The sequence below is a fragment of the Thalassospira sp. CH_XMU1420-2 genome (genome assembly GCF_037029325.1).
GTDB lineage: Bacteria > Pseudomonadota > Alphaproteobacteria > Rhodospirillales > Thalassospiraceae > Thalassospira > Thalassospira povalilytica.
Genome location: NZ_JAYMEG010000002.1, coordinates 628,805 through 859,490, shown reverse-complemented (window position 1 = coordinate 859,490; position 230,686 = coordinate 628,805). Strand labels below are relative to the sequence as shown.

Annotated in this window: 207 protein-coding genes and 3 tRNA genes (2 of these 210 cut by a window edge); 88 read left to right on the top strand and 122 right to left on the bottom strand. The window is 55.5% G+C overall.

Annotated elements, in window-relative coordinates; genetic code table 11:
• Together WA429_RS08630 and nadB are read right to left on the bottom strand one after the other, a co-directional pair.
• Positions 1-173: the 5' end (the start) of an MOSC domain-containing protein gene (locus WA429_RS08630; protein WP_206928230.1), read on the bottom strand. It extends 280 nt beyond the left edge of the window; the window shows 173 of its 453 coding nt (coding positions 1-173); it begins with the start codon at positions 171-173; the stop codon falls past the left edge of the window.
• Between the two features lie 68 nt (positions 174-241).
• Entirely contained in the window at positions 242-1,888 is a 1,647-nt protein-coding gene (nadB, locus tag WA429_RS08625; RefSeq protein ID WP_101247220.1) for an L-aspartate oxidase, read from the bottom strand.
• A gap of 238 nt (positions 1,889-2,126) precedes the next feature.
• On the opposite strand from nadB, the gene WA429_RS08620 reads away from it, so the two are divergent.
• Positions 2,127-2,537: a GFA family protein gene (locus WA429_RS08620; protein WP_287465351.1), complete on the top strand. Its 411-nt coding sequence runs from the start codon at positions 2,127-2,129 to the stop codon at positions 2,535-2,537.
• Here the strand turns inward: WA429_RS08620 and WA429_RS08615 are convergent.
• From WA429_RS08615 to WA429_RS08580, 8 genes are all read right to left on the bottom strand, one after another.
• A complete protein-coding gene (locus tag WA429_RS08615; protein ID WP_250280458.1) occupies positions 2,528-3,499 on the bottom strand; it encodes an SAM-dependent methyltransferase in 972 nt (323 codons plus the stop codon). The two genes, WA429_RS08620 and WA429_RS08615, sit on opposite strands and share 10 nt — an antisense overlap.
• Before the next feature lie 105 nt (positions 3,500-3,604).
• Positions 3,605-4,906, bottom strand: coding sequence for an esterase-like activity of phytase family protein (locus WA429_RS08610; RefSeq protein WP_287465353.1), 1,302 nt, complete (start codon positions 4,904-4,906; stop codon positions 3,605-3,607).
• A gap of 168 nt (positions 4,907-5,074) precedes the next feature.
• Positions 5,075-5,683, bottom strand: a complete 609-nt coding sequence (locus tag WA429_RS08605) for a flavin reductase family protein (protein WP_068519801.1) — start codon at positions 5,681-5,683, stop codon at positions 5,075-5,077.
• 49 nt (positions 5,684-5,732) lie between these two features.
• Positions 5,733-7,022 (bottom strand): amidohydrolase family protein, encoded by a 1,290-nt coding sequence (locus tag WA429_RS08600; protein WP_287465355.1) that lies wholly within the window; start codon positions 7,020-7,022, stop codon positions 5,733-5,735.
• A 48-nt stretch (positions 7,023-7,070) separates the two neighbouring features.
• Complete coding sequence (locus tag WA429_RS08595; protein ID WP_287465356.1) at positions 7,071-8,012, bottom strand: ABC transporter permease; 942 nt, start codon at positions 8,010-8,012, stop codon at positions 7,071-7,073.
• A gap of 11 nt (positions 8,013-8,023) precedes the next feature.
• Entirely contained in the window at positions 8,024-9,091 is a 1,068-nt protein-coding gene (locus WA429_RS08590) for an ABC transporter permease (RefSeq protein ID WP_287465357.1), read from the bottom strand.
• A complete protein-coding gene (locus WA429_RS08585) occupies positions 9,088-10,698 on the bottom strand; it encodes an ABC transporter ATP-binding protein (RefSeq protein ID WP_287465358.1) in 1,611 nt (536 codons plus the stop codon). The genes WA429_RS08590 and WA429_RS08585 overlap by 4 nt, the downstream gene beginning before the upstream one ends.
• 230 nt (positions 10,699-10,928) lie before the next feature.
• On the bottom strand, positions 10,929-11,933 hold the full coding sequence (locus WA429_RS08580; protein WP_068519796.1) for a BMP family protein: 1,005 nt from the start codon (positions 11,931-11,933) through the stop codon (positions 10,929-10,931).
• A gap of 487 nt (positions 11,934-12,420) precedes the next feature.
• Here WA429_RS08580 and WA429_RS08575 point away from each other — a divergent pair, with 487 nt between their 5' ends.
• Together WA429_RS08575 and WA429_RS08570 are read left to right on the top strand one after the other, a co-directional pair.
• On the top strand, positions 12,421-13,521 hold the full coding sequence (locus WA429_RS08575) for a site-specific DNA-methyltransferase (protein WP_114113140.1): 1,101 nt from the start codon (positions 12,421-12,423) through the stop codon (positions 13,519-13,521).
• Positions 13,522-13,661: 140 nt separating this feature from the next.
• Positions 13,662-13,871 (top strand): hypothetical protein, encoded by a 210-nt coding sequence (locus tag WA429_RS08570; RefSeq protein ID WP_228196116.1) that lies wholly within the window; start codon positions 13,662-13,664, stop codon positions 13,869-13,871.
• Positions 13,872-13,973: 102 nt separating this feature from the next.
• Here the strand turns inward: WA429_RS08570 and mutY are convergent, their stop codons facing one another.
• Positions 13,974-15,047, bottom strand: a complete 1,074-nt coding sequence (mutY, locus tag WA429_RS08565) for an A/G-specific adenine glycosylase (protein ID WP_287465360.1) — start codon at positions 15,045-15,047, stop codon at positions 13,974-13,976.
• Positions 15,048-15,124: 77 nt separating this feature from the next.
• On the opposite strand from mutY, the gene WA429_RS08560 reads away from it, so the two are divergent.
• From WA429_RS08560 to WA429_RS08520, 9 genes are all read left to right on the top strand, one after another.
• Positions 15,125-15,730 (top strand): DUF721 domain-containing protein, encoded by a 606-nt coding sequence (locus tag WA429_RS08560; protein ID WP_287465361.1) that lies wholly within the window; start codon positions 15,125-15,127, stop codon positions 15,728-15,730.
• Positions 15,731-15,987: 257 nt separating this feature from the next.
• Positions 15,988-16,584, top strand: a complete 597-nt coding sequence (locus tag WA429_RS08555; RefSeq protein WP_068519791.1) for a thioredoxin domain-containing protein — start codon at positions 15,988-15,990, stop codon at positions 16,582-16,584.
• Positions 16,585-16,656: 72 nt separating this feature from the next.
• The gene (gene smc / locus WA429_RS08550) at positions 16,657-20,190 is read left to right on the top strand and encodes a chromosome segregation protein SMC (RefSeq protein ID WP_287465363.1); all 3,534 of its coding nucleotides are present in this window, start codon (positions 16,657-16,659) and stop codon (positions 20,188-20,190) included.
• 109 nt (positions 20,191-20,299) lie between these two features.
• The gene (locus WA429_RS08545) at positions 20,300-21,631 is read left to right on the top strand and encodes a class I SAM-dependent methyltransferase (protein ID WP_287465364.1); all 1,332 of its coding nucleotides are present in this window, start codon (positions 20,300-20,302) and stop codon (positions 21,629-21,631) included.
• Between the two features lie 442 nt (positions 21,632-22,073).
• Positions 22,074-22,427, top strand: coding sequence for an AtpZ/AtpI family protein (locus WA429_RS08540; RefSeq protein ID WP_068519788.1), 354 nt, complete (start codon positions 22,074-22,076; stop codon positions 22,425-22,427).
• 34 nt (positions 22,428-22,461) lie between these two features.
• Entirely contained in the window at positions 22,462-23,184 is a 723-nt protein-coding gene (locus WA429_RS08535; RefSeq protein ID WP_114102061.1) for a F0F1 ATP synthase subunit A, read from the top strand.
• Positions 23,185-23,244: 60 nt separating this feature from the next.
• Positions 23,245-23,469, top strand: a complete 225-nt coding sequence (locus WA429_RS08530; protein WP_033068123.1) for an ATP synthase subunit C family protein — start codon at positions 23,245-23,247, stop codon at positions 23,467-23,469.
• A 74-nt stretch (positions 23,470-23,543) separates the two neighbouring features.
• On the top strand, positions 23,544-24,029 hold the full coding sequence (locus WA429_RS08525) for a F0F1 ATP synthase subunit B family protein (RefSeq protein WP_101247207.1): 486 nt from the start codon (positions 23,544-23,546) through the stop codon (positions 24,027-24,029).
• A gap of 4 nt (positions 24,030-24,033) precedes the next feature.
• The gene (locus WA429_RS08520; protein ID WP_068519785.1) at positions 24,034-24,537 is read left to right on the top strand and encodes a F0F1 ATP synthase subunit B family protein; all 504 of its coding nucleotides are present in this window, start codon (positions 24,034-24,036) and stop codon (positions 24,535-24,537) included.
• Between the two features lie 150 nt (positions 24,538-24,687).
• Here the strand turns inward: WA429_RS08520 and WA429_RS08515 are convergent, their stop codons facing one another.
• Positions 24,688-25,644 carry a glutathione S-transferase family protein gene (locus tag WA429_RS08515; RefSeq protein WP_287465366.1) on the bottom strand — a complete coding sequence of 319 codons (957 nt, stop codon included), beginning with the start codon at positions 25,642-25,644 and terminating at the stop codon, positions 24,688-24,690.
• 176 nt (positions 25,645-25,820) lie between these two features.
• Between WA429_RS08515 and WA429_RS08510 the strand changes: the two genes are divergently transcribed.
• Positions 25,821-26,786, top strand: coding sequence for a LysR family transcriptional regulator (locus tag WA429_RS08510; protein WP_068519783.1), 966 nt, complete (start codon positions 25,821-25,823; stop codon positions 26,784-26,786).
• A 181-nt stretch (positions 26,787-26,967) separates the two neighbouring features.
• Here the strand turns inward: WA429_RS08510 and WA429_RS08505 are convergent, their stop codons facing one another.
• The 4 genes from WA429_RS08505 to WA429_RS08490 are packed head-to-tail and all read right to left on the bottom strand — an operon-like array spanning position 26,968 to position 33,745.
• Entirely contained in the window at positions 26,968-29,043 is a 2,076-nt protein-coding gene (locus tag WA429_RS08505) for a hypothetical protein (RefSeq protein WP_287465367.1), read from the bottom strand.
• Positions 29,040-31,754 carry a DUF4159 domain-containing protein gene (locus tag WA429_RS08500; protein ID WP_287465369.1) on the bottom strand — a complete coding sequence of 905 codons (2,715 nt, stop codon included), beginning with the start codon at positions 31,752-31,754 and terminating at the stop codon, positions 29,040-29,042. Before WA429_RS08500 ends, WA429_RS08505 begins: the two co-directional genes overlap by 4 nt.
• Positions 31,751-32,704 carry a DUF58 domain-containing protein gene (locus tag WA429_RS08495; protein WP_114113132.1) on the bottom strand — a complete coding sequence of 318 codons (954 nt, stop codon included), beginning with the start codon at positions 32,702-32,704 and terminating at the stop codon, positions 31,751-31,753. The genes WA429_RS08500 and WA429_RS08495 overlap by 4 nt, the downstream gene beginning before the upstream one ends.
• Positions 32,705-33,745, bottom strand: a complete 1,041-nt coding sequence (locus WA429_RS08490; RefSeq protein WP_068519779.1) for an AAA family ATPase — start codon at positions 33,743-33,745, stop codon at positions 32,705-32,707.
• Between the two features lie 11 nt (positions 33,746-33,756).
• Between WA429_RS08490 and WA429_RS08485 the strand changes: the two genes are divergently transcribed.
• From WA429_RS08485 to WA429_RS08465, 5 genes are all read left to right on the top strand, one after another.
• Positions 33,757-34,440: a DUF1285 domain-containing protein gene (locus WA429_RS08485; RefSeq protein ID WP_228196122.1), complete on the top strand. Its 684-nt coding sequence runs from the start codon at positions 33,757-33,759 to the stop codon at positions 34,438-34,440.
• The gene (locus WA429_RS08480) at positions 34,437-35,081 is read left to right on the top strand and encodes a CoA pyrophosphatase (protein ID WP_068519777.1); all 645 of its coding nucleotides are present in this window, start codon (positions 34,437-34,439) and stop codon (positions 35,079-35,081) included. Before WA429_RS08485 ends, WA429_RS08480 begins: the two co-directional genes overlap by 4 nt.
• A gap of 38 nt (positions 35,082-35,119) precedes the next feature.
• Positions 35,120-35,407 (top strand): hypothetical protein, encoded by a 288-nt coding sequence (locus WA429_RS08475; protein ID WP_068519776.1) that lies wholly within the window; start codon positions 35,120-35,122, stop codon positions 35,405-35,407.
• Positions 35,408-35,480: 73 nt separating this feature from the next.
• Positions 35,481-36,800: a CCA tRNA nucleotidyltransferase gene (locus WA429_RS08470; protein WP_206928217.1), complete on the top strand. Its 1,320-nt coding sequence runs from the start codon at positions 35,481-35,483 to the stop codon at positions 36,798-36,800.
• Positions 36,797-37,447 (top strand): GDSL-type esterase/lipase family protein, encoded by a 651-nt coding sequence (locus WA429_RS08465; protein ID WP_068519774.1) that lies wholly within the window; start codon positions 36,797-36,799, stop codon positions 37,445-37,447. Before WA429_RS08470 ends, WA429_RS08465 begins: the two co-directional genes overlap by 4 nt.
• 20 nt (positions 37,448-37,467) lie before the next feature.
• On the opposite strand, the gene WA429_RS08460 is transcribed toward WA429_RS08465, so the two are convergent.
• From WA429_RS08460 to WA429_RS08440, 5 genes are all read right to left on the bottom strand, one after another.
• The gene (locus WA429_RS08460; protein ID WP_101247199.1) at positions 37,468-37,821 is read right to left on the bottom strand and encodes a hypothetical protein; all 354 of its coding nucleotides are present in this window, start codon (positions 37,819-37,821) and stop codon (positions 37,468-37,470) included.
• A 139-nt stretch (positions 37,822-37,960) separates the two neighbouring features.
• The gene (locus WA429_RS08455) at positions 37,961-39,799 is read right to left on the bottom strand and encodes a GGDEF domain-containing protein (protein ID WP_287465370.1); all 1,839 of its coding nucleotides are present in this window, start codon (positions 39,797-39,799) and stop codon (positions 37,961-37,963) included.
• A gap of 213 nt (positions 39,800-40,012) precedes the next feature.
• Positions 40,013-40,963, bottom strand: a complete 951-nt coding sequence (locus tag WA429_RS08450; protein WP_287465372.1) for a site-specific tyrosine recombinase XerD — start codon at positions 40,961-40,963, stop codon at positions 40,013-40,015.
• 12 nt (positions 40,964-40,975) lie between these two features.
• Positions 40,976-43,033 carry an antifreeze glycopeptide gene (locus WA429_RS08445; protein WP_287465374.1) on the bottom strand — a complete coding sequence of 686 codons (2,058 nt, stop codon included), beginning with the start codon at positions 43,031-43,033 and terminating at the stop codon, positions 40,976-40,978.
• Position 43,034: 1 nt separating this feature from the next.
• A complete protein-coding gene (locus tag WA429_RS08440; protein WP_170310220.1) occupies positions 43,035-43,172 on the bottom strand; it encodes a hypothetical protein in 138 nt (45 codons plus the stop codon).
• Between the two features lie 431 nt (positions 43,173-43,603).
• Between WA429_RS08440 and WA429_RS08435 the strand changes: the two genes are divergently transcribed.
• The 6 genes from WA429_RS08435 to WA429_RS08410 all read left to right on the top strand — a co-directional run bounded on the left by WA429_RS08435 (position 43,604) and on the right by WA429_RS08410 (position 49,716).
• A complete protein-coding gene (locus tag WA429_RS08435; RefSeq protein WP_068519769.1) occupies positions 43,604-44,215 on the top strand; it encodes a shikimate kinase in 612 nt (203 codons plus the stop codon).
• A gap of 2 nt (positions 44,216-44,217) precedes the next feature.
• Positions 44,218-45,333, top strand: coding sequence for a 3-dehydroquinate synthase (gene aroB, locus WA429_RS08430; protein ID WP_287465376.1), 1,116 nt, complete (start codon positions 44,218-44,220; stop codon positions 45,331-45,333).
• A gap of 163 nt (positions 45,334-45,496) precedes the next feature.
• The gene (locus WA429_RS08425; protein WP_068519767.1) at positions 45,497-46,771 is read left to right on the top strand and encodes an HlyC/CorC family transporter; all 1,275 of its coding nucleotides are present in this window, start codon (positions 45,497-45,499) and stop codon (positions 46,769-46,771) included.
• A gap of 231 nt (positions 46,772-47,002) precedes the next feature.
• Entirely contained in the window at positions 47,003-47,452 is a 450-nt protein-coding gene (locus WA429_RS08420; protein ID WP_068519766.1) for a CBS domain-containing protein, read from the top strand.
• Between the two features lie 174 nt (positions 47,453-47,626).
• Positions 47,627-48,214: a DUF2889 domain-containing protein gene (locus tag WA429_RS08415; protein ID WP_287465377.1), complete on the top strand. Its 588-nt coding sequence runs from the start codon at positions 47,627-47,629 to the stop codon at positions 48,212-48,214.
• 122 nt (positions 48,215-48,336) lie between these two features.
• Positions 48,337-49,716, top strand: a complete 1,380-nt coding sequence (locus tag WA429_RS08410; protein ID WP_287465378.1) for a hypothetical protein — start codon at positions 48,337-48,339, stop codon at positions 49,714-49,716.
• Positions 49,717-49,741: 25 nt separating this feature from the next.
• On the opposite strand, the gene WA429_RS08405 is transcribed toward WA429_RS08410, so the two are convergent.
• From WA429_RS08405 to WA429_RS08395, 3 genes are all read right to left on the bottom strand, one after another.
• Entirely contained in the window at positions 49,742-50,332 is a 591-nt protein-coding gene (locus WA429_RS08405; RefSeq protein WP_287465380.1) for a c-type cytochrome, read from the bottom strand.
• Positions 50,332-51,585, bottom strand: a complete 1,254-nt coding sequence (locus tag WA429_RS08400; RefSeq protein ID WP_068519762.1) for a PQQ-dependent sugar dehydrogenase — start codon at positions 51,583-51,585, stop codon at positions 50,332-50,334. Before WA429_RS08400 ends, WA429_RS08405 begins: the two co-directional genes overlap by 1 nt.
• 141 nt (positions 51,586-51,726) lie before the next feature.
• Positions 51,727-52,023, bottom strand: a complete 297-nt coding sequence (locus tag WA429_RS08395; RefSeq protein WP_287465382.1) for a BolA family protein — start codon at positions 52,021-52,023, stop codon at positions 51,727-51,729.
• A 159-nt stretch (positions 52,024-52,182) separates the two neighbouring features.
• Between WA429_RS08395 and WA429_RS08390 the strand changes: the two genes are divergently transcribed.
• The 4 genes from WA429_RS08390 to gluQRS all read left to right on the top strand — a co-directional run bounded on the left by WA429_RS08390 (position 52,183) and on the right by gluQRS (position 56,881).
• The gene (locus WA429_RS08390) at positions 52,183-52,827 is read left to right on the top strand and encodes a J domain-containing protein (protein ID WP_068519760.1); all 645 of its coding nucleotides are present in this window, start codon (positions 52,183-52,185) and stop codon (positions 52,825-52,827) included.
• Between the two features lie 211 nt (positions 52,828-53,038).
• A complete protein-coding gene (cobS, locus tag WA429_RS08385; protein ID WP_068519759.1) occupies positions 53,039-54,046 on the top strand; it encodes a cobaltochelatase subunit CobS in 1,008 nt (335 codons plus the stop codon).
• A gap of 51 nt (positions 54,047-54,097) precedes the next feature.
• On the top strand, positions 54,098-56,023 hold the full coding sequence (gene cobT, locus WA429_RS08380) for a cobaltochelatase subunit CobT (protein ID WP_068519758.1): 1,926 nt from the start codon (positions 54,098-54,100) through the stop codon (positions 56,021-56,023).
• Between the two features lie 18 nt (positions 56,024-56,041).
• Positions 56,042-56,881, top strand: coding sequence for a tRNA glutamyl-Q(34) synthetase GluQRS (gluQRS, locus tag WA429_RS08375; protein ID WP_287465384.1), 840 nt, complete (start codon positions 56,042-56,044; stop codon positions 56,879-56,881).
• Here the strand turns inward: gluQRS and WA429_RS08370 are convergent.
• Positions 56,872-57,807 carry a LysR family transcriptional regulator gene (locus tag WA429_RS08370; RefSeq protein WP_287465385.1) on the bottom strand — a complete coding sequence of 312 codons (936 nt, stop codon included), beginning with the start codon at positions 57,805-57,807 and terminating at the stop codon, positions 56,872-56,874. The two genes, gluQRS and WA429_RS08370, sit on opposite strands and share 10 nt — an antisense overlap.
• A gap of 102 nt (positions 57,808-57,909) precedes the next feature.
• Between WA429_RS08370 and WA429_RS08365 the strand changes: the two genes are divergently transcribed.
• Both WA429_RS08365 and WA429_RS08360 read left to right on the top strand, forming a co-directional pair.
• Complete coding sequence (locus tag WA429_RS08365) at positions 57,910-58,509, top strand: short chain dehydrogenase (protein WP_287465387.1); 600 nt, start codon at positions 57,910-57,912, stop codon at positions 58,507-58,509.
• A gap of 180 nt (positions 58,510-58,689) precedes the next feature.
• Entirely contained in the window at positions 58,690-60,774 is a 2,085-nt protein-coding gene (locus tag WA429_RS08360; protein WP_287465388.1) for a putative bifunctional diguanylate cyclase/phosphodiesterase, read from the top strand.
• A gap of 117 nt (positions 60,775-60,891) precedes the next feature.
• On the opposite strand, the gene WA429_RS08355 is transcribed toward WA429_RS08360, so the two are convergent.
• Complete coding sequence (locus WA429_RS08355; protein WP_068519754.1) at positions 60,892-61,080, bottom strand: hypothetical protein; 189 nt, start codon at positions 61,078-61,080, stop codon at positions 60,892-60,894.
• A 33-nt stretch (positions 61,081-61,113) separates the two neighbouring features.
• Entirely contained in the window at positions 61,114-61,512 is a 399-nt protein-coding gene (locus WA429_RS08350; RefSeq protein ID WP_287465389.1) for a hypothetical protein, read from the bottom strand.
• Positions 61,513-61,598: 86 nt separating this feature from the next.
• On the opposite strand from WA429_RS08350, the gene rpmB reads away from it, so the two are divergent.
• Positions 61,599-61,892, top strand: a complete 294-nt coding sequence (gene rpmB / locus WA429_RS08345) for a 50S ribosomal protein L28 (protein WP_008889909.1) — start codon at positions 61,599-61,601, stop codon at positions 61,890-61,892.
• A gap of 375 nt (positions 61,893-62,267) precedes the next feature.
• A complete protein-coding gene (locus WA429_RS08340) occupies positions 62,268-62,834 on the top strand; it encodes an HNH endonuclease (RefSeq protein ID WP_068519752.1) in 567 nt (188 codons plus the stop codon).
• A gap of 104 nt (positions 62,835-62,938) precedes the next feature.
• Here the strand turns inward: WA429_RS08340 and WA429_RS08335 are convergent, their stop codons facing one another.
• The 4 genes from WA429_RS08335 to WA429_RS08320 all read right to left on the bottom strand — a co-directional run bounded on the left by WA429_RS08335 (position 62,939) and on the right by WA429_RS08320 (position 67,590).
• A complete protein-coding gene (locus tag WA429_RS08335) occupies positions 62,939-65,119 on the bottom strand; it encodes a TonB-dependent receptor (RefSeq protein ID WP_287465391.1) in 2,181 nt (726 codons plus the stop codon).
• Positions 65,120-65,265: 146 nt separating this feature from the next.
• Complete coding sequence (locus tag WA429_RS08330; protein WP_287465392.1) at positions 65,266-66,153, bottom strand: helix-turn-helix domain-containing protein; 888 nt, start codon at positions 66,151-66,153, stop codon at positions 65,266-65,268.
• A 299-nt stretch (positions 66,154-66,452) separates the two neighbouring features.
• The gene (locus WA429_RS08325; protein WP_068519749.1) at positions 66,453-66,959 is read right to left on the bottom strand and encodes a disulfide bond formation protein B; all 507 of its coding nucleotides are present in this window, start codon (positions 66,957-66,959) and stop codon (positions 66,453-66,455) included.
• A 43-nt stretch (positions 66,960-67,002) separates the two neighbouring features.
• Positions 67,003-67,590: a YqaA family protein gene (locus WA429_RS08320; RefSeq protein ID WP_287465393.1), complete on the bottom strand. Its 588-nt coding sequence runs from the start codon at positions 67,588-67,590 to the stop codon at positions 67,003-67,005.
• Positions 67,591-67,807: 217 nt separating this feature from the next.
• On the opposite strand from WA429_RS08320, the gene WA429_RS08315 reads away from it, so the two are divergent.
• Positions 67,808-67,893 (top strand) — tRNA-Leu (locus tag WA429_RS08315).
• Positions 67,894-68,107: 214 nt separating this feature from the next.
• Positions 68,108-69,055 (top strand): cyclase family protein, encoded by a 948-nt coding sequence (locus WA429_RS08310; protein ID WP_287465394.1) that lies wholly within the window; start codon positions 68,108-68,110, stop codon positions 69,053-69,055.
• A 103-nt stretch (positions 69,056-69,158) separates the two neighbouring features.
• On the opposite strand, the gene WA429_RS08305 is transcribed toward WA429_RS08310, so the two are convergent.
• The 18 genes from WA429_RS08305 to hutI form a co-directional block, all read right to left on the bottom strand.
• On the bottom strand, positions 69,159-70,313 hold the full coding sequence (locus tag WA429_RS08305; protein ID WP_336107235.1) for an iron-containing alcohol dehydrogenase: 1,155 nt from the start codon (positions 70,311-70,313) through the stop codon (positions 69,159-69,161).
• 21 nt (positions 70,314-70,334) lie between these two features.
• Positions 70,335-71,810: an NAD-dependent succinate-semialdehyde dehydrogenase gene (locus WA429_RS08300; RefSeq protein ID WP_287465396.1), complete on the bottom strand. Its 1,476-nt coding sequence runs from the start codon at positions 71,808-71,810 to the stop codon at positions 70,335-70,337.
• Between the two features lie 18 nt (positions 71,811-71,828).
• Positions 71,829-72,983 carry an iron-containing alcohol dehydrogenase gene (locus WA429_RS08295; RefSeq protein ID WP_250280412.1) on the bottom strand — a complete coding sequence of 385 codons (1,155 nt, stop codon included), beginning with the start codon at positions 72,981-72,983 and terminating at the stop codon, positions 71,829-71,831.
• Between the two features lie 48 nt (positions 72,984-73,031).
• Positions 73,032-73,694: an ABC transporter ATP-binding protein gene (locus tag WA429_RS08290; protein ID WP_068518370.1), complete on the bottom strand. Its 663-nt coding sequence runs from the start codon at positions 73,692-73,694 to the stop codon at positions 73,032-73,034.
• The gene (locus WA429_RS08285) at positions 73,691-74,467 is read right to left on the bottom strand and encodes an ABC transporter ATP-binding protein (RefSeq protein ID WP_114113099.1); all 777 of its coding nucleotides are present in this window, start codon (positions 74,465-74,467) and stop codon (positions 73,691-73,693) included. Before WA429_RS08285 ends, WA429_RS08290 begins: the two co-directional genes overlap by 4 nt.
• Positions 74,464-75,411: a branched-chain amino acid ABC transporter permease gene (locus WA429_RS08280; protein WP_250280411.1), complete on the bottom strand. Its 948-nt coding sequence runs from the start codon at positions 75,409-75,411 to the stop codon at positions 74,464-74,466. Before WA429_RS08280 ends, WA429_RS08285 begins: the two co-directional genes overlap by 4 nt.
• Position 75,412: 1 nt before the next feature.
• Entirely contained in the window at positions 75,413-76,312 is a 900-nt protein-coding gene (locus tag WA429_RS08275; protein ID WP_068518373.1) for a branched-chain amino acid ABC transporter permease, read from the bottom strand.
• Positions 76,313-76,406: 94 nt separating this feature from the next.
• Complete coding sequence (locus tag WA429_RS08270; RefSeq protein ID WP_068518374.1) at positions 76,407-77,720, bottom strand: ABC transporter substrate-binding protein; 1,314 nt, start codon at positions 77,718-77,720, stop codon at positions 76,407-76,409.
• Positions 77,721-77,741: 21 nt separating this feature from the next.
• The gene (locus tag WA429_RS08265) at positions 77,742-79,079 is read right to left on the bottom strand and encodes an ABC transporter substrate-binding protein (protein ID WP_250280410.1); all 1,338 of its coding nucleotides are present in this window, start codon (positions 79,077-79,079) and stop codon (positions 77,742-77,744) included.
• Between the two features lie 244 nt (positions 79,080-79,323).
• Positions 79,324-80,694 carry a sigma-54-dependent transcriptional regulator gene (locus tag WA429_RS08260; protein WP_287465397.1) on the bottom strand — a complete coding sequence of 457 codons (1,371 nt, stop codon included), beginning with the start codon at positions 80,692-80,694 and terminating at the stop codon, positions 79,324-79,326.
• Positions 80,663-82,168 (bottom strand): sensor histidine kinase, encoded by a 1,506-nt coding sequence (locus WA429_RS08255; protein ID WP_287465398.1) that lies wholly within the window; start codon positions 82,166-82,168, stop codon positions 80,663-80,665. The genes WA429_RS08260 and WA429_RS08255 overlap by 32 nt, the downstream gene beginning before the upstream one ends.
• A 420-nt stretch (positions 82,169-82,588) precedes the next feature.
• Positions 82,589-84,136 carry a TRAP transporter large permease gene (locus WA429_RS08250; protein ID WP_114113091.1) on the bottom strand — a complete coding sequence of 516 codons (1,548 nt, stop codon included), beginning with the start codon at positions 84,134-84,136 and terminating at the stop codon, positions 82,589-82,591.
• Positions 84,136-84,657 carry a TRAP transporter small permease subunit gene (locus WA429_RS08245; RefSeq protein WP_101247174.1) on the bottom strand — a complete coding sequence of 174 codons (522 nt, stop codon included), beginning with the start codon at positions 84,655-84,657 and terminating at the stop codon, positions 84,136-84,138. The genes WA429_RS08250 and WA429_RS08245 overlap by 1 nt, the downstream gene beginning before the upstream one ends.
• Positions 84,658-84,724: 67 nt before the next feature.
• Complete coding sequence (locus tag WA429_RS08240) at positions 84,725-85,819, bottom strand: TRAP transporter substrate-binding protein (RefSeq protein ID WP_287465399.1); 1,095 nt, start codon at positions 85,817-85,819, stop codon at positions 84,725-84,727.
• A gap of 77 nt (positions 85,820-85,896) precedes the next feature.
• Entirely contained in the window at positions 85,897-87,573 is a 1,677-nt protein-coding gene (gene hutU / locus WA429_RS08235) for a urocanate hydratase (protein ID WP_206928194.1), read from the bottom strand.
• Positions 87,570-88,373: an N-formylglutamate deformylase gene (gene hutG, locus WA429_RS08230; RefSeq protein WP_287465401.1), complete on the bottom strand. Its 804-nt coding sequence runs from the start codon at positions 88,371-88,373 to the stop codon at positions 87,570-87,572. The genes hutU and hutG overlap by 4 nt, the downstream gene beginning before the upstream one ends.
• A 1-nt stretch (position 88,374) precedes the next feature.
• A complete protein-coding gene (hutH, locus tag WA429_RS08225; RefSeq protein ID WP_287465403.1) occupies positions 88,375-89,916 on the bottom strand; it encodes a histidine ammonia-lyase in 1,542 nt (513 codons plus the stop codon).
• A gap of 43 nt (positions 89,917-89,959) precedes the next feature.
• Positions 89,960-91,171, bottom strand: a complete 1,212-nt coding sequence (hutI, locus tag WA429_RS08220) for an imidazolonepropionase (protein WP_287465404.1) — start codon at positions 91,169-91,171, stop codon at positions 89,960-89,962.
• Between the two features lie 81 nt (positions 91,172-91,252).
• Here hutI and WA429_RS08215 point away from each other — a divergent pair, with 81 nt between their 5' ends.
• From WA429_RS08215 to WA429_RS08180, 8 genes are all read left to right on the top strand, one after another.
• Positions 91,253-92,629, top strand: a complete 1,377-nt coding sequence (locus tag WA429_RS08215) for a formimidoylglutamate deiminase (protein WP_287465406.1) — start codon at positions 91,253-91,255, stop codon at positions 92,627-92,629.
• Positions 92,626-93,327, top strand: a complete 702-nt coding sequence (locus tag WA429_RS08210) for a GntR family transcriptional regulator (RefSeq protein ID WP_101247167.1) — start codon at positions 92,626-92,628, stop codon at positions 93,325-93,327. The genes WA429_RS08215 and WA429_RS08210 overlap by 4 nt, the downstream gene beginning before the upstream one ends.
• 392 nt (positions 93,328-93,719) lie before the next feature.
• Entirely contained in the window at positions 93,720-94,250 is a 531-nt protein-coding gene (locus tag WA429_RS08205) for a sigma-70 family RNA polymerase sigma factor (RefSeq protein WP_068518387.1), read from the top strand.
• Between the two features lie 156 nt (positions 94,251-94,406).
• Positions 94,407-95,468, top strand: a complete 1,062-nt coding sequence (locus WA429_RS08200) for a FecR family protein (RefSeq protein WP_287465408.1) — start codon at positions 94,407-94,409, stop codon at positions 95,466-95,468.
• Positions 95,469-95,613: 145 nt separating this feature from the next.
• Positions 95,614-97,911, top strand: a complete 2,298-nt coding sequence (locus WA429_RS08195; RefSeq protein ID WP_287465410.1) for a TonB-dependent receptor — start codon at positions 95,614-95,616, stop codon at positions 97,909-97,911.
• Between the two features lie 73 nt (positions 97,912-97,984).
• Positions 97,985-99,115: an ABC transporter substrate-binding protein gene (locus WA429_RS08190; RefSeq protein WP_287465411.1), complete on the top strand. Its 1,131-nt coding sequence runs from the start codon at positions 97,985-97,987 to the stop codon at positions 99,113-99,115.
• Complete coding sequence (locus WA429_RS08185; protein WP_250280395.1) at positions 99,112-100,161, top strand: FecCD family ABC transporter permease; 1,050 nt, start codon at positions 99,112-99,114, stop codon at positions 100,159-100,161. The genes WA429_RS08190 and WA429_RS08185 overlap by 4 nt, the downstream gene beginning before the upstream one ends.
• Positions 100,158-100,949, top strand: a complete 792-nt coding sequence (locus tag WA429_RS08180) for an ABC transporter ATP-binding protein (RefSeq protein ID WP_287465414.1) — start codon at positions 100,158-100,160, stop codon at positions 100,947-100,949. The genes WA429_RS08185 and WA429_RS08180 overlap by 4 nt, the downstream gene beginning before the upstream one ends.
• Before the next feature lie 21 nt (positions 100,950-100,970).
• On the opposite strand, the gene WA429_RS08175 is transcribed toward WA429_RS08180, so the two are convergent.
• The 7 genes from WA429_RS08175 to WA429_RS08145 form a co-directional block, all read right to left on the bottom strand.
• Positions 100,971-102,716: an ABC transporter ATP-binding protein gene (locus WA429_RS08175; protein WP_287465415.1), complete on the bottom strand. Its 1,746-nt coding sequence runs from the start codon at positions 102,714-102,716 to the stop codon at positions 100,971-100,973.
• A 175-nt stretch (positions 102,717-102,891) separates the two neighbouring features.
• Positions 102,892-103,224: a hypothetical protein gene (locus tag WA429_RS08170; protein ID WP_287465416.1), complete on the bottom strand. Its 333-nt coding sequence runs from the start codon at positions 103,222-103,224 to the stop codon at positions 102,892-102,894.
• Positions 103,225-103,288: 64 nt separating this feature from the next.
• Positions 103,289-104,908 carry a benzoylformate decarboxylase gene (gene mdlC, locus WA429_RS08165; protein ID WP_206928183.1) on the bottom strand — a complete coding sequence of 540 codons (1,620 nt, stop codon included), beginning with the start codon at positions 104,906-104,908 and terminating at the stop codon, positions 103,289-103,291.
• Positions 104,909-105,049: 141 nt separating this feature from the next.
• Entirely contained in the window at positions 105,050-106,501 is a 1,452-nt protein-coding gene (locus WA429_RS08160) for an aldehyde dehydrogenase (RefSeq protein ID WP_287465417.1), read from the bottom strand.
• Between the two features lie 92 nt (positions 106,502-106,593).
• On the bottom strand, positions 106,594-107,436 hold the full coding sequence (locus WA429_RS08155; RefSeq protein ID WP_287465419.1) for an intradiol ring-cleavage dioxygenase: 843 nt from the start codon (positions 107,434-107,436) through the stop codon (positions 106,594-106,596).
• Positions 107,433-108,518, bottom strand: a complete 1,086-nt coding sequence (locus WA429_RS08150) for a maleylacetate reductase (RefSeq protein WP_287465421.1) — start codon at positions 108,516-108,518, stop codon at positions 107,433-107,435. Before WA429_RS08150 ends, WA429_RS08155 begins: the two co-directional genes overlap by 4 nt.
• Before the next feature lie 3 nt (positions 108,519-108,521).
• Complete coding sequence (locus tag WA429_RS08145) at positions 108,522-109,733, bottom strand: FAD-dependent monooxygenase (RefSeq protein ID WP_287465422.1); 1,212 nt, start codon at positions 109,731-109,733, stop codon at positions 108,522-108,524.
• A 158-nt stretch (positions 109,734-109,891) separates the two neighbouring features.
• Between WA429_RS08145 and WA429_RS08140 the strand changes: the two genes are divergently transcribed.
• A complete protein-coding gene (locus WA429_RS08140; RefSeq protein WP_068518399.1) occupies positions 109,892-110,776 on the top strand; it encodes an AraC family transcriptional regulator in 885 nt (294 codons plus the stop codon).
• Between the two features lie 174 nt (positions 110,777-110,950).
• On the opposite strand, the gene WA429_RS08135 is transcribed toward WA429_RS08140, so the two are convergent.
• The gene (locus tag WA429_RS08135; protein ID WP_287465424.1) at positions 110,951-111,982 is read right to left on the bottom strand and encodes a LacI family DNA-binding transcriptional regulator; all 1,032 of its coding nucleotides are present in this window, start codon (positions 111,980-111,982) and stop codon (positions 110,951-110,953) included.
• Positions 111,983-112,167: 185 nt separating this feature from the next.
• On the opposite strand from WA429_RS08135, the gene WA429_RS08130 reads away from it, so the two are divergent.
• From WA429_RS08130 to WA429_RS08100, 7 genes are all read left to right on the top strand, one after another.
• Positions 112,168-113,190, top strand: a complete 1,023-nt coding sequence (locus tag WA429_RS08130) for an ABC transporter permease (RefSeq protein WP_101247152.1) — start codon at positions 112,168-112,170, stop codon at positions 113,188-113,190.
• Positions 113,191-113,248: 58 nt separating this feature from the next.
• Entirely contained in the window at positions 113,249-114,259 is a 1,011-nt protein-coding gene (locus WA429_RS08125; RefSeq protein ID WP_068518402.1) for a substrate-binding domain-containing protein, read from the top strand.
• A 92-nt stretch (positions 114,260-114,351) separates the two neighbouring features.
• Complete coding sequence (locus WA429_RS08120; RefSeq protein WP_287465426.1) at positions 114,352-115,899, top strand: sugar ABC transporter ATP-binding protein; 1,548 nt, start codon at positions 114,352-114,354, stop codon at positions 115,897-115,899.
• Positions 115,896-116,942, top strand: coding sequence for an ABC transporter permease (locus WA429_RS08115; protein ID WP_082817772.1), 1,047 nt, complete (start codon positions 115,896-115,898; stop codon positions 116,940-116,942). Before WA429_RS08120 ends, WA429_RS08115 begins: the two co-directional genes overlap by 4 nt.
• Positions 116,943-116,953: 11 nt before the next feature.
• Complete coding sequence (locus tag WA429_RS08110) at positions 116,954-117,955, top strand: dihydroxyacetone kinase subunit DhaK (RefSeq protein ID WP_287465428.1); 1,002 nt, start codon at positions 116,954-116,956, stop codon at positions 117,953-117,955.
• A gap of 12 nt (positions 117,956-117,967) precedes the next feature.
• On the top strand, positions 117,968-118,603 hold the full coding sequence (locus WA429_RS08105) for a DAK2 domain-containing protein (RefSeq protein WP_206928173.1): 636 nt from the start codon (positions 117,968-117,970) through the stop codon (positions 118,601-118,603).
• A 96-nt stretch (positions 118,604-118,699) separates the two neighbouring features.
• A complete protein-coding gene (locus WA429_RS08100) occupies positions 118,700-119,752 on the top strand; it encodes an aldo/keto reductase (RefSeq protein ID WP_287465429.1) in 1,053 nt (350 codons plus the stop codon).
• Between the two features lie 109 nt (positions 119,753-119,861).
• On the opposite strand, the gene yghX is transcribed toward WA429_RS08100, so the two are convergent.
• From yghX to WA429_RS08000, 20 genes are all read right to left on the bottom strand, one after another.
• Positions 119,862-120,749, bottom strand: a complete 888-nt coding sequence (gene yghX, locus WA429_RS08095) for a YghX family hydrolase (protein ID WP_068518410.1) — start codon at positions 120,747-120,749, stop codon at positions 119,862-119,864.
• 250 nt (positions 120,750-120,999) lie between these two features.
• The gene (locus tag WA429_RS08090) at positions 121,000-121,953 is read right to left on the bottom strand and encodes a D-2-hydroxyacid dehydrogenase family protein (RefSeq protein ID WP_287465430.1); all 954 of its coding nucleotides are present in this window, start codon (positions 121,951-121,953) and stop codon (positions 121,000-121,002) included.
• 35 nt (positions 121,954-121,988) lie between these two features.
• On the bottom strand, positions 121,989-123,218 hold the full coding sequence (locus WA429_RS08085; protein WP_228194485.1) for a beta-ketoacyl-ACP synthase: 1,230 nt from the start codon (positions 123,216-123,218) through the stop codon (positions 121,989-121,991).
• A complete protein-coding gene (gene fabG / locus WA429_RS08080) occupies positions 123,215-123,940 on the bottom strand; it encodes a 3-oxoacyl-ACP reductase FabG (RefSeq protein ID WP_287465431.1) in 726 nt (241 codons plus the stop codon). The genes WA429_RS08085 and fabG overlap by 4 nt, the downstream gene beginning before the upstream one ends.
• A complete protein-coding gene (locus tag WA429_RS08075; RefSeq protein WP_287465432.1) occupies positions 123,937-124,443 on the bottom strand; it encodes a hotdog family protein in 507 nt (168 codons plus the stop codon). The genes fabG and WA429_RS08075 overlap by 4 nt, the downstream gene beginning before the upstream one ends.
• Complete coding sequence (locus tag WA429_RS08070) at positions 124,440-125,666, bottom strand: beta-ketoacyl-ACP synthase (protein ID WP_287465433.1); 1,227 nt, start codon at positions 125,664-125,666, stop codon at positions 124,440-124,442. The genes WA429_RS08075 and WA429_RS08070 overlap by 4 nt, the downstream gene beginning before the upstream one ends.
• A complete protein-coding gene (locus WA429_RS08065; protein WP_287465434.1) occupies positions 125,663-126,298 on the bottom strand; it encodes a DUF3261 domain-containing protein in 636 nt (211 codons plus the stop codon). The genes WA429_RS08070 and WA429_RS08065 overlap by 4 nt, the downstream gene beginning before the upstream one ends.
• Entirely contained in the window at positions 126,283-127,512 is a 1,230-nt protein-coding gene (locus tag WA429_RS08060) for an NAD(P)/FAD-dependent oxidoreductase (protein WP_287465435.1), read from the bottom strand. Before WA429_RS08060 ends, WA429_RS08065 begins: the two co-directional genes overlap by 16 nt.
• Complete coding sequence (locus WA429_RS08055; RefSeq protein ID WP_287465436.1) at positions 127,512-129,851, bottom strand: MMPL family transporter; 2,340 nt, start codon at positions 129,849-129,851, stop codon at positions 127,512-127,514. The genes WA429_RS08060 and WA429_RS08055 overlap by 1 nt, the downstream gene beginning before the upstream one ends.
• Entirely contained in the window at positions 129,851-130,570 is a 720-nt protein-coding gene (locus WA429_RS08050; RefSeq protein ID WP_287465437.1) for a LolA family protein, read from the bottom strand. Before WA429_RS08050 ends, WA429_RS08055 begins: the two co-directional genes overlap by 1 nt.
• A complete protein-coding gene (locus tag WA429_RS08045; RefSeq protein ID WP_287465438.1) occupies positions 130,567-130,974 on the bottom strand; it encodes an acyl-CoA thioesterase in 408 nt (135 codons plus the stop codon). The genes WA429_RS08050 and WA429_RS08045 overlap by 4 nt, the downstream gene beginning before the upstream one ends.
• Complete coding sequence (locus WA429_RS08040) at positions 130,971-132,530, bottom strand: HAL/PAL/TAL family ammonia-lyase (RefSeq protein ID WP_287465440.1); 1,560 nt, start codon at positions 132,528-132,530, stop codon at positions 130,971-130,973. The genes WA429_RS08045 and WA429_RS08040 overlap by 4 nt, the downstream gene beginning before the upstream one ends.
• Positions 132,520-134,229, bottom strand: a complete 1,710-nt coding sequence (locus WA429_RS08035) for a glycosyltransferase family 2 protein (protein WP_287465441.1) — start codon at positions 134,227-134,229, stop codon at positions 132,520-132,522. Before WA429_RS08035 ends, WA429_RS08040 begins: the two co-directional genes overlap by 11 nt.
• A complete protein-coding gene (locus WA429_RS08030; RefSeq protein WP_287465443.1) occupies positions 134,226-135,953 on the bottom strand; it encodes an ApeI family dehydratase in 1,728 nt (575 codons plus the stop codon). The genes WA429_RS08035 and WA429_RS08030 overlap by 4 nt, the downstream gene beginning before the upstream one ends.
• A complete protein-coding gene (locus WA429_RS08025; protein WP_287465444.1) occupies positions 135,950-136,555 on the bottom strand; it encodes a hypothetical protein in 606 nt (201 codons plus the stop codon). Before WA429_RS08025 ends, WA429_RS08030 begins: the two co-directional genes overlap by 4 nt.
• Complete coding sequence (locus WA429_RS08020) at positions 136,536-136,784, bottom strand: acyl carrier protein (RefSeq protein WP_068516995.1); 249 nt, start codon at positions 136,782-136,784, stop codon at positions 136,536-136,538. Before WA429_RS08020 ends, WA429_RS08025 begins: the two co-directional genes overlap by 20 nt.
• A gap of 2 nt (positions 136,785-136,786) precedes the next feature.
• The gene (locus WA429_RS08015; protein ID WP_068516994.1) at positions 136,787-137,047 is read right to left on the bottom strand and encodes a phosphopantetheine-binding protein; all 261 of its coding nucleotides are present in this window, start codon (positions 137,045-137,047) and stop codon (positions 136,787-136,789) included.
• Positions 137,022-137,972 carry a lysophospholipid acyltransferase family protein gene (locus WA429_RS08010; protein ID WP_287465446.1) on the bottom strand — a complete coding sequence of 317 codons (951 nt, stop codon included), beginning with the start codon at positions 137,970-137,972 and terminating at the stop codon, positions 137,022-137,024. Before WA429_RS08010 ends, WA429_RS08015 begins: the two co-directional genes overlap by 26 nt.
• A complete protein-coding gene (locus WA429_RS08005) occupies positions 137,965-138,732 on the bottom strand; it encodes a beta-ketoacyl synthase chain length factor (RefSeq protein WP_287465447.1) in 768 nt (255 codons plus the stop codon). Before WA429_RS08005 ends, WA429_RS08010 begins: the two co-directional genes overlap by 8 nt.
• A gap of 8 nt (positions 138,733-138,740) precedes the next feature.
• Positions 138,741-139,139, bottom strand: a complete 399-nt coding sequence (locus WA429_RS08000; RefSeq protein ID WP_287465448.1) for a hypothetical protein — start codon at positions 139,137-139,139, stop codon at positions 138,741-138,743.
• 131 nt (positions 139,140-139,270) lie between these two features.
• On the opposite strand from WA429_RS08000, the gene WA429_RS07995 reads away from it, so the two are divergent.
• Complete coding sequence (locus WA429_RS07995; RefSeq protein ID WP_287465450.1) at positions 139,271-139,918, top strand: 4'-phosphopantetheinyl transferase family protein; 648 nt, start codon at positions 139,271-139,273, stop codon at positions 139,916-139,918.
• A gap of 20 nt (positions 139,919-139,938) precedes the next feature.
• On the opposite strand, the gene WA429_RS07990 is transcribed toward WA429_RS07995, so the two are convergent.
• Complete coding sequence (locus WA429_RS07990) at positions 139,939-140,334, bottom strand: hypothetical protein (protein ID WP_287465452.1); 396 nt, start codon at positions 140,332-140,334, stop codon at positions 139,939-139,941.
• Positions 140,335-140,524: 190 nt separating this feature from the next.
• Between WA429_RS07990 and WA429_RS07985 the strand changes: the two genes are divergently transcribed.
• The gene (locus WA429_RS07985; protein ID WP_068516989.1) at positions 140,525-140,929 is read left to right on the top strand and encodes a DUF2218 domain-containing protein; all 405 of its coding nucleotides are present in this window, start codon (positions 140,525-140,527) and stop codon (positions 140,927-140,929) included.
• A gap of 157 nt (positions 140,930-141,086) precedes the next feature.
• Here WA429_RS07985 and WA429_RS07980 read toward each other — a convergent pair whose 3' ends face one another.
• Positions 141,087-141,974: a LysR family transcriptional regulator gene (locus tag WA429_RS07980; RefSeq protein WP_287465453.1), complete on the bottom strand. Its 888-nt coding sequence runs from the start codon at positions 141,972-141,974 to the stop codon at positions 141,087-141,089.
• Between the two features lie 152 nt (positions 141,975-142,126).
• Here WA429_RS07980 and WA429_RS07975 point away from each other — a divergent pair, with 152 nt between their 5' ends.
• Positions 142,127-143,626: a CoA-acylating methylmalonate-semialdehyde dehydrogenase gene (locus tag WA429_RS07975; protein ID WP_114113052.1), complete on the top strand. Its 1,500-nt coding sequence runs from the start codon at positions 142,127-142,129 to the stop codon at positions 143,624-143,626.
• Positions 143,627-143,742: 116 nt separating this feature from the next.
• Here the strand turns inward: WA429_RS07975 and WA429_RS07970 are convergent, their stop codons facing one another.
• From WA429_RS07970 to nirB, 4 genes are read right to left on the bottom strand one after another with little or no spacing between them, the layout of a single operon-like run.
• Entirely contained in the window at positions 143,743-144,753 is a 1,011-nt protein-coding gene (locus WA429_RS07970; RefSeq protein ID WP_114113051.1) for a siroheme synthase, read from the bottom strand.
• Positions 144,725-147,433: a nitrate reductase gene (locus WA429_RS07965; protein WP_114113050.1), complete on the bottom strand. Its 2,709-nt coding sequence runs from the start codon at positions 147,431-147,433 to the stop codon at positions 144,725-144,727. The genes WA429_RS07970 and WA429_RS07965 overlap by 29 nt, the downstream gene beginning before the upstream one ends.
• Positions 147,423-147,773 carry a nitrite reductase small subunit NirD gene (gene nirD, locus WA429_RS07960; protein ID WP_068516984.1) on the bottom strand — a complete coding sequence of 117 codons (351 nt, stop codon included), beginning with the start codon at positions 147,771-147,773 and terminating at the stop codon, positions 147,423-147,425. Before nirD ends, WA429_RS07965 begins: the two co-directional genes overlap by 11 nt.
• 5 nt (positions 147,774-147,778) lie before the next feature.
• Positions 147,779-150,250: a nitrite reductase large subunit NirB gene (gene nirB, locus WA429_RS07955; RefSeq protein ID WP_287465456.1), complete on the bottom strand. Its 2,472-nt coding sequence runs from the start codon at positions 150,248-150,250 to the stop codon at positions 147,779-147,781.
• A gap of 632 nt (positions 150,251-150,882) precedes the next feature.
• Between nirB and WA429_RS07950 the strand changes: the two genes are divergently transcribed.
• The 3 genes from WA429_RS07950 (at position 150,883) to WA429_RS07940 (ending at position 154,247) form a co-directional block, all read left to right on the top strand.
• Positions 150,883-152,334: a NarK family nitrate/nitrite MFS transporter gene (locus WA429_RS07950; protein WP_287465457.1), complete on the top strand. Its 1,452-nt coding sequence runs from the start codon at positions 150,883-150,885 to the stop codon at positions 152,332-152,334.
• Between the two features lie 137 nt (positions 152,335-152,471).
• On the top strand, positions 152,472-153,062 hold the full coding sequence (locus WA429_RS07945; protein ID WP_068516981.1) for an ANTAR domain-containing response regulator: 591 nt from the start codon (positions 152,472-152,474) through the stop codon (positions 153,060-153,062).
• Positions 153,063-153,065: 3 nt separating this feature from the next.
• Positions 153,066-154,247, top strand: coding sequence for a CmpA/NrtA family ABC transporter substrate-binding protein (locus WA429_RS07940; RefSeq protein ID WP_068516980.1), 1,182 nt, complete (start codon positions 153,066-153,068; stop codon positions 154,245-154,247).
• Between the two features lie 29 nt (positions 154,248-154,276).
• Here the strand turns inward: WA429_RS07940 and WA429_RS07935 are convergent, their stop codons facing one another.
• The 4 genes from WA429_RS07935 to WA429_RS07920 all read right to left on the bottom strand — a co-directional run bounded on the left by WA429_RS07935 (position 154,277) and on the right by WA429_RS07920 (position 159,458).
• Positions 154,277-157,057, bottom strand: coding sequence for a sensor histidine kinase (locus tag WA429_RS07935; RefSeq protein ID WP_206928150.1), 2,781 nt, complete (start codon positions 157,055-157,057; stop codon positions 154,277-154,279).
• A gap of 2 nt (positions 157,058-157,059) precedes the next feature.
• Positions 157,060-157,239 (bottom strand): hypothetical protein, encoded by a 180-nt coding sequence (locus WA429_RS07930; RefSeq protein WP_068516978.1) that lies wholly within the window; start codon positions 157,237-157,239, stop codon positions 157,060-157,062.
• 91 nt (positions 157,240-157,330) lie between these two features.
• Positions 157,331-157,714: a response regulator transcription factor gene (locus WA429_RS07925; RefSeq protein WP_369813515.1), complete on the bottom strand. Its 384-nt coding sequence runs from the start codon at positions 157,712-157,714 to the stop codon at positions 157,331-157,333.
• A 163-nt stretch (positions 157,715-157,877) separates the two neighbouring features.
• Positions 157,878-159,458: a helix-turn-helix domain-containing protein gene (locus tag WA429_RS07920; protein ID WP_287465459.1), complete on the bottom strand. Its 1,581-nt coding sequence runs from the start codon at positions 159,456-159,458 to the stop codon at positions 157,878-157,880.
• A gap of 201 nt (positions 159,459-159,659) precedes the next feature.
• Here WA429_RS07920 and WA429_RS07915 point away from each other — a divergent pair, with 201 nt between their 5' ends.
• From WA429_RS07915 to WA429_RS07895, 5 genes are all read left to right on the top strand, one after another.
• On the top strand, positions 159,660-161,021 hold the full coding sequence (locus tag WA429_RS07915) for an ABC transporter substrate-binding protein (RefSeq protein WP_114113046.1): 1,362 nt from the start codon (positions 159,660-159,662) through the stop codon (positions 161,019-161,021).
• A gap of 118 nt (positions 161,022-161,139) precedes the next feature.
• Complete coding sequence (locus WA429_RS07910) at positions 161,140-162,156, top strand: branched-chain amino acid ABC transporter permease (protein WP_068516975.1); 1,017 nt, start codon at positions 161,140-161,142, stop codon at positions 162,154-162,156.
• Between the two features lies 1 nt (position 162,157).
• Positions 162,158-163,336 (top strand): branched-chain amino acid ABC transporter permease, encoded by a 1,179-nt coding sequence (locus tag WA429_RS07905; RefSeq protein WP_068516974.1) that lies wholly within the window; start codon positions 162,158-162,160, stop codon positions 163,334-163,336.
• A gap of 3 nt (positions 163,337-163,339) precedes the next feature.
• Positions 163,340-164,101, top strand: coding sequence for an ABC transporter ATP-binding protein (locus WA429_RS07900; RefSeq protein ID WP_101247124.1), 762 nt, complete (start codon positions 163,340-163,342; stop codon positions 164,099-164,101).
• Positions 164,098-164,850 (top strand): ABC transporter ATP-binding protein, encoded by a 753-nt coding sequence (locus WA429_RS07895; RefSeq protein WP_068516972.1) that lies wholly within the window; start codon positions 164,098-164,100, stop codon positions 164,848-164,850. The genes WA429_RS07900 and WA429_RS07895 overlap by 4 nt, the downstream gene beginning before the upstream one ends.
• Positions 164,851-164,949: 99 nt before the next feature.
• On the opposite strand, the gene WA429_RS07890 is transcribed toward WA429_RS07895, so the two are convergent.
• A complete protein-coding gene (locus tag WA429_RS07890; RefSeq protein WP_250284975.1) occupies positions 164,950-165,435 on the bottom strand; it encodes an Lrp/AsnC family transcriptional regulator in 486 nt (161 codons plus the stop codon).
• Positions 165,436-165,583: 148 nt separating this feature from the next.
• On the opposite strand from WA429_RS07890, the gene hppD reads away from it, so the two are divergent.
• From hppD to maiA, 4 genes are all read left to right on the top strand, one after another.
• The gene (hppD, locus tag WA429_RS07885; protein ID WP_101247123.1) at positions 165,584-166,696 is read left to right on the top strand and encodes a 4-hydroxyphenylpyruvate dioxygenase; all 1,113 of its coding nucleotides are present in this window, start codon (positions 165,584-165,586) and stop codon (positions 166,694-166,696) included.
• Between the two features lie 82 nt (positions 166,697-166,778).
• On the top strand, positions 166,779-168,149 hold the full coding sequence (gene hmgA / locus WA429_RS07880; RefSeq protein ID WP_287465461.1) for a homogentisate 1,2-dioxygenase: 1,371 nt from the start codon (positions 166,779-166,781) through the stop codon (positions 168,147-168,149).
• 15 nt (positions 168,150-168,164) lie between these two features.
• A complete protein-coding gene (locus tag WA429_RS07875) occupies positions 168,165-169,184 on the top strand; it encodes a fumarylacetoacetate hydrolase family protein (RefSeq protein ID WP_287465462.1) in 1,020 nt (339 codons plus the stop codon).
• A 9-nt stretch (positions 169,185-169,193) separates the two neighbouring features.
• On the top strand, positions 169,194-169,874 hold the full coding sequence (maiA, locus tag WA429_RS07870) for a maleylacetoacetate isomerase (protein WP_287465463.1): 681 nt from the start codon (positions 169,194-169,196) through the stop codon (positions 169,872-169,874).
• 77 nt (positions 169,875-169,951) lie between these two features.
• On the opposite strand, the gene WA429_RS07865 is transcribed toward maiA, so the two are convergent.
• The 7 genes from WA429_RS07865 to WA429_RS07835 all read right to left on the bottom strand — a co-directional run bounded on the left by WA429_RS07865 (position 169,952) and on the right by WA429_RS07835 (position 176,997).
• On the bottom strand, positions 169,952-171,292 hold the full coding sequence (locus WA429_RS07865; RefSeq protein WP_287465465.1) for a histidine kinase dimerization/phospho-acceptor domain-containing protein: 1,341 nt from the start codon (positions 171,290-171,292) through the stop codon (positions 169,952-169,954).
• 5 nt (positions 171,293-171,297) lie between these two features.
• Positions 171,298-171,978, bottom strand: a complete 681-nt coding sequence (locus tag WA429_RS07860; RefSeq protein ID WP_101247111.1) for a response regulator transcription factor — start codon at positions 171,976-171,978, stop codon at positions 171,298-171,300.
• A gap of 56 nt (positions 171,979-172,034) precedes the next feature.
• A complete protein-coding gene (locus tag WA429_RS07855; RefSeq protein ID WP_287465467.1) occupies positions 172,035-172,679 on the bottom strand; it encodes a nucleotidyltransferase family protein in 645 nt (214 codons plus the stop codon).
• Between the two features lie 13 nt (positions 172,680-172,692).
• The gene (locus tag WA429_RS07850) at positions 172,693-173,688 is read right to left on the bottom strand and encodes an XdhC family protein (RefSeq protein WP_287465468.1); all 996 of its coding nucleotides are present in this window, start codon (positions 173,686-173,688) and stop codon (positions 172,693-172,695) included.
• Between the two features lie 102 nt (positions 173,689-173,790).
• Positions 173,791-175,959, bottom strand: a complete 2,169-nt coding sequence (locus WA429_RS07845; protein ID WP_287465469.1) for a xanthine dehydrogenase family protein molybdopterin-binding subunit — start codon at positions 175,957-175,959, stop codon at positions 173,791-173,793.
• Positions 175,960-175,962: 3 nt separating this feature from the next.
• The gene (locus WA429_RS07840) at positions 175,963-176,424 is read right to left on the bottom strand and encodes a (2Fe-2S)-binding protein (RefSeq protein WP_101247107.1); all 462 of its coding nucleotides are present in this window, start codon (positions 176,422-176,424) and stop codon (positions 175,963-175,965) included.
• A 339-nt stretch (positions 176,425-176,763) separates the two neighbouring features.
• On the bottom strand, positions 176,764-176,997 hold the full coding sequence (locus WA429_RS07835; RefSeq protein WP_068516953.1) for a hypothetical protein: 234 nt from the start codon (positions 176,995-176,997) through the stop codon (positions 176,764-176,766).
• Positions 176,998-177,242: 245 nt separating this feature from the next.
• Here WA429_RS07835 and WA429_RS07830 point away from each other — a divergent pair, with 245 nt between their 5' ends.
• The gene (locus WA429_RS07830) at positions 177,243-177,680 is read left to right on the top strand and encodes an Lrp/AsnC family transcriptional regulator (protein ID WP_068516952.1); all 438 of its coding nucleotides are present in this window, start codon (positions 177,243-177,245) and stop codon (positions 177,678-177,680) included.
• 54 nt (positions 177,681-177,734) lie between these two features.
• Here WA429_RS07830 and WA429_RS07825 read toward each other — a convergent pair whose 3' ends face one another.
• On the bottom strand, positions 177,735-178,976 hold the full coding sequence (locus tag WA429_RS07825) for a saccharopine dehydrogenase family protein (protein ID WP_068516951.1): 1,242 nt from the start codon (positions 178,974-178,976) through the stop codon (positions 177,735-177,737).
• Between the two features lie 76 nt (positions 178,977-179,052).
• Positions 179,053-180,150 carry a carboxynorspermidine decarboxylase gene (gene nspC / locus WA429_RS07820; RefSeq protein WP_068516950.1) on the bottom strand — a complete coding sequence of 366 codons (1,098 nt, stop codon included), beginning with the start codon at positions 180,148-180,150 and terminating at the stop codon, positions 179,053-179,055.
• 811 nt (positions 180,151-180,961) lie between these two features.
• Here nspC and WA429_RS07815 point away from each other — a divergent pair.
• Entirely contained in the window at positions 180,962-181,450 is a 489-nt protein-coding gene (locus WA429_RS07815; RefSeq protein ID WP_068516949.1) for a VOC family protein, read from the top strand.
• Positions 181,451-181,510: 60 nt separating this feature from the next.
• On the opposite strand, the gene WA429_RS07810 is transcribed toward WA429_RS07815, so the two are convergent.
• Entirely contained in the window at positions 181,511-182,545 is a 1,035-nt protein-coding gene (locus tag WA429_RS07810; protein WP_068517016.1) for a LacI family DNA-binding transcriptional regulator, read from the bottom strand.
• Between the two features lie 253 nt (positions 182,546-182,798).
• Here WA429_RS07810 and WA429_RS07805 point away from each other — a divergent pair, with 253 nt between their 5' ends.
• The 11 genes from WA429_RS07805 (at position 182,799) to WA429_RS07755 (ending at position 195,296) form a co-directional block, all read left to right on the top strand.
• A complete protein-coding gene (locus WA429_RS07805) occupies positions 182,799-184,352 on the top strand; it encodes a sugar ABC transporter ATP-binding protein (RefSeq protein WP_287465473.1) in 1,554 nt (517 codons plus the stop codon).
• A complete protein-coding gene (locus tag WA429_RS07800) occupies positions 184,345-185,358 on the top strand; it encodes an ABC transporter permease (protein ID WP_068516947.1) in 1,014 nt (337 codons plus the stop codon). The genes WA429_RS07805 and WA429_RS07800 overlap by 8 nt, the downstream gene beginning before the upstream one ends.
• A 63-nt stretch (positions 185,359-185,421) precedes the next feature.
• Positions 185,422-186,378, top strand: coding sequence for an ABC transporter substrate-binding protein (locus WA429_RS07795; protein WP_068516946.1), 957 nt, complete (start codon positions 185,422-185,424; stop codon positions 186,376-186,378).
• 104 nt (positions 186,379-186,482) lie between these two features.
• Entirely contained in the window at positions 186,483-187,538 is a 1,056-nt protein-coding gene (locus tag WA429_RS07790) for a sugar phosphate isomerase/epimerase family protein (RefSeq protein ID WP_101247097.1), read from the top strand.
• A 56-nt stretch (positions 187,539-187,594) separates the two neighbouring features.
• Positions 187,595-188,758: a Gfo/Idh/MocA family protein gene (locus tag WA429_RS07785; RefSeq protein ID WP_206928124.1), complete on the top strand. Its 1,164-nt coding sequence runs from the start codon at positions 187,595-187,597 to the stop codon at positions 188,756-188,758.
• A gap of 505 nt (positions 188,759-189,263) precedes the next feature.
• A complete protein-coding gene (locus WA429_RS07780; RefSeq protein ID WP_287465474.1) occupies positions 189,264-190,229 on the top strand; it encodes a 2-hydroxyacid dehydrogenase in 966 nt (321 codons plus the stop codon).
• A 208-nt stretch (positions 190,230-190,437) separates the two neighbouring features.
• A complete protein-coding gene (locus tag WA429_RS07775) occupies positions 190,438-191,595 on the top strand; it encodes a TRAP transporter substrate-binding protein (RefSeq protein ID WP_068517015.1) in 1,158 nt (385 codons plus the stop codon).
• A 98-nt stretch (positions 191,596-191,693) separates the two neighbouring features.
• Positions 191,694-192,266 (top strand): TRAP transporter small permease subunit, encoded by a 573-nt coding sequence (locus WA429_RS07770; protein ID WP_068517014.1) that lies wholly within the window; start codon positions 191,694-191,696, stop codon positions 192,264-192,266.
• A 57-nt stretch (positions 192,267-192,323) separates the two neighbouring features.
• Positions 192,324-193,745: a TRAP transporter large permease gene (locus WA429_RS07765; protein WP_114113022.1), complete on the top strand. Its 1,422-nt coding sequence runs from the start codon at positions 192,324-192,326 to the stop codon at positions 193,743-193,745.
• 13 nt (positions 193,746-193,758) lie between these two features.
• Positions 193,759-195,111, top strand: a complete 1,353-nt coding sequence (locus WA429_RS07760) for an amidase (RefSeq protein WP_287465477.1) — start codon at positions 193,759-193,761, stop codon at positions 195,109-195,111.
• On the top strand, positions 195,111-195,296 hold the full coding sequence (locus tag WA429_RS07755) for a hypothetical protein (protein ID WP_068516941.1): 186 nt from the start codon (positions 195,111-195,113) through the stop codon (positions 195,294-195,296). The genes WA429_RS07760 and WA429_RS07755 overlap by 1 nt, the downstream gene beginning before the upstream one ends.
• A gap of 134 nt (positions 195,297-195,430) precedes the next feature.
• Here WA429_RS07755 and WA429_RS07750 read toward each other — a convergent pair whose 3' ends face one another.
• The 10 genes from WA429_RS07750 to ehuR form a co-directional block, all read right to left on the bottom strand.
• Entirely contained in the window at positions 195,431-195,868 is a 438-nt protein-coding gene (locus WA429_RS07750) for an EamA family transporter (RefSeq protein WP_068516940.1), read from the bottom strand.
• A gap of 116 nt (positions 195,869-195,984) precedes the next feature.
• Positions 195,985-196,476: an Lrp/AsnC family transcriptional regulator gene (locus WA429_RS07745; protein WP_068516939.1), complete on the bottom strand. Its 492-nt coding sequence runs from the start codon at positions 196,474-196,476 to the stop codon at positions 195,985-195,987.
• A 1-nt stretch (position 196,477) separates the two neighbouring features.
• Complete coding sequence (doeB, locus tag WA429_RS07740; RefSeq protein WP_287465478.1) at positions 196,478-197,476, bottom strand: N(2)-acetyl-L-2,4-diaminobutanoate deacetylase DoeB; 999 nt, start codon at positions 197,474-197,476, stop codon at positions 196,478-196,480.
• A 101-nt stretch (positions 197,477-197,577) separates the two neighbouring features.
• A complete protein-coding gene (gene doeA, locus WA429_RS07735) occupies positions 197,578-198,759 on the bottom strand; it encodes an ectoine hydrolase DoeA (RefSeq protein ID WP_068516937.1) in 1,182 nt (393 codons plus the stop codon).
• 57 nt (positions 198,760-198,816) lie between these two features.
• Complete coding sequence (locus WA429_RS07730; protein ID WP_287465479.1) at positions 198,817-199,809, bottom strand: cyclodeaminase; 993 nt, start codon at positions 199,807-199,809, stop codon at positions 198,817-198,819.
• Between the two features lie 5 nt (positions 199,810-199,814).
• Positions 199,815-200,804 carry a hydroxyectoine utilization dehydratase EutB gene (eutB, locus tag WA429_RS07725; protein WP_287465481.1) on the bottom strand — a complete coding sequence of 330 codons (990 nt, stop codon included), beginning with the start codon at positions 200,802-200,804 and terminating at the stop codon, positions 199,815-199,817.
• Between the two features lie 12 nt (positions 200,805-200,816).
• Positions 200,817-201,602, bottom strand: a complete 786-nt coding sequence (locus WA429_RS07720; protein WP_250284913.1) for a maleate cis-trans isomerase family protein — start codon at positions 201,600-201,602, stop codon at positions 200,817-200,819.
• A 117-nt stretch (positions 201,603-201,719) separates the two neighbouring features.
• A complete protein-coding gene (locus WA429_RS07715; RefSeq protein WP_068516934.1) occupies positions 201,720-203,003 on the bottom strand; it encodes a TRAP transporter large permease in 1,284 nt (427 codons plus the stop codon).
• A 13-nt stretch (positions 203,004-203,016) separates the two neighbouring features.
• Complete coding sequence (locus WA429_RS07710) at positions 203,017-203,598, bottom strand: TRAP transporter small permease (protein ID WP_228194436.1); 582 nt, start codon at positions 203,596-203,598, stop codon at positions 203,017-203,019.
• Positions 203,599-203,754: 156 nt separating this feature from the next.
• Complete coding sequence (ehuR, locus tag WA429_RS07705; protein WP_287465484.1) at positions 203,755-205,152, bottom strand: MocR-like ectoine utilization transcription factor EhuR; 1,398 nt, start codon at positions 205,150-205,152, stop codon at positions 203,755-203,757.
• Positions 205,153-205,371: 219 nt separating this feature from the next.
• On the opposite strand from ehuR, the gene WA429_RS07700 reads away from it, so the two are divergent.
• Positions 205,372-206,391, top strand: a complete 1,020-nt coding sequence (locus WA429_RS07700; protein ID WP_068516931.1) for a TRAP transporter substrate-binding protein — start codon at positions 205,372-205,374, stop codon at positions 206,389-206,391.
• 320 nt (positions 206,392-206,711) lie between these two features.
• Positions 206,712-207,137, top strand: a complete 426-nt coding sequence (locus tag WA429_RS07695) for a hypothetical protein (RefSeq protein WP_287465486.1) — start codon at positions 206,712-206,714, stop codon at positions 207,135-207,137.
• A gap of 135 nt (positions 207,138-207,272) precedes the next feature.
• Here WA429_RS07695 and WA429_RS07690 read toward each other — a convergent pair whose 3' ends face one another.
• The 7 genes from WA429_RS07690 to WA429_RS07660 form a co-directional block, all read right to left on the bottom strand.
• Positions 207,273-208,673, bottom strand: a complete 1,401-nt coding sequence (locus WA429_RS07690) for an aspartate aminotransferase family protein (RefSeq protein WP_068516929.1) — start codon at positions 208,671-208,673, stop codon at positions 207,273-207,275.
• 40 nt (positions 208,674-208,713) lie between these two features.
• Positions 208,714-210,201 (bottom strand): NAD-dependent succinate-semialdehyde dehydrogenase, encoded by a 1,488-nt coding sequence (locus tag WA429_RS07685; RefSeq protein WP_287465488.1) that lies wholly within the window; start codon positions 210,199-210,201, stop codon positions 208,714-208,716.
• 179 nt (positions 210,202-210,380) lie between these two features.
• On the bottom strand, positions 210,381-210,626 hold the full coding sequence (locus tag WA429_RS07680; protein ID WP_287465489.1) for a hypothetical protein: 246 nt from the start codon (positions 210,624-210,626) through the stop codon (positions 210,381-210,383).
• 30 nt (positions 210,627-210,656) lie between these two features.
• Positions 210,657-213,893, bottom strand: coding sequence for an ABC transporter transmembrane domain-containing protein (locus WA429_RS07675; RefSeq protein WP_287465490.1), 3,237 nt, complete (start codon positions 213,891-213,893; stop codon positions 210,657-210,659).
• 88 nt (positions 213,894-213,981) lie between these two features.
• The gene (locus WA429_RS07670) at positions 213,982-214,761 is read right to left on the bottom strand and encodes an MBL fold metallo-hydrolase (protein WP_068516925.1); all 780 of its coding nucleotides are present in this window, start codon (positions 214,759-214,761) and stop codon (positions 213,982-213,984) included.
• 117 nt (positions 214,762-214,878) lie between these two features.
• Positions 214,879-215,712 (bottom strand): ion transporter, encoded by an 834-nt coding sequence (locus WA429_RS07665; RefSeq protein WP_287465492.1) that lies wholly within the window; start codon positions 215,710-215,712, stop codon positions 214,879-214,881.
• Positions 215,713-215,871: 159 nt separating this feature from the next.
• On the bottom strand, positions 215,872-216,828 hold the full coding sequence (locus WA429_RS07660; RefSeq protein WP_287465493.1) for an acetyl-CoA carboxylase carboxyltransferase subunit alpha: 957 nt from the start codon (positions 216,826-216,828) through the stop codon (positions 215,872-215,874).
• 148 nt (positions 216,829-216,976) lie between these two features.
• Here WA429_RS07660 and WA429_RS07655 point away from each other — a divergent pair, with 148 nt between their 5' ends.
• Positions 216,977-217,468 carry a GNAT family N-acetyltransferase gene (locus WA429_RS07655; RefSeq protein WP_287465495.1) on the top strand — a complete coding sequence of 164 codons (492 nt, stop codon included), beginning with the start codon at positions 216,977-216,979 and terminating at the stop codon, positions 217,466-217,468.
• Here the strand turns inward: WA429_RS07655 and WA429_RS07650 are convergent.
• Positions 217,465-217,833 (bottom strand): winged helix-turn-helix transcriptional regulator, encoded by a 369-nt coding sequence (locus WA429_RS07650; RefSeq protein ID WP_068516922.1) that lies wholly within the window; start codon positions 217,831-217,833, stop codon positions 217,465-217,467. The genes WA429_RS07655 and WA429_RS07650 overlap by 4 nt on opposite strands.
• Positions 217,834-218,011: 178 nt before the next feature.
• Here WA429_RS07650 and WA429_RS07645 point away from each other — a divergent pair, with 178 nt between their 5' ends.
• Positions 218,012-219,034, top strand: coding sequence for a zinc-binding alcohol dehydrogenase family protein (locus WA429_RS07645; protein WP_287465496.1), 1,023 nt, complete (start codon positions 218,012-218,014; stop codon positions 219,032-219,034).
• Between the two features lie 87 nt (positions 219,035-219,121).
• Here the strand turns inward: WA429_RS07645 and WA429_RS07640 are convergent, their stop codons facing one another.
• Positions 219,122-220,108: an HpcH/HpaI aldolase/citrate lyase family protein gene (locus WA429_RS07640; RefSeq protein WP_114113008.1), complete on the bottom strand. Its 987-nt coding sequence runs from the start codon at positions 220,106-220,108 to the stop codon at positions 219,122-219,124.
• 377 nt (positions 220,109-220,485) lie between these two features.
• Between WA429_RS07640 and WA429_RS07635 the strand changes: the two genes are divergently transcribed.
• Positions 220,486-221,646 (top strand): GGDEF domain-containing protein, encoded by a 1,161-nt coding sequence (locus WA429_RS07635; RefSeq protein ID WP_068516919.1) that lies wholly within the window; start codon positions 220,486-220,488, stop codon positions 221,644-221,646.
• 54 nt (positions 221,647-221,700) lie between these two features.
• Here the strand turns inward: WA429_RS07635 and WA429_RS07630 are convergent, their stop codons facing one another.
• Positions 221,701-222,222 (bottom strand): glycine cleavage system protein R, encoded by a 522-nt coding sequence (locus WA429_RS07630; protein WP_287465497.1) that lies wholly within the window; start codon positions 222,220-222,222, stop codon positions 221,701-221,703.
• 267 nt (positions 222,223-222,489) lie between these two features.
• Here WA429_RS07630 and WA429_RS07625 point away from each other — a divergent pair, with 267 nt between their 5' ends.
• Positions 222,490-222,978, top strand: coding sequence for a fasciclin domain-containing protein (locus WA429_RS07625; protein WP_287465499.1), 489 nt, complete (start codon positions 222,490-222,492; stop codon positions 222,976-222,978).
• A 182-nt stretch (positions 222,979-223,160) separates the two neighbouring features.
• Here WA429_RS07625 and WA429_RS07620 read toward each other — a convergent pair.
• Positions 223,161-223,237: transfer RNA gene (locus WA429_RS07620), tRNA-Arg, on the bottom strand.
• Positions 223,238-223,573: 336 nt separating this feature from the next.
• On the opposite strand from WA429_RS07620, the gene WA429_RS07615 reads away from it, so the two are divergent.
• Both WA429_RS07615 and WA429_RS07610 read left to right on the top strand, forming a co-directional pair.
• Positions 223,574-224,692 carry a hypothetical protein gene (locus tag WA429_RS07615; RefSeq protein ID WP_068516916.1) on the top strand — a complete coding sequence of 373 codons (1,119 nt, stop codon included), beginning with the start codon at positions 223,574-223,576 and terminating at the stop codon, positions 224,690-224,692.
• Positions 224,693-224,823: 131 nt separating this feature from the next.
• Positions 224,824-225,225: a DUF4169 family protein gene (locus WA429_RS07610; protein ID WP_287465501.1), complete on the top strand. Its 402-nt coding sequence runs from the start codon at positions 224,824-224,826 to the stop codon at positions 225,223-225,225.
• A 457-nt stretch (positions 225,226-225,682) separates the two neighbouring features.
• On the opposite strand, the gene WA429_RS07605 is transcribed toward WA429_RS07610, so the two are convergent.
• The 3 genes from WA429_RS07605 to lipB all read right to left on the bottom strand — a co-directional run bounded on the left by WA429_RS07605 (position 225,683) and on the right by lipB (position 228,235).
• The gene (locus WA429_RS07605; protein WP_228194426.1) at positions 225,683-226,222 is read right to left on the bottom strand and encodes a hypothetical protein; all 540 of its coding nucleotides are present in this window, start codon (positions 226,220-226,222) and stop codon (positions 225,683-225,685) included.
• A gap of 355 nt (positions 226,223-226,577) precedes the next feature.
• Complete coding sequence (locus tag WA429_RS07600; RefSeq protein ID WP_170310211.1) at positions 226,578-227,576, bottom strand: diguanylate cyclase; 999 nt, start codon at positions 227,574-227,576, stop codon at positions 226,578-226,580.
• Positions 227,573-228,235 carry a lipoyl(octanoyl) transferase LipB gene (lipB, locus tag WA429_RS07595; RefSeq protein ID WP_206928107.1) on the bottom strand — a complete coding sequence of 221 codons (663 nt, stop codon included), beginning with the start codon at positions 228,233-228,235 and terminating at the stop codon, positions 227,573-227,575. Before lipB ends, WA429_RS07600 begins: the two co-directional genes overlap by 4 nt.
• A 117-nt stretch (positions 228,236-228,352) precedes the next feature.
• On the opposite strand from lipB, the gene WA429_RS07590 reads away from it, so the two are divergent.
• Positions 228,353-228,439: transfer RNA gene (locus WA429_RS07590), tRNA-Leu, on the top strand.
• A gap of 343 nt (positions 228,440-228,782) precedes the next feature.
• Positions 228,783-230,686, top strand: the 5' portion of a protein-coding gene (locus tag WA429_RS07585; protein WP_068516912.1) for an NADP-dependent malic enzyme. The gene runs 388 nt beyond the window's last position; only the first 1,904 of its 2,292 coding nucleotides appear in the window; the start codon lies at positions 228,783-228,785; its stop codon lies beyond the right edge, outside the window.

Here is a 230,686-nt window from a genome sequence, read left to right as displayed (position 1 = left end):
GCGGCGTTCCAGCCTTCCTCGGCCAGGATCGTGACCTGCCGGCGGCGCAACTTGCCGCGATAATCGCCATCAACGCCAAGTTCGGTGCTGACCTGAACCTGATCCAGTGTCTCCATTGGCGCATGGGACTTTGATTTGCGGGCAATTCCGATCAGTGTGGCGTGCGCGGTCATGGCGGGGTTCCGTTGCGGGCATCAGGGCATGTTTTGGTATGGATGGATTTGTGTCGCCAGGTGACCGGTCAGGTTTTCCACTGACCGGCAATTACCCAGCGCCCGGCAAAGTTTTCAGGCACCAGAATGGTCTGGCGCGGTGATCCGCTTTGATCAAGGTCGGGATAATCGGTGGTGTAATGAAGCCCGCGGCTTTCGCGACGCCACAGGGCCGATTGAATGATCAGCTTGGCCACCACTGACAGGTTACGCAGTTCCAGAAGGTCATTGGTGACACGGAAATTGCCGTAATATTCGTCAATTTCCGACAACAGCAAATCAACACGGTGCTGGGCGCGCTGCACACGTTTGGTGGTGCGCACGATGCCGACAAAATCCCACATCACGTTGCGCAACTGTTCCCAGTTATGGGCAACAATGACTTCCTCGTCGGAATCGGTGATGCCGGTTTCATCCCAATCGGGGATCGGTTTGAAATGATCTTCGACCGGAAGCGCTTCGATAATGTCATTGGCCGCAGCCTCGCCAAAGACCAGACATTCCAGAAGCGAGTTGGATGCCAGACGGTTCGCACCATGAAGGCCGGTGCCTGCACATTCACCAATCGCATAAAGCCCGGTCAAGTCGGTGCGCCCGCGCAGATCGGTCAGAACCCCGCCACAGGTGTAATGGGCGGCCGGAACAACCGGGATCGGCTGTTTGGTCATGTCGATGCCATAACCAAGGCAGGTTTCATAAATCGTCGGGAAGTGTTCTTTGATGAAATCCTTGCCCTTGTGCGTGATGTCGAGATAGACGCAATCAGCACCCAGACGCTTCATTTCATGGTCAATGGCGCGTGCGACAATATCACGCGGGGCCAGTTCACCACGTTCGTCAAACCGGTCCATAAACCGTGTGCCGTCTGGCAACAGCAACTTGCCGCCTTCGCCGCGCACGGCCTCGGTAATCAGGAATGATTTGGCCTGCGGGTGATAAAGACAGGTCGGGTGGAACTGGCTGAATTCCATGTTCATCACACGGCAACCCGCACGCCATGCCATGGCGATACCATCTCCGGTCGATCCGTCCGGGTTGGATGTGAAACGGTAAACCTTGCTGGCACCACCGGTCGCCAGAACAACCGTGCGGGCATTGAATGATTTTACCTTGCCGGTTTCAAGATCAAGCGCATAGGCACCGATGCAACGCCGTCCTTCGCCGCCGAATTTGCGATCAGTGACCAGATCAATCGCCAGATAATTTTCAAAAATCTTGATGTTCGGATGATTGACCGCCTGGCTTTGCAGGGTGGTCTGAACCGCACGGCCGGTGGCGTCGGCGGCATGGACGATGCGCCGGTGGCTGTGCCCGCCTTCGCGGGTCAGATGGAATGGCTGACTGTTGTCGCCATCAGGATCACGGGTCAGCTGGATGCCAAGTTCGTCAAGCCAGGCAATCGCACGCGGCGCATTGGCGGCAACGAATTCAACGGTTTCACGTTTGCACAGATCGGCACCGGCAATCAGGGTATCGCGAACATGGTTTTCGATGCTGTCAGTCGCATCAAGAACCGCTGCGATCCCGCCCTGGGCCCAGTTTGTCGATCCGTCATCGATCTTGCCCTTGGACAGGACAGCGACCTTTACATGCGGGGCGAGTTTAAGTGCAGTGGACAGACCGGCAGCACCACTACCGATGACAAGCACATCATAATGGAAAGAATTTTCGGACATTTTATCCCATCACTTTCGGGCGGGGTCAGATGGCAGGGAATGGCGCGGTGGCGTCATCATCTGGCTCCGAACAGAAGCCGCAGAATAGGACTGCTTTTCATCAATCTCAAACATATTTGTCTGAAATGGTGTGATGAATACGGGGTGAACGGAAAGTCTGTGTCACAGTGCTTGCATTATCGGCACACCATGACAGATAAAAAAAGGAACCATTCATCACCGATCGGGGGAGGTCGCGGTGAACAAACACTCAGCCGAAAAAACCGGCTATCACGGCGGATGCCATTGCGGCGCCGTGCGCTATCAAATCAATGGACCGGTCGATGATACGGTCATGTGCCATTGCAATCTGTGTCGCAAACTGCACGGCCATGTCAGTTCCTATGCCCGGTTTGATCGCCATCATCTTGATCTGATCCGCGATGACGGGTTGCGCTGGTATCGTTTGTCGGAAAAAACCGATCGCGGTTTTTGCAAGGAATGCGGCACCGGTTTGTTCTGGCGACCGGTGCGCGCCGATCATATGGCGGTGATGCCAGGGACCCTTGATGATAGCGCTAACATGACGACAGCCGGTCAGATTTTCTGTGCGGACAAGGGTGACTATTACCCGCTTGATCCGGCGATCAAACAGCTTGATCAATCCTGATCGGTAACGCCGGGCACCTTCATCCAGGTCAGTTCGTGCTTGTTGTTATACAAATGCACGACCTTTGATCCGGGAATATCGGCAAACTGGGTGATGGCGGAGTAATCCGTATCGCCCTGCAATTTGATGGTGCAGATAAAGTTGGTCGCCATGCCGGTTTCCATCCACTGATTGACCAGTGTGAACAGGCGATCCGGATAACAAATCACGTCCGAGCACAGCCAGTCGATATGGCCGATTTCCTGTGGATTGAGGCCAAAGGCACTTTCCTGACGGAAATCAACGCGCGGCAAGTTGGCAATTTTGCTGTCCAGCCGCGCCTTGTCGATGGAAATGACATCGGTGCCAAATTCATGCAGAACCCAGGTCCATCCACCCGGGCTTCCGCCCAGATCCATGGTGCGTTGTCCGGGCTGCGGATAGGCACCAAGCCGTGTGAAGGCTTCCCACAGTTTCAGGTACGCGCGGTTTGGCGGTGTGACCTTGTCTTCTTCAAATTCGACATCGCCGTTTTTCCAGGGGCTGGAACAATCCGCCGATGCGATGATCGTATCGGGATCAATCAGCGTCCATGAACCAAGCGGCGCTGTCGGGGCCGGTTCGCCAAATACCTGACGCTTTGCCGATACATGGGGCAGGTGCCCTTCGATCAGCTTGGCGCGGGAAAAATGATCAAACTTGAACAGGGCCCAGTTGCGCTGATTGAATTTCAGGATTTTGGCCGCACCCTTGATCGACGGGATGGCAATCCGGACCGGATTGCGCCAGACATTCTGCGCCCAGAAAACGCGGCGTTCCGGGCCGGGTGCGAACATCAACCGGTCATGGCGTTCAATGACATCGCCCAGTTCATTGAACAGCTGATCCTCAAACCCGACAGGGGCGAGGTAGCCGGTTGCATCCATGGGTTCAATAACGGCATCGATGCCGTCCGGGGTGTCGAATGTCTGTGTGTTTGTCATCATGGGCCTGCTTTTACGCCCATTTCAGCCAATAAAAAAGCAGGAAAGCTGCATAACAGCTTTCCTGCCGCGATGTGACGGTTGCCAAGGTGGCAACAGATCAAATCAGAATTTGTCGGCCTGAACCAGACCGTCAATCAGGATAACCTTGGTCGGGTCGCCCTTGATGCCGAAATCATTGTCATTGATCATGGCAAGCGCGCCGTCGCCCATGATGGCAAGGCCTTCAAGCTTGTTCGGTGCTTCCGGGTAATCGGCACTGTCAAAGCGAAGGGTCTTGTTCACCGCAACCAGATCAATGGTCGACAGGTCATTTTGCTGTTCAAGTGACGGGCTGGTGGACATGTCATCCCAGCGGGTTGCAAGGATGTTGGTCGCACCATCAAGCTTGATTTCATGAAGCTTGGTGGTCTTGTCGGTCCGTTCGAGAACCAGAAGACGGTCATTGCCAAGGGCAAGGACTTCGGAAATGCGCGGGGCATTCTGTTTCTTGGACGGATCGTTGCGGAAGGTCTGCGGATCATCAAGCTGATAGATATATTCGCCAGTCAGCTTCTGTGCCACACGGTCATAAACGAACAGACGGGTGTTCTTGGCCGCCTTGTAGGCATCTGCATTCGGATTGGCCAGCGGGTTCTGAACCATGAAATACAGCTTGGTTTCGTCTGGCGATACGGCCATGGATTCAATGCCGCGGTTGGTCTGGCGCGTCACCAGAATGGCCGGAAGTCCGCCCGATACCTTATAGGCCGCACCGTCGAAATCTTTTTCCGATCCGGCCGGAACGATGCGTTCGATCACGGTACCGTCAGCTGCAACATGCAAAACGGACGGGCCGTTTTCTTCCCCAATCCAGTAGGTGCCATCAGACAGGCGAATGATGCCTTCGGCATCGATTGACGATACGGACTGTTCAAGCGGGTTGCCGTTGGCATCAACCGGCTTTTCGGTTTTGGCAACGGTCAGCTTGTTGGTGAGGCCGGTCAGCGGAACACCATTCTGATCCTTGATGGTGATGACATCCTTGATGTCAAAGCTTCCATCGTCATTGAGGAAAATGGTGTAGATTGACGGGGAATAATCCGGGGTCGGATAGATACGGACTTTCTTGCCTTTGCATACGACGTCTTCGGCAACGCCAAGAACGTCCTGAACGTCACCGCAAACAAAGTTCGGACCACGGTCGGAAACGGCATAGAACATGTTGGCCGGATCACCCGGACGACGATATGCACCGGAGCCCAGACCAATGGTCAGGTCCCGGGCCTTGCCGCCATCAACCATCACGGTTGAAAGATTGTTGATCGCGCTTTTGGTTTCAAAAACCCTGGCGTCCCCTGCCATGGCCGAGCTGGCAAGAAGCAAGGCTGCAAAGCCGGCAACGCCCGCTGCAAACGTCCGTTTCATGGAATAAATCCCCCACAGAAAAATCTGAAAAAAGTGCAAGAACCCACAGCTCAAGCCCGTAAATGTTCGAGCGAACTGTGTTCTTGTTCACATTAGAGATTCTCTGTGACAGTTTGTTTGCGCTTGCGCGTCGTTTTGATGAAACCAATCAAACGGTTAACGGATTTTCTATTTCCAGAAATCCTCTCGGCGGACCGTAAAGGTTTCCGATACGCTGGCATATTCCTGATAGCCAAGCCGGGCCAGCGGTTCAAACAGCGTGATATCGACCATGCCATCGCGAATGATGTCATCATCAATGTGCAACCCGACCACAGTGCCGATCACCATCGCACAGGGCCGTTTATCGGGAAAGGCACTGGGCAGATCGACAATCTGATAGACCGTGCATTCCATATGGATCGGAACACCCTTGATCAGATGCGGTTTGACGCATTTGGCCGGAAGCTTTTCAAGCCCGGCATATTCAAATTCGTCTTCACCCGGCGGCAGTGGGGACGAGGAAAAATTCAGTTCCTTAAGCATCGCACGCGGGGCAACACCGACAACAAATTCGCCGGTATCACGGGCGTTTTGCAGACTGTCAATCGAACCACCTGACGAAAACATCACCATCGGCGGGGTGCCAAGCACCGCATTGAAAAACGAATAGGGCGCCAGGTTGGGACGACCGTTTTTATCAAGGGTCGAAACCCAGCCGATCGGACGCGGCGCCACACAGGCCTTGAACGGATCATGGGGCAGGTTATGTGGCGTTTTTCCCGGTTCATAGAACATGGCGGCATCCGTTCAGCAGCAGGTTATCTTCAAATCCGAACTGGACCAGTTATTGGCCCGGCGCATATTCATGTTCACGCACATGATCCGGACGGTCGGCCAGATGCAGGCGGGTCTGGGCCATCGGCGTTTCGGCAATGATTTTGCCGCGCCGAATGACAAATAGACGATTGGCCCGCATGCGGATGGCTTCAATCGTGTCGCGGGCTTGCAGGATAACGAAATCGGCATTGTTGCCAACCTCGATGCCATATCCATCAAGGCCCAAAATCCTGGCCGGTTCCTTGGTCACGGCATCAAAGCAGGCCCGGATATCATCACGTGATGTCATCTGGGCAACATGAAGCCCCATTGATGCGACTTCAAGCATGTCACCCGACCCCATCGAATACCAGGGATCCATCACACAATCATGGCCGAACGCCACGGTCAGGCCCGCCTTGCGCAGTTCCGGCACGCGGGTCATGCCACGGCGTTTGGGATAGGTATCATGACGGCCCTGAAGGGTGATGTTGATCAGCGGATTGGCAATGGCGGAAACTTCGGCCTCGGCCATCAGGGCAATCAGTTTGGACACATAGTAATTATCCATCGAATGCATCGATGTCAGGTGCGATCCGGCAACGCGCCCCTGAAGCCCAAGGCGCTGGGTTTCGTAAGCCAACATTTCGATATGACGTGACAAGGGATCATCAGATTCATCGCAATGCATATCAACCATCAGGCCACGGTCGGCCGCCATTTCGCAAAGCTCCGCAATGCTTTGCGCACCGTCGGCCATCGTCCGTTCGAAATGCGGAATGCCACCGACAACATCAACGCCCTTGTCCAGGGCGCGGATGGTGTTTTCCTTGGCGGTTTTGCTGCGCAGATAGCCATCCTGCGGGAAGGCTACCAGTTGCAGGTCGATATAGGGTGCGACCTGTTTTTTGACTTCAAGCAACGCATCAACCGCAAGCAACCGGTCATCACAAACATCAACGTGACTGCGAATGGCAAGCAGGCCCTTGGATACCGCAAGGTCGCAATATTTAAGGGCACGTTCAATTACGGCTTCGGGTGTCAAAAGCGGTTTAAGTTCCCCCCAAAGTGCGATGCCTTCCAGCAGGGTGCCAGACTCATTCATGCGTGGCAGACCAAGCGACAGGGTGGCATCCATATGGAAATGACTGTCGACAAAGGGCGGACTGACCAGCATGCCGCCGCAATCGATTTCCTCGGTCGCGGGGATGTTCAGGTTCTGGCCAATCTCGACAATCTTTCCATTGCTACAAGCGATATCAACGCCCGCCTGTCCATTGGCGATATTGGCATTTTTCAAAATCAGATCGGCTTGCATGGCGTCATCCTTGGTCTTGTGGTGGCGGTCATAAACGGATTGTTGTGATTAACGCTGGCCCTTGAACCAGGGGACCAGAAGCGCCTTGGGATAATCGGCCTTACGGGCAACAACAATCAGGGCAATGATCGACAGGATATAGGGCATCATCAGGAAGACCTGCGATGGCAGGAATGCGCCCACTTCCGTTTGCAGGCGCACCTGAAACGCATCAAAGGCCCCGAATAACAGGGCACCGATCAATGCCTTGCCCGGTCGCCAGCTTGCAAACACGGTCAGCGCAATGCAAACCCAGCCACGGCCATTGATCATGCCAAAGAAGAACGCATCAAAGGCTGACATGGTCAGAAACGCGCCGCCCAGTGCCATCAGGGACGAGCCGACAACAACCGCACCGATGCGCAGGCCATAAACCGAAAGTCCCTGTGCCTCGACCGAGGACGGGTTATCACCAACCGCGCGGATCGCAAGACCAAGTGGCGTGCGATACAGAACCCAGCCGGTAACAAACACCAGAACAAGCGCCAGCATCGTCATCGCGGTTTGTGAAAACAGCGCCTGACCGATGAATGGCAAGTCTGACAGGAACGGAATATCAAGCGGACGGAACGGTTCGATGCGCGGCGGTGACGACACATCGGGAAGGGCCGTGCGATAGGTGAAATAGGAAAGGCTGGTGGCAAGAAGGGTCACCCCAATACCAGATACATGCTGACTAAGGCCAAGCGGTACGGTCAGGACCGCATGGATCAGGCCAAAGAACGCACCGGCCAGTGCGGCAACAAGCACACCACCCCAAAGCCCGGCACCAAGCCACACGGCCATCCATCCGGCCATGGCACCGGCGGTAAATATGCCCTCGATACCAAGGTTAAGCACCCCGGCACGTTCGCAAACAAGTGCGCCCAGAACTCCGAAAATCAGCGGGGTTGCGATACGAATGGCGGCTTCCCAGAAGCTGGCGGCAAGAAGAATGTCGATGATTTCCATGTCTGTTCTCCTTACCCGGCTGTCTTGCGATCAAAATGAACCGTAAATCGGGTCAAGAAGCCGCCAATCAAAACACAAAGCAACGCCATCGCCACAATCAGATCGGCCAGATAGCTGGAAACGCCAATCGCGCGGCTCATGGAATCTGCACCGACAAATACCGATGCCACAAACAGGGCCGATGCGATCACCCCGACCGGCGACAAACGCGCCAGCATGGCAACAACAATTCCGGCATAACCATATCCCGGTGACAGGTCGGTTGCGAGATATCCGCGCGTTCCGGCAACTTCGGCAACCCCGGCCAAACCGGCCAGACCACCCGAAAGCGCGGCAACAAGGATCATGGTTTTGGTGACCGAAATACCGGCGAATTTGGCGGCTGCGGCATTTTCACCGACTGCACGGATTTCAAAGCCCCAAACAGTCCGTTTGACAAAGACGGCCAGGGCAATGGCCGACACCAGTGCGATGATCAGGCCGAAATGAACACGCATCCGTTCGATCAGTGGCGGGAAAACCGCACTGTCGATAATCGGTTCGGATTGCGGCCAACCCATCGACATCGGGTCTTTAAGCACCCCTTCAAGCATCATCTGAACAAACAGAAGTACGATGAAGTTCAAAAGAAGCGTGGTAACGACTTCATCAACACCCAACCGGGTTTTCATCAAAGTCGGGCCGATCAGCATCAGCGCACCGGCAACCATACCGGCAATCATCACGACCGGGATCATGATCCAGCTTGGACCATCAATCACACCCGATCCGATGGCCACAGCGGCCATGGCCCCCATGTAAAGCTGGCCTTCGGCACCGATATTCCAAAGTTTTGCGCGGAATGCGATGGCTGCTGCCAGACCGGTCAGGATCAGGGGTGTCGCGCGGGTCAGCATTTCGGAAATCGAAAAGACCGACCCGAATGCACCACTGATCATAAGGCCGTATGCCTTGATGATCGGGGCGTCGGCCAGTGCAAGGGGAATGGCGGCCAGCAAAATGGCAATGGCAGCGGCAATGACCGGAACGCCATATGTCAGAACAGGGCCGGGATTGGCGCGGGGTTCAAAGCGGATCATGCCGTTTCTCCCGAATGCGTGGTGGTCTTTTGGTTGGTCGGGGCATGATGGGCTTTCTTCTGGCCGGCCATCATCAATCCAAGTTCGGATCGATCAATGGTATCGGTCGCCATTGCCGGTGTGATGTGACCGGCATGGATGACGGCGATCTGATCGGAAATGGTCAAAAGTTCATCAAGGTCTTCCGAAATCAGGATCACCGCCGCCCCATTTTGACGGGCTTCAAGCAAACGTCGGTGGACCTCGGATTGTGCACCGACATCAAGTCCACGGGACGGCTGATTGGCAAGGATCAGTTTCGGTGATTTTTCCAGAACGCGTGCCAGAATAAGTTTCTGGATATTACCGCCCGACAACAGGCGCGCCGGGGCATCCGGGCCGGGGCAGCGCACATCATAATCGGTGATGGCATGTTCGGCGCGTTTGCGGATCGCATCAAAATCAAGGAAGCCGAATTTCTGATAACCGGCATTGCGGACATCTTCGATGGCGATATTTTCCGCCACCGTCATCGATCCGACCATGCCATCATGATGGCGGTCTTCGGGGATACGGGCGATGCCGTTTTGCGCAAATTGATGGGCGTCGAATTTTTCGACCTTTTGGCCAAAAATCTCGACCGAACCGTGATCGGGTTTATCAAGGCCCGCGATCAATTGCGCAAGGGCGGCCTGACCATTGCCCGATACCCCGGCGATACCCAGAATTTCGCCTTCATGGGCTGTGATGGAAACGCCATGAAGGGACCGTCTTGAATCACCGCGATCAATGGTGACGTCGGAAAGGGTAAGGACCGGTTGGCCCGGTTCGCGGGCGATACGGCGACTGACCGGAACTTCGCGCCCGACCATCAATTCGGCGATGGAACGATGATCGGCGTCGCTTGTCATCATTTCACCGACTTTCTTGCCGCCACGCAAAACCGCAATCCGGTGCGATACAGCCAGAACTTCGGCCAGTTTGTGGGCGATGATGATGACTGCCAGACCGTTCTGCGCCAGTTTGCGAAGAACGGCAAACAGGCTGTCGGCTTCCTGCGGGGTCAGAACCGCTGTCGGTTCATCCAGAACCAGAAGCCGGGCATCGCGATAAAGGGCTTTCAGGATTTCAACGCGTTGCTTTTCGCCAACAGTCAGTTTGTGAACCGGTTGATCCAGATCGACATTCAATCCCGATCCGGCCATCAATTCCGCCAGTTTGGCGCGTGCCTTGGTACGGTCGCGGCGCAGGCGGAAAATCGGTTCGGTCCCCAGCACGATGTTATCAAGGCCGGTAAGGTTTTCGGCCAGTGTGAAATGCTGATGAACCATGCCGATCCCGGCATCCAGGGCAGCCTGCGGGGCGCCCGGTTCAAGCTGTTCAAGGTTGCCGTCGCGCGCGGCAACCGTAACCGTGCCTTCATCCGCGACATAGTGACCGAACAGAATATTCATCAATGTGGTTTTGCCCGCGCCATTCTCGCCAAGCAGGGCAACAATTTCGCCTTTGTGGGCCGTCAGGTCGATGGCGTCATTGGCAATCAGCGGGCCAAATCGTTTGGTGATGCCTGCCAGCGCAAGCAGCAGGTCTTGGGACGTTTGTTGTGATGTTTGCGCAGCAGATGACATCCGGGCATTCCGTTTTGTTTTTGCGTCACGCTGTGGGGCGAAAGGACGATGGTGCGTGACCGCAACACAAAGCGCAAGTTGATCAAACCTGCCGACTGTGCCCGGTATGCATCAAGCGCCTGAAAAGATGCGGTGACGTTCCCAAATTGTCGCAATCCCGAAATCGGGATCAAACAGATAAGGGGCAGTCCGGCTTCTACACCGAACTGCCCCTGAAATTTAAGGAAATCTTACATCGAAGATTTCGGTTCTTCGTCATTCACGTTAACGGTGAATGATCCGTCAAGGATTTCAGCCTGTTTGGCTTCGACCTTGGCGACCGTGCCTTCTGGAAGGAGGCTTGCGTCAAGAACGACACTGCCGCCACCATATTCCATGTAGCTGAACTTGCCGTAATCTTCGGCTTTGAATTCACCGGCTTTGACGGCTTCGATGGCGTGGTCAATGGTTGCTTCCATGTGCCACAGTGCCGAACCAAGGATCGTGCCCGGATAATCAGCCGCAGTGTCGATCACGTTGCCAACGGCAAGAATGCCGCGTTCCTTGGCCGCATCCGAAACGCCGAAACGTTCCGCGTACATGACATCGGCACCCTTATCGATCATGGCAAAGGATGCTTCTTTTGCCTTGGGCGGGTCATACCAGCTGTTGATGAAGGTCACCATGAATTCGACATCCGGATTGACCGATTTTGCACCTTCCATGAAGGCATGCATCAGACGGTTGACTTCCGGGATGGCGAAACCGCCAACCATGCCGATTTTGTTCGATTTGGTTGCCGCACCGGCAGCCATACCGACCAGATAGCTCGGCTCGTGGATGAAGTTGTCAAACACCGAGAAATTGTCACCATCCGGGGCAAAGCTTGACCCCATCAGGAAGGCGGTGTCGGGATATTGTGCGGCAACCTTGCGTGCTGCGCGTTCAACGCCAAAGACTTCGCCAACGATCAGGTCAGAACCATTTTCGGCATATTCGCGCATGACGCGCTCATAGTCGGTATTGGCGACGTTTTCGGAAAATTCATAGGAAATATCGCCACGTTCCTTGGCGGCGTTCAGCGCCTTGTGAATGCGCGAAACCCACTGCTGTTCGACCGGAACCGTATAGATTGCCGAAACTTTAAGCGGGTCGGCCTGTGCCGGTGTGCCAAAGCCAAAGGAAACCACCGCTGCTGCTGCGGCCACGGCCGAAAGCAGTGCACGACGGGAAAGGCTGAAAGTGCCAGACTTCATTTTGTCCCCCTGAAGGTTATTGCCGTTATGCGAAGTTCAACTTTTATGCATAGATTGTGGGCAGATTGTATACACGATCAGAAATGAGGCAAAGCGTGTTCTGTCCGAACGGTCAGTTTTTGTGATTTGAACCGGCCATTTAGCGCGTCCGGGCGGGGAAATACGGCTTGACGCGTGTATAAGTGATTGTTTCTTCACCTGAAAGGCGATGGGGAACTTTCCGGGCCGGCATTTCAGGATAAGCAGACTGTTTTGGATCTGCGGAGTCCGCCCGGTCTGACCGGGGATTTGACCCTGGCGCGGTGACGGGGATTGCCGGACTGAAATCTTCCGGTTTTTGGAGCAGACCGGTTAAGATTGTCTAAACAGGTGACGCACTTTCTAACACAATGCGAATCCTTGAAAAATTTCGGAGTCGGTTAACTCTTTCATTAACTATTTCGGTTGATGCTTTCCTCAAGATTTCGAGGGGAACCTAGAAGGCATCATGACTAAAAAAACAACTTTACCACTTGATCAGGTTCTGGTCGGCGATTGCATCGAACTGATGAACAGCCTGCCGGAAAAATCCGTTGATCTGATTTTTGCCGATCCGCCCTATAACTTGCAGCTTGGGGGGGATCTGCTGCGCCCGAACAATTCCAAGGTCGATGCAGTTGACGACCATTGGGATCAGTTCGACAGTTTCCGTCATTATGACGAATTCACCCGTGACTGGCTGACCGCCGCACGCCGGGTGTTGAAAGATACCGGTGCGATCTGGGTGATCGGCTCGTATCACAACATTTACCGCGTCGGTAACATGCTTCAGGATATCGGGTACTGGATCCTCAATGACATTGTCTGGCGCAAGACCAACCCGATGCCGAATTTCCGCGGCAAACGTTTCTGCAATGCGCATGAAACGCTTCTGTGGTGTTCCAAAAGCGAAGAACAAAAAGCCATCACCTTTAACTACGAAGCGATGAAGCAGCTTAATGAAGGCTTGCAGATGCGCTCTGACTGGTTGATGCCGATTTGCTCCGGCTCGGAACGTCTCAAGGATGAAAAGGGCAAAAAGGTCCATCCGACCCAGAAACCCGAAGCCCTGCTTCAGCGTGTTCTGATGGCAACCACCCGCCAGGGGGATGTGGTTCTTGACCCGTTCTTTGGCACGGGCACGACCGGTGCTGCTGCGCGCCGTCTGGGCCGTCACTTCATCGGGCTTGAGCGCGAAGAAACCTATGCGGAAGCCGCACGTGATCGCATCGCCAAGGTCCAGATGCTTGATGGTGACAGCCTGGAACTGACCGAATCGAAACGCGCCTTGCCGCGGATTCCGTTCGGTGCGGTCATCGAACGCGGTCTGTTGTCGCCGGGCGACAAAATCTATGACAACCGTGGAAATGTTGCGGCACTGGTACGTGCGGATGGCTCGATCAGCCATAAGGACAATGCCGGCTCGATCCATCAGATCGGCGCACATGTTCAGGGCGCACAGGCTTGTAATGGCTGGACTTATTGGCATTACAAGTGTGACGGACGTCTGGTGTCGATCGACAATCTGCGCAGTCAGTTGCGCAAGGAAATGGGACAGGTCCCCGCCTGATCCTGATCGGATTTTCCGATTAAATCTTTGATGCCCAAAGCCGGTGCAATTGAAAAATTGCACCGGTTTTTGCTTTTTACGCGAAAACTTGCTATGAAATGACGATCAAATATTATCCGTAAGGATAGATGGAGACCGTAATGCAGGCAGGTGCCGTAGGTGGTGCAGGATATGCACCCAACCCGATCCAGATTCAGCAGGCAGCCGCCCCGATTTCTGAAACGGGTAGCAATGACCTGAATTCGCCGCAGACACAGCGGATCGAGCAAACAGCAGAAACGCAGACCTCGCAGCAGGCCGCACCGGCCCCGACCGGGGGACGTGGACAGGTGATCGATATTTACGCCTGATCGCGCCGTGCAAGGTTATAAAAAGAAAAAGGCCCGTGATGAAAATCACGGGCCTTTTCAATTGTGATCGTGGTCTGTCCGTTCTTGTGAATGCCAGAACCTCTATCGGTATTTCAGGGCATGGCGGACAATCTTTTTCATGATTGTCGGCAGGGCAAAGTCGGACAGGCCGTCAATTGTTGTCCAGCTGCCCTCCATCTCATCGGCCTGACCGGCGGGAATGGTGGTGGCCAGAACACTGACATTGAGATGGAAATGGGTAAATGTATGCCCGACTGTGCCATCAAGTTCCGACCAGGCGGCTTTAACCGGTGCCTCTGACAGCATGACATCATCGGGGGCGTCAATCGCGCGCCAGTCACTGCCCGGGACTTCGTAAAGCCCGCCAAGCAATCCCTTTTCCGGGCGGCGGCGGATCAGGATGCGACCATCATCTTCGCGCCGGATCCAGAATGCATAGCCGACCCGGGTTGGCTTCGGCTCCTTTTTGCGCTTTTGGGGAAGATCGGCTGCAATACCTGCCTTGCGGCCTTCGCAATCGGCCTGCCACGGGCATATGCCGCAGGCCGGATTGCGCGGGGTGCAAACGGTTGCCCCCAAATCCATCAGCGCCTGGGCATAATCGCCGGGGCGGTTTGACGGGGTCAGGGCCGCGGACTTTTCCTTGATTTCCGGTTTGACGTCCGGAAGCGGTGTTTCAAGGGCAAACAGCCGCGAAATCACCCGTTCGATATTGCCATCCACGGGACTTGCATGGCGGTCAAAGGCAATGGCAGCAACCGCACAGGCGGTATAGGGACCAATACCGGGCAGTTTCAGCAAGCCTTCTTCGGTATCGGGGAAAATACCGTCATACTCGGTCGCGACCACCTTGGCGCATTTGTGCAGATTGCGCGCCCGTGCATAATATCCAAGCCCTTGCCAGGCATGAAGAACATCATCAAGTTCGGCATTGGCCAGATCGGTCACGGTCGGCCAGCGTTTCAGAAACGCAGCAAAATATGGTCCGACGGTCTGGACCGTGGTTTGCTGCAACATGATTTCGCTAAGCCAGACGTGGTACGGGTTGGGTGTTTCGCCCGGCTCTGCGCGCCAGGGCAAGGTGCGGTGATGGCGATCATACCATTCCAGCATGGTCTGACCGAGGCGGGATATATCGTCAGCGGTGAAATGCACGGCGGTCCCGTGTTATGTTGTGATTGGAATCTGCGAGTGACCCTACGAAAGAACCGGGCTTGAGCAAGCAAAAAGATATGGCTGATACGAAAACATCTGCCGGTGCGGATCAGACATCCGCGTCGGTTGCTGCAAAAAACGCGGTCAAGAAACGTCAGAACATCACCCCGATGGGCAGTTCCGAACGCCGGATGGGCTTGCGCAATGTCGCGCCGCTGGTCGGGAACCTGACCCGGCCGCTGGTTCGGAAACGCGGTTTTTTCCAGACGGAAATCATCCTGCATTGGGCCGAAATCGTCGGGCGGGACCTTGAACAATTCACCATGCCGGTAAAATATTCCCCGCCGCGCGGCGAAAATGCCGGTGGCGGAACGCTGGTGATCCGTGTCACCGGACCGGTCGCGATCGAACTGCAACATCGCATGCCCCAGATCATTGACCGGGTGAATACCTATTTCGGGTATCGGGCGGTGGACCGCATCAAGATGATGCAGGGCGACATTTCCCGCCCCGAACGTACGGTTCATGTGCCAACCAGTGTTCCCGAAGGCAATATCGCAAAAAACAACCAGGCCAACATCGACAAGATCGAAGACCCGCATCTGCGCGAAGTTCTGACCCGGCTTGGGCGTCACATCGCCGGTGCGACGGGCGGGCTCAAACCCAAAGCCGGCAAGAAGTAATCAACCCGGATTGTATATTTCCATGATGGGCGCGGGATGCTTTGCGTGCATGCCGACATGGTTGGGCGGTGTGCTGGATGGCGGGGCCGGCGTGTTGCAAATATCGAATCAGTTTCCTGAAATGAACGAACACGGTCTTGCCGCATTTTCACGCGACCTTGGCGACTCGTTGGTGCAATAGCCGTTTTGTGGCGTGTGTTGACTCCCGCGCTGCAACAGGCTTGTAATCACAAAACTTTGTTTTAACGGAGGTTTCCTTGCTAAAGGCGGTTAAGTTTCTTGCAGGTGCATTTCTGATTGCACTTGGTGTCGTTGGGACCCAGCAGGCACATGCAACAGAATGGAAAGAACATGTACTGGGTGATGAAAATGCCCCGGTAACCATGATTGAATATGCGTCTTTGACCTGCCCGCATTGTGCAGCCTTCCACAATGAGGTTCTGCCCGAGATCAAGGAAAAGCTGATTGATACCGGCAAGCTGAAGCTGGTTTTCCGCGATTATCCGCTTGATGCCGTTGCATTGCGCGCAGCCGCCGTTGCCCAGTGCGCGGGCGATGACCGCTATTTCGGTGTTCTGAGCATGCTGTTCAAATCACAGCTGAGCTGGGCGCGTTCGGAAGACCCGATCGAAGGCATCAAACAGGTCGTGCGTTTCGGGGGCATGAACAGCGACGCGGTTGATGCTTGCCTTGCCGATCAGGCGATGATCGATGCCATCGTTGCATCGCGCATGAAAGGCGAACAGGAATTCAACGTTTCCTCGACACCGAGCTTCATCCTTGATGGTGAAACCATTGCCGGTGCCCGTGAAGCAGAATTCTTCATCGAAAAAGTCGAAGATCTTATCGACTAAGCAAAACAATTTCGCCGGATACCGTATTGCGGTGTCCGGCAACAGGGGCAGAGGTCGGACCGGGGGACATGATTGGTCCAGTTTAAATCGCTACGGCTGACGGGGTTCAAATCCTTCGTCGATTCAACAGACTTGCTGGTTGAAGACGGGCTGACAGGTGTTGTCGGCCCGAATGGCTGTGGCAAATCCAATCTTGTTGAAGCGCTGCGCTGGGTGATGGGTGAAACATCGGCCAAGCAGATGCGCGGCTCCGACATGTCCGACGTTATCTTTGGCGGGACATCGTCCCGTCCTGCGCGCAATGTGGCCGAAGTTTCCGTGACGCTCGATAACAGCGAACGCAAAGCCCCGGCGATGTTCAATGATTTCGATCTTCTTGAAGTGACCCGGCGCATCGAACGCGGCGGTGGATCGAATTACAAGGTCAATGGCAAGGATGTTCGTGCACGCGACGTGCAGTTGCTGTTTGCCGATGCCGCGACCGGCGCGCGATCAAATGCCATGGTGTCCCAGGGCAAGATCGGCGCGCTTATCGGAGCCAAACCGATCCAGCGGCGCCTGATCCTTGAAGAAGCAGCCGGCATCACCGGTCTTCATTCACGCCGCCACGAAGCCGAATTGCGCCTTAAGAACGCCGAACAGAATATGGAACGTCTTGAAGACGTTCTGGTGCAGCTTGATGGCCAGATTGCCAGTTTGCAAAAGCAGGCCCGTCAGGCCGAACGATATCGCAAACTGTCCGAAAGCATCCGCCAGACAGAGGCATTGCTGTTCCATATCCGCTGGACCGATGCACAGAAACGCCAGAATGATGCACGTGAATTGCTGGTCGCTGGCGAAAGTGCGGTTCGTGATCTGACCTCGTCAGTGACCGAGGCGACAACGGTGCAGGCCCATATTGCCGCAAGTCTTCCCGATTTGCGCAAAAAGGAAGCCGATGCGGCCGCCGCCCTGCAACGACTTTTGATCGAACGCGAAGGCCTTGATAAAGACAAGGCACAGATCGAAACCCAGATGAGCCAGCTTCGTGCGCGCATTCAGCAAATTGACGCCGACCTGGCCCGCGAAGCCGAACTGGCAAGTGATGCCCAGGGCGCGCTTGAAAAGCTTAAACGTGAACGCGAAGAACTGAGCGAAGCCCAGGGCGGGGAGGATGACGAGCTTGACGAAGCCCGTGAAATTGCCGCTGAAAAGGCCATCCGTGTCGAAGAACTCGAAGGTGCGGTCGAAGCATTGACCAGCAAGGTCGCCGAGGAAGAAGCCCGTCTTAAATCCGTTCAGCAACGCCTGAGCGAACTTAATGCGCGCCGCAACCGTTTGACCGAACGCCATGACGAGGCAGTGGCAAAGCTTGATGATATCCGCATCGAGGCCGACTTTACCGAGGCCCTTGAAGAAGCAAACATGCATCTTGAAGAATGCGAAGAGCTTTGCGAACAGCGCAAGATGGCGGTCGAAGAAGCCGAAATGCGGCTGGCTGAAATGCGCGACCGCGAAGACAGTCTTAAAACGGCCGAAAGCGATGCACGTGATGCCCTGCGCGATGCCGAAAGCCGCAAGGCCCGCCTGATGGCGGAAATCGAGGCGCTGGAAAGTCTGCTTAAGGGCGGCGATGACGACAAATATTCTGGCGTGATCGAAGACATCACCGTGCAAAGCGGTCTTGAACTGGCGATGGCAGCGGCCCTTGGCGAAGATCTTGATGCGCCCGATGCCGCCGATGCGCCGATGCATTGGTCGGCGATTGATCCGGCAACCGATGATCCGGCCTTGCCCGAAGGTGTGACCGCACTTGCCAAATTTGTCGAAGCCCCGGCACTTTTGAACCGCCGTCTTTGGCAGATCGGGATTGTTGACGATGATGCCACGGGCAACTTCCTGTCCAAGAATTTGAAAGTCGGGCAGCGGCTGGTGTCGCGCGAAGGGGCGCTTTGGCGTTGGGACGGGTATCGCATTCTGGCCGGGGCCGAATTGCCCGCAGCGGTGCGTTTGCGTCAACGCAACCGGCTTGAAGAATTGCGCGGCGAACTTGAAGAAGCCGATGCCGTGGTCGAAGCCGCACTTGAGCGTTCGGAAATTGCGACTGAAAATGTCGAACGGCTTGATGAAGAAATCGAAGCTGCCCGCACCGCCGAACAGGAAGCCCACCGTGCAGTGCGCGAGGCCGAGGGAACGCTGTCGCGCGCCCGTGAAGAAATCGCCAATATCAAACGCGACGCCAGCGCCATTGAAAGCCGCCTGCAAAACGCCGAAGAAGCCGAAAAACGCGCCAAGCAAGACCTTGATGAAGTCATCGCCGAACAGGAAGAACTGTCAGCACTGCCTGAAGAAAGCAGCGAAGGTCTGATGGAAATCAAGGCCGAGCTGATCGAACAGCGTGCCAATCTTTCCGATGCCCGTGCCGATCAGATGGAAGCAAGAAGCATGCTGGAACGCATGCAAAGTGCAATGTCGGGCCGGCGCAAGCGTCTTGAATTTGTTGAAAACGAAATTGCGACCTGGAACGAACGTGCGTCAGGGGCGGGGGAACGTGTTGCCGAATTGCGCGACCGTCAGGAAGAAGCCCGCATGGAGATCGAGGAGCTTGAACTCAAGCCCGAAGAGATCGAAGAGCGCCGTGCGATCCTCTCGGACCGGATCGAACTGGCCGATCAGACCCGCAAGGACGCGGCCGACGAATTGCAAAAGGCCGAAAATGCCCAGCGTGAAGCCGACCATAATCTTAAGGAAGCTGAACAGAAACTGGCCGAAGCCCGCGAGGGCCGCGTGCGCTGCGAGGCATTGCTTGAACAGGCCGAACAACATCGCCGCGATTTGATCGAGCGTATACGCGAACGCGTCAATGCAACGCCCGACCAGCTGGTTGAACTTGGCCAGATTGATCTGACCAAGGAACTCCCGGCCGAGGCCGATATCGAAGCCCGCCTGCAACGCCAGTCGCGCGAACGCGAAAATCTTGGGGCGGTGAACCTGCGTGCCGAAGTCGAACTGGCAGAATTGCAGGAACAGAAAGACACCATGGTGTCGGAACGCGATGATTTGATTGCTGCCATTGAAAAGTTGCGCAATGGCATCAACCAGCTCAATCGCGAAGCACGTGCACGTCTCAAGACGGCGTTTGACGAAGTCGACAAACATTTCCAGCAATTGTTTGTCCGCCTGTTTGGCGGCGGTGGTGCGCATCTGATGCTGACCGAGGCCGACGATCCGCTTGAAGCCGGGCTTGAAATCATGGCATCCCCGCCGGGCAAGAAGCTTCAGCATCTGTCGCTGTTGTCTGGTGGTGAACAGGCCCTGACCGCGGTTGCCTTGCTGTTTGCAGTGTTCCTGACCAACCCGGCGCCGATCTGCGTGCTTGACGAAGTTGACGCACCGCTTGATGACGCCAACGTTGACCGTTTCTGCAAACTGCTCGAAGCAATTGGCCGTCACGCCAATACCCGCTTCCTGGTCATCACGCACCACCGTATGACCATGGCCCGAATGAACCGTCTGTTTGGGGTGACGATGGCCGAACGCGGGGTTTCATCACTGGTATCGGTCGATCTGCACCAGGCCGAAGTCTATTCGAAAAAAGAACAGACCGAGCTTGATTTCACGAGCTGATGTTCGTGCCCGTGAACCCGATGCGGTGATTAGATTATCGGAAATTAATGAACTGATAGGACCGTCGATGTTACACCGGCATTGAAATTCAATGACGGTGAATAGATTGATGTCCCAGAAAGTGCGCGAACTTTACGAACAGTTTCCCTATCCGCTGCGCGACCCGCAGGAGGAAAAAGACCGTTTGTTGATGCCGCCGCTTGATACCCTGTCGCGCGTCAATCATTACTGCTTTGGCGGGACAAAGGTGATTGATGCATCGTTCCGCGCCCTTGTTGCCGGGGGCGGAACGGGTGATGCGATGATCTGGCTTGCCGAACAGCTGCGCGACATTGGTGGATCGGTGACCTATCTTGAACCGTCCGAGGCAAGCACCCGGGTCGCACGCGCCCGTGCCGAGGCCCGCGGTCTTGAAAATGTCACCTATATCAACGCGACCATTTCCGAATTCGCCGCCTCAAAACCCGACCGGTTTGACTACATCAATTGCGCCGGGGTTCTCCATCATCTTGAAGACCCGCAGGAAGGACTTCGTGATCTGGCATCGGTTCTTAAGCCCGATGGTGCGATGGGGGTGATGGTCTATGGCGAACATGGGCGTCTTGCCGTCACCGAATGGCGCAAAATGATCGAACCGCTTCTGAGCAACAAGGACCTGTCCGAACAGCTTGCCATGACGCGCAAGCTGCTTGGCAATTTGCCCGAAGACAACATGTTGCTCAAGATGGGGGGCGGTCCGGGCTTTATCAAAGGCCTGCTTGAAAACGATCCCGAAATTGTCGATTTGCTGTTGCATCCCGTTGAATGTGCCTATGACGTGCACGGCGTCTATGACTTTGCCGCATCGGCTGATTTGCATGTTGCGGCCTTTACCGGATTTTTCGGTTTTGGTGGCACGGGAAAGGCACATTATGCGATCGGCAATCTGGTGCGTGATCCGGCTTTGTTGCGCGAATTGTCGGCGATGCCGCTTCGTGATCAGCAGGCATTTTGCGAACGATATAGCGGTGCGATGCCGCTCCATGCTTTTTACCTGACCCGGGATGATCGCGCCCAGGCGGCTGAAATGCTGCCCGATGGGGATCTTGCACCCTATTTCTTTGTCAAACCGACCCCGTCCTTCTTTGATGATCTTGTTGCCCTGGCCGGGCAGCCCGTTCTGATCGAAGATGGCAGCGGCAATGCCGTCGACCTGACGGGGGGGCCTGATCTGGCGCGGCTTTTGGCGGTCTTTGATGGCAAGAACACGGTCGCCGATCTTGTCCGGATCTTGCGCGATGACATCCTTGATAAACAGCCGATCGATATGAATTCGATTGCCATCAACACGCTTGGCGCTGTGTGGGCACTGTTTCACAAGTTCGACTGGATGCTGGCCAGCAGGCCGGATGGTTGGCAAAAAGCCGAAAGTGAACGTCAGCTGACGGTTCGCAAGCAATAGGCACGTCAGTACTGATTCCCGATTGCGATATGCTGGCGGCGTGAATCGAACAACCTGCGGTGCAATTGGTCGTCAAAACAGACGCCAAGGTCGTAAAATATCGACCAAAAAAGGTGAAAATCACCGGCCTGTGTGAAATTAGATCACATTGCAACCGGTTGTGCAGTTTCAGGCCAAACACATGATAACCAAGGGAAACTGCCGGTTGTAGCTGGCGTGATTGCCAAAGCCCGGGCAAATTCGTCTGCGACTATTGCCTAAGTGTAAAAGTGTTTTCCTTCACATAATTCAATATAACTTATTGTAATAAAAAGAATTATTGGCGTTTTGACCCTCCTTCACAGGCGGGGTTTTACAGCTTGACAGCCCATGGGGTGCTAAGTATGTTGCCCGCGCATTTCCTTGCGACGTTTGCAAGGTTGCCAAAGCGGGGTTCACGACAATGAGCGATGACAAAGATCGCGCTTCATTAGAAGAGCTTGAAAGCAAGCTGGCAGCTGTAGCAGGCAAACGCGAAGAGAAGCACGGCCCGAACCGGGCGACTGGCAAACCATCCCAAGGGATGGCACTTGGCATGAGAATTTCGGCGGAAATGATCGCTGCTGTTCTTGTTGGCTTGTTGATTGGCTGGGCGCTGGATCGGGTGCTTGATACGACGCCTTGGCTGCTTGTTCTGTTTGTCTTTCTCGGGGCAGGTGCCGGAGGCTTGAACGCTTATCGTGTTGCCAAGGGCTATGACAGTGCTGTCGGACTTGGTCGTGCGATGAGGGAGCACAAGCAGGGGGACGGGAAATAATCCCGAAGCCTTATAATATTGAGCGAGGATTACGGTGGCTGGACCGCTAGAGCAGTTTGAAATCAAGCCCTTGGCCGAGCTTTCGCTTGGCGGCATTGATATTTCCTTCACCAACTCCGCACTTTGGATGGTATTCGCAGCCGTTCTCGTAACGTGCTTTATGACGCTGTCCATGCGTCGCGGTGCATTGGTCCCGGGTCGCTGGCAGGGTGCTGCCGAGGTGATGTACGAATTCGTCGCCAATATGCTCAAAGATAACGTCGGAAGCGCGGGTCGCAAGTACTTCCCGTTCATTTTCACGTTGTTCATGTTTGTCATGTTCGGGAACCTGCTTGGCATGATCCCGCACAGCTTTACTTTCACGAGCCACATCGCGGTTAACTTCGCGCTGGCTCTGGTGATCTTCATCGGTGTGACGGTCATCGGCTTCATGCGTCATGGCACGCATTACCTTCGGATGTTCTTCCCTGAAGGTGCGCCGATTGCGACCGCGATCATTCTGGTCCCGATTGAAATCATCTCCTATTTCTCTCGTCCGTTCAGCCTGGCTATCCGACTGTTTGCAAACATGACCGTCGGCCACATCATGCTGAAAGTTATCGGTGGGTTCGTCGGCCTGATTGGCATTCTCGGCGTGCTTCCGTTTGCTCTGCTGACGGGGATTACTGTTCTGGAGTTCGGCATTGCTGCGCTTCAGGCTTATGTGTTCACAATTCTCACCTGCATCTATCTCCATGATGCAATCCACATGCACTAATGTGTGTGGTTTGGTGTGATCTCTTCTGATTGCCTTTAAGAAATTCGAAAGGGTGAAGTTATGGAACTCGATGCTGCTAAGATGATCGGTGCTGGCCTGGCTGCTATTGGCATGATTGGTGCCGGTATTGGTGTTGGTAACATCTGGTCGAGCCTGATTGCGACTGTTGGCCGTAACCCGGCTGCAAAAGGCGACGTTGAACTGTATGGCTGGATCGGCTTTGCTGTTACCGAAGCTATTGCACTGTTCGCACTCGTCGTTGCGCTGATCGTTCTGTTCGTCTAATCGGCGCCTTTTGAGCGAATACACGGCCCGGCGAGGGACCCCCTCGCCGGTGTCGTTGAATTCGGGAGTAGGCTATGCCGCAGTTTGATATTGCGACGTTCTCTGCACAGATCTTCTGGCTGTTCGTCATTTTCGCCGTCTTGTATTTCCTGATGTCGAAAATCGCGCTGCCGAAAGTTGGTGAAGTGCTTGAGCGCCGTCAGAAAACCATCGAAGACAACCTTGGCAAGGCACGGGCGTTGAAAGACGAAACCGATGCCGCCATCGCGAAATACGAGGCTGCTTTGGCAGAAGCTCGTGATGCCGCCCAGGCAGACATTCGCGAAGCGTCGGAAAAGGCTGCTGCAGAGCAAGCCAAAAAAACCGAAGCACTGGTCAAGAAGCTGTCTAAAAAGACATCTGATGCCGAAAAGGCAATTGCGGATGCCAAAACGGACGCGCTGACCGGTGTTGCAGAAGCAGCTTCGGAAATCGCCCGCGAAGCAACCGAAAAACTTATCGGTGTCAAGGTTCAGGCCAAAACTGCCGACAAGGCTGTTTCGGCGATTGTAGGAGAGTAAGACAATGGCAACCCAAGAGGTTACTTTCCTTACCGATCCATACACCTGGACTACGCTTTCTTTCGTCCTGGTCGCCGGTTTTGGCGGTTTCAAGGCTGTTAAGGGCATCTCGAGCGCACTTGATAAACGTGCCCAGAAGATCTCTGACGAGCTGGACGAAGCTCAGCGTCTTCGCGAAGAAGCCCAGGAGCTTCTGGCCAATTATCAGGCCAAACAGCGCGAAGCCCTGAAGGAAGCTGACGAGATCCGCGCGCATGCCAAGGCAGAAGCCGACCGTATGCTTGAAAGCGCCCAGGCTGAGCTCAAAGCGGCACTCAAACGCCGTGAACAGCAGGCTCTGGAACGTATCTCCAACCTTGAAAGCCAGGCCATTGCCGAAGTTCGTGCGCATGTCGCCGAAATCGCAGCAAAGGCAACCACCGCCCTTGTTACTGACAAGGTTTCCGGTGCCAAGGCAGACGAGCTGGTGAACAACGCGATTGCGGAAATCAAAGGTCGCCTGAACTAAGAGTTTCCGTTTTCGGAAATTGAAAACCCCGCAAGCATTGCTTGCGGGGTTTTTGTTTGTCCGGATGCCGGTGGCTGATCAGATCGCGGCACGGTATCGTTGTGGTCGGGCCGGCAGGGGGCGGGGTTGCCCGTTCAGGTGACCGGGACCTTAAAAGCGGTCGCGATCATGGGGACCATCAAAATCAAGTTCAGGACCGACCGGCACCACCCCGGATGGGTTAACGGACGGGTGGCTTTGGTAATAGTGGTTCTTGATATGGTCGAAATGCACCGTCTGGCGGACACCCGGATGCTGATAAAGCGCCTTGGTGTAATTCCAGAGATTGGGATATTCGTGCAGCATCTTGCGATTGCATTTGAAATGCCCGTGATAGACCGCATCAAACCGCAACAGGGTCGGGAATAGCCGCCAATCGGCTTCTGTTAGCTTCTCGCCTGCAAGGTAGGGCTGTTTGCCCAACCGGTCTTCAAGCCAGTCCAGCGTGTCAAAAAGGGTGGTTACGGCCTCTTCATAGGCCGACTGACTGGTGGCGAAGCCCGATTTGTAAACCCCGTTATTTACATCGTGATAAACCCGGTCATTGACCGCGTCAATTTCACTGCGCAGATTTTCGGGATAATAATCGCCTTCCTTGGCGCCATGGCCATCAAACGCGGTATTGAGCATGCGGATGATTTCCGATGACTCGTTACTGACAATACGGCCCGATTTCTTATCCCACAGGACGGGCACGGTGACCTTGCCGGTGTAGTCGGGCTTGGCTGCGGTATAGACCTGATGAAGCAGCGCATGGTTGCCCAGATCATCGATGAAACCGTCTTCTGGTGAAAACTGCCAGCCGTCATCGCCCATATGCCAATGCACGACCGAAACCGAAATCATGTCTTCAAGGCCCTTGATCGCACGAAAGATCAGGGTGCGGTGTGCCCACGGGCAGGCATAGGAAACATAGAGATGATAGCGCCCGGGCTCGGCCGGGAATTCCGCATCGGGATCGGCCGACAGCCAACTGCGAAATGCTGAATCCTGCCGGTTGAATTTACCGTTGCGGTTCTTGGCAAGCAGGGACTCCGTTTGCCAGACGCCGTCTACCAGTTGGCCCATTTCTCTCTCCGATTTTTTGGTCTGCCGGTGACCGATCGGGTCATATCAGGCAGACCGGAAATTTTGCTGTTTCAGCTATTGTTGCCATTTCCGCGTTGAAGACAATCCGCTGTTGTGAGATTTATTTGTTTCCCAATGCGCAACAGTCGGGTTGCGATACGATCAGGAGTATCATCATGTTGATCGGTAATCTGGACGGAATGACCGTTTTCGCCCGTGTCGTCGAAGAAAGCAGTTTTTCCGGTGCGGCGCGCAAGCTTGGCATGTCGAAATCTGCTGTCAGCAAGCATGTTACCAAGCTTGAAGACAGTCTTGGTATCCGGTTGCTCAATCGTACCACCCGTCGTCTTAGCCTGACCGATGCCGGATCAACTTTCTATCAGCATTGTGCACGCGTCGTCGAAGAAATCGAAACGGCCGAACATGCGCTGACTGATTTGCGCGGTACGCCGCGCGGCACCCTTCGCATTTCTGCGCCGCTGACATTTGGCCAGATGTATTTGCCGCAACTGGTGACCGAATTCATGGAAATGTATCCGGGGCTGCATGTGGATATTCATCTGGCGGACCATATGGTCGATCTGGTGGCCGAAGGGTTCGATATGGCGATCCGTATCACCCGGCTTAAGGATTCGAGCATGATCGCGCGCAAGCTTGCCGATTATACCGGGCATGTGGTTGCTGCACCGGCCTATCTTGAGCAGTTTGGTGAACCCAAAACGCCCCAGGAACTGGCTGATCACAAGACCCTGGCCTATACCAACGTGGCCAGCCCGAATATCTGGGATTTCGAAGGGCCGGACGGCCCGGTTACGGTGCGGGTCAATCCGGTCATGTCGTGCAACAATGGTGAATTCACCTCGATCGCGGCCATTCGCGGGCTTGGCATTGCGCGTGAACCGGAATTCATTGTCGCCGAGGCACTAAGCGAAGGCCGCCTTGTCCGAATTCTCAAGGATTACGACCCGCTTAACAATGGCGGGATCTATGCCGTTTATCCGGAACGTCGCCATCTGCCCAGCAAGGTCCGCGTCTTTATCGATTTTCTGGTCGAGAAATTCCGTGGCGGCTTGTGCAATTTCCATCAGGCCGCCTGTCACGAATATAAACAGGGCCGCGGTCGTCAACGTCCCGCACCGTAACGGAAGCAGGCCTGTTAACGCGGGCAAGGAACGGATCAGAAACCGGGAAACATGGCAATCATCTGTGCGTCGGGGGCAGGGCGTTGCAATCAGTACGGTCTTTGATCCGGGGCCGGAAGGCACAGATTGACTGGTCACATTGCGATACGTGATCGTGCGATCAGATATGGCGACCGGCGGCCTAGTTGCTTTCGGCCCGCCATCCCAACAGACAAATCCCCCCGATCAGAAGCGCAATTACAGGCACCGGCAACAGATTGGTGATGCCGCCAATGACGGTTTTGTAGCTGTCGGTTTCAACAAATCCGGCCCAGTTGCTGCCATGCCAGACACGGTCATCGGGCACCTGGCGGAAATCCGGAAGGCCGTCTTCGATCCGACCGATAAAGCCGTCATTCGTCGCGACAAGTTCGGCCAGAAGTTCCGGTGTTGAATTGGTGTTCTGGGTTTCAGGTGTCAGAACATCGCGGTCAACATGCAAGGCGGTTTGCCGCCGGTCATTGCGGTCGCGTACCCCCACCCGGATCAGACCGCGTTCGGTAATCGGAACCGTTGCCTGCCATGACTGATCGGGAAGCTGTTCGAACCGGGCATTGATCTGTTCGCCGGTTTCCGGATTGATGACATTGGCCATTTCTGGTGCCGCACCGATTTTACGCCAGTTCAGAATAAGGCTTTCGCCATCCGGGCTACGCGTTGTGGTGACGGTGTTTTCATCAAGGGCCGGTTCCTTCATCAGCCAGTGGGACAGGCGGCGCAAAAGTTCGGCCACCGGTCCGCCCCCGTCATGCCCGCGCTGCCATAACCACATCTGATCGGTACTCAGCATCGCGACCCGGCCTTCTTCGACCCGTTGCAAGGTCAAAAGCGGCATTTCATCGGCCCCGGTCAAAAGGGTCATGGCATCGGGGTCCGACACCCGGGTTTCGATCTGACGATACCAGCGGCCCCATTTGGGGGGCGTGGTTGGCGACCCGGCAATCGCGGCAGTTACCGGATGCAGCCGACCGGCCGCATTGACGCGCGGGACAAAGGGTTGTTCAACGATCCGGCCGGTCGCCTCGGCAGGCATCAGCTTGTCAAGCGCTGTGCTTGAAAGGCCATCCGGGCCGATATATTCGGGGCCGGCAACAACCAGTGCCGCCCCGCCCCAACGGACATAATCCACCACCTTTTCAAGATAGTGGGGCGGTAAAACACCACGCATCTGATAGCGGTCAAAAATGATCAGATCAAATTGCCGCAGACGGACCTCAAACAAATCGCGGATCGGGAACGGGATCAGGGCAAGTTCATTGATCGGGGTGTCATCGCCCTTTTCAGGGGGGCGCAATATGGTGAAATGCACAAGATCAACACCTGGGTCCGCGCGCAATAGATTGCGCCATGCGCGTTCCCCCGGATGGGGTTCGCCTGAGAGCAACAACACCCGCAACCGGTCACGCACGCCGGTGGTTTCAAGGATCAGGCGATTGTTGCTTTTGTCGGTTTCTTCGGGGGCATCTTCCATGCGCAATTCCGCCAGAACCGAACCGGCATGCGGTACCGGGATACTGACCCGGCTTTGTTCATTGGCCGGAAGAAGGATTTCGTCTTCGGTGCCGTCTTCCAGAAGCATCCGAACCGGAATTGCCGTTCCAGGCGGAAGGTCATGATCAATGGCCTCAATCATGAATTCGGCCTGTTTGCCGACAATGCCGTAATCGGCACTTTGGCGAATGACCAGACGCCGGTCGCGTTCATCGCGCGCCCCGCTGATCAGAACATGTAACGGCGCGCCAAGGTCAAGACGGGTCGGGACATCATGGACCTGGCCGTCGGTGATCATCATCACTCCGCCAAGACGTTCACGCGGAATTCCGCCCAAAAGCCGGTCGAGAACGGCAAACATCCGGGTGTCGGTTTCACCGCTGATTTCTTCGATGCGCAGTTCGACCGACGGGTCATCGGCAAAGCGGTTCCGGATTTCGGCGATGGCGGCATCGCTTTGTGCGGTCCGGTTTGCGATGCGCTGACTGGCGGTTCTGTCGACCAGAACCAGGATAATGTCGCTAAGCTTTTCGCTTTCGCGGTCGGTAAATTGCGGTGCAAGCAATGCCAGCAACACCAGAACCATCACAACCGCCCGCCAAACCGTGCCGCGCAACCGCAACAGGGTAAACAGAATGATTGCCGCCAGACACAGCAATGCCAGACCTTGCAGCAGGGTGACGTCAAGCAAAGGTGCAATCTGGAAATTCTGCCATCCCTGTTTCATCGGCCAAGCCTTTCAAGGATGGCGGGCAGGTGGACCTGATCGCCCTTGTAACTGCCCGTCAGCGCGTACATCACAAGATTGATGCCAAAACGTACGGCCAGTTCGCGCTGGCGCGGGGCGATGTCTTCGGTGCGGATTTCATCGCGCCCTTCCGGGATCATCCAGGCCGATGCCCAGTCATTGCCGCCAAACAATACCGACGCCACCCCGTCCAGGCGTTGATTGGGCCGCGCATCAAGCCATAACGGGGCCGAAAACCGGCCATAGGCATGATCAAGCAAATAGAAACTGCGAAACAGGATATGGTCGCCCGGCGCCCGATCAAGAAGCGGAACTTCCAACCCGGCCAGCAAGCGTCGCAGACGGGCCGGCTGAACTTCGCGGTCGCGGCTGTCGATCAGGATCATGCCACCATTATTCAGATAGCGGTTCAACCGTTCGCGTGCGCGTTCGGAAAACGCGGCCTGTCCATCAACAAGCGGCCAATAGATCAGCGGATAGAAACTGAGCTCGTCGGTTTCCGGATCAACCCCGTCCACCGTGTTAAGGTCCGCGGCACTGCGCCGGCGCAAATATTCCGTAAGGCCGGTCATCCCGGCATGGCTAAGCCGATCAACCGGGGCAACACCGGTCTTGAGATAGGCAAGCCGCGGTTGCAAGGCGGCTTCCTGAACCGATGCCGCATGCCCGGTCCCGTTTGTTGCCAGAAGCATGGCGGTTGCAACACCGGAAATCCCGACGACCAGCAAGATGGTGGTAAATGCATTGCGTTTGCTGTTCCGGCGCAAGCTCAGATGATGAAGGGCAAGCAGGATCAACGCATCAACCAGCAACAACAAAAGTGCCCCCAACAGGCACAATGCCGCAAGGTCGACCTGATCCTGACTTGTGATCTTGCGCGTGGTGACCCCGGATGGCCAAACCACGGTATCGGCGATATCGGTCAATGACGGGCCAAGGTTAAGCGCAACGGCCTGTCCGTTTTCCCCATAGATACCCGGCGGATGACGGGGATTGGGTACTGGCAGTGGCGAACGCACCGGTAAAACCAGCGCATCAGGCTGATGGGTTTGCCCGAACCCGTCCAGAACCGATTGGGGCGGAAGGCTCGTGCTCAGTTCCGCATCGTTCCGGTTGCTTGGACTGGCAAGGGGCAGGATCTTTTGCCAAAGTTCCACAAACAGCCCCGACATAGGAAGGTTCGACCAATCCGCCCATGGCGTTACATGAAACAGAACCACCCGGCCCGAATTGCGTGTCGCACTGGTGATCAACGGGGTTCCGTCTGTCAGGCGGGCCCATGTTTTGCCAAGGATATCGGGGTCCGGTTCGGCAAGAAGCTGACGGTTGACCGTGATGTCGCTTGGAATGGTGATGCCGTAAAACGGGCTGTTATCGGGGAAATCAAGCAGCCGTTTGGGTTTTTCCCATGACATCGACCCGCCAAAATCACGGTTGCCCAGCCGCAAGGTCACCGGAAGGAATTCATTGCCGATTTCAGTGGAACTGTCACCGGCAAAGCGCACCAGCATCCCCCCGTCATTGACCCAGCGTTCAAGGGTTTCAAACTGGCTGCCAAGACCCGAAATCGGCCCGGTTGCCACCAGAATATCGACCTTCTGTTCAAGCAACTGGCCAAGCGGGGCATATGTAACATCGGCATAGGGCGACAAGGCTCGATCAAGGAAGAAATACTGATCGGACAATACGCCGGGACTGTCGCCCGAACTGACAATCACACCAACCCGCCGTTGTTGCCATCGTGCCCCGGTCTGATACATGGTCGCGGCACTTTCAATGCCTTCGATGCCGACCGCCTGAATGGCATTGGCGATGTCGCTTGGCAAAAAGATCGCAATGTCGCTTTGATCGGTATTCGCGGCAAGTTCCGCACTGTGGCGCAAAAGAACCGTTCCCCGATCCCCGCGCGCCAGAAGATTGACAACACGCGGGGTATCGCTGCGATCATGGGCGATGGTTGCAACCATTCCGGTGCGCGACCGGGTCAAAGCCCGAATGGCGATCCGGTCAGTGCGCGGCGGTGAAATGACGGTAATCGGCGCAACATCAAGAAGTTCCCTGGCAATGTCGGCTTTGCCGGGGCTGTTCATATTATCGGTCAGCCACAAAATACTGCCGATGGCATTGGTCATTTCAGGATTTTCGGAAATCAGGTCCGACAGGGCGGCATAGTCGGAATTCCAAGGGCGTGGATGCAGCCGGTCAATCAGGTTTTCCGTTCCCTGCGACGATATCGGACCGACAATTTCTGGTAATTTCCAGGTGGATGCCCCGGCGGCCTCGGGGGCGGTTTGCGCCAGATAGACGGTCTGCAAATCAAACCGGGCCTGATTGGCAATCTGTTGCAGGGCGGTGCGGTATTGCGTCCAGTTTGCGGCACTTTCCCAGCCGTTGTCGGCAATGATCAGAATGGCCCCGTCATTGGCGGCAAAGTCATTGCGGTTCATGACCGGGCGGGCGGCTGCAACAATCAGCAAGGTCAGAATGATACAGCGTAAAATGGTCTGCCAGATCGGTGCGCGCTGAATGTCACGGCGCTGGCTTTTAAGGCCGCGCAACAGACGTGCGGCCGGGAAGATCACATTTTTGGGCGCGCGCGGGGCCGACCGGATCAAAAGCCAGACAATCGGCAAAACCATAAGGCCCGCCAGCATCGCCGGATACAGGAATGTGATGGCCGCAAGGCTCATGACGTCTCCTGCTGGTTATGGCGATGCAAGGTCGGGCGTCCCCGGCCGTTTGACCCGCTTTGGTTTTGCCGTTCGCTAAGATGCTGATACAGCGCAAGCAATGTCGGGCTTGCACTTTCCGATGTGACATGCCGGTCATAAAGCCAGTCATTGTGGCGTGCCGCATCGCGCACCGACGCCCGCCATTTTTGCGCCCGCTGTCTGAATCCATCGGCGATGTCTTCAAAACGTTCGCTGCGATAGATCATCTGATCTTCGGTATCAAACAGATTGATCCGCCCGCGAAATGGCGGGGATATTTCGGCCGGATCAAGAATTTGGACCAAGGCACCGTCATTCTGGTATTGGCCCAGACGGCGGATCACATTGCCGGTTTTTTCCCCCTGATCGGAAAATTCCAGAAAATCACCAAGCAACAGGATCGAATGTTTGCGCCCGGCATGAATGCTTCCGCCCTGTTCGGCAATACTGTGCGGGGTTGCCAGCATCGCATGGGCAAGTTTTTCAAGATGTTCGGCCGATGTGATGCGAGTGCGTTCACCATCAAATGTGCCAACGGTTTCGCCATTGCGAATCAGAAGATCTGCCAGGGCGATTGAAATGATCAGGGTACGTTCGGCTTTGCTGGGGATCTTGTCACTTGATGACCAGTACATGGATGGCGATAAAACCGGCCAGATCCAGTAATTGTGGCTGGCTTGCCATTCGGTCTGGCGGATAAAGGTATGATCGCTGCGTGCGGATCGCCGCCAGTCGATCTGGTTGGTCGGGTCACCGGGGACATAGGGCCGGAATTGCCAGAAATCACTGCCCGGGCCGACTTTGCGATTGCCGTGCAGGCCGCTGCGCAAACTGATGGCAGTGCGACGCGACTCATCAATCAGCTGGGGCAGCCGGGCGGCAAGTGCACGTGCGGCAGCAACATGATCATGCACGGCAGTGACGGCCAATTATGGTTTCTCCTGCAAGTGGGCAAGCGCATCGGTAATCAGGCCCTTGGCGGTGAAGCCTTCGGCACGGGCCCCATAGGTCAGGCCAAATCGATGACGCAGGACCGGGACGGCCAGTTCTTCGATATCTTCGAGTGACGGTGCAAACCGGCCAAACAGCATCGCACGTGCCCGACATGCCAGCGAAAGCGCCTGTGCCGCGCGTGTGCCCGGACCCCAGGCGACATTGTCGCGAATATCGGCAATTGATGTGCTTTCGGGGCGGCATTCGCGACACAGCGCGATGATGGTATCCAGTACCCGGTCCGGCATCGGCAGGCGGCGGACAAAATCCTGTGCCTCGACCAGATCGTCGGCCTGAAGAACCTGCCGCGGGCGGGTGGGATAGCGTCCGGTGGTTTCGGTCACGATTTTGCGTTCTTCATCCGCATTCGGATATCCCAGCCGCACTTCAAGCAGGAAACGGTCAAGTTGTGCTTCGGGCAGCGGATATGTGCCTTCCTGTTCAAGCGGGTTCTGGGTTGCGACCACGTGGAACGGTTCGGGAAGCTTGTGACTGTATCCGGCAACCGATACTTCGCGTTCCTGCATCGCCTGCAACAGGGCGGACTGGGTGCGTGGGCTGGCACGGTTGATTTCATCGGCCAGAAGTAACTGGCAAAATACCGGTCCCTTGATAAAGCGGAACGCGCGTTTGCCGTCGGCCCCTTCTTCAAGGACTTCGGAACCCAGAATATCGGCCGGCATCAAATCCGGGGTGAACTGAACACGTTTGTCCAGTAGCCCCAGAACTTTGCCCAATGTGTGGGCCAGCAATGATTTGCCAAGCCCCGGCGCACCGACCATCAGGACATGGCCACCTGATAAAATGCCGATAAGTGTTTGCTCTACGGCGTCATTCTGCCCAAATATAATGGATGAAACCATTTTGCGGGCTTCGGCCAGCCGCGCGACGCATTCGTCCAGGCGAGCGGCGTCGCGTTCCAGACTGCTATCTTGGGAAAAACCCATTTCTTCGGGGAAACGTGGCGCGTTTGTCATGATGCGAAACTTTGCTTCCTTTGTTGCAGCGTGGATGTCAGCAGATCGAAGAACGCAGATGGGATCACATAAACCTTACGGGAACACGTCTGGCTCGGGATCAACTGTACAGCATGACTGATAACCAACAAACCATCGATCTCGCCGAAAAATTGTGGTCGCGCCTGCGCGGGGGTAAACCCGGTAACGGCCGACATCCGCAAATCTGCGGCGATATTCCTATGTCTATAGGTCGGGATGGAACCTGGTTCTATCAAGGTGGTCCGATTGGTCGAATTGAACTGGTGAAACTTTTTTCATCTGTGTTGCAACGTGATGATGAAGGCGGCCATTGGCTGGTCACCCCGGCCGAAATGGCCCGGATCGACGTCGAAGATGTCGCCTTTATCGCGGTCGAGTTGCAAAATGACGGCAACGGCACCGATCAGGTCATCCGTTTTCGCACCAATATCGACCAATGGGTCGATCTGGATGCGGATCATCCGTTACGCGTTGAACATGATCCTGAAACCGGGGAACCGTCGCCCTATATCGGACTGGAACGCGGACTTGAAGCGCGCCTGAACCGCGCGGTATTTTATCAACTGGTTGAACTGGCTGATGAAATTAAAGATCCCGACAGTAATATGGTACGTATCGGTGTTTACAGTCATGGTCAGTTCTTCGAAATTGGCCGGATGGAGACGGTTGAATGAACCCGGATGATATCATAGCTGCCCTCAGGGCCCCACAGACCGACATTCTGCAACGGCGCGGTGATCATGCCGTGGATTATCCCGGATCGAAATCACGTGCGCGTGCCTTTGCCGAAGGTGAACTGGTGTCGCGCCCGGCCGCTGTTTTGGTGCCGCTGGTCAAACGCGATGCCGGTTTGCAGGTAATCCTGACCAGACGCACCGACCATCTTAGTGATCATGCAGGGCAGATCAGTTTTCCCGGCGGTCGTCAGGAACAGGAAGACGCAACTCTTGAAGAAACCGCCCTTCGCGAAACCGAAGAAGAAATTGGTCTGGCACGCCGCCATATCGATCTGATCGGTCGTATTGACGACTATTATACGGTGACCGGCTATCAGGTGACCCCGGTGATCGGGCTGGTGACGCCTCCTTTTGATCTGACACCGGATGATCACGAAGTGGCCGAAGTGTTCGAAGTACCCCTTGAATTCATCCTCAATCCCAGAAATCAGAAATTGCAGACCGTCACTTTTGAAGGTACGCGCCGACGGTATTTTGCAATCCCGTATCGGGAATATTACATCTGGGGGGCGACCGCCGGGATGCTGGTGAATTTCAGTGAAGTGATCCGTGCCAACGCACCAAGCGTGCAATTATAAGCCAAGCGACCAACGCCAAGTGTTCGGGACGAAATAACATGTTGCGACAAATCATCCAGATCGGCCTGCCATTGATCCTGCCCTTTGTGATTTACGGGCTGTGGCTGAAATGGGCGCGCGCAAAGGCCATCCGTGAAGGCCACGATATCATTCCGCCCTGGAACAAGGGCCCGTGGCTTTTGCTGTTCGGGGCGGGGGTCGCCTTGACGGCGGCGATTTTGATTTTCACCGCATTGGGGACTGGTGCGCCACCCGATTCCATTTATCATGCCCCGGTATTGCGCGACGGTGTTGTCGAACCCGGCTATTTCGAGCCGAAAAAATAACACCTGTCTGACAGACAACCGTCTGCCCCTGTTTCAGATTACACTCCGTAAACGGTGAAAGCCCAAACGTGCGATGACGGCACTTGAACCAACCGGAAGATTGCAGCCATACGGGATCATGGTTGCCGATGATACTGCCCGCGTTTTTGACGCCATCGCCCAGCATGGCGGTCAGGCGCGCTATGTCGGTGGAATTGTCCGTGATGCGTTGCTCAAACGTGATTTGCATGACGTTGATATTGCCTGTGACCTTAAACCCGAAGAAACCGTGATCGCCCTTGAAAAGGTTGGCATCCGGGTTGTTCCGACCGGACTCAAACATGGGACAATCACCGCGATCACCGATGCCGGTTCCTATGAAATCACCACTTTGCGGGTCGATGTCGAAACCAATGGCCGCCACGCCGAGGTCGCCTTTACCGACAGTTGGTTTGCCGATGCCAAGCGGCGCGATTTTACCTTTAACGCCATCTACTGTGACCCGGACGGCACGGTTTACGACCCGTTTGACGGGGAAACCGATCTGCGCGAAGGGCGGGTACGCTTTATCGGCGTTGCCGAAAACCGCATCGCCGAGGATTATCTGCGTATTTTGCGGTTCTTCCGGTTTCAGGCATGGTTCGGGCGGCCCCCGATCGATCCGGTCGGGGCAGAAGCCTGTCGCAAGGGCGCGCAGGGGCTGCTTGATATTTCGGCGGAACGCATCCGCGACGAATTGTTCAAACTGCTGCGCGCCAAAAGCCCGGCTGGAACGGTCGGCGACATGATCGGTTTTGGCATCTTGCCGACGATCTTGCCGCAACTTGCCCGCACCGACTGTTTGCGGATCATGCAATGGCTTGATAGTACGGCACTTGCTGTACCGGCCATTCGTCCTGATCCGTTGCGCCGCTTGGCGTCCCTGTTTGTCACCGGCGACAATGGTGCGGATGACAATCTTGAAGCCGCCGAACAGCTTGCCCGCGCATTGCGTCTGTCCAACGAACAAACGGAACGGTTTGCCGCGATGGTTTCCCATGCGCCGCTGATTGATCCGAACATGTCGGTTGATGACATTCGCCGCGATCTTTATCGCATTGGGGCGGATGCATTTCGGGATGCGGTGTTGCTGGCTTGGAGTACGCGCGCATCCGTGCCGCCACGCTGTTCGCGCCAGGAAAACGAAGAATGGAAAAGCCTGATTGATGCGGCAACAAATTGGCAGCCGGTCAAATTGCCGATACAAGGGCGCGACATTCTTGCCGCCGGGCTTGCCCCGGCGGGACCCCGGATCGGCGAACTTTTGAAACAGGCCGAAAATTACTGGCTTGATCATGGTTTTGCACCCGGCCCGGACGATTTGATGGCATATCTTGCCAGTCTTTCCAAAGCTGGCGAACAGGAGACGCAATGAGCACAGGCGCAATCGGACATCGCATTTGCTGTTTTGGAGACAGTCTGGTCAATGGTGTGCGCGACGGGGAAAAGGGCGGCTGGCCGATGCGTCTTGGCCGTCGGTTGCTTGACGAAGCCAAACGCGAAGTCACGATCTATAATCTTGGCATTCGTGCGGAAACCACCGATGGCCTGAAGGCACGCTGGAAGTTCGAGGCCGAGCTTCGCATGGTGCCCGAATTCCCAACAGTTCTGATGTTCAGCTTTGGCGTCAATGATGCCAATCATGCCGAAGATCGCGGCGAAGAAACCACGATGCGGGTTTCACCGGCGAAATCTGCGGGGAATGCTGCCGAAATCATCGGTGCCGCAGCCGAGCTTGCCCCGACTTTGTGGATCGGTCCGCAGGCCGTGATCAATGGCAGCAAATCAAGCCAGGAAATCAATGAACGGCTTGAAGGTCTGAACCAGATTTATCTGGAAACCGCACGCGGGTTTGATGTGCCCTATCTTGATCTGTTCCAACGAACACTTGAAGACGAAACCTGGCAGCGTGCCCTGCGTCGCGGGGATGGCTATCACCCGGACAAGGCCGGTTATGACCGGCTTGCTGAAATGATCTGGGATTGGGATGGCTGGAAACGGGCCGTCGGACTGATCGAATAGGGTCCGATGGGCCAAGCCGGTCAGGCAAGAATATTGATATATTGACCACGTCCGGCCGCGTTGTTGGCGCTGGCGGAATTTGCCGAACCGCTTTTGCCATAACCCGACGGATCGAACTGGTCGATATAGTTTTCAAGGACGGTGTCCTGTGCGCCTTCCTTGACGAACCGTTGCTGTTCGTTGCGGTCGCGTTCATAGGCCTGAACGGCACGGTCAATTTCCTGATCCGATGTCAAAGCCGCACGGCTTGTGCGTTCAACAGCCTGATTCTGTTGCTGAAGTTCCTGTTCGGACTGCTGGCGTTGTGCAATCGGACTGGTCGGACGGACCGGAATTGCCGTTTGCAGATCAGAGGATGAGGAAACGCTGACCATTGATGCGGAATGCTCGTTCAGTATCGTTGATGTTGTCTTCTTTGATCGGAATATTACCCATCAATCCGATAAATTGAAGCGTTAATTTGTAGTTGGATTGTAATGCCAACCGGGAACGTGGCTGGTTGGGGATTGCGGCTTATTTCCCGCTGACCGGAATGGGGGCGCAGGGGGCGTCATAAATGCCGCTGGCAAAGCGGTTTTCGCTGTTTTTTGCAATCGCCTTAAGCTTGGCGGCCTCGACCGAAATGTGATCAAGGGTAATGTCGGTGCGTTCCGGGGGAATGCGCACAAGGGCGGCACTGACACTCATAAGATCGAACCGGGTGACATTATTGTCGCGCCCCTTGCCGATCAGATATCCGCGATCCCGGGTTTCCTGGTCATAGAAACTTTTGATCTGGGCATCGAACATGGCCTGGGCGCGCTGGACGGCTTCGACCGCGACTTCGAAATCGATCGACTGGACATAGGCAAAGAAATCATCGCCGCCAATATGGCCGACAAACCAGTCATTCTGACTAAGCACCTTGCCCAGGATATCCTTGAACAAAAGGATCGCGCGGTCCCCTTGGCGGAATCCATAGCGGTCATTGAACGGTTTGAAATTGTCAAAATCGAAATAGACGGCAAATCGCCGTTTGCGCGGTTGTGACAGGGCATGGGCGGCATAGCGGTAAATCGCGCTGTTGCCGGGCAAACGGGTAAGCGGGTTTTCATCGCGCGCATTCAGGGTGTTGCGTTCATTGACTGCGCGCAACAGCGCACTTTGATCCAGCACACCGAGATAGCGGCCATTTTCCGTCAGGATCACACCATCAAGCGCATTGGTCGCAACAAAGGTTTCCAGAAGTTCTGACAGGCTGGTGCGAATATCAGCAACCGGACAGCGGCGCAGAAACCGTTTGATATTGGCGCGATTGGCCGGGTTTTGCAGCAACTCGCGCCCGAACGGCGTATAGATGAAAGCCTTGAATTCGGAATCGCGCACAACCCCCATCGGTTCGCCATCCTGATTGACCACCGGAACCAGGGTGATGTCGGGGTTCTGCTGAAAATAGGTCAGGATATCGACCGGATTGATGTCACTGGGGATGGCTGGCGTATCAAGAAGATAAGATCGCACAACATCATCGTCGCGATCGGATTGGCGGCGGGTATCGGCCGCGATGTCGGCTGCGACCTGAACCAGATCGGTGCGTTCGGGAAGATCGGTCGACGGGCGGGCGATAAAGAAGCCCTGCACCAGATCACAGCCAAGCCGCCGGCAGCACAGGAATTCTTCACGGGTTTCAACGCCTTCGGCAACGACCTGGGCTGCAATCATATGGGCAAAGGCCGTGATCTGGGTGACAAACAGTTCCTTGCGCCGGTCGCGATCAATGCCGTCAATAAAGAATCGGTCGATCTTGATGATATCCGGTTCGCATTCATAGAGCGCGCGCAACTGGGCAAAGCCGCTGCCGTAATCGTCAATGGCGATCTTGAAGCCCTGACTGCGATAGCGCACCAGAATATCCTTGAGATAGGCGGCATTGCTGATTTCGTGGCGTTCGGAAATCTCAAGAAAGATCGTATCGCGTTCAAGACCGGCATCGGCCAGAAGTGCAGCCGTCTGACCGGGTTGGTAATCTTCGGTTTTTACGACGCGATTGTCGAAATTGTAAAACAGCTTCAGACGTTTTGCGTCAGGCATGCGCGCGAATTTCTGAATGGCCTTGGCGCGCAGCAACATATCGACACTGTGCAGGTTTCCGGTATCCCACGCGGTATCAAACAGGGCCTGAATGGATGGAAAGCCGGCATCCTCCCAGCGGCGCAACAATGCCTCATATCCGAAAATATGACCCGTATGCGGGCTGACAATGGGCTGGAACGCAAAGTCGACTTTTTCAACGACCTGCTGCCAGTTGCGCAGCATGACCGGTTTGGTCTTGGGTCGATCCGATATCAATTCATCTTCTGCATCAAACGCCAATGCAGTTCCCCGATCTTCAAAAATGGCCTGAATTCCCGGATTGAAGGAGTCACATTAATATTTGATCATGCTCGTAGCTCAGGTTCGACAACAACTTGATGACAGTTAGATTACGAATATGTGACATCCGCAGAAAACGTCCGTTTTTTTGTCAAATAATCGACTTTTGCCTATGCAAAGGTATTAGACAAATCAGGTGATCCCGGACCCGGATCAGGTCGCATTGATGCGCGCTAGCGGATGATGTTCCTGCACCAGCCCGCGAAGTCGGGACTCGAGAACATGGGTGTAAATCTGTGTTGTCGAAATATCGGAATGGCCCAGCATCTTTTGCAGGGACCGCAAATCCGCCCCGTTGGCCAGAAGATGACTGGCAAAGGAATGGCGCAGTACGTGCGGCGATACACGTGACGGCGCAATTCCGGCTTCAATCGACAGATCCTTGATCATTTTCAGAAACATCTGACGGGTGAGATGCCCGGTTTTACCGCGCGACGGAAATAAGTATGAGGATTGCCCCGGCCGGTCGGCATGGCCGGTTGATTTGTCTGATGGAATGAAGGCATCGCGGACATCAAGATAATCGCGCAGCGCATCACGTGCCGGATCAGACAGCGGTACCAGCCGTTCCTTGCTGCCCTTGCCCCGGACAATCAGCATCCGTGGATCGCGGGCCGCAGCGGCATAGGGCAGTTCGACCAGTTCGGAAACACGCATGCCTGTCGCATACATCAGTTCCACCATCGCCAGAAGACGCTTGCCCTTGATGCCCGGATGATCAGATGCGGTGGCAATCAGGCGGTCGATTTCGTCAATCGACAGGAATTTGGGCAATGTCTGGCCCTGTTGCGGGCTTTCGATATTTGATGACGGGTCGTCATTGCGATACCCGTCCGAATACAGGAATTTGTGAAACTGGCGGACGGCCGACAGACGCCGTGCCTGTGTCCGCGGGGCAAGCCCGGCCGCGCCCAGTTGCGACATATAACGCCGCACATCCGCATCACCCGCGCGCACCGGATCGGATTTTCCCGCCGACAGTGATGCTGCGTAATCTTCAAGATCACGGCGATAGGCATCAAGCGTGTGCGCACTGGCGCCACGCTCTGCTGCCATCATTTCAAGAAAGGCCGATATCAGCGAACTTGTCGGTGCCTTGGCCATGGCCGGGTTCCATTACTGATCAAATGACAGCAACAGTTCAGTCGCAAGATGCTGGGCATCACTATGCAGTCCGACCATTTCAAGGGCGGCAACCGTATCTGCCAAAACCTTGGGATCGGCATTCGGGGCATTGGCAATTTGCTGTGCCTGAATGGCCATGGCGACGGTTTTGGCCTTGTGCTGCGCACTTGCCGACGCCGCCAGATTATGGGCAACCGCACTGCTGATCGTCAGGCGGTCCTCGGCATAGGGCGCACTCAGAAGACTGTCCCAAAGCCCGGCGGGAACTTCGATCCCGAAGCCTTCAAACAGGGTGTAAACCAGTTCGGCATAGCGTTTTGCCGCGGCCTGATCACCGCGCGCGGCCTGCATTTCCTGCCATTCGACCATTCGCGCCCGATGACGGGCAAGGGCAGCAGCCCGATCGGTTGCCTTCTGAATGTCTTCGGGGGACGTCGAATTGGGCATCACGGTTGCCGATGCCATCGAGCTTGCAGGTGCAACCGCCCCGCCCAGACCAAAGCTTTGGGTGGTCATCTGCGGGTTGGACCCGGTGGCGTCAAGGCCGAATGGCGCGTTGGGTTCCGTTTGGGAAACCTGTTCCGATGCGGGGATGGCCCCGGTTTCTTCAAGTCCGGAAATGGCCAGAACCGGATAAAGCATGCTGAGCCGCGATGCGATGTCATTGCCCGGATTGGCACCATTTTTTGCCACCGAAAGCCAGTTGGCTGCGCGTTCCAGGCTGTTTGCCGCCAAGGATGCCTTAAGTGCGGCGACCGCAAACCATGAAAAATCACCATTGACCGGAATGTCTGCCAGCAATGGTGCGCTCAGTCGGGCGGCCTGCATGAAATCGCCTTCGATCTGGGCGGTGTCATACAGGGCGGCAAGAATTTCGGCGCGTGCCGCAGGCACGTCACTTTGGGCCGCTGCCTGATAAAGTTTGGCATATTGGCGCGCCTGGATGCCTTCGGCAGCATCATCAAGGGCATTTTCAAGTGCACCGGCGTCGAAACTGACCGAACCATAGATTTCGCCAAGTTTGGCTGCATCAATCAAACCGAGGCTTTCGGCCTTGCGCGCGGCTTCAAGGCGAACATCGGTCGGGGTGGCATCGGCATTGGCAATGCCGATGATGGCCGTCGGATTACCTGATTCAAGCTGGCTGGCCGGGATGGCCTGTTTGGCAATTGCCAGAAGGGCCAGATCGATCGGGCGCAATTCTTCAAGAAGGTCGGGTTTGACCGCCGTGCCGCTTCGAATGGCCGCAACCAGCCCAAAGAAGGTGGCATCCTTTTCCCCGTCCATTTCACGAACAAGATCGACCGAAAACGCAGCAGCGGTCGGATCATTGGCATAAAATGCGCACATCGCCGCCGCCTTGAGCCAGAACATCTGGTCATAGCTTGCGCTATAACTTTCAATCGCAGCGCAGGCTTCATCAAGACGTGCCCCGATCATCAGGGCATTGACCTCGGCCTCGGCAAGCAATTCACCGCGCGCCCCTTGTGGAGTGGCGCGAACAAGTTCAATCGCCTCGTCAAGTGCGCCCATATTGATCAGCTTGGCGACGCGGGCATCAAGCAGGCTGATATCCCTGGAATCTTGTGGCAGGGCCGCCGCAGACAGCAATAGGCGGACCTGAAGGTCGCGTGCAGCATGGGTTGCCGGTGTGGCAGGCAAGTCGGAAATCAGCTTGGCCGCGGATTTGCGGGTCGCCCCGTTCCACATGTCAATGCCCAGTCCGCCGCGCGAACGGTCAAGGGTCCCGACCGCCTCGGCATCAACAGCACCAAGTGACAGTGACTGAACCGCGTTCGGATCGGACGGGAAGGGCGATGGTTGCGTCCCGGTTGCCGGGGCACCAAAACCGCCCTGGGATACCGTGCCACTGTCCGGGGAGGATACCGGATCAGAAGATCGTTGTTCTGCGTCCCGTTCTGCTTCCTGTTTGAGAAACAGCGGCACAGGGGCCGATGTCTGGGCATGCGCAGAAGAGGCGATAACACCCGTTCCCGTCATCATGGCCAGTAAACAGGTCTGTATCAGCAGGCGGGAACGCAACGTCATCTTAATTGAACCTCGAATTCGGGATGGTTTCTTCGATTTGGGTGGTCGGTGCCGGAATGTCCCAGGTAACAAGGAACGTCGCACCGCCAACAATCACAGCGATGACCAGCAACAGGATGATGCGCGATAAGATTCTCATTTTAATCCAGACTTCGAAGCGTTTAAGCAAATGACGCAGCTACCAGTATGGCCACGAAAATCAAAGATGCAAGAAACGGAAAGTAAGGGCCGATCATTTGTTCTCATGACCGCCTGACCAGCCTGCATCAAAGATATTTTCCCACCGGTTTTCTTCGCGCCGTGGCGTTATCAAACCGCGTGGATGGCATTTCAATCCGGCAACTTCAAGGCAGTATAGGGCGCTGTTCCTCACAGAGGGTTAATAAACGCCCCGCAACATCATTAGCCAAAATGCGCAGTCAACATCTTCGATATGACGAAGAACGCAAAATCGACGGATGTTTTTTGTCGTCGATCATGTGCGGTTTGCTTGCGTTCGGGGTTCAGCTGCCCTAAAGAATTGGGTAATTTGTATATCAACCGATTGAACTACAGGACTGCAAACCGAACATGGACAGCAACATTGCCGAGTCGGGTTTGCACGAAGACGTGATCGCCAAAATCCGTAACGGCCTTAAGGGCCGGACACTGGTTTTCATCGGGCTTATGGGGGCTGGAAAAAGCTGCATCGGCCGGATGGTTGCCAAGGAACTGAAACTGGATTTTGTCGATGCCGACCGCGAAATCGAAGAAGCCGCCGGCTGCTCGATTGCCGATATCTTCAAGCTGTATGGCGAAGAGGCATTTCGCGATGGTGAGGAACGTGTAATAGCCCGTTTGCTTGATGGCGAACCGATTGTGTTGGCAACCGGTGGCGGCGCGTTTATTCGCGAACGCACCCGCGACCTTATTCTTGAAAAATCCATATCTGTCTGGCTGCGTGCCGATCTTGAATTGCTGCTGCATCGAACAAGTGGCCGGACCCACCGTCCGTTGCTCAATAGCGGCGACCCGCGCGAGATTCTGGCGAACCTGATCGAAACGCGTTATCCGGTCTATGCCGGGGCAGACATTGTTTTTGACTGTGATGAATCTTCAAAGGAAGCCACCCGGGACGCCGTTCTCGAACTGTTGGCGAAATCCTTTGACGATGACGGTCAACTTATCAAGACAGGAACCTGAGAGTGAGCAATCACGACACCCTTCGCGTCGAACTTGGCGCGCGCAGCTATGACATCCTTGTTGGCAGCAACCTTTTGGCCGATACCGCCAAATATATCGCACCGTTCGTCAAAAAGGCCGGTGTCGTCGTGATCAGTGATGCTGTGGTGGCCAAACATCATCTGGCAACGGTTCTGACATCGCTTGACGGGGCAGGGATTGCGCATCGCGAAGTCATCGTGCCGTCGGGTGAAAAATCCAAAAGCTTTGCTGTGTTCGAAGATGTCGTCGAACAGATCCTGGCAATGGGGATTGAACGATCGACCCTGATTATCGCCCTTGGTGGCGGTGTTGTCGGTGATCTTGCCGGTTATGTTGCCGCATCACTGTTGCGCGGGCTTGATTTCGTCCAGATCCCGACGACCCTTCTGTCCCAGGTCGACAGTTCGGTTGGCGGCAAAACCGGGATCAATTCCAAATCGGGCAAGAACCTTGTTGGGGCGTTTCATCAGCCGCGTCTGGTTCTGGCTGATACAGCGGTGCTTGACAGCCTTCCGGCACGCGAACTTCGTTCGGGCTATGCCGAGGTGGTCAAATACGGCCTGATTGATGATCCGGAATTTTTCACCTGGCTTGAAGAAAACGGTCAGGCGGTTTTGTCGACGGACGGCCCTGAACGCCGTCAGGCCGTAATTAAAAGCTGCGCGGCAAAAGCACGGATCGTTTCCGAAGACGAACGCGAAGGCGGCAAGCGCGCGCTTTTGAACCTTGGCCACACATTCGGTCATGCCTTCGAAGCCGAAACCGGCTATGGCGAAAAGCTTCTGCATGGCGAAGCCGTTGCCATGGGCATGGTGATCGCCCATGACGTGTGCGGTGCAATGGGCTTGGCCCCGGCCGGTGAAAAGGACCGGATCGTTTCCCATTTGAAATCGGTCGGGCTTCCGGTTGCGGCGTCCGAAGTTACCGGCATGCATTGGGATATCGACAAGGTGATCAGTCACATGTCGCGCGACAAAAAGGTCCGCGATGGTGAAATCACCTTTGTCATGACCCGCGGTATCGGCAAGGCATTCACATCCAAGGCAATGGATGTCGAGAAAATGCGTGCCGCGATTACCCGTTCCTGCCGCCGCTAACAATAACGATCCCGACGGCTTGTCGCCTTTTTCGGGCGAAAGGACGTCGGGATTGCTTTTTTGCAATTTGTGATGTCGTTAACTTGTTTAACGACAATTGACCTTATAGGTGAACACAGGACAAAGTAGTCCGGCTGAGATCACCCTTTGGAGACGACCCTGAATGACAATCACGATTATCGTGATTTTTTTCCTGCTGATGTTATCGGCATTCTTTTCTGGCTCGGAAACCGCGCTGACGGCTGCGTCACGTCCTGTGATGCATCACAAGGAACAGGATGGTGATCAGCGTGCAGGGATCGTTAACAGACTGCGCCAGTATCAGGAACGTCTGATCGGGGCGATCCTGCTGGGCAACAATATGGTCAATATTCTGGCCTCGGCGCTGGCGACGTCGGTGATGATCGAACTGTTCGGGGAAAACGGCGTTGTTTATGCGACCGCCGTGATGACCGCCCTTGTTCTGATCTTTTCGGAAATCCTGCCAAAGACCTATGCCCTGCAACATGCCGATACCATGGCCTTGCGGGTTGCGCGCCCGATGAGCATCCTTGTCGTGATCTTTGCCCCGGTCACCCAAAGCATTCAGGTGATCGTACAGGCAACCTTGCGCCTGTTTGGTAGTGGCGAAGGTCCGGGGCTGGACAGCGAACGCGAATTGCGTGGCGCGATCGAACTGCATGCCGATGACGTCGTGGTCGGAAACCACCATGCCGAACGCACCATGTTGCATGGCGTGCTTGATCTGGAAGATGTCGGTGTCTGGGAAATCATGGTTCATCGTCGCAAGGTGCAGATGATCGATATCACCCGCCCGATGGAAGAAATTCTGGATACGGTTCTGGCAAGTCCGCACACCCGTATTCCGATCTATGAAGAAGACCCGGACAATATCGTCGGTGTTCTTCATGCCCGCGAGGTTCTTAAGGCGATTGTTCGCGGTGCAAAGCCCGCCAATGCATCAGATGTGCGCGCATTAAGTGCCGAACCATGGTTCATTCCGGATTCAACAACCCTTGCCGACCAGCTCAAGGCCTTCAAGGAACGGCACGAACATTTTGCCATCGTCGTAGACGAATACGGTGCGTTCGAAGGGGTTGTGTCGCTTGAAGATATTCTTGAAGAAATCGTCGGCGACATTGCCGATGAAACCGATGTCGAGGTTGTCGGTGTCCTGCCGCAGGCAGACGGGTCGGTGATTGTGCGTGGTGATGTGACGATCCGCGACCTGAACCGACGGTTTGGCTGGCGTTTGCCAGACGAAGAAGCCGCAACGGTTGCCGGTCTTTTGCTGTATGAAACCCGGCGCATTCCCGATGTCGGTCAGCAGTTCCGGTTCCACGGGTTCGAATTCGAAGTTCTGCGCCGTATCCGCAACCAGATCACCCGCGTTCGCATGAACGAAGTCACCGATCTGGCCGCCGAGGATCAGGAATAAAACCGCCAAAACGGCATCGCCAACCGGTGATGCCGTTTGATCCTTTGTCGCGCAAAATGTTTTAAGTTTCTCCACTTATGGGTTAAAATCTTGGTTCAAGGTCTTGACCCAAAGGATTGCAGGGCCACTTGCAAATGAGGGCCCCGTTGCATTGCAATGACTTGCGATGCAGAACCAGATGATCCGATCGGGTTTGGGCATGTGGCAACAGCAATCTGCAGAGAGAGATGAATGGATACGAAAATCGTTCCAGGTGTGGTCAAGGAGCAATCGCTCGCGACACTCAATCCCGCCGATTCCGTGATGGATGCCGTGAACCTTATGACCGAACGCAAGATCGGGGCCGTGATCATTGTTGATAATCAGGCCAAACTTGCCGGAATTTTCACAGAACGCGATCTGGTGAACCGTGTGGTAGGCAAGGGGCTTGATGCGGCCAATGTGCCACTTTCCAAGGTCATGACAGCCGATCCCGATACCCTTGGTCCCAACGATACGGCGATGAACGCACTCGATCTGATGAGTGCGCGGCGATATCGTCACTTGCCCGTTGTTGACGGGGACAAGGTCATTGGCATGGTGTCGATCCGCGATCTGTTTAACGTGGTGAAGGCCCAGCTCGAAGAAGATGTTCGTGAACGCGAAAAGTTCATTTTCGGGTCCGATTACGGCGTCGCCTGACAATTGTTTCCCATCACAGTTGCATCGGATCGCACCGTAATTCGCCGATCCGGCATGGCGGATTTCGGGGTGCGCATTGCCCCGAAACCGCGCGGATGTCGCACTGCGACACGCTTTGTTGCTTGACAGCGCATAGGGGAATGTCTTTACGTTTACGTAAAGGAGAGAGTTCCCATGCCATTGTCCCGCCCCGCAGATCGAGACCATATTCATACCCGCACCGTCACCTGTCAGGGGTTTCGCCGCAAGGACGGCCTGTGGGATATCGAAGGTCACATTACCGATATCAAAACCTATGCCTTTACCAATGATGATCGCGGCGAAATTCCGCCCGGCGAACCGGTACATGGCATGTGGATCCGCGTGACAATTGGTGATGATCTGGTGATCCGTGCTGTCGAAGCCGTCACCGATTACGCGCCGTTCCATGGCTGCGACGCAATCACCCCGAATTACGAAAATCTGGTTGGCTTGAAACTTGGTCCGGGGTTGCGCAAACAGATCCGCGACCGGGTCGGCGGCGTGCATGGCTGTACCCATCTCAATGAATTGATGGGGCCGGTGGCAACCACCGCCTTTCAGACCGTGTTTCCGATCCTGGCCCGGGAGTCACTTGAAGCCAAAAAACAAGACGACCCGTCAGATGACGTCGCATCAAAACCGGCCCGCCGGATGCCGTTGATCAATACCTGTCATGGATGGCGAAGTGACGGTGCTGCGGTCAAACGCATCGCCCCGGAATTCTATACGGGCGATAAATAACAACCGGGAACTGGTGGCAACAAGCATCGACCTCGTCCCGGAAAATGGCCCGATCTTGCAAGTTCCGTCGATGGGCCCAATATCAACAAAATCGATCCGTCACGTGTTTTTGCGGGTTACTCATGACAATCCTACGGCGTGCTGGAATAACCAAAAACAATAATAAGGGAAGAAACGGTCTGCTGCGCGATGCGGCCCGCCACACGCTGCGCGCTGGTCTGGTCGCGATGGCGGCTCTTGGTGTTGCTGCCCCGGCGGTTTTGGCCAACGATATCGTGTCACCCCCGGTCGAGGTCGCCCAACCTGACAATGACAGTCAGGACAATTTCCTGATCCTGCAAACCAACCTTCATCCCCCGTATCAGGAACTTCGTAACGGCACGCTTGGCGGTTATTCCGTTTCGGTGCTTGATTGCGCCTTTGACCATATCGGTGTCGGTTATGGTCTGGCCGTCGCGCCGCGCCAGCGCAATCGGGAAATGGTACGCAACGGGCAGGCCGATGGCTTCTTTTTGGCGCGTATCAGTGAATTCATGGATGAATATGCGGTGGCGTCAAACCCGCTGGCATTGGAAAAGTGGGTGTGGGTATCGCCATCGCGCCGCACGGCCGAACCGGTCAGTGCCAATGTGCCCAAACCCGGCGGGTTTGAAACAATTGGTGCCATTCTTGGATCAAACGAAGCCGAATGGCTGGCCGAGCAGGGATATGGCGACCTTGTCCGTGTGCCATCGATTGCATCCCTGGTCGGACAGGTCGCGGCCGGACGGGTTGATTACGCGCTTGTCGATAAACACAGTTTTGAAATTGCGCGCAATGAACTTGGCATCGGTGCAGAACAGTTTCAGGTTCAGTTTGAACGTTATGCGCCGCTGGTTGTCTATTTCTCGAAACGGTATGTGGCGGAATTCCCCGACCTTGTGAACCGTCTGAATACGGTGCTGGAATTTTGCGAAACCAGTCCGATGCATCTTGAACCCTGGGAACGCGATGCGATTGAACGGGTTCAGTTGCCGATGGTTCGACAATTGGCAAAATCCCCGGATCTGATCCGCAATGTGCGCGGGGCGCTTGGTCCCGGGCGTTTGCCCGCTGATCAGCGCCGTCTGATTGACGAAGAATGGTCAACCATGGGAAGGCTTGGTCAGCCGAGTAACAGGGCGCGCGAAATATTGGGCAACAGTTTGTCGGAATTCCTGCGCGCCTTTCAGCTGGCAAGCGGGGAACAGGTCGCCGAGGCCTTTGTTTTTGATATCTATGGCCAGACGATTGGCATGAACCGGTTGACGTCGGACTACGATCAGTCCGATGAACCGCAATATCAAATGGCGCAAAGCATCAATCGCGAACATGCCCTGATTGATGATATCCGCTTTGATGCATCGACCCGTACTTTCCTGTCACAGATCACCGTGCCTGTTCTGGATCCGGAAAACGGTCAGACACTGGCGGTGCTGACCGTTGGATTGGATGTTTCGGCGGCCTTGCGTCCCGAAAGCTGATCCCATTTACCGGGGTATTGGGGCCTTACTTTGGCACCGGGTCGGTGATGTCGATGGTGATCTTGCTATACCAGTCGGCGGCTTCCTGCATTTCGGTTTCGGCAAGATCCCGGGCAATCGGGGTCATAACATCATGCGTCCGTTTGCCGGTCCGGAATGCCTTAAGCTGCGTTTCGATATAGATGTTGGTTTCCCCGGCCAGATTGGGCGCATCATCAAGCTCGGAAATACCGTTTACACCATGACACCCGACACACAGTTCCGGCGCGTCGTCTTCGGACGTGCCAGCGGGCAGGGTGGCATTGATCGTGAAATGATTGAACCACAGGGCGACCTTGCCGATCTGATCATCGGATAATCCGCGTGCGACCACCGTCATCATTTCATGTTCGCGGCTGCCGGTTTTGAATGCCTGAAGCTGACTGATCAGATAATCGACCGGTTCGCCGCCAATATGCGGGGCAATCGGAATACGGGCCTTGCCATCCAGTCCGTGACAGGTGCGGCACATGCCCGCAACCTTGCGCCCGTCCTGAAGGTCTGTGGATGCGTCCTGGGCCATCAAGGTCCCGGCGGGCAAAAGCCCGCCGAGAATTGCGATCATCACAATACGCATCAATTGCCCTCATACCAGATGCGATACAGCGCACCGGCCAGATCATCGGAAACAATGATCGATCCGTCACGCAACTGGGCAACATCAACCGGACGACCAAGATATTCTTCATTCTCGTCGATCCAGCCTTCGGCGAATGGTTCGGTGCTGGCGTTTCCTTCGGCATCAATGAAGGTCACCATCACGCGTGCACCGACCGGTGTTGTGCGGTTCCAGGACCCGTGCTGGGCCGAGAAAATCGCATTCTTGTATTTGGCCGGGAACATCTTGCCCGTATAGAACGTCATGCCAAGATCGGCGGCATGGGCCACGGTTTCAACCGCGGGCATCACCACGTCATAGGGGACTTCCTGACCGGCATATTCATTGGTGCGAACATCGCCACCGCCATACCACGGATGACCGAAATGCTGGCCAGCGGCCGTCTGACGGTTGATTTCACCGGGCGGGATATCATCACCCATGCCGTCAACCTGGTTATCGGTCCACCACAGTTCACCGGTTTCCGGGTGGAAGTCATGACCGACAGAGTTCCGCACCCCATAGGTATAAACTTCGCGCCCTGATCCATCGGTATTGATGCGGATGATGCCGCCAATCCCGACTTCGCGATACAGATCAAGCTTGTCGGCGGGCGCCACGTTGAAGGGCTGCCCCAACGAGATATAAAGTTTGCCATCCGGGCCGATCTTGCAGACGCGTGCCGTGTGGTTATAGCTTTCCTCGGATGGCGGGATCAGGTCGCCCTGTTTGACAACATTAAAGGCCGCGACATCCGGGCTTTCATAAAAGAACTCGGCCGCCGGGAAGGTCAGCACGCGGTTCTGTTCGGCGATATAAAGCATCCCGTCGGGCGAGAAGCACGGACCGTTTGGAATGCTGAAACGAAGCGACGGGGCAAAGTCCTTGACCTCGTCGGCGACCCTGTCCTTGTTGCGGTCAGTGACGGACCAGACCTTGTCCTTGCGTGTGCCGACGAATGTCACGACACCTTGCGGGCCAACGGCAATATGGCGCGCATCTGGTACGATGGCATAAAGGCCGATTTTGAAACCGGCTGGCAACTTGATGCGTTCAAGCGTCCTTTTGATGCCTTCTGCGTAATCGCCGCCCTGTTCGATGACGGTGAATTCGGTGGTACCGGTGGATTGGAAGTTTGAAAGTTTTTCGAGATTGTCCGGTGCAGGTGCCTGGGCATATGCAGATCCGGAAATGGCAAGCGCAATACTCGCCATCAGCAGGCGTTTAGTCATTACGTAGTCCTCCCGATTGAAACAGATGCCATTGGCGGGCATCCGTGCCGGTCCGGCAATGCTTGCGGACCGGCTTGTGTCACAAGCATTGCGCCTAATCGGGGTGAACGTCTAGGTTGATTTCACGATACGGAATTGTATTTAATTGGTTCTATTGGCAGGCGCCGCCTTGTATTCATCGGGCGTCATGGTTTTCAGGGCCAGCGCATGCACGCGTTCCTTAAGCAGGGTGTCAAGCGCGCCATAAACCAGGCGTTGACGATTGACACGGTTCTGGCCTTCGAATTTTTCAGATACCACCAGGACCGAAAAATGGGACTCGCCGCGCGGATCGGCACCGGAATGACCGGCATGTTTGGAGGAGTCGTCGATGATCTGTAACTCGACCGGGCTGAAATGTTCGGTCAGAATGTCACGGATCTGATTGGCTACCTGCATGATAAGGGCCTCTGTTTTCTGCGGATGTTTGCAATCGGGTGCAAAATTTGAACTGTGTGACAGGTTCTGGCACGCAATGGCAGTTTTTCAAGCCTTTTATCGCATTTAATCGATCCGTATGATATTGCGTGCATCGATTTTCAGAACATATAGACCCAGATGAACCGAGGACACCGCAACAAGCGCAAGACGCTGTATCACAATGAACCGATCCTGCCCGATTGTGATTGGCCGGGCTGTGACGGCCATGGTGAATTCCGCGCGCCCAAGGATCGCAAGCTGCGTGACTATTACAAGTTCTGCCTTGATCACGTGCGCGAATACAACAAATCCTGGAACTATTATGAAGGCATGAAAGCCGAGGATATCGAAAACGACGTGCGTCGCGATACCCACTGGCAGCGCCCGACCTGGAAGTTCGGACATATTCGCGGTTCCAAAAAGCCGTTCAATTTCAAATTCAAGGACGGGTTCGGCTTCTTTAACGAAGACGGTGAGCAGACCCATCATGGTCCGGGCGGCGATGCCCGCGCCGAACAGCGCCGCAAAAGCGAAGATGCCCAGCGCCGTGCCGGTGCCCTTGGCATGCCCAGCGAACAGCAACAGGCGATGGCGACCCTTGATCTTGGCTGGCCGTTCACCCGGGACGAGCTCAAGGCCAAATACAAGGCACTATCCAAAAAATACCATCCCGACGCCAATGGCGGTGACAAGGTTGCCGAGGAACGCTTTAAAAAGATCAGCGCGGCCTATAGTTCGCTTATGAGCTATATCCGCGATCTTGAGGCCCGCGTGACCCTGTAAGCGGGCCGGTTCCGCTGCAATATTTCCAAAAAATCTGGTCAATCTGGTTGCGGTTTGCGTATCGGGGATGTCTTATCGAGCAAACCTTTTGCGGTAATAGAGATTTTTTGCGCATCTTCCCTTTGAGTGATGCGCCTAAACCGCTATTAATGAGCAAGTTTAACGAAACGACCGCGTCACCAGCGTCGGTCCGAGAAATGCGCGAGTACTTATGAGCCAAGGTTACGAAGCGACGGGTGCGGCGGCAGAACATCCGCTTGATGCCCCAGATACCACCATTTCCGTGCGCGAAACGTTCGGGATTGATGTTGATATGGAAGTCCCGGCATTCAGCCAGGGCAGCGAACATGTGCCGGTCGCTGATCCGACCTATCGTTTTGACCGCGACACCACGCTGGCCATTCTTGCGGGCTTTGCCCACAACCGCCGTGTGATGATCCAGGGGTATCACGGTACGGGCAAATCGACCCATATCGAACAGGTGGCATCGCGTCTGAACTGGCCGTGTGTGCGCGTCAACCTTGACAGTCACATCAGCCGTATCGACCTGATCGGCAAGGACGCAATCGTTCTTCGGGATGGTAAACAGATCACCGAATTCCGCGAAGGCATTCTGCCCTGGGCGCTCAAACGCCCGGTCGCGATGGTGTTTGATGAATATGATGCCGGTCGCCCGGACGTCATGTTCGTGATCCAGCGTGTTCTGGAAGTCGATGGCAAGCTGACCCTTCTTGATCAGAACAAGGTCATCCATCCGCATTCGCATTTCCGCCTGTTTGCAACGTCAAACACGGTTGGTCTTGGCGATACCACCGGCCTGTATCACGGCACCCAGCAAATCAACCAGGCCCAGATGGACCGTTGGTCGATTGTCGCCACACTGAACTATCTGTCGGTTGCCGATGAAACCAACATCGTTGCCGCCAAGGTTCCGGCGTTTGACACTGCCGAAGGCCGCCAGAAGATCGAAGCAATGGTGGCTCTTGCCAACCTGACCCGTCAGGGATTTGTGTCTGGCGATATTTCGACCGTCATGAGCCCGCGTACGGTGATTACGCTGGCCGAAAACGCCAAGATTTTCGGTGATATTTCCTATGCGTTCCGGGTGACGTTCCTTAATCGTTGCGACGAGGTCGAACGCCCGATCCTGGCGGAATATTATCAGCGTTGCTTTGGCGAAGAGCTGCCTGAAGAAGCCATCAATGTGATGGTGCGCTAAGGCGTGTCCTTAAAGCAGATTGGCGAGCTGGTCCCACAAGCGAGTAGTAAGATGAAGAATGATGAGGCTCTTTCCGGGTTCTTGCGCGGCACGGCGGCGACATTTCGCGCGCTTGCCGGGCGCAATGATCTGGAAGTCGGCTTTGTCAAAGGCGGGCGTCCGGGCGGATATGGCGAACATGTCCGTTTGCCCATGCCCAAACAGGCATTGCCCAAGGACGAAGTCGCAGACCTGCGCGGCATTGCCGATGGTTGGGCGCTTAAAATGCGCCACCATGACGTTGCCCTGCATGCCAAACGCATGCCCGAAACAGCCGAGGCTCAGGCTGTTTACGATGCGCTTGAAACAGCACGGGTCGAGGCCGTGGGATCACGCTATTTCCCCGGGGTGCGCAAAAACCTGCGTGACCATGCCGAACAGGATTGCCACGCCAAGAACTTTCATCGCCTGACATCGCGGGACGATGCACCGTTTGCCGATGCGATCGGCATGCTGGCCCGCGAGATTTTTACTGGCGAACGTGCACCGGAAAGCGCGCGTCCGCTGATTGATCTGTGGCGGACCCATATCGAAGAAAACGCCGGGGCTGATCTTTCGGACCTGCGTGATGTTCTTGATGATCAGGAAGCTTTTGCACGCGGCATGCGCCGTTTGCTTGATCACTTGTCGCTGGAAGACGACCTTGATGACGCCCCGCCCGAACAGGAAGGCGAGGACGACGAAAACAAGGAAGGCGAAAACGACCCCGAACAGGAAGAAATGGAAAGTCAGGGCGGCCAGCAGGGCCAGAATGACGATTCCGAACCCGATGGCAGTGACCAGCAACAGGAAGCCGGGTCCGAAGATGCCGAAGCCGGCGAAGGCGATATCGACGACCAGCAGCTTGAAGCCATGTCGCAGGAAGAAAAGCCTGCCGGACCGGGTGAGCAGCCGGAATTTGATGGTCGAAACGAACCGGTGGAACGTGGCTATGAACCCTTCACGCGCGAATATGACGAAGTCGTAACCGCCGATGACCTGTGCGAAAACCTTGAATTGTCGCGGTTGCGCGCAATGCTTGATAAGCAGCTTGCCAATCTTCAGAACGTGGTGTCGCGTCTTGCCAACCGGTTGCAGCGCCGCCTGATGGCACAGCAGAACCGTGGCTGGGACTTCGATTTGGAAGAAGGCATTCTTGATGCGGCCAAGCTTGCCCGTATCGTGGCAACACCGTCGACGTCTCTGTCGTTCAAGCAGGAACAGGATACCGATTTCCGCGACACGGTCGTGACCCTTTTGATCGACAATTCCGGCTCCATGCGGGGGCGTCCGATCACGATTGCCGCCCTGTCGGCCGATATTCTGGCACGCACGCTTGAGCGGTGCGGGGTAAAAGTCGAAATTCTCGGTTTCACCACCCGTCAGTGGAAAGGTGGTCAGTCACGCGAACGCTGGGTCGATAGTGGCAAGCCTCCCAAACCGGGACGTCTGAACGACCTGCGCCACATCATCTACAAGGCGGCAGATACGCCGTGGCGTCGGGCCCGCAAAAACCTTGGTCTGATGCTGCGCGAAGGGCTGCTTAAGGAAAATATCGACGGCGAAGCACTGCTTTGGGCCCATGAACGTTTGCTTGGTCGTTCTGAACAACGCCGGATTTTGATGGTAATTTCCGACGGTGCGCCGGTCGATGATTCGACGCTTTCGGTCAATTCCGGAAATTATCTGGAACGGCATTTGCGCGAAGTGATCGAATGGATCGAAACCAGATCACCGGTCGAACTTCTGGCGATTGGTATCGGCCATGACGTGACACGCTATTACCGGCGTGCCGTGACGATCAATGATCCCGAAGAACTTGGCGGTACAATGCTTGCCGAGCTTTCGGACCTGTTTGATGAACAGGGTGCGCGTCAACCCAAACGCCCGATGCGCCATGTGCCCGCCGATGGCGGCCAGGCACGCGACCGCGCTGCGGGTGACCGCGACCGCTGGTAAGGGCAGGGTGCGCAAAGGATGACGGCGATCACCCGATTTGCACCAAGCCCGACCGGATATCTGCATCTTGGCCATGCGGCTTCCGCGCTGTTTTCAATGAAACAGGCCGGGCCGCATGGCCGTTTTCTTTTGCGGATCGAAGATATCGATCAAACCCGCTGCCGCCCGGAATATCTGCATGCGATTTTTGAAGACCTGGCCTGGCTTGGTCTTCGATGGGAAGAACCGGTGCGTGTTCAGTCCGAACATTTCGCCGATTACCAGGCGGTGCTTGATCGCCTGACGGAAATGGGGTTGCTGTATCCTTGTTTCTGTACCCGCAAGGACATTCAGGCCGAAATCGAACGGATCGGCAATGCACCGCACGGACCCGATGGGGCGCTTTATCCCGGGACATGTCGCCATTGTTCCGCACAGGAACGTTCAGACCGGATTGCGGCCGGGGAAAGCTTTGCCCTGCGACTGGATATGGATGGCGCGATCAAACGTGTCGGGCGCGAACTGGTGTGGTTTGACCGCGCCGCCGGGCGACAGATCGCGACCCCGGAAATCTTTGGTGATGTGGTTCTGGCGCGCAAGGATACACCAACCAGCTATCATGTTTCGGTGACCCATGATGATCATCTTCAGGGGATCAGTCTTGTCACCCGCGGGCAGGATTTGTTCTTTGCCAGCCATCTGCACCGCTTGTTACAGGAACTTCTGGGCTATGACGTTCCGGAATATCAGCACCACGGGCTTCTGACCGGTCCTGATGGCAAACGGTTTGCCAAACGCGACAAGTCAAAGACCCTGCGATCAATGCGCGAAGATGGCATGAAACCCGATGATGTCCGGCTGTTGGCGGATCAGTTCTGATCGCTTTGCGATGTCGATGTGGTTTCAAGCAAGTCCGGGCGATCAGCAAACCAGTTGCGGATGAAATCGATCATCAGCCGGTTCTTGATCGGCAGGTTCCCCTGATAGGGATAAACAAGATAGATCGGTCGCAAAGGTGACCGATAATTTTCAAGGGCTGTTGCGATCCGACCGGCGCGAATTTCAGGCATGGCGACATATCGCGGCAAGCGCGCAACGCCCAGCCCCTGAACCGTGGCATTGCGGATCAGCGGATAGTGGTTCAGGCGCAAATTGCCTTCGGCTGTGATGGATGTTGGTCCGTCATCGGAAAAGAACACCCATTTGCGGTCCTTGTAATACTGGAAATTGACCAGACAGTTGTGATGGGCAAGATCGGCTGGCGTTTGCGGTTTGCTATTGGCTTGCCAGTATTCGGGGCTGGCACAGATCAATTCGGAAAGTTGACCCAGCGGAATGGCGACCTGATCGGGGTCATCGGTCAGACCGGCGCGGATGGCGATATCGATATGGGCTGATTGCAGGTCGCGGAACGTGTTTTCCAGTTCCATTTCGATCTGAATGCGTGGGTGGGTCTGTTGAAAGGCCACGATGATGTCTTGCAAAAACATTTCGCCAAACGACACGGGAACCGTGATGCGCACGGTGCCGACCGGCTCCCCGCGCAGGGCTTCGACCGCCTCGAACGCGGCATCGGCGCTTTGGGTGATCGTTTCGCAATATTCCAGAAAGGTCGCACCGATTTCGGTCAGTTCGAGTTTCCGGGTCGACCGAAACAGCAATTGCGCGCCAAGAACATCTTCAAGCCGTTTGACATGTTGGCTGATCAGGCCCTTTGACACGCCGGTGGCGCGGGCGGCATCGGTGAAACTGCCCTGTTTGATAACCGCAGCAAAGCTGCGCATTTCACTGAGATAATCTTTCATTGTTTAAAATACTAAACGAATGGTTCGGGATTATCCAGATTATCGCGCCAACTGTTCTGTGAAATCATCCAGTCATTGCAGTTTTCATTTAAGGAGGATGACATGAAGGTTCTTTTGATCGGCGCATCGGGCATTATCGGCAAAGGTGTTGATGCCGAATTGTCGCCGCGTCACGAAATCATCCGCGCGTCACGCAACAGCGGTGATGTGAATGTCGACCTGAAAGACAAGGCTTCCATTCGTGCGATGTTTGAAAAGGTCGGGGCGGTGGATGCGGTGGTTTCAACCACCGGCAAGGTCCATTTTGGCGATTTCGCCGACATGGACGAAGACAAATACCGCATCGGGATTGATGACAAACTGTTCGGGCAGGTCAATCTGGTCCTGATCGGGCGGGGCTATGTTGCGGACCGGGCATCCTTTACTCTGACCACCGGCATTCTGGCCAAGGATCCGATCGAGTTTGGCAGTTCGGCCTCCATGGTGAATGGTGCAATCGAAGGGTTTGTGAAGTCGGCGGCCATCGAAATGAAGCCGGGACATCGAATCAACGCGGTCAGCCCCGGCGTCATTACCGAGGCGATGGAAGGCTACGCCCCCTATTTCCGCGGCCATGATCCGGTGCCAGCTGCCCGTGCGGCTCTTGGCTATGCCAAATCGGTCGAAGGTCTTCAGACCGGCCAGGTCTTTGAAATATTTTGATTTTCTGATGTGAACGAACAGGATCGGGGGCTGAAACCCCTGACCCTGTTCTTTTGATGGCCAAATCAGGAGGCCGGATTTATCCGATCTTTGTTGTTGTCGATATTCTCGTTGTCGTTGAATAGTACCTATCTATAGGATTGTAAGTTCAAGCGACGATGTCAGAGGCAACCAGACCAGATGGAAAAATGTGCCGGTTTGGTCAAAAAGATCGCAAGCCGATTTGTTGATCCCCAAATTGCACTACAAGCCGGTGACGAGATCACCGGCAAAGTCCGCCGTGACCTGCTGGATCTGGCCTATCGCAACAACTGGGCAAATATCATTGTCAATCTTGCCGCGGCAGGCGGCCTTGTGATCATTCTGGGGTTGCTGGGGGATCTGGTTGCGATCACCGTTTGGTGGTCTGTAATCCTTGCTGTTTTATGTGCTGTTCGTTTGTGGGGCGGGTATCTTTATCATCGTGAACGCGCAAAGGTCGCGGAACTCGATGCCGATGCCTTTCATATCTGGCAGCGGCGATATGCGCTTGGTGTCCTGTCTGCTGCCATCTTGTGGGCAGTGATCGGTATTATTGAAATTCCGATCGTCCGCGGCGAAAGCCAGTTCATGACATTGATCATGTTTGCCGGTCTGGCGGGCGGTGCCACGGGGATTCTTGCGCCTATATTCCTGGTCGGGCGGCTCTATCTGACGGCGCTCCTGTTTCCGCCGGTGATCATTTTTACGGTTATGGCTGACGCCAACTATGTTCTTGCCATCATGACTATCATCTTTTTGATGGTGATGCTGATTACGCATCGGAACAATCACGTTGTCCTGTTCCGGTCACTGGTGTTGAAACACCGAAATGACGGTCTGGTCGAAGATTTGCGCCAGAAAAACCGCATCATGGAAAACTGGAATACGACGCTTGAAGCGCGGGTCGAAGAACGGACCGAGGAACTCAGAAATCTGGTCGAACATGATGCCCTGACCGGCATTTTGAACCGCGATGGTATTGCGGCCTGGTTCAATCAGAAACGCCAATCATCTGATGACCTTGATTACGCGGTGCTGTTCATCGATCTTGATCGCTTCAAACAGATCAATGACGGGCTTAGTCATGCCATCGGTGACGAGGTCCTGCGCATTGTCAGTGACCGTCTGAAGGCTTATGTCGATGATCAGCACGCGGTGGGACGCTGGGGCGGGGATGAATTCCTGATGGTGCTTGCAGCCCCGCATGACGAGTTGCATGGGCTGGTTGAAAATACGATTGAAAAGGCGCGTGCTTCAATCAGTCAGCCCATCATGATTTGCGGGCATTCGCTTCATGTCGGGTTCAGCACCGGTGTGGCGTTTGCTGCGGCCAAAAACCCGGGAATTTCCGAACTGATCCATTGGGCCGACCTTGCCGCGGCCGAGGTCAAGCGATCCGGGCGTGGCAGTGTGCGCAACTATGACAAAACGCTTCTGACCGAACAGGAACGCCGCCTTGCCATCAACCAGGCCCTTCGTCGTGCCCTTGGCATTGGTGAGTTCTATCTTGAATATCAGCCGGTCATTGATGCCGATGATGGCCAGATCGTCTCTTACGAGGCCCTGCTGCGCTGGAACAGCAATGAGCTTGGCCTTGTGCCGCCCGACGAATTCATTCCGATTGCCGAAGAAAGTGCCTTGATCGTTGAAATTGGCGAATGGTGCTTGCGGACAGCCTGTCGGGAAATATGTGCTGCAACGGACGGGGATGACGAAACAAAGATCGCCGTTAATGTCTCGATCCGTCAGCTTGTGGCACCCGGCTTTACCGAAATGGTGGCGCAAATCCTGAGCGAAACCGGATTGGTACCAACGCGGCTTATTCTCGAAGTTACCGAATCAATCTTTGAAGAACGCCAGCGATCAATGATTTCCCGGGTGATTGATGATTTGTTTGATATGGGGATCGGCATTCACATCGACGATTTCGGGACCGGATATTCATCCCTGTCGCGTCTGCATCAAATTCAGATCGACGCGGTCAAGATCGACAAATCCTTTATCCTTGAAATGGACGAGAATGCCCGTGTGGTGATCGAAGGCGCGATCCTGATTGCGCATCGCTTCGGTTTGCAGGTGATTGCCGAAGGTGTGGAAACCGACCAGCAGCGAAACCTTCTGCAATCATTGGGGGTTGATGCCTATCAGGGGTATTTCTTTGCCCGTCCGGGCGCGCTTCCCTGTCTGGATTGCCATTGGCAGGTCGAAGATACCCCGCCGCTGAAATCCCTTTCCGACCGTTAGGGGGCGGCTGATATCACAGGTGCCCTGAGTGCGGGCATAAAGTCTCTGTGCGCATAAAAAAACGGCCTGTCACATCATGTGATCGGCCGTTTTTGTGCTGTTCTGTCTTGGGGCAGATCAGCGACTGAAATCAATCAGTACAAGGAAGCAAACCGGAACAAGTGCCAAGGCGACATAAATCCAGAAGGAAGCGACAGGCACGCCGAAATGGGCCAGAACGTACCCGGCAAGATAAAGAACCAAGCCTGCGACCGCGACCAGCAGAATGCCCAGCAGGGGCAGTGATACTTTGCTATCTGTTTTCATGTTCCGTCATGCTCCCCAAACGGATTTCTTAACTCATGGTGCTGAAGCTACCATTCTTTGCAGCTTTGCGTTTTGATCCGTGTCAATCAGCTGTCCATATCGCTCTTTGGTCCGCCAGTGGTGCCATTTGGTGCCGTTTGGTAACGTCTGAGGACGGAATGTGGAATCGAAACTGTGTACGGGCGTTGAAAACACGATTCTGGCGGGTATCGGTTGCGGGCCGTCGGGGAATCGATTGATTTGTGCCTGGAATATGGGGTGATTGCTGCGTTTTGTGGCCTTTGATATTGTCGCGCCGGTTTGAAAAGACACAGATTCCGTGCGGTTGAGTTGGGTAAAAACCGACCCAAACCACGGATTATCGTCAAATCCGCTCGGATAAGCGTTTTTGTCGCGGTTTTCGGTTGATGAAGGCTTGACGACATTGGTCATAGGCAGTATTAACCCGCTTCCAAGCGCGGGCCTGCATGTTCAGGCCAAGCGTCCTTTTGCGAATTTATAGACCAGGAGATCAGGTCATGGCACGTCGCTGCCCGGTATCCGGCAAAGGCGTTTTGGTCGGCATGAATGTGAGCCACGCCCACAATCGTACCAAACGTCGTTTCCTCCCGAACCTGCAGCCGACCTCGCTGCTTAGTGAGTCGCTCGGTCGTTCGGTGCGTCTGCGTCTGACCACCAATGCTGTCCGCACCATCGAAAAACGTGGTGGTCTGGATGCATATCTGCTCAGCACTGCAAATGCAAAGCTGCCGGCAGATTTGGTGAAAATCAAACGCCAGGTCGCCAAAGCTGTTGAAGCAAAAGCTGCCTAATTCAGGCTTCTGCTTTACAGACAGATTTTACGAGGGCTCGCTTCTGGCGGGCCTTTCGTTTTTCTGATCGCTGGCCTGTCAAATGGCCACGGAACAAGCTGTACCATCACCGGTGGTGCAGCTTTTTTTTGTGCTGCGCACAAGCATGGTTCCCGCGCTGTTCTGGGGCGACGGTGCGGCATGACATCGATAAAACGCGACTCGGCGGAACACGAGCTTTGCGCTTTTGCTAAATTGGTCTATACTTTGCTCTATCAGTGGTTTACGTCGCCGCGTCGCCCGGTTTGGTGAAACGTCATGATATGTTCATCACCAGCGATTCCCGAACCTGCTAAATAAGGCAAGCGACTCGGTAAACACGGTGGAGCGGATGATATGCATTTATCGCCCAATGCGTGTCCGGCACTTGTTCTTAACGCCGACTTCCGGCCGTTGAGCTACTTCCCGCTGTCTCTTTGGTCCTGGCAGGATACGCTCAAGGCGGTCTTTCTTGAACGCGTCGATGTTCTTTCCGAATATGACCGCGAAGTACGTTCCCCATCCTTTAAAATGAAGCTGCCCAGCGTCATATCGCTCAAGGAATATGTCCCGCTTAAAAGCAGCCCGGCTTTCACCCGGTTCAACGTGTTCCTGCGCGATGAATTTTCGTGCCAGTATTGCGGTGATCGTCTGCCGACAAACGAGCTGACCTTTGATCACGTGATCCCGCGGGCGCGGGGCGGACGTACAAACTGGGAAAACATCGTCACGGCCTGTTCTGACTGCAACCTGTTCAAAGGCAGCCGATCGGTCCGCGAGGCGGGCCTGCGACTGCGCAGGACGCCGGGACAGCCCACCATGCACGAACTCCAGTCAACAGGACGCCGCTTCCCGCCAAACTATCTTCACGAAAGCTGGCGGGATTTTTTGTACTGGGATACGGAACTGGAATACGACTTCTAGGCAGCCCGTTTCAGCCTGTAAAAGCGCCACAAAAAAAGCCGACGGCGATATCACCGTCGGCTTTGCTGTTACAGAGCTACTCCGTGATGAGAGAGCTCAGACGATCAGAAGTCGGCCGTCAGAGAGAAGGTTGCAGTTAGCGGCTTGCCCACGGTCATATAGCTCCACTGGGTGCTGGCCGTTTCCCAATAGTCATTATCGGTCAGGTTTTCGATATTGGCGCGGAAGGTGACCGGATAATCATAAAGCTCGGTTACGTAACGCGCGCTCATGTCAAATCGCGTCCAGGACGGAATTTCGACCGTGTTGCCAGTATTGACGTATTGCGAGGCAGTATGGATCAGACGTCCACCGACTGTTGCACCGTTAAGGAATGGCAGGTCATATTCTGCACCCAGCGTTGCCTGATATTCCGGTACACCCGGTGCGGTGTTGCCATCGTTGGTGCCGTTCTGGGTTTTGGTCAGTTCGGCATCAACAAAGGTGATGCCACCCAGAATGCGTGTGCCAATAACAGGTTCACCGAATGCCGTCAGTTCAAGGCCACGGTTACGCTGTTCGCCATCGGTTGTGTAAACGTTGCTGGAATTAAGAAAGGCAGAAGGCTTTTCAGCCTGGAACAGCGCAATGCTACCGCCAAAGGTGCCAAAGTCAAACTTTGCACCGACTTCCATCTGTTCGGTCTTGAACGGAGCAAGTGTTTCGCCACGGTTGGTCGCCGACGCATTGGTGACGGTTTCACCCTTCGCCAGACCTTCGATATAGTTGGCATAGACTGAAATTTGATCGGTGACGTTGCCAACGATGCCTGCCATTGGCGAGTTGGCCGAAGAATCGTAATTGGAATTTTTTGCACCGGTTGAAATGTCATAACCACGCGATTTGACATTTTGGCGACGTACACCGCCGGTGAGGTGGATTTTATCATCCATGAAGCTCAGGGTATCGGCGATGAAGTAGCTGGTCAGGATTGTGTGGGCATTCAGCTTGGCGTCCCCGGCGTCACCAAAGGCCACTGTTGATGGGCCGCTGTTATAGATATTGCCAGCCACGTTGGAACCCGAGTTGTAGTTCTGACGCGCTTCCTGCCACATCGCTGTGGTTCCGGCATTGATCTCGTGCTTGACCGGGCCTGTTTCGAATTCCTGACGGATACCGGCAACACCGCTGACATCGTCACGTTCATAAACAGTAGCAAGGCTGCCAAAGTTGCCGGAGCCATCCGTACCGGTCAGGGTGACAGACGAATAATCGCCGATCTCATCTGAATTATGTGCGCCAATCGCGGTGTAAAGCATGGTGCTGTCGGTGGCGTCATATTCAAAACGAAGCTGTGTAAATTTGTCTTCGAGATCGCTATAGGTACCGTCTGCGGCAAAGTTGTGCGAGCCGGACGGTGCGCTTGGAAGAGACGTCAGCGATCCTGCTGCAACTGTCGGGCGCCCTTCTTCAACACGGAGCTTGTTGATCGCGGCATCAAAGGTGATTCGTGTGTCATTGCCGCGATAATCAAGGGCGATGGAACCTAGTGACGTTTCGCGATCTTCATCCTCGATGGACGCTTCTCCGACCCGGTGCATGACGTTTGTGCGCACCCCGAACTGATCTTCGGAACCAAAGCGACGGCCAAAATCAAAATGTCCGCCGACTTCGCTGGTGGCGCCATAGCTGCCGGTGAAGCTGGTCACCGGATTATCACCGGCACGTTTCGGGACAAGGTTGATGTTGCCACCCAAGCCACCGGAAGAAGGTGCCATGCCATTCAAGAAGCCCGAGGCGCCTTTGATCACCTCGACGCGGTCGAACATTTCAAGGGCAACCGACTGACGCGGTGCTGTGCCGTAAAGCCCGTCAATCGAGACGTCATCGGCCGTCAGGTCAAAGCCGCGAATGGTGAAACGGTTGGCAAAGGTGCCAAACCCGTTGGTGTTAATTACCGACGGATCGTTATCCATCACGTCGGAAATGTCGCGTGCCTGCTGGTTTTTGATCAGTTCGCTGGTGTAGCCGGTCGCAGCAATCGGTGTGTCCATGGTGTCTTTGTTGCCAAAGGCACCAAGGCGCGTCCCGGTGGCAACCTGTCCACCGGCATAAACCGGCGGGGTTGGGTCACCGGCCTCGACTGTGGCTTCGCCTTCGATGATCACTGCTTTAGTGGTTTCGCCTTCGCTTGCTGTCGCATCATTTGCGGACTGCGCCAGTGCAAAATGAGGGGCGGCAAAAACCAGCGCAAGCGCCGTGCCGAGCAAAAGGGTCGAAGACAGTTTCTGTCCTGTAAAACGCATTGTGGATTCCCTGTATAGGTTGTCTTTGCGACGACCAGCAGGGCGGGAACCGGCGGGTCATCTTTCATGATGAGAATTCGATACCACGCGCGCGGGTGTGGAATATTGAACCGGATTTCGGTGGATTGAACGGAATTTGGCAAAAATTAGGCAAGTTGTTCCTTGCGCCAGGCGCCAGGGGTTGTGCCAACGATTTTGCGAAATACCCGGGTCAGGTGTGCCTGATCGGCGAAACCGAGGCCGACGGCGACGGATGCCAACGGTGTGTCACCCTTTTTCAAAAGGTTTTTTGCCCGCTCGACCCGGGCTTTCATCTGCCATTGCTGGGGCGGCATGCCGGTGGTTTCCCGGAAGGCCGAGCAGAAATAGGATTGTGACAACCCGGTCAGTTGCGCCAATTCATCAAGGCGGATCGTGCGACCGCAATTCTGTTCAATATAATCAACAGTCTTGCGCAACTGATAAGGGGCAAGCTTGCCGCGCTTGCGTTGGGGCTCTTCAGTCTGAGTTGGTGTTAGAAGAGCTGATACCAATGCTGTTATCAGACCCTCGCCATAGATTTGCCGACTTGGCTGACCGTTCTCGAGTTCATCGGCCAGAAGTCGAACCAGTGCATTGATCCGGGGATCGCAAAAACCGATGCGCGGTGTTTCAAGCGCGATCCGGTCAAATGCATTGCCGATACTTTGTTCAAGCGCATTGACATCAAGATGAATATCAAGATGGCGTAGCCGGCACTTTCCAAGCACTTCAGAAGATACTTCCATCCCGGCCGGGACATAGGACAGGCATCCTTGTCCACGGTGACCACGCTGTATTGTATCGCTCGATGCCCGAACTTCGACATTTCCGTCGCCAATGCAGTCGAGAATGGCAACAAGCCTTGGCGCACGCGAAACATAGGTGCCACCGGCTTCCTGTTCGCATTCGACATGCCACAAATCCGTGATGGCAGCGTTCCAGCGACGGAAACGCAAATCATCAAGAAGTGAAATACCTTCGATCCTGCTGGTCATTTGCGGATGGAACGTCATGTCGGGCAATCCTGGGTCGGTCCTTTGATCTGCGAGTGGTCCATGATGTCTGACGGCAATTCCACACAGGGAATCGCTGCGCAAATATAACCGGGAATTTTGTGCAAACAATAACAATTCTCATTATCAAATAAAGAATCGTTCATTTTGTGGTCAAATGATCGCGTTATGCGGGTTTGCAATCAAAAACAAACCCGCCCAGGATGTGGGCGGGTTCAAGCGGTGTTTCCGAGGGGCGATTTCAATACCGCCAGTTTCAATACCGGCGGTCTGATGTGACTTCGGCCTAAGTTATGTGGTTACTTTTTCATCCAGCGCGACGGTGCAATCAGGCAAAATACCGTCAGGGCTGCTGAAAAGAACACATTGACCGTCGGCATGGTGATGCCAAACAGGGTCCAGTCGATCTTGTCACAGCGAATGATCGGCTGGGCGAGAAGCTGCGCCTTGAGCTCGGCAAGGGAGCTTGCACCACTTTGCACGCCACCGCACATGGCCGGGCCCTGCCACCACAGTTCCTGTACCCCGACATGGTAAATCGCAATGCCGGTACCAACCGCGAAAGTCAGCCCGCAAAGATAGACGATGGCACGTGCAGCCTTGGGAAAGCGGATCAGAAGGAGCGCCAGAACAGACAGCCCGATCACGATATAGAACGGTTTGCGCTGATAAAGGCACAGGATGCAGGGCAGCAATTTCTGCACATATTGGGCATATAGGGCAAAGCCGATGCTTCCGACTGACACCAGAAACAGCACAATCGGCGCAAAGGCCGGCATGTAGTGCGGGCGAAGCAATTTTAACATCAGTAGATCCGAATCCCGTCTTCCTTGAAATGTCTTCATCGAACTAGCCGTGCGGAATCAGTTTGATTGCGGCAAATCCACCAACAAGAACCACGATAAATATGGTGAAAACGAGGCCCAGACGCTTTTCGATGAAATCGCGGATCGCCGGGCCGAATTTCCAGATCAATGCCGCAATGACAAAGAACCGCAAACCGCGCGCGGCAATCGATGCCACGGTAAAGATCAGCGGATCAAGGGCGGTTACGCCAGACAGGATCGTAATCACCTTATAGGGGAATGGTGTGACCCCGGCGATAAATACAGCCCAGGCCCCCCAGTCATTATAATAGTCCCGGAACTGGTCGAACTTGGCACCATAGCCATACAGCTCAAGCACCGGACGCCCGACCGTTTCAAACAGAAAATACCCGATGCCATAACCGATCACGCCACCAAGGACGGACCCGACAAGGCAAATCAGCGCATAGCGCCACGCCCGGGTCGGTGCGGCAATGATCATGGGGATCAAAAGGATGTCAGGCGGGATCGGAAAAACCGAACTTTCAATGACGGCAATAAAAAACAATGCCCATCCGGCATGGCGATGGCTGGCCAGATTCATGGTCCAATCATAAAGACTGCGGATCACGGCAAATGCGCCTTATCTTGTTTGACGATCGTTTGACGGGTGGCGCTTGGCCTTGAAACTTGGCGCGATCAAAGCGCATTTTCCTGATGATCGCAATGACGCAGTTCGGGATCGCAAAATCAGTAACATTTTTGCACAAAGCCCCATTGACCCCGCGAAATTTACAGCTATTATCCCGCCCGTCGATGGACGGTGCGCAACAGCACCTGTATTGCCTGCCCCTGTGGCGGAATTGGTAGACGCGGCAGACTCAAAATCTGTTTCACCTAGTGAGTGGGAGTTCGATTCTCCCCGGGGGCACCATCGCTTTATCTCAAAATTTAGAATGACAAAGATTGCCAGTTTGGTGAGACAGGCCGATCGGCTGCGTGTTTTGCCTGAGCGGCAACCGATCATTTTATACCCTGGGTTGATCGGATTCCGCTCCAGTCTCCTCAGTTTGTCTAGGTTTTTCACCACTTTTGATTGGCATCTTAATTGCTGTTCCCTGAGTCCTTATCAGCTTAGGGAGGAAAAAATGCAAAAAGTAAAAATGCTTGTCTCTGCATCCATGATGCTTGGTCTTATCGGCGCAATCGGTACCGCTTCGGCTGATGACCGGTTCACATCACCGTTTGGACCTGATGATCAAATCGGGGCTGCGAACTATCTGACTTCGGAAATAACACTTGCAGCCAGCAAGCTGATTTCCGAAGGCAAGGTCTATTCACTGGGGATGGAAGTTTCACGTGATACGCCGGCCTTTGCGCCACGTGGTGTCGCTGTGACGGTTTTTTCGCCCGGACAAAGCGGTAACAAAACAATCGGCAGCAATGCGGGAACCTATAACGATGACATGTTCACCGGCTGGCTCGGTGTCGGGACACAGATTGATGGTCTGGGTCATCTGGGTGATCATCATACCTATTATAACAATAACCACGCCGAAGACATGGTCGCAGCCACCGGCCTGACCAAGCTTGGCATTGAAAACGTGCCGCCAATGGCAACGCGTGGAGTCTTGCTGGACGTTGCTGCGATCAAGGGGACTGATCGTCTTGAAGGCGGCTATGTCATCACCCTTGAGGACATCATCGCGGCTCAAAAAGCGGCCGGTACCGAAATTCGCAAGGGAGATGTGGTTCTGATCCATACCGGATGGCTTGATTTGGTCGGGAAGGACAATGAGCTTTACGGAACGACCGAACCGGGCCTTGGTCTGGAAGCAGCGGAATGGTTGGCAAATCAGGGTGTTGTCGCCGTTGGTGCCGATACATGGGGGCTTGAAGCTGTTCCCCATGAAGATCCCAGTGCTTTCTTCCCGGTCCATGTGAAGCTTCTGGCAGAAAACGGTGTCTATATTCTTGAAAATATCGTCACGAGGGACCTGGCCGCAGACCGGGCACACGAGTTCCTGTTCGTTCTCGGGCAGGCCAAGCTTAAGGGCGCTGTACAGATGATCATCAACCCGGTTGCCATTCGCTAAGCCGGTCTGATCATTTTGATAACTTTAGAACCGGCGGCCAAGCGACCAAACAGGCCGCCGGTTCTTGTGCCACGATACAAACCGAAGTTTGCAGACGGGCAAATTAATAAACGCTGCGATAAATCGCCTCGATCTCCTTGGCGGTCATGTCGCGCGGATTGCTGTCGATCAGGCGATGGATTTTTGTAAAGACCTCCTCGGCCATTTCCGGCAGGGACTCTTCGGTGACGCCAAGATCGCGCAGGCGGATTTCAAGGCCGCTGGCTGGAACCATTTCTTCGATACGTTTCACGAACGCCTCTGCGGCGGCGTCTTCGCTGTCGAAATCGACCCCTTCGATCAGGCACGGGGCGAGTTCGGCATACAGCTTTTTCGCGGCTGGCAGGTTAAAGCGGATCACCTGCGCCATGACTAGCGCATTGGCATGACCATGCGGGATGTGGAAGCGTGCGCCCAGAGGATAGGCCAAGCCATGAATGGCGGCAACCGATGCATTGGCAAACGCCATCCCGGCAATCAGCGATCCCTGCAACATGGCAGAGCGTGCTTCCTTGTCACCCGGATTTTCAATCACCTTCATCAGGTTCTTGCCAAGCAGCGAAAGGGCGGTGACCGCCATGCCATCGGCAATCGGGTTTTTACGTGTGCGGCTGGTATAGCCTTCGATCGCATGGACCATGGCATCAAGGCCGGTGGCCGCTGTGACCTTTTGCGGCAGGCCATAGGTCAGTTCCGCATCAAGAAGGGCGATATCGGGCATCAGTTGCGGGGTGTAGACAACCTGTTTGAGGTGGTCGTTATCGGTAATCACCGACACCCATGTAACTTCCGATCCGGTCCCGGCGGTGGTCGGGATCTGGATCAACGGCAGGCGATCACCGGTTGCCTTGTCCACCCCATAGATCTCTTCGATGGTCTGATCGCTGTTGGCGAGCAATGCAACCAGCTTCGCACTATCAAGCGAGCTGCCGCCGCCAAGACCGATTACGCCATCCGCCTTCCAGTCACGTGCCCTCGCAATGGCGGCTTCGACAATTTTCTGGGGCGGGTCGGCTTCGACGTCAGAAAAGACCTGAACCGCGATACCGACGGCCTCAAGCGCATCTTGCGCCTTTTGCGCAAAGCCCAGTTTGACGATGCCGGGATCGCAGACAATGGTGACACGGCTGGCGCCGAGTTCCTTCATCAGGCTGCCGGTCTTGGCAATGCCACCGGCTTCGCAGACGATGCGCGGCGCACTTCGGAACATGAAACTCATGATGTGTCTCCTTATCCGGGATCAGTTGGCATTCCCGGCGAGACCGCCGAGGCACATATATTTAATCTCGACGAAATCATCGACGCCGTATTTTGACCCTTCGCGGCCGATGCCGGATTCCTTGACCCCGCCAAACGGTGCTGATTCGGTCGAAATGATGCCTTCGTTGATGCCGACGATGCCGTATTCAAGCTCCTCGCCAACCCGCCAGATGCGGCCGATATCACGGGCATAGAAATAGGCCGCCAGACCAAATGGCGTGTCATTGGCCATCCGAATGGCGTCTTCTTCACTGCTGAATTTGAACAGCGGTGCAACCGGACCAAAGATTTCCTCGGAGAAAATCCGCATATCCGACGTAACCCCGGTCAGAATGGTCGGGGTAAAGAAGTTGCTGTCGGGCTTGGCCCGATCACCACCCAGAACAGCCCTTGCCCCACGAGAAACCGCGTCTTCGACCAGTGCTTCGACCTTTTCGATTGCCTTGGCATTGATCAGCGGACCTTGGGTAACTCCTTCTTCGGTGCCCAAACCGACACGCAGTTTACCAACGGCCTCGGCCAGTTTGGCGGCAAAGACGTCATAGACACCTTCCTGAACCAGAATGCGGTTGGCACAGACGCAGGTCTGCCCGGCATTGCGGTATTTCGAGGCAATTGCGCCTGCAACCGCCGCATCCAGATCTGCATCGTCAAAGACAATAAACGGCGCGTTACCGCCAAGCTCCAGGCTGACTTTTTTGACGGTATCAGAACATTGACGCATCAAAAGTTTGCCGACCTGCGTGGAGCCGGTGAAGGACAGTTTGCGCACGATCGGGTTGGCAGTCAGTTCACCACCGATTTCAGCACCATGTGATGCGGTGACGATATTGACTACGCCATCGGGGAACCCGGCGCGTTTGGCCAGTTCGACCAGTGCAAGCGCGGTCAGCGGGGTATCTTCTGCCGGTTTGATGACGACCGTGCAACCCGCGGCAAGGGCCGGGGCGCATTTGCGCGTGATCATGGCCATCGGAAAGTTCCATGGCGTGATCGCGGCAACAACACCGATTGGCTGTTTGACGGTGATGATGCGTTTGTCCGCCCCATGTGACGGGATAACATCGCCATAGATGCGCTTGCCTTCTTCGGCAAACCATTCAAGGAAGGACGCACCATAGGCGACTTCGCCGGATGCCTCTGCCAGGGGTTTGCCCTGTTCGCGGGTCATCAGCAATGCAAGGTCGGCCTGGGCCGCCATGCAGAGATCAAACCATTTGCGCAGCACATTTGTGCGTTCCTTGGCGGTTTTGGCCCGCCACGCCGGAAGGGCGGCATTGGCGGCATCAATCGCACGGCGGGTTTCGGCGGCACCCATATCGGGCACATCGGCAAGATGTTCGCCGGTGGCCGGGTCAACAACCGCAAAGGTCTTGCCGCTGTCGGATGCGACCCATTGGCCGTCGATATGCCCCTGGGTTTGCCAAAGGCCAGTATCATTTAGCTGGATGGTCATGGTGGCTATTCCTTTTCGTTACAGCACGGCGGCATAGATCGCGCGTGCGGCGTCGAACGTCATTTCACGCGGATTGTTGATCAAAAGGCGTTCCACCTTCATCGCATCGGTTGCCAGCATGTCGAGATCGCTTTCCGCCACGCCGACTTCGCGCAAGGTGCGGCTGAACGGCATGCGTTCGACCATGTCGGTCATGAAAGTAATGAAGCGATCACAGGCAGCATCGTCATTTGCGAACTTTTCATCCGGCAGAATGGCGCGGGCGAGTTCGGCGTATTGAGATACGGCCGCATCCCGGTTGAATTTCAAAACTTCGATCAGGACCAGCGCATTACTGTGTCCATGCGGAACATGGAAATGCCCGCCTAGAGGATAGGCAAGGGCATGAACAGCCGCCACCGGGGCATTGGCAAAGGCCATTCCGGCCAGCATGGACCCCTGAAGCATGGCTTCACGCGCTTCGCGTGACGGGGTGGCAGAAACCGCATCATCGATATGGGCGGTCATCAGCTGCATCGCGCGGATGGCAAGTCCGTCCGACAGGGCGTTTTTCTTGTGCTTGGTGGTGTAGGCCTCGATGGCGTGCACCATTGCGTCGATGCCGGTCATGCCCGTGATCGAGGCCGGAAGGCCCATGGTCAGTTTGGCATCAAGCAGTGCAACATCGGGATAAAGCAGGCTGGACACGACACCCTTTTTCTCGTGCGTCGGTGTGGTGACAATCGAAATCGGGGTGACTTCCGAACCGGTGCCAGCCGTGGTCGGCACCTGAATAAGCGGCAGGCGCGGACCCGTCGCCAGACCGATGCCATAGATCTCGTCAAGTTTCTGATCCTTGCCACACAGAAGGGCGACCAGTTTTGCGGTATCAAGCGATGAACCGCCACCCAGGCCGATGACGATATCGGCCTTGAAGTCACGGGCACCTTTGACCGCGGCAAGAATGCTTTCCTCGGGCGGGTCTGCCTGAACATCAGTCCAGAGCAGGGTTTCAATCCCGGCTTCTTTAAGTGCTGCGTAAGGGGCGTCGATCAGACCAACCTTCTGCAAGCCCGGATCGGACAGGAGAACGGCGCGTTTCGCGCCGAACTCCTTGCACAGGGTGCCGAGTTGCAAGGCACCGTCGAACTCGCAAATGACGCGAGGGGTTGTTTCAAACACAAAGTCTGACATGGGGAACCTCGTCTTTTGACTTGTTTGTTGTGGTGGCTGTCATTGGGATCAGGCGGTTTCCTGTTCAGCCTTGGAAACGGTGCCACGTTCGATGCGATAACTGCCCGCCACCAAATCGGCAGAGTGGGTGTCATCGGACTCAGAAATCAGGACACAAAGGCCACTGCTGCCGAGATCAGAAATGACTTCCGACAAACGGCGTGACAGCACCGGTGCGACCCCTTCGAACGGTTCATCAAGCAACAGAAGATTACGACCGGGCATCAATGCACGCCCGAGCGAGACCAGTTTCTGCTGACCACCGGAAAGTTGAAGCGCACGGCGATCCCGGAACTGGGCGATTTCGGGCAGCAGGTCATAGACCCATTTCAACCGTTCCGCAGCGTCTGCAATACCGTTGGTCCAGGCCGGAAGAAGAATGTTTTCCTCGACCGTCAGTGACGGGATCAGACGGCGATCTTCGGGCATATAGCTGATGCCGGTTTTGGCACGGGCGAAATCAGGCTGCTTGCGCAGGTCCTGACCATCAAAGGTGATGGTGCCCTGATCTGCATCCAGAAGGCCCATGATGGCGCGCATCAGGGTGGTCTTGCCCGCCCCGTTATGGCCGATCAGGCCAAACATCTTGCCGGACGGTACTGAAAGCGAGACATCACGCAGGATCGGAATATTGCCGATCGAAACATCGAGATTGCGAATTTCCAGGGTCATGATGCGCCATTCCCTTGTTTGATGGTGGGACGATGGCCGGTCACAAGATCGCGGACCTGCTGATCGGCGAGAACTGCCGCAGGTTCGCCATCGGCAATGATTTCGCCGCTATAGAACGCCAGAACGCGCGAGACATAGCGTTCGACCACATCCATGTCATGTTCGACAAACAGAACGGTAACGCCATGCTGACGCACGGCGTTCATGACCGTATCCATCAGGCCGGTTTTTTCATCCATGCTGACGCCGCTGGTTGGCTCATCAAGCAACAGCATCTGTGGATTGCCGATCAATGCCATAGCGATATCAACCAGTTTACGCGCCCCCTGCGGGACGGCGGTCACCATTGAATCGCGATAGTTTGCGACACCGAATTCCTTGAGGATTTCCTCAGCCCTTGCGATGCGTGCATCGCTGCGAAGGGGGCTCAGGAAACTCGGTCGGGCGCTTTCGGCCGCAGCCAGCGCAACAATCAGATTGTCGAGCACGGTCATTTCGGGGAACAGCTGAGCGACCTGGAAAGAACGTGCCATTCCAGCACGTGTGATGGCACGCGGAGAATGCCCCATGATCGACTTGCCATTAAACAGGATCTCGCCCCGGGTCGGCTTGAGATAACCCGTCACCATGTTGATGAAGGTCGTCTTGCCGGCTCCGTTGGAGCCGATCACACCAACGACTTCACCCTTGTTGATCTGAACGTTCAAATCCTTTGCGGCGATGACCGCGCCGAATTCCTTGTTCAGCGAACGTGTTTCAAGAATGCAGGTCATGCCCGTTCTCCTGTTTTTTCACGGCTGACCAGGCTCCACAGCCCTTTGGGCAGGAAGATAATGACCGCAAGCAGCGTGAAACCGAGGATCATCTGCCAGGTATGAGGTACGAATTCGATGGCGTATGTCCGCACGAACGAGAAGACGATGGCGGCAATAAATGGTGCAGCCACGTGGCCCAAACCACCCAAAAGCGCGATGAAGACAAATTCGCCCGACGTGGTCCAATAGGCCATCTCCGGATCAACGTGGCCGGTCGCCAGGGCCGTCAGACCGCCACCAAGGGCCGATACCGCCGCCGCAGCAACATAGTTGCCATAAAGCAACCAGCGCGGTGACAGACCGAGATATTCAACACGGACTTCATTTTCGCGAACAGCTTCGCAAATGACGCCAATGCCTGCCTTGGTGTAACGATGGATCAGAACTGCAACGATCAGACCGGCAATGACAGTCATGGTAAAGACGGTGTGCTGGCTGCCAGCACCGGCTTCGGGAGCCCAGCCGAACAGGGTCCAGTCATGAACGTTAAAGCCGTCCGTACTTCCCAGTTCCTGGCTTTTGACAAGGATGCCAAACAGGATCATCGAAAATGCCAGCGACAGCATGGCAAAAAAGATTTCGCGATAGCGCGTTAGTAACAGACCCAACAGCATTGCGATGATAATCGCGACAAACATGCCAAGTGACAGGGCGGCAATCGCATCATGAATGCCAAAGAACTGGCCGCCCATGCCGACAGTATAGCCGCCGATGCAATAGAAAAGCCCCTGGCCGAAGGATACAAGGCCGGAACGCATCTGCATGACGACACCCTGCACGACAAGTGCCTTGGCCAGTGCGATGGTCAAAAGGAAGATCAGCCAACCCGGCGAAACGAAGCCGAACAGAACGCAGCCAAGTGCGATCAGCCCGAGCGAGATTTCAGTTTTATCAAGACGCATGTCAGATTTTCCTCGCCAAAGTACGGCCAAACAGGCCTTCGGGACGGAACGCCAGAACCAGCGACATCACGCCATAAATGACGAACAGTTCGAATTCAGGAGCGTAGTGAACAGCGGCCGCACGACTCAGTCCGACCAGAAGGGCGCCGACTGCAGCACCACCAATGCTGCCAAGGCCGCCAATCACCACCACAGCAAAGGCCAGAACAATCACTTCAATACCTATGCCCGGTACTACCGAGATCGCAGGTGCGGTCAATGCACCGGCAAGTGCGCCCAGCGTGGTGCCCAGAACAAAGGTGATGGTGAACATCAGCTTCACGTTTACGCCCATGGCAACCGCGATTTCGCGGTCATGGATCACCGCACGCAGGACTTTGCCCTGGTTGGTGCGTTCAAGCCATGCCCACAGGCCAAGCCCAAGAAGTGCGGATACTCCGACCAGGGCGACGTCGTAATTTGAAACCTTAAGCAAACCGAGCGAAGTGCGCCCAAGTTCGGAATAAGGCTGGTATGCGAAATACGGGCTGACACCCCAGACGATTTTCATACCGTCTTCAAGGATCAGAAGAAGGGCATAGGTAATGATCACCATCAGGATTTCGTCGCGGCCATACATGAGGCGCAGCAATCCGCGTTCGATAATCACACCGACAATCAGGCCGGCAACCAGCGCGGCACCAACAAGCATCAAATAACTGACCCATGCCGGGCCGATGCCGTTGTTGAAATACCAGCCAACCAGTGACGCTGCTGAATAGGCGCCGATGGCATAAAAGCTGCCATGCGCCATGTTCAGGATGCGCATCACCCCGTAAATCACGGTCAGGCCGGCAGCCACAAGAAACAGCCACGATGCATAGATCGAGCCATCAATCAGGACGGCAAGAAGACTTGTCATCACAAATATCCAGTGTGCAGGGAAAGGGGCGGACATCCCAAGGGAAAAGGGATGCCCGCTGGATCAGGAAGCTCAGTGAAACAGAGCGTGCAGCTTAGTTACACTTCGCGCCCGGGAAGCCGTCTGCGATCCAGTCCGCAGCCGCAACACCTTCGGGCGGAGTTACGCATTCGCCATCAAACGAAACAGCGTTCTTGATTGATGCAACGCCGTCTTCGTAGTGATATTCACCATAGGTAATACCCTGCATGGCCTGATGGCCATTGCCGCGCGCCATCTCAACCGTACCTGAAACCGATTCAAAGGTTGCACCTTTCATCGCAGCAGAAAGTTGCTCTGCTGACGGGATTTCTTTGTCGGCGACACCGGCGTTCTCGGCGGCATATTTCAGACCAAGGATCGCCTGTGCCATCTTGGTTGCCGGATAGACAGGCTCAATGTCATAGGCGTTTTGATAGACACCCTTGAACCAGGTGTTCAGTTCGTTATCCGGGGCAAACTGGCCGAACGGGCCACGAGCACCGATGATCATGCCGTTCGGGGCCTGATCTTTGTAGGTGGCAAACGATGCTTCTCCGCAAGTCAGAAGACCGGTTGCATCTTCAAGCAGGCCACGGGCATTTGCCTGAAGAACCAGTGCTTCCATGTCGCCACCCCAGAAGGAGCTGTGAACGATTTCCGGGCGCTTCACGGACAGGGCAGAGATTTCAGCGCCGTACTGGCCCTGATAGATTTTCGGGAACTGTTCTTCGACGATTTCGGCTTCGGGCAGGAGCGCAGATGCGGCCGCGGTGAAGTCAGCCCAGCTGTCCTGACCCCACGAATAGTTCTGCTGGATGCCGGCAAGACGGGTAACGTCCGGGCGGGTCGCGGCCAGATAACGAACTGCGCCGATATTATCGACCGATGCGTCAAGACCGGTCCGGAACATGTATTGTGCATCCGGGTTATCGGCAAACAGACGGGGAGTACCGCAATCATATGCGATGGTGAAGGTTTTCAGTTCTTCGGCAACTGGTGCGATTGCCAGGCAGTCGCCCGACGAAACATAGCCAATGACAGCATCGACTTTTTGCCGCTGAACAAGGTTGCGGTATTCTTCAACCTGCTTGGTCGCACCGCCAGCCTCGTCGATGATGACGGCTTCGATTTCGGCGCCATTGATACCGATCTTGTCGTAAGGTGCAGGCAGGTTGCCCTTGTTCAGTTCTTCAACAAGAACCTTGGCGGCATTAGCCGACGGAACGCCGAACGGGCCAGCTGCCGGACCGGACAGGAAGGTCACGATCCCGACGCGGAATTTGCCGTTTTCAGCGGCCGATGCAGAACCGGCTGCGCCTGCTGCAAGGGCAAGCGCTGCGACGCCCGATACAAGATGTTTGCTGAATTTTGATTTATTGTTCTTCACTATTTCCTCCCTTGGGAAAGGTCATGGAGTTGGCGGTGGAACTGCCTCCGACCCGCCTGCCACGGCATCGCGGCGACGTTTGACCATCTCTTTGGATGGCTTGAGGTCTTCGGCATCGTAGATCGCCCAATTCCCGACCATCAGTTTCGATGGCGGAAAGTCTTCGTTGTGGACGACCGTGCCCACGGCTTGCGCCTGGACAATCTGGTGAGTTTCGGGGTCGATGTAGGATGCAAATCCCGGCGGATCTTCGGGCAGGGCCAACTGCAATCCTTCAAGGGCGGTAATCAGCGCGCGGTCATCGTCAACACCACCAGCCTTTTCGATGGCACGTGCAATGGCAATGATCCCGGTATAGGCGCCTTCGGCCGCATAAGTCGGATAACGCCCGGTCATGTCGTGAAACTGTTTTACGAACCGCTTGTTCCGGCCCGTTTCGGGCCAGTTATTGTGATGGCGAGCCGAAAGGATCAATCCCGGATAGGGCTGATCACCAAGGGCCATCATCACATCGTAATTGGCGCCTGTGTCGAAATTGGCCAGACGGGTGGTTTCAAAGAACCGGGTTGAGGCTGCCTGTTTGATAAAGGCGATGAAATCCCCGCCCCAAAGGGCGGTTACGACCACGTCGGCTTTTGCTGATTGCAGGGCATTGATGTAGATCGAATAGTCCGGCTCATAGAGCTTTGGCCACAGGTCGCCGACGGTTTCATATTCGACACCCAATTCATCAAGGGCAAGTTGCAGGTCCGTCCAGGAAACATGGCCGTAATCATAATCCGGTCCGACAAAGGCAAGACGTTTCCACCCGGTTTCCTTTTGCAGATCACGTAAATAACGGGCACCGGCTGCCATCGATGTCCAGCTGTCATTGGTGACGCGGAAGTAATAATCGTGGCCTGCCTCGATGCTTAGCCGTGATGATGCATGATCGGTCCCGACCATGATGATTTTTTCAGTCCGGGCCAGGTCGCTTACGGCGTGGGCAACACCAGATGACACTATGCCGCAGAAGAATTTGGCATTGTCATTGGTGATAAAATCCTGCGCCAGACGAACCGCGTAGGATGCCTTTGATCGCGGATCATCTGCGATGACGCGAAGATTGGGTACATCAAGGCCGGATTTGGCTTCGGCTTCAAGGTCCTGAAGTGCGATTTTGATTCCGGAAATACTGTCGCGGCCATATGTGGCCGACCGTCCGGTCATTGGGTACAAACAGCCGATTACAGCATCTGCGTTCTGTGCAGATGCGCCCAGCTCAAAACGTTCTGCCTGCGCGGTGTTGGCCGCAAACAGTACTAACGTGGCAACAATAATGGTGATGCACCCGGAAACCGGGTGTTTGAGCATCTCCATGACTTTCCTCCCTGCGAATGGTTGTTCCATTCGCGTTTGTACCTTTGTCTCGCTATTCCGCAAAGGCTGTGCCAGTTGCGAAATTTCGGCGCAAAGTCAGGAAAGCCGCGCGATTGACCGTTTTGGGCCAAAATCATGGAGCGGTCTTGAGCGCGAATTTGAGCGTTAGGCGCTCAAACAGTAAAACACCCTTGAGCGGAAACCGCTCAAGGGTGCGTCGAAAATGCTTCGGGTTGGGGATAAGTTATTGCAGGCCCAGCCTTTGTAGTCGGCGTTTCAGGGCATGACGTGAAATACCAAGTATTTCTGCCGCACGGCCTTTGTGACCGTCGGCCTGATCAAGCGCATCTTGGACCAGATGACGCTCGGTGTTGTCCATGCGGTCCTGCAATCGCGCATTACCATCCGAAACTCCGGCATGCAGATCATCCGGGTTATCATCCGTAGCGTGGAATTCGGCCGGCAACAGGTCCGGCGAAATCTGTTTGGACGGATAAAGAATGGTCAATCGCTCAATCAGGTTTTTGAGCTCTCGAACATTGCCACGCCAGCGATGATGGCGTAACAGTTCAAGGGTCGCATGGTCAAAGTGGATCGGATGGCACCCTTCGGCTTTGGCCTGATGATCTGCGAAATGATCGACCAAACTGATAATGTCCTCGCCGCGGTGGCGCAGTGCGGGAATATCAATGGTGATGACGTTCAGTCGGTAAAACAGGTCTTCACGGAAATTTCCCTGACGGACTTCTTCCGCAAGGTCGCGGTTGGTCGCGGCAATCACACGCACATCAGCCGATGCGGAATGCTCGCTTCCTACCGGGCGATAGTCTCCGTTTTCAAGGAAGTGCAGAAACTTCGCCTGTAGGGCCAGGGGCAATTCGCCGATTTCATCGAGAAACAGACTGCCGCCATCAGCAAGCCGGACAAGGCCGGTACGTTTCTGATGCGCTCCGGTGTAGGAGCCCTTTTCCGCACCAAACAATTCGCTTTCAATCAGCTGTTCTGGCAGCGCGGCACAGTTGACTTCGATAAAGGCGTTTGAAGCGCGCGGGCTTTCGCCGTGAATGGCGCGCGCAACCAGCGCCTTGCCAGTCCCGGACTCCCCTTGCAGCAGGATACGGCTGGCACTGCTTTGTGCAACGCGGCCGATTGTCGTGCGCAATTCGCGCATCGGCGCACATTCACCGATCAGTCCGTTGGTCGGGACATTGCGCTTGCGGTGGTAATCAAGCTCAAGTGCAGTGCGGTTTTGATCAAGGGTAGTGTTGATCGTATGGATCAACTCATCGAGTTCAAACGGCTTGCTTAGGTAGTCAGCTGCACCGAGTTTGACGGCTTTCACCGCCGCACGGGTATCGCCATGAGCCGAAATCATGATGACGGGCACGTCGATATCAAGTTTGCGGATGCTATCAAGCACCTCCATTCCATCCGCACCGGGCAGGCGCAGATCAAGCAGGATGATATCGAATTTGTTTTCACGGACTTGCAGAAACGCATCTTCTCCGGAATGGACGCCGGTGACATCCATGCCTTCGGTGCGAAGCGCAAAGCTTAGTGATCGGACGAATGATTCTTCATCATCAACGATCAGAATCCTGATCTTGCGAGGCATTTTTCGATGTTTCCTCCTTTGAAGTTTCCGGTTTCGTTGCCGGGAACTTCAATGTGATTGTCGTGCCCTCTTGCGGGGCACTTTCAATATTGATGGTACCGTTATTTGATTCGACCAGTTGTTGACTGATTGTCAGGCCAAGTCCGGTTCCTTTGCTTTTCATGGTAAAAAATGGCTGCACGACGTCAAGTAAATGCTCTTTGGGGATGCCGGCACCATCGTCGGTGATGCGTATTTCTACCTGGTCCTTGTGGCGTTCTGCTCGCAGGCTAACCGTGCCGCCGGGCTGGCATGCCTGAATGGCGTTGATCCCGATATTAAGCAGGATCTGTAACATCTGATCCGGGTCGACAAAGATCGTCAGACGGGAATCGCCACTGGTATAAAATCGGACATGGGCCTCTTCGGCGACCGGGATCAGTACCCGCGATGATTGGCGGAACAAATCACGTATTTCTGTTACCTGGGGGCATGCTTCCCCCGGTCGGCCATAGGCCAGAAGGTCATTCACCACGCGTGACAGGCGATCAATCTGATGACCCATATCATCCAGAAGCGTCTTGCGCTCTCCATCGGGTTCCTTGCGAACAAGGGCCTGAACAGTGGTTTTCATGGTGGCCAGAGGATTGCGGACTTCATGGGCAACGCCGGTGGCAAACTGGCCCAGAACGGCAAGCTTTTCAGCCCGCACCGTACGATCAATCAGGTCCTTAAGTTGCCAGGCCATGGTGTTGAAGGCCTTGGCGACTGTGCTGATTTCATCGCGCCGGCGACCTTCGGGCAGACGATAATAGAGATCACCCGACGCAATACTATGTGCCCCCTGAACAAGCGTATCGACCCGTCGACGCAGGCTGCGTGACAAGGCAAAAAAGATTGCCAGTATAACCACAATGATTACGGCGGCAGTCACCGCGAGCCAGAAACGCGTTTCGTCAATAGGTTGCAGGATAGTGCCCGGTCTAACACTCATCACAAGGTTCCAGCCCGGAAGGATGCTTGGACCTTCGATCAGCTCGCCATTGACTTCGGTGGGGCGTCCGGTTGCATCAAGAACAATGCCACCCGGCGTGCGCAAAAGCGGATCAATCACGCCTGATACCCCGGCACTTGCCAGCAGCTCGGTCAGTGATGCCAGACGGACATGCAGGCCGACAGAGGTGTTCTGCCCCAAACCGGTATCACGGATGTGGGCCCGCATCAAAATCCAGCCGGAATTTCCATTCTCAGGCAATTTGGGACCGATGAATTCAATGCCTTCATGTTCGACCCGCGGAAGGCCGGAAATATCCCAGCCGTTTTTGGACCAGTATGGTGGACCCGATGCTGCTTGCCCGGCGACCAGTCGATCAAGATTATCGTACCAGTCAAAAAACAGGACACCATAAAGGTCGGGAGAATCCGCCTCGACCCGAAGCAGGGTCAGAGCTTCTTCGGCCTGTGGAGAGTTTGGGGCCTCAATGAATGCGGGCATGGCTGGATGGTTTGACAATGTTACCAGCTGATAGATGCGCGTATCGAGAAAAGCGGAGAGCTTGTTTGACGTAGCCGCGACCTGCGCGCTAAGTCTCTCCCCAGTAAGCCGGTCAATCAGTTCGTTGGAAAAACGTTGGTAGAACAGGCTAAGGGCAAGTAGTGCGCATACAACAACGCCGACCGATAGCAATGTATATCGGCCCACAAGGCTCAGACGTTGATTTCGTGACCAATGAAAACCGGACACAAACGAGCTCCCTTACGCTGAATACTCAACGTTTATATTTTATGATGACAGTTCTGACGTAAATGGTGCATGGCAGCAAGTCAAAGCTAGTTGTGTTTGACTCTAAAGCCGGCCAGCATACGAAAAACGCCCGCGGCGTGCCGGGGCGTTTTTGTTTGGATTTGTGCGTGATCAGAACACGACGCTTGGCAGCCAGCGCGCCAGTGATGGCCACAGCCAGATGACGAAGATGCCAAAGACCTGAAGTGCGATAAATGGCACGACACCCTTGTAAATCTGACCGGTAGTGATTTCCGGCGGGGCGGCACTGCGCAGGTAAAACAGCGAGAAGCCAAACGGCGGGGTCAGGAATGATGTCTGCAGGTTGATGGCAATCAGGATCGCCAGCCACACCGGATCGTGGCCCATCATGATCAAGCCCGGCGCAATCAGCGGCAACAGGATGACCGTGATTTCAACGAAATCAAGGAAGAAGCCAAGGATAAAGATCAGTGCCATGCAAAACAGGAGCGCTCCTGTCGGTCCACCTGGCATGGCTTCAAGGATTTCGGCCACATGGTCCTCGCCCCCCAGTCCGATAAACACCAGCGAGAACATGCTGGCGGTCAGAATGGTGGCAAAGATCATCGATGTTACCGTCATGGTCGATGTCAGGGCCGATTTCAGGATATCTGCCTTCCACGCCTGACGCAGACAGGCAAAGATCGCAGCAATGCCAATGATTGCCAGCACAACATAAACCCCGCCCAGCATATAATCGACACCGGTAAGGTCACTGCGCTGGAAACGCACCGGGGCAATCCCCGCCATCACGGCAAGAACCAGAAGCGATATCGTCCCGGCAAGCACCAGTGTGCGATTGGCCCCCTGACGGGCACCGGCCATCAGGATCGCGCCAATTGCGCCCACCGATGCGGCCTCGGTCGGGGTGGCAACCCCGCCAAGGATCGCGCCCAGAACCGCAATGATCAAAAGGATCGGCGGCAAAACAGCGCGGAAAACCTCGCCGATATCGGGGCGGCCATCATCGCTTTGCACCGGTGGCATGTCATCGGGGCGAAACACCCCGCGCAGCAGGATATAAAGGATGTAAATCGCGACTAGCGTCAGGCCCGGCACCAGCGCACCGGCAAAAATCTGACCAACCGAAATGGTTTCGATGGTGAATTTGCCCTGTTCATACTGGGCCTGCTGATAGGCCGATGACATGACGTCAGACAGAATGATCAAAAGCGTCGAAGGCGGGATAATCTGGCCCAGCGTCCCGGCTGTACAGACAAGCCCCGATGCCAGTTTCGGGTTGTATCCCGTGCGCAACATGGTCGGAAGCGCGATCATGCCCATGGCAATCACTGTCGCGCCGACAATCCCGGTCGATGCCGCAAGCAACGCGCCAACCAGAACGACCGAAATGCCAAGCCCGCCGCGCAGCTGGCCGAACAGACGGCCCATGGTATGAAGCAGATCTTCGGCAATGCGTGACCGTTCAAGGATCACACCCATCACGACAAAAAGCGGAATGGCGATCAGAACATCATTGGTCAGCGTCCCGAATACCCGCTGCCCGAATGCGCCCATCAGCCCGATATTCATCGCATCGGTGGCCCAGCCGATATAACCGAAAATGATCGCCACACCTGCGATCGAAAACGAAACGGGGAAACCCAGAAGGATGCAGCCCATCAGGGCGGCGAACATCAAAAGATCAAGATATTCCATCAGCTTTGTGCACCCTGATCGTCAACACCATCGCGCAAGGCAATGATCTGCCTGAGCAAACAGGCAACCGACTGAATAATCAAAAGAATACAAAATGCGGGGATCAGGGATTTCAAAAGCCACACGGCCGGAATGCCGCCCACCGAAATTGCCCCTTCCATCATCGAGATCGAATTGATCACGGATGGCCATGTCCAGTATAGCAGTGCCATCATCGACGGAATGGCAAGAATGGTATAGCCGAATGCGTCAATGCGGGCCTTGGTGCGGTTTTCGGCCCCGGCATAGAAAATATCGACCCGCACATGCCCGTCGACCAAAAGCGTGTATCCCGCGCCAAGCATGAAAAGCCCGGCATGCAGGTACAGAACACTTTCATTCAGTGCAATTGAACTGAAGCCGAAAACATAGCGCAGCAAAACCACGGCAAATTGCAAAAGAACCATGATCAGCGCAAACCAGCGCACTGTCATCCCGGTCCAGTGATTGATCAGATCAAGCCGATCAGCAAGGCGTTGCATCACATCCCCCCGGATACGAAAAGAACCGGCGCAAGGATCGGTATCCTTGCGCCGGGTATCATGTTTATCAGAAGCCGAGCACCTTGGCGCGTGCATTCATCTGACCGTTATCGGCATAGGTCATATAACCACCGATCAGATCACGATATGCGACAAAGCTTTCGGTGACCTTGCGGGTCAGGGCATCGTCGCTTTCGCGCAGTTCGGCAATGACTTCCGCACCGGCCTTGCCCATGGCTTCAACCACATCATCTGGGAGCATGCGGACCTTGACGTCCTGTTCTGCCACCAGTTTCTGCAACGCCATGGCGTGCTTGGTCTCGTACTCGGTCCAGACTTCGTTATAAAGACTGTCACAGGCAAACTTGACCACGGCCTTCAAATCGTCCGGAAGGTCGGCATATGCCTTGGCATTGACCGCGCATTCCTCGGCCGAGGACGGCTCGCCGACACCCGGCCAGTAGTAGTTCTTGGCAACCTGATAGAAGCCAAGGGCGCTGTCGCTCCACGGGCCGATGAATTCACCGGCATCAAGCGCACCGCTTTGCAGCGCCTGGAACATGTCGCGACCCCCCATGGCCTGAACGGCCATGCCCAGTTTCGAGCACATTTCAGACGCCAGACCGGTGGTCCGGAATTTGAGACCCTTAAGGTCGTCAACCGATTTGATTTCATTACGGAACCAGCCAGCCCATTGCGGACCGGAGTTGCCGCACAGGAACGGCTTCAGACCGAACTGGCCATAGATTTCATCATAGAGTTCCTGACCGCCACCATGGGTCAGCCAGCCAACCTGCTCATCTGCACGCAGACCAAATGGCTGCGAACCGAACAGAAGGATGCCTTTGGATTTCGAACCCCAATAGGCCGGAACCGCGTGATAGATATCAGCCGTGCCTTCGGCAACCGCATCAAATACGCCATTGCCCGGTACAAGTTCACCGGCAGCATGCAGTTTGACCTCGATCCGGCCGCCCGAAAGGGTGGTGATACGATCGGCCAGTTTCTGGGCCGCGACCCCCGGCCCGGGCAGGTTTTTCGGCCATGCGGTAACCATGTTCCACTGGCGCTTTTCCTGTGCGATTGCCGGGGTGGCAAAGGTTGCCGCCGCCGCTGCACCAACGCCGGCAACACCGGCCGTCAGAAATTCACGTCTTTTCATGTTAAGGAGCCTCCTTGATTGAACCCTGAAAGGTTTTGAAGGGGCAATCGTCATTGCCCCCGCATTAAGGTTTCTGATTACTTGCCGAGAATACCGGGCAGGTTCAGCCCGTGTTCCCGTGCGCAATCCAGTGCAATGTCATATCCCGCATCGGCGTGACGCATCACACCGGTTGCCGGATCGTTCCAAAGGACGCGTTCAACCCTGCGTGCGGCATCTTCCGTGCCGTCACAGCAAATCACCATGCCGGAATGCTGCGAAAAGCCCATTCCGACACCGCCGCCATGATGCAACGAGACCCAGGTGGCCCCCGATGCGGTATTAAGCAGCGCATTAAGCAACGGCCAGTCACTGACCGCATCCGAGCCATCTTTCATGGCTTCGGTTTCGCGGTTCGGACTTGCGACCGATCCGCTGTCAAGATGGTCGCGACCGATCACCACCGGGGCTTTCAGTTCACCATTCTTGACCATCTCGTTAAATGCCAGACCCAGACGATGGCGCTGACCCAGCCCGACCCAGCAGATCCGTGCCGGAAGGCCCTGGAAGGAAATGCGATCACGCGCCATATCCAGCCAGTTATGAAGGTGTTTGTCGTCGGGGATCAGTTCCTTGACCTTCTGGTCGGTCTTGTAAATGTCTTCCGGATCGCCCGAAAGGGCCGCCCAGCGGAACGGGCCGATGCCCTTGCAGAAGAGCGGGCGGATATAGGCCGGAACAAAGCCCGGGAAGGCAAATGCGTTTTCCAAGCCTTCTTCAAGCGCCATCTGGCGGATATTGTTGCCGTAATCCACGGTCGGAATACCGGCTTCGTGGAAGGCAACCATGGCTTCGACCTGAACGCGCATCGATGCGCGGGCGGCCTTGGCAACCGCCTTGGGATCGGATTCCTGTTTTTCGCGCCATTCGGCAACGGTCCAGCCTTGCGGCAGATACCCATGAACCGGGTCATGGGCCGATGTCTGATCGGTGACGATATCGGGGCGAACGCCGCGTTTGACCAGTTCCGGGAAGACGTCGGCGGCATTGCCGATCAGGGCAACCGATTTTGCCTCGCCCGCCTTGGTCCAGCGGTCGATCATTTCAAGCGCTTCGTCAAGGGAATGGGTTTTTTCATCGACATAGCGGGTACGCAGACGGAAATCGGCACGTGTTTCATCGCATTCAACCGCAAGACAGCACGCACCGGCCATCACGGCTGCCAGCGGCTGTGCGCCACCCATGCCGCCAAGACCACCGGTCAGGATCCATTTGCCCTTAAGGTTGCCGTCATAATGCTGACGACCGGCCTCGACAAAGGTTTCATAGGTGCCCTGAACAATGCCCTGCGATCCGATATAGATCCACGAACCGGCCGTCATCTGGCCATACATCGCCAGACCTTTTTTATCGAGTTCGTTGAAGTGATCCCAGTTTGCCCAATGCGGTACAAGGTTGGAGTTGGCAATCAGAACGCGCGGCGCATCCTTGTGGGTGCGGAAAACGCCAACCGGTTTGCCCGACTGCACCAGAAGGGTCTGGTCGTCTTCAAGTTCCTTGAGGCTGGCAACAATCTGGTCGAAATCCTTCCAGGTGCGCGCCGCACGGCCAATACCGCCATACACCACCAGTTCGTGCGGATTTTCGGCAACGTCGGGATGCAGATTGTTCATCAGCATGCGCATCGGCGCTTCGGTCAGCCAGCTTTTGGCGGTGATGTCGGTTCCGGTTGCCGGATAGATATCACGCTGGTTGTGACGCGGATTGTTGGTCATGACTTGCCTCTTAGTGATGGGGCCAAATCGGCCAGTGTCTTTAGAATGTCGGTAAGATGCGTGCGCAGTTTCGCCGCACGGCCTTGGTCATAGGCCCAGGGTGCTTCCTCGGCCGAAAGGTATGTCGACTGTGCCAGTTCCATCTGGATGGCGTGCTGATTGATGTCGGGGCGGCCGTAATGGCGGGTGGTCCAGCCGCCTTTGAAACGCCCGTTCAAAACGGTGCTATATCCCTCGGCTTGCGAACAGATTTCGGAGGTCAGGGTCTCAATCATCGGATCACATGTTGTGCCCAGATTGGTGCCGATATTGAAATCGGGCAGGGTGCCGTCAAACAGGAACGGGATGTTTGATCGGATCGAATGGCAATCATACAGTATCGCCACACCATGTTTGGCGCGCACCCGTTCAAGTTCGGCTGCCAGTGCGGCGTGATAGGGGGCGTGGAAATTGGCCGCACGGGCGGCAGTATCGGCCTCGGTCGGGGCAATATCCCAGATGTTTTCCCCATCAAAATCGGTCAGCGGCACCAGGGTCGTGGTGTTCTGACCGGGATAAAGACTGACGCCTTCGGGATCGCGGTTGGCATCAATCACATAACGATGAAAGGTTGCACGAACCGTCGTGACATTATCGATCAGCCCGTCATACAGCGTGTGGATATGCCAGTCGGTATCGGCAAGCGCGCGCCCGCGATCATTCAGTTTGGCGGCAATATCATCGGGAACATGGGTGCCGGTATGGGGCAGTCCCAGAACAATGGGGCCATCGCCGCGTTTGATTTCAACGGGATTGGTCATGTTAAGCACCTTCCCCGACTACGAAACCGGACAGTTTGGCAGCCGCAACCAGCGCGCCCCCGGTCACAAGGTCGGCCGCCTTGGCAAGGTCGGGCGCCATATAGCGGTCTTCCTTGACGGTCGGGATATCCTTGCGCACGGTTTTAAGGACGTTCTGAAGACCGGGACTGGTTTTAAGCGGGGCTCGGAATTCAACACCCTGTGCGGCACAGATCAGTTCGACGCCAAGGATATAGGAAAGATTGGCATTCATCTTTGCCAGACGGCGTGCGCCGTGGGCGGCCATCGATACATGGTCTTCCTGATTGGCACTGGTCGGTGTGCTGTCGGTCGAACAGGGATTGGCAAGATGCTTGTTTTCACTCATCAGGGCGGCCGTTGTGACCTCGGCAATCATCAGGCCGGAATTCAGGCCCGGCTCCGGGGTCAGGAACGGCGGCAGATCGTGCGAAAGCGTCGGATCAACCATCAAGGCCACGCGACGCTGGGCAATTGCGCCGATCTCGGCAACGGCAAGGGCGATCTGATCGGCGGCAAAGGCCACCGGTTCGGCGTGGAAGTTGCCACCCGAAACAATGCGACCGTCTTCTTTCAGAACCAGCGGATTATCGGTAACCGCATTGGCTTCGATTTCAAGCGTCTGACCGGCAAAGCGCAGCAAATCCATCGCGGCTCCGGTGACTTGTGGCTGGCAACGGATGCAATAGGGGTCCTGGACGCGGGTATCGCCTTCGCGGTGGCTTTCGCGGATTTCCGAACCCTCCATCAGATCGCGCATCGCACGCGCCACATTGATCTGACCTGGATGACCGCGAAGGGTATGGATTTCATCAACCAGCGGGGCGGTCGAACCCATGATCGCATCGGTCGAAAGTGACGCGGTGACGATGGAACTCGCGGCATTGCGCCATGCCGAAAACAGCCCGACCAATGCACAGGCGGTTGAAAACTGTGTCCCGTTGATCAGGGCAAGGCCTTCTTTCGCACCCAGAACAACCGGGTTCAGACCGGCCTTGGCAAGGGCTTCGGCACCGGGCATGGTTAGGCCATAATAGACCGCTTCGCCCGCACCGATCATGACAGCTGCCATATGGGCCAGCGGGGCCAGATCCCCCGATGCGCCGACCGATCCTTGCGACGGGACAACCGGGGTCACGCCGCTTGCCAGCATGCCTTCGATCAGTTCGATCAGGTCCCAGCGCACACCCGATGCACCACGCCCAAGTGACAGCAATTTCAACGCCATCATCAAGCGTGTCGTGGCGATATCAAGTGGTTCACCCACGCCGCAGCAATGGCTCAGGATCAGGTTGCGCTGAAGGGTTTCTGTATCCTTGGCGGCAATCTTGACCGATGCCAGTTTGCCAAACCCGGTATTGACCCCGTAAACCGCATCCTCGCCTTCGGCAGCGGCACGGACCATGTCGCTGGCGGCCTCAACACCGGCCTTTGCCGACGGATCAAGTTTGACGGCAATCTGGTTGCGCCAGATATTTTCAAGATCGGCAAGCGTTGCTGCGGCGGGTGTCAGGGTTACGGTCATTTTGCATCCTTGTCGAATACAGGTTGTGGGGCGTTTCGTTGTCTTATTCTGCTTTGCGGGCGACGGTTTCGCCGCCGAAAATTCGTTCAAACAGCGGGTTGAACCCGATGCGATAGGAAAGCTCGGCCGGGTGTTCGATATCCCAGATCGCAAGATCGGCACGAAGACCCGCCTTGATCTGTCCGGTATCGGAAAGGCCAAGTGCGGTTGCGGCATGTTTGGTCGCACCGCAAAGTGCCTCTTCCGGGGTCAGGCGGAACAGGGTGCAGGTCATGTTCATGGTCAGAAGGATCGACATCAACGGCGATGTGCCCGGATTGCAGTCGGTGGCAACTGCCATCGGCACGCCGTGTTTGCGAAAATCGGCAATCGGCGGCAATCGGGTTTCATGCAGGGTGTAAAATGCACCGGGCAACAGGACGGCAACCGATCCCGATTTTGCCATCGCCCTGGCGTCGTCTTCGTTGGCATATTCAACATGGTCGATTGAAATCGCACCATATTCGGCGGCCAGTCTGGTGCCGCCGATATTGGAAAGCTGTTCGGCATGGAGCTTGACCGGAATGCCAAGTTCGCGCGCAACGTCAAATACGCGTTTGATCTGATCGGTGTTAAAGGCGATGCCTTCGCAGAACCCGTCAACCGCATCAACCAGTCCTTCTGCGTGGGCTGCGCGCAGGGCGGGGATGCAAACCTCGTCGATGTAACGATCAGGTTCGCCCTTGAATTCGGCCGGGGTCGCATGGGCGCCAAGGAAGGTGGTTTTGATCCGGATCGGACGCAATGTCGCGATTTTGCGGGCCGCACGCAGCATGTTGAGTTCGGTGTCACGATCAAGGCCATAGCCCGATTTGACTTCGATAACCGATACCCCCTCGGCCAGCAGTGCATCAACGCGTGGCAGGGCGGTTTTTACGAGCTGGTCCACATTGGCCTGGCGGGTGGCGGTCACGGTTGAAACAATGCCGCCGCCAGCGCGCGCGATTTCTTCGTAGCTTGCCCCTTCAAGGCGCATTTCAAATTCAACCGCGCGGTTGCCGCCATAAACCACATGGGTATGGCAATCAATCAGGGCCGGGGTAATCAGGCGGCCTTCAAGGTCGCGGGATGCTTGCTCAAGATATTTGGCGGGAACTTCATCATTGCTGCCGACCCAGTCGATCAAGCCGTCCTGAATGGCAATCGCACCACATTCAATCAGTCCGTAGCGATTATCATCCGTGATTGTGACGACTTTTGCATTTCTGAGCAGCATGCGAAGGATCACCCCTTGATAAGTCCGTTATTAACGATAATATGTCTGCACATAATATTTCTGTCAAGACGGGTATGGATTATGACGATTCTTTGGGCAAATCAGGCACTTACCAGTAATGGCTGGGCGCAGGACGTCGCGGTAGAGGTCGATCAATCGGGCAAAATCAGCAATATTAAAGCCGATTCACCCGAACTGGCATCGACCGCCGATCATCGCATCGGGGTTTTGTTGCCCGCTGTCGCCAACCTTCATAGCCATGCCTTTCAACGCTCGATGGCGGGTCTGACCGAAAAACGCGGGCCCGACCCGCGCGATACCTTCTGGACGTGGCGACAATTGATGTTCCGCTTCCTTGATCAGCTGACGCCTGATCATGTCGAAGCGATTGCGGCTTTCGTGCAGATGGAGATGCTGGAGGCCGGTTACGCCAATAATACTGAATTCCATTATCTGCATCACCGTCCGGGCGGGTATTTGTATGACAATATCGGCGAGATGGCCGAACGCGTTGCCGCTGCTGCAAATATTACCGGTATCGGTCTGACGCTTTTGCCGGTTCACTATCAATTCGGGGGCTGTGACAAGCGCCCGCTGGGACCGGGGCAGATCCGGTTTGGCAACGATCCCGAACAGTTCGCCAAATTGTATGAGGAATCGGTTCGCGCGGTTAAAGGTCTGCCCGCCGATACCCGTATCGGTGTGGCCCCCCATTCCTTGCGCGCGGTCGGTCGTGAAGACCTGATTGCGACCACCAAGCTGTCCAAGGATGGCCCGATCCATATGCATCTGGCCGAACAGGTGGCCGAGATCGAAGAAGTCGAAGCATCCTGGGGCAAGCGCCCGGTCGAGTGGCTTCTGGAAAATGCCGATGTGAATGAAAACTGGTGCCTGATCCATTGCACCCAGATGCAGGAACATGAAACCCTTGGCCTGGCAAAGACCGGTGCTGTGGCGGGGCTTTGCCCGATCACTGAAAGCAGCCTTGGCGACGGTATCTTTGACGGTGTGCGTTATCTGGGTGCCGGCGGGGCGATTGGGGTCGGATCGGATTCCAATATCCGGATTTCGCTTTCGGAAGAATTGCGGACACTCGATTACAGTCAGCGCCTGCGCGACAAATCCCGTGCGGCCCTGGCAACACCGGAAAAATCCACCGGTCGGCGTTTGTATGATGCGGTGGCACAGGGCGGCGCACGTGCCGCCGGGCGCGATTGCGGACGGATCGAGATTGGAGCACTGGCCGATCTGATGGCGCTGGATGGCTCGGCTGTTGACCTGATCGGCCGGAAAGGCGATACGATCCTCGATACATATATCTTTGCCGGAGATGATCGCATGGTGCGTGATGTCTGGTCGGCCGGTCGCCATGTCGTGACCGAAGGCCGCCACATCGCCCATGACACGATCACCAACCGGTATCGCAAGGTGATGGAACAACTCAAGGAAGTGGTGTGAGCGCTTCGGAACAGACAAACTGGCAATCGGTCCATGATGAGGTTTTGCGCCGCATCCATACACGCGAATGGAAGCCCGGCGATCAGATCCCCAAGGAAGTCGAACTTGCCGAACAGCTGGGTTGCGCGCGTGCCACGGTGAACCGTGCATTGCGCGAACTGGCCGCCGAAGGATTCCTTGATCGCAGGCGCAAGGCAGGCACACGGGTTGCCACCCATCCGGTCCGCCGTGCAAAGCTTGATATTCCGGTCATTCGTCTTGAGATCGAAGGCCGTGGACAGAAATACGGCTATGGGCTGTTACTGACTGAACGCCGTACGCCGACACCGGAAATCTGCGCCAATCTTGGCGTCAGTGCCAAAAGCGACATGCTCCATATTTCGTCGCTGCATCTGGCCGATGGCAAACCCTATATGTTCGAAGAACGCTGGGTATCGATCGACACCGTTCCGGAAATCGTCGATGCCGATCTGTCAAAGATCAGTGCCAATGAATGGTTGGTTCTGCATGCCCCGTACACCAAGGGGGATATATCATTTTCCGCCGTGCTGGCATCCGAACTGGAAGCAAAGATTTTACGCACCCATGCCGGCGCACCCCTGTTTCTGATGGAACGGACCACTTGGGAAAATGACGCCGGGATCACGTCGGCCAGATTGCTTTTTGCGCCGGGCTACCGCATGCATTCGGCCATCTGATTTGCTGCAAATGCCGGTATCAGTTTCCTTGGTCGTTGCCATTGGCACAACGGCCCGATTGATTTGCGACGATGGCAAAGCGTTGCAGGTCGGGTGCGTGACAATCGTCATGTGTCAGGTGTGCTGATTGTGATGCCATCGGTCCGTAAAATGCCGGGGCATTGAGATAATGCCAAGATGCCGGATCATTGGCGGTTTCCGAGGCTTGGATGGTGGCTTTGCGCGCCCGGTTGGCGGGTGATGCAGGACCCGTTCAGCAGACAGAAAATCTGAAAATCCGGATCGATTAATCAGCATTGCCCGATATTGGCGATTTGACAGCCCTGCATATTCCGCGTAAATGCAAACAATTCGCAATCGCTTTTGATCGCGATGTTTGACTGGTTTGTGGAATGGTTGCGACCCTGTGCGATAACGAACTTCTGACCGTGTTCATTGCCCGTCGGCATGAACTGGTGAAGTATGCGCGCGCAATTGTCGGTGATCAGGCCTTGGCCGAAGACATCGTGCAGGATGCCTATTTTCGGCTCGAACGCGCCCAGCAGGTCAAACTCGACGCCAAGCTGGACGAACCGGTTGGTTATATTTTCCGCATTGTCCGCAATCTTGCCATTGATGGCCGTCGCCGGATTGGTCGGGAAAATGCCCTGATCCACGGGGATGGCACAGCATCAGCGGAAATGGTCGCCGAAGACACCCCCGATCCCGAAGAAAAGGCAATTGCACGCGGTGAATTGCGTCTTCTGGAAAAGGCATTGGCCGAGTTGCCGGAAAAATCGCGCATTGCACTTGAGATGCATCGGTTTGGCGGATGCAAATATGCGGAAATCGCCCAACGCCTTGATGTTTCTATCGGAACTGCGCATTCGCTTGTTGTTGATGCGATCGAACACTGCAAACTGTTTCTGGCAAAAGGGAGATAGACGAGGAAAATCTGTCGGAAAATTTGAAAATCCGACAGGTGCCATTCGTTTATTGGACAGGAGAGAAATAAAAATGTGCCAGGACATGAAAGATACCCGCAAACAGCACCAAAAAGGTGCCTTGTGTCCTGTTGACACATGGAGAGACACAACGCCATGACGGAATTGACCCATCCCGGTTCTGCAAGTGAATGGATAGCCCGCCTGTCCGAGGATCCGGACAACGCGACCTTGCGCCGTGAACATGATGAATGGCTAAAAGCCAGTGCGCAAAACCGTGCCGACTGGGATGAGACCCTGCGCGTCTGGCAGATGCTTGAAATGACAGTACCGGTCCATAGCGCGGAATGGGAACTGCATCAGCAGGACAAAACCCCGCAACAAGACAGAATTTCACCCGCGCGTCAGTTGCGCCCGGCAGATCACGCCGGTGTCGGCACCGGGGATAGGGTGGCCCGGATCAGCCCGGCATCACCGGAGCGCACACGGCGGTCATTTGCGCGGTCGCGCACTTTCATCGGCATGTCGGTTGCGGCATTGGCGGCCTGTTTGCTGGTGGTGCTGATGCCCGGCTGGCTGACACAGTTTGAAGCGGATTATGCGACCGCAACCCACGAAACCGGGATTTATACCCTGCCCGATGGATCAAGACTGCATCTTGGGCCGGAAAGTGCGGTGGCATTTGATTTTTCAACTGATCGTCAGGTGACCTTGCTTGACGGGGAGGCGTTCTTTGAGGTTGTCCCGATGACGGAACGCCCGTTTACGGTGCAGGCACAAGGTATTAGGACCACGGTTCTGGGAACCGCGTTCAATGTGCGCAGCAGCGATTATGGTGTTGATGTTGCCGTCGAACATGGGCGTGTGCGCGTTGATGGCGACGCGCTGGGGGACGGGGCTGAATTGCTGGCCGGGGATGTTGCCCATATTGGTCCCGATGGAGATGTCACGCGGCAATCGCTGTCGCCGGCACTGGTCGGGGCATGGCGAAACGGTCAGTTGATCGCCAAGGATCGCGCCTTTGCCGAAATGGTTGAAACGGTTGACCGCTACTATGATGGGTGGGTGGTGATTTCGGATGCCGATTTGGCGCAAAAGCCGCTGACCGGAATTTATGATCTGCAAAATCCGAAGGCCGCCCTGCAGGTCATGGCCGATGCCCAGGGGGCTGAAATTCGCGAAATTTCGCCGTGGCTGATGGTGATTTCCCGCCGATAAAACAGGGGCTTGCGCGTTTTTTTCGTAAAAAGACGAAAATAAATTTGAAAATCGAGAACGCCCGCATCGTTGCTTGGTTAGATGGTGAATTTAAGTCGCATTTGCATTTCACCGGAATGTAAAACATACCAAGCGGAGAATATTGATGATGGGGGTTCAGTTGTCGGTCGTTAAGGGGAACTGGCGAAATCGCCTTGCGGTGACGACCGCGCTGTCAATGCTGGCACTTCAGGGGATGGCCACAGAGGCAAAAGCATCCGGCCTGCCAGCGACGGAGAAAAATCAGGAAATTTCAAACCAGGAAATTGCACAGGCCGACGCCGTTCGCAGCTTTGACATCGAACGTCAATTGCTTGCCGATGCGCTGGCACTGTTCGGCCAGCAGGCCGGTGTTCAGGTTTCTGCAAATGGTGATCTGGTACGTGGTGTGCAAACGCCGGGTGTTTCGGGGGATCTGCGTACCGAAGATGCGTTGCAGCGTCTTCTGGCCGGAACCGGGCTTTCCTATCGGATCGGGTCGAACGGGGCGATCACCATCGTCAGTACCGCACAAGGTGATGCGGATGGTGCGACGTCGCTCAGCCCGATCCTGGTTGAGGCAAATACCCATACCGATGATCACATTGGTGCGGCAGACCGGGCGCAATCGATCTATGTCACGCCCGAGGATTTTGAACGCCGCAATCCCCAAGACGTCAAGGACGTGTTTGCCGGGCAGTCCGCCGTGTCGGTTGGTGGATCGGTGCCGTTGAACCAGAAACTTTATGTCAACGCGATCGAGGAAACCAATCTTGCCATCAGCATTGACGGTGCGCGTCAGAACAACAAGGTTTTCCACCACAGCGGTACCAACCTGATTGACCCAAGTCTTCTTAAGGCCGCACGTGTTGATCCCGGCGTTGCCCCGGCAGATGCCGGACCGGCGGCACTTGGCGGTGCGATTGTCTATGAGACCGTCGATGTTGCCGATGTACTGGAACCGGGCCGTTCGCTTGGCGGGTTTGCAAAGGCCAGCTACGACACCAATGGTGAAACCTTTACCAACGATCTGGCGTCCTATGGCCGTGCCGGTGGTTTTGAGCTTCTTGGCTATTTCAAATGGGCCAAGGGCGATGATTACGAAGCAGGTAACGGCGATCAGGTTCCCGGTACAGAAGCCGATATGCGGTCCGGGCTGATCAAGTCGGCCTATGAAGCACAAAGCGGTCACCGGTTTGAATTTTCCGGCGAACAGGTACGTGACCGTGCACGTCGTCCGTACCGTGCGAACATGACGGATCTGACCAACCGCAATCAGCCAGACGAGCTTGGCTATGATATGCGCCGGCGCAACTTTACCTTCAATTACGGGCAAAACGGTGCAGATGGTCTTTGGGATCCCAAGGCGGTTCTTGCCTATAGCGAGACCTATCTTTACGCGCCGCTGACCGAACAGGGTCGTGGAACCACCGGCAGTTTTTCCGGCAAGTTTGAAAATGATTTCAACCTGTCGGAACGCGATACGATTACGGCCGGTGTCGATTTCTATCACGACACGGCCGAATATGACGGCCCGACGTCAGACCGCGAGGAAGAGGCAACCAATTTCGGCGGATATGCCCAGGCACGTCTTCAGCCGCTTGATCCGTTGCGTCTGTCCTTTGGCTTGCGCGGCGACAGCCAGAAATTTGTCGGTCTTGACGGCACCGAAATTGAAAATGAAGGGCTGAGCGGCAATGTCGCCGCCGCGGTTGATGTCACCGAGTTCCTGACCATCAATGCCGGTTATTCCAATGTCTGGGGCGGTATTGCACTGGCGGAAAACTATGTGATGAACCCGGCCTGGGATTACAGCAAGGGCGTCAAACCGGTACGTGCGGAAAACTACACCACCGGATTTGAAGTTCAGCACGAAGGGTTTTCGTTCAATGCCGGCATTTTCCGTAGCACATTTGACAATGCGCGTGATCCGGGCTGGAGCACCGGACCGTCGGTCGTCGTTGATTTCGAAACCCGGGGCTATAACCTTGGTGCCGGATATAACTGGGGTCCGGGCTTTGCGCGGGTAACCTATACCGACAGTGAAATCACCCTGAATGGCAGCCCGGCGGATTCAGATGGCACACAGTATCTTGGTGCGCCGCTGGGTCGGGTCATTGCCCTTGAAGCAGCCCATGTGATCGAAGGCATTAACCTGACCATCGGGGGCACGATTGATGCGGCGTTGAAAAACACCGATACCGCCGATGCCGGTGGCACAGCCCAGGAAGCCTATGAGGTTGTCGGGCTTTATGCCGAATACAAGCCCGAAGCGGCCGATTACCTGACATTCCGGATCGAAGCCAACAACATTTTTGATGAAGAATATGCCGATCGCGGAAGCTATGGGCAGGACTTCACCAATGTGGTCCCGCTTTATGAGCCGGGTCGTTCGTTCCTGCTGATGGCAAAAGCACAGTTCTGATCTTGCCAAAAGATAACCGGTCTTGCCGGGGCAGCGTTTGCTGCCCCGGATTTTGCTATTTCAAGGGTGGATCATGACAGTTGTTCTGAAATCCTTATCTGTTCTGTTCTTCTTGATCGTGGCGATGACGACTGCGCGCGCCGAAACGATCGAGGTCACCGATCTTGCCGGGCGCGAGGTCAGTATCGAATTGCCGGTCACGCGCCTGGTAATCAGCGAGGGACGCTATATTCCGTTGCTGGCATTGTTGCGCCCCGATGATCCGGTTGCCGGGATTGTCGGCATGATGACACCGCTGAGCTGGACCCATCCCGGACTTGAAACCCAGCTTTATGAACGCTTTCCGCGGGCTGCTGACATTCCGCTGTTCGGGGGGCGCAACGAAGACAGCATTTCGGTGGAAAAGATCATTGATCTTGCCCCGGAACTTGCGATTTTCGGCCTGAATGATCATGGGCCCGGTGCAAAGAATGCCGAACTGATTGACCAGCTGACCGCAGCGGGAACGAAGATCGTTTTCATCGATTTTCGGGCCGACCCGCTGCATAACACGTTGCCGTCGGTCAAATTGCTGGGGCAGCTTTTGGGCGCGGAAAAGCGGGCCGCGGAATATAGCGCATTCTATCAGCAACGCTTTGACCTGATCAAACAGCGTGTTGCGACGGCCAAAACCCGGCCGACCGTATTTTTGCAAGCCCATCCGGGGCGGTATGAATGCTGCTGGGGGATGGCTGACGGGATGCTTGGTCCGTTTGTCGGGATTGCAGGCGGGCTTAATATTGCCGATGCGGTTGCCCCCGGACCCACAGCACAACATACAGCCGAGTTTCTTCTGGTTGAAAACCCCGATGTGTGGATCGGGACGGCGTCGGGCATCTATGAGGAATTCATTGCCGGCGCAGAACCGGTCGCACTTGGCCCGGGCATGACGCGCGAAACGGCGTCTGAAAGTTTGACGCGCTATTTGTCCGCACCGGAATTTGCCGCCCTTGATGCGGTTCGAAACGGCCGGGCACACAGCATATGGCACAATTTCTATAATTCTCCGTTCAATATCGTCGCACTCGAAGCCTTTGCCAAATGGATCCATCCCGATCTTTTTGCCGATATCGATCCGGTCGATACCTTGACCGAAATCTATGAGAAGTGGCTACCATTCGAATTGAACGGCGTTTACAGCGCAACGGTTGATCATCAGAAATGAGTGTCGGGGAAACGTCGCTTTATCAGCGTTTCGGAACCATCCAGCAACGGCGGGTTCTGACGGTAACGGGGCTTGCAATCGGGCTTGTTGCCATGCTTGCGCTTGATCTTTGGGCGGGCCCGGCGGGGCTTGGCTTTGGCGATATCGTGACCGGGCTTTTCTGGCCCGATCAGCTTGATCTGAGGCCGCGCATCATTTTGTGGGATGTGCGCCTGCCCGATGCGTTGATTGCGCTTGCGGTCGGGGCGGCCCTTGGACTGGCGGGGATTGAAACCCAGACCATTCTCGATAACCCGCTGGCCAGTCCGTTCACGCTTGGCGTGTCATCTGCTGCGGTATTGGGCGCAAGTCTTGCGATTGTTGTGGTTCCGGTCGTGCCATTGGTTGGCGAGACGGCGGTTCTTCCGGTGATGGCGATGGTCTTTGCGCTTGGATCGGGGGCCTTGATCCTGATGATTGTGCGATGGGCGAACGGGGCACGCGAAACGGTGGTTCTGTTCGGGATTGCGCTGGTGTTTCTGTGCAATGCGCTGACCGCGGGTTTGCAATATCTGGCCAGTGCAGAAGCGATTGCACAGATCGTTTTCTGGACCATCGGCAACCTTACGCGGGCGGGCTGGATTGAGGTCGGGCTTGTCAGTGCGTGTTTTGTGTGTGTCCTGCCATTTTCATTGCGCCATGTCTGGGTGATGACATTGTTGCGCGGTGGTGAGGCCCACGCACGCAGCATGGGGATCAATGTCGGTCGATTGCGCATGTGGGTGATTTTGCGGGTGTCGGTACTTGCGGCATTCGCGGTTTGTTTTGTCGGCGCAATCGGTTTTATCGGCTTGGTCGGGCCCCATATTGCGCGGCTGTTGCTGGGCGAAGATCACCGAATGCTGGTACCCGGTTCGGCATTGTGCGGGGCCTTGATCCTGTCATGTGCGTCATTCCTGTCAAAGGCGCTGATCCCCGGTGTGATCATTCCGGTCGGTATTCTGACAGCAGTTGTCGGAGTTCCGGTGTTTCTTGGTCTTTTATCCGGGCGGAGGCATCGGGCATGACGGTATTTGGCGCAACCGGTATCACGGCAAAATATGGTCAGGTCACGGTTCTTGACCGGGTTGATCTTCCGACCCTGAATGATAACGAGGTTCTTGGTCTTTTGGGGCCGAACGCGTCGGGCAAATCGACCCTGATGCGCTGTCTTTCCGGGGAAAAAAGCACGACCGGGCACATTACGATTGATGGGCGAACCCGTGCCGAGATGGGCCATGACGGATGGCATCACCGGTTGGCAAGCATGCCGCAATCGCCGCCGAACCCGTCGGCGCTTTTGCCAACCGAACTGATGTGGAGCACGGCACGCGCGCTTGATCTTGATGTTTCGGACCGCGAACTGGCCGATCAGATCGAAGGCATTTTTGCCCGGCTCGGACTTTCGGAATTTGCGTTGTCGCCTTTGCATACCTTGTCCGGCGGCAAGCGGCAGCTGGTTGGATTGGCGCTTGCGCTGATGCGCGATCCGGATGTCTTGTTGCTTGATGAACCGACATCGGCACTTGATCTGCACTGGCGGATGGTGGTGCTTGATCTGGTGCGTGAACGGCTTTCGGATCGGGGCGGCGTGGTTGTTGCGGCGTTGCATGATCTTGATCTTGCGGCGCGCTATTGCGACCAGATCGTGCTGTTGCATGGCGGAAAGATCATTGCATCTGGCGGTCCGCAACATGTCCTGACGCCTGCGAACCTGGCACGGGTTTACCGGGTGGAAACACGTGTGACCCTTGATTGCGACGGACGACCGCTGGTGCAGGTCATCAGGCCGCTTCGGGATGATGAAGCGGCCTGATCGGATCGGTCTTTTCGGGTTTTATGCCCGTTTAAGGGTGTTGTCGCCGCCGGTCGTCAGGGACTGTGCATCATGCAGGCGGCGATAGGCCCCGTCTTTGGCCAGAAGGACATCGTGGCTACCCTGTTCGGCGATGCCGTCTTGGGTGATGACAACGATGCGATTGGCATTGCGGATGGTGGCAAGGCGATGGGCAATGACCAGGGTCGTGCGCCCCTGTGCCAGTTCATCAAGCGATTGCTGGATGGCGCGTTCTGTTTCGGTATCAAGGGCCGAAGTTGCTTCGTCCAGGATCAGGATCGGCGGGTTTTTAAGGAAAATTCGCGCAATCGCAACGCGCTGTTTCTGACCGCCGGAAAGCTTGACCCCGCGTTCACCAATAACGGTATCAATCCCGTCGGGCAGGGTCGCAATCAGATCATCCAGTCGCGCCCGGCGTGCCGCATCGACGATTTCATCATCGCTGGCTGTCAGACGGCCATAGGCGATATTTTCGCGCAGGGTTCCGGCAAACAGGAAGACATCCTGTTGCACGATGCCGATCTGTTGACGCAGGGATTTCATGGTGATGTCACGGATATCGCAGCCATCGATCATGATGCGGCCACCAGTGACATCGTAAAAGCGCGGCACCAGCGAACACAGGGTGGTTTTCCCCGCCCCGGACGGGCCGACAAAGGCCACGGTTTCGCCGGCTTCGATCGCGATATTGATATTGTTGAGGATGGTGCGATCGGGGCTATAGCCGAAATCGACATTTTCAAACACCAGATTGCCCCGCAAAACAATGTCATCACGTGCGGTTGGCCGGTCGATAATGTCGGGCTCGGTCGCCATCAATTCCTGATAATTGCGGAAACCGGCAATGCCCTTGGGATAGGTTTCAACAACGGCTGCGATCTTTTCAAGCGGCTGATAAAACACATTAACCAGCAGCAGGAACCCGACAAAACCGCCGATGCTCAGCCCGCCGGTCACGACGTAATAGGTCCCGGCCAACAGGATCACCACCTGGACAATGCGCATGCCTAGATAATTGATGGCAAGGCTGATCGCCATGATGGCATATGCCTGAAGTTTGACGGTGCGGTATTGTTCGTTGTCCTTGTGGAACAGGGCGCGTTCATGTTCTTCGTTGGCAAAGGCACGCACAACGCGAACACCGCCGACATTTTCCTCGATCCGGGCGTTGAAGGCGCGGACCCGGCCAAACTGGCTTTGCCAGTTGCGGGTCATATCGCCGCCAAACCGAACCACCAGCCACATGATCAACGGGGCAATGGTCATGGCAATCAGTGCAAGTGGCACATGCACCATGAACATCAGGATCAGCGCACCGACAAAGGTCATTACCGCGACAAACAGGTCCTCGGGGCCGTGATGGGCGACTTCGCCGATTTCTTCGAGATCCTTGGTCACGCGGGCAACCAGATGGCCGGTTTTCTGGTTGTCATAGAACCGGAAAGACAGCTTTTGCAGATGATCAAAGGCACGCCGGCGCATTTCCGTTTCAATGGTAATGCCCAGCACATGCCCCCAATAGGTCACAACCGCCATCAGACCGGTATTGATGACATAGACAATCAGCAAGCCGATTGCGGCAAGAACAATCAGAAACCAGTCCTGTTTGGGCAGCAACACATCGACGAACCCGGCAACCGCGACCGGAAATCCAAGTGCAAGGACGCCCGACAGAACAGCACAGCCGAAATCAAGCATGAACAGGCGTTTATGGGGCAGGTAATAGGAAAAGAATTCTTTGATCATCAAGGGGATTCCAAGGAAAAAGTGGCCCCTTCTTCATATAGGAATGCTTCGCATTTTCATAGTTAAACTGTGCGAAACCTTGATGATCGTGCAATGGCCGGGATTCCTGAAATTACCGCCTGCCATCACCGGGACAGCAGGCGGTTATCAGATGTGTGGTGCGGCGGGGTTGGTGCTATTTCAACGCAACATAGGTTTGTCGATCAAGGGTCGCGATGCGCACAGCACACGGGCAACCGGCCCGATCCCCGATCATGGCATGAAGATCCCCGCCAAGGGTTTCAAGCAGATCCCGGGTGCGCTCGGGATGGGGCATGATATGCAGTTCGATATTGATGGCGGGCTGATCGGCAAGGCCGTAAACCGGGATCAGCGCCAATTGACAGGCGTTCGGGGCAACATTCAGCCGCTGGCACAGGATATCGCGAAATTCGGGCAATGATCCGTGCAGTTCGGCCTGATTTTCGGCCCAGACGCTGTGATCGACATAAAGTTTGGCATTGGGCATGGGATTACCGGCGGTTTGAACATGGGCAATGGTTGAACGGTTTGCGCGGTTTTGCGACGCGGGGCTAATACAAAATCTGGATTTCCGGATCGATGACAACTTCAAGAAGCCGCGGACCGCTTTGCGCCATGAAGGACGCAAACCGGGCATCAAACTCATCAGATGACGTTACGCGGTCGGCGGGGCACCCCATGCCGCGTGCAAGTTCGACAAAATCAAGTCCCCGAAGTTCGATCCCCGGCACGTCGCGCACCTGCAAAACCTTGCTAAAGGATCGCATCGCGCCATAGCCCCCGTTATTAAGGATAATCACCGCAAGATCCTGATCATGCTGAACCGCAGTCCAAAGGGCCTGTGGGGAATACATGAATGATCCGTCACCGATCAGGCAAATGACCTTTTGATCGGGTTGGGCAAGCCCGAAGCCGACCGCACCGGGCAGGCCATAACCAAGCCCGCCGCTGGCCATGGTAAAGAAGCGGTTCCAGGTCGCAATACGGACATGATCCTGCAAGGCAGGGCGCACGGATGGGGTTTCTTCAAACAGAACCGTATCGTCGGTCATTTCCTGACCAAGGCGATGCAGGAAATAATCAGGTGAAATATGCGTGCCGCGATCCGGAACAACCGGTTTCGGGCGGGCAAAAGGTTCGCTGCGTGCCGGGCGGGCATCAATCAGATCAGCCAGCATCGGTAACCCGAATGCAAGACTTCCGACGATGCTGGTACCAAGCGGGGCCGAAGATGCGGCATCGGGATCGGTGGTCAGATGAATGATCGTGGTGTCACTGTCGAGCAGATCGGACGGGCCGGGCACATGATAGGTAAAGACCGGTGCCCCGACAGCAATCACAAGATCATATTTGGTCAGGGTGTCCGAAACCTTGGCCGGGGCGGCGGGCAGGAACCCGGCAAACAGATCGTGATGTTCGGGGAATGTAACCCGTGCGGCAAAGGGGGCGGCATAGACCGGGGCCTGAAGACGTTCGACCAGACGGACCAGCGCATCACCCGCACCTTCTTCGTCAACTTCAGCACCAACCACAAAGGCAATCGATTTTGCAGATGAAATGGCATCGGCCGCATCGGAAATCATGCGCGGATCAGGGGCGGTCACCGACGATATCTGGCGCGGGACAAGCGGTTTGCACCGCACGTTCCAGTCATCGGCAGGAACCGAAACAAAGGTCGGACCATAGGGGCGCTGCATCGCAATCCGGTAGGCATGGGCAATGGCGGCGGGCACATCTTCGGCCCGGGCGGGTTCGATGCTGTATTTCACATAGGGTTTTGGAAAATCGGCGGCATTGCTGGCACCAAGAAACGGCTGATTGGGAAGCAGTTCACGCGATTGCTGACCGGCAATGATCACCATCGGCGCCCGGTTGCGATAGGCCGTATAGACATTGCCAAGTGCATGCCCGAGACCGGCGGCCGAATGGACATTGACAAAGGCCGCCTTGCCGGTGGCACGCGCATAGCCGTCAGCCATGCCAACAACCGATGCTTCATGCAGGCCCAGCACATAGCGAATATCCTCCGGCCAGCGATCGAGCATGGCCAGTTCGGTTGATCCCGGATTGCCAAAAAACGTATCGACCCCGACAGAGCGGAAGAAATCGAAGGTTGCTTCGCGAACGGTTGTCCAGTCACCGGATTTTCGGGCGTTAAGTGAAGATGGCATGCGTTGGCATCCTTGGCTGCGATGAGGTGGCGAAAAGGGGCCGGCTGCCCAATCCGATCGGCAACCGGCAAACTGGATCGATCAGGTCAGATCAAGACGTGCCTGACCCGATCAGAAGCATGGCGATAAGGCCCTGTCAGGTCAGAACGGATAATGCTGATGGGGATCTTCGATGGTGATCCAGCGCAGTTCGGTGAACTGTTCCATGCCCTGCAAACTGCCGAACTTGCCATAGCCCGATGCCTTGACCCCGCCAAATGGCATCTGGGCTTCGTCCGCAACCGTCGGGCCATTGATATGGCAGATACCCGATTCAATGGCATCGGCAACACGCATCGCCCGGGTGATATCCGATCCGAACACCGATGCCGACAGACCATAGGCATTGTCATTGGCCAGTTCGATGGCGTGATCGGCATCGCGGGCACGCAGCACCGCGACAACCGGGCCAAAACTTTCATCCCGGTAGATGTCCATATCCGGTGTGACCTTGTCGACAATGGTTGCCGGCATGATGGTGCTGTCATCAGGAACGCCGCCCGATGCAATGACAGCCCCCTTGCCCGTCGCATCATCAACCAGTTGACGCACCCGATCGATGATGTCGCGATCAACGACTGATCCCAGAATGACATCCTGCTTGGTGGCATCCCCGCAGGTCAGGGTTTTGGCCTTTTGGGCGAAGCGGCGGACAAATTCATCCGCAATACTGTCATCGACAATGATGCGTTCGGTCGACATGCAGATTTGCCCCTGATTAAGGAAGGCCCCGAATGCGGCGGCATTAACCGCGGCATCAAGATCGGCATCTTCAAGAACAATCAGCGGCGCCTTGCCACCCAGTTCAAGCAACACGGGTTTAAGATGCTTGCCGGCCTGTTCGGCAATAATGCGCCCGACCCGGGTCGATCCGGTGAAATTGATCCGTTTGACATCGGGATGGGCAATCAGGGCCGAGACAACCTCGGGCGCGTCATCGGCGGAATGGGTAATGACATTAAGCACCCCCTTGGGCAGGCCGCCGCGCTGGAAAACTTCGGCAATCAGGCGGTGGGTATGCGGGCAGCGTTCGGATGCCTTGAGCACCACGGTATTGCCACAGGCAATCGCCATGACAACCGCACGCACTGCCAGAATAATCGGCGCGTTCCAGGGCGCCATGCCCACCAGTACGCCAACCGGGCGGCGCACCGACATGGCAAGCGATCCCGGCTTGTCGGTCGGAATGACTTCACCCTTGAGCTGGGTGGTCATGGCGGCAGCTTCGCGGATCATGCCCGATGCAACTTTGACATTGAAGCCAAGCCAGACCTTGGTCGCACCGGTTTCCTGTGCGGCGATTTGCATGAAGTCGGCAACGGCGGCCTGAAATTCTTCGGCAACCTTAAGCAGGATGGCGCGCCGTTCCGACGGGCCGGTTTTCGACCAGGTCTTGAACGCATCGGCCGCGGCCTCGACTGCAAGGTCGACATCGCCACTTTTGGCTGCGGGTGCGGTTGTCACGACCTCGCCGGTGACGGGGTTCTTGCGATCAAACATTTCATTGTTGATCGATTGGGTCGGGGTGCCCCCGATAAGCATGTCGATATTCATTGCGATTTCCTTCCCTGTGCTGCGCAAATTCGGTGTTGCAGCGTTTTATGATGGTTGTTGTGCCGGGTGTTTCATGAGGTGCGCCATCCGGATCAGGTTTCGGGCACCAGAATGAAGTCAAATTTCGATACCCATTTCGGGGTGCCATCCGGGTTGGGTTCAAACGGGGCAACAAGGGTTTCCTTGACGCCAAATACCGTGTCGGATGCCAGATACGGGTCGTCCCCGACAAAGGTGTGGGTCACCAGTTTCTGATATCCCGGTGCGGTAACCAGAAAATGGGTATGGGCCGGGCGAAACGGATGGCGTCCAAGGGCAGTCAGCATCTTGCCGACCGGGCCGTCATCGGGGATAGGGTAGCTGACCGGTTTGATACCGACGAAACTGTATGCGCCGTCCGAACCGGTGACGAAGATGCCGCGATTGTTCCATTTGGGCTGACTGTCAGGTTGCTGGACGTCGTAAAAGCCATCGGCATTGTCCGACCAGACATCAATTTTAGCCCCTTTGACCGGATTGCCATCCAGATCAAGAACCCGGCCGGTAAACAGGCAGGGCTCGCCTTTGCCATCAAGCGAGATGCTGTCGCCCATCTGGCGGACCGGCGCGTCCTTGACATGGAAGGGACCGAAAACAGTGTTTTCGGTGGCACCGTCCGGGCGCCGGTTATTGATCGCATCGACCAGCATCGAGACACCGAGAACGTCGCTTAGTAGAATGTATTCCTGTCGTTCGGTGCTACAGATCTGACCGGTTTTGGTCAGAAACGCGATGGCGCTGTTCCATTCGTCTTCGGTCAGTTCGACTTCCTTGACGAAGGCGTGCAAATGTTTGACCAGTGCGGTCATGATGGTTTTCAGACGCGGGTCAATGTCATCACCCATCCGGGCATTGACGGTCTGGGCTGAGTTTTCTTCAGTGAAAAAACCGGTCATGATGTGACTCCCGTTTCTGGACGAACCCCGTCATAGGCATTTTGCAGCAGGGCCCGAATGGCCCGGCGTTCGATTGCGACAGGATTCCAGTAGGGATTTTGCACAGCCAGATCAGTAACCCGGTCCAGATCACGCTCGGCAACGCCAAGGGACTTCAAATCCGTCGGTGCGCCAAGTTTTCCGGCAAAATCAAAAAGCCCGCCGCCAGCCGTATCGCTGCCAAGAATGGCAGCAAGCGGGGCGAGTTTTTCAGGTGCAGCGGCTTCGTTATAGGCGGTGGCATGCGGAAGTATGATCGCATGGGTCGCCGCGTGCGGTAAGTTCAGGGCACCGCCAAGAGTGTGACAAAGTTTGTGATGCAAGGCCATGCCAACCTGGGCCAGCACCGCCCCGCATGTCCAGGCGCCGAACAGGGTGTCTTCACGGGCATCCAGATCATCAGGCGATGACACCACCACCGGAAGGCCGCTGACAAAGGCCCGCAAACCCGAAAGTGCAAGTTCACTTGAAAGGCGATTGGCATCGCGGGCGTAAAGGGCTTCGACCGCATGCGCCATGGCGTTCAGACCGCTTGTGACCGACATCGGAACCGGCAGGCTGCGCACAAGTTCCGCATCATAAAGGATGGCTTCGGGCTGGACGCGTTCGGATTTCAGCGTCGATTTGACCCCGTTTTCGGTCTGCCCCAGAACCGGGGTTGCTTCGGACCCGGCATAGGTGGTGGGCAACACGATTTGCGGCAGATCGGTGTGATAGGCAATCGCCTTGCCCAGTCCGATCGTCGATCCGCCACCAATGGCAATCACGCAATCTGCATTGGATTTCTTGACCGTTTCCAGCGCATCCCGGGTGATATCAACCGGCGTGTGCATGGTGGCGCGGGTATAAAGACCGGCTGCACGACCGGCAAGCGTGTCAATAAGGGCTTCGCCCTGATCAACCTGTTCCGGGGTGGTCAGAACCAGTGGCCGTTTTGCCTTGATCGCATCAAGTTCGGGGCCAAGGTCGGAACGCCCGCCCTTTTGGAAACGGACCTGGACGGCGGTGCCTTGGCGGTCAAAGCCGACATTGAAAATCGACATGGATCACACCGCCTTTTTCTGGAAACCGGCGACATTGCGATACCCGGCTGCGACCTGTTCGAGTTCTTCGGGCGTGATCAGGTCTTCGATCCGGTCATCGGGGCCGGTGACACGCGATGCCGCGATATCAAGAACCCGTTCGGGGCCGCCCTGACGGTTGCTGAGAACGACATTGGCCGTGGCGGGACGACGGTTGTTTTCATAGGCGAGAAGCCCGTCGGGACTGTTTTGTTGCCCCAAACATTCGGCTAGCATATGGGCATCAAGAATGGCCTGGCTGGCCCCGTTGGCGCCGATCGGATACATCGGATGGGCCGCATCCCCCAAAAGGGTCACCCGCCCATCGGTCCAGAAATCCAGCGGGTCGCGATCAACCATCGGGAATTCGGTGACGATGTCGGTTGCTTCCATGATGGCGGCGCAATTCATGTCCCCCATCTGGAATTCGCGAAACGGCGTGATGTAATCAATCGTTGCCCCGCGGGTCCAGTCTGCATCGTCAATGTGGCGCGGGCTGCTGTGGCGCAGTTCTGCCACCCAGTTTGTCAGTGCCTTGCCCTGTTTGCGCAGTTTTTCACTGATCGGGTAGGTGACGAATTTCACATCGTGATCCCCGGCAATCACCATGGTTTTGCCATCGCCGATCATGTCCATTTCAACAGCACCCCGGAACATCATGGTGCCTTCATATTTCAGCGGGCCTTCGTCGGGATGCATTTGCCGGCGAATTTGGGAGCGCAGTCCTTCTGCGCCGATCAGGAAATCGGCGGCGAATTCCGATCCATCCTGAAACAGGACGGTCACCCCGTCATCATTTTGACGATAACCGGTCACCGGGATGCCGGTCTGAACCGATCCGGGGCCGACGCGGTTATGGACTTCGGACAGCAACAGAAACTGCAAGGCACCGCGATGGATTGAATATTGCGGGGCCGGGAATCCTGCTTCGACGCAACGCGGGTCGGACTGGATCACATGACCGTATTTGGTGCGATATTCGATGCAGCGGGTGCGAATGCCGGTGAAGTCAAGTTTGTCACCCAAGCCAAGATCATGCAGCAATTTCGACGAATGGGGCATGACATTGATGCCGACCCCCAGCGGTTTGATTTCCTTTACCGCTTCGAAAACTTTCACATCGAAGCCCTTGCGATGTAGATAAAGTGCCGCCGTCAGGCCGCCAATGCCAGCGCCCGCAATTGCAATGGTTGTCATGGATGTTCTCCCGATTTAGCTTGGTATTCCTTGTTTTTCTGACGAAAGAGTGCAAAGTCTTCCGTGCGCCATGTTGCGGTGATTGTTCCGCGACACGGGGTTTTGAACAAGCCACGCAACGGATTTAAAATTTCAATATTTCAACATTTGGATGGCCGATGACCCAGACGCATCTTGATCGGGAACGCTATGTTTTGGGGGATCCGTCCGATCATGTCGGCTTTTTGAATTGCGAACGTATTGTCGAGCGCAGCCATATTCACGGCTGGTCGGTCGAGCCGCATTATCACGAAGGTCTGGCCCAGATGTTTGTGTTTGGCGACGGACGGGTGAAGGGGCAAATCGATTATCTGTCACGCGATATCGTCGGGCCGGCCATTGTGTGGTTGCCCGCACTTTGCAGTCATGCCTTTGACTATCAAGTTGGCATGAATGGCTGGGTGATCACGGTTCCGACCATTGATGTGATGCGGATTGGCAAACATAATAGCTGGTGCCAGAACTGGATCGGGCGGCCGCAACTGGTTGTCGGGGCGTTGCATCGTGATCTTTTGACCGAGACACTCGGACTGGTTCAGCAGGTTGAAAAGGAACATAAAAAACTGGGCGAGGAGCGCAATGTCGCACTCGAATCCCTGTTCATGTTGTTGCTGATTTCGCTTAATCGCGGATTGTCGGCCAACCCCGATTTCAATGATCAGTCATCGGGTCGCCAGCAGCAACTGGTAAACCGGTTCCAGACCCTGCTTGAACAGCACGAAACCGACAAGTTTTCGGTGGCCGATTATGCCGGCATGTTGTCGGTCACCACCACCCATCTGAGCCGCACGGTCAAGACGGTTACCGGCAAAACAGCCGGGGAAATGATCAGTGACCGCCTGTTGCTGGCTGCCAAGCGCAAGCTGGTTTTTTCCGATCTGCCGATTTCCGAGATCGCCTATATGCTTGAATTTTCAAGCCCGTCCTATTTCACCCGGTTCTTTTCCGCCCAGGCCGGGGAAACACCGCGCCAGTTCAGAACCCGGATGCGTGAAAGTTCCTGACCGCCTTGTCGGTTAGTGGCTAACTGGGGCCAAACGGGCTTGGATGGCGGGTGCAGGGAGGGCAGAGGGTTCTGCGCCAGAGAAGCCCGCGCCGTAAGAGGCCAGTACGCCGATCATCCGGTCACGCAGGCTGCTGCATCCGAGCCGATGGCTTAAACAGGTTTGGGGGTGCTGCTATCCGTTGTTGGGGCGGGTGCTGGCGCGTTTGATCAGTTGCGCACCAACCAGCACCTTGACCGCAGGGGGCATGGTGTCGGCATTAATCAGCTCATCAAGTACCGTGATCGCCATGCTGCCGATTTTGCGTTTGGACACATCAATGGTGGTCAATGGCGGGTCGAGTGTGATGCTCATGGGAAGGTTGTCAAAACCGATCACCGAGACATCTTCGGGCACCTTGTAGCCTTTTTCCTTCAGCGCCTTGGTAAAGCCATAGGCCATGATGTCATTGGCACAAAAATAGGCCTCGGCGATGTCATTGCCCAGGGCATCAACGCTGTCTTCATAGGCCGATGACAGGGTCGATCCGATCGACAGCACATGTTCAGGGGCCACCGGCAGGCCAAGGGTCGCCATGTTGCTGATAAAGGCGTCCTTGCGCAGGGCAAAGTTCCGGGTCTGGGTTTCACTGCCGACATAGCCAATTTTAGTAAAACCAAGACTTTTTAGGTGCTCAAGAACGGTATAAACCGCGTCGCCATTGTTCATATCGACAAAATTGGCTTCGACCAGATCATAGAAAGTATCAATAAAAACAATCGGTAAGTGCAGATCCTGGATTTTCTGAATGTCTTCGCGGCTTAATTCCGTGCCAAGGACGATGACAGCGGTCGCATCCGAGGTCGCGAGAATGTCGGTAATGTCGTCTGCGGTGACATTCTCGTAGCTCAGGACCTGTAATTTGTAGCCCCGACTCGTCGCTTCTTGCGACATGCCATCAATGTAATCGGAAATGAAGTGGCTGTGGTCGCGGTTAACCGTATGACCGTGCTTGGCAATCTTGAGAAACTTGATGGTTTTCTGGGTTGTTGCGCGTTTTTTCGGCGTGCGCGGTGTGTAGTTCAGGGATGACACGACCTCGAGAACCCGCGAACGGGTGGTTCCGGAAATTTCGCCTTTTCCATTCAGCACGAGCGACACGGTAGACGGCGAAACGCCTGCACGTTCGGCAATCTCTTTGATCGTGGTTTTATTGTTTTTTTTCATATGGTTGTCCCCGGGGTCCCGTCCCTGAATTTTTCTTGTTTAGTTTGTTTAATAAACATTCTGCACGGCGCAATGCAACCTTGCACTGAGTATTTTAGTGAAAGTGCCTGCTTGCCAACATAAAAATGAGTTGGTAGTTTTAGTCAACAAAACAAAAAATTTACTAAACGCATAAGGGAGGATTTATGCGTACCAAAGACGGGCATTTCACTGTCCTGGTGGCACTTATTGTGGTGCTCATGACAGCTGGCGCCATTGTATCTGGTGGGAACTATCTCTCATTGTTTAACTTGCAGTCGATGGCCGGTCAGGTGCCGGAAATCGGGTTGCTGGCGATCGGTGTCATGCTGGCGATGTCGGTGGGCAATGGCGGTATCGAACTTTCGGGTATTGCGCTTGCCAATCTGTCCGGCGTTGCTGCGGCAACGCTTGTTGCCGGTCACTTTTCGGCATCAAGCGACCCGGGCATGTTTTCGCTGTTCTTCATTCTGGTTGCGCTGGCGGTCGGGCTGCTGGGCGGATTGCTGAATGGATTGCTGATCGCCTATCTGAAAATCACGGCGATCCTTTGCACCCTTGGTACGCAGATGTTCTTTATCGGACTGGCGGTGGTTCTGTCCGACGGGCGGTCGGTGCGTGTTGGTGCGCCGGGCCCGCTTTATGAAATCGGCAACGGGTTCCTGTTTGAAATCCCGATCAGCTTTCTTCTGTTCATCGCGGTTGCCGGTCTGATCGGTTTTGTTTTGCGCTATACGCCGTTTGGTCTGTGGCTGATGCTTAACGGATCGAACCCCAAGGCGTCCGAATATGCAGGTTTCCCGCAGAACAAGGTGATTATCGCGACCTATACCGTCAGCGGCGTTCTGTCATCGCTGGCCGGTATCATCATCGCGGCACGAACCATCAATGTGAAATGGGACTACGGCACATCCTATCTTCTGGTGGCCATCCTGATTGCCGTCATGGCCGGGGTGCGTCCGGAAGGCGGATATGGACGTGTTGTCTGTGTGGTCCTGTCTGCCATCGCCCTTCAGATGATGTCGAGCATGCTCAACTTCATGGGGCTTTCCAACTTTGTCCGCGATTTTGCCTGGGGTGCCTTGCTTCTTGGCTTCCTGGCCATCGGACGGTTCCGTCTGACGGACTTTTTCAGTCCGCAATTTCGTGCGGTCACGGCATCTGTGCAACGCCCTCAAGCACGGAAATAAAAACAAGGAACGAGGGCACTGTCTGCCTAACAGAATTTTCCAATTCGGGAGGAAAACAATGAAAATTTCGACACTTTTGAAAAGCTCTGCCTTTGCGGTTGCTGCCCTGTCCATGGTCGGTGTTGCCGCACCGGCATCGGCACAGGATGGCAAGGCCATCACCACGGTTGTTAAAATCAGCGGTATTCCGTGGTTTGACCGTATGGAAACCGGCGTGAACAAATTCGCCGAACAGAACCCGGAAATGGACATTCGCCAGGTCGGTCCGGCAACTGCGGATTCCGCACAGCAGCTTCAGATCGTTCAGGATCTGGTGGCAACCGGTGTGGATGCGCTGGCGGTTGTGCCGATGGATCCGGATATTCTTGAAGGTATTCTAGGCCGTGCGATGGATCGTGGCACGATCATCGTTACCCACGAAGCCGACAACCAGGCCAACACCCATGCCGATATCGAGGCCTTTGACAATGCCGATTACGGTGCGGCACTGAACGAACGTCTGGCCCAGTGCATGGGCGGCGAAGGCAAATGGACCACCTTTGTCGGTTCGCTGGGCAGCCGTACCCACATGCAGTGGGTTGGTGCCGGTGAAGAAAATGCCAAGAAATATCCGGGCATGGAACTGGTCGATCCGAACAATGAATCGTTCGATGACGCCAACGGCACCTATGAAAAGGCCAAGGAAATCCTGCGCAAACATCCCGATATCAAAGGGTTCCAGACCTCGGCTGGTAACGATGTTCTGGGTGTAGGCCGTGCGATCGAAGAAGCAGGTCTGGCTGGCAAGGTTTGCCTGGTCGGTACCGGTCTTCCGAACCCGTCGGCAGCGTATCTGGATTCCGGTGCCATCACCGCGATCGGTTTCTGGGATCCGCAGAAAGCCGGCATGGCGATGAATGCGGTCGCGAAATTCATGCTCGAAGGCAAGGAAATCACCGACGGTATGGATCTTGGTGTTGAAGGCTATGAAAGCGTCACCGTCAAACCGGGTGCCGGCAAGGGTCTTCTGATTGTTGGTAACGGCATGGTGCTGGCCGACAAGGACACCTACAAGGACTACCTTTTCTAAGATCACCTGATGCCAGTGGTCCGGCGCAACGCACAATGCGCCGGACTGCATGGCTATGCCTGACAGAAACGTCAGCAGAAAGGGAATAACTGGTGACCAAGCAAGATCCGCAAAATCGCTGCTTCCTTGAGCTGCGAAACATCCACAAACGGTTTGGCGGTGTGCATGCCCTCAGAGGGGTGGACATGTCGCTTCAGGCTGGTGAGGTCTATCACCTGCTTGGTGAAAACGGATGTGGCAAAAGTACCGTAATCAAGATCATGGCTGGTGCGCATCCGCCCAGCGAAGGACAGATCATTCTTGATGGCGAGGTTCATGATGAACTGACGCCGATCCAGTCACTCGATTTCGGGATCGAGACGGTTTATCAGGACCTGTCGCTGATCCCCAATCTGACCGTGATGGAAAATGTTGCGCTTGGCGAGCAGCTTGTCGAAGGCCATGGTCGCCTTTTGCGCACGCTTGACCGCGCACGTTTGAAAGAAACCGCAACCAAGGCCCTGTCGCAGGTCGGGCTGAATGTTACGGCGGAATTGTTGTCGACCATTGTGTCTGACCTTCCGCTTGCCATTCGTCAGCTTGTGGCGATTGCGCGCGCCATCGCGTGCGAAGCGCGTCTTGTGATCATGGATGAACCGACCACGTCGCTGACCCGGCGCGAGGTCGAAAACCTGATTGATGTGGTGTCAAAACTGCGGTCGCGAAATGTGGCCGTGCTTTTCGTTACCCACAAACTCGAAGAATGTTACCGGATTGGTGGCCATGCCGTCGTCTTCCGTGACGGCCAATGTGTTGCCCAGGGGCCGATCAACAATTACAGCCGCACGGATCTTGCCGAACTGATGACCGGACGCAAGATCAGCGAAAAGCGTTATCGCACCGGGGCGCCATCGGCCGAAACTCTGATGGTGCTGGATCGTCTTGAAGTGCCCGGGCGTTTTCGCGATGTCAGCTTCAAACTGCATAAGGGCGAGGTTCTTGGCATTACCGGGCTTTCGGATTCCGGCAGGAACGAACTGGCACTGGCGATTGCCGGGATCAAACCGGCGGCCGGTGGTTCGATTTCGGTCAATGGCAAGCCGGTGCGCATCCATAGCGCGTCGGAATCAATTGATGCGGGGATCGGCTATGTCCCCGAAGACCGCCTGTCGGAAGGCCTGTTTCTGGACAAGTCGATCTATCAGAATGAAATAGCGCTGATCCTGCGCAAACTTGCCAGCAAGTTCGGCATTCTCGACATGAAAAAGGGCAAGGAAATTGCCCGCGACATTTCCGAAAAGATGCGCCTGAATACCGCAGATATCGAATTGCCGGTATCGGCGCTTTCGGGTGGTAACCAGCAGCGCGTTCTGATTGGCCGCTGGCTGAGCATCGACCCGGAAATTCTGGTGCTGCACGGGCCGACGGTCGGTGTTGATGTCGGATCAAAGGATGCGATTTACCAGACCATCCAGAAAATGGCCGAACAGGGTATCGGACTTGTCATCGTCAGTGATGACCTTCCCGAACTTTTGCAGAATTGCGACCGCATTCTTGTGATGAGTGCCGGTGAAATCGTCGCCGATCTGAACGGCGCGGGCGCAAATGAAGACGAGATCTACCAGGCGATGCTTGGTTCAGTACAGGAAGGTGCAGCATGAGTGCGGCTGGAACCTCGCATAATCAGGCCGCGGCAAATGCCGGGCCGGGCGGCGGATTGAGCGGTCTGATCGCCAAACGACCGGAATTTGTCACCCTTGTTTTGCTGATGGCGATCTGTATCGCCGTGACGATTGCCAATCCGGCATTTTTGCAGCCCTCCACCCTGATTGATATCGGGCGGGCAAGTGTCGTGACCGGGCTGTTTGCGCTGGGCGTGTTTGTCATTCTTGCGGCGGGCGGGATTGATGTTTCCTTTACCGCCATTGCTGCATTGACGATGTATTCGATCACGCTTCTGGTTCAGAAATATGCGCCGGATCTGTCGATTGTTGTGGTGTTTGCCATCGCGATTGCCGGCGGTGTGTTTCTGGGCGTTGTGAACGGTTTTCTGGTTTATACGCTGCGCGTGCCATCGCTGATTGTGACCATCGGGACGCAGTATTTCTTCCGGGGCGGGTTGCTGGCCTTTATCGGGACAACCTGGATCATGGAACTGCCCGGCGAGATGGCGACATTCGGTCGTTTGTCGCTTCTGGAATTTGAAACCGCGAATGGCGCGATTGTCAGTCTTCCGGTCTATTTCCTGATCCTGCCGGTGGTTGCGGTTCTGACCTGGTGGATCATGCGACGTACCCTGATGGGGCGGGCGATCTTTTCGCTGGGCGGCAATCCGGAAGTCACCGCACGTCTGGGTTACAACGTCAAAATCGTTCACCTGTTTGTTTTTGGATATGCCGGTGCATTGGCCGGTCTGGCGGGGATTGTCCATATCACCGCGAACCGGCTGGCCAACCCGTTTGATCTTGTCGGAACCGAGATTTCCGTGATCGCAGCCGTGGTACTTGGCGGGGCGCGGATCACCGGGGGAACCGGGTCGGTTATCGGCACCATGCTGGGTGTTTTGCTGGTGGTTGTTGTCGACAACGTTCTGGTGATGGTCGGCATTCCCAGCACCTGGCAGCGTGTGTTTGTCGGCGCGTTCATCCTGCTTGCCGCGGCCTTCTTTGTCACCCGACAGCGCAAATTCAAACCTGCGAAATAAAAGAGAAAATCATGAAAAAGTTTCTGAATGATCCCAAGAATTTCGTCGATGAGATGCTTGAGGGTATCTATCTCGCCAACAGCGATGTCACCTATGTCAATGATGACAAACGCTGCTATGTGAAAGCATCCCCGAAACCGGGCAAGGTCGGCATTGCGACCGGTGGCGGTTCGGGTCACCTTCCGCTGTTTCTGGGCTATGTTGGTGAAGGCATGCTTGATGGTGCGGCCGTAGGCGGTGTGTTCCAGTCACCCAGTGCCGAGCAGATGCTCGAAGTCACCAAATATATCGATCAGGGTGCGGGCGTTCTTTATATCTATGGCAACTATACCGGCGACATCATCAATTTCGATATGGCGACCGAACTGGCCGACATGGAAGACATCAAGGTTCTTTCGGTGGTCGGCAATGACGATGTTGCATCGTCCGTGGTTGGCGAAGAACACAAGCGCCGTGGCGTTGCCGGGATTTTCTTCCTGTATAAGGCCGCCGGTGCCGCATCCGAAGAAGGCATGTCGCTTGAAGAAGTCGCCCGCGTTGCCGAAAAGGCAAAGGACCGTACGCGCACCATCGGTGTCGCGCTAAGCAGTTGCGTGATCCCGGAAATCGGCAAGCCGTCCTTTGAAATCGGTGCCGATGAAATGGAAATCGGCATGGGTATCCACGGCGAAAACGGCATCAGCCGCAAAAAACTGACCGCCGCCGACCCGCTGGTTGACGAGATGATGGACAAGATCTTTGCCGAACAGGATTACAAGGCCGGTGACGGCGTTGCCATCCTGGTCAACGGCCTTGGCGGCACCCCGCTTGAAGAACTTTATATCCTGTTCCGTCGCGTCCATCAGCTGATGAGCGGACGCAAGGTCAACGTCAAGCATGTCTGGATCGGCGAGTTCGCAACATCAATGGAAATGGCCGGGGCATCTGTTTCGGTGCTGCATCTTGATGACGAACTTGATCGTCTGATGGCGGCAAAGGCCGACACCCCGTTCTTCAAACATTTTGCCAAGTAAGCCGAGGCCAAGATGGACAAGATTACCAGTGGTGACATCACCGCATTGTTCGAAGCCCTGCACGCGACGTTCCGTGACAAACGCGATGAACTGATCGCCCTTGATGCCAAGGTCGGTGACAGCGATCTGGGCATTACGATGAATGCTGCCTTCGAAGCAGCAGCGGCAACGGTCGCCGCCCAGACCGATACCCCGATGGGCAAACAGTTCATGCTGGCCGGTGCAGCAATGGCAAAGGCTGCCCCGTCAACCATGGGGACGCTGACCGCGACCGGTTTCATGCGCGGTGGCAAGGCGCTTGGCGATGCCGATGCAATCGGTGCGACCGAGATGGCCGCATTCTGGCGGGCCTATGCCGATGGTATTGCCGAACGCGGCAAGGCCAAGCTGGGGGACAAAACGGTTCTGGATGTTCTGGTACCGATTGCCGAAAGCCTCGAAGCATCGGTTGCAGCGGGATTGTCACTGGCAGAATCCACAAGCAAGGCATCCAGCGATGCCAAGGCCGCGCTTGAGGCGACCAAGAACCTTGTTGCGCAACATGGCAAGGCAGCCGCCTTTGCCGAAAAAAGCAAAGGTCTTCAGGATGCCGGCAGCACGGTCGCGGCCCTTTTGATCGAAACGGTTGCAGAATTTTGTAACCGCTGATGCGGCGGCATGCGGTTCAGATTGGCCTCTCCCTCTGATCTGGTCGCATGCCGTGCCATCAAAAGTTTTCGTCTTTGACAAATGCAGGAACCCACCATGGAATACAGAACCCTTGGCCGATCCGGCTTGAAAGTCTCAGCCATTTCAATGGGCACATTCACCTTTGGCGGGCAGGGGCCGTTTGCCATGGTCGGCAAGCAGGGCGTGCCCGAAGCGCGACGTCTTGTCGATTGCTGCATTGATCACGGCGTGAATGTTTTTGATACCGCCAACATGTATTCGACAGGCCTGTCCGAACAGATTCTTGGCGAAGTTCTTGACGGGCGGCGTGATCAGGTTCTGGTGACGTCAAAGGCGCGCATGCGCATTGGCGACGGCCCCAATGACGAAGGTGTCAGCCGTTATCACCTGATCCGTGAATGCGAAAAGTCGCTGCGCAATCTCAGAACCGATCATATCGACATCTATTACATGCATGAATGGGACGGTGTCACACCGGTCGAAGAAAAGATGGCGGCCCTTGATACCCTCGTGACACAGGGCAAGGTGCGCTATGTCGGCTGTTCGAACTATTCGGGTTGGCACATCATGAAATCGTTGCAGGCATCCGAACGCGACCGTCGCGTCCGGTTCGTCACGCAGCAAATCCATTACACCCTTGAAGCCCGCGAAGCGGAATATGAATTGCTTCCGGTTTCGGTCGATCAGGGGTTAGGTGTTCTGGTCTGGAGCCCGTTGGCGGCCGGTTTGCTGAGCGGTAAACACACCCGCCAAAATCCTGTTGCAAAAGGGTCAAGGCAAGAGGCGGGCTGGACCGAACCACCCATCCGGGATCAAGGACGTTTGTGGGATATAGTTGACGTCCTGGTCTCGGTGGGTGAAAAACACGGCGTTGAAGCTGCCCAGGTCGCACTTGCCTGGTTGCTGACGCGCCCGGCGGTATCTTCGCTGGTTGTTGGTGGCAGCTCCGAACAGCAATTCATCAGCAATTTCCGCGCGATTGACCTTAAACTTGATGAAGACGACCTGACCCGTCTGGACAAGGTCAGCCAGCCGCCTTTGATCTATCCCTACTGGCATCAGGGTCAGTTTGCCCGCGACAGATTCAGCGACGGCGACTGGGCCCTGCATAACCGGGCAGGCGACTAAGCCGCCCGAAATTTCCCAATGCGCACATGATGAAACGCCGTGACCGGTTGATATCGGTCACGGTGTTTTTTGTCTGTGTCGGGCTGGTTGGTCCGTCAAATGGACCGGCCTATTTCAGGTATTTGTTGAACCAGTCGATGGTGCGTTGCCATGCCAGTTCGGCGGCTTCCTTGTCATAGCGCGGTGTGGAATCATTGTGGAAACCATGATTGGCGCCGGGATAGATATAGGCCTCATACACCTTGTTATTGGCTTTCAGGGCTTCTTCATAGGCTGGCCAGCCGGCATTGATCCGTTCATCAAGTTCGCCATATTGCAAAAGGATCGGTGCCTGAATGCGCGGAACATCGGCGGCATCGGCCTGACGGCCATAGAACGGGACAGCAGCACCAAGATCGGGATAGGCAACCGCAGCCGCATTGGCGACCCCGCCACCATAGCAAAAACCGGTAATGCCGGTTTTCCCGGTGGTGGCTTCGTGGGCGGTCAGGAATTCAATGGCCGCAAAGAAGTCATTCATCAGTTTGGTCGGATCGACGGTGCGTTGCAATTCGCGACCCTTGTCATCATTGCCGGGATAACCGCCAACCGATGTCAGACCATCCGGGGCAAGGGCGATAAAGCCCGCCTTGGCGACACGGCGTGCGACATCTTCGATATAGGGGTTAAGCCCGCGGTTTTCGTGAACAACAACCACACCGGGAACCTTGCCCGTGACATTGGCCGGTTTGACCAGATAGGCGCGGACCTCGCCATGGCCATTGGGGGACGGATAGGTGATATATTCCGCAACAATGTCGGGATCGGTGAAATCAACCTGATGGGCCATTGCGTAATTCGGGCTCATGGCATTAAGGATGGCCAATGCTGTCATGCCGCCAACCGCATAGCGGCCCGCACGATCAAGAAATTCGCGCCGGTCAATCATCCCATGCGCGTAAAAATCATATAGTTCAAGCAGTTCCGGCGAAAAATCCTTGGCAGTCAGACGTTCCATCATGCGCTCCTGTCCTGAGTGACACGGGGATTGGGGGGCTGGTGGTGACGGTAACAAAGACAAATCAGATCAACGCACGTCGCAGCAGGGGGCGCTGTTTTGCGTCCTGGCCCCTGCGTGCGAATGATTGTCATCTATCCTGATTTTTTCACAAGTCACAAACGCGCTATCACGGTCAAAAAGTAACCGTGGTCACATCAAGATCCCGGTCCATCCGGGCAAGGGGCGGCAGATATCGTTTGCGATGATGCTATGATGGAAGAACCCGGATCGGATCACCATTTATCCAGGCCAGCACCGCCTCAACCGTCTGGCCATAAAACACATCCCAGGTATGGCGGGTGACATAGCCCAGATGCGGGGTCAGCAACAGCTTGTCGCATTTGCGCAGCGGATGGGCGGCCGGCAGCGGTTCCTGATCATAGACATCAATACCTGCACCGGCGATTTCGCCCTGGTTGACGGCATCAATCAGGGCTGCGTCATCAACAATCGGCCCGCGTGATGTATTGATCAGAAATGCGGTTTTCTTCATCTGCCGGAATTCTTCGGTGCCGATCAGGCCGCGTGTGCGGTCTGAAAGACGCTGATGGATGGTGACGAAATCGGCATCGCGCAACAGGGCTTCCTTGCTGGGTTTGTATTCAACACCGACTTCCTGACAGCGTTCCGGTGTCAGGTTGGTGCTCCATGCGGTGATGTGCATGTCAAAGGCCTGGGCGATTTTGGCGATTTGCGCCCCAAGCCGGCCAAGGCCGATAATACCCAATGTCGATCCGGCAAGATCCTGACCCAGCCCGATCTGCCAGCCGCCACTGCGCATCGAGGCATTTTCACCCACAATATTGCGCGCAAGTCCCAGCATCAGGGCAAATGCCAGTTCCGGTGTCGCGGTTGATGGTGATTCCGTCCCGCAGACCGTAATCCCGCATTCATGGGCGGTTGCCACATCAATTGCCGCATTGCGTTTGCCCGACGTGACGATCAGTTTCAGATTGGGCAGGCTGCGGATCAGGTCGCCGGAAATCGGTGTGCGTTCGCGCATGACACACAGGATGTCAAACGGCATCAACCGGTCACGCAACGCATTCTTGTCGGTGATGGTGTCATGAAAGATCGTAATCTCGCCATGCGCCTTGACAGCAGACCAGTCAGCCGATTGCAGGGCAAGTTTTTGATAGTCGTCAAGAATGGCAATACGCATGGTCGGGTGTCCTGTATGGGATAAGGTCAAAGCATTTATATTCTGGCGAAAATCAGCGATGTATTGATGCCGCCAAAGGCGAAATTGTTGCTCATCAGATATTCGGCGGAAATGGTACGCGGTTCGGAGCGGATGTAATCAAGATCGGCACATTCCGGGTCGGGCGAAACAAGATTTGCGGTCGGCACAAAGGTTTCGTCCCGCATCATTTCAAGACCAAGCCATGCTTCGATCGCACCGCACGCCCCCAGCGTATGCCCGAAATGCCCCTTAAGGGTATGGATCGGAATGGCGCGGTCAAATACGGCACGGGTTGCCTTGCTTTCGGCAAGGTCACCATGATCGGTCGCGGTGCCGTGACCATTGACGATATCGATATCGGCCGGCGACAGTCGCGCATCTTCAAGTGATTTGCGCAGGGCAATTTCCATCTTGTCGGCTTGTGGCTGGGTGATATGTGCGCCGTCGGAGTTTGAGGCAAATCCGACAATTTCGCCAAAGATGGTCGCACCACGGGCAACCGCATGTTCGTATTCTTCAAGGATCAGGGTTCCGGCACCTTCGCCAATTACCAGACCATCGCGGTTCTGGTCATAGGGGCGCGGGGTAATATCGGGCTGATCATTATTGTCGCTGGTGGCAAACAGGGTGTCGAACACCGCAACCATGGTCGGACAGAGTTCTTCTGCCCCACCGGCAATCATGACATCCTGCATGCCGTATTTGATGGCTTCATAGGCGTAACCGATGCCCATACTGCCCGATGTGCAGGCGGTCGATGTCGGGATGATGCGCCCGCAAATGCCATACAGAACCCCGATATTGACCGCTGATGTGTGGCTCATCATCTGGATATAGCTGGTGGCGGTGATGGCGTTGCTGTCACCGGTTTCCATCAACCGGGTGAAACCCAGGACCGGCGGGGTGCTGCCAAATGACGACCCATAGGCAATCCCAAGACGTCCGCCCTGCAAAATCGACTTTTCATCGCGAAGACCGGCGATTTCAAGCGCCTTGTCCGTGGCCGCAACCGACATCTGGGCAACGCGGCCCATGCTGCGCAACTGTTTGCGGGTAAATTTGCCTTTAAGGTTAAAGCCTTCTACCGGGCCGGCAAGCCGGGTACGAAGATCATATTTCCCGTCCCATTCATCCATGCGCCGGATGCCGGTTTCCCCGGCATTCATGCGTGCAGAAATGGTTTGCCAGTCATCACCAAGTGCGGTGATCCCGGCCATGCCGGTAACAACAACCCGTCTTGTCATAGCATCCCCCCATTCACACTGATGACCTGGCGGGTGATATAGGATGCATCGTCACTGCACAGGAACGCCACAGCGGCGGCGATTTCGTCTGCCGTGCCGTAACGGCGCATCGGGATCATTGCCTTGACCTCGTCTTCCGGCAGGTCTTCGGTCATCCGGGTTTCGATGACGCCCGGTGCCACGGCATTGACCGTGATCTTGCGTTTGGCCAATTCAAGCGCCAGTGATTTCACCGCGCCGATAATCCCGGCCTTGGAGGCGGCATAATTGACCTGTCCGCGATTACCCGCCAGGCCGGCAATTGACGTCAATGCGACAATGCGCCCGCCTTTGCGGCGCTGGATGATGGGCATGATCACAGGTTTGATCACATTGTAAAATCCGTCCAGATTGGTGTGCAGCACACTGTCCCAATCATCATCTTCAAGGGCCGGAAATGCGGCATCGCGCGTCAGTCCCGCATTCAGAACAACCCCGTATGGTGCGCCATGTTGTGCAATATCGTCTTCGATGGCGGTGCGTGTTGCATCACGATTGGCGATATCAAAACGGATCAGACGCCCGCTGCGTCCCGCGGCCATGACATCATCAAGAACCGATTGCGCACCATCGCGGTCCGAATTGTAATGCACGATGATGTCATATCCGTCACGGGCAAGGCGTCTTGCAGTGGCGGCACCAATGCCCTTGCTGGCACCGGTTACCAGAATGGTCTGTGTCATGGCTGTGTCGTTTCTTGGTTGGTGGTCGTCATGGTGTCTTCCGGCTGATCCGGGGCCGATGCCGGCTGGAAGACATTGATCTGGGCTTTGACCAGAACGGTTTCACCGGTTCTGACCTCGCCTTCGAAGACGCCCATCTGTTCATCTTCGAAAACGTTTTTAACAAAGACATCAAGGCAACTGCCCACCGTAAAGCCGTCGCAGGCCAGGGTCATCTTGCGTGTCCCCAACAAATAGCCGATGCGCGGCGGCGTGGTCGGGTCGGCCTGTTTGCCGCGCCAGCCACTATAGGCGGCGACGGCCTGGGCAATATATTCAATGCCGACATAGGCCGGAACCCCGATGCCGTCTTCGAAGAACATGCTGTTTTTATGAATGCGAACACGGGCATGCAGCCGGTCAGGGTCGGCAGAACATACTTCATCAATCAGCAGCATCGGGGCTGCGTGCAGGACAAGTTCGTCAACCGGTGGCATCAAGGACGGGGTGTTATGTGCAGTCATGATGACGGACCAATACGGTTAAATCCCCGCCCCAGAATGACGGATACATTGCTGCCGCCAAAGGCGAAGGAGTTGCTCATCATTGCAGATTGTTCAGCCGGTGCAAGTCGTTGGCCGACAGTTTTGACAAGATTGATTTTCGGGATGTCCGGGTCGGCTACGCCGTCCCAGATATGACGGGGCAGCGGGGTGCCGTTTTCCATTTCGGTCAGGGACAGCCAAAGAATGGCGGCCTCAATCGCGCCTGCGGCACCAAGTGTATGACCGGTCATGGGTTTGGTCGAACTGACGGCAATGTCATGATCAAATACCTGATGAATGGCGCGTGCTTCCATGCTGTCATTAAGCGGGGTCGCTGTGCCATGCATATTGACATAGGAAACCGCCGCCGGGGACAGGCCCGCCTGATCCAGGGCGGCCCGCATGGCCGCGGTCGCACCGATGCCATCGGGATGGGGGGCGTTGGGGTGATGGGCATCGGATGTTTCCCCAACACCGAGCACCGAAATATCCCCCCGGTCCGGGCGCATGACAAACAGGGCCGCACCTTCGCCGATATTGATGCCGTCGCGATTGATGCTCAGTGGATTGCAAATGCCCGTTGCAACCGAGCTTAGCGAATGAAAACCCCGAACGGTCAGGCGGCACAGGCTGTCCACACCCCCGACCAGTACGGCATCGCAAAAACCGGCATTCATCAGGCGTCTTGCCGCGGCAAAGGCCTTGGCACTTGAAGAACAGGCTGTTGAAATCACATAGGCCTGATTTTGCAGACCAAGGGCATCGCGCAGGAAGTCTGCCGGTGATCCGATTTCCTGATGTTCATAGCGGAAGGTGTCCGACCATTTCCCGGTCGCAAGTTTTTCACGATATCCCGACGTGCCTTCTTCGATCCCCGATGTGCTGGTGCCCAGAATGATCGCCACCCGATCCTTGCCGAATGTTGCGATGACATCGGAAATTTCATCGGCGATCTGGTTGGCCGCCGTCCATAACAGGCGATTGTTGCGCGTATCATAGTGGCCAAGATGGTCGGGCAGGGCATCGGGCGGGCTTGTGACCGTGCCAAGGATGGTGCTGGCATCGACCAGATAATCGTCATGCAGGATCATGTCGGCGGGGCGGTCGCCAAACAGGGTTTCTGATGATTGCGCCTTGCCCGATCCCAGTGCCGATACAACACCAAGGGCCGACAGAAAGGCGGGTTTTCCGGTCGCTGTCATGGTGCCATCCGCTGTGAATTGATGGTCAGTGTGTATCCATGGCGCGCGTTATGCAATGTTGCCGTTCCCTGCCAGGGATCGGTTGCGGGACGTGTGACCGTGATCAGGGCATTTTGGCTATGATCGGAATGGATGATCCTGCCTGACGGGGTCTGTTGGATCGTCGTGCCGTGACCAAGTGCATTTTTGACATCGTCAAGCGGCCAATAGGTGACAAACATGTCAGCCAGCAACCGGCGGGCATCGATCCGGTCGGGTAACCAGTCAGCGCGTGTGACAGTCAGTGCGTTTTCCGTCCAGTCGATATCAAGGGCACGCCGTCCCAAACCGTCAAGCACCGTAATCATCACGTGGTTGGTGGTGATGGCAATGCGGGCGATAAAGGTTGTGCGTTCCCTGGTTTCTGCCGCTTCCGGGTCGGTCCAGGTTGCGCTGACCTGTTGGGCGATATTGATCGGGTCGGCAGCCTTCCATGGATTGGCAGGCAGGGTCAGGAAAACATCGTTTTCACCATCGGGCACCACCAGATCACGGACAGACGCATTCACCGGATCGCCATCCGGGCGACCGGCAAATTGCGGGCTGCAGGCACCGAGCATTGCGGCAACCATGATGGTCAGGACGGATCGCATAGGTCGTGCAACATCTTAAGGTAATGATCGGTTTTGCTTACAAGCGGATTGTCGAGATTCCAGGCATATCCGGCAAGGATCGATACAACCATGCGCTTGACCTTGGTGTCTTCGGTCGGCTGATTGAAAATGATGGTCTGAAGCCGCCCGTCATACCACGCGTCGACATAGGAACGAAAGGTCGCAACACCACGTTCAAGCGGAATGGCATAATCGTTTTGCCAATCGACATTCTTGGCATTGTGACGATTGATCAGAACATTGGCCGCCATTTCGGCCGACTGCATGGCAATGGTGACACCCGATGAAAATACCGGATCAAGGAAGCCCGCCGAATTGCCAAGCAACGCATATCCGTCGCCGAACAGCTGATCGGACTGGGCGCTGTATCCGGCAATCGCATTAAGCGGACGGATCGGTCTGGCATCGGCAAGGATGGTTCCAAGACGCGTATCAGCAATCAGTTGATCAAAGATCGCCTGTTCATCCATTGATGACCATCGGGGATCCTGATCAGGGAAAATCACGCCGACGGATGATGTGCCATCCGAAAACGGAATCAGCCAGTACCAGACTTCTTGATGGGTCGGGTGAACCGTAATCAGGATCTTGTTCCGGTCGTGATCGGTTGGCGACATGTTGTCTTGAACATGGGTAAACAGTGCGCGCCGTTCGATGGATTGGCCGGACCGCGCAATGCCCAGCATCCGGGGCAGGACGCGTCCATATCCGCTGGCATCAAGGACAAATGTCGCGCGCAGTTTGCCGGTTTCGCCACGGTCATTCTGGAATGTCAGTTGGCAGTCGCCATCGGTCAGACTGGCTTCGGTAACCTTGTGCGCGAACCGGATATCAATGCCCGCGGCAATGGCGGTATCGGTCAGGATTTTGTCAAATCGCGCGCGCTGGACCTGGAATGTGGTGCCCCAGCCTGATGGTTCGAAATTCTTGCGAAAATCGATGGACTGATAAAGCGGACCGCGTTCGAAAACCGCACCGTTCTTGAACTGAAACCCGGCCTTTTGAACCGCATCAAGAAGACCCGCACGTTCAAGGATGTTCATGCAGTTGGGCAACAGGCTTTCGCCAATGACAAAGCGCGGAAATGTCTGTGCCTCAAGCACGGTGACATGCATGCCCGCATCATGAAGCAGTTTTGCCGCCACGGCCCCGGCCGGTCCGGCGCCGATGATCGCAATGTCGCAATCGTGCATTATTGGTGTCCCCTGGATTGCGGGTGGGTGGTGCGCTGGTCGTTGCCTTTATGCCCGGCGCACATCCAGTATGACAGCACCCACGCCGATATCAGCCCGATCGAAATGATGGTGCCGATGGCATTGACCACCGGGACCGAACTTGTCGCCAGAAGCCCGAATGCCAGAACGCTGCTGATCAGTGACAGGAACACGGCAAACCGGGTTGCATCCTGTGTGCCGTGCTGGCGGCTTTCGGATGTAAAGATCGCGTAATCCGCGCCAATGGCAAACACCAGAAACAGCGCCATAATGGCAAAGAAATTGATCGTCACACCAAGCACAAAGGCCCCGCATACAGCACAAAGGATGGCAATCAGCGGTGCGGCCACGACATGCAGCCCGTCAGGAAACCCGTATCGCAACACCGCAACCAGTCCCGCAACAAGCAGCGACACGCCAAGCGCGATGCTGGCCCAGACACGGTATCGGGCAAACTGACCGGTGATGGTTTCGCGCGGATTGATCAGGCGGGCCTGTCCGATATGCGATATCGCATCGCGCACGGCATCGACGTCCTTTATCGCATTAAGGCGGATGATATCGGTTTCACCGCGTTGCAGGTCGGATAATCCGGGAATGGCTGCAAGAATTTCCGGGGCGGGTTCAAGCGGGGTTTTGGCGTCTTGTGTGCTGGAAATGTCCACCGGAATGACGGCCTGCAATTGCGGGCCAAATGGCGCAATCAATTGTGATGTGATCAGGGCGCGGTTGGCATTCTGGCGGCTGATGGACGGTATGACATCGGACAGACCAAACAAACTGCCGATACGTCCATCGGCGATCAGCGGACGCAATGCATCGCGGATGGCTTCGCCGGTTTCAAGGCGGCCCTGAATGTCTTCGCCGTCCACCCGGATGAATTGCGGGTTCCCGCCCATGCCAAGGGTCTCACCAATCATCCGTGCATCTGCAATCAGGGCGTCATCCCCATGGCCAAGGGCGGCGATATCATCATTGGCGGGCAGATAAAATGCCGCCCCAATTAACGCGATAGCCGCCAGAACCAGCATGACATGACGCAGTCCGTTCGATGGCCGAACAGCCAAAAGAACAGTATCGATTTTCTGATAGATCACCCTGATGGCGGCGCGGTCGCGGATATTGCGGGCCGGCAGGCATGGCAAAATGGTCACCACGGTGACATAGGCGGCAATCAGACCGGCAATTGAATAAACCGATATTTGCGCAAGCAGGATCGTCGGTGTGAAGGCCAATGCGGAAAATCCGCAAACCGTGGTCAAAAGACCCAGCCGAAGTCCCGGCCGAACATGTGAAAGCCGCGTGTCATCCGTTCCGTCTGATCCGGGTAAAACCAGATAATGCAGTGCATAATCGATGGAAATCCCGATCAGGCTGGCGCCAAAAACCAGCGCAATGGCATGGATGCTGTCAAAGATCAGTACAAGGGCGGTGATACCGGCAAGAAGACCGCTTCCGACCGTCAACAAGGCTGCCAGGATCGGAAGTGGCGACATGAACACCCAAACCACCATCGCAATCACCCCGAATGTTGCAATCATGGCAATGCGCTGGACGTCTGATTTTGCGTGGGTTGCCTCGGACACGGCGAAGAAAATCTGCCCGGTTTTGGCAATCAAAAGGTTGTCATCCGATGCCGTCGCAGCGGCAATCAGGTCATTGGCATGGTTGACCCAGTCGGCTTCAAACCCGCTTGTCCGGACATGCGGGGCAAGGGTGATGATGATCGGCGTCCCATACCGGTCATCTTTGTGCACAAGGCCGCTTTGCCCGATATTTTCACCGAGTTCAGCCAAAAAGCCTGGCAGCAATGAAAACGGATCACTGGCAAGCGATTGCGCAGAGATCATGGATGACGGCGCATAGAGCGATTGGACCGCACGCTTGTATATGCGTTGCCCGTCACCATTGGTCAGCAGGTCATGGTCTTTTTGCGATAACAGCCCCCCGGCATGATCAAGATAAAACCCATAAAGGGATCTTGCATCGCCGGTTTCAAACCCGGGCAGACTGACCGATGCGGTGCCGTCCATGTCGCGGAAGTGTTGAGCAAGGGTGCGGCTTGCTTTTTCAAGCTGGTCGCGGTCGGGATGGGACATCATGATGATGACCTGATTGGCATCACGCCGCAGAAGATCCCGTACAATAGTGATGTCGCTTAACCGATCCTGTTGGTCGGCATCCCCGTCATGGTGTTCGCGCCCGATCAGTGACAGGATATCACCGTCAATCTTGGCGTTTTGGGCATTGATCTGCCAGAAGGTCAGAACCCCCATAACGATCAGGCACAAACCCCATATGACGGCGCGCACATTCATTATTGTGCCTGCCCGGCCAAAAGGGCTGCGATGTCATCAGGAAGGGGCAGGGACACAGCCGTCTGGTTTGACAGGGTGATTTCGTCATGATCGCCGGTGGGTTTGTCAATCCGGACATGATCGACAAAATCACGGCCTGATGCGGTAATGTGCGCGATCTGATCGGCAATCGGGCGCCCGGCAATCGGGGTCAGTTCGATCTGCCAGGTGCTGGCACTGTCGCCGTCAGTCCCATCATCGGTTTCAGCGTTATTTTCGACGCCCTTCTCGACATCCATCTCAGCAGACCGTTCAGTAACTGTGAAATGTTGGGCAAGTGCATCCCAGTTACCGGAAAGAACGGCTGAAATCAGGGTAATGAACTGATTGAATTGCGCACCATTGGCGATGGTTTCACGGCGGCCGTCATCCCCGATACGGGTGATGCCGCGATCGGTCATGACGGTGACGTCGGGAAACGGTTCACGGTTTTGCCAGACCAGCCCGTCGCCTGGTGACAGGGTAAAGGCCCCCTTTGAGACCAGTGGCTGTTCAAACCCGGCAAGATACCGATCAAGGCGAAATGCACCGGCAAGATACTGATCATCACCAATCTGTTGCAGTTTGGCGGCGGGCATCGCATCCGCACGGGCCGATGCCACATGGCCTGTCATCGCCAAAAACACGATCAGGGCAATGTGCAAAATGATCTGCTTTGTTGCGGGCAGGGACTTCGTCATTTTCGGGTTTCCAGCTTGTCGATCAGACATTGCGGGCTGGCAAACAGCATTTCGCCCGTGGCCTTTTCAACGGCAACCTGAATGGTAAAGCCCTTGGTCAGTTTTTCACCGCTATCGGCATCGCTGATCAGATAGTCGATCTTGAGACGGTTTTCATATTCCTTAAGCGTGGCGGTGATTTTGATTTTCTGCCCGAACCGGCAGGGACGGACATATTTCACCCGCATGTCGACGATCGGCCACAGATAGCCGCTTTCATCCATTTGCGGATAATTATAGTCAATCCGGTCAAGAAGCGCGCAGCGGGCATTTTCGAAAAACTGCACGTAATTGCCGTGCCAGACCACATTCATCGGATCAAGATGATAGAACTGGATGGTTTCGGTGACGGATGCGCTGATCATGCGATATCCCCGTCATGAAGCGTCCAGTCGCGGTTCTGGATGCGCGAAATCACCAGACGCAAGGTTGCTTCAAGCGGCTTGTCCTCGTCGATGAAATCGATGTCCTGTTTCAGGTGATCAAGGAACGCCATCAGATCCGGGCCAAGCTGCTTTTGCGTGATTTCGCCCGATTTTTCGCGCAGGCGGATGGCCTGAAGGGCGGCGATCAGGTTGGCGGCGACCACCTGTTCGGTCAATTGCAGCACGCGCAGGCAATCGCGCGCGGCAATCGTGCCCATGCTGACCTTGTCCTGGTTATGGCATTCGGTGGAACGCGAAAAGACGCTGGCGGGCATGGTTTGTTTCAATGCTTCGGCCGTCCAGGCAGATGCACCGATCTGAACAGCCTTAAGACCGTGATTGATTGACGCGCGTTCCGCATTCGATCCCGACAGGTTGGACGGCAAACCATGATTGAATTTGGTATCAACCAGAAGCGCCATCTGGCGATCCATCAGATCGGCAAGATTGGCAACCAGCGTTTTCATGCCATCGGCAACAAAGGCAACATGCCCGCCATAGAAATGCCCGCCATGCAGGATGGTGTTTTCCCCGACATCAAGCAACGGATTGTCATTGGCGCTATTGAGTTCGATTTCCAGCGTTTTGCGGAATGTCGGCATCATATCGGCCAGCACACCAATCACGTGGGGCGCACAGCGCAATGAATACCGGTCCTGCAAGCGGGCCGGTTCGAAATCATCGCCAAGATGGCCAAGGTCCCCTTCGATCCATGCCGCGATTTGCGCCTGTCCCGGATGGGGTTTGGCGGCAAAAAGCCGTTTGTCAAAATGCGCCGGATTGCCAAGCAAGCCGATGCTGGCCATCGCGGTAATGCGGCTAGTCAGTTTGCAAAGATATTGCACCCGGACAAAGGCCTGACACATCAATGCGGTCATCACCGCCGTACCGTTCATGATCGCCAGGGCTTCTTTCGGGCGCAGGACAAGCGGGGGAAGCCCCGCCTTATCAAGGGCGTCGCGCGCGGTGGTTCTGGTACCGCGATAAAGCACGTCACGTTCCCCGATCAGGGCGGCGGCGACATAGGAAAGCGGGGTCAGATCGCCTGATGCACCAACCGATCCTTCTTCGGGTATCAGCGGCGTGATGTCATGGGCCAGAAGCCCGGTCAGTTGATCAAGCAGATCTACACTTACCGCGGAATAGCCGCTGCAAAGTGATGCCAGCCGGACGGCAAGAACGGCGCGTGCCTGATCCGCGGGCAGGATATTGCCCAGTCCGCAACCGTGAAAGCGGCTAAGATGCAGGGGAAGTTCGGCCACCAGTTCGGGGGGCACACGGCGTGAAACGGAATCGCCATATCCGGTTGTCACCCCATAGATATGACCATGTTCGCGCAGTTCCTGATCAAGGAAATCGGCCCCCTTCTGGATGCGGGCGCGAAATTCGCTGCTTCCGGACAGGACGGGGCGGGCGCGTTGCTCGGACAGGGCAATCACATCTTCGATCGTCAGATCGTTTTCGCCAAAAATGATGTTGATGTGATTATTGGTCATTATCAGCCTTTTTCTTCGCCCAGAAGTCATAGAAATTGAACCATTGCAGCGGTTCGTTAACAACAATCTTTTCAAGCCATTGTGCATAGGCACTGGCATATTTCGTGATCGCGGCCTGCCGGTTGGCGCGTGGCAGGATCATCTGATCGGCCAGTTTGTGCCAGGCAATCCGGAATGTCTTGCCCGATCGCCATGCCGCTGCCGCATAAACCGGACATTGCAGCAAATAGGCCAGAATGAACGGGCCTTGCGGGAATTGGGCATCTTCGCCCAGAAATGGCGTCAGCACAGTCTTGTCGCGCGCGCCAATGGCAATGCGATCAGCCGCAATCACCACCCATTCGCCGCGATCAACCCGTTCGCGCAACATGATGGCAGTGTCCGGGCCGATGTCGGTTACCTCGATCAGGTCGACCTGGCTTTCAGGGGCAAATTTCCGAAGAACCCGGCCAAACCGGGCCGCGTTTTTTTGATGAAGCAAAACATTGACGCGAAAGTCGCGGTCGCGGCTGGCAATCGCGCGGACCAGTTCCATATTGCCGAAATGCGACACCAGCAGCACGACCGCCTGATCGCGCGGAAGATAGTCAAACAGGCTTTCGGCATCATCAGGAAGGTTAAGATTGCCTTCGCCCAGCTTGCCGCACCATGCCGCAATCTTGTCGAGTGCACTTTCCCCGAACCGCAAGAAATGCCGGAAAACATTCATTCTGGTCGGGGTGATATTGGCACCGGCCTTTTGGGCGCGGATCAGAAAATCATGCGATGCGCGGCGCGCATTTTTTCCGGTCAGATAGAAATAGAAGATGATCGGCATCATCACAGCCAGACAGAACCGGCGACCGAAATAACGGTACACGGCCCCCAGAAAACGCATGCCCAAATACATGCCGCGTTCGTCGATTTCCGACCAGTGTTCGGACGAGACGGGCGGGCTGTCAGACGCAATATCGCGCTGTCGCGGGGCAAAGGTCGCCCCGCGCCGGAAATAACCGGGCAGTCGCCAGATCATGCCAAAGACCAGACGCGTATGCATCGCACTGATCAGGACATTGTCTTTCCACATCCGGAAATTCGATATGTTGCCGTCGGGATAGGTCACCTTTGTCGGGATGTGGATAACCGGAACACCCCGCCAGTAAAGCCGCACCATCAGTTCGGTGTCGAAATCCATCTTTTTGCCAAGACCTTCGCTGAGCCAGACGGCAAGGCTTCGCGCAAGTGGATAAACGCGAAAGCCACACATGCTGTCGCGGATGGCAAAGGACAATGTTTCAATCCAGACCCAGAAATGGGTGACCCAGCGCCCGATTTTGCGGCCGGTCGGGATGCTGTCATCGTAAACCGGAAGCCCGGTGACAAGTGCATCCGGTGCATTTCGCGCAGCGCGCAGCATTTCGGGAATACGATCAAGATCATGCTGACCATCGGCATCGATCTGAATGGCGTGGGTGAACCCGGCCTGATGGGCCAGTTCCATGCCGGTTATGACAGCAACACCCTTGCCGCCATTGCGCGGAAGACGATGGCAAAATACGCCATGATCGGGATCATGAAGGTTTGCGACCACCTGACGGGTTTGCGCGTTGGATCCGTCATCAATGATGAAAACACACAGATCAAAGGATCGCGCCTTGGCGACCACGTCGGCCAGAACGGTATGGTGATTATAGGTCGGGATCAGCGCACAGATTTTCACGCGATCTTTTCCCCTTCGTCCTTTGCCCCGTCATCTTGCGGTACCCGCAATTTCAGCGTTCCCGAACTGTGCAGGTCGTCCTGATCGGAACGGTAGCTGAATTTAAGGCGATGGGCAGACGCATCGAAATCAATTTCAAGCCGGATCACGTCGGATGGCGTGATGGGTTTGCGGAATTTCAGCTGGCTGACTTCGGCAACATTGCGCGACGATCCAAAAGCCGATGCCCCAAACAGGGCGGCCCAATGCAGCTGAATGACGCCGGGTAAGATCGGCTGCCCGGGAAAATGCCCCTTGAAACATGTCATGTCGCCGTCAAGTTTAAGCGTCAGTGATACGGCATCGCGTTCGTGATTGCGCACATGTTCGGTGACCTCGGGCAAGGCATTGCCATTGTCATCAAACAGGGCACGCAACAGATGAAGCGGTTTTTTGCCCTGGCTGTCTGTGGGCAGGCGATCGACAAACCGCCAGCGTTGCGGCAAGGCGGCGTCTTCTTCGAATTTTGAAAGTTCGCGGCGCAACAGCCGTCCCATGCGGAAACGACCACGCTTTTCCAGTTCAGCCTTTCCATCCGGTGTCAGGACCGCAACGACGGCAAGCCGCGGATCATCTTCGCGTGCCAGCAAGGCAACCGCATCCTCGATCAGCTCATTACGGCGCAGATGTTCTTCGACCGCGCCAAGCGACACCCGTTTGCCACCGATCTTGACGACACGATCCGCACGCCCCTTAAGGACAAAGCAGTTCTTTTCCCGGTCAAGCATCGCGCGGTCTTCGGTCTGATACCAGTCGGTCCCGGCAATATGGGGGGCGCGGACCCGCAAACATCCGGCATCGTTCAGCCCGGTTTCAAGCTGTGGCAACGGGTGCCAGGGGGCGTTTTCTTGATGCTGTTGACGCCAGGCAATTCCGCCGGTTTCCGTGCTGCCATAAATCTCGGTCGGGCAGACGCCAAGCATGGCCGTGGCCGACTGTGCTGCCGCGAAATCAAGCGGTCCACCGGAACTCAGGACCAATGCCGGGCGCGGGGCGGTGGCCAGATCAGGATGCAGGTTTTTAAGCTGTGCCGGGCTTGCGACCAGCATATCCCCGGTCTGCATTTCGCCAAGGACCATGTCCCAGAACTGGGCCTGCTGGGCGCAGGTAATCTGTTTGGTCATGACCGGCCAGATCACCCGAAAGATCAGACCGTAAATATGTTGATGGGACACAAGACCGATGATGCGTGCATCATCGCCCATAAGCGGCCGCCAAAGGGGCGACTGGATTGTGATTTCATCTTCGATCTGGGCCAGGGTTTTGATCACCGGTTTCGGTGTGCCGCTGGATCCGGATGTAAAGAAGATCGCCTGGCATGATGTTGCGGGCGGAATGCCGGGTGTTGCCGGTACGGGCTTGGCGTTCGCGGCGATCAGCAATTGCTGAATTCTGGCATCATCAAGGTGGGTATCAAACTGTTGGCCGATTTCATCAAGATACCCGCTTTTGTCGGTTGCCGGCAGAATTGCGGTTGAACCGGCCCGCCAGACGGCGGCCAGCGCGATCATGAACAGGCGTGTCGACTGGCAATAAATTGAAATGCGTTTGCCCGCATCAAGCTGTGTGGTCAGGCGGTCAATATCTGCATTGATCGCCCCAACCGAAAGCGTGGTGTCATTTTCAAAACACAGTCCGGTATGGGCATTTTGCGGATTGCCGAGATTCGTGAAAAAAACGCTCATGCGTTCTCCTGACCGGTGCTGTCTTGTGTTTTGCGATCATGACGGGCACGCAGGATGCGGCGTACCGGCCATTCGCCGACGAACAGGACCGCAATCAGCACATAGGATATCAGCCCGTTATAAAGGGTCCATGTCTTGATACTGGCATAAAGGGCCGTCCAGGCCGCAATGCTGCCATTTGCAATAAAAAAGCCGACCCAGACCGCTGTCAGTATGCGGGTATAGCCGATGGCATAATCGTCAAGTTCGGGGGTGCGCAACCGCGCAAAGCGTTCAATCATTGGACGCCCGACAAAAAGAGACACCCCGAACAACGCCGCAAGCGTTGCAGAAACAATGACCGGATAAAACCGGATCGCCACCAGTTCGCTGGCGATCCCCGCACAGGCAAGGATCGCTGCAACCAACAGAAAGGTGATTGCCTGCACGCGCTTGCCACTGCCAAGAAACAGCGCCGCACGCAGCAACACAGCCGCAATCAGCACAATCAGGATCAGGCGCGGTGAAAAGACCGATAATCCGAAATAGACCAGTACCGGATAGGCAATACCCAGTATCGCAAGCAGTATGGCACCAATGCGATTAGGAACTGACCAGGTCATGAATTTTCTCGACCACGTCATCGACGGTTCGGACCGATTTGAATTCAGTTGCCGGGATTTTCTTGCCGGTCAGTTCCTGGAATTTCACAATCAGATCAACCGCATCAATGCTGTCGAGATCAAGGTCATCCATCAAATGGGCATCCGGGGAAATGTCTTCGGCCGGAACTTCGAACAACTCGACCAGATAGGCGTGCAACTGGTTATAGATTTCGTCGCGACTATGCATGTTTACGCCCCTTTCTCTGACTGGATGAAGGTCGCCAGATTGCGTACAGAGGCAAAATGCGTTTTGACGTTTTCGTCTTTGGCATCAATGCGCACATCGTATTTTTTCTGAAGCGCGACGCCAAGTTCCAGGGCATCGATGGAATCAAGGCCCAGCCCATCAACAAACAGGGCTTCGGTGCTGTCGATATCGTCGACCTGCACATCTTCAAGATTAAGGGTCTCGATGATGAAGGCTTTAAGTTCTGTTTCCAGCGAAGTCATGTTTCAATCTGCTCAAGATATATTCTTTGATGAACCGTGTCAGCGCGCGCGATTGCTTCGCCCGCGGCAACCCGGGATCATGTATGTCGTTAAATAAGATGGGGGGATCAACTTCCAGCCGGAATTGGATTTTGGACGGCGGAATACGATACCACGGGACCCCTTTTTTCAACGTATCGTGATTACAGTGTACAACCACAGGAATCAAGTCGGCTTGTGTCTCTATCGCGATGTTTGCAGCCCCGCGCTGAAGCTTGCCGAGCTTGCATTTCGGCGGGGTCCGGGTGCCTTCGGGAAAGATCATGATATTCGCCCCGGCGGCCAGATGATGACGGGCCTGAACAATCAGGTTTTCCGGATTGTCGTCATTGCGAATGAAACCCGCCGCGCGCACCACCCCGAACAAAAACGGGTTGCGAAACAGCTCGTGCTTGACCACGCACTGGCATCTGTCCATCCGTGACAGGATCATCACCACATCAAGCAGGGTCGGGTGATTGGCAATGATCAGTGCGCCGCGCGCAGTGCGCAAACGGTCAACATTGTGTGCTTCCACACCGGCGACCCCGGTGATATCGAGCATCCAGGTAAATAGCCGAAATCCGCGGCAAATGACAAATTGCGCGTATTTGCGGCGTCTGGCGCGGTTTTGCAGAACCACCATCATGGCCGGAAAAATCGTAAGTGCCATCAACAGCCCGCCAAGCCCGAAACTGCAAAAGGCAAATCCGGTGGCAAATAACCGCCAGTACCAGTTAAGGCCACGGGCCTGCCGGGGCGGGGTTTTGCGGGTTTTGCTGGTATTGCGGGGTTTGTCCGGGCGTGTGTCGCGCGCCGGTCTGGCGCCCATCACCGTTTGTTCGGGCGCTTGCGTGCGGGGATGATCCGGGGCGGCGGGGCGCTGGGCCAGGGCGGATTTAGTCATGGCGTGTGATGGTCCAGGCGCTTGATTTTCCGGCAATGCGAATATCGTTCTGAGGTGACGATAAAAGATCAACCAGTGCCTTGGCATGGTCAATGGCGCTTGCGGGCGAAAGCATGCTGCGTTCGTCTGTAGTCAGGCTTTTGAAACGGTACAGCTCGCCATCATGATCGCTATTGCGATCGCCATTTTGCGGATCAAAACGGATGGCAAGTGCCATGCCCTGATCGGACTGTGCGGTTTGATCATTATAGATTTCCGGCAGGGGAAGATCGACAAAACACAGAATGACCGGCCGTGCATCTGATGCAAGTTGCGCAAGTGTTTCGGTCAGTGCGGCAATCAGGCTGTCATCCCCGGCGGAAATGGCCGTATGGCTTTCGGTGATCGACCAGTTGATGGATGCCACCCCGATAAAGGCATTATGGACCGACATGCTGAAATCGGCGGGGGAAACGGCATCATCGGTGGCAACCTGATGAAGGAGTTTGACCGTGCGGTCGATATTGCCGTGGCGTGAACAGAAAACGATGCGCGGATTTTCGGTGGTCTTGAGTGTGTGGGACAGCACCTCGGCGGCGGCGCGACCAAACAGGTCCAGTCGCCGCCGCCAGGCTGGTTTGATGCTGCGCGCCAGTTGGGAGGGATCCGATGGTTCGGTTGTGATCCGGGGATCCCCGTCACGCTTTGTGGTCAGGGTGGCCTGACCATCGGTATTTTCCCAAAAAGCCCAGCAGGGCAGGCAGGCGCAAAGCAGCGTCATCTGAAGTCCTAGTTGGCAAGTGCGGCGCGGGCAGAGACCGCACGCAGGATATCCTGTCTCAGGTTGTTGACCCAACGGTTATAGTTCCGGTGAATCTGGCTGCCATTATAGTTCAGATTGGTGCTGTCGACATAAATGATCGAATAGTTCTTTTTATCAAAGGAGATGGCAACTTCTGCGCTGTGTGAACGCGGTGCATAGGTTGCCTTGAGATGTCCTTCGCCTTCGCGCTGAACAATCCAGTCGCGTGCAGATGCGGCTTCGATGATGGTTGCTTCAATTTCTTCCATGCTGAGCTTTTCGACATCGCTCGGGAAGGGCTGGTTCGAAAAGTTCTGAACAGTTGCCGTGCAGGCACTGAGTGCCGCAAAAACGATGGCAACTGCTGCAAGTTTCAAGCTACGCATTTTGATCTGCCTTGATTCTTTGGTGAAAACGAATTCAATTGATCGCAGTCATGATTGGCCGGGAAACATGATTTTTCATTGCTTCTGACCGTGCTCGTGTGACCAGAGTTCAGCAATAATGGATTGTGCTGGTGGCGACAAGTACCACTTTTGGGATCGACCGTTTGCCGGGAATGGCGCATTGTTCAGCTTTGGATGAAGGGGTTGTTTACGCGATCCGCACCCATGGGGCCGAGCTGCCGACTGCCCGCTCATCACGCCGGGAAATGTCCGCGCTCGCACATGAATTGCTGGGGCTTCTTGCCAGAAAAGTCATTTCCGAAAGTGCTGATTTGCCCCGTGCCGGGATACAGGATGCGGGGCCGCATGATGACATTGGTCATGATCTCGGCGACGGACAGGGACTTGTTTTCAAGGATGCCGACGGGCGGCCCTGGGTGCGGGGGGCAGGTCGGGATGGGGCAAGTCTATCGGCCTCGATCAGCCATTCCCGGCACGTGATTGCGGTCGCGCTGGCGACACGACCGGGCATTTCGGTCGGTATCGACATTGACTATAAGGACGCCCGCCGACCGGTTGCCGACATGGCAGAACAATTGTTGTTGCCGCGATCAACCAGCCTTGGTGATTTCTATCAGGCGTGGTGCCGCTATGAAGCGGTTTTCAAGGCCACAGGAATTATCGACCCGCAGGCACAAAAAAGGGTGTCGCCAGTCGTGGAACATGTACCGAAACTGCCAGCGGGTTTTGCCGGCCGCCTTGTCGTGACGGCGTCCTGAAGGATCGCGATATCGCGCGGCTAACCATCCAGAAACACATCAGTTGGCGCGCTGTCTTGCATGGTTACGTGTTCAGCATAGGCCGGTTGCCCTTCATGGCGAAATGGCATGTCTTGGGTATGTCCAAGACATAACTGCGCATGTATCTGCGCGGCTGGTTGGTGATCCCGACGGTTTGGTTTGTCATGCCGGGGTGTCATGCCGTCGTGGAAAGATCTGGTTTGGGCCTGTTCCGATGCGGTCAAAGCTGGTCCCAAGAGCCGTAAGTTTCGTGCATGGAGTCGCCATTTCGTGAATTTTTTACGGCTGCGGCCCAAGGTGCAGGTCGCTGGTTTCATGGGATTTTTATGACATTTTCGATTTTTGATCGTCATCGAATTGGCAGAAAATAAGATTTTTATGAAAAAAATCGCCATGACGGGTTGCGCTTCGACGATTTTGAGACATTTTCCGCTTTAGAAAATGTGGTCTTTACATTAAAGCTCACATTTTAGTGACCACCGGTCACTATTGTCGCGTGCATGTATTCTGTGCTATGCAGGTGATAGGGGTAATGGGGATTCGTTTGGTGCATTTTATGCGCCATTGGAAGAAATGGGTTTGTGCATGTCTGACCGGATAATCAAGGCACAGGGTACCGGCCAAGATAAGGATGATGATGCCCCGGCGGAATCATCGGAAATGACAAACCATCCGGATATGGAATTGGATCAGGATATGGACGCCAATTATTGTTTTGCGGATATCTATCTACGCAACGCCCCCCGCTATCTTGAAGGCTTTCTTGGTTCTGTGCAGGAACCGGTTCATGGTGAACTGCGCGATGCAAACAAGGGTCTTCTGGCCTTTGAGGACGGGGTTTGTGAAATCTCTGCCAGCTCATCTTTCCTGACTGTCGCGATGTCGGCTTCCGACGGTAAGGGCCTTGATCAGATCCGCGGTTATTTCGAAGAAAAATTGCGGAGCCTGTCCGATCAGCAAGTGATCGAATTTGACTGGCGTAAACATTGACCATTGGTCATTAATATTTGATCTGACCGGTCTTTGACCGTCAGATGCGCCCGCAAAAGCGGACCCCATCCAGGCACAAGGACAGATCCTGTCTTTGTGCCTGATGTCGTTGTGGGGACGGGTTTGTCGCCTTTGGTTCGGGTTTGGGTTTGGTTGGTTAGCTCATGACGAACCGGTCGCGCGCTGCGCGGACAACACGCGTGATATATTCCGCGACCGACGCAACGCTGCGCGTATCCTTGGTGTCAGGATGCTGAAGCATCCAGTAATTGCGGGTAAAGCGGATTTCAGGCAGCAAACGCACAAGATCAGGCACACCATCTGTGGCATAATCATGCAGGATACCAATGCCATGTCCGTTGCGTACGGCTTCCATCTGGGCGACCACGCTGCCGCATTCAAAACGACGTTTCATCAATTTGCCAAGCCGGGCAGCATAATCAAGTGCGCGGCTGTAAATCAGGTCTTCGATATGGGTGACAAACAGCCGGTCTGAAAGGTCGGCCTCTGTTCGCACATCCCCGTAACGCTCAATGTAATCCCGGCTGGCATAGACGCTGAGCGTATAGTCGGTCAGCTTCTTGATCACCAGCCGTCCCTGTTTGGGGCGATCAAGGGTGATGGCGATGTCGGCTTCGCGTTGTGACAGGGAAAATGTGCGAGGCAGCGGCACAATCTGGATAACCAGATCCGGGTGATTTGCCGCAAAGTGAGCCAACTCACTTGCCAGAAAATAGTTCCCCAATCCATCGGGTACACCAACCCGGACCGTGCCGCTGATGACTTCGGACTGGTTCGAAACAGCGGTCCCGGCCCGCAGAAACGCAGATTCAGCGGCCTCCGCCGCAGTCATCAATTCGCGCCCTGCGGTGGTCAATTCCGATCCGGTGGTGCGCCGGTCAATCAGTTTGGTGCCAAGTTCCTGTTCAAGGGCGGTCAGTTGCCGTCCGACCGTTGCATGGTTCAGGCCAAGCTGGCGTGCGGCGGCCAGGATTTGGCCCTGCCTGGCGACGGCAAGGAAAATGCGGAAGCGATCCCAATCCATTACGATGAATGACCTCTGATGACTTTAATTTTTGCACATCGAATTTGCAGGAATGATAATTGATGTGCATTGCAGTGCATAGTCATAATGGACCTAGTTTGCCGGTGATGAAATCAGGCAATCCGAAATCAGGTTTAGTCGGGAGGAACCCCATGTCGACCCAGATCACCCATTACATCAATGGCAAGCGCGTCGCCGGTAAATCCGGTCGTTCTGCTGCTGTCTTTAATCCGGCAACCGGCGCACAAAGCGGCACGGTTGATCTTGCATCCAAATCCGAAGTACGTGCCGCTGTTGAATCGGCTGCGGCTGTTCGCGATGAATGGGCCAACACCACACCACTTCGCCGTTCGCGTATCCTCAACAAGTTTCTTGGCATTCTTGAAGACCGTTCCGAAGAACTGGCCGCGGCAATCACCGCCGAACATGGCAAGGTTCTGTCCGATGCGCTGGGCGAAGTCACCCGCGGGATCGAGGTTGTCGAGTTTGCAACCGGTGCGCCGCAGTTGCTCAAGGGTGAATTCACCGAAAATGTTGGTACCAAGGTCGACAGCCATTCTGTGCGTCAGCCGCTGGGGATCGTTGCCGGTATCACGCCGTTCAACTTCCCGGCCATGGTGCCGATGTGGATGTTTCCGGTAGCACTTGCATGCGGTAACTGCTTTATCCTCAAACCGTCCGAACGTGATCCGTCCGCATCCCTTCTGCTGGCTGAATGGCTGACCGAGGCCGGTCTTCCTGATGGCGTGTTCAACGTTGTTCAGGGCGACAAGGAAGCGGTTGATGCGCTTCTGTTTGATCCGGACGTCACCGCGATCAGCTTTGTCGGATCGACCCCGATTGCCAAATACATCTATGAAACCGCAACCGCGCAGGGCAAACGTTGTCAGGCCCTTGGTGGTGCGAAAAACCACATGATCATTATGCCGGATGCCGACATGGATCAGGCGGTTGATGCCCTGATGGGGGCTGCATACGGGTCGGCTGGCGAACGTTGCATGGCAATTTCGGTGGCCGTGCCGGTTGGCAAGGCGACCGCAGATACCCTGATTGAAAAGCTGGTTCCGCGCATCAATGAACTGCGCGTTGCACCGGGGACCGATCCGGCGGCTGAAATGGGACCGCTGGTAACGGCAGCCCATCGTGACAAGGTGGTCGGCTATATCAACAAGGGTGTCGAAGAAGGTGCCAAGCTTGTCGTTGATGGCCGCGATATCAAGCTTCAGGGCTATGAAGAAGGCTACTTTGTCGGGGGCACCCTGTTTGATGACGTCACCCCGGATATGAGCATCTACAAGGAAGAAATCTTTGGCCCGGTTCTGTCGGTCGTTCGCGCCGATGATTACGAAACCGCTGCCAACCTTGTCGATAGCCACGAATATGGCAACGGTACTGCGATCTTTACCCGTGATGGCGATACGGCGCGTGAATTTGCCGCACGTACCCAGACCGGCATGGTCGGTATTAACGTTCCGATCCCGGTTCCGATGGCGTTCCATTCGTTTGGTGGCTGGAAAGCATCGCTGTTTGGCGATCATCACATGCATGGTCCCGAAGGTGTGCGTTTCTACACCAAACTGAAAACCATCACTTCGCGCTGGCCGACCGGTATTCGCAAGGGTGCGGAATTCGTCATGCCGACGATGAAATAACTTTTGCTAATCTGGCGAAAAGAAAGGCGCGCAGGGGGTACTTTGCGCGCCTTTAGTTTTTGTGGAATACGGGGAGCCATAATCCACAGGGTGAACCGGAAGGACGTCAGGATGATCTAGTGCGTGATCACCTGGGTCAGGGTGACGATATTGAAACCCTGTCGGGCGAAAATTCTGGTTTGCTGTTCAATGCTGTCACGTTTGGCGTCGGGGTCGTGATCAAGGCTGATGCAGCCAATCGGGATCAGGGTGGCATCGCGCCGGGCAAGCGTCAGGATATCTTCGGCAATGTGGTCTTCGTGAAAGACGATATCGGCGGTTTCAATCGCGCGCGCGATGCCGTGCGGAAGATCAAAGGCAGTATCGGCATGGATTTCGGCATTCATGATCTGCCCGCCGGGGACGGTCGCGCTGCTGCCATCGGGAACGAACTGGCGCAGGGCATGGTCAATATCGCTGTCGCGTGCGGTGCCGGTCGGGGTTTCTTGCAATCCGCGCTGGAAAAAATGGGTCCAGAACCGCTGGCGTGACACATTGTCATGAAGGTGATCGGCGACCTTTTGTCGGGCATCGCGGGCAATACGGGCCAGTTGTGCCATGGATGCCGGAAGGACGGTTTCAAGGCGCTGCCGGATGATGCGTGCAAGCGCCGGGGCGCAGGCACCCGTTGATATCGTGATCATCACCGGTGCGCGATCAAGGATTGCCGGCACGATGAAATCGCAATGCGGGGTCTTGTCGACCACATTCAAAAGTATGTTGCGCCGTCTGGTCGCGGCCTGCACCCGTGCGGTCAAATACGGATCATCGGCGGCATCAAATACCATGACCGCCCGGTTGATCATGGTGTCGACGAAGGGCGCGCTTTCCCAAACGATCCGCCCTTCGTCCACCATCACGGCAATGTCGTCGCAGATTTCGGGTGCGACGACCGTGATCTTTGCCTGACTGCGCACAAGCAGGCGCAGCTTGCCAAGTGCGACTTCGCCGCCGCCCAGCACCAATACCTTTTTGCCGGTCACATGTATGAAGGCCGGAAAATAGGCGAAGTTTTCAGATGTCTCAGCATGGGCGGCAACATCTGGCGTAAGCCCGCGATTATTCTGCGGCGCGCGGTAATGCGTCATCGAGAATCTCCTTTATTTCCGGCAGGCACGAACCGCACCCGGTCCCGGCCTGAAGCAAACGGCCAATATCGGCGGCCGTTACGGCATTCTGATCAGAAATGGCACGGCTGATGGCCGCCAGCCCGACCGAGAAACATGAACAGATCAGGCGATCATTGATTGCGCCCGCATCGGGCATCCGCCCGGCCAGAAGGGCATTGCGTTCCAGGGGGGCGACCTGATCGGTTGCCAGCAGGTTTGAAACCCAATCCCGGCCAAGGGCTGGGCGGTCCGGGCCGATGAAAAGGGCGCCGGTAACACGATCGCCGTTCAATCGGGCATAACGATGAACGCCCTTTTTGCTGTCGCTATATTCAATGACCTGTTCGTCATCCTCGTTTGCTGCAATTGGCAAAAGGGACTTGAATATCATCGGTTCGGATCCGGCGATTTCATAAATCATGCTGCCCGGTCCGGTCGCCGCCACCCAATAGGGCAGGCTGCCAAGATCAACCGGGGTGCTTGAAAACAGCAATCCCTGCCATTTCGGGACAAATGGTTCGAGGGCAACGGGGATATGTTTGCTTTCGGGCTGGCCGGAATGGGGATCAACATTGGGGGGCAAAAGCCGACCAATCCCGCCTGCTGCCGAAAAGATATCGTTCCAGTGCATGGGAACGAAAACCTGTCCGGGCATTTGCGCATCTGTGACCAGAACCCGCATCAGGGACGCGCCATGGCTGCTTTTGATCCGGGCAATGCCACCATCCGAAAGCCCGAATTTGGCGGCGTCCTTTGGATGGATTTCAAGCAGCGGTTCCGGGCGATGGGCCGAAAGACGTGCTGCTGTGCCAGTGCGTGTCATGGTGTGCCATTGATCCCGATACCGGCCGCTATTGGCAATAAGCGGGAAGTCGCGACTGGTTCGGGATTGCGGTGGAATATGCGCAACAGCCAGCATTTTGGCCCGACCGCTTGACGTGGTGAATATGCCGTCACCATAAAGCCGTTGGGAACCGCTGGCCGGTTGATGTTTGCGAGAAGCCGGCCACTGAAACGGTTCCATCGCGTCATAGGCCGATTTCCTGGCCTTGTGCCAGATGCCGATATCAAAGGCCCGCATGCCGTCATTTTCAAATTCCGAAAGGGCGGCATGTTCGGCAAAGATATCGGCGGGATCCTTGTATTTGAAAGCCTTGCCATATCCCATGGCACGCGCGACTTCGGTCATGATCCACCAGTCGGGCTTGGCATTGCCCTGGGCCTCGCGGAACGGGCGTTGGCGCGATATGCGCCGTTCGGAATTGGTGACGGTGCCCGATTTTTCGGCCCAGCCGGTGGCGGGCAATTTGATATGGGCATGGCGCAATGTGTCGGTGTCATTGACGACATCGGATGCAATCACAAGCGGACAACGCGACAGGGCAAGGCGCACACGATCCGCATCCGGAAGGCTGACTGCCGGGTTGGTTGCCATGATCCAGACGGCCTTGATTTCACCGGTTTCAATGGCGCGGAACATGTCGACGGCCTTGTATCCTTCGCCCGGTTCAAGGGCATCGGATTTCCAGAACCGTCTGACACGATCAATATCGACCGGATCATTGGGGTTCATATGGGCGGCAAGCTGATTGGCAAGGCCGCCAACTTCGCGCCCGCCCATGGCATTGGGTTGGCCGGTGACGGAAAACGGGCTTGAACCCGGTTTTCCGACACGACCGGTTGCCAGATGGCAATTAAGGATCGCATTGACCTTATCCGATCCGCTAGATGACTGGTTCACGCCTTGTGAAAAGACCGTGACGGTACGATCAAAGGCCGCGAACCAGTTAAACAACGTTTCCAGTTTTCCCAGACCTGAGCCGGTTTCATCGGCGCTGTCTTGTTGGTCGAGCCCGCATTTTTGTGCGGTTGTCTCGATATCCGGGCAGTCGGCCCGGGCCTCTGCCACGGCCTGTTCATAGCCGCTGACATGGCGGGCGACGTAACGAAGATCGGTATTGCCAGTCTGGTCAAGCCAGGCCAGCAAACCGTTAAACAGGGCAACGTCGCTGCCCGGTTTGATGGCAAGGTGCAGATCGGCAATATCGCAACTTGCCGTCCGTCTTGGATCAATCACGACAATCTTGGTGCCGTGTTTTTCCCTGGCCGCACGCAGGCGCTGATTAAGCACCGGGTGGCACCATGCCAGATTTGACCCGGTCAGAATGACCAGATCGGCGATTTCAAGATCTTCGTAACATCCGGGCACCACATCGGCGCCAAAGGCGCGCTTGTGTCCGACCACGGTCGATGCCATGCAAAGACGTGAATTGGTATCGATATGGGGTGACCCGATGAAGCCCTTGATCAGTTTGTTGGCGACATAATAATCCTCGGTCAGGAGCTGCCCCGAGACGTAAAAGGCCACCGATTTCGGACCATATTTTTCAATGGTATCGCGCAGGCGATTGGCGGTCTCGGCAATGGCGGCTTTCCAGCCGACCTGTTTGCCGTCGACTTCCGGTTCAAGCAGGCGAAAATCGCGCTTGGTCTCGGCCATGATGGTATCGATCAACGCCGCCCCCTTGGAGCAGATGCGCCCAAGGTTGGCGGGGTGGTCGGGATCGCCGCCGACAGCCCATCCGTCACGGGTTGGCGAAATGATCAGGCCACAGCCAACACCGCAATAGGGGCAGGTTGTTTTGACCTCATCCCGCATGGCGCAATCCAGCTTGCAGTTCGGTCAGACCAACCCGCACCATGCCGTCAATGACCTTGCATTCGACCTTGGCGGCACAGCCGTCATCGGGGCCCTGTGCCTCGCCGGTTTCAAGCGAAAACACCATGTTATGAAGCGGGCAGGTGACGAAATGGCCATGCACGATGCCTTGTGCCAGGGGGCCTTGCTTGTGCGGGCAGCGATCAAGCAGGGCAAAGATCTGATCATCAAGGGTTCTGAAAATCGCGATGCGATCGGTTTGGGTTTGCAGGGTACGCGCGCCTTGCTGCGGGATATTGGCAGCGGGTCCGACTTCTACCCAGGTCAGATTGTTCGTCATCTGTCTTACTCCGCTGCGACCATCGAAAGGGGTTTGAATTCGTGGGCGTCAACGCCCTCGGATGCGCGTTCGGCCCATGGGTCTTTCTGGGCGGTTTGCTGACTGATCATGAAGCGATCAAACAGGGCTTTGCGATTTTCGGCATCATCCACAACCCGTTCCTGAACATGTTTCAGGCCAACGCGTTCAATCCATGGTGCTGTGCGTTCCAGATAACGGGCTTCTTCGCGGTAAAGCTGGATAAAGGCACCGCAATATTCCTTGACCTCTTCATCGGTCGTGACCTTGCACAGAAGTTCGGTCGCGCGGACATGGATGCCGCCATTGCCCCCAACATGCAAATCCCAGCCGCCATCGGTTGCCACCACGCCGAAATCCTTGATGGTTGCTTCGGCACAGTTGCGCGGACAGCCCGATACGGCCATTTTGAACTTGTGGGGCATCCAGGACCCCCAGGTCATTTTTTCAAGTTCGACCCCCATGCTCATCGACATCTGGGTGCCGAAACGACACCATTCCTGTCCGACGCATGTTTTGACGGTCCGAAGCGATTTGCCATAGGCATGACCCGATACCATGCCTGCGGCATTAAGATCGGTCCAAACCGCCGGCAGGTCTTCCTTTTTCACACCCAAAAGATCAATGCGCTGACCGCCGGTAACCTTGACCGTCGGGATGTCGAATTTATCGGCGACATCGGCAATAGCGCGCAGTTCGCGCGGATTGGTCAGGCCGCCCCACATGCGCGGCACCACGGAATAGGTGCCGTCTTTCTGGATGTTGGCGTGTACGCGTTCATTGATGAAACGTGATGCGCCATGATCGACATATTCCCCCGGCCATGCAGCCAGAAGGTAATAGTTCAATGCCGGGCGGCAAACATGGCACCCATCGGATGATTTCCATTCCAGTTCCTGCATGATGGCGGGCATGGATTTAAGGCCCTTGGCAATGATCAGGCGGCGCACGCTGTCATGATCATGTTCCGTGCAGGTGCAGATCGGCTTGACCGTTGCGGCCTGATACTCACCGCCAAGGGTCGCCGCAAGCAGGTTTTCAACCAGCCCTGCACATGATCCGCAGGACGCCGACGCCTTGGTGTGGCCTTTGACTTCATCAAGCGTCGTCAGGCCCTTGTCGGTGATGGCAGAAACGATGGAACCTTTGCAAACGCCGTTACAGCCACAAATTTCTGCGTCATCTGGCAGGGCTGCAACGGCGTCAAGAGGGTTTCCGGCAGATCCCCCGGCAAACGCCTGACCAAAGGCGAGGGTGTCACGGAGTTCCGTAACATCCTGTCCGTCCTTCATCAGCTGGAAATACCAGCCGCCATCGGTGGTATCGCCATAAAGAACCGCGCCCTTGATCTTGCCGTCTTCAAGGACGATGCGTTTGTAAACGCCCCGTCCGGCATCGCGGAACACGATTTCCTCGGTATTGCCGCCACCTGAAAAATCGCCGGCGGAAAAAACATCAACCCCCGTGACCTTAAGTTTGGTCGAGGTGACCGACCCGGCGTAGCCATCGGTCGCAATCTCGGTCAAATGATCGGCACAGGATTTCGCCATTTCAAACAGTGGTGCGACAAGGCCATAGCACTGGCCGCGATGCTGTACGCATTCGCCAACCGCAAAGATCGCCGGGTCACTGGTGGTCATGACATCGTCAACGACAATGCCACGTTCGACTGCGATGCCGGTGTCTGCGGCAAGGCGCCCGTTGGGGCGAATGCCAACAGCCATGACCACCAGATCAGCCGGGATCATGCGCCCGTCCTTAAGACGCACGCCGGTTACGGTTTCTGTTCCGACGATTTCGGCGGTGTCGGCCTCGGTAATAACCGTGATGCCGCGCCGTTCAAGTTCCTGTGCCAAAAGGTAACCCGCAGACGGATCAAGCTGGCGTTCCATGACATGCCCGGCCAGATGCAAAACCGTCACATCCATGCCGCGTGCCTGAAGTCCGACCGCGGCTTCAAGACCCAAAAGCCCGCCGCCAATCACAACGGCCGGTCCGCCCTTGGCCGCAGCACCCAGCATGACATCAACATCATCGACATCGCGGAAGGTAACAACACCAGAAAGCTTGTGGCCGGGAACCGGAATGATGATCGGGTCCGAACCGGTGGCCAGCAACAGGCGGTCATATTCGGTTTCCGTGCCGCTTTTGGAAATGACGACCTTGCGGATACGGTCAATTTCAACAACCGGGTCGCCGGAATAAAGATGGATGTTGTTTTCGCGATACCATTCCGGGGTGTTGATCACAATCTCGTCAAAATTCTTTTCACCCGACAGCAGGGGCGAAAGCATGATGCGGTTATAGTTCACGCGCGGTTCGGCACCGAAAACCGTGATGTCGTATTTGTCCGGTGCGCGGTTCAGGATTTCTTCGACCGTTCTCATGCCGGCCATGCCGTTGCCAATGACAACCAGGCGGGATTTTGCGGCTTTTATGTTTGCAGGGACGTGGTTCATTTGTCTCTGGCTCCTCGTCGCGGGATGCGAAGTTGGCACAAAAAAAACGCCCGATGCGGCCTGCTCTTTTAAAAGGCATTTCGCAACGGACGTCGTTATCCGGTGAACCCGTCTTTGGATTCTTTATATATGCAATCGGCTTTTCGGCCGGAGCCGCAGGCGACACTGCCCGCGCTCATGCCCCGATATATTCAAGTCCCGTGCCAGAATGGAAAACGGGGAAAATTATCTTGCAACCGTCTGTAATTTAACGGGGATTGCAATCCGGATGGTTGAGTTGTTATGCAGGGAATAATCGGTTTTGATTAAAAAATAAACAGAGCAAAATCGACAAGATTAAAAAATGTGCAAAATTGTAAAATTTGCAAAAATCCAAAATTGCTGTTTGCAGGCGCGTTCGTCCAAAACCATTGGATTCCAGCAATTTGCAAATTTTATCCCGCATCGCGAAAAAACTGGCGCGCTGTTTGCAGCATGTCATCCCGTGTGAGCAGCTTTGACGAAAGCAGGCCCAACGACGGGTGGCTCACAGTTCTTCGTCCAACGGCGGACGATCAGACGTTTGGAACAGCAGCGCGATGGACGCGCAGCCTTTCCGATACGAATGACGGGTCGCCTGCGGAATCCATCAGATGAAGCAAGAGGCCCATGGGGAAAAACCGTCGGTCGTACACAGCATCTCGCAAGCTCTGCGCGACCTAAACGAAGGGCTTCACATTATGGAAATCAAGAACAAGGCTACACGCATAAATCTTTTCAGTCTCAAGACTGTTCAGATGCGGACTTTTCACCTGACCTGGCTTTCATTCTTCCTGTGCTTCTTTGGCTGGTTCGGGATCGCGCCGTTGATGCCGCTGGTCCGCGATGATCTCGGACTTACCAAAAGCGAAATCGGCAGCACCATCATTGCATCGGTTGCCATCACGGTTCTGGTACGGCTTCTGATCGGACCGCTTTGCGACAAGATCGGCCCGCGCAAGACCTATACCGGGCTTCTGGTTCTGGGGTCGCTTCCGGTCATGCTGATCGGTCTTGCCGACAGCTATGAAACCTTCCTTTTGGCGCGTCTTGCCATCGGGGCGATCGGGGCATCCTTTGTGATTACCCAGTATCATACATCCATGATGTTTGCCCCCAATGTCGTCGGCACGGCAAATGCCACGACGGCCGGCTGGGGTAACCTTGGCGGTGGTGTCACCCAGATGGTCATGCCGCTGATCCTTGCCATGGTGCTCGGTTTCGGTGTTGCGGAAACCATGGGCTGGCGTCTGGCGATGGTGTTCCCGGGTGCGATCATGCTGGTGGTTGCCGTTCTTTACTGGGTCTTCACCACGGATTGCCCGGAAGGCAACTATGACGAGATGCGCAAAAGCGGCGCACTCAAACCCGAAGACGATACGGCCGGTGCTGCCAAGGGCATGATGGCCGCGGTTTCCGATTACCGCGTCTGGGCATTGTTCCTGGTCTATGCTGCCTGCTTTGGCGTTGAGCTGACCATCAACAACATTGCGGCGATCTATTTCTTCGACAAGTTTGAACTGTCGCTGGCAACGGCGGGCATGATTGCCGGTCTGTTCGGTCTGATGAACATCTTTGCCCGCACGCTGGGCGGTGTGTTTTCCGATAAATTTGCCGCCAAGGGTGGCCTTTCGGGCCGCGTCAAATTCCTGTTCATGGCGCTGTTCATCGAAGGTGTCGCACTTGTTGCCTTCTCCCAGATGGAAGCACTGGCTGTTGCGGTTGCCGTGATGATCGTCTTCTCGCTGTTTGTGCAGATGTCCGAAGGTGCGACTTTCGGGATCGTACCGTTTGTCAATCGCAAGGCACTGGGTTCGGTTGCCGGTATCGTTGGTGCCGGTGGCAATGCCGGTGCGGTTGCGGCGGGCTTCCTGTTCAAGTCCGAAGAACTTACCTATCAGGAAGGGCTTCTGTATCTGGGCTGTGCCGTGATCGTTTGTTCGTTCGCGGCCTTGGCGGTGCGGTTCTCTGCGGCGACCCAGGCCGAGGAAAAAGCACGGTTTGAAAGCGCACAGGCCGAACGCCTTGCCGCGTCATCACCGGCGCAGGCAGTACCGGCGGAATAAGGTTTCCGCCAATCAGATCTTTTCGGGATGCGGTGGATATCGCATCCCGGACATCAATCCGGATCCGAAAACGGGACGGAAATTAAAAACAAAAGAGAGACGCGACCACCCGGGTTGTCAGGGAGTTAGAGTTAATTTTGGTAAAGCTGGAAGAATATAACATTCTGGTAATTGACGAGAATCCCGATCGCGCAGCCATAGTCGAACGTGGCCTGGTCGAAAGCGGATATGCCCGCGTCGCCCGTATCGGGACGTCACATAATCTGGTCGAACGCATTCAGGCGCTGGCGCCTGATATCATCATTATTGATCTGGAAAACCCGGACCGTGACACGCTTGAACAGATGTTTCAGGTGTCGCGCGCCATTGCACGCCCGATCGCGATGTTTGTTGATCAAAGCGACGCCTCAATGATCCAGGAAGCCGTATCGGCCGGGGTCAGTGCCTATGTGGTGGACGGCCTGCGACAGGACCGCATTCGTCCCATCGTCGAAATGGCGATATCGCGCTTCAATGTTTTTGATCAGCTCAGACGCGAACGCGACGAGGCGCAGGCAAAACTCAATGAACGCAAACTGATCGAACGGGCCAAAGGCATCCTGATGAAGGAAAAAGGCCTGTCCGAAGAAGATTCTTATGCGCTGCTGCGCAAGAACGCCATGAAACAGAATCGCAAGATTTACGAGATCGCCCAAAGCGTCATCACGGCGTTTCAGTTGGAGTTTTGAGGAATGGCTGAAAAGGTTCGTCTTGGTTTTGTCCCGCTTGTTGATTGCGCCATACCGGTTGTCGCGCGCGCGATGGGCTTTGCCGAGCAGGAAAATATTGATCTGGAACTGGTCCGTGAAATGTCATGGGCGGCCATTCGCGACAAGCTTTCCTATGGCGTGTTCGAAGCAGCCCATCTTCTGGCAGGCATCCCGATTGCCGCCCGTCTTGGCCTTGGCGGGGTCCCGGTTCAACATATTGTCGTGCCGATGGCATTGGGACGCGGGGGAAATGCGATCACGGTTTCAACCAGATTGTATCAGCGCATGCTTGAAGCTGACCCGGCGGCAATGCATGGCCCGCGCGGACTTTCGGGCCGCGCCCTTAAAAAGGTGATCGATGAAGATCGGGCTGCGGGTCGGCCGGTCATGTCCTTTGCGACGGTATTTCCGTTCTCCAGCCATAATTACGAGCTGCGCTACTGGATGGCGGCGGCCGGGATCGATCCGGACCGGGACGTGAATATCGGTGTGATTGCCCCGCCGCGCATGTTTGACAGTCTGCGCAATGGCTGGGTCGATGGCTATTGCGTGGGTGAGCCCTGGAACCAGCGCGCGGTATTTCATGGCGATGGCGTGATTGTCGCGCTTAAGGATGATATCTGGCCGCGCAGTCCGGAAAAGGTTCTGGGTATTCGCGAAGACTGGGTGAATTCCAGCCCGGAAACGGTATCGGGTCTTGTCCGGGCCCTTGTGCGTGCCGCCGAATGGGCCGATCAGCCGGGCAACCGTTCCGAGCTGGCGCAAATGTTGTCCGAAGAATCCAATGTCGGCGCGCCCTATGAAATTCTTAAGGCGTCGCTGGGCGGGCGGCCGGTTCTGCGCCCGGGCGAAGCCCCGACCGATATCCCCGATCGCCATGTGTTTTATCGCTATACCGCTACTTTCCCGTGGCTGTCACAGGGAAGCTGGGTGGGGACACAGATGAAACGCTGGGGACAGGTACCTGCGGATTCCGATCTTAATTCCGTGGTGCGCCAGGTTTATCGCCCCGATCTGTATCGCGCGGCGGTGGCTGATCTTGATGTCGCAGTGCCCAAACATGACTGGCGGGTCGAAGGCGCAAATGATGCCGATGACCGGTCCTTTGTCGGGCCGGACAGTTTTCTTGATAATACGGTTTTTGATCCGGAAAAGGTCAGCTGATCGGCGCTATCCGGACGACGGGCGCGGGATCAGGTGCCAAAACTGTCCGTGCGGAAGCCGCCCGGGCGGACCGCATCGATGGCCTCCATGATCTGGCCGGGAATGAATACCCGGAATGTTGCGCCTTGGCCTGGCGGGCTTTCAGCCCATATTTTGCCCTGGCAATGTTCGACAACATGGCGGGCAATCGCCAATCCAAGGCCCGACCCGGATGGTTTTGGCTGATCATCGGCATATTTGCCGCTGCGCGAAAACTTGTCGAAGATGGTTTCAAGTTCGGTCTGGGCAACCCCGCGGCCATTATCGGTAATCGACACCAGATATCCGCCATCCATGGCCTCGCCGCGTACGGTCACGCTGGGATGGTCGGGATCGGCAAATTTGGCGGCATTGGACAAAAGATTGATAAACACCTGTGTCAGACGGTCGCGATCAACATGCAGTAATACCGACTGACGTGAAAACTCGGTCGTCAGCTGCACGGCGCGACTGTCAAACAGTCCCTTGACCGCTTCGACACTTTCATCAAGCACGGTACGCGGATCGACATCAACTGCGCGCCAGTCTGAATGTCCGGCTTCAAGCCGGGCCAGATCAAGATGGTCATCAATCAGGCGGGTCAGGCGTTCGCTTTCGCGGACAATGATCGACAGGAAATGTTCGACCTTGTCATGTTCAAGGTTGGGGGTATCGACCAGGATTTCCGAAAATGACCGGATCGATGTCAAAGGTGTCCGGAATTCATGGCTGACCATGGTCAGGAATTCATCCTTGAGCCGGTCAAGCTCCTTGAGCCGGTCATTGGCGGCCCGCAATTCGGCGGCGGCTTTTTCCAGTTCATGGGATTTTTGTTCAAGCCGCTGGGAATATTCGATCACATGTGATGTTTCTTCAAGGATCTCAAGGACTTCTTCAAGGCTGACCATTTCACCCTTGGCAACCGATGACACCATCACGCGTGCCGATGCCGCCCCGATGGACCCGGCAAGCAATCGTTCGGTAAAGGCAATCATATCGGCATCTGCTTCGCCCTTGCCGCGCCAGGATGTGTCTTTTTCCCAGCCGAATTCGCGGAACGAGTGAAAGGCGCGTTCGCGTCCCAGAAACCGTTCAACCAGTTCATACAGATCATCAATCGATGCGGAAGATCGCCAGATCACCGTGTCCTGTCCTTTGCGCGAAAAGGCATCGACAAACAAAGTCGCCTGAATACGTTCAAGCGCGCTTGGCTGGGTGAACAGGCTGATCAGCACGTAAAAGGCGGTATTAAGTGAAATCGACCAGATCAGCGCATGGGTCAGCGGGGCAAATCCGGTCAGGCCCAGCAGGTTTTCGGGCCGCAACCACGGATGCCCGAATGCGCCGTTCTGGATCAGGGCCGGGTCCATCCAGCCGCTATCGGCAAGAGATGGCAGCAACAGGGTATATCCCCAAAGCGCAAAGCCGACGACAAGCCCGACCTGCGCGCCGGTTTTGGTGCCGCCTTTCCAGTAAAGGCCCCCAATCATGATCGGAATGAATTGTGCGGTGGCGGCAAAGGAAATCAGTCCGATTTCAGCCAGTGCATCGGTGGCCCCCGCTGATCGGTAATAGGCAAAGCCCAGAAATACCACGACAACAATCGATGCGCGGCGGATGAAAATCAAAAGTCCGGTCAGATCATCGCGTTCGGTCAGACGCAGCGGCTTGATGCGCAAAAGTGCCGGGACAATCAGGTCATTACAAACCATGGTCGACAATGCGATGGTGGCAACAATCACCATGCTTGTGCTGGCCGAAAGTCCGCCGACATAGGCCAGCAGTGCCAGCATCGACTGGTTTTCAAACAATGGCACGGAAATGACGAAAAAGTCCGGGTCCGCCCAGGCGGGCAGGGCGCCAAGCCCGGCAAGGGCGATGGGCAACACAAACAGGTTCATCAACAACAGATAAAGCGGAAAGGCCCAGCTGGCCGTGGCAAGATGGCGTTCATCGACATTTTCAACAATGATCACCTGAAACTGGCGGGGCAGACACAGGATTGCCGCCATCGACAGCATCATAAGCGTCAGCCAGCGCGGCGCGCTGTCTTCGCGCAAAAGCAGCAATTGCGCCGTATCGGGATTGGCCGCGGCCTGTGCAAACAGATCGCCGATCCCGCCATACATCACAAAGCAGACAAAAATGCCGACCGCCAGAAGGGCGAACATCTTGACCAAGCTTTCAAAGGCGATGGCGGCAACCATGCCTTCGTGATGTTCATCGGCATCAATGAAACGCGTGCCAAAAAGAATGCCAAACAGCGCGAGACCAAGGGCCGCCCAGAAACCGCTATCGGAAAAGATCGAAAGACTGTGCTGTGCGGTTTCGACCATGCCATGGTCCCAGACGGTTAAAACCGTATAGCTGGTTGCAATCGCCTTGAGCTGAAGTGCGATATAGGGCGTGGTGCCAACAACCGCGATCAGGGTGACAAGCACGGAAAGCTGGGTGCTTTTGCCGTAACGCGATGAAATGAAGTCGGCGATGGAGGTGATGCGATGGGCCTTGGAAATGCGTAGCATCTTGCGCAACAAAAACCACCAGCCCAGGAAAATCACCGTCGGACCAAGATAGATCGTCAGATATTCCAGCCCGTTGCGCGCCGCCGTTCCAACCGCGCCATAAAATGTCCAGGATGTGCAGTAAACGGCAATCGACAGGGTATAGACCGTCGGGTTCCGGACCCAGGAATGACCATCACGGGCCCGTTTGTCGCCCCACCAGGCAATGGTGTAAAGCAGCCCGACATAAAACAGCGAAACGAAAATCACCAGTTCCGAGGACAGCATTTTTATCGCCCCTCGGATTGTGCCGCGTTGCGCAGGGCGCGCGTCAACAGCGCGCAAAATATGATCAGAATTCCCCAGCCGGCAAAGAAATAGACAAACAGGATCGGCAACCCGAATACCATGCCATCAAGGGAAAACATCCCGACAAGTGGCGGTATCCAGAGAAACAGGGCGACCAGCATCAGGGCAAGCGCACGTTCTGTCAGTCTGCGGGGTGGCGTGATGGGAATGTCTCCTGATTGTCGGTCGGAAAACGGTCTTTTTGCGGTGTTTTCAGTTATCTGCCCGTTCAAGAAGGGCGCGCACCCGCGACACCACATCGCGGGTCGAAAACGGCTTGGTGACAAAATCGTCAACGCCAAGTTCCAGCCCCTTGCGCCGGTCGACTTCGCGGGTCTTGGCCGTCAGCATCATGATAGGGATCAGTTTGGTATTGGCATCGCTGCGCACCGCGCGCACGACTTCGAACCCGTCACAGCCGGGCATCATGACATCAAGCAAAACCATGTCTGGCGCATCGCGGGCGATCATGGAAATCGCGGTCTGGCCGTCGGTGGCCACACGCACGTCATAGCCTTCCTTTTCCATAAGAAAGCTTAGGGATTCGACAATGGTTTCCTCATCTTCAGCAATCAGGACCTTTGGTCTCTCATTCAAGGACATTCTCCCCGATTTTTCTGATTCTTATGATGGTAATCCTATCTGTTAATTTAAGGAATTATAATGCTACTTTGGGTGGGGGCAAATCTGGCGGGTTTGTGCGGTTGCCAGCCGGCAAAATGCCGGTGAAAACAACCCGCGGTACCGACCGTGCGCGCCATTACGCCCGACTGGACCTGCCATCGGCGGTGTCTGACATTTCATAGGCGCGCTGTGCGCAATCTTCACGCGGGCACTGGCGACAGGCAATACCGACCGGAACGGCGGATTCCGGACGTTCAAGCGGCAAGGCATCGGCATAGATCACTTCATTGGCAAATGCCGTGTCGCAGCCGATCATGACCGAATGAACCGATTGTGGCGTGCCATAGCCACCAGCCCCGGTGCGCAAGGCCCGGGCCACAAACAGATATTCGCTGTTGTCAGGCAGGCGCACGAATTGCGAAATCACCCGTTCCGGGGCCAGATATGCCTCATGCACAGCCCATCGCGGGCAGGCGCCGCCATATCGCGGCAATTGCAGGCCTGATGCCGAAAACCGTTTGGAAATATTGCCGGCAATGTCGGTGCGGATCAGGTGAAAAGGCACACCTTCTGCGCCGGGGCGTCGCAATGTGGTCAGCCGGTGACAGATTTGCTCCCAGCTTGCCGCATAGCGTTGCTGAAGCAATTCGATATCGTGGCGCAGATCGTGCGCATCGGCCAGAAACGCATCATAGGGCAGGATAAGTGCCGCTGCGCAATAGGATATCAACGCCTCATAGGCGCGGATGCGTCCGGCATCGCTGCTGATATTGGCGGTGGCAAGAACCGCATTGACCGTATCGCCAGCTTCAAGTTTGCAAATGGTGCGGGCGGCCTGAAACCGGGCTGATGTGATCGGAAGTGCGCGCGAAATGCGCAGCGTTTTTTGTTCTGTGTCCCAGTGATATCCGTTGGTGGCAAAGTCTTCGGATGGCAGACGTTCGACCCGGATATTATGCGCACTTTCAAGGTAATTGATCAGATCGGTCAGATAAAGCCCGCCATCGGGATCGATCTCGGGGCGCAGCCTCGCGGCACTGTCTTCAAGGGCTGGAAAGTAGTTGGCATTGTCATAAAGCAGATCATCGACTTCTTCGGCCGGGTTGTTGGCCGGGCGCCCGGCATTTCCGCGTTCAAGAAAGTTGAAGATCTCGGTCGCGGATTCCGCCAGCCGATGGGATTCCTTGACCAGTGTCGCGTTGAACCGGGCGCGCTGTTGCGGTGACAGGTTGTCATAATCATCAAAAATCTCGGCAACTGTGCGGATCGATGTGATGCGCGTCAGGATCGAATGGCTGGCCTCGGTCAGGAACGGATCGTGGCTCAGGCGTTCGGACAGGGCGTCGACCTCGTCAAGGCCGCTGCGATAGGCGCGGTACAGGGCAAGAAACGCGCTGATCATTCCCGGTGCTGCTGCAATCATCGCGGGGAATTCGCGGCTTTCGATCGGGGTATTGTAAAAAACCGGATCGGATGCGGCTTCGCTCAGATCTGCAAGCAGTCGACCTTCTTCCGATCCCGACAAGGTGTGGGGATGGATGTCCAGAACGGCTGCGATCCGCATCAGCAACCCGCCGCCGATCGACCGGCGGTTATGTTCAATCAGGTTCAGATAGCTTGGCGAAATCCCGGCGGCTTTTGCCAGGGCATTTTGCGTCATGCCGATATCTTTGCGGCGGCCGCGAATGCGGTGTCCGATGGGGGCCTGGCGGGACATGTGGCGACCTCAATCTTGACAAAATTTACAAATTTTCATCTCTCTCGCCAATATATTTACAAAAAAATCGTTATATATCAACTCAGTGTTGATTCATTTTCAGAACGTGCCCATTGTTTTGACAGGTCGTGAAAAAAACCAACCAGAAAACAGACCTCAGATTTCTCTGAAACAGATCCCAAGACATTGGGGAGGAAAACCATGTCGGAGACTAAAAATACCCGAAATGTAACTCGTCGTACGATCCTGAAGGGGACAGCTGCGACGACCGGTGCGGCGCTGATCGGTGGCACGTTCCCGATGCATTTCATCAAGAATGCCCACGCCCAGACTTTCCGTGGCGATCCGGGTAGTTCAGGCAGTGTGAAACTCGGCTTCAACGTACCGCAGACCGGTCCGTATGCCGACGAAGGCGCTGACGAATTGCGTGCCTATCAGCTTGCGGTCAAGCACCTGAATGGTGAAGGTGACGGCGGCATGCTCAACACCATCAAGCCGCTTGAACTCAAAGGAAACGGTATTCTCGGCAAGAAGGTCGAGTTCGTGACCGGCGATACCCAGACCAAATCCGATGCCGCACGTGCATCTGCCAAGCGCATGATCGAAAAAGACAATGTCGCAATGGTTACCGGTGGTTCGTCATCGGGTGTTGCGATTGCCGTTCAGGGTCTTTGCCAGGAAATGGGCGTCATCTTCATGGCGGGTCTTACCCACTCCAACGACACCACGGGCAAGGACAGAAAGCGCTATGGCTTCCGCCACTTCTTCAACGCTTATATGTCCGGTCAGGCAATTGCGCCGGTGCTCAAGGATGAATATGGCACCGATCGCCGCGCCTATCACCTGACGGCAGATTATACCTGGGGCTGGACCCAGGAAGAATCGATCAAGGCCGCGACCGAGAATATCGGTTGGGAAACCGTCAACACCGTCCGGACCCCGGTTGGTGCGGGTGACTTCTCGCAGTATATCACGCCGGTTCTGAACTCGGGTGCGGATGTGCTGATCCTGAACCACTATGGCAAGGACATGGTCAACTCCCTGACCCAGGCGGTTCAGTTCGGTCTGCGTGACAAACAGGTCAATGGCAAGAACTTCGAAATCGTTGTTCCGCTGTATTCGCGCCTGATGGCACAGGGTGCCGGTGATGCCGCCAAGGGCATTCTGGGGACCACCAACTGGCACTGGTCGCTGACCGATCCGGGTTCGCAGGCCTTTGTCAAATCCTTCGGTCAGGAATACGGCTTCCCGCCGTCCCAGGCTGCACACACCTGCTATGTTCAGACGCTGCTTTATGCAAACGCCTGTGAAATGGCCGGCACGTTTGCACCCTGGGAAGTCATCAAGCAGCTCGAAGGGTTCGAGTTCGATGGCGCGGGCAATGGCCCGACCCTGTACCGTGCGGAAGATCACCAGTGCTTCAAGGATGTTCTTGTGGTGCGTGGTAAACAGGAACCGCAGTCCAACTTTGACCTTCTTGAAGTCGTCAAACAGGTACCGCGTTCGCAGGTTGAGTATCCGGCCGACATGTTCGGTGGGGAGCTTGGCCCGTATCAGGTCTGATACAGCCCAAGTGATGCAAGCAGGGCCGGCCATTTCCCAGTGGTCGGCCCATTTTGCCCCTCAAGATGTCCCAACGGTCTTTTCATTAAGTCCTTTACGAATACGCGGCGGATAACTGATGGACGCTATATTTCTTCAAATTCTCAACGGTCTGGACAAGGGCGGGGCCTATGCGCTGATTGCACTTGGCCTGACTTTGGTGTTCGGCACGCTTGGCGTGGTGAACTTTGCCCATGGCGCCATTTTCATGATGGGCGCCTTTTGTGCTGTTACGCTCGAAAAAATCCTGACCCTGTCTGTGCGGGTCAAGGATGAGTCCGTGACCTTCTTTGATGCCTATAAGGAAACCCCTTATCTCGAAGTCTGGTTTGGTGAAACCGGCAAGGCAATCATTGACTGGTCCGTGCCGCTTTCGATCATACTGGCGATACCCGTGATGCTGTTGATCGGTATTGTGATGGAACGCAGTCTGATCCGGTATTTCTACAAGCGTCCGCACGCCGAACAGATCCTTGTGACCTTTGGTCTGGCCATTGTGTTGCAGGAACTGGTCAAATCCTTCTTCGGGGCCAACCCGATCCCGCAAGGTGCCCCTGATATTGTGGCGGGTTCTGCGGCAATCGGTGCGGTTTTCGGATTGGGTGAGTCGGTTGTCTATCCGTGGTGGCGTCTGATTTATCTGGCCTTCTCGCTTCTGACCATCGGGCTTGTCTTTTCGTTCCTGCATTTCACCACCTATGGGATGGTGGTGCGTGCGGGCATGGCAGACCGCGAAACGGTCGAACTTCTTGGCATCAATATCGAACGGCGATTTACGATTGTGTTTGGCATCGCGGCGGTGGTCGCCGGTCTTGCCGGGGTGATGTACACGCCTGTCCTGCCACCGGATTATCATCTGGGCATGGACTTCCTTGTACTGTCATTTGTTGTGGTGGTTGTCGGGGGTATGGGCTCCTTGCCCGGTGCGGTGCTTGCAGGCTTCCTGCTTGGCATTCTGCAATCCTTCTCGTCCATGACCGAAGTAAAAGACATCTTCCCGGGCATTGACCAGATCATCATTTACCTTGTTGCCGTCGTCATTCTGCTGACCCGCCCGCGTGGTCTGATGGGTCGTCGGGGCGTGATGGAGAGCTAAAATGACAAACACAAAAATCGTCTCCCCCAAGCAGGACCTTCTTTACATGGCGATCCTGTCGGTGGTGGTCCTGACCATGCCGATCTGGTTGCAGCCATTTGGCGCGGCCTATCCCGATCTGATGCAGAAATTCATGATCTTTGGCATTTTTGCCATCGGCTATAACATTCTGTTCGGGTTGACCGGTTATCTGTCATTCGGGCATGCGGCCTTTCTCGGGGTGGGCTCCTACACCGCTGTCTGGTCGTTCAAGCTGCTGTCGATGAATGTCATTCCGGCTTTGATCTTTGGCACCATCCTGTCGGGTCTGTTTGCCCTTGCCATCGGGTTTGTCAGCTTGCGCCGGTCGGGGATTTACTTCTCGATCCTGACGCTGGCCTTTGCGCAGATGTCCTATAACCTGGCCTATTCGGTGCTGACCCCGATCACCAATGGTGAAACCGGTCTGCAATTGACCCAGGGTGATGCGCGCGTTCTCGACCGGATGGCCGGGATCGAAGCCGATGCGTCGCTTCCGACCCCGAACCTGTTCGGGATCGAAGGGATCGGCTATTCGGGCTTTTATATCTGTGCGGCCCTGATGCTGATTTCGTTCTTTATCTATCTGCGCATTTTCCGTTCGCCCTTCGGGCTTAAACTGCGCGCGATCAAGTCCAACCAGAACCGCATGGGCTATACCGGGTACAATACCCGGCCCTATCTGATGACGGCCTTTGTCATTTCGGGGATGTATGCCGGGCTTGCCGGGTCGCTTCTGGCGGTGACGGATCCGCTTGCCGGTGCGGAACGCATGCAGTGGACGGCCTCGGGCGAGGTGGTTCTGATCACCATTCTTGGCGGTGTCGGCACCCTGATCGGTCCGCTGCTTGGTGCGGGTATCATCAAGTATTTCGAAAACATCTTTTCGGCCTTTAACGAGACGGTGCTTCTGAATGCCTTTTCGTTCCTGCCGGACTGGCTGGCGCATCCGGTTGCGGCTGTGGTCGGGTTGTTTGTTGGCGAAGGCTGGCACCTGACCCTTGGTCTGGTCTTCATGCTGATCGTGATCTTCCTGCCAGGTGGCATAATGGAAGGGATCAGCCGTCTTGCACGACTGGTCACCAACCGCAACAAGGCCGAACCGAAATCCGGCGCACATGAAAACAAAGAAAAAGAACAAGCATCGGCGGGGGAGGTCTGATCAATGTCTGAATACATTCTTGATGTAACCGATGTAGACAAGAATTTTGGCGGTTTGCGTGCGCTTTCCGACATCAATCTTCGGGTCAAGGAAGGCACGGTTCACGCCATTATCGGACCGAACGGTGCCGGGAAATCGACCTTGCTGAACGTGATTGTCGGGCGTCTTGCCCCCAATCGCGGGCGGGTGCTGCTTGGCGATCAGGTTCTGACCGGCAAGCAGCCCCACGAAATCAACCAGCTTGGTGTGGCGCGTGTGTTCCAGACCCCGGAAATTTTCCCGGAACTCTCGCTTTTGCAAAATGTGATGGTTCCCGCCTTTGCCAAGCGCGATGGCGAGTTCAAGCTGGGCTTCCTCAAAAGCCTGTTTGCCGAAAACGAGATCCGCGAACATGCCGAACATCTGCTGGAAGATGTCGGGCTGATTTCGCAAAAGGACAATGTCGCGGGATCGATGTCGCGCGGTGACAAACGGCGTCTCGAACTGGCCATGTGTCTGGGACAGCATCCCAAGCTGTTCCTGCTTGATGAACCGACGGCGGGCATGTCGCGTCATGATACCAACCGCACGATTGATCTGCTCAAACGGATCAAGGAACGCGGCATGACCAAAGTGATCATTGAACATGACATGCATGTTGTCTTCAGTCTGGCTGATCGTATCAGTGTGCTGGCACAGGGGGCGATCATTTGCGAAGGCACGCCCGAAGAAGTCCGCAATGATCCCAGAGTAAAAGAAGCCTATCTCGGAGGGGAAGCAGTATGAACGCGCTGCCAAAACAGGAACCTGTCCGCAAACAGGGCGGTGACCCGGCCTTTTTCTCGGTCTATGATCTGCATGCCTATTATGGTGAAAGCTATATCGTCCAGGGGGTGTCCTTTGACATCCGCGAAGGCGAAATCCTGGCTCTTCTTGGCCGAAACGGGGCGGGGAAAACATCGACCCTGCGTGCGTTGGCCCGCATGTCCGACCCGGAAGTCAAACATGGGGAAATCTGGCTTGATCATCAGCCATTGCACACCATGAAGGCGTGGCAGGCCGCCCGTCTCGGATTGCAGCTTGTCCCCGAAGACCGCCGGATCATTCCGGGCATGACGGTTCAGCAAAATCTTGAGCTGGCCCAGATTGCCGAACCGATCGGCTGGTCGGTCGAACGCATCTATGAGCTGTTCCCGCGCCTTGGCGAAAGGGCGGAACAGGAAGCCATCACGCTTTCGGGTGGTGAACAGCAGATGCTGGCGATCGGGCGGGCTTTGGCACGCGATATCAAGATATTGCTGCTTGATGAACCGTACGAAGGTCTGGCACCGGTGATTGTTCAGGAAATCGAAAAGACGCTTCAAAACGTCAAGAAACTGGGGATCACCACCATCATCGTTGAACAGAATGCGATCGCGGCCCTGAAACTTGCCGATCGCGCCATCATCATGGATAGCGGCGAAATCGTCTTTGACGGAACAGCCCAGGCTGTTCTTGATGATGCGGAATTGCGTGACCAGTATCTGGCCATCTGATTTCCGAAAAATAGGGGGGTGTCGCCGAGGCTTTGTTGTAAGGGGGGCTTCGGGACAGGTAAGGCCGCGCCAGCAGGTGCGGCCTTTGCCATTTTGATCCTAAAGATCGGGGCTGACGGCCAGCCCTTCGAAATCCTTTAACACGTTTAAAACAATCGATGTTTTGACATGTTGCACGGAATCATGGGGCAGCAGCACCTCGTTGACGAAATGCGACAGTGCGGCCAGGTCTTTGGTCGCGACTTTCAGGTGATAGTCCATTTCCCCGGTCAGGGAAAAGGCTTCAAGGACTTCGGGTAAATCGGCCAGAAGACGGGCAAACCGTTTGGCATTGTCGCGGTTATGGGTGGCAAGGGTCACCGAAATCACCACCAGCAACCCCAGACCCATCTTCTGACGGTCGATATCGGCACGATATCCGCGAATGACCTTGTCTTCTTCAAGCCGGGCACGACGGCGCGAACATTGCGACGGCGACAGCCCGATCCGTTCTGACAGATCGTTGTTGGTCAGACGCCCGTCGCGCTGCAATTCCGCAAGCAGTTTAAGGTCAAGTCGGTCAAGTTGCATGTTATCTGCGTCCATTTACATAATCATGCATGATGTGTGCATTCGATGGCGGAAATCAACTCAAAATGCATGCACGTTGCATGTGGTTTGGCGCACGATTGGGACATAACAAGAATTCGAACAGTTCCAGAAATTCGAATGTTTCAATCAAAGGAGACTTCCGATGGGTCCGTTCCCGCATGATGCCCCCCGTGCCACCATCAGTGATGATAACCCTGCAGGAACCGACGGGTTCGAATTTGTCGAATTCGCCCATGAGGATGCCGAAAAACTCGAAACCCTGTTTGCCCGCATGGGCTATTGCCCGGTGGCCAAACACAAGACCAAAAACATCACCGTCTGGCGTCAGGGCGATATCAACTACATCCTTAATGCCGAACCAGGCTCGCATGGGATGAAGTTCGTTGAAAAACACGGCCCCTGCGCACCGTCGATGGCATGGCGTGTGGTTGATGCCAAACATGCCTTTGATCACGCGGTGTCCAAGGGGGCGGAACCGTATCTGGGCGATGACAAAGCCATTGATGTCCCGGCGATTGTCGGGATTGGCGGATCGCTTTTGTATTTCGTCGATAAATATGGCGATACCGGATCGGCCTATGACGCGGAATTTGACTGGCTGGGCGAACGCGATCCCAAGCCCGAAGGTGTCGGTTTCTATTATCTCGACCATCTGACCCATAACGTCTATCGCGGCAATATGGATAAATGGTGGGATTTCTATCGCGATCTGTTCGGGTTCAAGCAAATCCACTTCTTTGACATTGCCGGTAAAATCACCGGCCTGGTCAGCCGTGCGATCACATCGCCTTGCGGCAAAATCCGCATTCCGCTGAATGAATCGACTGACGATAAAAGCCAGATCGAAGAATATCTTCGCAAATACAAAGGCGAAGGCATTCAGCATATCGCGGTCGGTACGGATGGTATCTATGACGCCACCGACAAGCTTGCGGCCAATGATCTGAAATTCATGCCCGGTCCGCCGGAAACCTATTACGAGAAATCCCATGACCGTGTGAATGGGCATGACGAACCGATCGAACGGATGAAAAAGCATGGCATCCTGATCGACGGCGAAGGGGTCGTTGATGGCGGCATGACCAAGATCCTGCTTCAGATTTTCTCAAAAACCGTGATCGGACCGATCTTCTTTGAATTTATCCAGCGCAAAGGCGACGAAGGCTTTGGCGAGGGCAATTTCCGTGCCCTGTTTGAAAGCATCGAAGAAGACCAGATCCGCCGTGGCGTTTTGAAAGTTGATGCTGCGGAATAGGTCCGCCAACCCCATATCCAGTTCAGGGCCGTGTGTTGCGCGGCCCTGACGGTTTGTTGTTATCGCAGTTGGATTGACCGCCATGCTTGATAAACCGACCCGTGATCCGGCCAATCCGGCCGTGGATCAAGCCGATCTGAAATATATGCCCGGTTTCGGCAATGATTTCGAAACCGAAAGCCTGCCCGACGCCCTGCCACAGGGGCAAAACAGCCCGCAAAAATGCGCCTATGGGCTTTATGCCGAACAGCTTTCCGGTTCGCCCTTTACCGCGCCGCGCGGCACCAATGAACGGTCATGGCTGTATCGCATCCGGCCCAGTGTCAAACATAACGGGCGATTTACCGTCCTTGATCACCCGCATTGGAAAACCGCCCCGTGCCTGAATGATCATAGTCTTGCCCTTGGTCAATTGCGCTGGGATCCGGTGCCGATGCCAAAGGACACAACCGATTTCATTTCGGGCATGCGCACCATCACGACGGCGGGCGATGCGATGTCGCAATCGGGCATGGCAAGCCATGTCTATGTCTGCAACGCCGATATGGTTGATGATTATTTCTTTGATGCCGATGGTGAACTTCTGATCGTGCCGGAATCCGGTACGCTTCAGATATTTACCGAACTTGGCATCATGGATGTGGGGCCCCTTGAAATCGCCCTGATCCCGCGCGGCATGATGTTCAAGGTCAGCATCCTTGACGCCGGGATTGATGGCGGGGCGCGCGGCTATGTCTGTGAAAATTATGGTGCGAAATTCACGCTGCCAGACCGTGGGCCGATCGGGGCGAACTGTTTGGCCAATCCACGTGATTTCAAAACACCCGTTGCCGCCTATGAGGATAAGGAAACCCCGTGTCGGGTAAGGGTAAAATGGTGTGGGCAGTTTCACGAAACGTCGATTGGTCATTCACCACTCGACGTGGTGGCGTGGCACGGCAATTACACACCGTTCAAATATGATCTTCGGACATTCTCGCCGGTTGGCGCGATCCTGTTTGATCATCCCGATCCGTCGATCTTTACGGTTCTGACCGCACCTTCGGGGGAGGAAGGCACGGCAAATGTCGATTTCGTGATTTTCCCGCCGCGCTGGATGGTGGCCGAACATACTTTCCGCCCGCCATGGTATCACCGCAACATCATGTCGGAATTCATGGGCCTGATTTGCGGGCAATATGATGCCAAGGAAAAGGGATTTGTTCCGGGCGGCATGAGTTTGCACAACATGATGCTGGCCCATGGTCCCGATGCATTCGGCTTTGACAAGGCATCAAATACCGAACTCGGCCCGCAGAAACTTGATGGCACCATGGCGTTTATGTTCGAAACCCGCTTTCCGCAGCAATTGACCAAATTCGCCGCCGAACTTGAAACCCTTCAGGATGATTATCTTGATTGCTGGTCCGGGCTTGAACGCAAATTTGATGGCACCCCCGAAGGCCGGAAATAAAGGCAAAACGATAAGATGAAACTTGCATCCCTTAAAAACGGCACCCGTGATGGTCAGCTGGTTCTGGTAACCCGTGATCTGGAATCCTATGTCGATGCCAGCGCGATCGCGCCAACCCTTCAGGCCGCCCTTGATAACTGGTCGGTGATCGCACCGCGTTTGCGCGAACTGTCCGATGAAATCGAAGCCGGTTCCACGATTGCCAGGCGCGTCACGCTTGATATGGCTGACCTTCATTCCCCATTGCCGCGCGCATATCAGTGGGCGGACGGATCGGCCTATGTCAATCACGTGGAACTGGTGCGCAAGGCCCGCGGGGCCGAAATGCCGCAAAGCATCTGGACCGATCCGCTGATGTATCAGGGCGGGTCTGACAGTTTCCTTGGTCCGCGCGACGATATCCTGATGGCCGATACCGCCTGGGGCATCGATATGGAAGGCGAGATTGCGGTCATCACCGATGATGTTCCGATGGGCGCAAGCCTTGATCAGGCCCGTTCTGCCATTCGGCTGATCATGCTGGTCAATGACGTATCGCTGCGCGGTCTTATTCCCGGCGAACTGGCCAAGGGGTTCGGGTTTTTCCAGTCCAAACCGTCTTCGGCATTTTCGCCGGTTGCGGTAACGCCGGATGAACTGGGTGATGCCTGGGATGGGGCGAAGCTTCATCTGCCGCTTCATGTTGATCTGAATGGCAAGCCGTTTGGACGGGCCAATGCCGGGATCGACATGACATTTGATTTTGCCCAGCTTATTGCCCATGCTGCACGCACACGCCCGCTGGCGGCAGGCACTGTTATCGGGTCGGGGACGGTATCAAACAAACTTGATGGCGGACCAGGCAAGCCGGTTGATCAAGGCGGGGCGGGGTATTCATGTATTGCTGAAATCCGCATGATCGAAACGATTGAAACCGGCGCGGCGATAACCCCGTTCCTGCAATTTGGCGACCGGGTCAAAATTGAAATGCTTGATGATCATGGCCGGTCAGTCTTTGGTGCGATTGATCAGGCCGTTCGTCAATACAAGCCATAAGGACCGAATATGGGCGAAGTCGTCCTGTATGATTACTGGCGATCATCGGCAAGTTACCGGGTGCGGATTGCGTTGGGGCTGATGAATATTCCCTATCGGACGGTGCCGATTGATCTTCTGGCCGGGATTCACAAGGTCCCGGACTATCTCAAACGCAATCCCCAGGGGCTGGTGCCAGCCCTTGAGATTGACGGGATCATGATGACCCAATCGGTATCAATCATCGAATATCTTGATGAAACAAGGCCCGGGCAGGGATTGCTTCCATCCGAAACCCTTGCCCGGCAACGCGTGCGCGCCCTGACACATGTTATTGCCATGGATATTCATCCCATCTGCAATCTGGGTGTGGTGCGTCATGTCATGGATTTGGCATCCGCCAGTGGCGAAGATGCGGACACGTTCCGGCATGACTGGATGGAGAAATATATCGGCGGTGGCCTGGCCGCGTTCGAGGCCACGCTGGCAACGCGCACGGATGAAGGCGGCGATGGCAACAGGACGGACGGTGGCAAATTTTGCCATGGCAATCGCCCGTCCATGGCTGATATCTGTCTGATCCCGCAGCTTTACAACGCACGCCGCTGGAATGTGAGCCTTTCTCACTTTCCGCGAATCAGGGCGATCGAACAAAGCTGTCTCGCCATTGATACCTTTGCCAATGCTCATCCTGACAGGTGCCCGCGTTAGGAGCTTTTCGGGTTCAGATATCGATTTGTTACCTTGTCGCGGTTTTTTCGATACCGCGACAAGGAATGCAGATGAACTTAGCTTTCCAACAGTTCGGGCGTCGGTTTGACCAGTGTTCTGGCACCGGGATCGAAGCTTACCGACATGCCGCCATTGGGCAGATGTGTCGATGTGCAATGCCAGTCCAGCCGTTCGCAAATGCGCCGGACAAGCTGCAAGCCGATGCCTTCGCCCTGCGGCGTGGTGCATTGGCCGTTACAGGTCGAAATGGTGTTTTCAACGGTCAGTTCGGTGCCAGTCAGGGTGATGGTAACCTGGCCTTTTGGGGTGTGCTGGAACGCATTGCGGATCAGGTTGGACACCACAATCATCAGGGCCGCACGTGATGTCGCGATTTCGGTTTCCCGGCTATCGGGGACAAAGTGGCATGTGACGTGTTTGCCCTCGGTCAAATAGGAAAGGTCGCTGATTTCCTGTTCAATAAAGCTTGAGAAATGGATATGCTCGGTTTCGCCCAGCGGCGCGTTTTCCCGACCCAGCCACAAAAGCGTTTCAAGCAATTGCTGCATGTTGCGATTTGCACGTTTGATGCGTGCCATCACCCGTGACTGGGTGGCGTTCAGCGGGCTTTTTTCCAGCAATTCGACATTGCCAGAAACGATGGTGACAGGCGTGCGCAATTCGTGGCTGGCCTGACGCAGGAATTCGCGTTCGCGGGCAACGAATTTGTCGATCTGGTCAACGGACCGATGCAGTTCGTGGGCAACGTCATTCAGTTCCTCGAACCCGAAATCGGGGATTGGCGCACCAAGGTTGTCGGCCGTCAGGTTGTTGGCCCAGCTTTGCAAATCTTCGGACGGTTTGGTCAGGCGTTTGCCAATGATCCACAGGAACCACGCAAAGATGCAGATCACGATCAGGGCAAAGGGAACAGACAGCCATGCCAGATTATGCAGGCGTTCGAAAAACACACTGTCGCCGTCACCCACGTGATAGGTCTGCAAAATCAGGATGTTGCGCCCATCGGCAAGCTGATGGGGAAAGACCAGAAAGATCGGATTTTCCGGGGTTTTCTGATCGGTATATTGATCGGTATTTATGTAGAAAAGCTCGCCGGTTTCCAGATCGTCGGGTGTGACATGGGCGCGCAATTCGGCGGGCAACTGATCAAAATTTTCAAAGGATTCAATATTGAACCCCTTGGGCAGGGGCGCATTCGGATCACGAAGAAGTTGATCGTCATATTGTTCGGCAATCAGCTGAAGCTGAAAGGCTGCGACCATCCACTTGCCATAAAGCATGTAGAAATTAAGCACGGCGGTATACAGAACCAGCGTGATGATCAGACCCAGCAACACGTAATTGCGCACAAAGCGCGAAAAGGAGCGGGTCTTGGGGGCACAGCAGGGTGACGACATAACAGTTACTCGCGCAGGGCCACGCCCTGGCCCGGAATGGTGTGAATAAGATTTTGCTCGAACGGTTTGTCGATCCGATGGCGCAATTTGTAAAGATGCGTTTTCAGCGCATTGGTATCAGGCGGATCGCCCTGCCACAATGCCATTGAAAGACGCGAGCGGGTGACAACGCGCGGGCTGTTTTGCGCAAGAACTTCCAATATCGTCCAACCGGTTGGCGATACGTTGATATTTTGCCCGGCCCGGACGACTGACCGGTTTTCAAAATCAATCCGAAGGTCACCAAGCGAGAACCGTTTTACTTCCCCACTGCGCCGGCGTGACAAAACGCGGGTCCGCAGCAAAAGTTCTTCAAGCGCAAACGGTTTGACCAGATAGTCATCGGCACCGGCATGGAAACCTTCGATCTTGTCATCAAGGGTATCGCGCGCGGTCAGCATCAAGACCGGGGTGTCAATCCCTTCATCGCGCAGCGCCTTGCAAATGCTGATGCCGTCGCGAAATGGCAACATCAGATCAAGCAAAATAACGTCATATTCCCCGGTCAGGGCCATTTTGAACGCGGTTTCGCCATCATAGGCATGGTCGCATTCGACCCCTTCAATCGTCAGATAGTCACTGACGGTTGCGGCGATATCCATATTGTCCTCGACCAGAAGGACCATGATGTTGGCGGTTGCTTTCATTCACGTCATCTCGTTAACAGCGCGCAGGGTTACCATGGCGCATTTCCACCCGCAGGTCAGCCGGAAATACCCGGCTTGCCGGGAACAGTCGAGCCGGCGGGCATGCTCAGAACGGCGTTCAGATCGTCACGGGTATCGATATCAAAACGCGCGGCTTCAAGTTCAAGACCGATCACGTCATGATCCGCCCCGTTCAGGATTGCGCGCGCCCCCGATGGCCCGGACAGGGTGGCAAGTTCGGAAAACAGGCTTGCCGGAAACAGGGCCGGAACACCAAAGCCACCGGAATAGCGCGTGGCGATGATGTTTTCGCCGTCAAAGGATCCGATCAATTTTTGATAATCGCCACGGCCTAACCTGACCTGATCACACAGCGCGATCAGAACGGCGTCATAATCCCCGTTTTTCGCAATGGCCCCGATGCCAGCAGCGATCGAGCTTCCCATCCCCGATGCCCAGTCCGGATTGTCAACGATATGGCAATCGGTACCAATGACCGGGCGAATTTCATCGCCAAAAGCACCCAGCACGACAAAGCGATCAAGCCCCGGCAAACTGGCAAGCGCATCGATCGTGTGGCGGATCATCGGAACGCCATGGATGTCAGCCAACTGTTTGCGGCCGCCAAAACGCGCACTTTCGCCGGCAGCCAGAATAAGGCCAGCGCATTTGGGCACGGGATGATTTGTCTGCGGGGTCATGAATGCATCAGTCTTATTCCGCAGCCTGCGCCATGGCCGGTGCGGCGCGCTGCTTGAACAGGGCGTGATGGATGCCCGACAACATCGAAAGCGCAATGCTTTCGGGCAATTGCCCGCCAATATCCAGACCCGCAGGGCTTGAAATATCAAATGCCAGATCATTGCGGGTCAGGCCTGCGCGTTCAAGCACATCGGCAAAACGATGGCGCGGGCCAAGGGCCGAAAGATGCCGGATCGGGGTGTCGCACAAAACGCCAAGTGCATTGGCATCAATGCCGACACTATGCGCCATCAGGATCACGGCATCGACCCGCTGATCGCGGACATAGACGGCAAGGTCCTGGTCAATAGTGCGCAGGATCATATCGGCCTGCGGAAAATGTTCGGGCCGCGCATTGGCGGGGCGCGGATCGACCAGTGTGGTTTTCCAGCCCATGGTATGGGCAATCCCGATCACCGGGCGGGCATCAATGCCACCCCCCACCACAAGGATGTGGGGTTCGGGGGAAATCGGCGTAACCAGCCAGTCGCCATCGATACGATTTTCGATATGGGCGGGCGGGTTGGCGTGAATTTCACCAGTCTGAAAATAGCCTTCGACCGCGTTGATTTTCTGAAAATAAAGGCCGCCTTGGCGTCTGGTCAGGGCGCTGTGCAAATCCGACAGGCCAAGGTCGTTTTCGGCACTGACCGGTTGCAGCATGATATGGACCGTGCCGCCACATCCAACACCAAGCTTGAAGGAAAGGTCGTCTTCGTCATTGCCGTCATAGGTCAGCATGACCGGGCGACCGGTCAGCATGGCCTTGCGGGCATTGCGGATAATGTCGGTCTCAAGACAACCACCACTCAGCAGGCCGAACTGCTGTCCGTGCCCGTTAATCAGCATCATTGCCCCGGCCTTGCGATAGGCCGATCCTTCGGTGCGGTAAACCGTGCCCAGCACCCATTCGGTGCTGTTGCGGTTTTCCTGCCAGGCCGACAGCATGGCGGAAAGTTGGTTATTCATCAGTCACACGCCCTTTCAATAAAAGGGGAGCTGCCCGGAGAGCCGGGGAAGGGGAAGAAATTTGGTCCCCCGGGCAGCGATGCCGGCAATGCCGACGATACCTTAGACGAAATCGAAACCGGCCTTGGTCATGGGAAGATCAAGGATCCGTTTGCCGGTTTGGGCAAAGATGGCGTTGGCAACAGCCGGACCGGTCGGGGGAACGCCCGGTTCGCCAACACCGGTTGGTGCATTGTTCGATGAAACAATGGCGACTTCGATTTCCGGCATTTCCGGATTGCGCAGCAATTCATAGTCCGGGAAGTTGTACTGATCGACTTCGCCGTCGGTCAGGGTGACTTCGTTGCGGAAGATGGCCGAAAGGGCATAGCCCGCCCCGCCTTCCATCTGGGCACGGATGACATCGGGATTGATGGCAACCCCGCATTCGACCGCCATGAACAGCTTGTTGACGTGAACAGTGGTGTCTTCGACCGTGACATCGGCAACCACTGCCACACAGGTATTGAACGAGAAGTGGGCAGCAAAGCCGCGCTTGTCGCCTTTTTGCCAACCGGAAATCTCGCGGACCAGTTTGATGGCCTTGATCATGCGGGCCTGATTGGCACCAGACGGGTCGAGCATGGCAAGACGCATGTCAATCGGGTCCTGACCGGTTTCGGTCGCGACCATATCCATCAGACTTTCCATCACAAAGCCGGTATGGGTATGACCGACTGACCGCCACCAGTTGATCGGAACCGCGGTGGTAAAGTCACTTAGACCGATCCCCATATTGGGAAGGGTATAAAGACTTTCGGCGACCCCTTCGACCGAGGTCGGGTCAACGCCGTTCTGAACCATCATTTCGAACGGGCCACCCTTGGCGATCGATTTGGTTGCCAGACGATGATCCCAGCCGACAATCTTGCCATCGGCATCAATGCCGATTTTGGCACGATGGGCCGACATCGGGCGATAATAGCCGCCCTTGATATCGTCTTCGCGGCTCCAGACCAGTTTGACCGGAACCTTGCGTCCGGAAACGGCAAAGGCCATGGCGGCTTCGACATTGTAATCCGATGCCGCATTGGCACGACGGCCAAATGATCCGCCAGCATAAAGCGTTCTGATCTCGACCTTGGACGGATCAATGCCAAGGGTTGCTGCGACCATCGGACGGGTCAGGGTCGGGAACTGGCAGCCGTCATGAACGCGCACACCATCCCCAACCGGCTCAATCGTGCAGTTTTCCGGCTCCAGCGGTGCATGGGCCAGGAACGGGAAGGTGAATTGTGCATCAATCGTTTTGGCGGCCCCTTCAAGGATCGGTGTAACCGAGGCCAGCGGCACTTCGTGATTGGCATCAAATTGCGGGGCATCAAGCAATGCAACATGATCGGCAATCATGGCATCGGTGCTGCGTGTTTCCGCCGCACTGAAATCCCATTCAACCGACAGGGCGTCACGGGCCTGAAACGCCGCCCAGGTATTTTTGCCAAAGGCAACCACGCCGGCCTTGTTGGGCAGAACCTGTGCAGCGATAAAACCACCGACATCCTTGGCCGCACTGTCATCAAATGACACCACCGTGCCGCCGAATTTCGGGCTGCGGATGATGGCGGCATAGATCATGCCAGGCAGATTGACATCCATGGCAAACATCGCGGTGCCATTGGTTTTACCGGTATTGTCCTTGCGGTGCAGCTTGTCACTGCCAATCAGTTTGAACTGATCGGGGGTTTTGACCGCGGGCTTTTCGACAGGGGAAAGCGTTGCGGCGATGGCAACGAATTCGCCGAAATGACCGGATTTTCCGCCCGATGACAGCATGCCGTTTTCAACCGTGATGGTTGATGCATCGACACCCCAGCTTTGGGCGGCAGCACGTACCAGAAGGTCGCGCGCAGCCGCACCGGCTTCGCGATACTGCATGAAGGAGTTGGCGATCGAGGTCGATCCACCCGTGCCTTGCGCACCAAAGAACAGGTTCTTGTAGCGTTCAACATCGGCCGGGGCGAATTCGGGAACGACCGTATCCCAATTGGCATCGAGTTCTTCGGCGACCAGTGTGGTCAGGCCGGTTGTCGTGCCCTGGCCCATTTCGAAATGCTTGATGATGACGGTAACGGTGCCATCGGCATCGATTTTGACAAACGGGTTCAGATCGGTTGCCGCCGTCGCCGTTGAACCGGCCGCGAGAACACCCTTGGCATTGATCCCGACCAGAAGGGCAGTGGTGCCCGCAGCAGATGCCTTAAGGAAACCGCGACGTGAAACATTGATGTTCATGACTTAGGCCTCCAGCTTTTGGGATGCGAGCTTGATGGCTTCGTTGATGCGGACATAGGTCACACAGCGGCAGGCATTGCCATTCATGTAATCCTTGATGTCATCATCGGTCGGTTTCGGGTTTTCGGTCAAAAGACCGATGGCCGACATGATCTGACCGGACTGGCACCAGCCGCACTGCACGACGTCTTTTTCACGCCACGCTTCCTGAACGGCTTGGGCAACCTTGTCGGTCGCACCTTCGATGGTGGTGATTTCGCTATCAACCGCGTCTTCGACAAAGGTCTGGCAGGAACGGGTAGGGTAACCGTCCACATGCACGGTGCAGGCACCGCAATAGGCAACACCGCAACCGAACTTGGTCCCGGTCAGTTGAAGTTCATCGCGCAAAACCCAAAGCAACGGTGTGCCGGGTTCGGCATCAACGGTGCGGGTCTCGCCATTGATTTTAAGCTGATATTGCATGACCGCCTCATCTCTCTCTTTTGGCTTGTTATGGGCGATCATCACGCAGGCGCAGGTAACCAAGCGGTAAACGGGTATTTGGCCCATTTACCGTGGGCTCCGAACAGGGTGATCAACTTTTCCAAACGGCCAAAAACAGGCTGGTTGCGAAGGTGTTTTTTTTTGGGGGGGGGATGGTCACGTGCCGACAGCAAGGAGAAGCGGCGGTTTTACGGTTTTTGCAATTCGCGCATTACCAGAACAAAAAAAGCCTGTCGATGCAGTGTGCATGGACAGGCTTTTTTAGTTGGTCAGACTGTGTGGGGCACGTGTCTGGCATCTTTTTTTGGGGGATGTGAATTACCGCGGGGCGTGGCCGTGTTCGCAGGCAAAGTCAATGTCGCTGCGGGCGATGCCAATATCTTCAAGGCGTTCACGCGGGGCATGGCGAAGCATTTCGGTGTCACGCGCGACCTTGTGGGCATGGGCCCATTTGCGGGGCAAAAGGACGAGCCAGCGCCAGATGGATGCGCCCGAAACCGGCGCTACATTGGTGGTGGCGACGAGGGAGTCATTCGTAAACTGTGCTGGCATGATGCTGGCTCGCTAGTTTGTTTGCTAATAAGGGGCAGAGTTTCCTCTGAACCCGAAAACAATTTACGCCTGACTTATGTGAATTGGCGCGCAAACTTCGCAAATTCGTGCGAGATTTTCGCAAAAATTCTGTAAAAACGATTTTCTTTCGTTTGCGGCCTGCGCCATGTTTGGTTACAGGGTGTTAGGGGCCGAACCCGATTGATGGGTTAACATGGCATCATCACGAGCCGGGAATTCGAAACGTGGCGGAACTCGATAAATTCGACTATCGCCTGCTGGAGCTGTTGCAGGAAAACAGCCGCATGACAGGCAATGAACTGGCGGGGAAAGTTGGGCTTTCGTCGGCGGCATGCCTGCGCCGTGTTCAGCGTTTGCGTGAAACCGGCGTGATTGAACGTGATGTTGCGGTGGTATCGCCCAAGGTATTTGGCAAGCGCATGACCGTGATCGTGCTGCTGACCATGGAACGTGATCGTCCGGACCGGTATATGCTGATGCGCGAAGAATTCGCCAAAATGCCCGAAGTCGTGCAGTGCCATCACGTCACCGGTGCCCATGACTTTGTGCTGCGCATTCAGGTCGGTGACATGGAAGAATACAGCGCCTTTGTCGATCGGGTGTTTCATGAACCCTATATCAAGCGATATGAAAGTCTTGCGGTTCTCGGATCGCTGAAATGAAAAATGGCGGGTCAAAACCCGCCATTTTCTTTGTATTTCTGACGTCACCCGAACTTAGGAAAAGTCGAGTGCCCGGTCGCCATTGGCATCCTTGATGCGGGTCGGAAGACCCATGCCATTAAGCAGGTTGAGGAACGGCTTGGCCGGAAGTTCTTCGACATTGGCCATTTTCTTCACATCCCATTCACCCGTGGCAATCAGCATCGCAGCGGCAACCGGTGGTACACCGGCGGTATAGGAAATGCCCTGGCTTCCGACTTCGTTATAGGCGTCCTTGTGATCGGCCACGTTATAGATCAGGACTTCGGTTTCCTTGCCATCCTTGGTACCCTTGACCAGATCACCGATGCAGGTTTTACCGGTGTAATCAGGTGCAAGCGAGCTCGGGTCCGGCAGGCAGGCCTTAACGACCTTAAGCGGCACAACTTCAAGGCCCTCGGCGGTTTTGACCGGCTGTTCGGACAGAAGGCCGATATTTTTCAGAACCGTGAACACATTGACGTAGTGATCGCCAAAGCCCATCCAGAAGCGGACATTTGGAACGTCAAGATTCTGGGACAGGGAATGGACTTCGTCATGGCCGGTCATGAAGGTCTGGCTTTCGCCAACCACCGGCATGTCCCAGATCTTTTTGATCTCGAACATCTTATTCGATTTCCACTCGTTATCCTGCCAGGAATAGACCGTGCCGGTAAATTCGCGGAAATTGATTTCCGGATCGAAATTGGTAGCAAAATATTTGCCGTGGCTGCCGGCATTGATGTCGATGATGTCAATCGAGTCAATTTTGTCGAAATAGTCTTCGACCGCCAGTTTGGCATAGGCATTCACAACGCCCGGATCGAAGCCGACACCGAGGATCGCGGTGGTACCGGCCTTTTCGCATTCTTCGCGGCGCTTCCATTCATAGTTGGCATACCATGGCGGGGTTTCGCAGATTTTGTCCTGCTCTTCATGGATGGCGGTATCGAGATAGGCAACACCGGTTTTGATGCAGGCCGACATGACCGGCATATTGATGAAAGCAGACCCGACATTGATGACGATCTGGCTGCCGGTTTTTTCGATCAGGGCGGCGGTTGCATCGACATCCGTGGCATCAAGTGCATGACCTTCAAGAACGCCGGGGTTCTTGAGGTTTTTCTTTTCATGGATGCTGTCGATGATTGCCTGGCACTTCGCAGCAGTACGCGAAGCGATATGAATATCGCCAAGCACGTCATTATGCTGCGCACATTTATGTGCTACGACCTGTGCGACGCCACCTGCGCCGATAATCAGAACATTCTTTTTCATGTCGGGCCAAAAACTCCCTTGTTTTGAGAGGTGGAGCACCCGTGCTCCGGTTCGCTATGAAAAGTGCGCTTTCGGTTTACGAAAGGCTCGATACGTAGTCATCAAAAGTGAACTCGCGAATAACGCGTTCAGTTCCGTCCAGTTCCCGGATCACGATGGACGGCATGCCGACCCCGTTGAACCAGTTCTTTTTGACCATGGTGTAACCGGCCGCATCCTGAATGGAGATACGGTCGCCTACCTTGATCTCGTTTTCAAAATCAAATTCGCCAAAGACATCACCGGCAAGGCAGGACTTGCCGCAGATCATGTAATGATGGTCGCCCTTGTTGGGCAGGACCTTTGCACTTTCGCGATAGATCAGAAGATCGAGCATGTGTGCTTCGATCGAGCTATCGACGATGGCCAGATTCTTGCCGTTAAACAGGGTATCAAGTACGGTGACTTCAAGGGTCGTGCTTTTGGTGATCGATGCTTCGCCCGGCTCCAGATAGACCTGCACGCCGAATTTTTCGGAAAATGCCTTAAGGCGTGCACAGAATTTATCGAGCGGGTAGTCATCACCGGTGAAATGAATGCCGCCACCAAGACTGACCCATTCAACACGCGACAGAAGGGAGCCGAATTTTTCCTCGATATTGCCAAGCATCCGGTCAAACAGATCAAAGTCGGCATTTTCACAGTTATTGTGAATCATGAAGCCGGAAATCTGATCCATCACCGCTTCGACCTTGGTGACATCCCATTCGCCCAGGCGCGAAAACGGGCGCGCCGGATCGGCCAGATCAAAGCTTGAAGTCGATACCTGCGGATTAAGGCGAAGGCCGCGCACAATGCCCGATGCCTGTGCGCTGAACCGGGTCAGCTGGCTGATCGAATTGAAAATGATCTTGTCGGCATTTTCGATGACTTCGGCGATTTCGCTGTCGGAATAGGCCACGCTATAGGCATGGGTTTCCTTGCCGAATTTCTGACGACCCAGTTTGACTTCATGAAGCGACGAAGACGTCGTGCCATCCATATAATCGGACATGAAATCAAAAACCGACCAGGTCGCAAAACATTTGAGCGCCAAAAGCGCCTTTGCACCGGAATGTTCGCGCACATAGGCGATCTTTTCCATGTTGCGCAGCAGCTTGGATTTGTCGATCAGATAATAGGGCGTTGCGGGCATAGGCGGCTCTCTACAACTATGTCACGGGAAAATGCGGATGAAACGCGATACGTGGCGGTTTGCGCCAGTTTCCGGGTTTCGGGCAGTCACCAATCTGGTGGAAAACAACCGGATCAACTAGTGATCAGCAAGACGATGCGTGATCCAATAGACAGAGACAGATAAACTGTATTCATTCATCACTTCGTCCCCGTCATTTGAGTTGTTGCCAAAGTCAGCCGATAAGGGCTGCGCGTGTTTCTGCGTATCTGCCGCGACCCAATAGCAGCGGGGGGCAGGGTGGTCAATACCGCATTCCAAAGTCCGAACTGTTTAACATGATTGTAACGGCACTGCCGGGATTTGCAAAACACCCCGGACCGATGCGCATTCGCCAAAATAACCAAGTGCTTAGCCGTGATGCGATGCGGTGATCCTGGGGGCGATGTTATTGTTTTGATGTGTATTCGGTTGGAAACCCCACCGGACTTTCTCGATGCAGGGCGGCTTTGCGCGGGGTATCGCGCATCGGGATATGTCATGCGTGCGTGCGGGCATCTGGTATTTGGTCGCATTGATTTCGGTTTGCCATTGCCTATCTGATAGTTATGGGCGGTGCGCATGGTTTGATCGATCATGACCCGCCCGCCAACGGAGCGGCCCCGCAATGTGACGCCGGTAAGGGTGATGGTGGAATAATGTTCGTGGACGGGTGTGCCAGCACCCCCGCCAGACCGGAACCCGATGCACCGGCAAAAAGCAAACCCCGTGACGGATCATTTTCCGATCACGGGCGTTGGGGCGGTAGGGACCCACAAAGACGGAGGAAACCATGCAACCTGCAGCAGTCAGTGTAGACCATCTTGCGTTTCCAACCCGCGACCTTGAAGCAACCGACCACTTTTATTCCAAGGTGCTGGCAGCCAAGCTTGTCCATGCCGAAAGCGGTTACAGCCCGTCCTGGAAAAGCGACTATCTGCTGATTACCTATGCGCTGCCTGACGGGACCAGATTGTCCTTTTATGACTGGCCGGCTGATACCGGGCCTTATCCCGATGATCCGCATATGCCAGATGACGTTTTTCATATCGGGTTGCGCTGTGCCGCACCACGCGATGTGATTGCCTGGCAAAATCATCTGTTTCAGCACAAGGTCGTCTATCACAATGAAGATGACGGACAGTCGCGGCGTCTTTTCATTCGCGATCCCAATGGCATCCGGTTCGAGATTTTTGCATCCGAAAGTGCCAAGTCCGGACATGATCACGAAGGCAATGCCCGTGCGGTCATTGGTGAATGGAAAAAGATTTCCGGCGACTGATCAGGCGTTCTGCCGATGAAAGATCGCTGATCGGTTCGGGCTGCGATGGTTCCTTTTGTGTCAGGATGCTGGGCAGGGGCCGCTGCTTTGGCGGATGATCAGTTCGGTCGGGATAATGACCGGACCGGGTTCACGATGTTCAAACATCCCCTTTGATCCCAGACGGTCAAGAAGCAGGCTGATTGCCTGTTCGCCAAGGCGGCGGCGCGGCTGACGAACGGTGGTGATGGGCGGATCATAGGCCGCGGCATGGGGAATATCGTCAAAGCCGACCACCGATACATCTTCGGGGATACGAAGGCCATATTCCTTGGCAGCAACAATCACGCCGATGGCCATGCCGTCACTGGCACAGGAAACGGCGGTCGGCCGAGTTTCAGGATCGGCCAGAAGCGCCCGACCTGCTGCAATACCTGAATCAATCGAGAAATCCCCGCGATAAATCAGGGCCGGGTCATGGGCAATGCCGGCGGTTTCGAGGGCGCGGCGATATCCGGCAACGCGGTCCGTGGTCAGGATGTTGGTGGATGGGCCGCTGACATGGGCGATGCGGGTATGGCCAAGCTCTGTCAGGTGACGGTTGGCGATAAAGGATGCCTCGTCATTGTCAATGATCACCGTTGGCAAGGCACATCCCGGGATCCGTTCGCAGGCAACCACCACCGGCGGGGTGGCATTGGCCGGTGCATTGGCAAGCGATGCAGGAAGACGCCCGTTCAGCAGAATCATGGCGTCGGCCTGATTGCTGCGCAGATAGGCGGCATAGGTTGCTTCGCGTTCAGGGTCGTTTTGCGTATCGCCGATCAGGACATTATAGCCCGCCTGGCTTGCACCTTTTTCGATCCCGGACAGAATCGCCGAAAAGAACGGATTTCCAATGTCAGGCACCAGCAAAAGGATCATGCCCGAACGGTTCAGGCGCAGGTTTCTGGCCATGACATTGGCGGTATAGCCGGTCGCGGCGATCGCAGTTTGCACTTTTTCGCGTGTGGTTTCGGAAACCACATCAGGTTTGTGCAAGGCCCGGCTGACAGTGGCAATAGATACCCCTGCATGGCGGGCAACATCTTCAATCGTCGCGATTTTTTCACTCATGCTTCTTCCTACTCCGCCCGATAAAACCTGTCCAGCGGCATTCGATACATCGTTGTCGGTGGTGATTTTGGTCACAATCATGAAAATGTAAAGGTTTACATTCAAAATGAAAACGTTTACACAGTGATAAATACCGCCAGTTCAGGTGAATGGCCGGTCTGTTGGCGCCCAATGCGCCCGGCCGGGGCATTTATCGCGGCACGCGGTGCTAAAAGCTGATCGCAAAAAATGCGACGCAAGGGAGGATACATTCATGACGGATGCGGCCGTTCACGCCGTTAATCCCGATCAACAGGTGCGCACACGCCTGTCCGGTCGGCAGATTTGCAAGTCATTCGGATCGGCACAGGTCCTTTTTGATGTTTCCATCGACCTGATGGCCGGTGAAGTTCATGCGCTGTTGGGGGAAAACGGTGCTGGCAAATCGACACTTGTGAAAATCCTGTCCGGTTATCATCAGCCCAGCAGCGGCGAACTTGTTCTTGATGGGGTGCCAGTCACCTTTCATGACAGCGAGGCCGGTGAAAATCACGGTGTGATCCTGATCCATCAGGAACTCAATCTTGCCGAACAACTGACCGTTGAAGAAAACATCTTTCTGGGTCGCGAGATCAAGCGTGGCTGGTTCCTTGATAAAACCACGATGCGGCAGGAAGCGGCAAAGCTTCTGAGCCAGTTACAATGTGATGTTGATCCCAAAACCCGTATCCGTGATCTGTCGGTTTCTGATCGCCAGATGGTCGAAATCGCCAAGGCGCTTTCGAAAAAGGCCGATATCCTGATCCTCGATGAACCGACCGCGGTTCTAACCGGGCGCGAGGTCGACATTCTGTTTGACCAGATCAGGCGCCTGCGCGATCAGGGTGTCGCGATCCTTTATATTTCCCACAAGCTTGATGAAATCAAAGCCATCGCCGACCGGGTAACGGTTCTGCGCGATGGCCGCCATATCACGACCGAACCGGTCGCGGGTCTTGAAAAGGATGATATGGCGCGCCTGATGGTCGGACGTGACATCAAACAGATGTTCCCCGATCGCACCCCCGGACATGCCGGTGATGTTGCGCTTTCGGTACGCAATCTGTCGGTGGACGGTCAGGTGCGTGACGCCAGCTTTGATCTTAGACGCGGTGAGGTTCTTGGTTTTGCCGGGATCGTCGGGGCGGGGCGTACCGCCCTTATGGAAGCCATCATTGGGCTTCGCGAATGCAGTTCAGGCCAAATCGAACGCAATGGCAATCCGGTCGTGATCAACAGTCTTCAGGACGCCAAAAAATGCGGGATTGCCTATCTGACCAAGGATCGCAAGGGCAGCGGGCTTCTTTTGAATATGGAAATGCGCCCGAACCTGACCCTTTTGGCGTTGGAGAAATTCGGGCGGGTGATCATTGACCGCAAGGCCGAGGAAGCCGCCCTTGAAACCGCGATTGAAGCATTCGACATTCGGGCCGCCGATCGCAAATCCAAGGTCGGTGATTTTTCCGGCGGCAATCAGCAAAAGCTGTTGCTGGCCAAGGTCATGGAAACCGACCCGGAAATTGTGATTATCGACGAGCCGACGCGCGGTATCGATATCGGCACCAAAAGCCAGATTTATCATTTCATCGGCGATCTGACCAATCGCGGAAAATCCGTCATCCTCCTGTCGTCTGAAATGCCCGAGATGCTTGGCCTGTCTGACCGTATTGCGGTGATGGCAGCCGGATGCATTACCGGCATTCTTGAAGGAAACGACCGCAACGAACATGAAATCATGCGGCATGCGACAGGAATTTCAGGCAAGCAGGGAGTGTCTGTTCATGAATAGCCTTGAGCGAACCGAAAGATCGGCTTCAAGCGGGTTCACTATTGATTTTAAGGCATTGGGTCCGTTTCTAGCCCTTGTTGGCCTGTTCATTCTGGGAACCGCGATCAACGAGGCGTTTCTGAGTGGTGGCAACCTTGCCAATATCTTTACCCGTGCGGCCTTTATCGGGATCATCGCGGTCGGGGCGACCTTTGTGATTACCGCTGGCGGAATTGATCTTTCGGTCGGGTCGATGGCGGCCTTTATATCGGGTGCGATGATTGTTGTGATGAACACACTGGTCGCAACCCTCGGCGCCGGGATTGAAACGGTTCTGATCGGTGTTGTGCTCAGCATTGTTCTGGGTGTCGGGGCCGGTGCGATCAACGGGTTGGTCAGCACCAAGGGCAAGATCGAAGCTTTCATCGTCACCCTTGGCACCATGGGGATTTACCGGTCGCTTGTGACCTATATGGCCGATGGCGGGACGCTGTCGCTTGATTTCGAGGTGCGCGGTGTCTATCGCCCGGTTTATTACGGCGATGTTCTGGGCATTCCTGTGCCAGTTCTGGTGTTCTTTGCAGTCGCGGTTGCCGGCTATGTGTTGCTGAACATGACGCCGTTTGGTCGGAAATGCTTTGCCATCGGATCAAACGAGCAGGTTGCACGGTATTCGGCAATCCATGTCGACCGGGTCAAGACCATGACCTATGTGATCCAGGGGCTTTGCGTGTCGCTTGCCACCATCATCTATGTGCCGCGCTTGGGATCGGCATCCAGTTCCACGGGCGTTCTTTGGGAACTCGAAGCGATTGCCGCAGTGATCATTGGCGGCACGATGCTTAAGGGTGGCTATGGCCGGATCTGGGGCACGGTTGTTGGTGCAATCATGCTGACCACCATTGGCAATATCCTGAATTTGACGGATGCGATCAGTAACTATCTGAACGGAGCGGTTCAGGGGCTGATCATTATCGTGGCTGTGTTCCTGCAACGCGGGGACTGGCGACGCAAAAAGAGCAAATAACCGGCGATCAACGTCCGGGAAGAATGTGAAAACGCATCATTTTTTGATCAGGAGGAAGCGTTGATGAAAACGTTTACAAAATATCTGGGGGCTGCTTGTGTGCTGGGTCTTGGCCTTGCATCCACGACGGCCTTGGCGGCTGATAAAATCAAGATCGGGGTTTCCATTCCTGCGGCAACCCATGGCTGGGCCGGTGGCCTGAACTGGCATGCCGAACAGGCTGAAAAGCGGATCGAGGCAACCTATCCGAATATCGACATCATCGTGGTCAGCGCGAATGGCGCATCCGAACAGGCCAACGATCTTGAAGATCTGGTATCGGTTCAGAATATCGACGCGCTTGTGGTTCTGCCCTTTGAATCCGATCCGCTGACCGTTCCGGTCCAGCAGGTCAAACAGGCAGGCAAGTTTGTCACGGTGGTTGACCGTGGTCTTTCGCTTCCGGGGATCGAGGATGTCTATGTTGCGGGCAATAACCCGGAACTGGGCCGTGTATCGGGTGAATATATTCGTGAACGTCTGAATGACGAAGGCAAGATCGTTGTTTTGCGCGGCATTCCGACCACGGTTGATACCGAACGTGTTGATGCGTTTGTTGAAACGCTTGATGGGTCAAAGATCGAAATCCTTGATATGAAACATGCCAACTGGAACCGCGATGACGGCTATGAAGTGATGCAGGACTTCCTGTCGCGCTTTCCGAAAATCGATGCGGTGTGGGCTCAGGATGACGACATTGCGCTTGGCGTGATCGAAGCAGTCAAACAGGCCGATCGTACCGATGAAATGTTCATCGTTGGCGGTGCGGGCATGAAAGACATCATCAAACGCGTGATGGATGGTGACAAACTGACCCCGATTGATGTGCTTTATCCGCCGGCAATGATCGCAACCGCGATTGATATCACGGTGATGAAGTTTACCTCGAACGCGCCGGTCGAAGGCCGTTACATCCTTGGTGCCACAGTTGTCACCCAGGACAATGCCGAGAACTTCTATTTCCCGGACAGCCCGTTCTGATCGGGTTTGGTTGAGACGAGCACACTTGCGTGTCGGGCGGCTGTCCGCCCGACACATCCATCTTTCCCCGATATCCCGTCAGGACGCAGTTAAAGAGGCCAGCAATGAAAACACTTAAGGGACCGGCAATCTTTCTTGCACAGTTTGCAGGCGATGAAGCCCCGTTCGATAGCCTTGATTCCATTGGTCGCTGGGCTGCGTCGCTTGGATATAAGGGGGTGCAAATTCCCAGTTGGGACAAGCGCCTGTTTGATGTTGAAAAGGCCGCATCAAGCAAGGATTACTGCGACGAAATCACCGGAATTCTTGGCCAGCATGGTGTCGCGCTGACCGAACTTTCCACCCATTTGCAGGGACAGCTTGTTGCCGTTCATCCGGCTTATGATGAAATGTTTGACGGGTTTGCCGCACCCGAAGTCCGCGGCAATCCAAAGGCCCGTCAGGAATGGGCCGTCAATCAGGTCAAGGCCGCGATCAAGGCATCAAACCATATGGGTATTTCGGCCCATGCGACATTCTCGGGCGCGCTGGCCTGGCCCTATGTTTATCCGTGGCCGCAACGCCCGGCCGGTCTGATCGAAACCGCATTTGATGAACTTGCCAGACGCTGGAGCCCGATCCTTGATGCCGCCGAGGATGCCGGGGTTGATATCTGCTATGAAATTCATCCTGGCGAGGATTTGTTTGATGGGGTGACATTCGAGATGTTCCTTGAACGCGTCAGGAACCATCCGCGTGCCAACATCCTTTATGATCCAAGCCACTTTGTGTTGCAGCAGCTTGATTATCTTGATTTTATCGATATTTACGCTGATCGTATCCGCATGTTCCACGTCAAGGATGCCGAGTTTAATCCGACCGGACGCCAGGGTGTCTATTCCGGGTATCAAAGCTGGGTCGGGCGGGCAGGCCGGTTCAGGTCGCTTGGCGACGGACAGGTCGATTTCGGTGCGATCTTCTCGAAATTGGCGGCCATTGATTTTGATGGCTGGGCCGTGCTGGAATGGGAATGCGCCCTTAAACATCCCGAAGACGGTGCCCGCGAAGGGGCCGAATTCATCAAGAATCACATCATTCGTGTAACCGAAAAGGCCTTTGACGATTTTGCCGATGGCGGCACCGACGAGGCGGCCAATCGCCGCATCCTTGGCCTTGGATAGGCCGTCGTAAAAGACTTTCGCGGTTCGAAAACAGTCAACGACATCTGGAGACAGACATGAGCAATTCTTCCAATCCCGGTCGTCGCATCCGCCTTGGCATGGTTGGCGGTGGTCAGGGGGCTTTTATCGGTGCGGTCCATCGCATCGCCGCCCGTCTTGATGATCGTTATGAACTGGTTGCCGGTGCATTGTCATCCAAGCCCGATGTGGCGGCGGCGTCCGCAGCCGAACTGTTCATTGCCGCCGATCGCAGCTATGACAGTTTTGAAACCATGGCAAAGGCCGAGGCCGCCCGCGAGGACGGCATTGATGTCTGTGCGATTGTCACGCCGAACCATCTGCATTTTCCCATCACCATGGCGATGCTTGATGCCGGAATTCACGTGATCTGTGACAAGCCGCTTTGCCTGACAGTGGAAGAAGCCGAAAAGATCGCGGCCAAGGTCAAGGAAACCGGGCTTCTGTTTGCCCTGACCCATAATTACACCGCCTATCCGATGGTCCGCGAGGCCCGCAAAATGGTGGCGGATGGCAAGCTTGGCGATATTCGTCTGGTGCAGGTCGAATATCCGCAAGGCTGGATGGCGACCCGGGTTGAAGATACCGACAACAAACAGGCCCATTGGCGCGCCGATCCGGCCAAGGCCGGCATGGGCGGTGCGCTTGGCGATATCGGAACCCATGCCCATAACCTTGCCGAGTTCGTCACCGGGCTTGAGATCAGCGAGCTTTGTGCCGATGTCGATGCGATTGTTCCGGGGCGCAAACTTGATGACAATGTGCAAATCCTGTTGCGCTATGCCAATGGTGCGCGCGGCATGTTATGGGCAAGCCAGATTGCGGTCGGACATGAAAATGGTCTGCGTCTTCGTGTTTACGGGGACAAGGGCGGCATCGAATGGGCCCAGGAACATCCCAATCAATTGCATTTCCGTCCCCTTGATGGTCGCCCGGAACTGATGACCCGCGGTGGTGCGGGGATCGGTGCCGAGGGGCTTCGTGGCGTACGTGTTCCGCCGGGACATCCGGAGGGCTATCTTGAGGGCTTTGCCAACCTTTACACCGATTTTGCCGATCAACTGACTGCCCATATCAACGGAACCAAGCCCGATGACGGCGCGCTTCTGGTGCCCGGTGTGGTCGAAGGCCTTAAGGGCATGAAATTTGTCGAGGCCGTCGTGCGGTCCGGGCGGGACGGGGCCGTTTGGGTCAAAATGTGAGGATGTCTCATATTTATTGACATCGCTTGGTGTTTCTGGGGATCGCCAAACCATGTCAGGACATCCTTGAAACGGATTCTTCCCGACCGACAGCCATGTCGGCATATAGCCGCTGCCATCTGGCAGCGGCTTTTTTATTGGTCAATTTTGGCAACGATTTCCCGCGAATCAGAGTCTTGCAGTGCGGTAAATGACCAATGTTGATGTAACGATTCCCGATCAGGGATCCGTTGATTTTATACTTCTGGATGGTGGAAGAGGTCCGGATTTCGATGGCTGCAACATTGGCCGTACAGGAACCTGAAATCGGTATTTAATATATTAAAATCAATGTGATAGTTAAATTTACGCATATGCGGCGCGATGGGCGTCAACCTGATGGTTTTCCACGAAGTGAAAAAGAGTTACCGGTTGGTTGATCGCCTATTGATGGTTTTTTCGTATAGGTGTTTCCTTGAAGCATAATAAATAAATCTACCTATCAGGGAAAACCGGGAGCGTCCGCATGCCCGAGAAACCAAAGCTTCTGATTACCCGACGTCTTCGCGATGCCGTACAGGCACGCGCGGCGCGCGACTATCAGGTGCTTACCAATGCCGAAGACCGGGTATTTACCCGGGATGAGCTTATTGAAAAATGTCAGCAGGTTGACGCGGTTTTGCCGTGTCATTCCGAACATTTTTCTGCCGATGTGATTGCGGCATTGCCCGATCGTCTCAAAATCATCGCCAACCATTCGGTCGGGGTTGATCATGTTGATCTGGCGGCTGCCAAGACGGCCGGCATCGTTGTGACCAATACGCCGGACGTATTGTCCGATGCCACGGCCGAAATCGCCATGTTGTGCATGCTTGGTGCCGCGCGTCGCGGGGCCGAGGGTGACGCCATGATCCGTGCCGGCAACTGGGATTTCTGGTCGCCGGCCTTTATGGTCGGGCGTCAGGTGACCGGCAAGCGTTTCGGTGTGCTTGGCATGGGCCGTGTCGGTCAGGTTGCCGCCGAACGTGCGCGCGGTTTTGGAATGACTGTTCATTACCACAATCGTCAGCCGGTTTCCGAACATCTGGCAAAGGGGGCAATTTATCACGACACGATTGAAGGCCTGTTTGCCAATTCCGATGTGTTGTCATTGCATTGTCCGTCAACGCCCGAGACGACCGGCATCATCAATACCGAGACGATCGGCTGGCTGCCGGACCGGGCCATTCTGGTCAATACCGCACGTGGTAATCTTGTCGATGAGGACGCATTGGTGGATGCGCTTGAAAGTGGTAAGTTGTTTGCTGCCGGTCTGGACGTTTTTCGGAACGAACCCGGTGGAAATCAACGAATTAGCGCGTTGAAAAACGTGTTTCTGTTGCCACATATAGGCTCCGCCACCGAAGAAACGCGCGATGCGATGGGCTTTCGCGCACTTGATAATCTTGATGCCTATTTTGCAGGCCGTGAACCGGGTGACCGGGTGGCATAACAAGACGGGAAAACCGTCGTAATTCAGTTAGTTCGTAATTCTAATAATAACAAAATGCGTGCCGTTTTTCAGGTCCCGAAACGGGATAAGCGCATGATCTACGATCTTCAATACTGAAGTCAGGGGCTTTTGAAGGCTGACAGTTATCGTTCTTTTTCCGGCAATGGTTGTTGGTCAAAGACGGTAAATCTGGGAGGAAATAATGGATATGAAGACCAAGTCTGAAGACGTGAAGTCCAAGGAAGTATCCCGTCGTTCGTTCCTTACCAAAGGTGCGACCGGGGTGGTTGCCGGCGGTGCAGCAGCATCAGGGCTGTTTGCCGCACCGGCAGTTCATGCGCAGCCGGCACCGATGGTGCTGAAAATGCAGACTTCCTGGCCGTCGTCCGATATCTGGATGACGTTTGCCCAGCAATATGTTGACCGCGTAGAAGCAATGTCGGGTGGTCGTCTTAAAATCGACCTTCTGCCGGCTGGTGCGGTTGTCGCAGCCTTCCAGGTTCTGGACGGTGTCAATGATGGCGTGATCGACATCGCCCATTCCGTGCCGGTTTACTGGTACGGCAAGAACAAGGCAGCATCGCTGTTCGGTACCGGTCCGGTCTTTGGCGGTTCTGCAACCACCATGCTGAGCTGGTTCTATGCCGGTGGCGGTGAAGAATTCTATCGCGAACTGATTCAGGACGTGATGGGTCTTGATATTGTCGGTCTTCTTGGTTTCCCGATGCCTGCACAGCCGTTCGGCTGGTTCAAGGGCCAGGTGAACTCCGTTGCCGACATCCAGGGCTTCAAATACCGTACTGTCGGTCTGGCAGCAGACCTTCTGCAGTCGATGGGCATGTCTGTTGCACAGCTTCCGGGCGGCGAGATCGTACCGGCAATGGAACGTGGCGTGATTGACGCGTTCGAATTCAACAACCCGTCTTCGGATATGCGTTTCGGCGCACAGGACGTTGCGAAGAACTACTATCTGTCTTCGTACCATCAGGCTTCCGAAAGCTTTGAATTCCTGTTCAACAAGTCGCTGATGGAAGATCTGGAACCGGATCTGCAGGCGATCCTGCGTCACGCGGTTGAAGCAGCTTCGACCTCGAACACCGCACTTGCGATGGACAACTATTCCTCTGACTTGCAGAAACTGCAGGCCGAAGGTGTTGAAGTACATCGTACGTCCAAGGAAATCCTGAGTGCACAGCTTGATGCGTGGGACAAACTGATCCCGACGCTTGAAGAAGATCCGTTCATGAAAAAGGTTCTCGACAGCCAGCGCGCCTGGGTCGAGCGTGTAACCTATTATGAACTGATGAACTCGCCTGATTATCAGCTTGCTTATAATCACTACTTCCCGGGCAAGCTGAAACTCTGATCAACCATTAACGGTTGTTCAGTGTTGCGATGAATCTGACTGCCCCGTCTGGTGCCCGTGCATCAGGCGGGGCGGTCAATGCTAACGGACAGGGTTTCATGATTGGATTTATTGAATTCGCGGACAAGCTTTCGGGCTGGTTTGGCAAGGCTTTTGGCTGGCTGATCATTTTGATGACACTGGGCATGAGCTATGAGGTTGCTGCGCGATATATTTTTAACGCGCCGACGACCTGGTCACTTGATGTTTCATTCATCATGTATGGCACGCTCTTTATGATGGGTGGGGCTTATACCCTGTCACGCGGCGGACATGTCCGTGGGGATTTCCTGTATCGTCTCTGGAAACCCAAAACACAGGCCATGGTCGACCTGGTGCTTTATATCTTCTTCTTCTTCCCCGGGGTGACGGCGCTCATTCTGGTTGGCAGCAAATATGCCATCCGGTCGTGGGGATATGGCGAAGTCAGTGTGAACAGCCCGGCGGGTGTTCCGATTTTCCAATTCAAGGCGGTGATGGTCGCGGCCGGAATTCTTCTTTTCATTCAGGGTATCGCACAGGTGATGCGCTGCATTCTGTGTATCCGTGAAGGGTACTGGCGCAATGCAGAGGATGATGTTGAAGAAACCGAAGAACTGCTGATCAAACAGCGTGTGACCAAAGAAGACTGATGATGATCAGCCTTTGTCATACACGCGCAAGACACGCCCCCGAACGGAGCTTCCAAAGTGATTGACGCACATGTCGCCCTTATGATGTTGGGCATCTTTATTATACTGGTATTTCTGGGTTTCCCGGTTGCCTTTACCCTGATGGCGCTGGGGATCGGATTTGGCTACTACGCCTATTTTGATGCCGGTCGTATGTGGCGGGCCTTTAACCGGCTTGCCGAAGACAGCGATACCCTTACCTCTGCGCTGACCTGGTTTGAGGGGGCGTTCAATAACCGAATATTCGACCTGTTTATCAACCAGACATACACGGTGATGTCCAACGAGGTGCTGACCGCAGTACCGCTGTTCCTGTTCATGGGCTATATCGTTGAGCGCGCCAATATCGTCAACCGGTTGTTCTCCACCCTGAATATCGCGGCCCGCAATATCCCCGGGTCACTCGGTGTTGCAGCCCTGATCACCTGTGCATTGTTTGCAACGGCCACCGGTATTGTCGGTGCGGTTGTGACCCTTATGGGGATGCTGGCACTGCCCGCGATGCTCAAGGCACGCTATGACAAAAGCTTTGCTGCGGGCATTATTTGTGCCGGTGGTACGCTTGGCATTCTGATCCCGCCTTCGATCATGCTGATTGTTTATGCCGCCGCATCGGGTGTGTCGATCGTGCGCCTTTATGCCGGTGCGCTGTTGCCGGGTCTGACCCTTGTCGGTTTGTATCTGCTGTATGTGATGGGCCGTGCAATGTTGCAGCCCAAAGCCGCACCGCGTCCGACCAGCGATGAAATCCCGGAAGTTCCGTTGCCGCAGGTTCTGTGGATGCTGGCGACCTCGTTCTTCCCGCTGGCGTTTCTTATTCTGGCGGTTCTGGGCTCGATCCTGTTTGGTCTGGCAACCCCGACCGAAGCAGCATCGATCGGTGCACTGGGCGGGATGATCCTTGCCGCGGCCTATCGTGCGCTGACCTTTGATCGCCTGCGTGAGTCGGTTTATCTGACGGTGCGGACATCGGCGATGGTGTGCTGGCTGTTTGTCGGCTCCTACACTTTCTCGTCTGTGTTCTCCTATCTTGGCGGCGAACATGTGATTGCGGAATTTGTCGGTGGACTGGACCTGACCCCGCTTCAGTTCCTGCTGCTGGCACAGCTGATCATCTTCCTGCTTGGCTGGCCGCTGGAATGGTCGGAGATCATCATCATCTTCGTACCGATCTTCCTGCCGCTGCTGCCGCTGTTTGATATCGATCCGCTGTTCTTTGGTATTCTTGTTGCCCTGAACCTTCAGACATCCTTCCTGACCCCGCCAATGGCGATGTCGGCCTATTATCTGAAGGGGGTTGCGCCAAGCGGCATCCTGTTGACCGATATCTTCAAGGGCATCATGCCGTTCCTGTTCATGGTTATTGTCAGCATGGTTCTGATGTACGCGTTCCCGCAGATCGTGTTCCATCTGCCTGACCTGTTCTATGGCGCACGGTAACGGGGGCATTCAGATGACTGAAATCAACCCGTTACTGACACTAGATGTTATTGAACTGCGCGACCGCCTTGCCAGCGGGGCGGTCCGTGCAGTCGAATATGTCGAGGCCTGTCTTGCCCGCATCGCCGAGGTCGAACCCCAGGTTCAGGCCTGGGCGTGGCTGGATGGGGATCATGCCCTTGCCCAGGCGCGGGCGCTTGATATCCGGCGGCAATCCGGTGCACCGATCGGACCGTTGCACGGGCTTCCGGTCGGTCTCAAGGATGTGATTGATACGGCTAAAATCCCGACGTCAAACGGCACGGTTCTTGATGAGGGACGCGTGCCCGAAGAAGATGCCGTGCTGGTTTCGCGCCTTAAGGCAGCCGGTGCGATCATTATGGGCAAAACGGTTTCGACCGAACTTGCCTTTATGCATCCGTCAAAAACCCGCAACCCCCATAACCCGGAACATACCCCGGGCGGGTCATCTGCCGGGTCGGCCGCCGCAGTTGCCGCGGCCATGGTGCCGCTTGCCGTGGGAACCCAAACCGGTGGATCGGTGATCCGTCCGGCATCGTTTTGCGGTGTCGTCGGGTTCAAGCCGACCTTCGGGGCCATTGCCCGGACCGGCGTTCTAAGCCAAAGCCCGACCCTTGATACGATTGGGGTGTTTTCCAATTCGGTCAATGGTGCGGCGCTGGTGGCCGAAAGCCTGTTTGGCTATGATCCAAAGGATCCTGCAACGACGCCAAGCCCGGCACCAAGATTGCTTGAAATCGCAAAAAGCGATCCGCTGGTGACCCCGATGTTTGCGTTTGTTCGTCCGCCGCAATTTGAAGAAGTTGCAGACGAAGAAACCGTCATGGCATTTCAGGAAATCACCGGGATGCTGGGGGATCAATGTTTCGAGGCCCCGCTGCCAAAGGCGTTTGATGATGCCAATGCGTTGCGCGCACGCATCAACTTTGCCGAAATGGCCAAGGATTACTACGACTATGAAAAGCGCGGTCGCGCACAATTGTCGCCCGAAATCTTTGAGGCGATCGACAAGGGCAATGACATCAAGGCGCGCGATTATCTTGCGGCACTTGACTGGCGCACGGTGCTTAATGCCGGGCTTGAGGAAGTCTTTAACCGGTGTGACGTGATCATCACGCCGGCGGCAACAGGACCGGCACCGAAAAATCTTCAGACAACCGGTAATCCGATCTTTAACGGGCTCTGGACGTTTTGTGGCACCCCGGTGGTTACCATTCCGCTGTTATGGTCACAGAACGGCATGCCGATGGGCATTCAGCTTGTTGGCCGGGTTGGCGATGATGCGCGTTTGATGCGCACGGCAAACTGGTTGAAAAAATTCCTCAAAAATCAGGAGGACGCGTAATGCAAAGCGGTCTTTTAAATCGTGTTATGGCGCTGTTGGCGTTTGTCATTCTGGTCGGGTTTGTCGGCATTCTGGTGGCCTATGTGCCGCGCTGGGATCTTGCCATCATGGTTTCGATCTGTATCGGGCTTGCCGGTTGGGACATCTGGCGTGTCGCCATGGGCCATTCCGAAGACAAACACTGATTTGTTCAGGGAATACCAATACCCTGAAGATCACAGATAGATGTGAGCAAACTGACGAGGCAGGGAGATGTTCCTGCCTCTCTTTTTGTGGATAGGGCTTTGTGGTTGGAGCTTTTTGGTTTGGGGCAGGGACGCTATCCCCGCCAAGCGATCAGGGCGGCACCACTACCGATCATGGCGACACCCAGCCAGCTGACCATGGTCAGTTTTTCACCCAGGAAGATCGCGCCAAACACCGCAACCAGCACGACGCTGAGCTTGTCAATCGGGGCCACCTTGGCGGCTTCGCCGATTTTAAGAGCGCGGAAATAACACAGCCAGGATGCACCGGTAGCCAGTCCAGACAGGATCAGGAAATACCAGGTTTTTGCCGATATGGTGGCCGGATTTTCCCAGGCCCCCTTGGTCAGCATGATCACCCAAACCATGATCAATATGATGATGGTACGAACAAAGGTTGCGAAATCGGAATTGATATTGGCCACCCCGACCTTGGCGAAGATTGCTGTTAATGCGGCAAAACAGGCCGCAAGCCCGGCCCAGAGTTGCCAGCTGTCGATTACTTCTTTCATCGGTTTATCCTGCCAAATGCGTGTATGCGGGCAATCCGGTTGGGGATTGCCCGCGATATCATAATCCCTGACTGTTAAGACGTTTCAAACGCCCATAACCAGGAATATTCACGCATTTATCGCCGTTCGGGTGGCTCGACCAGGTTTTCGACCGGGATGATGGCGGTGGTTTTGACCTTTTTGGTCACAATATAGGTGAAATACCGGTCAATCCCGATATCGGACACCAGCAACCGGTCGATCAGACGTTGATAGGCATCAACATCATGACAAAGCACCTTGAGCATGTAATCAACCCCGCCACCAAGTGCATAGCATTCGATGATTTCGGGGATGTCCTGCACGGCCTTTTCGAAAATTTCGAAATCGGCATGCTGATGATGACGCAGGGTGACTTCGGTCATCACCAGTGTCGGTTTGACCAGCTTTTCAAGGTTGAGATGGGCGTGATACCCCGAAATAACGCCAAGATCTTCAAGGCGTTTCAAACGTTCCCAGCACGGGCTGGGCGAAAGGTTCACCGCCTCGGCCAGTTTGACCTTGGTGATGCGCCCTTCGCGTTGCAGGGTTTTAAGGATTTTCAGATCCAGCTCATCCAGCCTGATCATGTCAGAGTACCTTTGCAATCACAGCCAGGCAGTCGCCAGTCTTGATAAGTCCCGGGAAATGGCGACATGACAGAATGCCGTCACGGGCCGCGTGATATTCGCGCGGGGGCGTGCCGGTGCGTTCAACATCATAAATGCGCGCGATCAGATCGCCCTTTTTGACCATTGCACCCAGATCGACACAGGGTTCGAAAAGCCCGGTGGCCTCGGATGCGACAAAGCAGCTATCATCGGGCATATCGAGCATGGTGGTCCCCGACGGGGCCGGTTCAATGTCACCGGTCATGATCCCGGCATGGATCAGAAGATTACGCACCCCGCGATCGGCAATCGCCACCCGTTCAGCCGTGGTTGAACCACCCCCACCGAGTTCAGTGGTGACAAAGGTTTTACCGGCTTCCTCGACCACAGTGTCAAACATGCCAACCGCATCAAGTTCAAGCATCATCATGGCATAGGGGGCGCCAAATGCCTTCATCGCGGCAACACACCGGGCTTCCTGTTCCTTGTCAGGCAGGACGTGGGCGGCTGCAAACGGAATGAAATCAAGTGTCTTGCCGCCGGAATGGATATCGAGAACGATATCGGCCATCGGCACCAGACGGCGGAAAACGTAATCGGCGATCTTCTGGGTCACGGTTCCGTCGGGTTTGCCCGGGAAGCTGCGATTGAGGTTGCCGGCATCAATGGGCGACGTGCGCGATGCATTGCGAAAGGCCGGATAATTCATGGCCGGCAGGATAATGACGCGACCGGTAATGTCGGATGGTTGAAGCGATCCTGCCAGTTTGAACAGCGAAACCAGCCCTTCATATTCGTCACCATGGTTGCCGCCGGTCAAAAGGGCGGTCGGGCCATCGCCGTTCTGGATAACGGTAATCGGGATCATCACAGCGCCCCAGGCGGAATCGTCGCGCGAATAGGGCAGTTTTAAAAAACCGTGATGCACGCCATCCTGATCAAGGGGGATCGTCGGGCTGATGGGGGATGGTTTTGTCATGGTCGTGTCCTTGGTCTTGCGACCGTCTTGTACGGGCTTTGATATCGGGCAACCGGGCCCCGCATCGTAAGTCGATGGCGCGGCCCGGTGCGGCTTTTGGCTTAGTTCTTTACAAACAGCTGACGCGGATAGCTGGTCAGTGTTTTGCTGCCGGTTTCCGTGATCATCATGCTTTCGGTGATCTCGATCCCCCAGTCATCAAACCAGAGACCCGGCATGAAGTGGAATGTCATGCCCGGTTCAAGGACCGTGCGATCACCGGGACGCAGGCTCATGGTGCGTTCGCCCCAGTCCGGCGGATAGGACAGCCCGATCGGATAGCCACAGCGGCTGTCTTTTTCGATGCCGAATTTCTGAAGCACCCCAAAGAAGGCAAGGGCGATGTCTTCGCAAACATTTCCTGGTTTGGCGGCTTCGAGCCCGGCCTGAAGGCCTTCGATCAGGGCACTTTCGGCATCAAGGAACCGTTGATCCGGGTCGCCAAGGAAGATCGTGCGTGACAAGGGCGCGTGATAGCGTTTGTAGCAGCCCGCGATCTCGAAAAAGGTTCCGGCATCGCCGGGGATGGGTTTTTCATCCCAGGTCAGATGCGGCGCACTGGCATCCTGCCCGGATGGCAGCAACGGCACGATCGCCGGATAATCACCGCCAATGCCGTCAATCCCGGCAATCCCGGTACGAAAGATTTCGGCAACCAGTTCGTTCTTGCGCATGCCCGGTTCGACAATTTCGAAAATGCGTTCATGCATGTTTTCAACAATGCGGGCAGCCTGACGCATATAAAAAATTTCGGTCTCGGATTTTACCGCGCGCTGCCAGTTTACCAGTGCGGTGGCATCGGAAAACTTGGCATTGGGCAGATGGGTCTGGAGTTGAAGGAACGCCTTGGCCGAGAAATAGTAGTTATCCATTTCCACGCCGATACGGCGACTTGCCCAGCCGCGATGTTCGATGACCTCGGACAGGTAATCCATCGGGTGATGGGTCGTCGATTGCACATAGTAATCGGCATAGGGGATGATGCGATCATGGGTCATATAGACCGTGCGCTTTGCCCCGTTGGCATCCTGGGATCGCCCGAACCAGATCGGATCATCTTCGATCGGGACAAGCACACATTGATGGACATAAAAGGACCAGCCGTCATAGCCGGTCAGCCAGGCCATGTTTGACGGATCGGTGACGATCAAAAGATCGATGCCCCTTTCCACCATGGCGTTTTTGGTTTTCTCCAGACGCTCGGCATATTCCTCGCGCGTGAAATTCAATTCAACCTGGCTCATCGCAGGCCTCCAAAAAAGGCGGGTTTCAGTTTTTCCTGACCCATTGTCCTTGTGTTATTAAGACGAAATCTCGACGCCAGCAGCGACCAAGTCGCAGCGTTGACGGGCGAGGGTGGCGATTGCGGTGTCCTGGACACCGGTTCCGGTCAGGTCACAGACCGTAATCTGCGCGGCAGATGTCCTGCCGGTTGCCGATTTGGCGATGATCTGACCGAGTTCGGGGAATGCGGCATCAGGGGCAACAATCCCGGCAGCCAAGGCGTGATGAAGTTCGCCAAGGATGCTGGTCTGTGCCTGACTGTCGCAGACATAAAGATCCGCCCTGCCGATCAGGGCCGGATCAACTTCGTTTTTATGTTCGGCATCCGATCCCATGGCCGTGACATGGGTGCCCGGTGCAATCCAGTCGGCCATCAAGACCGGTTCACGGGCCGGGGTTGTGGTGACGATGATATCGGCGTTCGATGCGGCCTCCTTGCCATCATCGGTGGCCGATACCGGGATGCCCAGTTCAAGCGACGCCTTTTTGGCACATGCTTCGGCCTTGGCGATGTCACGGGCCCAAATGGTGGCAGAGGTGATATCGCGCACCAGTGTCAGCGCCTTGAGTTGCAGGCGGGCCTGCACACCGGCCCCAAAGATGGCGGCATGTTTGGCATCCTTGCGCGCAAGATGGTTCGCGGCAACGCCGCCCGCTGCTGCTGTTCTCACATCGGTCAGATAGCCGTTATCAAGCAGGACGGCCTCAAGCATGCCGGTTTTTGATGAAAACAGGTTCATCATGCCATTGACCGACGGCAGGCCCAGTTTGGGATTGTCAAAGAAGCCCGGGCTGATCTTGATGGCAAAGCTGTCAAGTCCCGGCACATAGGCGGTTTTGACATCGACCTCGCCATTATGCTCTTCGATATCAAGGCGCAGGATCGGCGGCATGCGCACATCCTTGGTCGCCAGTGCGTCAAAGGCATCTTCAACGCATTTGATCGCATCACGATCAAGATCGATGACGTTGCGAAGATCGCTTTCGGTCAGAATTCTGATTTTGGGCATATCGGTTACTCCGCCATCAGGTCGACGTCTTCGCCGCCGGCAATGCGTTTGTGCAATTCCATATCGATGTTGCAGCCCGTGGTCAGGACAACCGTCCGTCCGGGGTTATCCACCAGACCGGCGCGCAGGGCGGCGATGCCAACGGCGCCTGATCCTTCGATCACCTGTTGATCATCGTGATAGGCCGCACGAATGCCGTCTGCGATCTGGGCTTCGTTGACCAGAACAAAGTCATCGGTCAGATCGGCGCACATATCGAATGTGTACTGGTTGTTTTCGCCAATGCCGCCACCAAGACTGTCGGCCAATGTCGGCAATTCCCGAACAGCGGTTGGTTTGCCTTCCTGAAGGCTTGTGATCATTGCGCAGCCGCGTTCCATCGAAATGCCGACCACCCGGATGGCCGGATTGATCGATTTCGCCACCAGCGCAACCCCGGCCAGAAGCCCGCCGCCAGACAACGGCACCAGAAGGGTATCGACATCCGGAAGGGCTTCGATGACTTCAAGTCCAAGTGTGCCCTGACCGGCAATGATGTCGGCATGATCAAAGGGCGGCAGCATGGTCATGCCGTCTTCCTTGACCAGACGGTCGACTTCAAGCTGGGCTTCGTCCTGGGACTGTCCGGTAATGCGGACTTCGGCCCCTTGGGCGCGAATGCCGTCGACCTTGTTCTTTGGCACCAGTTCGGACATGCAGATGACCGGCCGCACCCCGGCATTGCGCGCGGCATAGGCAAGGGCACGACCGTAATTGCCGGTCGAAACGCCGACCACGCCTTTGGCCTTCTGATCATCGCTGAGGCGCAAGACAGCGTTGGCAGCACCGCGCAGCTTGAAGCTTCCGGTATATTGTTGGTGTTCGCATTTCAGCCAGACGGGGCTCCCGACACGCTCGGACAGGGCGGTAGAGGGGCGCAATGGCGTATGGATCACATGACCCGCAATGGTTTTGCGGGCAGAAAGAACATCAGCAAATGTGATGGGGTCTTTCATGGCGACCTCGACTTATTCTTCGGGTTGTGGGGCATGGTCAAACAGGGTTCCGAACCCCGTGACCGGTTTGTCATAACCAAGCAGATGCAGCGCATGCCAGATCAGGGCCTGATTGCTGGTGATCACCGGCTTGCCGAGCTTCTTTTCAGCCTCGGCGGCGATTTCGGCCGACCGAATGGCCGTGCAGGAAATGAAAACTGCATCTGCATCGGGTGTGTCGGCCTTAAGGGCTGCTTCAAGCAGAATGCCCGGGGGCAGTGCGGTCATGTCCTGATCGCTATCAAGCCCAAATCCCATCAGACGGGTGGCCTCGAAACCCTGTGCGGCAAAGCCGTCGGCGACCGAGCGGGTAACGTCGGCAACATAGGGGGTCAGGATGGCAATTTTTTGCGCCTTTACCGCGCGCAGGGCCAATTCACCGGCAAGAAGCGGGTTGGTGACCTTTACACCGGGCATCCCCTGATGGATCAGGGATGCGATCCGTTCCGAACCGGTGACAGCCGTGCCCGACGTACAGCCAAATATCGCAACATCCACCCCGTATCCGGGCAGCAAGGTGCGGGCCGCGCGTGGCAGGTCATCGGCCATCGCACGCAGGTTTTCGACCGTGACCGGATTGGCATTTTCAATCCGGGTGGTGAACAGACGAATATCGGCCGGCAGGATGCCGCGCAGGTCATCCTCGCTATTGAAGTCAGTCGCCAGTGTGATCAGCCCGATCTTGCCCGCCGGTCCGACCGGATCAGGAAAATAGGGCAGGTCTACCGGCTCTGGCGTGACCGCTGGGGATACGGACATCGTCCTGAACTCCATGGATGGGGCGGTCTTTGTGTTTTGATCGGGACCGCCCCGGGTTTCACATGCTGTCGAATTTGTTTCCGGGACAGTGCCCGGTTTCTGCCAGACTGGTGTCGGTTAACGGAATGCCAGTTCAGGCAGGAACAACGCGATCTGCGGAACGAAAATCAGAATCACCGCTGCCAGCAGCAGCATGAAAATGAACGGTGGCGTCCCGCGAATGACCTCGGCATAGGGTCGCCTGAAGATCGCGATGGCCGTAAAGATATCGCACCCGAATGGTGGTGTTGCCGATCCGATCGCGACCTGAAGCGTGACCAGTGTGCCGACCAGAACCGGATCAAGACCGGCCTGATTGACCAGCGGCATGAAGATCGGTGTCAGAACCAGAATGACGACAATCGGGTCGACAAACATGCAGCCGATAAAGAACGCGATGCAGATGGCGGCCAGAATGATGTAGGGGTTGGCACCTTCAAGACCCAGCGCACCAATGACATGCTGCGGGATCTGGGCAAAGGAAATGACAAACGAGAATGTCGTTCCAGCGCCAACCAGAATAAACACAACTGCGGTAATCAGGCCGGTGGAGCGCGCAATTTCAAGCAATTCGGACCATTTGACCGATTTGAAGATCAGAACTTCAAGAATGATTGCATAAACCACGGCAACGGCTGCGACCTCGGTCGGGCTGACCCAACCCAGATAGATGCCCCCGACAATCAGAACCGGGAACATGATCGCCGGACCGGCATTGATCACGGCCCGTCCGCGTTCCGCCCAGGTCATGCGCGGGATGGTCGGGATATTGTTCTTTTTAGCGTAATACATGCAGTAAAGCGAGAACATGATCAGGATCAGAATGCCCGGACCAATCCCCGCGAGGAACAGCTCGCCAATCGAAACCTTGCCAACCACGCCAAACACGATCATGCCGATTGATGGCGGGATCAAAAAGGCAATGTCACTGGCATTGATGATCAGGGCCATGGCGAATTTGTCTTCGTAGCCGGCCTTGAGCATCTTGGGACGCAGCGGTCCCCCCATGGCAACAACGGTTGCCTGGGTCGAGCCCGATACCGCGCCAAACAGCGTACAGCCAAGGGCGGTGGTCACTGCAAGACCGCCACGCACATGACCGACAAATGTCATGGCAAGGTCAATCAGCCGGTTGGCGGTATGGCCCTTTGTCACGATATCGGCGGCAAAGATAAACATCGGCACGGCGATCAGGGCCACGGGCGAAATGCCGGTAACCATTTGCTGAATCAGGATGCGTTCCGGGATCGGCATGTAAAAGGCAAATGCCACAACACTGGCGGTTGCCAGCGGTACCATCATCGGGAAGCCAAGTACCAGCAGGACCAGCATCACCAGAAGGATTGAGGTTCCAAGATCCATTTTTCCGTCCTCCTTACAGGTGATGATCTTCGGCTTCGAACGTGTCTTCGACCCGATAGGACAGATGGGTCCCCGGTTTGAAGATGTTCGTTGCAGCGGCAAACAGGAACTGGATGCCGGTAACGGTCAGACCGAACGGAACCCAGAGGACGGTGAAGTAATACGGTATGCGCAAGGCCGGGGTCAGGCGGTTCGACTTGATCAGGGACATCACATAATCGACGGAATACCAGGCCAGAAGAAACAGAAGGCAGGCCGTCCCGGTGGTGATGATGATCATCATGATCTTGCTGGTCGTCGGGCCGAGCATGTCGGTAAAGGCGGACATGCGAATATGGCGCCCCATGCGGGCGGCCTCGCTGATGCCGACGAATGTGACAAGAATGATCAGAAACTGATTGAGTTCTTCGGAAAAGAAGATGCTCGAACTGAAGACAAGGCGCATGATCACGTTGGCGACGGTATTGACCGCCATGATCACGATGCTCCACCCCAGAAGCTGACGTTCGATCACGGATAACCCGTCATCAAGACGTTTCAGAATGCCCAACACCCCACCACTCGGGGCGGGGGTCTCCCCGTTTGAACCTGACATACGACCTCCTTGATGCGCGTGCGAGACATTGTTGCAGAACGTGATGTGCGGTGAATGGTTCCCTCCCACACAGTATTGCCGTTCGCTTCGCGCCGGTCTGGTCAGAATAAAAACGCTTTGTGACGGTTCAATCAGATTTTTGTCATGGCACAAAAATCAATACATAACGTCGAAGGCATGAACGCCGGGCATCTGTTCCATGGTATGGCGGATTTGCATCAGCCCGTGATGCAATGTCGGGGTGTCGGGGGCTCCGCCAAGGCAGATGCGAATGGCATTGGGGCGGGGGACCTTTACGGTCATGAAGGGGTCGGAAATCGTAACCGCAATGCCGTTTTTACGCAGTTCGGAGGCAAACCATTCTTCCTGCCAATGGGCGGGAATACGGACCCACGCGCTCAGGGATGTCGGGTGATGGCGCACGACCGCACTGCCCAGAATATCGGCGACAAGGGCCTGGCGTTCGCGCATCAGGGCGCGTTGCACGGTGACAGCCTGTTCGACCGTACCATCGACAATCCAGCGTGCGCCGATCTCTGCCATCATCGGAGTCCCCATCCAGCCGGTGACGCGCAACACGCTGCTGGCGCGAATCGACAAGTGCTGGGGAACGGTCAGGAAACCGGTGCGCAGGCCCGGCATGACGATCTTGGTCAGGCTTGAAACATGAAAGCCGAGCTTGGGCAAAAAGCTTGTGATCGGGGGCAGGTTTTGTTCAAGAAGCGGGCGATAAACGTCATCTTCAATGACATACACACCGTAATGTTCGGCGATTTCAGCGATCTTCTTGCGCCGTTCCAGCCCCATCAGGCAGTTGGTCGGGTTGGTGAAAATCGGGGTGACGACAAGGGCGCGGATCTGCCGGTTGCGGCATTCGCGTTCAAAGGCATCGGGCAGGATGCCTTCGTCATCGGTCGGCAGGGCGCCGAGTTTAAAGCGCAGAATACTCGCAGTTCCGATGACCCCATGGTCGGTCAGGCTTTCGGTCAGGACCACGTCGTCGGGCTGAACAACCGTGGCAAGGGCAGTGAAAACCCCCTGTGCTGCGCCATTGGTGATCAAAAGATTGGGGATGGCAACATCAACGCCATGTCCGGCAAGCCAGGTGCGGCCGATGTCACGGTGATATTCAAACCCGGCGACCGGACGGCAGCTTTCCATCCAGCTGTGATGGGGTTCTTCGGACAGGCGGGTATTGATCTGCCGCGACAGATCATTGTGAAAATCGCTATAGGCGGCGCGTACGATTGACAGGTCGATCAGGTCGGGTTGCCGACTGTCGAGGATGAAGGTCGATGCCCGGTCGGTCAGGCGCGCCTGGACAAAGGTGCCGCGGCGGCGTTCGGATCTGAGATAGCCCTGACGTTCGACTTCCTTATAGGCCGCACTGACGGTTTGCACGCTGACTTTCAGGCGATAGGCCAGTTCGCGATGGGTTGGCATGCGAACGTCGTGGCGCAATCTGCCCGACTCGATATCGGTGATGATTGCTTCGACCAGTGCCTTGTATTTCGGACCTGTTTCGCCGCTGAGATTGATGTCTGGCAGCCACATTGTTCGATTTCCACCCTCGTTGTTTTGTCGAACCCTAACATGAGCTGCGGGTTAATGTGTAGACGTCAATGTTATTTTGTCATGAAACAAAACTAGCATTGACCTGATGCAGGAACATTTCAACACTTTGCGCGTTCATGACATTGATGTGCCAACCAAACGCCCCTGAATCCGGGTCAAAACTCGGTCGTTGCGCGTAACAATAAGGGAGACTTCGATATGAGTTTGAACAAACTCTTCAAGGCAACCCTGTCTGCTGCCGCCCTGTTCGCAGTAGCCGGGACCGCCGTCCATGCCGAAGAATGGAAATTCGCCCACGAGGAAAGCCCGGGTGATGTTCAGGATCTTTATGCCAAGGAATTCAAACGCCTTGTTGAAGAAAAGACCAATGGCGATGTGACGGTTACCATTTACACCTATGGTCAGCTCGGCACGGAAAACGACATTACCGAATTGACGGCGGCAGGTGCTGTTCAGTTCTCGAACGCGTCACCGGGTCACCTTGGTACCTTTGTTCCGGAAATCCAGGTCTTTGGTGTTCCGTATCTGTTGTCGCAGGACAACGATGTGAACAAAAAGGTCCTGTCGAGCAGCCCGACCATTTATGAAGGTCTTTCGAAGGATTTCGAGTCCAAGGGGCTTAAGCTTTATACCATGTACCCGGAAGGCGAAATGGTCTGGACCACCAAGAAAGAAGTCAAGAAACCGGCTGATTTCGACGGTGTGAAATTCCGCGTCATGACCTCGCCGATCCTGATCGAGACCTATAAATCGTTCGGTTCCGATCCGGTCGCACTGCCGTGGGGTGAAGTTTATTCGGGCCTGCAGACCAGCGTGATCGACGCACAGGTCAACCCGATCTTCTTCATCGAAAGTGCCAAGTTCTATGAAGTTACCGACTATCTGATTTATGCCGGTCAGCAGCAATACACCACCACGGTGGTCTCGAATGCCGACTTCTATGCAGGTCTGTCTGACGAGCGCAAGGCAATGCTGGCAGAGGTGAAATCCGAACTCGACGACTTCATCTATGAAGCCCAGAAAAAAGCCAACGACGCAGCACTTGATCGCATCAAGAAAGCCAAGCCGGACATCCAGGTGATCCGTCTTGACGATGCACAGCGCGCAGCGTTCAAAGACGCTTCCAAAGGCATTGGCGCAAGCCTGGTCGAGGAAGTCGGTGGCGACACCAAAGAAGTTCTGGACTCACTTCGCAAGGAATTCGGCACCGAGATGTAATAACGTCTCGCCGTCTTCAACGGTGATCTGACAAAACCCCGCAGCACCTTGCTGCGGGGTTTTTTGTATTTTGAGATTTAATACCAAAAGTTGTATTTTTTAATGGTTGATATCTTGGCGTGCATTTCAAACCTGTGCCGCAAATGACGTATGCATCGCGGATGCCCGGTCTGTTTTCGATGCGCGGGTGCTTGATCGATGTGCTGACGGGCGGGGCGGACGATGTTGCAAACCTCACAATAACGGGGGTCAGCCGTCTAATACGTGCCCATTCCGATAACCGGTCTGTGGTGTTGAAACTGACGTGAAAGGAACTGGCCGTGAATATATTCAACCTGCTTCAATGTGCCCGTGATGCTATTTTTCCGGTGCTGATGTTTGCGTTGATGGCGCTTGGAACATTCGTAACCTCGCCCAAGGCAGAGGTCCTCAACCCCAATGGTGTGCCCGTGTCGCCGGCTGAATGGTCGGAAAAGTCGCCTGATTCTGCGGCGGTGACTGTGCGTGATGCGCTTAGCAATTCCGCAAACAGCACTGTCGTTTCAGGGGTGACCAACAGCAATGCTGCGCCTTATCTGAACCTGTCGGGTTCTGACAGTGCCGGTTCGATCTGGTGGCCGGCGGACAATGGCGGCAATGCCGAAATCAAACTTCAAATCATCAATGCATCCGGCAGTGTGACCGGCAGTTGCGCTGTGTCGTCAAAAAAAGGGGCGTCTGGCAAGTTTGAAACGGTTTGTCAGTAATCCAAATCCCTGGATCAGCGGTGCCGTGACCATCAATGACAAAAATTAAAACAGGGGCCGGTCATGGGCCCGGCCCCTGTTCGTGCACCGCGTCGGGAAGAAGGTTTGACGCGGCGGGGATTATGTTCCGCCGGATTATTTACCCGCGGCGACTTCGTCAGCAACGGCATCGACCGCCTGTTTGGCGATATCGACGACCTTGTCGATTTCTGCCTTGGTGATGCAAAGCGGCGGGGCAAAGCCAAGGATGTCACCGTGCGGCATTGCGCGTGCAATCATGCCGCGTTCAAGACAGGCGGCTGACACACGCGGGCCGATTTTTGCGTTTGGATCGAAACGTTCCTTTTTGGTTTTGTCGGCAACAAATTCCAGGGCCGCCATCAGGCCAACACCGCGGGCTTCGCCCACCAGCGGATGATCCTTGAAGGTTTCACGCAGCAGATGCTGGAAATAGCCACCGGTCTCGGCCGCATTGCCCGTCAGGTTTTCACCATCGACAATATCAAGGTTGGCATTGGCAGCCGCCGCACATACCGGATGGGCGGAATAGGTCCAGCCATGGCCGATCGGGCCCATCTGATCGGATCCCTGTTCCAGGACCTTCCAGACGCGTTCACCGATAATCACACCCGAAAGCGGCAGATAGCCCGATGATACACCTTTGGCAATCGTGATCAGGTCGGGTTTCATCCCGTAATGCTGGGACCCGAAATAGGACCCGGTACGACCAAACGCGGTGACAACCTCGTCGGCAACCAGAAGAACGTCATATTTGTTCAGAACCGCCTGAATGGCATCCCAGTAACCTTCTGGCGGGGTGATGATGCCGCCCGTGCCCATGACCGGTTCGCCGATAAAGGCGGCCACCGTTTCCGGACCTTCGCGCAGGATCATTTTTTCAAGATCATCGGCACAACGTTTGGCAAATTCGGCCTCGGTTTCGCCGGCCTCGGCGTTCCAGTAATGGTGCGGGCAGGTGGTGTGCAAAACTGGTGCCCGCGGAAGGTCAAACGCATTGTGGAAGGCCGCAAGACCGGTCAGGCTGCCGGTCATGATCCCGGAACCATGATAGCCGCGCCAGCGCGAGATGATCTTTTTCTTCTGCGGCAGGCCGCGGATATTGTTGTAGTACCAGATCAGCTTGATGTTGGTTTCGTTCGCATCCGAACCCGACATGCCGTAATAGACGCGCTGCATGCCTTCTGGGGCGCTTTTGACAATGCGGTCCGACAGACGAATGATCGGTTCGTTACTGTGTCCGACATAGGTGTGGTAGTAGGCCAGTTCCTTGGCCTGGGCGTAAATCGCATCGGCGACTTCGGTGCGGCCATAACCGATATTCACGCAATAAAGACCGGCAAAGGCATCAAGGGTTTCTTTGCCTTCGGTGTCATGGATATAGATGCCCTTGCCGCCATTGATTATGCGGTTCGGGGTTTCCCCGGCGGCGTGCTGGCGCATATGGGTGGATGGATGCATGAAATGCGCCCGATCCATTTCCTGCAAGTCGGCGGTGGTGTTTTTGATGACATTCATTTTGCTTCTCCCATGTGAATGCGGTGGTCGTTCTGGCGCATCAGGCCTTGTAGGCGGCGCAGACATATTTGAGTTCGGTGAATTCTTCGAGACCGTGACGCGATCCCTCGCGACCCAGGCCTGACTGTTTGACCCCGCCAAACGGAATGGGGGCGCCGGTGATCTTGACGCAGTTAAGCGCGACCATGCCGTATTCCAGGGCATTGGAAACCCGTGCTGCACGGTCATGATCATTGGTCAGCAGATAGGCGGCCAGACCATATTCGCTGTCATTGGCCTGTTGGACGACATCATCTTCATGGTCAAAGGCCATGACCGGTGCGACCGGGCCAAATGTTTCTTCGCGATAGATTTGCATATCGCTTGTGACATCGGCCAGAAGTGTCGGGGCATAGAACAAGCCACCCATCTTTTTGCCGCCGGTCAGAACGCGCGCACCTTTGGCGCGAGCATCCGCCACATGTTGTTCGCATTTGGCAATAGCGCGATCATGCATCAAAGGTCCGATTTCGACATGTTCCTCGATGCCGTTTCCAACCCGAAGGGCGGCAATCGCCTTGGCATATTTGTCAAGGAACGCATCGTAAATGCCGCGCTGGACAAAGATGCGGTTGGCTGCAAGGCAATCCTGTCCGCTGGTGGCGAATTTGGCATTGATTGCATGTGCCACGGCCTCGTCGACATCAACATCATCAAACACGATGAACGGAGCATGACCGCCAAGTTCCATCGACATTTTCTTGATGGTCTGAGCCCCTTGTGACAGCAACAAACGTCCAACTTCGGTCGAACCGGTAAAGGACAATGCCCGCACCAGCGGATTTCCGCACAGCTCACCCACCACCGGGTTGGGATCACCGGTAACGATATTGAACACGCCCGCCGGGATACCGGCCCGTTCGGCCAGTTCGGCAAGGGCAGTGGCGGAAAACGGCGTTTCGGTTGCCGGGCGGACGATCATGGTGCAACCGGCTGCCAAGGCAGCAGCGGCCTTGCGCGTGATCATTGCGCACGGGAAGTTCCATGGTGTGACGGCTGCGGTAACGCCGATCGGTTCGCGCTTTACGCTCATATTGCGGCCGGGAAGGTGGGACGTGATGTTTTCAACATTCACGCGTTTGGCTTCTTCGGCATAAAATTCGACAAAGCTTGCCGCGTAATCGATTTCGCCACGCGCTTCGTTGATCGGCTTGCCCTGTTCAAGGGTCATCAGCAAAGCCAGATCTTCCTTGTTCTCGATCAGAAGATCATGCCAGCGGCGCAGTGCCGACGCACGTTCCTGGGGCAGCAACCCGGCCCATGCCGGAAAGGCCGCGCGGGCCGCGGCAATGGCCTTGCGGGTTTCAAAGATTCCCATATTCGGGACTGTGCCGATAAAACTTCCGTCGAACGGGTTGGTGACTTCGATAACCTGAAGATTATCGGCCGAGCACCAGCGTCCATCGATATAGGCGTGTTCGCGCAGCAGCCGCAAATCGGCAAGCTGGCTTAACGACACACAACGCTGTTCTTTTGACTGTGCCGTCATTTTGACCTCCTTGAGAACCAGCCGACACTTCCGGTCGAGCCTGTTTGTTGAACTGCAAGGAAGCTATCAGCAGTTTCTCAGAGGAGGTTTCCGAACTCGGACCCAAATGATGCGTTTTTTTTGGTCCGCCATGGTCAAATCCGGATGTTTTTTCTGCGCGGGCGCAAAGCGCCCGGTTTTCAGTCGTCAGGCGATGTCAGATATTTCTGCATTTCGCGTTTCTGACGGCGTTTTTCGATCACGGCACGGATGATAATCACCAAAAAGAACAGAACAACCACACTGGTCGACATCGGAAAGGCAAAGGGAATGCCAAGGACGAAAACCAGCGCCCCGACGATGCTGCCGCCCAGCAGGGCCATAAACCCGCCAAGCATGACAATGGCCATCACCGCAGCAAGCAATATGGAAGCAACTTTGTTCACGATCGGCTATTTCAACAATTCAGGGCACATTTAGTCGCTTGTCCGGCTGCTGAGTTGTTTGGTGGTTTGATCCAGTCTGTCTGCAAGGACACGGATCAGCTGTACCGCGACGGCCTGGTCCTGTCGGACAAGGCCAAGGAATTCCGTTTTATCGAGTTTGAGAACCGTCATGTCCTCGACAGCACGGATGGTTGCCGAACGCGGTGCATCGACCAGAAGGGCGATTTCGCCGATGACTTCCTTGGGATGGACGTCGCGCAGTTTCAGGGTTTGTTGTTCCTCGGTGGTCAGCCAGATTTCACCGCGACCGGAAATCACGATAAAGGCCGCATCGCCCGGGTCACCCTGTTTGACAAGGACCTCGCCATGTTTGAAGGTCAGGCGCGGACTGGTAAAGGCCAGCAGCTTGACGACACTGGGGTCAAGACCGGCAAACAGCGGAATGGTGCGCAGCAGCCGGACTTCCTGTTCGATATTGCCATCGGCAAGAATGGCGGCATCGTCTTCGGTTTCGGTGGTGTCGCTGCTGTCATCGTCGGTATGGCTGCGGCGTTTGACCAGTTTGCCGTTCGACATATGCAGCAATGTATCGAACTTGTCATTGTCCTGATCATCGCCATCAACCCAGACCAGACTGGTATTGTCGTTTTCCCCGGTCAGATAATTGATGACGCTTTCACGGGTTTCACGGTCAAGTGCCGACAATCCTTCGTCGACAACCAGAAGATCGGGATTTTTGATCAGGGCGCGGACAAGGGCGATTTTCTGACGCAGGTTCTGTGACATACGACTGCCGCCGACACCGACCTGACTTTCAAGACCGAGTGCAACCAGCCCTTCATACAGGCGGCCTTCATGGGCGATTTCGAACAGGACTTCGCCAACGCGTTCTTCTGAGTGCGCTCGGCCATAGGCAAAGCGACCAAACAGAAGGTTGTCAATGATCGGGGCAGCCGGGGCGTAACCGTCTGCTTCGAAGAAGTCGATATGTTGTGACAATTCTTTTGGCAGGTTGGCGCGAATTTTCGGACGCGCCTTGAGAATCAGGTCACGGAAATCATCATCAATCACCCGCAAACGATGGCGGGCCGGGGTCAGTTGCATAGCAACGTCAAGCAGACGAAGCTGGTCTTCTTCGCGCATGTCATCGACAGCAACGCCGTCTGTGCGTTTCAGGATGTTTTTGACATCGGCAATCTCATCGGCCGAGACAAAGCTGTAACGATCGAAAAATTCATGCCCGGGCGGCAGGCCGGTAAACAGTTCGATCATCAGATCAAGTGTTTCACGACCCATCTTGACCATTTTGTCATAGAGTCCGTTTTCCCGCAGGCTTTCCTGAATGTAAGGATGAGACAGGAATTCATAACGCTTGAAATCGGTACGCGATGGCGACCCGAACATCAGGTTCACGCCGACCGGGGCGTTATCATTGTATTTTTCGATGTCATAGGGTTCGACAAGATCGGACAATTGCCGTTCTTCAAGGATCGCCTTCAGGCGCGGGCGGACATCAAGGATGGCCTCGACAAGGTCAGGGCGTTCTTCGGCATTGATCCGGCGCGACAGGCCGATCCGGTAGATGTCCCGATCCAGACCCACAACTTCAAGCAGGCGCAAAAGTTCGCTGCGCAATTCATCAAGCGACTGATAGCCCGGCCCGATATAATCAATCCATTCGGCAGACGGATCATAGGGGATGTTGCCCGACATCCTGATTTCGTCATACATCTCGCGGGTCAGCTTCCAGGGCAGATCGGCCGGATCTGACAGTTCGATGGTCTCGACGAATTTCGGAAGCGGATATTTAGGATCGTCTGTTTGATGCTTTCCGTCCTGTTTGGTGCGGGCAAGCGCGTTTTTGGCGTCGGATTTTTCAGGGTCCGGATTATCGTTTTCCGCATCCTGATCAATGATGACCGGGCGGTGCTTCAATCCGTAAAACAGGTTATCGGCGATGCTGCCATTAAACAGATAGGCATCCGCCCCGACATAGGCCAGACGCTGGCCGATGACCGCGGGTGGCAACGCGGTTGCATCAAGATCATTGAACTGGATGCGTCCGCTGGTCGGATCAAGAATGCGCGCCAAAAGACGGGCAAGCTGGGACTTGCCGCTGTCGGAGGATCCGGTCAGAAGGGCATTGCCCGGAAGCGCCATGTTAAAGGAAACATTTTCAACAACGCGGGTGCCGTCTTCGTCGATCCATGACAGGGCACTGACATCAAGCGGGCCGGAAAGCGAAGGCGACAAAGGCGCACTAAGCTGATGTTCGGGCGCAAGATCCGGCAGTTCGAACTGTTCATGCAGCTGTTCATATTTGATATGCGCATCCGCCAGACGCTGGTAATAGGCCAGCAATTCTTTCCACGGTGCTGACATGTCCTTATAGGCGGCAAGGGCCGCGACCAGCGCCCCGAAGCTGAGATCACCGGTAATAACCAGATAACCGCCAATCGAATAGAAAAAGAACGGCGTGATCTGGGCAATGAAGTTGTTGAGAAACTTGATAAAGAATTTGCGGTAATAGATTTCCTTGCGGATTTCAAAAATCCGGCCCAGACGCTGGGTGAAATGGGTAAGTTCAAACCCTTGGGTTTCATGGGCGCGAATATCGGTCGCACCACCAACGGTTTCGCCGATATGCTCGGACATGCGTCGCACGTTTTGCACGCGCTGCTTGCCAAGCAGGTTCACCCGGCGCTGCAATTTGGGGATCAGATATCCCTGCAACGGATAAAAGGCGACCGCCGCAAGACCCATCAGCGGGTCCTGGATAAAGATAAAGGCTGAAATCGTGATCAGGATGCCGCCCTGATAAAGCGGAAGGGCGAATGCCTCGCCAAAGAAGCCGCCGAGCGGTTCGGCCTCGGCGGTGATCATTGAAACGATTTCACCCTGACTGGTTTTGCGAAAATGCGGCAGGGGAAAACGCAGGACACGGTCAAACAGCTCATAGCGCATTCGTCTGAGCATGCGTTCTGCCATCACGCCCTGATAGACGTTGATGAAATATTTGAACCCGCCATTCACAAACACAAGCGACAAGAAAATTGCCGACAGCGCAAACAGATATTCAATCTGGTTCAGCGGCACGCCAAGAATATCATAGGGCGCGCCGGCACCACCGATGGCTTCGTTGACGATTTGCTTTGGCAGGTCGAGCGAATAATACAGGAAGGGAAATGAAAGCAGCGTCACCACGGTCAGGATGATCTGCTGAAGGCGACTATGGCGCCAGATATAGGCAAAGACCGATTTGGGCATTCGCACGTCCCGTCTGTTGCATTGGAACTTTTTGTTCCTGTCGCTCGTTTTTATTGGGTGCAGTGCAGATTATGCGCAAGGATACCGATCAGCCAAGATCGAAACTTTGTCCTGGCTCGATAAAACCGCAAAATCCGTCTGCAATCGCATCGGGTTTGTCATAGGCCTGATAGTGATAAAGCCACATCTTGGCTTTTACCGCGTCGGGCAACGTGACCAGTTCTTTGTAATGGGCATGGACGCCGGAATGTCTGGGGCCAAGTTCACAATCCTGAAAAATGATATCTGCTTTTTGATACAGCGACATATGGTCGTCGGGATTGAAAATCGCATCTGTCGTCAGGAAAAAGGACTGCTTTTTTCCGTGCCCGAACAGGGCATAGGAATACATGGTGGTTTCATTGGTCACGATATGCGGTGCGGGGATGACATCAAGATGCAGTCCCTGCCAGTCAAAGCCGTCCTTGATGCTGAGCGGGGCAACATCGAAATAGGATGACAGCTGGCTGTTGCCATGGTCGCTGGTTTCAAGGCCGCCCCGCAGGGAATGTTCCCACAATGGTTCCAGCAGTTCCTGAACCGCAAACAGCGTGGCGCGATGTCCGTCAAACACAAAATAATTGGCAAGCGCCATCCATTCCAGACCACCAATATGGTCCGAATGCAGATGGCTGATATAGACCGCATCAAAGTCGTTGGGCATGTAGCCAAGGTTGCGCAGCGAATGGCGCGCATCTGAACCACAGTCAATCAACAGGCGATGCGGTTGTGCGTTACCCGACGGGGTCGTTTCCAGAACCATGTTGCTCTGAAAATTGTCGGCTGCCATGCAAAAGGCTGAGCCCGTCCCCGCAAACGTAAGCTTCATTCCCCGTTCTCCCGATATTTTGTCGAAAGATTAGACGAGGTTCGGGGCGTTTAACCACCCCCTTTTATGAGCAAAGCTTGAATTTTTCTTGTCGATGGTGCTCTGACCACCTGTCTTTTAGGTGTTGGATGATCTGTTTTGATCGGAATTCGGGCCGGTGTTTGCCGCTGATTGGGCGGCGGAAAGTTTGCTCATTTCCTGACGTAACGCGCGGAGTTCCTGCATGATTTCCTGATGATCAAATTCGATCTCGCCGCGGGTTTTGTTTTCTTCGACATCGACATGGGTCGACATTGCGTCAACCACAATTGCGATGAACAGGTTGAGCACCGCAAATGTGGTGACAAGGATGAAAGGAACGAAAAACAGCCATGCCAGCGGGTAAGACTCCATGACCGGACGGACGATCCCCATCGACCAGCTTTCGAGCGTCATGATCTGGAACAGCGAATAAAGCGACGCGCCGATTGTGCCAAACCAGTCGGGGAAGCCCTGACCGAACAGTTTGGTTGCCATGACCGCAGAAACATAGAAAACAAGCGACAGCAATGTCAGCACCGACACCATGCCCGGAATGGCACGCATCAGGGCTTCGACCACCTTGCGCATCGAGGGCACGGTCGAAATCAGGCGGAACGCACGCAGGATTCGCAATGCCCGCAATACCGAAATGCCCTGTCCGGCCGGAAGCAGCGTAATCGCGACAATGGTGAAGTCAAAGACGTTCCAGGCGCGCTTGAAAAAGGCCAGCCGATAAACGGCAAGTTTCATCAGCAGTTCGACGACAAAGATCGCAACGGCAATCTGGTCGAGAACATGCAAAACCGTTCCGGCCTTTGCCATGACCGTTTCAGAGGTTTCAAACCCCAGAATCACGGCATTCACAGCAATGACGATGGTGATGAAATTTTTAAAGCGACTGGATTCTACGATCCGGCGAAGAGCGTCCATTCAGGTCTAGGCTCCGTTCGATGAGTATGATGACACCGAAAAGGGGAGAAAATGGGCGCCTGTTCTTGCCGGGATGTAACCGACGGACACATTGCGCCGGAGATCAGCAAAACAGGGCGCGACACGTCAAACCACGAGTATCGCGCCCTGAATTTAAAATCAGTTCAGGCCTTTGCGGCCCATTTCAAGGAACTTGTCGCGACGGCGTGCCTTGAGAACACCGCCTTCGACATCATCCATGCTTTCAAGGGCCTTGATGATGGCATCACCCACACGTTTGCAGGCTTCCTTGGCGTTGCGCTGTGCGCCGCCAAGCGGCTCGGGCACGATATCGTCGATCACGCCAAGCTGATGAAGGTCCTGTGCGGTAAGGCGAAGGGCCTCGGCAGCGGTTTTGGCTTCGTCGCCCGAACGCCACAGAATGGAGGCACAGCCTTCTGGCGAAATCACCGAATAGATCGAGTTTTCAAGCATCAGCACCGTGTTGGCAACCGCAAGCGCAATCGCACCACCAGAACCGCCTTCGCCGATGATGACCGATACCAGCGGAACCTTGATATCAAGGCAGGCTTCGATCGAACGCGCGATGGCTTCGGACTGGCCGCGTGCTTCGGCATCGGCACCCGGGAAGGCGCCGGCCGTATCAACCAGGGTCACAACCGGAATGTTGAAACGTTCAGCCATACGCATCAGACGGATGGCCTTGCGGTACCCTTCCGGACGGGCCGAACCGAAATTGTGTTTCACACGGGTTTCCGTATCACGGCCTTTTTCATGGCCGATCACCATTACGGTACGGCCCTGAAGACGACCAAAACCGCCGATGATTGCAGCGTCTTCGCCAAACTGGCGGTCGCCGGCAAGCGGGATGAAATCGTCAAACAGGTTTGCGATATAGTCGGTAAAGTGCGGACGATCCGGGTGGCGGGCGACCTGCGTCTTCTGCCACGGGGTCAGCTTGCCATAGGTGCTTTGCAGCAACTTGGTCAGCTTGTCCTGCAGGCGCGCAACCTCGTCTGCGATGTTGACTTCGTCATTGCCCGTCAGGTGACGGAGCTCTTCGATCTTGCCTTCAAGTTCGGCGATCGGTTTTTCAAAATCGAGGAAGTTATGCATCAGGGCATCATATCCGACTGGGAAACAATGGGGCGGAACATAGTTGATCAACCCGCTACGTCAAGAGTTGACCGATAAGCTATCCATATTTTCCGTTTATGGCGTAAGGTTCGCACTTCATCCAGTGACATTTTGCACGCGGGTTGCCATGACGTCCAGTATCCAGATCACAGTCGCGCAAGTACCTGAAAAAGTTCCGTTTGATCGGCTTGTGGAAATTCTTCTGGCGGCATTCGCCTTTCAGGATGGCATCGTCGATCCGCCAAGCTCGGCAAAGTCGGTGAATGTGTCCGAACTTCAGTGGCGATTTGCCCGCGATACCCTGATTCTGGCCCATGATCAAAACGGCACCGTGGTCGGACAGGTCTGGATCGAAGATATCGGCAAGGATGCGTACCTATATAAATTGTCGGTGGACCCCGCGATCAAGGGCGGGGGCATCGGACGTGCGCTGGTCGAGGCGGCCTGTGCGTTCGCGGCAAAGAACGGCAAGGAGATGATGCGCCTGCATGTTCGTGTGGAACTGCGCGACAATATTGCGTTCTTTCGCGCCCGCGGATTTGACATTGCGGGCGAGGGCATTCACGACGGATATGATCGCCCGACATTCTGGAAAATGGCCCGGCGTCTTTCGGTCTAGGCGGTCTGTGTTTCCGGAAGTCCCTGTTTTGACACTGCATAATAGGGCACATGGGTTTCACCCCATGCCTTGAGGGCCAGGATAATGTCGCGAAGCGTTTCGCCCTTGGCCGTCAGGCTGTATTCGACCCGCGGGGGAACTTCGGCATAGACTTCGCGATGGACAAGACCGTCGGCCTCCAACTCGCGGAGTTGGCGGGTCAGCATGCGCTGGGTCACGCCGGGCATCATGCGGCGCAATTCGTTGAACCGTTTTGTTCCATCAAGCAGATGGAACATCACAACACCTTTCCATTTGCCCCCAATGACATCAAGTGCGCCTTCGACCGGGCAACCGGGACTGCGATTGGGCGGACAGATGGTCATCGTGAAACTCCTTCATGGGCGAAATAGTGCGCATACTGTTGGCGAAAACCGCATAAATCCGCATTAGTATACAAATTGTCACTATATGCAAAAATTGTGCGTACTTATCACTTTGGTCATTATGCGCTACCTCTTTGGCATTCACAAATCAAACCTTTGAAGAAAAGGACGACATACGATGAAAGCCATTGGCGTTTATAAATCCGCCCCAGTCGATACCGACGGGCTGTTCACCCGAATTGAGACCGAAGCATCGGTCGCGACCGGTCATGACATTCTTGTGCGGGTCAAGGGGGTTGCGGTTAACCCGGTTGATTTCAAAGTTCGCAAAGGCAAACAGGATGACGGCGCGTTCAGGGTTTTGGGTTGGGACGCGGCCGGTATTGTCGAAGCGGTCGGCGAAGATGTGACTCTGTTCCGTCCGGGCGATGAAGTCTGGTATGCGGGCGATGTCACCCGGTCCGGATCGAATGCCCAGTTGCAACTGGTGGACGAACGCATCGTCGCCCCAAAACCGAAATCACTTGATTTCGCAGCGGCCGCGGCCTTGCCATTGACCACCATCACCGCGTGGGAAGCGATGTTTGACCGTTTGCTGATTGATCGCGATGCGGTGGCAACCAATGGCGCAAAAACCATCCTGATCATTGGTGGTGCAGGCGGTGTCGGCTCGATCGCGATCCAGTTGGCAAAACTTGCCGGTTTGAAAGTGATCACGACCGCATCGCGCCCCGAGACTGTTGCCTGGGTCAAGAAACTCGGCGCGGACAATGTCATCAATCATCGCAATCCGCTTGATGAAGAATTGGCTGCCCTTGGCATCGCGAATGTCGATTACATCTTCTGCACGTCGGAAACGGATCAGTATTTCGATGTGATGGCATCCATGATCGCGCCACAGGGCCGGATCGTGACCATCACCGAAGCGACGCAAAATCATAATGTTGACCTTCTGAAAGCAAAATCGGCCAGCTTCTCTTATGAATTCATGTTCACTCGCTCGATGTTCCAGACCGATGACATGATTGAACAGCATAAGTTGCTGGCAACTGTCGCACAGCTGGTCGATGACGGTGTGATTGCCAATACCGCAAATGAAAGCTTTGGCCCGCTGACACCGGAAAGCCTGCAAAAGGCCCATGCGCTTCTTGAAAGCGGCAAGGCGATTGGCAAGATCACCTTTGATGCGATCCCGGATTAGGAACGCCTGAAAATTCGCGTTTTACAGCCAAAAGGGGCGCAGTGATCTGCGCCCCTTTTACCGTTTTAACGTCGCCGGGCTTTTGGCTTAGCGCACATCACGCGCGGCAATGGCTTCGGCCTGTTTGACCATGACTTCGGCCTGTTTGATCGATGCGATATCGATCAAACGGCCATCAAGGGCGACAGCACCGGATCCTTCAGTCTGGGCTTTTGCCATGGCTTCGAGGATGCGTTTGGCTTTGGTCACTTCGGCCTCGGACGGTGAATAGACATCATTGGCGAGGCCGATCTGGCTTGGATGAATGGCCCATTTGCCTTCGCAGCCCAGCACCATGGCGCGGGCACCTTGGGCGCGATAGCCATCGGGATCGGAAAAGTCACCAAACGGACCATCAATCGGGCGCAGACCATTGGCGCGTGCGGCCACGACCATGCGCGCAATGGCATAATGCCACATATCGCCCCAGTGATAGTCGCGCGGATTGTCGCCATCCTTGTCGGTCAGAACGCCATAATGCGGGTTCGGGCCACCAATGCCGGTGGTCATCGCCTTGGTCGAGGCCGCGTAATCGGCAACCCCGAAATGCAGGCTTTCATTGCGCGGGGAGGCCGCGGCAATTTCGTGAATGTTCTGCATGCCAAGGGCGGTTTCAATGATCAGTTCAAACCCGATCCGTTTTTTGCGGCCTTTGGCCGTTTCGATCTGGGTTGTCAGCATATCAAGGGCATAGACGTCGGACGCGGTCCCGACCTTGGGGATCATGATCAGGTCAAGCCGGTCGCCGGCCTGTTCAAGAACATCAACAACGTCACGATACATATAATGTGTATCAAGACCGTTGATCCGGACCGACAGAACCTTGTCACCCCAGTCAATGTCGTTGATTGCCGCGATAATGTTTTTGCGGGCCTGTTCCTTGTCGCTGGGCGCTACCGCGTCTTCCAGATCAAGGAAAATGGCATCGGCTTTGGATTTGGCGGCCTTTTCAAACAGCTCGATCCGGCTGCCGGGGACGGCAAGTTCCGATCTGTTCAGGCGTGCTGGCGCCGGGGTCGGTGTTGTGAAGCTCATGATAACGTCTCTCCAGAACCTGTCATTTCAAGTGGACTTCACGGGCAAGCAATCCCGTGAATGTCGCTGGCGTGTTTTGCGTCCCGTTTTCGGGATCGTACCGTGGCCGCCGTGACAGTTATGTGGTCCGCGATCATTGTGCGTCGCGGTAGTCCTGATCTCAATTTATGGTGCATATGCGAAGGCTGGCAAGCTTAAAAAGCGTGCGTTCCATTGTGCTTTCGACGCAGACGGGTGTTTAATAAGAAAAAGTGGAGATAAGCCCGATAAAGCAATAGCCCCTTAACAGCTCAGCCGCTAGATTACCGCCGATATCCGGGGGCGGCGTACTGCAGCCATTCCCGATGGTCACATCAGCAGGTAGTAAAAATCGACCCATGCGTCGCGCTTATTCCATCATTGTTTCCGCCGGTATGGCACCTGTCCTGATCATGGGGGCATGTCTGGTTCTGGCGATTTCGCCAAACCTTGTACCGAACGAACTGGCCGGGCTTGTCCGGTATGGTCCGTTTTTGCTGGCGGTTCTGGGCGGTGCGATCGCGTGGTGGTTCAACCGCGGGCGCGCGGTGTTTGTGATGCTATTGCTGCTGATCTGTTATTGGCTTCTGGTCGGTAACGGGGCGGGGTTTTCGCCCGACGGGTTGGCCTTTTTACGCATTGCGACGCTGTATCTGATCCCGATCAATCTGCTGATCCTTGGCTTTACCGCGGAACGTGGTGTTTTGAACCCGCGCGGCATCGCCCGGATGCTGGTTCTGGGATTGCAGATTTTTGTCATGCTGATGCTTGCCGGGCAGCCCGATGTCGGCTCGGCACTGTATCATCTGCTTGATACCCGGTTTTTTGTCAGTGCCGGTTTCCTTGACGCAATGCCTCACCCGGCCATGATTATCTCGTTTGTGGCGGTGGTGTTGTTGCTGATCCGTCACAAGCCGCTTGAAACCAGTTTTGCGGCGGCGATCATTGCCATTGATGTCGCAACTGTCATGGGGGCGGGCATTATCCAGTATGGATATCTTGCCGCCACCGGGGTGGTGTTGGCGGGGCTGGCCCAGGAGGCCTGGCGAATGGCATTTGTCGATGATCTGACGGGGCTGCCCGGGCGGCGCGCCCTTGGCCATGCCATGGCCGAACTTGGCAATCAATACACGGTTGCGATGCTTGACGTTGATCACTTCAAGAAATTCAACGACACCTATGGGCATGATGTTGGCGACATTGTTCTGAAAAAGGTGGCGCGTGAATTGTCACGTGTTGGCGGGGGCGGCAAGGCGTTCCGTTATGGCGGCGAAGAATTCACCGTACTGTTTGCCGGCCGGACCGCGCAAAAGGCTACAGAGCCGCTCGAAGCGTTGCGCAAACGGATTGCTGAAAATAAAATTGCTGTCCCTGAAAAGAACAAAACCGTTTCCGTGACGATTTCGGTCGGGGTTTGCGAACGCGACGATGATGCGACCGATCCCTGGGGCGTTTTGAAGCGCGCCGATCAGAAACTTTATGAAGCCAAGCAGGCCGGCCGTAACCGCGTGGTTGCCTGATCAGACAACAAAACTATCGGTTCGGGCCGGTGTCAGGCTTGGCTGCCTTGCTGCTCAAAGCTCATCAAATTTGAACAAAAGCCGCATGGAACCCGCCGTGTTGGCAAGGGTCGCCAGGCAGTTTGCCGCACGTTCGGCCGGGATTTCGACCGCAAAACGGGTGGTATAGATGCGCGCATCCTTTTCATCGGTTGCCGATGCCGCCATGCGAACGATATTGGCATTATATTCGATGAAGATTTCCGACAGGCGGGCGATCAGACCCGGCTGATCAATGCCGGAACATTCAATCAGATGGGTTGCGCCGGGGGCGGTGGTCAGTTCCGGTGCAGCCGCGATCTGTTCAACAAGAATGTCGGCATCGGTCATCGGAAGTTCGCTGACAGCGGATTTGCATTCGGCAATGGAACAGCTTTCAGGCAGTTCGCAATCGGTTTCAAAGATCGCTTTTGCGTCCTTCATGGTGAAGGATGTCGTGCCAAGGTTCGCTCCAATGTCAAACAGGCGTCCGGTAATGTCCGAAATAAGACCGACGCGGTCATCGCAAGAAATCATAATGCGTGCGTTGGCGTTCATCTGTCGCGCTCCGTATTGTGGAAGTTCCCTAAGGCTTTGTTTTGAATTGCCATCCTATCAATAGCTATATGCGCTTCGCACGGTCTTTTGTCGATTGTCCGAAACAAAGAAAAATAAGGTCAATACGCGCGGGATCAGGCATCCGATGAGGTATCCGGGTTCACATTTATATGATTGAACCAACCGTCAAACCCTGAGCGTAAGCGATCTCTGACAGCGAAATGCGGAATGCAAAATTCCGTAATCACGTTCCAAGGAGATTGAAACATGACTGCTTTCAGAACTTCGCTTATTGCTGTTAGCGCCGCTGCGGGCCTTTTGCTTGGCGCGGCATCGGCCAAGGCTGCCGACATCGTCGATACCGCCGTTTCGGCCGGTTCGTTCAAAACGCTGGTTGCTGCGGTACAGGCAGCAGGCCTGGTCGATACCCTTAAGGGCGACGGACCGTTTACTGTATTTGCCCCGACTGATGATGCCTTTGCGAAATTGCCGGCAGGCACGGTCGAAGACCTGCTGAAACCCGAAAACAAGGACAAACTTGTTCCGATCCTGACCTATCACGTGGTGCCGGGCAAGGTGATGTCGGGTGACATCGCCGGCAAGGAAATGGCGGTTGCCAGTGTGCAGGGCGACACCATTGATGTGAACGCCACCAGTGGTGTCATGGTCGATGACGCGTCGGTCGTAACGGCCGATATCGAAGCCGATAACGGTGTCATTCACGTGATCGACAGCGTGATCATGCCATCGATGTAATTTGCCGGAATTATGATTGGCCAGAATGGCAATTAGCCAGAATTGGCATCAGTGCAGCCCGTCGCGCAATTGCGGCGGGCTGTTTTCTTTTGGGGATTGTGATTGAAGGGCAGTGGTAAAGTGCAAAAAGAACAAAGGCCAAAAAAGCACAAAGGCCCGACGGGTAACGTCGGGCCTTTGACTGGCGCGCCCGGAAGGATTCGAACCTCCGGCCTTCTGATTCGTAGTCAGATGCTCTATCCAGCTGAGCTACGGGCGCATTGCCTTAATTTCCGGCGGTTTGCTTGGGTGTGCTCCCCGTCGGCGGAGCGGAACTTATGCAAACGAGCAGGGCATTGCAAGCAGTAAATTTCAAAAAAAGGTATTTTTTCACAAGCCACCGTTTACAGGACTGCTACGCACTTGTTTTGCCCGGCTTTGTCCGGTTTGTCGGACTTATGGACAAGACTCGGCAAAAAAGGGGCAAATGCGTCTTGTTCCATAAGTGGTCGTGGACTAAGATGCTTTCAATCCCGGGGGAGCAGGGGCTTGTTTCACCACATAAAAAGGCAAGCCCAGGGAGATTCGCATATTTCTACTTAGGTAATAGATCGAAATGGCCGTTCGTAAAACCTACCTTGCCGTAATCGGCACCGCCCTTATGCTGGGGGGATGTTCTTTTTCTTCTGAGGCCCTTTGGCCGACACTTGCTGGTGAAGAAGATACGACCCAGAACAATGTGGTCGCATCCGAGCCGGTTGGTGCCAATGCCACCACCAGTTACGATGTTGCTGCAAGCACGCAGCCGCTGACCGGTGTTTCTCAGACCGGGACCTTTGTCGGTTCCAAAGTCGAGAACATGCAGCAGGAACTCAACCGCCTGAAGGCGGCTCTGAATGAACACAACAACGAATTGCAACAGCTTCGGGCACAGACTGTGTCGCACTCGCAGGCCTATCACGGCACTGTGGCGGCAATCAGCGCGCGTCTGCAGGTTGGTACCACCCCGGGCAACCCGGTTCTGGTGCAGCAGTGGAACACCGCGCAGTCCGAACTGGATCGTGTGAATGACGATATCGCCGCGCTGAATTCGCTGGCAAACAAGGTTGCCGCCGACAGCACGCTTTCGACCTTCCTGCTTGAGTCGGTTCGTTCGGCTTATCAGGTATCGGGTGCTGTTGACGAAGATCACCGTCAGCTCGCGCTGCTTGAAGACGAAACCAACCGCACCACGGTGCTGATCGACCGTCTTCTCAATGAAATCAGCGAAAGCCTGTCGCGTCAGACATCCTATGTCAGCACCGAACGTGCGAACCTGAATGCCCTGGCACTGGCCGTCAAAAACGGTGAAATCTTCGGGGATTCGCTTTCCAAGCGTGTCTTCCAGTCACAGGCTGCACCGGCATCGAGCAGCCCGCGCATGGCCGCAACCAGCGACCGTCCGCTGGTGGTTATTCGGTTTGACAATGCCAACGTGAAATACGAGCAGGCGCTTTATAACGCGGTAAACCGTGTTCTGGAACGCCGCCCGCAGGCAAGCTTTGACGTGGTTGCCGTGACCCCGAATCGTGGTACCCCGGCGCAGGTTGCGTTGAATTCCAACAAATCCAAACGTAATGCGCAGGCGGTTCTTCGCTCGCTCACCGATATGGGCATGCCGAGTTCGCGCGTGCGCGCATCGGATGCCACCAGCGCATCTGTTTCGGCCAACGAGGTGCATGTCTTCGTGCGCTAAGTCCGGCTGGACATACGGATTTTAAGAACGGCTATGGCGGGTGCTTCGGGAAATCGAAGCACCCGTTTGTTTTGGATAATGTGACCCGACAGATCCCCTGTCGGTTTGATAATGTTCCAAAGAAGAGTGTGATGGGTGATCTCGTCAATTTGCGTCAGGTGCGCAAACGTAAGCAGCGCAATGAAAAGGCCAAAAAAGCCGACGAGAACCGGGTTCTCCACGGGCGCACCCGGCATGAACGCGATCTGAATGACGCCCGCAAACAATCGGCGGGAAAACACCTAGATGGTCATCGCCGTGATGATCCCGATGCGTCCAATCCGTCCAATGCGCCCAATAGGCCCAAAGCGTCCGATGAACCGGATAATGCCGATGCGGCTGATGCCCGGGATGCGGGGGGCAAAGACCATCGTGCCGATCAAAGCCCGCAACCGTCCGAGGCCGGGATGGCAAAAAGCCGATCAGACGAAACCGCGCGGGATAATGTCGTATCGATTTTCGGTCACGGCAAACCGGGGAATGATCCGGCCTGATCAGCCTTCCTGTCATAGATAATTTTCCCATCCTGTCGTTGCCTGTGACAGCGTGATGGTGGTTCATAGTCGCGTTCGGGGGTACCCCGCCGTACTACTTCATGGGGCCGCTAAGCAGTCTTGCCTGCCTGCTGGGTGGAGGAGGTGATGTCGGACGTGCAAGGCATCACTGGTGCGCTCTCGAGTGGCTGAGCGCGCCTTCGTCACGGGGCGTGGACATTGAATAGGGACATTGAACTGGGAAGCAGGGGGCAGAATACCGTCACCCGGTTCGGAAATGCAGTGTCAGGGGCCTGATGCCATCACTGCAAAACACGCGGGCAAATTCGGGCCGTTACATCGGATGAGCACGGCAGTACCGGCGATATGCCGGGAATTCAAATCACAGCACCAAAACCATTTTTGATCCGGTGCCGGTCACAGGTCCTTTGGGCTGATATTCCGGATGAACCGGAAATCAGTTCAGAAGCGTTTCGGCTTCGCGTTTGCTTTGATCAAGTGCCTCGTCCCAGCCCATAAGCCAGTCTTCATGATCGCGCGAATCTGACGGGTAGGGATTTTCTGTTAGGCGATGCGCATCAAGCCCGGCGGAAAAGCCGGAACCATACGCCGAATTGGGCAGATGACGTTCATGCACCACAGGGGCATTGGTTTCATAGACCCGGTTGCGAAATGCCGGCAGCGAACACAGCACGCCATCATCAATACCCAGCGGATAGGCCATCATCATAGCAGTTCCAAGGGAAGTGATCGAAAGCTCGTCACCGGTGGTCACACGAATAAGCCCGGCCATTTGCAGATTGGCAATGGCGGTGTCGATGCGCCGTTGCAAATCCGGGCCATCTTCAATGGCAACCTGATTGCCATCATCGTCTGTGCAGAAAAGGGATAAAACGCGCCGCAACAGCATGTTGCGGTCAAGATTTGCTTCGGCACTGCGCAACACCGTGAGCATCAGCGCGGGATCGCCAGGTGCAAAATCCATAGAACTGGACATTCAGGGGCCTCCGTTCAGATAGAACCGAATTCCCTCCCAAGCTGGCAGCTTTTCTCTCTCACCTCGGCGTCGGGGCCGAAGCCATGCTGCCTTTTATTATTATAGTTTGCAGATATGTTTCCAACTTGTGAAGACAAGATTGCAGACCGAAAGAATTTTTTATTCCTGTGTGTGAAATGCATCGCACCAAAGCACCAGGTGTCTGTTTTTCCGTGAAAATCGGCAGACCGGCAAAAGGCGATGATCACCATATAAACCCGATGCAAAACCGGCCATGACGCCATGAAAACACGTCTGCATGCGCAAATCGCATCCACATGGTCACTGTTTAGGGATCGGGAATGCGCCTTGCGTGCTATTTAGACGGTTTTGGGGCCGGTTTTGTGTCGGGGCTGCGCCAGACCCGCACCCGGTTGCGACCGCCTTCCTTGGCGGCATAAAGGGCCCTGTCGGCCTTTTCGATGATTTGTTCGATTGTGCGGCTTTTGGTCATCGGGGCCGCCCCGATGGAGGCAGTGACCGGAAGGGTGGTGCTATCGGATATTGTTACCGGGGATGCTTCGATCACCCGGCGCAGACGTTCCAGCACGCGCGCGCATTGTTTCATGTCTGCATTGGGCAGACAGATCAGGAATTCCTCGCCGCCATATCGATAAACCTTGTCGAACGGGCGGACATGAGATTGCAGGATGCCGGCAACCGATTGCAGCACCAGATCGCCGGCCTGATGGCCATAAGTATCATTAACCGATTTGAAGTGATCAAGGTCAACAAGGGCGATGGCGGTCGGGACCTGGGTTCGAATCGCACGTTCGCGTTCGGAATTCAGATCCCCCATCATGGTTTGACGGTTATAGGTCCCGGTCAGCGGGTCAACATCGGAGCGCGCCGTGCGAAATGCGCGTTCAAGACGACGCAACTGGGCAAAAAACGATTCGGCGCGCAGGGCCATCATATCGAATTCGGCCGAATCGATTTCGCCATCAACAGCGCGCGCACTTAAAAGCCGTTTGGCCGAATCGTGCAATTGTTGATGGGTGGCTGCCAACGCATGCATGGCGGGCTGATCAATCAGGCGGTTATTGCGGTTAAGTTCGTACCAGGCGCCAAAATCGCAGTCATGTTCGTCATCGTCCATTTCGGACGGATGCGGAGAATCGGGAAACATCAGCTTCCGATTCCAGCGCAATATCAGTGCGATATGTTCGCCAAGTGCCTTTTCGAGCTCGGCCAGGATGTCGCGTTCAGCATCGGCCATGCCGCCCTCGGCAACGCTTTCGGGCATTTTGTGGCCCTTGCTGTTGCCTTTCGCCGATCGGGTGGCATTCGATGCTGGTTGCGACGTGTCATTCATTCAGCTGGCCCGGGAAATACTTCGGTAAAGGTCTGTTTTAACAGGCGATCAAGTTCATCCATAGTAATATCGACCCCAAGGTCGGCAAGGCTTGTGACCCCGTGATCGGAAATTCCGCACGGAACAATGCCACCGAAATGCGAAAGATCCGGGGCAAGGTTGATGGCAATGCCGTGGAAGGTCACCCAGCGGCGCACACGTACGCCAATGGCGGCAATCTTGTCTTCACGACCATCCGCCCGCACCACCCAGATGCCGACACGGCCGTCCCGGCGTTCGCCCTTGACCCCAAGCAGGGCAAGGGTGCGAATCACCCATTCTTCAAGATTATGGACATAGGCACGCACGTCACGACCGCGATTCTTGAGATCGAGCATCAGGTAAACCGTACGCTGACCCGGCCCATGATAGGTATATTGGCCGCCACGGCCCGCGTCATAGACAGGAAAACGATCCGGATCGACCAAATCCTCCTGATGGGCGCTGGTGCCGGCTGTATAAAGTGGCGGATGTTCAAGAAACCAAACAAGTTCATTGGCTTCGCCAGCATGGATGGCCTCGGCACGGGCTTCCATTTCGGCAAGGGCTTCGGGGTAGGAAACCAACTCGGAGGTGGTGCGCCACTCTAGGATTTGCGCGGTTGGGGCGATGCTTTGCATTTTTCCTGTCAAATAAGTGAAAAGATCCCTTGATCAGGGGTAATCAATTTGCTATCTCCCTTTCCGCGCCAAGGCAAGCCCACTTCGAAACCTCACGGGACTTGCTGCAGACAATATGCGGTCGTGGCGGAATTGGTAGACGCGCAGCGTTGAGGTCGCTGTGGTAGAAATACCGTGGAAGTTCGAGTCTTCTCGACCGCACCATTATCTGGCTCACCCGGGCGACCGGGAAAGCCACGAAAAAGAGCCCGCCAGAAATGGCGGGTTTTTTCGTTTCTGGACCTTCCCCATATATGTCCTACAATGTTCCGGTCAGGCGGTGTCGGGCAATGTCCGGTAATCAACGCAGTTGCGATACAACTGATTGATTTATTGTGCAGTGCCGCGTTGAGAATTATGCAATGCAGCCCATTGGCCGTGCGTTACACTGAGTGCTTCTATCGCAGGGAAAACTGCTTTAGTCTGGGCGTCCCGCTAGAGTGAATTATCAGGATTTAACCATTTCGTGGTTAATTAATGTAAATACCTGAAATTAAAAGGTATTATAATGGCAAATAGAAATGACAAGCTGCGCGAAGCGGCTTTGGACTATCACCGGTATCCCACCCCGGGGAAATTGTCCGTAACGGCAACCACCACACTTGCCAACCAACGTGACCTTGCGCTGGCCTATTCGCCGGGCGTTGCGTTCGCATGTGAGGAAATCGTCAAAAACCCCGATACTGCGGCGGAATTTACCGCACGCGGCAATCTGGTTGGTGTGATTTCCAACGGTACGGCTGTGCTTGGTCTTGGTCCGATCGGCCCGCTGGCATCCAAGCCGGTGATGGAAGGCAAGGCGGTTCTGTTCAAGAAGTTCGCCAATATCGATGTCTTCGACCTTGAAGTCGCCGAAACCGACCCGCAGAAATTTATCGATATTGTCGCAGCGCTGGAGCCGACTTTCGGGGGTGTTAACCTCGAAGACATTAAGGCACCGGAATGCTTCATCATCGAAAAGGCATTGCGCGAACGCTGCAACATTCCGATCTTCCATGATGACCAGCACGGCACGGCAATCTGTGTGGCCGCGGCCGTCCTGAACGGTCTGCGCGTAACCGGCAAGGATATCAACAAGGTCCGTCTGGTGGCATCGGGTGCCGGTGCCGCGGCACTGGCGTGTTTGAACCTTCTGGTGTCGATGGGCCTGCCCAAGGAAAACATCACGGTCACTGACCGGTTTGGTGTGGTCTATAAGGGCCGTCAGGAAGAAATGGATCCGTGGAAAGCGGAATATGCCATTGAAACCAACGCCCGTACCCTGAGCGATGTGGTCGAAGGTGCCGATATCTTCCTTGGCCTGTCTGCACCGAATGTCATGGGCGAGGACGAGCTGCGCAAAATGGGCGAACGTCCGATCATCATGGCGCTGGCCAACCCGACCCCGGAAGTATCGCCGGAACTGGTCAAGGAAATCCGTCCCGATGCAGTTATGGCAACCGGGCGTACCGATTATCCGAACCAGGTGAACAACGTTCTTTGCTTCCCGTTCCTGTTCCGAGGTGCCCTTGATGTCGGCGCGACCGAGATCAACGAGGAAATGAAGATCGCCGCGGTAGAGGCAATTGCCGATCTGGCAACCGCCGAAGTATCGGACGTGGTGGCGACCGCCTATGGCGGGGAGGAGCTTAAATTCGGTCCGGAATATCTTATTCCCAAGCCGTTTGACCCGCGCCTGATGCTTGAAATTCCGCCACGCGTTGCCAAGGCCGCGATGGATAGTGGTGTTGCCAAACGCCCGATCGAGGATTTCGATCATTACCGTCAGCAGCTTGAAGGCTTTGTCTTCCGGTCCGGTCTGGTGATGAAGCCGGTCTTTGACATGGCGCGTGCGCACAAGAAACGCGTTGTCTATCCCGAAGGCGAATCGCGCCGTGTGCTTCAGGCCTGCCAGGTGCTGGTCGATGACGGTGTGTGCCATCCGGTGGTGATTGGTCGCCGTGAAGTGATCCTTGACCGGATTGCCGAGCTTGGCCTGCGTCTTGTTCCTGATGAACAGATCGAAATTCACGATCCCGATGACAATCCGCATTTCGAACAGGATTGGCAGGACTTCCACAACATCATGGGCCGTCGCGGGATCAACCCGGAATATGCCCGTTCCATCGTGCGTACCCGTCCGACCGTGATTGCGGCCCTGATGCTGCGTCGTGGCGAAGTCGATGCGATGCTGTGCGGCTGTCAGGGCGGTTTCCTGCGTCATCTGCGCTATGTCCGCAACCTTGTGGGCCTGCGCAAAGGTGTCACCGATTTCTCGACCGTCAACATGATGATCATGAAACAGGGGACATTCTTCCTGACCGATACCTATGTGTCGGTGGATCCGACCCCGGAGCATGTGGCCGAAACCACGATCATGGCAGCCGATGTGGTCAAGCGGTTTGGCATCACGCCAAAAGCAGCACTGATTTC

Bases quoted from the DNA above. Each gene is read 5' to 3' on its own strand.
- WA429_RS08000 (WP_287465448.1), bottom strand. From the start codon at position 139,139: ATGCGTAGCTTGAAACTTGCAGCAGTTGCCATCGTTTTTGCGGCACTC.
- WA429_RS07710 (WP_228194436.1), bottom strand. From the start codon at position 203,598: ATGTCAGGTTCAAACGGGGAGACCCCCGCCCCGAGTGGTGGGGTGTTG.
- WA429_RS08260 (WP_287465397.1), bottom strand. From the start codon at position 80,694: ATGCCTCGCAAGATCAGGATTCTGATCGTTGATGATGAAGAATCATTC.
- ehuR (WP_287465484.1), bottom strand. From the start codon at position 205,152: ATGTGGCTGCCAGACATCAATCTCAGCGGCGAAACAGGTCCGAAATAC.
- WA429_RS08360 (WP_287465388.1), top strand. From the start codon at position 58,690: ATGGAAAAATGTGCCGGTTTGGTCAAAAAGATCGCAAGCCGATTTGTT.
- maiA (WP_287465463.1), top strand. From the start codon at position 169,194: ATGGGCGAAGTCGTCCTGTATGATTACTGGCGATCATCGGCAAGTTAC.
- WA429_RS08460 (WP_101247199.1), bottom strand. From the start codon at position 37,821: ATGGTCAGCGTTTCCTCATCCTCTGATCTGCAAACGGCAATTCCGGTC.
- WA429_RS07685 (WP_287465488.1), bottom strand. From the start codon at position 210,201: ATGACGGCACAGTCAAAAGAACAGCGTTGTGTGTCGTTAAGCCAGCTT.
- WA429_RS08195 (WP_287465410.1), top strand. From the start codon at position 95,614: ATGATGGGGGTTCAGTTGTCGGTCGTTAAGGGGAACTGGCGAAATCGC.
- WA429_RS08055 (WP_287465436.1), bottom strand. From the start codon at position 129,851: ATGAATGTGCGCGCCGTCATATGGGGTTTGTGCCTGATCGTTATGGGG.
- WA429_RS08570 (WP_228196116.1), top strand. From the start codon at position 13,662: ATGCAGGCAGGTGCCGTAGGTGGTGCAGGATATGCACCCAACCCGATC.
- WA429_RS08285 (WP_114113099.1), bottom strand. From the start codon at position 74,467: ATGACCTGCATTCTTGAAACACGTTCGCTGAACAAGGAATTCGGCGCG.
- WA429_RS07855 (WP_287465467.1), bottom strand. From the start codon at position 172,679: ATGACCCCGCAGACAAATCATCCCGTGCCCAAATGCGCTGGCCTTATT.
- WA429_RS08145 (WP_287465422.1), bottom strand. From the start codon at position 109,733: ATGACAACCATTGCAATTGCGGGCGCTGGCATTGGCGGCCTGACGGCG.
- WA429_RS07860 (WP_101247111.1), bottom strand. From the start codon at position 171,978: ATGAAAGCAACCGCCAACATCATGGTCCTTCTGGTCGAGGACAATATG.
- eutB (WP_287465481.1), bottom strand. From the start codon at position 200,804: ATGAAAGACCCCATCACATTTGCTGATGTTCTTTCTGCCCGCAAAACC.
- mdlC (WP_206928183.1), bottom strand. From the start codon at position 104,908: ATGCCATCTTCACTTAACGCCCGAAAATCCGGTGACTGGACAACCGTT.
- hutI (WP_287465404.1), bottom strand. From the start codon at position 91,171: ATGCTGCTCAGAAATGCAAAAGTCGTCACAATCACGGATGATAATCGC.
- WA429_RS07910 (WP_068516975.1), top strand. From the start codon at position 161,140: ATGGACGCTATATTTCTTCAAATTCTCAACGGTCTGGACAAGGGCGGG.
- WA429_RS08355 (WP_068519754.1), bottom strand. From the start codon at position 61,080: ATGAAAACAGATAGCAAAGTATCACTGCCCCTGCTGGGCATTCTGCTG.
- WA429_RS08105 (WP_206928173.1), top strand. From the start codon at position 117,968: ATGGACAAGATTACCAGTGGTGACATCACCGCATTGTTCGAAGCCCTG.
- WA429_RS07815 (WP_068516949.1), top strand. From the start codon at position 180,962: ATGCAACCTGCAGCAGTCAGTGTAGACCATCTTGCGTTTCCAACCCGC.
- WA429_RS08075 (WP_287465432.1), bottom strand. From the start codon at position 124,443: ATGACTGCACATAACACCCCGTCCTTGATGCCACCGGTTGACGAACTT.
- WA429_RS08245 (WP_101247174.1), bottom strand. From the start codon at position 84,657: ATGCAACGCCTTGCTGATCGGCTTGATCTGATCAATCACTGGACCGGG.
- WA429_RS08025 (WP_287465444.1), bottom strand. From the start codon at position 136,555: ATGACCTGGTCAGTTCCTAATCGCATTGGTGCCATACTGCTTGCGATA.
- WA429_RS08340 (WP_068519752.1), top strand. From the start codon at position 62,268: ATGCATTTATCGCCCAATGCGTGTCCGGCACTTGTTCTTAACGCCGAC.
- WA429_RS07795 (WP_068516946.1), top strand. From the start codon at position 185,422: ATGAAAACGTTTACAAAATATCTGGGGGCTGCTTGTGTGCTGGGTCTT.
- WA429_RS07635 (WP_068516919.1), top strand. From the start codon at position 220,486: ATGCGTCGCGCTTATTCCATCATTGTTTCCGCCGGTATGGCACCTGTC.
- WA429_RS07770 (WP_068517014.1), top strand. From the start codon at position 191,694: ATGATTGGATTTATTGAATTCGCGGACAAGCTTTCGGGCTGGTTTGGC.
- WA429_RS07780 (WP_287465474.1), top strand. From the start codon at position 189,264: ATGCCCGAGAAACCAAAGCTTCTGATTACCCGACGTCTTCGCGATGCC.
- WA429_RS07920 (WP_287465459.1), bottom strand. From the start codon at position 159,458: ATGTCCCGCCAGGCCCCCATCGGACACCGCATTCGCGGCCGCCGCAAA.
- hppD (WP_101247123.1), top strand. From the start codon at position 165,584: ATGGGTCCGTTCCCGCATGATGCCCCCCGTGCCACCATCAGTGATGAT.
- WA429_RS08440 (WP_170310220.1), bottom strand. From the start codon at position 43,172: ATGAGAATCTTATCGCGCATCATCCTGTTGCTGGTCATCGCTGTGATT.
- WA429_RS08350 (WP_287465389.1), bottom strand. From the start codon at position 61,512: ATGACCAATGTCGTCAAGCCTTCATCAACCGAAAACCGCGACAAAAAC.
- WA429_RS08240 (WP_287465399.1), bottom strand. From the start codon at position 85,819: ATGAAAAGACGTGAATTTCTGACGGCCGGTGTTGCCGGCGTTGGTGCA.
- WA429_RS08205 (WP_068518387.1), top strand. From the start codon at position 93,720: ATGGTTGCGACCCTGTGCGATAACGAACTTCTGACCGTGTTCATTGCC.
- WA429_RS08500 (WP_287465369.1), bottom strand. From the start codon at position 31,754: ATGAGCCTTGCGGCCATCACATTCCTGTATCCGGCGATGCTGGCGGGC.
- WA429_RS07905 (WP_068516974.1), top strand. From the start codon at position 162,158: ATGACAAACACAAAAATCGTCTCCCCCAAGCAGGACCTTCTTTACATG.
- WA429_RS08140 (WP_068518399.1), top strand. From the start codon at position 109,892: ATGACCCAGACGCATCTTGATCGGGAACGCTATGTTTTGGGGGATCCG.
- WA429_RS08510 (WP_068519783.1), top strand. From the start codon at position 25,821: ATGTTGATCGGTAATCTGGACGGAATGACCGTTTTCGCCCGTGTCGTC.
- WA429_RS07940 (WP_068516980.1), top strand. From the start codon at position 153,066: ATGGCTGAAAAGGTTCGTCTTGGTTTTGTCCCGCTTGTTGATTGCGCC.
- WA429_RS08585 (WP_287465358.1), bottom strand. From the start codon at position 10,698: ATGTCATCTGCTGCGCAAACATCACAACAAACGTCCCAAGACCTGCTG.
- WA429_RS08410 (WP_287465378.1), top strand. From the start codon at position 48,337: ATGACAATCCTACGGCGTGCTGGAATAACCAAAAACAATAATAAGGGA.
- WA429_RS08420 (WP_068519766.1), top strand. From the start codon at position 47,003: ATGGATACGAAAATCGTTCCAGGTGTGGTCAAGGAGCAATCGCTCGCG.
- WA429_RS08480 (WP_068519777.1), top strand. From the start codon at position 34,437: ATGAACCCGGATGATATCATAGCTGCCCTCAGGGCCCCACAGACCGAC.
- doeB (WP_287465478.1), bottom strand. From the start codon at position 197,476: ATGACAAAACCATCCCCCATCAGCCCGACGATCCCCCTTGATCAGGAT.
- WA429_RS07900 (WP_101247124.1), top strand. From the start codon at position 163,340: ATGTCTGAATACATTCTTGATGTAACCGATGTAGACAAGAATTTTGGC.
- WA429_RS07615 (WP_068516916.1), top strand. From the start codon at position 223,574: ATGGCCGTTCGTAAAACCTACCTTGCCGTAATCGGCACCGCCCTTATG.
- WA429_RS08065 (WP_287465434.1), bottom strand. From the start codon at position 126,298: ATGCGATCCGTCCTGACCATCATGGTTGCCGCAATGCTCGGTGCCTGC.
- WA429_RS07845 (WP_287465469.1), bottom strand. From the start codon at position 175,959: ATGAACATCAATGTTTCACGTCGCGGTTTCCTTAAGGCATCTGCTGCG.
- WA429_RS07965 (WP_114113050.1), bottom strand. From the start codon at position 147,433: ATGCGGGATGAGGTCAAAACAACCTGCCCCTATTGCGGTGTTGGCTGT.
- WA429_RS07775 (WP_068517015.1), top strand. From the start codon at position 190,438: ATGAAGACCAAGTCTGAAGACGTGAAGTCCAAGGAAGTATCCCGTCGT.
- WA429_RS07745 (WP_068516939.1), bottom strand. From the start codon at position 196,476: ATGATCAGGCTGGATGAGCTGGATCTGAAAATCCTTAAAACCCTGCAA.
- WA429_RS08275 (WP_068518373.1), bottom strand. From the start codon at position 76,312: ATGACAAGTCTTCTTGCCGTCCTGATTGATGGCTCGATCTATGCATCG.
- WA429_RS08040 (WP_287465440.1), bottom strand. From the start codon at position 132,530: ATGACCAATAATCACATCAACATCATTTTTGGCGAAAACGATCTGACG.
- WA429_RS08185 (WP_250280395.1), top strand. From the start codon at position 99,112: ATGAGTGTCGGGGAAACGTCGCTTTATCAGCGTTTCGGAACCATCCAG.
- hmgA (WP_287465461.1), top strand. From the start codon at position 166,779: ATGCTTGATAAACCGACCCGTGATCCGGCCAATCCGGCCGTGGATCAA.
- nspC (WP_068516950.1), bottom strand. From the start codon at position 180,150: ATGCCCGCAACGCCCTATTATCTGATCGACAAATCCAAGCTGCTGCGC.
- WA429_RS08330 (WP_287465392.1), bottom strand. From the start codon at position 66,153: ATGACGTTCCATCCGCAAATGACCAGCAGGATCGAAGGTATTTCACTT.
- WA429_RS08390 (WP_068519760.1), top strand. From the start codon at position 52,183: ATGAACCGAGGACACCGCAACAAGCGCAAGACGCTGTATCACAATGAA.
- WA429_RS08305 (WP_336107235.1), bottom strand. From the start codon at position 70,313: ATGAGTTTCATGTTCCGAAGTGCGCCGCGCATCGTCTGCGAAGCCGGT.
- hutG (WP_287465401.1), bottom strand. From the start codon at position 88,373: ATGACCAATCCCGTTGAAATCAAACGCGGCGATGGCCCCATTGTTCTG.
- WA429_RS08590 (WP_287465357.1), bottom strand. From the start codon at position 9,091: ATGATCCGCTTTGAACCCCGCGCCAATCCCGGCCCTGTTCTGACATAT.
- WA429_RS08215 (WP_287465406.1), top strand. From the start codon at position 91,253: ATGACGATTCTTTGGGCAAATCAGGCACTTACCAGTAATGGCTGGGCG.
- nirB (WP_287465456.1), bottom strand. From the start codon at position 150,250: ATGAACCACGTCCCTGCAAACATAAAAGCCGCAAAATCCCGCCTGGTT.
- lipB (WP_206928107.1), bottom strand. From the start codon at position 228,235: ATGCAAAGCATCGCCCCAACCGCGCAAATCCTAGAGTGGCGCACCACC.
- WA429_RS07785 (WP_206928124.1), top strand. From the start codon at position 187,595: ATGAGCAATTCTTCCAATCCCGGTCGTCGCATCCGCCTTGGCATGGTT.
- WA429_RS07875 (WP_287465462.1), top strand. From the start codon at position 168,165: ATGAAACTTGCATCCCTTAAAAACGGCACCCGTGATGGTCAGCTGGTT.
- WA429_RS07930 (WP_068516978.1), bottom strand. From the start codon at position 157,239: ATGCTGGTCGCCCTGTTTCTCTGGATACCGCCACTTGTCGGGATGTTT.
- WA429_RS08310 (WP_287465394.1), top strand. From the start codon at position 68,108: ATGCAAAAAGTAAAAATGCTTGTCTCTGCATCCATGATGCTTGGTCTT.
- WA429_RS07665 (WP_287465492.1), bottom strand. From the start codon at position 215,712: ATGGACGCTCTTCGCCGGATCGTAGAATCCAGTCGCTTTAAAAATTTC.
- WA429_RS08085 (WP_228194485.1), bottom strand. From the start codon at position 123,218: ATGACAAGACGGGTTGTTGTTACCGGCATGGCCGGGATCACCGCACTT.
- WA429_RS07865 (WP_287465465.1), bottom strand. From the start codon at position 171,292: ATGTCGTCACCCTGCTGTGCCCCCAAGACCCGCTCCTTTTCGCGCTTT.
- WA429_RS07630 (WP_287465497.1), bottom strand. From the start codon at position 222,222: ATGAACGCCAACGCACGCATTATGATTTCTTGCGATGACCGCGTCGGT.
- WA429_RS07805 (WP_287465473.1), top strand. From the start codon at position 182,799: ATGACGGATGCGGCCGTTCACGCCGTTAATCCCGATCAACAGGTGCGC.
- WA429_RS08190 (WP_287465411.1), top strand. From the start codon at position 97,985: ATGACAGTTGTTCTGAAATCCTTATCTGTTCTGTTCTTCTTGATCGTG.
- WA429_RS08180 (WP_287465414.1), top strand. From the start codon at position 100,158: ATGACGGTATTTGGCGCAACCGGTATCACGGCAAAATATGGTCAGGTC.
- WA429_RS07760 (WP_287465477.1), top strand. From the start codon at position 193,759: ATGACTGAAATCAACCCGTTACTGACACTAGATGTTATTGAACTGCGC.
- cobT (WP_068519758.1), top strand. From the start codon at position 54,098: ATGAAGAATGATGAGGCTCTTTCCGGGTTCTTGCGCGGCACGGCGGCG.
- WA429_RS07715 (WP_068516934.1), bottom strand. From the start codon at position 203,003: ATGGATCTTGGAACCTCAATCCTTCTGGTGATGCTGGTCCTGCTGGTA.
- WA429_RS08170 (WP_287465416.1), bottom strand. From the start codon at position 103,224: ATGCCCAATGCCAAACTTTATGTCGATCACAGCGTCTGGGCCGAAAAT.
- WA429_RS07985 (WP_068516989.1), top strand. From the start codon at position 140,525: ATGTCTGACCGGATAATCAAGGCACAGGGTACCGGCCAAGATAAGGAT.
- WA429_RS08005 (WP_287465447.1), bottom strand. From the start codon at position 138,732: ATGACGCTGCTTTGCGCCTGCCTGCCCTGCTGGGCTTTTTGGGAAAAT.
- WA429_RS08415 (WP_287465377.1), top strand. From the start codon at position 47,627: ATGCCATTGTCCCGCCCCGCAGATCGAGACCATATTCATACCCGCACC.
- WA429_RS08030 (WP_287465443.1), bottom strand. From the start codon at position 135,953: ATGAGCGTTTTTTTCACGAATCTCGGCAATCCGCAAAATGCCCATACC.
- WA429_RS07915 (WP_114113046.1), top strand. From the start codon at position 159,660: ATGTCGGAGACTAAAAATACCCGAAATGTAACTCGTCGTACGATCCTG.
- WA429_RS08560 (WP_287465361.1), top strand. From the start codon at position 15,125: ATGGCTGATACGAAAACATCTGCCGGTGCGGATCAGACATCCGCGTCG.
- rpmB (WP_008889909.1), top strand. From the start codon at position 61,599: ATGGCACGTCGCTGCCCGGTATCCGGCAAAGGCGTTTTGGTCGGCATG.
- WA429_RS07700 (WP_068516931.1), top strand. From the start codon at position 205,372: ATGAGTTTGAACAAACTCTTCAAGGCAACCCTGTCTGCTGCCGCCCTG.
- WA429_RS08290 (WP_068518370.1), bottom strand. From the start codon at position 73,694: ATGACCCTGGAAATTCGCAATCTCGATGTTTCGATCGGCAATATTCCG.
- cobS (WP_068519759.1), top strand. From the start codon at position 53,039: ATGAGCCAAGGTTACGAAGCGACGGGTGCGGCGGCAGAACATCCGCTT.
- WA429_RS07675 (WP_287465490.1), bottom strand. From the start codon at position 213,893: ATGCCCAAATCGGTCTTTGCCTATATCTGGCGCCATAGTCGCCTTCAG.
- WA429_RS08490 (WP_068519779.1), bottom strand. From the start codon at position 33,745: ATGACAAACGCGCCACGTTTCCCCGAAGAAATGGGTTTTTCCCAAGAT.
- WA429_RS07625 (WP_287465499.1), top strand. From the start codon at position 222,490: ATGACTGCTTTCAGAACTTCGCTTATTGCTGTTAGCGCCGCTGCGGGC.
- WA429_RS07645 (WP_287465496.1), top strand. From the start codon at position 218,012: ATGAAAGCCATTGGCGTTTATAAATCCGCCCCAGTCGATACCGACGGG.
- WA429_RS07810 (WP_068517016.1), bottom strand. From the start codon at position 182,545: ATGAGTGAAAAAATCGCGACGATTGAAGATGTTGCCCGCCATGCAGGG.
- WA429_RS07980 (WP_287465453.1), bottom strand. From the start codon at position 141,974: ATGGATTGGGATCGCTTCCGCATTTTCCTTGCCGTCGCCAGGCAGGGC.
- WA429_RS08515 (WP_287465366.1), bottom strand. From the start codon at position 25,644: ATGGGCCAACTGGTAGACGGCGTCTGGCAAACGGAGTCCCTGCTTGCC.
- WA429_RS08445 (WP_287465374.1), bottom strand. From the start codon at position 43,033: ATGACGTTGCGTTCCCGCCTGCTGATACAGACCTGTTTACTGGCCATG.
- WA429_RS08130 (WP_101247152.1), top strand. From the start codon at position 112,168: ATGCGTACCAAAGACGGGCATTTCACTGTCCTGGTGGCACTTATTGTG.
- WA429_RS07670 (WP_068516925.1), bottom strand. From the start codon at position 214,761: ATGAAGCTTACGTTTGCGGGGACGGGCTCAGCCTTTTGCATGGCAGCC.
- WA429_RS07720 (WP_250284913.1), bottom strand. From the start codon at position 201,602: ATGTCCGTATCCCCAGCGGTCACGCCAGAGCCGGTAGACCTGCCCTAT.
- WA429_RS08300 (WP_287465396.1), bottom strand. From the start codon at position 71,810: ATGACCATCCAGCTAAATGATACTGGCCTTTGGCAAACCCAGGGGCAT.
- WA429_RS08125 (WP_068518402.1), top strand. From the start codon at position 113,249: ATGAAAATTTCGACACTTTTGAAAAGCTCTGCCTTTGCGGTTGCTGCC.
- WA429_RS08135 (WP_287465424.1), bottom strand. From the start codon at position 111,982: ATGAAAAAAAACAATAAAACCACGATCAAAGAGATTGCCGAACGTGCA.
- WA429_RS08450 (WP_287465372.1), bottom strand. From the start codon at position 40,963: ATGGCCAAGGCACCGACAAGTTCGCTGATATCGGCCTTTCTTGAAATG.
- WA429_RS08110 (WP_287465428.1), top strand. From the start codon at position 116,954: ATGAAAAAGTTTCTGAATGATCCCAAGAATTTCGTCGATGAGATGCTT.
- WA429_RS07690 (WP_068516929.1), bottom strand. From the start codon at position 208,673: ATGAATGTCATCAAAAACACCACCGCCGACTTGCAGGAAATGGATCGG.
- WA429_RS07800 (WP_068516947.1), top strand. From the start codon at position 184,345: ATGAATAGCCTTGAGCGAACCGAAAGATCGGCTTCAAGCGGGTTCACT.
- WA429_RS07600 (WP_170310211.1), bottom strand. From the start codon at position 227,576: ATGAATGACACGTCGCAACCAGCATCGAATGCCACCCGATCGGCGAAA.
- WA429_RS08520 (WP_068519785.1), top strand. From the start codon at position 24,034: ATGGCAACCCAAGAGGTTACTTTCCTTACCGATCCATACACCTGGACT.
- WA429_RS08265 (WP_250280410.1), bottom strand. From the start codon at position 79,079: ATGGAGATGCTCAAACACCCGGTTTCCGGGTGCATCACCATTATTGTT.
- WA429_RS08155 (WP_287465419.1), bottom strand. From the start codon at position 107,436: ATGACCGGTTTTTTCACTGAAGAAAACTCAGCCCAGACCGTCAATGCC.
- WA429_RS07750 (WP_068516940.1), bottom strand. From the start codon at position 195,868: ATGAAAGAAGTAATCGACAGCTGGCAACTCTGGGCCGGGCTTGCGGCC.
- WA429_RS07935 (WP_206928150.1), bottom strand. From the start codon at position 157,057: ATGCTGTCCTCGGAACTGGTGATTTTCGTTTCGCTGTTTTATGTCGGG.
- WA429_RS08395 (WP_287465382.1), bottom strand. From the start codon at position 52,023: ATGCAGGTAGCCAATCAGATCCGTGACATTCTGACCGAACATTTCAGC.
- WA429_RS08255 (WP_287465398.1), bottom strand. From the start codon at position 82,168: ATGCCCGCATTCATTGAGGCCCCAAACTCTCCACAGGCCGAAGAAGCT.
- WA429_RS08050 (WP_287465437.1), bottom strand. From the start codon at position 130,570: ATGACGAAGTCCCTGCCCGCAACAAAGCAGATCATTTTGCACATTGCC.
- WA429_RS08610 (WP_287465353.1), bottom strand. From the start codon at position 4,906: ATGAAACGGACGTTTGCAGCGGGCGTTGCCGGCTTTGCAGCCTTGCTT.
- WA429_RS08595 (WP_287465356.1), bottom strand. From the start codon at position 8,012: ATGGAAATCATCGACATTCTTCTTGCCGCCAGCTTCTGGGAAGCCGCC.
- WA429_RS08115 (WP_082817772.1), top strand. From the start codon at position 115,896: ATGAGTGCGGCTGGAACCTCGCATAATCAGGCCGCGGCAAATGCCGGG.
- WA429_RS08150 (WP_287465421.1), bottom strand. From the start codon at position 108,518: ATGTCGATTTTCAATGTCGGCTTTGACCGCCAAGGCACCGCCGTCCAG.
- WA429_RS08540 (WP_068519788.1), top strand. From the start codon at position 22,074: ATGAGCGATGACAAAGATCGCGCTTCATTAGAAGAGCTTGAAAGCAAG.
- WA429_RS08435 (WP_068519769.1), top strand. From the start codon at position 43,604: ATGGACAGCAACATTGCCGAGTCGGGTTTGCACGAAGACGTGATCGCC.
- WA429_RS07640 (WP_114113008.1), bottom strand. From the start codon at position 220,108: ATGAGCTTCACAACACCGACCCCGGCGCCAGCACGCCTGAACAGATCG.
- WA429_RS08100 (WP_287465429.1), top strand. From the start codon at position 118,700: ATGGAATACAGAACCCTTGGCCGATCCGGCTTGAAAGTCTCAGCCATT.
- WA429_RS07975 (WP_114113052.1), top strand. From the start codon at position 142,127: ATGTCGACCCAGATCACCCATTACATCAATGGCAAGCGCGTCGCCGGT.
- WA429_RS08470 (WP_206928217.1), top strand. From the start codon at position 35,481: ATGACGGCACTTGAACCAACCGGAAGATTGCAGCCATACGGGATCATG.
- WA429_RS07970 (WP_114113051.1), bottom strand. From the start codon at position 144,753: ATGACGCATTACCGCGCGCCGCAGAATAATCGCGGGCTTACGCCAGAT.
- WA429_RS08015 (WP_068516994.1), bottom strand. From the start codon at position 137,047: ATGACTTCGCTGGAAACAGAACTTAAAGCCTTCATCATCGAGACCCTT.
- WA429_RS07850 (WP_287465468.1), bottom strand. From the start codon at position 173,688: ATGAATAACCAACTTTCCGCCATGCTGTCGGCCTGGCAGGAAAACCGC.
- WA429_RS07755 (WP_068516941.1), top strand. From the start codon at position 195,111: ATGCAAAGCGGTCTTTTAAATCGTGTTATGGCGCTGTTGGCGTTTGTC.
- WA429_RS07990 (WP_287465452.1), bottom strand. From the start codon at position 140,334: ATGGCGATTTTTTTCATAAAAATCTTATTTTCTGCCAATTCGATGACG.
- WA429_RS08045 (WP_287465438.1), bottom strand. From the start codon at position 130,974: ATGATCAGCGCATCCGTCACCGAAACCATCCAGTTCTATCATCTTGAT.
- WA429_RS08600 (WP_287465355.1), bottom strand. From the start codon at position 7,022: ATGCAAGCCGATCTGATTTTGAAAAATGCCAATATCGCCAATGGACAG.
- WA429_RS08060 (WP_287465435.1), bottom strand. From the start codon at position 127,512: ATGCACGATTGCGACATTGCGATCATCGGCGCCGGACCGGCCGGGGCC.
- WA429_RS08525 (WP_101247207.1), top strand. From the start codon at position 23,544: ATGCCGCAGTTTGATATTGCGACGTTCTCTGCACAGATCTTCTGGCTG.
- WA429_RS08425 (WP_068519767.1), top strand. From the start codon at position 45,497: ATGACAATCACGATTATCGTGATTTTTTTCCTGCTGATGTTATCGGCA.
- WA429_RS08250 (WP_114113091.1), bottom strand. From the start codon at position 84,136: ATGGAATATCTTGATCTTTTGATGTTCGCCGCCCTGATGGGCTGCATC.
- WA429_RS08370 (WP_287465385.1), bottom strand. From the start codon at position 57,807: ATGAAAGATTATCTCAGTGAAATGCGCAGCTTTGCTGCGGTTATCAAA.
- WA429_RS07660 (WP_287465493.1), bottom strand. From the start codon at position 216,828: ATGCATAACTTCCTCGATTTTGAAAAACCGATCGCCGAACTTGAAGGC.
- doeA (WP_068516937.1), bottom strand. From the start codon at position 198,759: ATGAGCCAGGTTGAATTGAATTTCACGCGCGAGGAATATGCCGAGCGT.
- WA429_RS07605 (WP_228194426.1), bottom strand. From the start codon at position 226,222: ATGTCCAGTTCTATGGATTTTGCACCTGGCGATCCCGCGCTGATGCTC.
- WA429_RS08090 (WP_287465430.1), bottom strand. From the start codon at position 121,953: ATGCGTATTGCCATTCTTGACGACTATCAAAAACTTGCCCTGCAATCG.
- WA429_RS07950 (WP_287465457.1), top strand. From the start codon at position 150,883: ATGAAGCAAGAGGCCCATGGGGAAAAACCGTCGGTCGTACACAGCATC.
- WA429_RS08070 (WP_287465433.1), bottom strand. From the start codon at position 125,666: ATGACAGCGACCGGAAAACCCGCCTTTCTGTCGGCCCTTGGTGTTGTA.
- WA429_RS08530 (WP_033068123.1), top strand. From the start codon at position 23,245: ATGGAACTCGATGCTGCTAAGATGATCGGTGCTGGCCTGGCTGCTATT.
- WA429_RS07730 (WP_287465479.1), bottom strand. From the start codon at position 199,809: ATGCCCAAAATCAGAATTCTGACCGAAAGCGATCTTCGCAACGTCATC.
- hutH (WP_287465403.1), bottom strand. From the start codon at position 89,916: ATGACCGTAACCCTGACACCCGCCGCAGCAACGCTTGCCGATCTTGAA.
- nirD (WP_068516984.1), bottom strand. From the start codon at position 147,773: ATGACGAACAATCTGACCTGGGTAGAAGTCGGACCCGCTGCCAATATC.
- WA429_RS07840 (WP_101247107.1), bottom strand. From the start codon at position 176,424: ATGCAATATCAGCTTAAAATCAATGGCGAGACCCGCACCGTTGATGCC.
- WA429_RS07835 (WP_068516953.1), bottom strand. From the start codon at position 176,997: ATGCCAGCACAGTTTACGAATGACTCCCTCGTCGCCACCACCAATGTA.
- WA429_RS08175 (WP_287465415.1), bottom strand. From the start codon at position 102,716: ATGATCAAAGAATTCTTTTCCTATTACCTGCCCCATAAACGCCTGTTC.
- nadB (WP_101247220.1), bottom strand. From the start codon at position 1,888: ATGTCCGAAAATTCTTTCCATTATGATGTGCTTGTCATCGGTAGTGGT.
- WA429_RS08325 (WP_068519749.1), bottom strand. From the start codon at position 66,959: ATGTTAAAATTGCTTCGCCCGCACTACATGCCGGCCTTTGCGCCGATT.
- WA429_RS08365 (WP_287465387.1), top strand. From the start codon at position 57,910: ATGAAGGTTCTTTTGATCGGCGCATCGGGCATTATCGGCAAAGGTGTT.
- WA429_RS07610 (WP_287465501.1), top strand. From the start codon at position 224,824: ATGGGTGATCTCGTCAATTTGCGTCAGGTGCGCAAACGTAAGCAGCGC.
- WA429_RS07650 (WP_068516922.1), bottom strand. From the start codon at position 217,833: ATGACCATCTGTCCGCCCAATCGCAGTCCCGGTTGCCCGGTCGAAGGC.
- yghX (WP_068518410.1), bottom strand. From the start codon at position 120,749: ATGGAACGTCTGACTGCCAAGGATTTTTCGCCGGAACTGCTTGAACTA.
- WA429_RS08295 (WP_250280412.1), bottom strand. From the start codon at position 72,983: ATGTCAGACTTTGTGTTTGAAACAACCCCTCGCGTCATTTGCGAGTTC.
- WA429_RS08545 (WP_287465364.1), top strand. From the start codon at position 20,300: ATGTCCCAGAAAGTGCGCGAACTTTACGAACAGTTTCCCTATCCGCTG.
- WA429_RS08575 (WP_114113140.1), top strand. From the start codon at position 12,421: ATGACTAAAAAAACAACTTTACCACTTGATCAGGTTCTGGTCGGCGAT.
- WA429_RS08475 (WP_068519776.1), top strand. From the start codon at position 35,120: ATGTTGCGACAAATCATCCAGATCGGCCTGCCATTGATCCTGCCCTTT.
- WA429_RS07890 (WP_250284975.1), bottom strand. From the start codon at position 165,435: ATGGACGCAGATAACATGCAACTTGACCGACTTGACCTTAAACTGCTT.
- WA429_RS08605 (WP_068519801.1), bottom strand. From the start codon at position 5,683: ATGTTCTATGAACCGGGAAAAACGCCACATAACCTGCCCCATGATCCG.
- WA429_RS07825 (WP_068516951.1), bottom strand. From the start codon at position 178,976: ATGAAAAAGAATGTTCTGATTATCGGCGCAGGTGGCGTCGCACAGGTC.
- WA429_RS08400 (WP_068519762.1), bottom strand. From the start codon at position 51,585: ATGACTAAACGCCTGCTGATGGCGAGTATTGCGCTTGCCATTTCCGGA.
- WA429_RS08615 (WP_250280458.1), bottom strand. From the start codon at position 3,499: ATGACAAACACACAGACATTCGACACCCCGGACGGCATCGATGCCGTT.
- hutU (WP_206928194.1), bottom strand. From the start codon at position 87,573: ATGACCAACAATCCGCGTCACAACCAGCGTGATATCTATCCGGCAACC.
- gluQRS (WP_287465384.1), top strand. From the start codon at position 56,042: ATGACGGCGATCACCCGATTTGCACCAAGCCCGACCGGATATCTGCAT.
- WA429_RS07895 (WP_068516972.1), top strand. From the start codon at position 164,098: ATGAACGCGCTGCCAAAACAGGAACCTGTCCGCAAACAGGGCGGTGAC.
- WA429_RS08505 (WP_287465367.1), bottom strand. From the start codon at position 29,043: ATGAAACAGGGATGGCAGAATTTCCAGATTGCACCTTTGCTTGACGTC.
- WA429_RS08280 (WP_250280411.1), bottom strand. From the start codon at position 75,411: ATGCGTCTTGATAAAACTGAAATCTCGCTCGGGCTGATCGCACTTGGC.
- WA429_RS07790 (WP_101247097.1), top strand. From the start codon at position 186,483: ATGAAAACACTTAAGGGACCGGCAATCTTTCTTGCACAGTTTGCAGGC.
- WA429_RS08465 (WP_068519774.1), top strand. From the start codon at position 36,797: ATGAGCACAGGCGCAATCGGACATCGCATTTGCTGTTTTGGAGACAGT.
- WA429_RS08200 (WP_287465408.1), top strand. From the start codon at position 94,407: ATGACGGAATTGACCCATCCCGGTTCTGCAAGTGAATGGATAGCCCGC.
- WA429_RS08160 (WP_287465417.1), bottom strand. From the start codon at position 106,501: ATGAATATCGACATGCTTATCGGGGGCACCCCGACCCAATCGATCAAC.
- WA429_RS08405 (WP_287465380.1), bottom strand. From the start codon at position 50,332: ATGCGTATTGTGATGATCGCAATTCTCGGCGGGCTTTTGCCCGCCGGG.
- WA429_RS08335 (WP_287465391.1), bottom strand. From the start codon at position 65,119: ATGCGTTTTACAGGACAGAAACTGTCTTCGACCCTTTTGCTCGGCACG.
- WA429_RS08580 (WP_068519796.1), bottom strand. From the start codon at position 11,933: ATGAAGTCTGGCACTTTCAGCCTTTCCCGTCGTGCACTGCTTTCGGCC.
- WA429_RS08010 (WP_287465446.1), bottom strand. From the start codon at position 137,972: ATGACTAAATCCGCCCTGGCCCAGCGCCCCGCCGCCCCGGATCATCCC.
- WA429_RS08020 (WP_068516995.1), bottom strand. From the start codon at position 136,784: ATGCATAGTCGCGACGAAATCTATAACCAGTTGCACGCCTATCTGGTC.
- fabG (WP_287465431.1), bottom strand. From the start codon at position 123,940: ATGACACAGACCATTCTGGTAACCGGTGCCAGCAAGGGCATTGGTGCC.
- WA429_RS07655 (WP_287465495.1), top strand. From the start codon at position 216,977: ATGACGTCCAGTATCCAGATCACAGTCGCGCAAGTACCTGAAAAAGTT.